This window comes from Burkholderia sp. MBR-1 (assembly GCF_013822785.1).
GTDB lineage: Bacteria > Pseudomonadota > Gammaproteobacteria > Burkholderiales > Burkholderiaceae > Burkholderia > Burkholderia vietnamiensis.
Map to the genome: position 1 here is coordinate 2,838,399 of NZ_CP053609.1, position 226,712 is coordinate 3,065,110.

General features: G+C 67.6%; 211 protein-coding genes, 1 tRNA gene, 1 other RNA gene, 1 pseudogene and 1 riboswitch (2 of these 215 cut by a window edge). Of the genes and pseudogenes, 113 read left to right on the forward strand and 101 right to left on the reverse strand.

What is annotated here, in order from left to right:
• The 3 genes from MBR110_RS13100 to MBR110_RS13110 form a co-directional block, all read right to left on the reverse strand.
• Positions 1-436 carry the 5' portion of an undecaprenyl-diphosphate phosphatase gene (locus MBR110_RS13100; RefSeq protein WP_011883604.1) on the reverse strand. Its footprint begins 395 nt before the window's first position, so only the first 436 of its 831 coding nucleotides appear in the window; the start codon lies at positions 434-436; the stop codon falls past the left edge of the window.
• A 78-nt stretch (positions 437-514) separates the two neighbouring features.
• Positions 515-1,096: a DUF1439 domain-containing protein gene (locus tag MBR110_RS13105; protein ID WP_011883603.1), complete on the reverse strand. Its 582-nt coding sequence runs from the start codon at positions 1,094-1,096 to the stop codon at positions 515-517.
• A 149-nt stretch (positions 1,097-1,245) separates the two neighbouring features.
• Positions 1,246-1,575, reverse strand: a complete 330-nt coding sequence (locus MBR110_RS13110; RefSeq protein ID WP_059733951.1) for a YkgJ family cysteine cluster protein — start codon at positions 1,573-1,575, stop codon at positions 1,246-1,248.
• Positions 1,576-1,734: 159 nt separating this feature from the next.
• On the opposite strand from MBR110_RS13110, the gene hemN reads away from it, so the two are divergent.
• From hemN to ureG, 16 genes are all read left to right on the forward strand, one after another.
• Positions 1,735-3,126 (forward strand): oxygen-independent coproporphyrinogen III oxidase, encoded by a 1,392-nt coding sequence (gene hemN / locus MBR110_RS13115; protein WP_046425136.1) that lies wholly within the window; start codon positions 1,735-1,737, stop codon positions 3,124-3,126.
• Positions 3,127-3,197: 71 nt separating this feature from the next.
• Positions 3,198-3,455: a hypothetical protein gene (locus tag MBR110_RS13120; RefSeq protein WP_034194096.1), complete on the forward strand. Its 258-nt coding sequence runs from the start codon at positions 3,198-3,200 to the stop codon at positions 3,453-3,455.
• Positions 3,456-3,559: 104 nt separating this feature from the next.
• Positions 3,560-4,216: a protein-L-isoaspartate O-methyltransferase family protein gene (locus MBR110_RS13125; protein ID WP_014722591.1), complete on the forward strand. Its 657-nt coding sequence runs from the start codon at positions 3,560-3,562 to the stop codon at positions 4,214-4,216.
• A 14-nt stretch (positions 4,217-4,230) separates the two neighbouring features.
• Complete coding sequence (locus MBR110_RS13130) at positions 4,231-4,554, forward strand: rhodanese-like domain-containing protein (RefSeq protein WP_059455904.1); 324 nt, start codon at positions 4,231-4,233, stop codon at positions 4,552-4,554.
• Between the two features lie 390 nt (positions 4,555-4,944).
• The gene (gene urtA, locus MBR110_RS13135) at positions 4,945-6,252 is read left to right on the forward strand and encodes an urea ABC transporter substrate-binding protein (RefSeq protein WP_011883592.1); all 1,308 of its coding nucleotides are present in this window, start codon (positions 4,945-4,947) and stop codon (positions 6,250-6,252) included.
• A gap of 169 nt (positions 6,253-6,421) precedes the next feature.
• On the forward strand, positions 6,422-8,041 hold the full coding sequence (gene urtB, locus MBR110_RS13140) for an urea ABC transporter permease subunit UrtB (protein WP_059460692.1): 1,620 nt from the start codon (positions 6,422-6,424) through the stop codon (positions 8,039-8,041).
• A gap of 1 nt (position 8,042) precedes the next feature.
• Entirely contained in the window at positions 8,043-9,233 is a 1,191-nt protein-coding gene (gene urtC / locus MBR110_RS13145) for an urea ABC transporter permease subunit UrtC (protein ID WP_011883589.1), read from the forward strand.
• Positions 9,230-10,087, forward strand: coding sequence for an urea ABC transporter ATP-binding protein UrtD (urtD, locus tag MBR110_RS13150; RefSeq protein ID WP_011883587.1), 858 nt, complete (start codon positions 9,230-9,232; stop codon positions 10,085-10,087). Before urtC ends, urtD begins: the two co-directional genes overlap by 4 nt.
• 4 nt (positions 10,088-10,091) lie before the next feature.
• Positions 10,092-10,784, forward strand: coding sequence for an urea ABC transporter ATP-binding subunit UrtE (gene urtE, locus MBR110_RS13155; protein WP_014722587.1), 693 nt, complete (start codon positions 10,092-10,094; stop codon positions 10,782-10,784).
• 106 nt (positions 10,785-10,890) lie between these two features.
• Positions 10,891-11,766: an urease accessory protein UreD gene (locus MBR110_RS13160; RefSeq protein ID WP_034194092.1), complete on the forward strand. Its 876-nt coding sequence runs from the start codon at positions 10,891-10,893 to the stop codon at positions 11,764-11,766.
• A gap of 232 nt (positions 11,767-11,998) precedes the next feature.
• Positions 11,999-12,301, forward strand: coding sequence for an urease subunit gamma (gene ureA, locus MBR110_RS13165; RefSeq protein ID WP_006406310.1), 303 nt, complete (start codon positions 11,999-12,001; stop codon positions 12,299-12,301).
• Between the two features lie 14 nt (positions 12,302-12,315).
• Complete coding sequence (locus MBR110_RS13170; protein ID WP_011883582.1) at positions 12,316-12,621, forward strand: urease subunit beta; 306 nt, start codon at positions 12,316-12,318, stop codon at positions 12,619-12,621.
• Positions 12,622-12,649: 28 nt separating this feature from the next.
• Positions 12,650-14,356 (forward strand): urease subunit alpha, encoded by a 1,707-nt coding sequence (gene ureC, locus MBR110_RS13175; RefSeq protein ID WP_014722585.1) that lies wholly within the window; start codon positions 12,650-12,652, stop codon positions 14,354-14,356.
• A 17-nt stretch (positions 14,357-14,373) separates the two neighbouring features.
• Positions 14,374-14,982 carry an urease accessory protein UreE gene (ureE, locus tag MBR110_RS13180; protein WP_059669487.1) on the forward strand — a complete coding sequence of 203 codons (609 nt, stop codon included), beginning with the start codon at positions 14,374-14,376 and terminating at the stop codon, positions 14,980-14,982.
• Complete coding sequence (locus MBR110_RS13185; protein WP_011883576.1) at positions 14,969-15,649, forward strand: urease accessory protein UreF; 681 nt, start codon at positions 14,969-14,971, stop codon at positions 15,647-15,649. Before ureE ends, MBR110_RS13185 begins: the two co-directional genes overlap by 14 nt.
• A gap of 16 nt (positions 15,650-15,665) precedes the next feature.
• A complete protein-coding gene (gene ureG, locus MBR110_RS13190; protein WP_034194089.1) occupies positions 15,666-16,313 on the forward strand; it encodes an urease accessory protein UreG in 648 nt (215 codons plus the stop codon).
• Between the two features lie 44 nt (positions 16,314-16,357).
• Here the strand turns inward: ureG and waaA are convergent, their stop codons facing one another.
• From waaA to MBR110_RS13210, 4 genes are all read right to left on the reverse strand, one after another.
• On the reverse strand, positions 16,358-17,710 hold the full coding sequence (waaA, locus tag MBR110_RS13195; protein ID WP_181709086.1) for a lipid IV(A) 3-deoxy-D-manno-octulosonic acid transferase: 1,353 nt from the start codon (positions 17,708-17,710) through the stop codon (positions 16,358-16,360).
• A gap of 37 nt (positions 17,711-17,747) precedes the next feature.
• The gene (locus MBR110_RS13200; RefSeq protein WP_011883563.1) at positions 17,748-18,632 is read right to left on the reverse strand and encodes a Kdo hydroxylase family protein; all 885 of its coding nucleotides are present in this window, start codon (positions 18,630-18,632) and stop codon (positions 17,748-17,750) included.
• A gap of 52 nt (positions 18,633-18,684) precedes the next feature.
• A complete protein-coding gene (gene waaC / locus MBR110_RS13205; protein WP_011883561.1) occupies positions 18,685-19,782 on the reverse strand; it encodes a lipopolysaccharide heptosyltransferase I in 1,098 nt (365 codons plus the stop codon).
• 73 nt (positions 19,783-19,855) lie between these two features.
• Positions 19,856-21,250, reverse strand: a complete 1,395-nt coding sequence (locus MBR110_RS13210) for a phosphomannomutase/phosphoglucomutase (RefSeq protein ID WP_181709087.1) — start codon at positions 21,248-21,250, stop codon at positions 19,856-19,858.
• Between the two features lie 241 nt (positions 21,251-21,491).
• Here MBR110_RS13210 and MBR110_RS13215 point away from each other — a divergent pair, with 241 nt between their 5' ends.
• The 5 genes from MBR110_RS13215 to MBR110_RS13235 are packed head-to-tail and all read left to right on the forward strand — an operon-like array spanning position 21,492 to position 26,930.
• The gene (locus MBR110_RS13215; protein ID WP_059695542.1) at positions 21,492-22,760 is read left to right on the forward strand and encodes an oligosaccharide flippase family protein; all 1,269 of its coding nucleotides are present in this window, start codon (positions 21,492-21,494) and stop codon (positions 22,758-22,760) included.
• Entirely contained in the window at positions 22,757-23,581 is an 825-nt protein-coding gene (locus tag MBR110_RS13220) for a glycosyltransferase (RefSeq protein WP_059459205.1), read from the forward strand. The genes MBR110_RS13215 and MBR110_RS13220 overlap by 4 nt, the downstream gene beginning before the upstream one ends.
• Positions 23,582-23,622: 41 nt before the next feature.
• The gene (locus MBR110_RS13225) at positions 23,623-24,759 is read left to right on the forward strand and encodes a glycosyltransferase family 4 protein (RefSeq protein ID WP_014722577.1); all 1,137 of its coding nucleotides are present in this window, start codon (positions 23,623-23,625) and stop codon (positions 24,757-24,759) included.
• Positions 24,760-24,773: 14 nt separating this feature from the next.
• Positions 24,774-25,796 (forward strand): UDP-glucose 4-epimerase GalE, encoded by a 1,023-nt coding sequence (gene galE / locus MBR110_RS13230; RefSeq protein WP_011883551.1) that lies wholly within the window; start codon positions 24,774-24,776, stop codon positions 25,794-25,796.
• 27 nt (positions 25,797-25,823) lie between these two features.
• Positions 25,824-26,930 (forward strand): MraY family glycosyltransferase, encoded by a 1,107-nt coding sequence (locus MBR110_RS13235; protein ID WP_014722575.1) that lies wholly within the window; start codon positions 25,824-25,826, stop codon positions 26,928-26,930.
• A gap of 93 nt (positions 26,931-27,023) precedes the next feature.
• Here the strand turns inward: MBR110_RS13235 and MBR110_RS13240 are convergent, their stop codons facing one another.
• From MBR110_RS13240 to MBR110_RS13255, 4 genes are read right to left on the reverse strand one after another with little or no spacing between them, the layout of a single operon-like run.
• On the reverse strand, positions 27,024-28,904 hold the full coding sequence (locus MBR110_RS13240; protein ID WP_059558975.1) for a polysaccharide biosynthesis protein: 1,881 nt from the start codon (positions 28,902-28,904) through the stop codon (positions 27,024-27,026).
• 12 nt (positions 28,905-28,916) lie between these two features.
• Positions 28,917-29,933 (reverse strand): MraY family glycosyltransferase, encoded by a 1,017-nt coding sequence (locus MBR110_RS13245; RefSeq protein ID WP_059735721.1) that lies wholly within the window; start codon positions 29,931-29,933, stop codon positions 28,917-28,919.
• Positions 29,934-29,938: 5 nt separating this feature from the next.
• The gene (locus MBR110_RS13250) at positions 29,939-30,904 is read right to left on the reverse strand and encodes a UDP-glucose 4-epimerase family protein (RefSeq protein WP_059559037.1); all 966 of its coding nucleotides are present in this window, start codon (positions 30,902-30,904) and stop codon (positions 29,939-29,941) included.
• Positions 30,901-31,752, reverse strand: coding sequence for a glycosyltransferase (locus tag MBR110_RS13255; RefSeq protein WP_034194503.1), 852 nt, complete (start codon positions 31,750-31,752; stop codon positions 30,901-30,903). Before MBR110_RS13255 ends, MBR110_RS13250 begins: the two co-directional genes overlap by 4 nt.
• A 381-nt stretch (positions 31,753-32,133) precedes the next feature.
• Here MBR110_RS13255 and MBR110_RS13260 point away from each other — a divergent pair, with 381 nt between their 5' ends.
• Positions 32,134-34,569, forward strand: coding sequence for a glycosyltransferase family protein (locus MBR110_RS13260; RefSeq protein ID WP_080484262.1), 2,436 nt, complete (start codon positions 32,134-32,136; stop codon positions 34,567-34,569).
• 3 nt (positions 34,570-34,572) lie between these two features.
• Positions 34,573-35,532, forward strand: a complete 960-nt coding sequence (locus MBR110_RS13265) for a CgeB family protein (RefSeq protein ID WP_072465536.1) — start codon at positions 34,573-34,575, stop codon at positions 35,530-35,532.
• A gap of 51 nt (positions 35,533-35,583) precedes the next feature.
• Here the strand turns inward: MBR110_RS13265 and glf are convergent, their stop codons facing one another.
• The 11 genes from glf to rfbB all read right to left on the reverse strand — a co-directional run bounded on the left by glf (position 35,584) and on the right by rfbB (position 46,338).
• Positions 35,584-36,732 (reverse strand): UDP-galactopyranose mutase, encoded by a 1,149-nt coding sequence (gene glf, locus MBR110_RS13270; RefSeq protein WP_034194501.1) that lies wholly within the window; start codon positions 36,730-36,732, stop codon positions 35,584-35,586.
• Between the two features lies 1 nt (position 36,733).
• On the reverse strand, positions 36,734-38,647 hold the full coding sequence (locus MBR110_RS13275; RefSeq protein ID WP_080484264.1) for a DUF4422 domain-containing protein: 1,914 nt from the start codon (positions 38,645-38,647) through the stop codon (positions 36,734-36,736).
• A gap of 6 nt (positions 38,648-38,653) precedes the next feature.
• Positions 38,654-39,574 (reverse strand): NAD-dependent epimerase/dehydratase family protein, encoded by a 921-nt coding sequence (locus MBR110_RS13280; protein ID WP_059558984.1) that lies wholly within the window; start codon positions 39,572-39,574, stop codon positions 38,654-38,656.
• A gap of 71 nt (positions 39,575-39,645) precedes the next feature.
• Positions 39,646-40,350, reverse strand: coding sequence for a sulfotransferase family 2 domain-containing protein (locus MBR110_RS13285; protein WP_166677050.1), 705 nt, complete (start codon positions 40,348-40,350; stop codon positions 39,646-39,648).
• 103 nt (positions 40,351-40,453) lie between these two features.
• Positions 40,454-41,200 carry an ABC transporter ATP-binding protein gene (locus MBR110_RS13290; protein ID WP_059459216.1) on the reverse strand — a complete coding sequence of 249 codons (747 nt, stop codon included), beginning with the start codon at positions 41,198-41,200 and terminating at the stop codon, positions 40,454-40,456.
• Positions 41,201-41,210: 10 nt separating this feature from the next.
• Positions 41,211-41,993, reverse strand: a complete 783-nt coding sequence (locus tag MBR110_RS13295) for an ABC transporter permease (protein WP_034194515.1) — start codon at positions 41,991-41,993, stop codon at positions 41,211-41,213.
• Between the two features lie 39 nt (positions 41,994-42,032).
• Positions 42,033-42,941 (reverse strand): glycosyltransferase family 2 protein, encoded by a 909-nt coding sequence (locus MBR110_RS13300; RefSeq protein ID WP_051974451.1) that lies wholly within the window; start codon positions 42,939-42,941, stop codon positions 42,033-42,035.
• Between the two features lie 4 nt (positions 42,942-42,945).
• Positions 42,946-43,830 carry a dTDP-4-dehydrorhamnose reductase gene (rfbD, locus tag MBR110_RS13305; RefSeq protein ID WP_080484326.1) on the reverse strand — a complete coding sequence of 295 codons (885 nt, stop codon included), beginning with the start codon at positions 43,828-43,830 and terminating at the stop codon, positions 42,946-42,948.
• Between the two features lie 5 nt (positions 43,831-43,835).
• Positions 43,836-44,387, reverse strand: a complete 552-nt coding sequence (gene rfbC, locus MBR110_RS13310) for a dTDP-4-dehydrorhamnose 3,5-epimerase (protein WP_059558988.1) — start codon at positions 44,385-44,387, stop codon at positions 43,836-43,838.
• Positions 44,372-45,265, reverse strand: a complete 894-nt coding sequence (gene rfbA / locus MBR110_RS13315; protein ID WP_034194495.1) for a glucose-1-phosphate thymidylyltransferase RfbA — start codon at positions 45,263-45,265, stop codon at positions 44,372-44,374. Before rfbA ends, rfbC begins: the two co-directional genes overlap by 16 nt.
• Positions 45,266-45,276: 11 nt before the next feature.
• Positions 45,277-46,338 (reverse strand): dTDP-glucose 4,6-dehydratase, encoded by a 1,062-nt coding sequence (gene rfbB, locus MBR110_RS13320; RefSeq protein ID WP_034194494.1) that lies wholly within the window; start codon positions 46,336-46,338, stop codon positions 45,277-45,279.
• Positions 46,339-46,671: 333 nt separating this feature from the next.
• On the opposite strand from rfbB, the gene MBR110_RS13325 reads away from it, so the two are divergent.
• Positions 46,672-47,511, forward strand: coding sequence for a symmetrical bis(5'-nucleosyl)-tetraphosphatase (locus MBR110_RS13325; RefSeq protein WP_059735724.1), 840 nt, complete (start codon positions 46,672-46,674; stop codon positions 47,509-47,511).
• Positions 47,512-47,544: 33 nt separating this feature from the next.
• On the opposite strand, the gene MBR110_RS13330 is transcribed toward MBR110_RS13325, so the two are convergent.
• The 8 genes from MBR110_RS13330 to MBR110_RS13365 all read right to left on the reverse strand — a co-directional run bounded on the left by MBR110_RS13330 (position 47,545) and on the right by MBR110_RS13365 (position 54,141).
• A complete protein-coding gene (locus MBR110_RS13330) occupies positions 47,545-48,402 on the reverse strand; it encodes a lysophospholipid acyltransferase family protein (protein ID WP_059735726.1) in 858 nt (285 codons plus the stop codon).
• 19 nt (positions 48,403-48,421) lie between these two features.
• On the reverse strand, positions 48,422-49,699 hold the full coding sequence (locus MBR110_RS13335; RefSeq protein ID WP_059669201.1) for a dihydroorotase: 1,278 nt from the start codon (positions 49,697-49,699) through the stop codon (positions 48,422-48,424).
• 51 nt (positions 49,700-49,750) lie between these two features.
• On the reverse strand, positions 49,751-50,782 hold the full coding sequence (locus MBR110_RS13340; RefSeq protein ID WP_006400966.1) for an aspartate carbamoyltransferase catalytic subunit: 1,032 nt from the start codon (positions 50,780-50,782) through the stop codon (positions 49,751-49,753).
• 74 nt (positions 50,783-50,856) lie between these two features.
• Positions 50,857-51,372: a bifunctional pyr operon transcriptional regulator/uracil phosphoribosyltransferase PyrR gene (gene pyrR / locus MBR110_RS13345; RefSeq protein ID WP_011883512.1), complete on the reverse strand. Its 516-nt coding sequence runs from the start codon at positions 51,370-51,372 to the stop codon at positions 50,857-50,859.
• Positions 51,359-51,808, reverse strand: coding sequence for a Holliday junction resolvase RuvX (gene ruvX, locus MBR110_RS13350; RefSeq protein WP_011883510.1), 450 nt, complete (start codon positions 51,806-51,808; stop codon positions 51,359-51,361). Before ruvX ends, pyrR begins: the two co-directional genes overlap by 14 nt.
• Positions 51,805-52,383, reverse strand: a complete 579-nt coding sequence (locus MBR110_RS13355; protein ID WP_011883507.1) for a YqgE/AlgH family protein — start codon at positions 52,381-52,383, stop codon at positions 51,805-51,807. The genes ruvX and MBR110_RS13355 overlap by 4 nt, the downstream gene beginning before the upstream one ends.
• A 181-nt stretch (positions 52,384-52,564) precedes the next feature.
• Positions 52,565-53,866 carry a hypothetical protein gene (locus MBR110_RS13360; RefSeq protein WP_059735728.1) on the reverse strand — a complete coding sequence of 434 codons (1,302 nt, stop codon included), beginning with the start codon at positions 53,864-53,866 and terminating at the stop codon, positions 52,565-52,567.
• A 104-nt stretch (positions 53,867-53,970) separates the two neighbouring features.
• Positions 53,971-54,141 carry a rubredoxin gene (locus tag MBR110_RS13365; RefSeq protein WP_004186709.1) on the reverse strand — a complete coding sequence of 57 codons (171 nt, stop codon included), beginning with the start codon at positions 54,139-54,141 and terminating at the stop codon, positions 53,971-53,973.
• A gap of 255 nt (positions 54,142-54,396) precedes the next feature.
• On the opposite strand from MBR110_RS13365, the gene MBR110_RS13370 reads away from it, so the two are divergent.
• On the forward strand, positions 54,397-55,263 hold the full coding sequence (locus tag MBR110_RS13370) for a hydroxymethylpyrimidine/phosphomethylpyrimidine kinase (RefSeq protein WP_034194489.1): 867 nt from the start codon (positions 54,397-54,399) through the stop codon (positions 55,261-55,263).
• A 156-nt stretch (positions 55,264-55,419) separates the two neighbouring features.
• Here MBR110_RS13370 and groL read toward each other — a convergent pair whose 3' ends face one another.
• The 9 genes from groL to MBR110_RS13415 all read right to left on the reverse strand — a co-directional run bounded on the left by groL (position 55,420) and on the right by MBR110_RS13415 (position 63,143).
• Positions 55,420-57,060 carry a chaperonin GroEL gene (groL, locus tag MBR110_RS13375; RefSeq protein WP_011883504.1) on the reverse strand — a complete coding sequence of 547 codons (1,641 nt, stop codon included), beginning with the start codon at positions 57,058-57,060 and terminating at the stop codon, positions 55,420-55,422.
• A gap of 46 nt (positions 57,061-57,106) precedes the next feature.
• Positions 57,107-57,400: a co-chaperone GroES gene (gene groES, locus MBR110_RS13380; RefSeq protein ID WP_004186661.1), complete on the reverse strand. Its 294-nt coding sequence runs from the start codon at positions 57,398-57,400 to the stop codon at positions 57,107-57,109.
• Positions 57,401-57,774: 374 nt separating this feature from the next.
• Complete coding sequence (locus tag MBR110_RS13385) at positions 57,775-58,284, reverse strand: SRPBCC family protein (RefSeq protein ID WP_011883502.1); 510 nt, start codon at positions 58,282-58,284, stop codon at positions 57,775-57,777.
• Positions 58,285-58,307: 23 nt separating this feature from the next.
• Positions 58,308-58,940: a DUF1571 domain-containing protein gene (locus tag MBR110_RS13390; protein ID WP_043290823.1), complete on the reverse strand. Its 633-nt coding sequence runs from the start codon at positions 58,938-58,940 to the stop codon at positions 58,308-58,310.
• A complete protein-coding gene (locus MBR110_RS13395) occupies positions 58,937-59,356 on the reverse strand; it encodes a quinol oxidase (RefSeq protein WP_046426328.1) in 420 nt (139 codons plus the stop codon). The genes MBR110_RS13390 and MBR110_RS13395 overlap by 4 nt, the downstream gene beginning before the upstream one ends.
• Before the next feature lie 31 nt (positions 59,357-59,387).
• Positions 59,388-60,179, reverse strand: a complete 792-nt coding sequence (locus MBR110_RS13400; protein WP_059622083.1) for an anti-sigma factor family protein — start codon at positions 60,177-60,179, stop codon at positions 59,388-59,390.
• Positions 60,179-60,694 (reverse strand): sigma-70 family RNA polymerase sigma factor, encoded by a 516-nt coding sequence (locus MBR110_RS13405; protein ID WP_059735729.1) that lies wholly within the window; start codon positions 60,692-60,694, stop codon positions 60,179-60,181. Before MBR110_RS13405 ends, MBR110_RS13400 begins: the two co-directional genes overlap by 1 nt.
• Before the next feature lie 49 nt (positions 60,695-60,743).
• Positions 60,744-61,103, reverse strand: a complete 360-nt coding sequence (locus MBR110_RS13410; protein WP_014722542.1) for a COG4315 family predicted lipoprotein — start codon at positions 61,101-61,103, stop codon at positions 60,744-60,746.
• Between the two features lie 291 nt (positions 61,104-61,394).
• Positions 61,395-63,143: a beta strand repeat-containing protein gene (locus tag MBR110_RS13415; protein WP_181709088.1), complete on the reverse strand. Its 1,749-nt coding sequence runs from the start codon at positions 63,141-63,143 to the stop codon at positions 61,395-61,397.
• Positions 63,144-63,847: 704 nt separating this feature from the next.
• Between MBR110_RS13415 and MBR110_RS13420 the strand changes: the two genes are divergently transcribed.
• The 4 genes from MBR110_RS13420 to MBR110_RS13435 all read left to right on the forward strand — a co-directional run bounded on the left by MBR110_RS13420 (position 63,848) and on the right by MBR110_RS13435 (position 67,984).
• A complete protein-coding gene (locus MBR110_RS13420; RefSeq protein WP_059992085.1) occupies positions 63,848-64,495 on the forward strand; it encodes a helix-turn-helix transcriptional regulator in 648 nt (215 codons plus the stop codon).
• A 146-nt stretch (positions 64,496-64,641) separates the two neighbouring features.
• Positions 64,642-65,373: a DsbA family oxidoreductase gene (locus MBR110_RS13425; protein WP_034194485.1), complete on the forward strand. Its 732-nt coding sequence runs from the start codon at positions 64,642-64,644 to the stop codon at positions 65,371-65,373.
• Positions 65,374-65,485: 112 nt separating this feature from the next.
• Positions 65,486-66,925 (forward strand): DHA2 family efflux MFS transporter permease subunit, encoded by a 1,440-nt coding sequence (locus MBR110_RS13430; protein WP_181709089.1) that lies wholly within the window; start codon positions 65,486-65,488, stop codon positions 66,923-66,925.
• A 270-nt stretch (positions 66,926-67,195) separates the two neighbouring features.
• Complete coding sequence (locus MBR110_RS13435) at positions 67,196-67,984, forward strand: sulfite exporter TauE/SafE family protein (RefSeq protein ID WP_011883481.1); 789 nt, start codon at positions 67,196-67,198, stop codon at positions 67,982-67,984.
• Positions 67,985-68,155: 171 nt separating this feature from the next.
• Here the strand turns inward: MBR110_RS13435 and MBR110_RS13440 are convergent, their stop codons facing one another.
• From MBR110_RS13440 to MBR110_RS13450, 3 genes are all read right to left on the reverse strand, one after another.
• Positions 68,156-69,988: a S10 family peptidase gene (locus MBR110_RS13440; protein WP_181709090.1), complete on the reverse strand. Its 1,833-nt coding sequence runs from the start codon at positions 69,986-69,988 to the stop codon at positions 68,156-68,158.
• A gap of 608 nt (positions 69,989-70,596) precedes the next feature.
• Entirely contained in the window at positions 70,597-72,687 is a 2,091-nt protein-coding gene (locus MBR110_RS13445) for a D-(-)-3-hydroxybutyrate oligomer hydrolase (protein WP_046426274.1), read from the reverse strand.
• 151 nt (positions 72,688-72,838) lie between these two features.
• Positions 72,839-73,195, reverse strand: coding sequence for a BON domain-containing protein (locus MBR110_RS13450; protein WP_011883473.1), 357 nt, complete (start codon positions 73,193-73,195; stop codon positions 72,839-72,841).
• 468 nt (positions 73,196-73,663) lie between these two features.
• Here MBR110_RS13450 and MBR110_RS13455 point away from each other — a divergent pair, with 468 nt between their 5' ends.
• The 3 genes from MBR110_RS13455 to MBR110_RS13465 all read left to right on the forward strand — a co-directional run bounded on the left by MBR110_RS13455 (position 73,664) and on the right by MBR110_RS13465 (position 76,844).
• Positions 73,664-75,097 (forward strand): TAXI family TRAP transporter solute-binding subunit, encoded by a 1,434-nt coding sequence (locus tag MBR110_RS13455; protein WP_011883471.1) that lies wholly within the window; start codon positions 73,664-73,666, stop codon positions 75,095-75,097.
• Between the two features lie 94 nt (positions 75,098-75,191).
• Entirely contained in the window at positions 75,192-75,830 is a 639-nt protein-coding gene (locus MBR110_RS13460; RefSeq protein WP_011883469.1) for a 2-hydroxychromene-2-carboxylate isomerase, read from the forward strand.
• 69 nt (positions 75,831-75,899) lie between these two features.
• Positions 75,900-76,844, forward strand: a complete 945-nt coding sequence (locus tag MBR110_RS13465) for a LysR family transcriptional regulator (protein WP_059454482.1) — start codon at positions 75,900-75,902, stop codon at positions 76,842-76,844.
• Positions 76,845-76,884: 40 nt separating this feature from the next.
• Here MBR110_RS13465 and MBR110_RS13470 read toward each other — a convergent pair whose 3' ends face one another.
• The 6 genes from MBR110_RS13470 to xdhA form a co-directional block, all read right to left on the reverse strand.
• Positions 76,885-77,286, reverse strand: coding sequence for a polyketide cyclase (locus MBR110_RS13470; RefSeq protein ID WP_011883465.1), 402 nt, complete (start codon positions 77,284-77,286; stop codon positions 76,885-76,887).
• A 129-nt stretch (positions 77,287-77,415) separates the two neighbouring features.
• Positions 77,416-77,835, reverse strand: coding sequence for a type II toxin-antitoxin system VapC family toxin (locus tag MBR110_RS13475; RefSeq protein ID WP_011883463.1), 420 nt, complete (start codon positions 77,833-77,835; stop codon positions 77,416-77,418).
• On the reverse strand, positions 77,822-78,055 hold the full coding sequence (locus MBR110_RS13480; protein ID WP_011883461.1) for a FitA-like ribbon-helix-helix domain-containing protein: 234 nt from the start codon (positions 78,053-78,055) through the stop codon (positions 77,822-77,824). Before MBR110_RS13480 ends, MBR110_RS13475 begins: the two co-directional genes overlap by 14 nt.
• A 326-nt stretch (positions 78,056-78,381) precedes the next feature.
• Positions 78,382-79,035 carry a xanthine dehydrogenase accessory protein XdhC gene (gene xdhC, locus MBR110_RS13485; protein WP_059735734.1) on the reverse strand — a complete coding sequence of 218 codons (654 nt, stop codon included), beginning with the start codon at positions 79,033-79,035 and terminating at the stop codon, positions 78,382-78,384.
• 87 nt (positions 79,036-79,122) lie between these two features.
• Positions 79,123-81,486, reverse strand: coding sequence for a xanthine dehydrogenase molybdopterin binding subunit (xdhB, locus tag MBR110_RS13490; protein ID WP_011883458.1), 2,364 nt, complete (start codon positions 81,484-81,486; stop codon positions 79,123-79,125).
• 18 nt (positions 81,487-81,504) lie between these two features.
• Entirely contained in the window at positions 81,505-83,103 is a 1,599-nt protein-coding gene (gene xdhA / locus MBR110_RS13495; RefSeq protein ID WP_181709091.1) for a xanthine dehydrogenase small subunit, read from the reverse strand.
• Positions 83,104-83,443: 340 nt separating this feature from the next.
• On the opposite strand from xdhA, the gene MBR110_RS13500 reads away from it, so the two are divergent.
• Positions 83,444-84,658 (forward strand): MFS transporter, encoded by a 1,215-nt coding sequence (locus tag MBR110_RS13500; protein WP_011883456.1) that lies wholly within the window; start codon positions 83,444-83,446, stop codon positions 84,656-84,658.
• Between the two features lie 405 nt (positions 84,659-85,063).
• Here MBR110_RS13500 and MBR110_RS13505 read toward each other — a convergent pair whose 3' ends face one another.
• The gene (locus tag MBR110_RS13505) at positions 85,064-85,954 is read right to left on the reverse strand and encodes a DMT family transporter (protein WP_059669211.1); all 891 of its coding nucleotides are present in this window, start codon (positions 85,952-85,954) and stop codon (positions 85,064-85,066) included.
• Positions 85,955-86,087: 133 nt separating this feature from the next.
• Here MBR110_RS13505 and MBR110_RS13510 point away from each other — a divergent pair, with 133 nt between their 5' ends.
• Positions 86,088-87,023, forward strand: coding sequence for a helix-turn-helix domain-containing protein (locus tag MBR110_RS13510; protein WP_034194478.1), 936 nt, complete (start codon positions 86,088-86,090; stop codon positions 87,021-87,023).
• Positions 87,024-87,056: 33 nt separating this feature from the next.
• On the opposite strand, the gene MBR110_RS13515 is transcribed toward MBR110_RS13510, so the two are convergent.
• Positions 87,057-88,268 carry a pyridoxal-phosphate-dependent aminotransferase family protein gene (locus MBR110_RS13515; protein WP_046426252.1) on the reverse strand — a complete coding sequence of 404 codons (1,212 nt, stop codon included), beginning with the start codon at positions 88,266-88,268 and terminating at the stop codon, positions 87,057-87,059.
• Between the two features lie 704 nt (positions 88,269-88,972).
• On the opposite strand from MBR110_RS13515, the gene MBR110_RS13520 reads away from it, so the two are divergent.
• The 5 genes from MBR110_RS13520 to MBR110_RS13540 all read left to right on the forward strand — a co-directional run bounded on the left by MBR110_RS13520 (position 88,973) and on the right by MBR110_RS13540 (position 94,739).
• Positions 88,973-89,959, forward strand: a complete 987-nt coding sequence (locus MBR110_RS13520; protein ID WP_011883449.1) for a LysR family transcriptional regulator — start codon at positions 88,973-88,975, stop codon at positions 89,957-89,959.
• Positions 89,960-89,989: 30 nt separating this feature from the next.
• Complete coding sequence (locus tag MBR110_RS13525; protein ID WP_014722522.1) at positions 89,990-90,988, forward strand: 2-hydroxyacid dehydrogenase; 999 nt, start codon at positions 89,990-89,992, stop codon at positions 90,986-90,988.
• Between the two features lie 155 nt (positions 90,989-91,143).
• Positions 91,144-91,881 carry a 5,6-dimethylbenzimidazole synthase gene (gene bluB, locus MBR110_RS13530; protein WP_046426247.1) on the forward strand — a complete coding sequence of 246 codons (738 nt, stop codon included), beginning with the start codon at positions 91,144-91,146 and terminating at the stop codon, positions 91,879-91,881.
• A 409-nt stretch (positions 91,882-92,290) separates the two neighbouring features.
• The gene (locus tag MBR110_RS13535) at positions 92,291-93,460 is read left to right on the forward strand and encodes an MFS transporter (protein WP_175994970.1); all 1,170 of its coding nucleotides are present in this window, start codon (positions 92,291-92,293) and stop codon (positions 93,458-93,460) included.
• Between the two features lie 118 nt (positions 93,461-93,578).
• Positions 93,579-94,739 carry an MFS transporter gene (locus MBR110_RS13540; RefSeq protein ID WP_034194474.1) on the forward strand — a complete coding sequence of 387 codons (1,161 nt, stop codon included), beginning with the start codon at positions 93,579-93,581 and terminating at the stop codon, positions 94,737-94,739.
• A 274-nt stretch (positions 94,740-95,013) separates the two neighbouring features.
• Here MBR110_RS13540 and fahA read toward each other — a convergent pair whose 3' ends face one another.
• Genes fahA through MBR110_RS13570 form a run of 6 tightly spaced genes read right to left on the reverse strand, consistent with a single transcriptional unit; the run spans position 95,014 to position 101,244 of the window.
• A complete protein-coding gene (fahA, locus tag MBR110_RS13545; protein ID WP_181709092.1) occupies positions 95,014-96,318 on the reverse strand; it encodes a fumarylacetoacetase in 1,305 nt (434 codons plus the stop codon).
• Positions 96,315-97,649 (reverse strand): homogentisate 1,2-dioxygenase, encoded by a 1,335-nt coding sequence (hmgA, locus tag MBR110_RS13550; protein WP_059454494.1) that lies wholly within the window; start codon positions 97,647-97,649, stop codon positions 96,315-96,317. Before hmgA ends, fahA begins: the two co-directional genes overlap by 4 nt.
• 15 nt (positions 97,650-97,664) lie before the next feature.
• Entirely contained in the window at positions 97,665-99,026 is a 1,362-nt protein-coding gene (locus MBR110_RS13555) for an MFS transporter (RefSeq protein ID WP_181709093.1), read from the reverse strand.
• Positions 99,023-99,253 (reverse strand): DUF2783 domain-containing protein, encoded by a 231-nt coding sequence (locus MBR110_RS13560; RefSeq protein ID WP_011883434.1) that lies wholly within the window; start codon positions 99,251-99,253, stop codon positions 99,023-99,025. Before MBR110_RS13560 ends, MBR110_RS13555 begins: the two co-directional genes overlap by 4 nt.
• A 40-nt stretch (positions 99,254-99,293) precedes the next feature.
• Entirely contained in the window at positions 99,294-100,970 is a 1,677-nt protein-coding gene (locus tag MBR110_RS13565) for an FAD-dependent oxidoreductase (RefSeq protein ID WP_181709094.1), read from the reverse strand.
• Positions 100,971-100,977: 7 nt separating this feature from the next.
• On the reverse strand, positions 100,978-101,244 hold the full coding sequence (locus MBR110_RS13570) for a hypothetical protein (RefSeq protein WP_155416633.1): 267 nt from the start codon (positions 101,242-101,244) through the stop codon (positions 100,978-100,980).
• 128 nt (positions 101,245-101,372) lie between these two features.
• On the opposite strand from MBR110_RS13570, the gene MBR110_RS13575 reads away from it, so the two are divergent.
• Positions 101,373-102,176, forward strand: a complete 804-nt coding sequence (locus tag MBR110_RS13575; RefSeq protein WP_011883431.1) for an EAL domain-containing protein — start codon at positions 101,373-101,375, stop codon at positions 102,174-102,176.
• A gap of 681 nt (positions 102,177-102,857) precedes the next feature.
• On the opposite strand, the gene MBR110_RS13580 is transcribed toward MBR110_RS13575, so the two are convergent.
• Positions 102,858-103,268 carry a GFA family protein gene (locus MBR110_RS13580; RefSeq protein ID WP_045579403.1) on the reverse strand — a complete coding sequence of 137 codons (411 nt, stop codon included), beginning with the start codon at positions 103,266-103,268 and terminating at the stop codon, positions 102,858-102,860.
• 125 nt (positions 103,269-103,393) lie between these two features.
• Entirely contained in the window at positions 103,394-104,185 is a 792-nt protein-coding gene (locus MBR110_RS13585) for an IclR family transcriptional regulator (protein ID WP_011883421.1), read from the reverse strand.
• 122 nt (positions 104,186-104,307) lie between these two features.
• Here MBR110_RS13585 and MBR110_RS13590 point away from each other — a divergent pair, with 122 nt between their 5' ends.
• Positions 104,308-105,495, forward strand: a complete 1,188-nt coding sequence (locus tag MBR110_RS13590) for an acyl-CoA dehydrogenase (RefSeq protein WP_011883419.1) — start codon at positions 104,308-104,310, stop codon at positions 105,493-105,495.
• A 126-nt stretch (positions 105,496-105,621) separates the two neighbouring features.
• Here MBR110_RS13590 and MBR110_RS13595 read toward each other — a convergent pair whose 3' ends face one another.
• Positions 105,622-106,260, reverse strand: coding sequence for a peroxiredoxin (locus tag MBR110_RS13595; RefSeq protein WP_014722511.1), 639 nt, complete (start codon positions 106,258-106,260; stop codon positions 105,622-105,624).
• 317 nt (positions 106,261-106,577) lie between these two features.
• On the opposite strand from MBR110_RS13595, the gene MBR110_RS13600 reads away from it, so the two are divergent.
• From MBR110_RS13600 to MBR110_RS13610, 3 genes are all read left to right on the forward strand, one after another.
• Positions 106,578-106,880 (forward strand): DUF883 family protein, encoded by a 303-nt coding sequence (locus tag MBR110_RS13600; protein WP_011883416.1) that lies wholly within the window; start codon positions 106,578-106,580, stop codon positions 106,878-106,880.
• Between the two features lie 124 nt (positions 106,881-107,004).
• Positions 107,005-107,394, forward strand: coding sequence for a phage holin family protein (locus MBR110_RS13605; RefSeq protein ID WP_011883414.1), 390 nt, complete (start codon positions 107,005-107,007; stop codon positions 107,392-107,394).
• A gap of 43 nt (positions 107,395-107,437) precedes the next feature.
• Entirely contained in the window at positions 107,438-107,881 is a 444-nt protein-coding gene (locus tag MBR110_RS13610; protein ID WP_011883413.1) for a DUF3318 domain-containing protein, read from the forward strand.
• 52 nt (positions 107,882-107,933) lie between these two features.
• On the opposite strand, the gene MBR110_RS13615 is transcribed toward MBR110_RS13610, so the two are convergent.
• The 7 genes from MBR110_RS13615 to glyA form a co-directional block, all read right to left on the reverse strand.
• Positions 107,934-108,386 (reverse strand): type IV pilin protein, encoded by a 453-nt coding sequence (locus tag MBR110_RS13615; protein ID WP_041493936.1) that lies wholly within the window; start codon positions 108,384-108,386, stop codon positions 107,934-107,936.
• Entirely contained in the window at positions 108,386-108,844 is a 459-nt protein-coding gene (locus MBR110_RS13620; protein ID WP_014722508.1) for a pilus assembly PilX family protein, read from the reverse strand. Before MBR110_RS13620 ends, MBR110_RS13615 begins: the two co-directional genes overlap by 1 nt.
• A 197-nt stretch (positions 108,845-109,041) precedes the next feature.
• Positions 109,042-109,875, reverse strand: coding sequence for a type IV pillus assembly protein (locus tag MBR110_RS13625; protein WP_014722506.1), 834 nt, complete (start codon positions 109,873-109,875; stop codon positions 109,042-109,044).
• Positions 109,865-110,287: a hypothetical protein gene (locus MBR110_RS13630; RefSeq protein WP_014722505.1), complete on the reverse strand. Its 423-nt coding sequence runs from the start codon at positions 110,285-110,287 to the stop codon at positions 109,865-109,867. Before MBR110_RS13630 ends, MBR110_RS13625 begins: the two co-directional genes overlap by 11 nt.
• The gene (locus tag MBR110_RS13635; RefSeq protein ID WP_059735604.1) at positions 110,284-110,844 is read right to left on the reverse strand and encodes a GspH/FimT family pseudopilin; all 561 of its coding nucleotides are present in this window, start codon (positions 110,842-110,844) and stop codon (positions 110,284-110,286) included. The genes MBR110_RS13630 and MBR110_RS13635 overlap by 4 nt, the downstream gene beginning before the upstream one ends.
• Before the next feature lie 171 nt (positions 110,845-111,015).
• Positions 111,016-111,495: a transcriptional regulator NrdR gene (nrdR, locus tag MBR110_RS13640; protein WP_006760615.1), complete on the reverse strand. Its 480-nt coding sequence runs from the start codon at positions 111,493-111,495 to the stop codon at positions 111,016-111,018.
• 6 nt (positions 111,496-111,501) lie between these two features.
• A complete protein-coding gene (glyA, locus tag MBR110_RS13645) occupies positions 111,502-112,749 on the reverse strand; it encodes a serine hydroxymethyltransferase (protein ID WP_014722503.1) in 1,248 nt (415 codons plus the stop codon).
• 137 nt (positions 112,750-112,886) lie between these two features.
• Positions 112,887-112,987, reverse strand: a riboswitch (ZMP/ZTP riboswitch).
• Positions 112,988-113,167: 180 nt separating this feature from the next.
• Between glyA and MBR110_RS13650 the strand changes: the two genes are divergently transcribed.
• The 13 genes from MBR110_RS13650 (at position 113,168) to cysC (ending at position 122,677) form a co-directional block, all read left to right on the forward strand.
• Positions 113,168-113,914, forward strand: coding sequence for an SDR family oxidoreductase (locus tag MBR110_RS13650; protein ID WP_011883400.1), 747 nt, complete (start codon positions 113,168-113,170; stop codon positions 113,912-113,914).
• Positions 113,915-114,023: 109 nt separating this feature from the next.
• The gene (gene ybgC / locus MBR110_RS13655; protein ID WP_059560967.1) at positions 114,024-114,509 is read left to right on the forward strand and encodes a tol-pal system-associated acyl-CoA thioesterase; all 486 of its coding nucleotides are present in this window, start codon (positions 114,024-114,026) and stop codon (positions 114,507-114,509) included.
• Between the two features lie 144 nt (positions 114,510-114,653).
• Positions 114,654-115,331 (forward strand): protein TolQ, encoded by a 678-nt coding sequence (gene tolQ / locus MBR110_RS13660; RefSeq protein ID WP_011883396.1) that lies wholly within the window; start codon positions 114,654-114,656, stop codon positions 115,329-115,331.
• 10 nt (positions 115,332-115,341) lie between these two features.
• On the forward strand, positions 115,342-115,791 hold the full coding sequence (gene tolR / locus MBR110_RS13665) for a protein TolR (protein ID WP_011883394.1): 450 nt from the start codon (positions 115,342-115,344) through the stop codon (positions 115,789-115,791).
• Complete coding sequence (gene tolA / locus MBR110_RS13670; RefSeq protein WP_181709095.1) at positions 115,788-116,855, forward strand: cell envelope integrity protein TolA; 1,068 nt, start codon at positions 115,788-115,790, stop codon at positions 116,853-116,855. The genes tolR and tolA overlap by 4 nt, the downstream gene beginning before the upstream one ends.
• A gap of 109 nt (positions 116,856-116,964) precedes the next feature.
• Entirely contained in the window at positions 116,965-118,260 is a 1,296-nt protein-coding gene (gene tolB, locus MBR110_RS13675; protein ID WP_011883392.1) for a Tol-Pal system beta propeller repeat protein TolB, read from the forward strand.
• 19 nt (positions 118,261-118,279) lie between these two features.
• Positions 118,280-118,792 (forward strand): peptidoglycan-associated lipoprotein Pal, encoded by a 513-nt coding sequence (gene pal / locus MBR110_RS13680; protein ID WP_011883386.1) that lies wholly within the window; start codon positions 118,280-118,282, stop codon positions 118,790-118,792.
• Positions 118,793-118,811: 19 nt separating this feature from the next.
• Positions 118,812-119,561: a tol-pal system protein YbgF gene (gene ybgF / locus MBR110_RS13685; RefSeq protein ID WP_011883385.1), complete on the forward strand. Its 750-nt coding sequence runs from the start codon at positions 118,812-118,814 to the stop codon at positions 119,559-119,561.
• 58 nt (positions 119,562-119,619) lie between these two features.
• Positions 119,620-119,695, forward strand: a tRNA-Lys gene (locus MBR110_RS13690).
• Between the two features lie 609 nt (positions 119,696-120,304).
• A complete protein-coding gene (locus MBR110_RS13695; RefSeq protein WP_011883382.1) occupies positions 120,305-120,634 on the forward strand; it encodes a carboxymuconolactone decarboxylase family protein in 330 nt (109 codons plus the stop codon).
• A gap of 116 nt (positions 120,635-120,750) precedes the next feature.
• Positions 120,751-121,584: a class II glutamine amidotransferase gene (locus MBR110_RS13700; RefSeq protein WP_014722496.1), complete on the forward strand. Its 834-nt coding sequence runs from the start codon at positions 120,751-120,753 to the stop codon at positions 121,582-121,584.
• A gap of 146 nt (positions 121,585-121,730) precedes the next feature.
• On the forward strand, positions 121,731-122,093 hold the full coding sequence (locus tag MBR110_RS13705; RefSeq protein ID WP_148278543.1) for a hypothetical protein: 363 nt from the start codon (positions 121,731-121,733) through the stop codon (positions 122,091-122,093).
• The gene (gene cysC, locus MBR110_RS13710; protein ID WP_014722495.1) at positions 122,090-122,677 is read left to right on the forward strand and encodes an adenylyl-sulfate kinase; all 588 of its coding nucleotides are present in this window, start codon (positions 122,090-122,092) and stop codon (positions 122,675-122,677) included. The genes MBR110_RS13705 and cysC overlap by 4 nt, the downstream gene beginning before the upstream one ends.
• 243 nt (positions 122,678-122,920) lie before the next feature.
• On the opposite strand, the gene MBR110_RS13715 is transcribed toward cysC, so the two are convergent.
• A complete protein-coding gene (locus MBR110_RS13715; protein ID WP_014722494.1) occupies positions 122,921-123,604 on the reverse strand; it encodes a DedA family protein in 684 nt (227 codons plus the stop codon).
• Between the two features lie 174 nt (positions 123,605-123,778).
• Between MBR110_RS13715 and mutL the strand changes: the two genes are divergently transcribed.
• Both mutL and miaA read left to right on the forward strand, forming a co-directional pair.
• A complete protein-coding gene (gene mutL, locus MBR110_RS13720; RefSeq protein ID WP_059736025.1) occupies positions 123,779-125,806 on the forward strand; it encodes a DNA mismatch repair endonuclease MutL in 2,028 nt (675 codons plus the stop codon).
• Positions 125,803-126,777 carry a tRNA (adenosine(37)-N6)-dimethylallyltransferase MiaA gene (gene miaA, locus MBR110_RS13725; RefSeq protein ID WP_059736023.1) on the forward strand — a complete coding sequence of 325 codons (975 nt, stop codon included), beginning with the start codon at positions 125,803-125,805 and terminating at the stop codon, positions 126,775-126,777. Before mutL ends, miaA begins: the two co-directional genes overlap by 4 nt.
• A gap of 26 nt (positions 126,778-126,803) precedes the next feature.
• Here miaA and MBR110_RS13730 read toward each other — a convergent pair whose 3' ends face one another.
• Together MBR110_RS13730 and purM are read right to left on the reverse strand one after the other, a co-directional pair.
• The gene (locus tag MBR110_RS13730; RefSeq protein ID WP_011883373.1) at positions 126,804-127,184 is read right to left on the reverse strand and encodes a YybH family protein; all 381 of its coding nucleotides are present in this window, start codon (positions 127,182-127,184) and stop codon (positions 126,804-126,806) included.
• A 107-nt stretch (positions 127,185-127,291) separates the two neighbouring features.
• Entirely contained in the window at positions 127,292-128,347 is a 1,056-nt protein-coding gene (purM, locus tag MBR110_RS13735) for a phosphoribosylformylglycinamidine cyclo-ligase (protein ID WP_011883372.1), read from the reverse strand.
• Positions 128,348-128,439: 92 nt separating this feature from the next.
• Between purM and MBR110_RS13740 the strand changes: the two genes are divergently transcribed.
• From MBR110_RS13740 to panB, 7 genes are read left to right on the forward strand one after another with little or no spacing between them, the layout of a single operon-like run.
• Complete coding sequence (locus MBR110_RS13740) at positions 128,440-128,592, forward strand: hypothetical protein (RefSeq protein ID WP_181709266.1); 153 nt, start codon at positions 128,440-128,442, stop codon at positions 128,590-128,592.
• 5 nt (positions 128,593-128,597) lie between these two features.
• A complete protein-coding gene (gene hda / locus MBR110_RS13745; RefSeq protein ID WP_059624085.1) occupies positions 128,598-129,332 on the forward strand; it encodes a DnaA regulatory inactivator Hda in 735 nt (244 codons plus the stop codon).
• An 11-nt stretch (positions 129,333-129,343) separates the two neighbouring features.
• Positions 129,344-130,021, forward strand: a complete 678-nt coding sequence (locus MBR110_RS13750) for an HAD family hydrolase (protein ID WP_011883370.1) — start codon at positions 129,344-129,346, stop codon at positions 130,019-130,021.
• A 5-nt stretch (positions 130,022-130,026) separates the two neighbouring features.
• Positions 130,027-131,580: a polynucleotide adenylyltransferase PcnB gene (gene pcnB / locus MBR110_RS13755; RefSeq protein ID WP_011883369.1), complete on the forward strand. Its 1,554-nt coding sequence runs from the start codon at positions 130,027-130,029 to the stop codon at positions 131,578-131,580.
• 33 nt (positions 131,581-131,613) lie between these two features.
• Positions 131,614-132,156 carry a 2-amino-4-hydroxy-6-hydroxymethyldihydropteridine diphosphokinase gene (folK, locus tag MBR110_RS13760; protein ID WP_034194455.1) on the forward strand — a complete coding sequence of 181 codons (543 nt, stop codon included), beginning with the start codon at positions 131,614-131,616 and terminating at the stop codon, positions 132,154-132,156.
• Entirely contained in the window at positions 132,153-132,839 is a 687-nt protein-coding gene (locus tag MBR110_RS13765) for a deoxynucleoside kinase (protein WP_014722489.1), read from the forward strand. Before folK ends, MBR110_RS13765 begins: the two co-directional genes overlap by 4 nt.
• 47 nt (positions 132,840-132,886) lie before the next feature.
• The gene (gene panB / locus MBR110_RS13770) at positions 132,887-133,702 is read left to right on the forward strand and encodes a 3-methyl-2-oxobutanoate hydroxymethyltransferase (protein ID WP_011883363.1); all 816 of its coding nucleotides are present in this window, start codon (positions 132,887-132,889) and stop codon (positions 133,700-133,702) included.
• A gap of 116 nt (positions 133,703-133,818) precedes the next feature.
• On the opposite strand, the gene MBR110_RS13775 is transcribed toward panB, so the two are convergent.
• The 5 genes from MBR110_RS13775 to grpE all read right to left on the reverse strand — a co-directional run bounded on the left by MBR110_RS13775 (position 133,819) and on the right by grpE (position 140,394).
• Positions 133,819-135,909 (reverse strand): chorismate-binding protein, encoded by a 2,091-nt coding sequence (locus tag MBR110_RS13775; RefSeq protein ID WP_181709096.1) that lies wholly within the window; start codon positions 135,907-135,909, stop codon positions 133,819-133,821.
• A gap of 4 nt (positions 135,910-135,913) precedes the next feature.
• Positions 135,914-137,050 (reverse strand): molecular chaperone DnaJ, encoded by a 1,137-nt coding sequence (gene dnaJ / locus MBR110_RS13780; RefSeq protein WP_011883359.1) that lies wholly within the window; start codon positions 137,048-137,050, stop codon positions 135,914-135,916.
• A 256-nt stretch (positions 137,051-137,306) separates the two neighbouring features.
• Positions 137,307-139,259 carry a molecular chaperone DnaK gene (gene dnaK / locus MBR110_RS13785; RefSeq protein ID WP_011883357.1) on the reverse strand — a complete coding sequence of 651 codons (1,953 nt, stop codon included), beginning with the start codon at positions 139,257-139,259 and terminating at the stop codon, positions 137,307-137,309.
• Positions 139,260-139,406: 147 nt separating this feature from the next.
• Entirely contained in the window at positions 139,407-139,838 is a 432-nt protein-coding gene (locus MBR110_RS13790; protein WP_059463847.1) for a thioredoxin family protein, read from the reverse strand.
• Positions 139,839-139,848: 10 nt separating this feature from the next.
• On the reverse strand, positions 139,849-140,394 hold the full coding sequence (gene grpE, locus MBR110_RS13795) for a nucleotide exchange factor GrpE (RefSeq protein ID WP_011883354.1): 546 nt from the start codon (positions 140,392-140,394) through the stop codon (positions 139,849-139,851).
• Positions 140,395-140,721: 327 nt separating this feature from the next.
• Between grpE and MBR110_RS13800 the strand changes: the two genes are divergently transcribed.
• Entirely contained in the window at positions 140,722-140,883 is a 162-nt protein-coding gene (locus MBR110_RS13800) for a hypothetical protein (RefSeq protein ID WP_011883353.1), read from the forward strand.
• Here MBR110_RS13800 and MBR110_RS13805 read toward each other — a convergent pair.
• The 3 genes from MBR110_RS13805 to hrcA form a co-directional block, all read right to left on the reverse strand.
• On the reverse strand, positions 140,855-141,262 hold the full coding sequence (locus MBR110_RS13805) for an RNA-binding S4 domain-containing protein (protein ID WP_034194465.1): 408 nt from the start codon (positions 141,260-141,262) through the stop codon (positions 140,855-140,857). The two genes, MBR110_RS13800 and MBR110_RS13805, sit on opposite strands and share 29 nt — an antisense overlap.
• A gap of 5 nt (positions 141,263-141,267) precedes the next feature.
• Entirely contained in the window at positions 141,268-142,332 is a 1,065-nt protein-coding gene (hemH, locus tag MBR110_RS13810; protein ID WP_011883349.1) for a ferrochelatase, read from the reverse strand.
• Between the two features lie 159 nt (positions 142,333-142,491).
• Positions 142,492-143,514 carry a heat-inducible transcriptional repressor HrcA gene (hrcA, locus tag MBR110_RS13815; RefSeq protein WP_011883347.1) on the reverse strand — a complete coding sequence of 341 codons (1,023 nt, stop codon included), beginning with the start codon at positions 143,512-143,514 and terminating at the stop codon, positions 142,492-142,494.
• A 130-nt stretch (positions 143,515-143,644) separates the two neighbouring features.
• Between hrcA and MBR110_RS13820 the strand changes: the two genes are divergently transcribed.
• Both MBR110_RS13820 and recN read left to right on the forward strand, forming a co-directional pair.
• Positions 143,645-144,547 (forward strand): NAD kinase, encoded by a 903-nt coding sequence (locus MBR110_RS13820; RefSeq protein ID WP_011883345.1) that lies wholly within the window; start codon positions 143,645-143,647, stop codon positions 144,545-144,547.
• 19 nt (positions 144,548-144,566) lie between these two features.
• Positions 144,567-146,216, forward strand: a complete 1,650-nt coding sequence (gene recN, locus MBR110_RS13825) for a DNA repair protein RecN (RefSeq protein WP_059693998.1) — start codon at positions 144,567-144,569, stop codon at positions 146,214-146,216.
• A 399-nt stretch (positions 146,217-146,615) separates the two neighbouring features.
• Here the strand turns inward: recN and glnE are convergent, their stop codons facing one another.
• Entirely contained in the window at positions 146,616-149,417 is a 2,802-nt protein-coding gene (gene glnE, locus MBR110_RS13830) for a bifunctional [glutamate--ammonia ligase]-adenylyl-L-tyrosine phosphorylase/[glutamate--ammonia-ligase] adenylyltransferase (protein ID WP_046425619.1), read from the reverse strand.
• Between the two features lie 234 nt (positions 149,418-149,651).
• Here glnE and MBR110_RS13835 point away from each other — a divergent pair, with 234 nt between their 5' ends.
• The 4 genes from MBR110_RS13835 to aroG all read left to right on the forward strand — a co-directional run bounded on the left by MBR110_RS13835 (position 149,652) and on the right by aroG (position 157,752).
• A complete protein-coding gene (locus MBR110_RS13835; protein ID WP_059624062.1) occupies positions 149,652-153,851 on the forward strand; it encodes a YhdP family phospholipid transporter in 4,200 nt (1,399 codons plus the stop codon).
• A gap of 51 nt (positions 153,852-153,902) precedes the next feature.
• On the forward strand, positions 153,903-154,730 hold the full coding sequence (locus MBR110_RS13840) for a carbon-nitrogen hydrolase family protein (RefSeq protein ID WP_059461805.1): 828 nt from the start codon (positions 153,903-153,905) through the stop codon (positions 154,728-154,730).
• Between the two features lie 86 nt (positions 154,731-154,816).
• On the forward strand, positions 154,817-156,283 hold the full coding sequence (gene tldD / locus MBR110_RS13845; RefSeq protein ID WP_181709097.1) for a metalloprotease TldD: 1,467 nt from the start codon (positions 154,817-154,819) through the stop codon (positions 156,281-156,283).
• Between the two features lie 395 nt (positions 156,284-156,678).
• Positions 156,679-157,752, forward strand: coding sequence for a 3-deoxy-7-phosphoheptulonate synthase AroG (gene aroG, locus MBR110_RS13850; protein WP_011883337.1), 1,074 nt, complete (start codon positions 156,679-156,681; stop codon positions 157,750-157,752).
• A gap of 130 nt (positions 157,753-157,882) precedes the next feature.
• On the opposite strand, the gene hmpA is transcribed toward aroG, so the two are convergent.
• Complete coding sequence (gene hmpA, locus MBR110_RS13855) at positions 157,883-159,091, reverse strand: NO-inducible flavohemoprotein (RefSeq protein WP_011883334.1); 1,209 nt, start codon at positions 159,089-159,091, stop codon at positions 157,883-157,885.
• Between the two features lie 89 nt (positions 159,092-159,180).
• The gene (locus MBR110_RS13860) at positions 159,181-159,732 is read right to left on the reverse strand and encodes a cob(I)yrinic acid a,c-diamide adenosyltransferase (RefSeq protein WP_011883333.1); all 552 of its coding nucleotides are present in this window, start codon (positions 159,730-159,732) and stop codon (positions 159,181-159,183) included.
• A 140-nt stretch (positions 159,733-159,872) separates the two neighbouring features.
• Here MBR110_RS13860 and MBR110_RS13865 point away from each other — a divergent pair, with 140 nt between their 5' ends.
• The 6 genes from MBR110_RS13865 to proC all read left to right on the forward strand — a co-directional run bounded on the left by MBR110_RS13865 (position 159,873) and on the right by proC (position 166,947).
• A complete protein-coding gene (locus MBR110_RS13865) occupies positions 159,873-161,282 on the forward strand; it encodes an FAD-binding oxidoreductase (protein ID WP_034194446.1) in 1,410 nt (469 codons plus the stop codon).
• A gap of 37 nt (positions 161,283-161,319) precedes the next feature.
• Entirely contained in the window at positions 161,320-162,813 is a 1,494-nt protein-coding gene (locus MBR110_RS13870) for an FAD-linked oxidase C-terminal domain-containing protein (protein ID WP_059461807.1), read from the forward strand.
• Between the two features lie 118 nt (positions 162,814-162,931).
• A complete protein-coding gene (gene glcE / locus MBR110_RS13875) occupies positions 162,932-164,020 on the forward strand; it encodes a glycolate oxidase subunit GlcE (RefSeq protein ID WP_014722474.1) in 1,089 nt (362 codons plus the stop codon).
• A 1-nt stretch (position 164,021) separates the two neighbouring features.
• On the forward strand, positions 164,022-165,248 hold the full coding sequence (glcF, locus tag MBR110_RS13880) for a glycolate oxidase subunit GlcF (protein WP_011883329.1): 1,227 nt from the start codon (positions 164,022-164,024) through the stop codon (positions 165,246-165,248).
• Between the two features lie 142 nt (positions 165,249-165,390).
• Entirely contained in the window at positions 165,391-166,089 is a 699-nt protein-coding gene (locus tag MBR110_RS13885; protein WP_011883328.1) for a YggS family pyridoxal phosphate-dependent enzyme, read from the forward strand.
• 45 nt (positions 166,090-166,134) lie between these two features.
• Entirely contained in the window at positions 166,135-166,947 is an 813-nt protein-coding gene (gene proC, locus MBR110_RS13890) for a pyrroline-5-carboxylate reductase (RefSeq protein ID WP_011883327.1), read from the forward strand.
• A 123-nt stretch (positions 166,948-167,070) separates the two neighbouring features.
• Here proC and ubiA read toward each other — a convergent pair whose 3' ends face one another.
• From ubiA to recG, 6 genes are all read right to left on the reverse strand, one after another.
• Entirely contained in the window at positions 167,071-167,943 is an 873-nt protein-coding gene (gene ubiA / locus MBR110_RS13895) for a 4-hydroxybenzoate octaprenyltransferase (protein ID WP_011883326.1), read from the reverse strand.
• Between the two features lie 429 nt (positions 167,944-168,372).
• Positions 168,373-168,861, reverse strand: coding sequence for a non-specific DNA-binding protein DpsA (dpsA, locus tag MBR110_RS13900; RefSeq protein WP_011883325.1), 489 nt, complete (start codon positions 168,859-168,861; stop codon positions 168,373-168,375).
• A 123-nt stretch (positions 168,862-168,984) separates the two neighbouring features.
• A complete protein-coding gene (locus MBR110_RS13905) occupies positions 168,985-169,134 on the reverse strand; it encodes a hypothetical protein (RefSeq protein ID WP_011883324.1) in 150 nt (49 codons plus the stop codon).
• A gap of 108 nt (positions 169,135-169,242) precedes the next feature.
• Positions 169,243-171,429: a catalase/peroxidase HPI gene (gene katG, locus MBR110_RS13910; protein WP_181709265.1), complete on the reverse strand. Its 2,187-nt coding sequence runs from the start codon at positions 171,427-171,429 to the stop codon at positions 169,243-169,245.
• A gap of 492 nt (positions 171,430-171,921) precedes the next feature.
• A complete protein-coding gene (locus MBR110_RS13915) occupies positions 171,922-172,881 on the reverse strand; it encodes a LysR substrate-binding domain-containing protein (RefSeq protein ID WP_011883322.1) in 960 nt (319 codons plus the stop codon).
• A 137-nt stretch (positions 172,882-173,018) separates the two neighbouring features.
• Complete coding sequence (recG, locus tag MBR110_RS13920; protein ID WP_175994934.1) at positions 173,019-175,370, reverse strand: ATP-dependent DNA helicase RecG; 2,352 nt, start codon at positions 175,368-175,370, stop codon at positions 173,019-173,021.
• 167 nt (positions 175,371-175,537) lie between these two features.
• On the opposite strand from recG, the gene queA reads away from it, so the two are divergent.
• The 6 genes from queA (at position 175,538) to MBR110_RS13950 (ending at position 183,410) form a co-directional block, all read left to right on the forward strand.
• Positions 175,538-176,599 carry a tRNA preQ1(34) S-adenosylmethionine ribosyltransferase-isomerase QueA gene (gene queA / locus MBR110_RS13925; RefSeq protein WP_011883320.1) on the forward strand — a complete coding sequence of 354 codons (1,062 nt, stop codon included), beginning with the start codon at positions 175,538-175,540 and terminating at the stop codon, positions 176,597-176,599.
• A 157-nt stretch (positions 176,600-176,756) separates the two neighbouring features.
• Entirely contained in the window at positions 176,757-177,950 is a 1,194-nt protein-coding gene (gene tgt / locus MBR110_RS13930) for a tRNA guanosine(34) transglycosylase Tgt (protein WP_034194442.1), read from the forward strand.
• 270 nt (positions 177,951-178,220) lie between these two features.
• Positions 178,221-178,544 carry a preprotein translocase subunit YajC gene (gene yajC, locus MBR110_RS13935; RefSeq protein WP_011883318.1) on the forward strand — a complete coding sequence of 108 codons (324 nt, stop codon included), beginning with the start codon at positions 178,221-178,223 and terminating at the stop codon, positions 178,542-178,544.
• A gap of 106 nt (positions 178,545-178,650) precedes the next feature.
• Positions 178,651-180,672 (forward strand): protein translocase subunit SecD, encoded by a 2,022-nt coding sequence (gene secD / locus MBR110_RS13940; protein WP_011883317.1) that lies wholly within the window; start codon positions 178,651-178,653, stop codon positions 180,670-180,672.
• Between the two features lie 18 nt (positions 180,673-180,690).
• On the forward strand, positions 180,691-181,641 hold the full coding sequence (gene secF / locus MBR110_RS13945; RefSeq protein WP_011883316.1) for a protein translocase subunit SecF: 951 nt from the start codon (positions 180,691-180,693) through the stop codon (positions 181,639-181,641).
• A gap of 209 nt (positions 181,642-181,850) precedes the next feature.
• Complete coding sequence (locus MBR110_RS13950) at positions 181,851-183,410, forward strand: S41 family peptidase (RefSeq protein ID WP_181709098.1); 1,560 nt, start codon at positions 181,851-181,853, stop codon at positions 183,408-183,410.
• A gap of 7 nt (positions 183,411-183,417) precedes the next feature.
• Here MBR110_RS13950 and MBR110_RS13955 read toward each other — a convergent pair whose 3' ends face one another.
• Entirely contained in the window at positions 183,418-184,695 is a 1,278-nt protein-coding gene (locus MBR110_RS13955) for an MFS transporter (protein WP_034194441.1), read from the reverse strand.
• Between MBR110_RS13955 and MBR110_RS13960 the strand changes: the two genes are divergently transcribed.
• Positions 184,682-184,870 (forward strand): hypothetical protein, encoded by a 189-nt coding sequence (locus tag MBR110_RS13960; RefSeq protein ID WP_014722466.1) that lies wholly within the window; start codon positions 184,682-184,684, stop codon positions 184,868-184,870. The genes MBR110_RS13955 and MBR110_RS13960 overlap by 14 nt on opposite strands.
• On the opposite strand, the gene MBR110_RS13965 is transcribed toward MBR110_RS13960, so the two are convergent.
• From MBR110_RS13965 to MBR110_RS13975, 3 genes are all read right to left on the reverse strand, one after another.
• Complete coding sequence (locus MBR110_RS13965; protein ID WP_011883313.1) at positions 184,860-185,438, reverse strand: YceI family protein; 579 nt, start codon at positions 185,436-185,438, stop codon at positions 184,860-184,862. The genes MBR110_RS13960 and MBR110_RS13965 overlap by 11 nt on opposite strands.
• Before the next feature lie 82 nt (positions 185,439-185,520).
• Complete coding sequence (locus tag MBR110_RS13970; protein ID WP_011883312.1) at positions 185,521-186,081, reverse strand: YceI family protein; 561 nt, start codon at positions 186,079-186,081, stop codon at positions 185,521-185,523.
• Positions 186,082-186,089: 8 nt separating this feature from the next.
• Entirely contained in the window at positions 186,090-186,650 is a 561-nt protein-coding gene (locus MBR110_RS13975) for a cytochrome b (protein WP_011883311.1), read from the reverse strand.
• 258 nt (positions 186,651-186,908) lie between these two features.
• Between MBR110_RS13975 and MBR110_RS13980 the strand changes: the two genes are divergently transcribed.
• The 9 genes from MBR110_RS13980 to MBR110_RS14020 all read left to right on the forward strand — a co-directional run bounded on the left by MBR110_RS13980 (position 186,909) and on the right by MBR110_RS14020 (position 196,318).
• Positions 186,909-187,598, forward strand: a complete 690-nt coding sequence (locus MBR110_RS13980) for a paraquat-inducible protein A (RefSeq protein ID WP_011883310.1) — start codon at positions 186,909-186,911, stop codon at positions 187,596-187,598.
• Positions 187,595-188,224 (forward strand): paraquat-inducible protein A, encoded by a 630-nt coding sequence (locus tag MBR110_RS13985; protein WP_011883309.1) that lies wholly within the window; start codon positions 187,595-187,597, stop codon positions 188,222-188,224. Before MBR110_RS13980 ends, MBR110_RS13985 begins: the two co-directional genes overlap by 4 nt.
• Positions 188,217-189,836: a PqiB family protein gene (locus MBR110_RS13990; RefSeq protein ID WP_011883308.1), complete on the forward strand. Its 1,620-nt coding sequence runs from the start codon at positions 188,217-188,219 to the stop codon at positions 189,834-189,836. Before MBR110_RS13985 ends, MBR110_RS13990 begins: the two co-directional genes overlap by 8 nt.
• Positions 189,833-190,576 carry a PqiC family protein gene (locus MBR110_RS13995; protein WP_011883307.1) on the forward strand — a complete coding sequence of 248 codons (744 nt, stop codon included), beginning with the start codon at positions 189,833-189,835 and terminating at the stop codon, positions 190,574-190,576. The genes MBR110_RS13990 and MBR110_RS13995 overlap by 4 nt, the downstream gene beginning before the upstream one ends.
• A 66-nt stretch (positions 190,577-190,642) precedes the next feature.
• On the forward strand, positions 190,643-190,801 hold the full coding sequence (locus MBR110_RS14000) for a hypothetical protein (RefSeq protein WP_155625330.1): 159 nt from the start codon (positions 190,643-190,645) through the stop codon (positions 190,799-190,801).
• A 438-nt stretch (positions 190,802-191,239) separates the two neighbouring features.
• Complete coding sequence (locus tag MBR110_RS14005) at positions 191,240-193,363, forward strand: site-specific recombinase (protein ID WP_014722461.1); 2,124 nt, start codon at positions 191,240-191,242, stop codon at positions 193,361-193,363.
• A gap of 189 nt (positions 193,364-193,552) precedes the next feature.
• The gene (locus MBR110_RS14010; protein WP_059474735.1) at positions 193,553-194,851 is read left to right on the forward strand and encodes a THUMP domain-containing class I SAM-dependent RNA methyltransferase; all 1,299 of its coding nucleotides are present in this window, start codon (positions 193,553-193,555) and stop codon (positions 194,849-194,851) included.
• 290 nt (positions 194,852-195,141) lie between these two features.
• Complete coding sequence (locus tag MBR110_RS14015; RefSeq protein WP_011883304.1) at positions 195,142-195,558, forward strand: VOC family protein; 417 nt, start codon at positions 195,142-195,144, stop codon at positions 195,556-195,558.
• 73 nt (positions 195,559-195,631) lie between these two features.
• Entirely contained in the window at positions 195,632-196,318 is a 687-nt protein-coding gene (locus MBR110_RS14020; protein WP_014722459.1) for a helix-turn-helix transcriptional regulator, read from the forward strand.
• Between the two features lie 192 nt (positions 196,319-196,510).
• Here MBR110_RS14020 and MBR110_RS14025 read toward each other — a convergent pair whose 3' ends face one another.
• A complete protein-coding gene (locus tag MBR110_RS14025; protein WP_011883302.1) occupies positions 196,511-197,434 on the reverse strand; it encodes a carbon-nitrogen hydrolase family protein in 924 nt (307 codons plus the stop codon).
• A gap of 108 nt (positions 197,435-197,542) precedes the next feature.
• On the opposite strand from MBR110_RS14025, the gene MBR110_RS14030 reads away from it, so the two are divergent.
• The 4 genes from MBR110_RS14030 to MBR110_RS14045 all read left to right on the forward strand — a co-directional run bounded on the left by MBR110_RS14030 (position 197,543) and on the right by MBR110_RS14045 (position 201,964).
• Positions 197,543-198,463: a LysR family transcriptional regulator gene (locus MBR110_RS14030; RefSeq protein WP_014722457.1), complete on the forward strand. Its 921-nt coding sequence runs from the start codon at positions 197,543-197,545 to the stop codon at positions 198,461-198,463.
• A 105-nt stretch (positions 198,464-198,568) separates the two neighbouring features.
• Positions 198,569-199,078 carry an NUDIX hydrolase gene (locus MBR110_RS14035; RefSeq protein WP_011883300.1) on the forward strand — a complete coding sequence of 170 codons (510 nt, stop codon included), beginning with the start codon at positions 198,569-198,571 and terminating at the stop codon, positions 199,076-199,078.
• The gene (gene mnmA, locus MBR110_RS14040; protein ID WP_011883299.1) at positions 199,075-200,229 is read left to right on the forward strand and encodes a tRNA 2-thiouridine(34) synthase MnmA; all 1,155 of its coding nucleotides are present in this window, start codon (positions 199,075-199,077) and stop codon (positions 200,227-200,229) included. Before MBR110_RS14035 ends, mnmA begins: the two co-directional genes overlap by 4 nt.
• Positions 200,230-200,344: 115 nt before the next feature.
• Positions 200,345-201,964 carry an FMN-binding glutamate synthase family protein gene (locus tag MBR110_RS14045; protein ID WP_011883298.1) on the forward strand — a complete coding sequence of 540 codons (1,620 nt, stop codon included), beginning with the start codon at positions 200,345-200,347 and terminating at the stop codon, positions 201,962-201,964.
• Between the two features lie 139 nt (positions 201,965-202,103).
• On the opposite strand, the gene MBR110_RS14050 is transcribed toward MBR110_RS14045, so the two are convergent.
• Positions 202,104-202,718, reverse strand: a complete 615-nt coding sequence (locus MBR110_RS14050) for a glutathione S-transferase family protein (protein WP_034194433.1) — start codon at positions 202,716-202,718, stop codon at positions 202,104-202,106.
• 172 nt (positions 202,719-202,890) lie between these two features.
• Between MBR110_RS14050 and MBR110_RS14055 the strand changes: the two genes are divergently transcribed.
• The 9 genes from MBR110_RS14055 (at position 202,891) to MBR110_RS14095 (ending at position 212,530) form a co-directional block, all read left to right on the forward strand.
• Positions 202,891-204,288: an aminopeptidase P N-terminal domain-containing protein gene (locus tag MBR110_RS14055; protein WP_014722455.1), complete on the forward strand. Its 1,398-nt coding sequence runs from the start codon at positions 202,891-202,893 to the stop codon at positions 204,286-204,288.
• Positions 204,289-204,455: 167 nt separating this feature from the next.
• Positions 204,456-205,643: a UbiH/UbiF/VisC/COQ6 family ubiquinone biosynthesis hydroxylase gene (locus MBR110_RS14060; protein WP_059736010.1), complete on the forward strand. Its 1,188-nt coding sequence runs from the start codon at positions 204,456-204,458 to the stop codon at positions 205,641-205,643.
• 314 nt (positions 205,644-205,957) lie between these two features.
• The gene (gene dusB / locus MBR110_RS14065; protein ID WP_011883294.1) at positions 205,958-207,025 is read left to right on the forward strand and encodes a tRNA dihydrouridine synthase DusB; all 1,068 of its coding nucleotides are present in this window, start codon (positions 205,958-205,960) and stop codon (positions 207,023-207,025) included.
• On the forward strand, positions 207,022-207,255 hold the full coding sequence (locus tag MBR110_RS14070; RefSeq protein ID WP_006476892.1) for a Fis family transcriptional regulator: 234 nt from the start codon (positions 207,022-207,024) through the stop codon (positions 207,253-207,255). Before dusB ends, MBR110_RS14070 begins: the two co-directional genes overlap by 4 nt.
• Positions 207,256-207,299: 44 nt before the next feature.
• Complete coding sequence (gene purH, locus MBR110_RS14075; protein WP_011883293.1) at positions 207,300-208,865, forward strand: bifunctional phosphoribosylaminoimidazolecarboxamide formyltransferase/IMP cyclohydrolase; 1,566 nt, start codon at positions 207,300-207,302, stop codon at positions 208,863-208,865.
• Positions 208,866-209,016: 151 nt separating this feature from the next.
• Positions 209,017-209,559 carry a crossover junction endodeoxyribonuclease RuvC gene (gene ruvC, locus MBR110_RS14080; protein ID WP_011883292.1) on the forward strand — a complete coding sequence of 181 codons (543 nt, stop codon included), beginning with the start codon at positions 209,017-209,019 and terminating at the stop codon, positions 209,557-209,559.
• A gap of 217 nt (positions 209,560-209,776) precedes the next feature.
• Entirely contained in the window at positions 209,777-210,358 is a 582-nt protein-coding gene (gene ruvA / locus MBR110_RS14085; protein WP_011883291.1) for a Holliday junction branch migration protein RuvA, read from the forward strand.
• A 121-nt stretch (positions 210,359-210,479) separates the two neighbouring features.
• The gene (gene ruvB / locus MBR110_RS14090) at positions 210,480-211,547 is read left to right on the forward strand and encodes a Holliday junction branch migration DNA helicase RuvB (RefSeq protein ID WP_011883290.1); all 1,068 of its coding nucleotides are present in this window, start codon (positions 210,480-210,482) and stop codon (positions 211,545-211,547) included.
• Between the two features lie 29 nt (positions 211,548-211,576).
• Positions 211,577-212,530: an oxygenase MpaB family protein gene (locus MBR110_RS14095; RefSeq protein ID WP_059668911.1), complete on the forward strand. Its 954-nt coding sequence runs from the start codon at positions 211,577-211,579 to the stop codon at positions 212,528-212,530.
• 102 nt (positions 212,531-212,632) lie between these two features.
• Here the strand turns inward: MBR110_RS14095 and MBR110_RS14100 are convergent, their stop codons facing one another.
• From MBR110_RS14100 to tyrS, 3 genes are read right to left on the reverse strand one after another with little or no spacing between them, the layout of a single operon-like run.
• Complete coding sequence (locus MBR110_RS14100) at positions 212,633-213,295, reverse strand: histidine phosphatase family protein (RefSeq protein WP_011883288.1); 663 nt, start codon at positions 213,293-213,295, stop codon at positions 212,633-212,635.
• 23 nt (positions 213,296-213,318) lie between these two features.
• Positions 213,319-213,777, reverse strand: a complete 459-nt coding sequence (dtd, locus tag MBR110_RS14105; protein WP_011883287.1) for a D-aminoacyl-tRNA deacylase — start codon at positions 213,775-213,777, stop codon at positions 213,319-213,321.
• Complete coding sequence (gene tyrS / locus MBR110_RS14110; RefSeq protein ID WP_011883286.1) at positions 213,774-215,015, reverse strand: tyrosine--tRNA ligase; 1,242 nt, start codon at positions 215,013-215,015, stop codon at positions 213,774-213,776. Before tyrS ends, dtd begins: the two co-directional genes overlap by 4 nt.
• A gap of 181 nt (positions 215,016-215,196) precedes the next feature.
• Here tyrS and MBR110_RS14115 point away from each other — a divergent pair.
• Positions 215,197-216,306: pseudogene (locus MBR110_RS14115) on the forward strand (anhydro-N-acetylmuramic acid kinase); the annotation flags it as partial.
• Between the two features lie 88 nt (positions 216,307-216,394).
• Here MBR110_RS14115 and erpA read toward each other — a convergent pair.
• From erpA to rplM, 3 genes are all read right to left on the reverse strand, one after another.
• Positions 216,395-216,766: an iron-sulfur cluster insertion protein ErpA gene (gene erpA, locus MBR110_RS14120; protein WP_011883284.1), complete on the reverse strand. Its 372-nt coding sequence runs from the start codon at positions 216,764-216,766 to the stop codon at positions 216,395-216,397.
• Positions 216,767-216,973: 207 nt separating this feature from the next.
• Positions 216,974-217,366 (reverse strand): 30S ribosomal protein S9, encoded by a 393-nt coding sequence (gene rpsI, locus MBR110_RS14125; RefSeq protein WP_011883283.1) that lies wholly within the window; start codon positions 217,364-217,366, stop codon positions 216,974-216,976.
• 11 nt (positions 217,367-217,377) lie between these two features.
• The gene (rplM, locus tag MBR110_RS14130; RefSeq protein WP_009687896.1) at positions 217,378-217,806 is read right to left on the reverse strand and encodes a 50S ribosomal protein L13; all 429 of its coding nucleotides are present in this window, start codon (positions 217,804-217,806) and stop codon (positions 217,378-217,380) included.
• A 311-nt stretch (positions 217,807-218,117) separates the two neighbouring features.
• On the opposite strand from rplM, the gene MBR110_RS14135 reads away from it, so the two are divergent.
• On the forward strand, positions 218,118-218,423 hold the full coding sequence (locus tag MBR110_RS14135) for a DUF1090 family protein (RefSeq protein ID WP_059736008.1): 306 nt from the start codon (positions 218,118-218,120) through the stop codon (positions 218,421-218,423).
• Between the two features lie 575 nt (positions 218,424-218,998).
• Positions 218,999-219,463 carry an OsmC family protein gene (locus MBR110_RS14140; protein WP_072465471.1) on the forward strand — a complete coding sequence of 155 codons (465 nt, stop codon included), beginning with the start codon at positions 218,999-219,001 and terminating at the stop codon, positions 219,461-219,463.
• 68 nt (positions 219,464-219,531) lie between these two features.
• Here MBR110_RS14140 and rnpB read toward each other — a convergent pair.
• The 3 genes from rnpB to pyrC form a co-directional block, all read right to left on the reverse strand.
• Positions 219,532-219,943: RNase P RNA component class A (gene rnpB, locus MBR110_RS14145), an RNA gene on the reverse strand.
• Between the two features lie 12 nt (positions 219,944-219,955).
• Positions 219,956-220,837, reverse strand: coding sequence for a DUF3025 domain-containing protein (locus MBR110_RS14150; protein WP_181709099.1), 882 nt, complete (start codon positions 220,835-220,837; stop codon positions 219,956-219,958).
• Entirely contained in the window at positions 220,834-221,898 is a 1,065-nt protein-coding gene (pyrC, locus tag MBR110_RS14155) for a dihydroorotase (protein WP_034194154.1), read from the reverse strand. The genes MBR110_RS14150 and pyrC overlap by 4 nt, the downstream gene beginning before the upstream one ends.
• A 209-nt stretch (positions 221,899-222,107) precedes the next feature.
• Between pyrC and MBR110_RS14160 the strand changes: the two genes are divergently transcribed.
• Together MBR110_RS14160 and MBR110_RS14165 are read left to right on the forward strand one after the other, a co-directional pair.
• Complete coding sequence (locus MBR110_RS14160; RefSeq protein WP_045578532.1) at positions 222,108-223,019, forward strand: class II glutamine amidotransferase; 912 nt, start codon at positions 222,108-222,110, stop codon at positions 223,017-223,019.
• Positions 223,020-223,646: 627 nt separating this feature from the next.
• Positions 223,647-226,712, forward strand: partial view of an autotransporter outer membrane beta-barrel domain-containing protein gene (locus MBR110_RS14165; protein ID WP_181709100.1) — the 5' portion only. It continues 2,184 nt past the right edge of the window; the window shows 3,066 of its 5,250 coding nt (coding positions 1-3,066); the start codon lies at positions 223,647-223,649; its stop codon lies off the right edge, out of view.

Below are 226,712 nucleotides of genomic sequence, written 5' to 3' on the forward strand. Positions count from 1 at the left end.
CGACCGACTGCACGCGCGGCGGCTCGCTACGCTCGCGCTGCCGCGCCTCGGCCCACAGGATGATCGCGCCGCCGACGACCAGCGCAAACGCGACCGGCACCGGCGAAAACAGCACGGCCTTGATCTTCTTCTCCAGCAGCAGGCCGAGCGCGATCGCCGGAATCGTGGCGATCACGACGTTCAGCGTGAAGCGCCGCGCGTCGGGCCGGCTCGGCAGCCCGCACACGACCGACACGATCCGTTCGCGGTATTCCCAGCACACCGCCAGGATCGCGCCGAACTGGATCACGACGTCGAACGTCTTCGCGTGCGCATCGTTGAAATTGAGGAAGCTGCCCGCAACGATCAGGTGGCCGGTGCTCGACACCGGAAGGAATTCCGTCAGCCCCTCGACGACGCCGAGGATCAATGCCTTGCAGATCAGGATCCAGTCCATCCGTGGCCCAACTCCGAAGTAGTCGAAAGAAACGGCCACGTCAGCGCCGCGGCCCGCCCGGCCGCGCGCGCTGCGCCGTCATTTCTCGACGATCGCCACGCGTATGCCGTTTGTAAGAATCGTAATTGTACCGGGTTCGTAGTTCACGCCGGCAAATTGAAGTTGCTCGGGCTTGAACGTGTAGATCGGGTAGTTGGTCAGCACCTGCGTCGCGAGCAGCCCGGCCGCCGCGCCGACCTGTTGCGCGTACATTTGCGCGTCGCCGTCGAGCACGAGATTGTCGACGGCCGGCGCCTTCAGCACGACCGAGCGGCTCGGCGCGTCGTAAGCCAGCTGGCCCGACACGGTGAACTTGCCGCTCACCGGTTCGCGCAGGAACGGACTCGTGAAATGCGCATCCAGCTGCACCGCAACGCGGTTCTGGTCAGGCAGCAGGTTGACGGCCGGATTCGCGAGCGCGACGTCGACGACCTGCGCGACGGTCCGCTCGTACGGGAACTTGCGCGCGACGGCTTTCTGCACGTCGCCGCGCGAAAACGTGTAGTGATCCGGAATGAACGGGAACGTCGACGCGCAGGCGGCAAGCGATATCGACACGCCGAGTGCGCCGGCACAGGCGGCGACGAAACGGCGCCGGCCGGGCGTGCAAGGTGCGGTCATGCTGGACAATCTCCTGTATCGGGCGCGGCCGCGGTCGGACGACCGGCCGTGCGATGAAGTGCGATGCACCGACGTTAGTGCGGCGTCGCGCGCGGCGGGTTCCACGGGCGCACCGCCCGCGCGCCGCGGCGCGACGGCGCGACGGCTGGCTAACGGCCGGCGCCCGCGTCTGGCGAAGGCTGCGTGGCGATCTCGAGGTGCGCGAGCCATGCAAGCGCGTCGTCGCGCGACACGCCGCACATCTCGTCGGACGGCTGCAACCCCGAGCAGCACGCGGGCCGCTCCGGTCGGCCGAAAATCCGGCACTGCAGATCGTCGCCGAGCTGCGCGCAGCGCACGCCTGCGGGCTTGCCGTTCGGCATGCCGGGAAGCGGCGAGGAAATCGACGGCGCGATGCAGCACGCGCCGCAGCCGGGGCGGCATGCATGCGGCGACACGGCATCGGCGGACGCCGGGCGGACAGGTATTTCGACGGACACTCGGCTCTCTCGAACGGACAACAAAAACGGTGCGGCAACCGGACGCGGCGTGCGGCGGCCCACCGCACATTGTGCCACCGCCGGCTGCGACGTTATTACACAATGCGGCCGGAGCGCGCGTTTATATACTCGGACGCATTCGAATAGCGCGAGACCATCATGAGCTCCGGTTCTGCCGACACCCTGTTCCGCCCCGATTTGCTCGCGAAATACGGCGCGAACGGCCCGCGCTATACGTCCTACCCCACCGCCCTGCAGTTCCGCGACGATTTCGATCCGGCCGACTACGCGCGCGCCGCGCGCGATCCCGGTGCGTCGTCGAGCGAGCTGTCGCTGTACTTCCACATCCCGTTCTGCAACACGGCCTGCTTCTACTGCGGCTGCAACAAGATCGCGACCAACAACCACCGGCGCGCGCGCCCGTACCTTGAACAGCTGAAGCGCGAGCTCGCGCTGCAGGCCGCGCTGTTCGACCCCGCGCGCCCGGTCACGCAGCTGCACTGGGGCGGCGGCACGCCGACCTTCCTGTCCGATGCCGAGACGGCCGAGCTGATGGCCGCCACGCGCGAGCATTTCACGCTCGCGCCGGACATGGACGCCGAATTCTCGATCGAGATCGACCCGCGCACCGTCACGCCGGCGACGCTCGTGCATCTGCGCAATATCGGCTTCAACCGGCTGAGCCTCGGCGTGCAGGATTTCGACCCGGTCGTGCAGCAGGCGATCAACCGCGTGCAGCCACGCGCGATGACGGCCGACCTGATCTCGGCCGCACGCACGACGGGCTTCCATTCGGTCAGCGTCGACCTGATCTACGGGCTGCCGCACCAGACGGTCGCCGTGTTCGCACGCACGCTGGAGACGATCATCGAGCTCGCGCCGGACCGCCTGTCGGTGTTCGGCTACGCGCACATGCCGCACCTGTTCAAGATGCAGCGGCAGATCGACGACGCCACGCTGCCGTCGCCCGAAACGCGCATCGCGCTGCTCGGCCTCGCGATCGACATGCTGACGTCGGCCGGCTACGTCTACATCGGGATGGATCACTTCGCGAAGCCGACCGACGAACTCGTGCGCGCGCAGCAAAACGGCACGCTGCAGCGCAATTTCCAGGGCTACAGCACGCGGGCCGATACCGATCTGATCGGGATCGGCGTGTCGTCGATCGGCAAGGTCGGCGACGTCTACGCGCAGAACGCGAAGGACCTGCCCGGCTACGGTGCCGCCCTCGACGCGGGCCGGCTGCCGATCGCGCGCGGCGTGCGTCTGACGGCCGAAGACCGCCTGCGCCGCGACGTGATCACGCAGCTGATGTGCAACCTCGAGCTGCCGTTCTCGCACATCGAAGCGGCGCACGGCGTGCACTTCGCCGAGCACTTCGCGCGCGAGCTGGAAGCGCTGCGCCCGTTCGAGCGCGACGGGCTGCTCAGCATCGCCGGCGACCGCCTGACGATCCATCCGGCCGGCCGGATGGTGGTGCGCAACATCGCGATGGCCTTCGACGCGTATCTGGCGCAAACACCACGCCAGCGCTATTCACGCACCGTCTAGCGCGGCGCGGCACATGCGGGCGGCTGGTTTGATAAAGTAAGGGGCTCGACGCCTCTGCAACCATCCGCACCATGCGCACCACCAAAGCGACCAACGCGGTCGAACGCCTGAAGGCCCGCTCCGGCAACCCGCAGTTCGCGGCCGTTGCGATGGCCGGCGGCCTGTTCTATCTGGTCGACCGCTCGGGCGGCACCGCCGAAAAACGCAGCGAACCGCTTCCGCTCGACGAATTCGTCCGCTTCGTCGACGAATTCGGCCCCAAAAAGCCGCGCAAGGCCAGCAAGCTGGACCTCGCGTTCGAGGCGCAGATCAAGAAGAGCAATGCGTAAAGGTCTGTTGCAGGCTGCCTGAAGGCTTTGCCGACGCCCCGTTTGGTACAATCACGAAGTTTTTCTATCCCCGCTGACGGCCGATTTGGCTGCGTGACCACACCATGAATATCGAAAACGCGCGTTTCAACATGATCGAACAACAGATCCGGCCGTGGGACGTGCTGGACCTGGACGTCCTGGGCCTGCTGTCGATCGTCAAGCGAGAAAACTACGTTCTGCCCGAACACCGCGATCTGGCGTTCGCCGATCTCGAACTGCCGCTGCCGGGCGGCACCAGCAAGATGCTGTTCCCGCGCGTCGAAGCGCGCGTGCTGCAGGATCTGGCGGTCAAGAAGCACGAGAACGTCCTCGTGATCGGTGCGGGCTCCGGCTACCTGGCCGCCCTGTTCGCACATCGCGCGCAGCACGTGACGGCGGTCGACATCGATCCGACGATCGCGAAGTTCGCAGCCGACAACCTGCGCAACGACGGCGTGACGAACGCCGAAGTCGTGCTCGGCGACGGCTCGCTCGGCTGGCCCGCCAAGGCGCCGTACGACGTGATCTGCGTCGCGGGCGGCCTGCCGGTCGTGCCGCAGCAGATGCTCGAACAGCTGAAGGTCGGCGGCCGCCTGTCGGCATTCGTCGGCGGCCGTCCGGTGATGAAGGCGCAGATCATCACGCGCATCGACGACAAGCAGTACCGCGTCGCCGACGTGTTCGAAACCTACGTGAACCACCTCGTGAACGCGATCGAGCCGTCGCGCTTCAAGTTCTGAGCGGCGGCGCAGCCATGCAGATCCTGACGCCCGCGATGCTCGCCGACTGGCTGCGCGATCCGGCACGCCCGGCGCCGGTCGTGCTCGACGTGCGCGAACCGTGGGAAATCTCGACCGCCCAGATCGCCGGCAGCGTGTCGATCCCGATGCAGCAGATTCCCGCACGCAGCGAGGAGCTCGACGACGAAGCCGAGATCGTCTGCGTGTGCCATCACGGGATGCGCAGCGCGCAGGTCGCGATGTTCCTCGAATCGCGCGGCTTCACGAAGCTGTACAACCTGCAAGGCGGAATCGACGCGTGGTCGCGCGACGTCGATCCGTCCGTGCCGCGCTACTGACTTCCGCGCGGCGCGTCATGCGCCACCACGCCGACCGCTCGCCGCGGTCGCGCCGATTCGCCGAACGGGCGCGCATTGCGCGCCCGTTTCATTTCCGCCGACGGTTGCCACGCTGTCGTCGCCTGTCGCGCCCTCTCCTGCCCCGTCCCGCCCCGTCCGAGCGCACGTGATGCGTGCGCCCGCACGCGGATGCACCATTTCCGCCCGCCCGAGCGCACCGCGACGGATCGCCGATGCCGCACGACGCGCCACGCGCACCGCACCGACGCCCCGCATCGCGCCGTAACGGCACGCCGGGCGTGCATCGACACGACTGGCACATGCCTTGCGTTACACCGATGCCGGCGCCGCCCACGGCGCACGCACAACCAACACGTCAAGGGGATATCGATGAAACGTCGCAGTCTGCTGAAGTTCGGTTCGATGGCCGGTGCGCTCGCGCTGGCGGGCAAGAGTCCGTTCGCGCATGCGGCCGATGCAGGCACCGGCCCGATCAAGGTCGGCATCCTGCACTCGCTGTCGGGCACGATGGCGATCTCCGAGACGTCGCTGAAGGACACCGCGCTGATGACGATCGCCGACATCAACAAGAACGGTGGCGTGATGGGTCGCAAGCTGGAGCCGGTGGTCGTCGATCCTGCCTCGAACTGGCCGCTGTTCGCCGAGAAGGCGCGCCAGCTGCTCACGCAGGACAAGGTCGCGTGCGTGTTCGGCTGCTGGACGTCGGTGTCGCGCAAGTCGGTGCTGCCGGTGTTCGAGGAACTCAACGGTCTGCTCTACTACCCGGTGCAGTATGAAGGCGAGGAAATGTCGCGCAACGTGTTCTACACGGGCGCGGCGCCGAACCAGCAGGCGATCCCGGCCGTCGAGTACCTGATGAGCGCCGAAGGCGGCGGCGCCAAGCGCTTCTTCCTGCTCGGCACCGACTACGTGTATCCGCGCACGACCAACAAGATCCTGCGCGCGTTCCTGAAATCGAAGGGCGTGAAGGACGCCGACATTCAGGAGGTCTACACGCCGTTCGGCCACAGCGATTACCAGACCATCGTCGCGAACATCAAGAACTTCGCGCAAGGCGGCAAGACGACCGTGATCTCGACCATCAACGGCGATTCGAACGTGCCGTTCTACAAGGAGCTCGGCAACCAGGGGATCAAGGCGACCGACGTGCCGGTGGTCGCGTTCTCGGTCGGCGAGGAGGAACTGCGCGGGATCGACACGAAGCCGCTCGTCGGCCACCTTGCCGCATGGAACTACTTCATGTCGGTGAAGAACCCGACCAACACGAAGTTCAAGGACCAGTTCGCCGCGTGGGTGAAGGCGAACAACCTGCCGGGCGGCGCGAAGCGCGTGACCAACGATCCGATGGAGGCCACCTTCGTAGGCATCCATATGTGGAAGCAGGCCGTCGAGAAGGCGAAGAGCACCGACGTCGACAAGGTGCGCGTCGCGATGATCGGCCAGACCGTCGCCGCGCCGTCGGGCTTCACACTCACGATGGACGGCAACCACCACCTGCACAAGCCGGTGATGATCGGCGAGATCCGCGGCGACGGGCAATTCAACGTCGTGTGGAAGACCAAGACGGCCGTGCGCGCACAGCCGTGGAGCCCGTTCATCGCGGGTAACCAGGGCAAGCCGGACGTCGTCAGCTCGATCCCGGCGTTCCTGCGCCGGCAGCGCGCGGCGCTCGCCTGATGCCGGCCGGAGCGCACGCGCTGCATACGTCGCACACGTCGCGCACGTTGCACGCGGCGCTCCGGTCGCATCCGCGCGCGGTGCGCCGCTTCACGCGTGCGGCGCCGCGCCGCACGCAGCCGCGCGGCGGCCCCCGCGTGCGCTTTCCCCAGCCCGACAGGAATCCCCGATGCCTACACGCTTTCGCCGCGCGGCCGTCGCGCTCGTCGCTGGCGCGATGCTCGCGCTCGCACTGCCGCGCGCCGCATTCGCCCTGACGGCCGCCGATACCGCCGCGCTCGCCGGCGACGACTTCGACGCGAAGACGGCCGCAGTCGAGCGCCTTGCCACCGACGCCGATCCGCGCGCCGCCGCGCTGCTCGATGCGCTGTCGACCGGCGACGCGCTCGCGACCGCCGACGGCCGCCTGCTGATCCAGACCGGCGACACCGCGCACGATGCGCTCACGCAGGCCGCGACGCCGGCCGGCGACGCACAGCCGGTGATGCTGAACAATCTGCTGCGCACGAAGATCGCCGGCGCGCGCTCGGGCCTCGCACTCGCGTCGCCCGATGTCGCGACGCGTCGCGACGCGATCGACGCGCTGCTGAAGTCGCCCGACCCTGCGCTCAAGCCGATGATAGACCGCGCACGCGCAAAGGAAACCGATCCGGTGCTGAAGCGCCGCCTCGACGCGCTGTGGGCGATCGCCGCGCTGCACGACGCCGATCCGGCCAAGCGTCTCGAAGCCGTGCAGGTGGTGGCCGCGCGCCAGGATCTCGACATGATCGAGCAGCTGCGCCCGCTCGTCGCGAAGAACGCGGACGGCAGCTACGCCGAGCCCGATGCACGCGTGCGCGAAGCCGCGCAACAAGGGCTCGACGCCCTGCACGCGCTGCAGCGTCGCGGCGAAATCGTGGGCACGGTGTTCGCGGGCCTGTCGCTCGGCAGCGTGCTGCTGCTCGCCGCGCTCGGCCTCGCGATCACGTACGGGCTGATCGGCGTGATCAACATGGCGCACGGCGAATTCCTGATGATCGGTGCGTACGCAACCTATGTCGTGCAGACGCTGATCCAGCGCTACGCGCCGGCCGCATTCGACTGGTATCCGCTCGTCGCGGTGCCGGTATCGTTCGCGGCGGCCGCGCTCGTGGGCATCGTGCTCGAACGGCTCGTGCTGCGGCATCTGTACGGCCGCCCGCTCGAGACGCTGCTCGCGACCTTCGGCGTGAGCCTGATCCTGATCCAGGCGACCCGCATGCTGTTCGGCGCACAGAACGTGCAGGTGGTGAACCCGTCGTGGATGAGCGGCGGCGTGTCGGTGATGCAGAACCTGATCCTGCCTTACAACCGGCTCGTGATCCTCGCGTTCGCGCTCGCGGTCGTGTTCGTCGCGTGGGCCGTGCTGACGAAGACGCGGCTCGGGCTGTTCGTGCGCGCCGTCACGCAGAACCGGCGGATGGCCGCGTGCGTCGGCGTGAAGACCGCGCGCGTCGATGCGTATGCGTTCGCGTTCGGCGCGGGCATCGCGGGCCTCGGCGGCTGCGCGCTGTCGCAGATCGGCAACGTGGGCCCCGACCTCGGGCAGAACTACATCATCGATTCGTTCATGGCGGTCGTGCTCGGCGGCGTGGGCCAGATCGCCGGCACCGTGCTCGGCGGCTTCGGGCTCGGCCTCGTCAGCAAGGCGATCGAGCCGTTCTGGGGCGCCGTGCTCGCGAAGATCGCGGTGCTCGTGATGATCGTGCTGTTCATCCAGAAACGCCCGCAGGGGATGTTCGCCCCGAAGGGACGCAGCGCGGAGGCCTGACATGACTTCAATCACCGATTCCCTGTCGAACCCGGTCGCGGGCGCGCCGCAGCCCGCAGCGGCCGCCGCGCGCGGCGACGCCGGCTTCGCGCTCGGCCTGCCGCCGCGTCCGGCGCTGCTGTCGCGCCGCGCGTGGCTCGCGCTGATCGCGCTGTGCGTCGCGATCGGCATCGGCGTGCCGCTCGCCGCGCTGGTCGCGCCCGAGGCGAGCGCGTTCCATCTGTCCGCATACACAATGACGCTCGCCGGCAAGCTGATGTGCTACGCGATCGCCGCGCTCGCGCTCGATCTGGTGTGGGGCTACTGCGGCATCCTGAGCCTCGGCCACGGGCTGTTCTTCGCGCTCGGCGGCTACGCGATCGGCATGTACCTGATGCGCGAGATCGGCCGCGACGGCAAGTACGGCAGCGACCTGCCCGACTTCATGGTGTTCCTCGACTGGCACCAGTTGCCGTGGTACTGGAGCGGCACGCAGCATCTCGCATGGGCGCTCGCGCTGGTCGTGCTCGTGCCCGCCGTGCTGGCCTGGGTGTTCGGCTTCTTCACGTTCCGTTCGCGCGTGAAGGGCGTGTACCTGTCGATCATCACGCAGGCGCTGACGTTCGCCGCGATGCTGCTGTTCTTTCGCAACGAGACGGGCTTCGGCGGCAACAACGGCTTCACCGACTTCAAGCGCATCGCCGGCTTCCCGATCACGTCGCCCGGCACCCGCACCGTGTTGCTGCTGCTCAGCTTCGCGACGCTCGTGCTCGCGTTCATCGCGGCGCGCGCGATCGTGTCGAGCAAGCTCGGGCGCGTGGTCACCGCGGTGCGCGACGGCGAGACGCGGCTGATGTTCCTCGGCTACAGCCCGCTCGCGTACAAGCTGTTCGTGTGGACGCTGTCGGCCGTGCTGTGCGCGATCGCCGGCGCGTTGTACGTGCCGCAGGTCGGCATCATCAACCCCGGCGAGATGTCGCCCGGCAACTCGATCGAAATGGCGATCTGGGTCGCCGTCGGCGGCCGCGGCACGCTGATCGGGCCGATCGTCGGCGCGTTCGCGGTCAACGGTGCGAAGAGCTTCTTCACCGCGTACTTCGCCGAATACTGGCTGTTCTTTCTCGGCCTGATCTTCGTGCTGGTGCCGCTGTTGCTGCCGCGCGGAATCATGGGCCTCGTCGACACGCTGCTCGCCAAGGGGAAGCGCGGATGAACGGCACAGCGCTCTACCAGTTCACGCCGCCAGCCGAAGACGAGCTGCTCGCGGTCAGCGGCACCGCGTCGATGGGCCGCGTGATGCCCGCCGGCATCGACACGTCGCACGGCACGATCCTGTATCTCGAGGACATCGAGGTGAGCTTCGACGGCTTTCGCGCGCTGAACAAGCTGTCGCTCGCGATCGACGCGGGCGAGCTGCGCTGCGTGATCGGCCCGAACGGCGCGGGCAAGACGACGATGATGGACGTCATCACCGGCAAGACGCGCCCCGATGCGGGCAAGGTGTTTCTCGGCCAGACCATCGACCTCGCGCGGATGAGCGAACCCGAGATCGCGCGCGCCGGGATCGGCCGCAAGTTTCAGAAGCCGACCGTGTTCGAGCAGCATCCGGTGTGGGAAAACCTCGAACTCGCGATGCAGACCGACAAGGGCTGGCTCGCGTCGCTGCGCGCGCGGCTCGACCGCGCGGCGCAGGCGAAGATCGAGGACACGCTCACGCTGATCGGCCTCGAAAGCGATGCGTATCGCGCGGCCGGCGAACTGTCGCACGGCCAGAAGCAGCGGCTCGAGATCGGCATGCTGCTGATGCAGCGCCCCGCGCTGCTGCTGCTCGACGAGCCCGCGGCCGGGATGACCGACCACGAGACGATGGAGCTCGCGAAGCTGCTGAACACGCTGCGCGGCACCTGCTCGATGATGGTCGTCGAGCACGACATGGAGTTCGTCGCCGCGCTCGCGGGCGACACGGGCCGCGTGACGGTGATGGCCGAAGGCGCGGTGCTCGCGGAAGGCACGCTCGACCAGGTCAAGCGCGACGACGCGGTGATCGAGTCATACCTCGGACGATAATGCGATGCTCAAGATCGATGCACTGAACCAGTATTACGGCGGCAGCCATATCCTGCGCAACGTGAACCTGAGCGCCGACGACGGCAAGCTGACCGTGCTGCTCGGCCGCAACGGCGTGGGCAAGAGCACGCTGCTGCGCTGCCTGATGGGGGTCGTCGCGGCGAAGAGCGGCAGCGTGTCGTGGCGCGGCACCGCGCTCGGTACGCTGCCGCCGTATGCGCGCGTCGCGGCCGGGCTCGCGTACGTGCCGCAGGGCCGCGACATCTTTCCGCGGCTGACCGTCGAGGAAAACCTGCTGGTCGGCGCGGCGAGCCGCAAGGCGCCGTCGAAGGTGCCCGACCGGATCTACGAACTGTTCCCGGTGCTGAAGGACATGCGCGCGCGACGCGGCGGCGACCTTTCCGGCGGCCAGCAGCAGCAGCTGGCGATCGGCCGCGCGCTGATGAGCGAACCGCAGTTGCTGATCCTCGACGAGCCGACCGAAGGGATCCAGCCGTCGATCATCCAGGACATCGGGCGCACGCTGCGTCAGCTCGTCGACGAATCGAAGATGACCGTGCTGCTGGTCGAGCAGTATTACGATTTCGCGCGCTCGATCGCCGATCGCTACTGGGTGATGAGCCGCGGCGAGATCGTCGCGGGCGGCGAGGCACGGGATATGGAGGCGAACGGCGTGCGCGAGTTGATCGCGGTGTAATGGCAACGGCAGGCGACGGCGGGCGGCAACCGACAACCCGCGCCGCCCAAGCGCATATTGTTGCGTTAGCATCGTCGTTTCGTCCGCCTGTCCCAGCTTCCCGCCGATGTCCGCCGCCGATTCCCACGCTTCCCTGTCCCGCCCCGCCGCCGCCAAGTCATGGCGCGGCCGCCTCGAACTCGGCTTCGAGCGGCACGGCATGCGCACGACGCTCGTGCACCGGCTGCATGAAGGGCCGCTGCGCGTGCAGCGGCCGCTGTACCCGGAAGGCGACGGCGTCTGCCATGCGGTGATCGTTCACCCGCCGGGCGGGGTCGCGGGCGGCGACCGCCTCGACCTCGACATCGCGCTCGGCGACGGCACCCATGCGGTGCTGACGACGCCCGGCGCAACCAAGTGGTACAAGTCGAACGGGCTCGACGCGACGCAGCGCATCGACATCAAGGTCGGCGCGCACGCGAAGCTCGACTGGCTGCCGCAGAACAACCTGTTCTTCGATGCCGCGCATGCCGCGCTCGACTTCACGCTGTCGCTGGGCGCGCACGCGAGCGCGATCGGCTGGGACGCGACGCAGCTCGGCCGGCAGGCGGCCGGCGAAACGTGGTCGGCCGGCCGCATCGCGTCGCACGCGACGCTCGTCGATGCCGACGGCCGGCCGCTCTGGACCGAACGCGCGCTGCTCGACGCGCACGATCCGCTGCGCGGCGCGTTGCAGGGCCTCGCCGGCTTCCCCGTGTACGGCACGCTGTGGGCGGCCGGCGCCGCATGCGACGCCGCGCTGGCCGAGTCGCTCGCCGCACGCATGCCGTTCGACGACACGCTGCGCGCCGGCGCGACCTGCGTGACGCCGGGCGTCGTGCTGGTGCGCACGCTCGCCACGTCGATGGAGGCGTTGCAACGCCATTTCACTGACTGCTGGCTCGCGCTGCGCCCGATCGTGCATCGCGTCGACGCACGTCCGCTGCGCCTCTGGCAAACCTGAGCGCACGCACCAATCCGACGCAACGCCCCATCTGACGCGCCCCCGTTTCATGCATCGCGCACCACGAGCGCGCATCGATGCATCGCCGGCGGGCTCGCGGCATGGCACGCACCTTGCTGATTACATAAGCAATACATGCCACCCGGAAAACGGCGCGGTGCTACGATGAGCCGCGAGCATGCCGGCCTCCCGTGCATCGACAACAATTACGTTTTCCTGAACGACTGCCTTCATGAAACTGACTCCCCGAGAGAAGGACAAGCTGCTGATCTTCACGGCAGCGCTGTTGGCCGAGCGCCGCCGCGCGCGCGGGCTGAAGCTGAACTATCCGGAAGCGGTCGCGTTCATCACCGCCGCGCTGATGGAAGCCGCGCGCGACGGCAAGACCGTCGCCGAGGTGATGCACTACGGCACGACGCTGCTCACGCGCGACGACGTGATGGACGGCGTTCCCGAGATGATCCCCGACATCCAGGTCGAAGCGACCTTCCCCGACGGCACCAAGCTCGTCACCGTCCACCATCCGATTCCGTGATCGAGGTAGCACGCATGATCCCCGGCGAAATCCTCACCGACGACGGCGAGCACGAACTGAACGCCGGCCGCGCGACGCGCTCGCTCGTCGTCGCGAATACCGGCGACCGGCCGGTGCAGGTCGGCTCGCATTACCACTTCTTCGAAGTCAACGACGCGCTGTCGTTCGATCGCGCGGCCGCGCGCGGTTTCCGGCTGAACATCGCGGCCGGCACGGCCGTGCGCTTCGAGCCGGGCCAGACGCGCACCGTCGAGCTCGTCGAGCTGGCCGGCGACCGCGCCGTCTACGGTTTTCAGGGCAAGGTGATGGGGCCGCTGTAAGCCGCGCCCCGCTCTTCAGGAACAGCACATGACACTACGCTTGAGCCGCCGCGCGTACGCGGAAATGTTCGGGCCGACGACGGGCGACCGCGTGCGGCTCGCCGACACCGAACTGCTGATCGAGATCGAGCGCGACTACACGATCTACGGCGAGGAAGTGAAATTCGGCGGCGGGAAGGTGATCCGCGACGGGATGGGCCAGTCGCAGCGCGTGGCCGCCGACGTACCCGACACCATCATCACCAACGCGGTGATCCTCGACCACTGGGGCATCGTGAAGGCCGACATCGCGATCAAGCACGGCCGCATCGCCGCGATCGGCAAGGCCGGCAACCCGGACATCCAGCCCGGCGTGACGATCGCGATCGGCGCGGCCACCGAGGTGATCGCCGGCGAAGGACTGATCGTCACCGCGGGCGGCATCGATACGCACATCCACTTCATCAGCCCGCAGCAGATCGACGAGGCGCTCGCATCGGGCGTCACGACGATGCTCGGCGGCGGCACGGGGCCGGCCACCGGCACCAACGCGACCACCTGCACGCCGGGCCCGTGGCACATGGAGCGGATGCTGCAGGCGGCCGACGGCTGGCCGATCAACCTCGGCTTCCTCGGCAAGGGCAACGTGAGCGTGCCGCAGCCGCTCGTCGAGCAGATCGCGGCCGGCGCGATCGGCCTGAAGCTGCACGAGGACTGGGGCACGACGCCCGCCGCGATCGACAACTGCCTGTCGGTCGCCGACGACACCGACACGCAGGTCGCGATCCACACCGACACGCTGAACGAAGGCGGCTTCGTCGAATCGACGGTCGCCGCGTTCAAGGGCCGCACGATCCACACGTACCACACCGAAGGCGCGGGCGGCGGCCATGCGCCGGACATCCTGAAGGTGTGCGGCGAATCGAACGTGCTGCCGTCGTCGACGAATCCGACGCGCCCGTACACGATCAACACGCTCGACGAGCATCTCGACATGCTGATGGTGTGCCACCACCTCGACCCGTCGATCGCGGAAGACCTCGCGTTCGCCGAATCGCGGATCCGCCGCGAGACGATCGCGGCCGAGGACATCCTGCACGACCTCGGCGCGCTGTCGATGCTGTCGTCCGATTCGCAGGCGATGGGCCGCGTCGGCGAGGTGATCATCCGCACCTGGCAGACCGCGCACAAGATGAAGGTGCAGCGCGGTGCGCTGCCCGAGGACAACGCGCGCAACGACAACTTCCGCGCGAAGCGCTACGTCGCGAAGTACACGATCAACCCGGCCATCACGCACGGGATCGCGCACGAAGTCGGCTCGATCGAGCCCGGCAAGTGGGCCGACCTCGTGCTGTGGGAGCCGGCGTTCTTCGGCATCAAGCCGTCGATGATCCTGAAGGGCGGGATGATCGCGATGGCGCAGATGGGCGATCCGAACGCGTCGATCCCGACGCCGCAGCCGGTCCATTACCGCGAGATGTTCGCCACGCGCGGCGGTGCGCTCGCGCGCACGTCGCTGACCTTCGTGTCGCAGATGGCCGCCGACGCGGGCATCGCCGAGCGCTACGGGCTCGCGAAGCGGATCGTGCCGGTGCGCAACTGCCGCAACGTGACGAAGGCCGACATGATCCACAACGCGTGGCGGCCGTCGATCAGCGTCGATCCCGAAACCTACGACGTGATCGCCGACGGCCAGCTGCTCACCTGCGAGCCCGCGACGGTGCTGCCGATGGCGCAGCGCTATTTCCTGTTCTGATTGCCGGTCTTCGTTTCATGCGCACGCTCGACAAACGCATCGCCCCCAACGTGAAGCTCGCCGCGTCGCTCGTCGCGCGTGCGCCGACCCTCACGCTCGCCTATGACACCCGCTGCAAGAGCCGCGTCGCGGCCACGCTCGATACCGGCGAGGACGTCGCCGTCTTGCTGCCGCGCGGCACCGTGCTGCGCGACGGCGACGTGCTGGTCGCCGACGACGGCGCGCTGGTGCGCATCGTCGCGGCGTCCGAAACGGTGCTGCTCGTGCGTGCGCACGATCCGCTCACGCTGATGCGCGCCGCGTATCACCTCGGCAACCGGCACACGCCGGTCGAGATCGGCGACGGCTACCTGAAGCTCGAAGCCGATCCGGTGCTCGCGGACATGCTGCGCCGGCTCGGCACGCAGGTCGACGAAACGCAGGCGCCGTTCCAGCCGGAAGCCGGCGCCTACGGCGGCGGCCACAAGCATGGCCACGATGCGACGTTCGCCGAGGATTACGCGCTCGCGCAGCAGGTGTTCGGCGAACACCACGGGCACGCGCATCCGCATCCGCACGATCACGACCACGATCACCGACACGGCCCGGGCTGCGCGCACGGCCACCACGGCCATGACCACCACTGAGCTGGTCGCGCTGCTGCATCTCGCGTCGCCGGCGCTGCCGATCGGCGCGTTCAGCTATTCGCAGGGCTTCGAGGCCGCGCTCGACGCGAATTTGATCCGCGACGCCGACACCGCGCGCGACTGGATCGCGAGCGGGCTGACCGACGTGCTCGCGCACGGCGAACTGCCGTTCCTCGCGCACCAGCTCGCGCGCTGGCACGCGCACGACGCCGACGCACTGGCGCGCGAGAACGCGTGGTTCGTCGCGAGCCGCGAGTCGGCGGAATTGCGCCGCGAAACCGAGCAGATGGGCTGGTCGCTCGCGCAGCTTTGCGCCTCGCTCGAATGGGGCGATGCCGCGCGCCGCGCGACGCTCGCCGCGCTGAAGCCCATCGCGCTGCCCACCGCGTTCGCCTACGCGGCCGCCGCGCACGACGCCGGCGCCGACGCGACGCTCGCCGCATACGCGTTCGGCTGGGTCGAGAACCAGACCTCGGCCGCGCTGAAAGCGGTGCCGCTCGGCCAGCTCGCCGGCCAGCGCATCATCGTCGCGCTGCGCGGCGCGATCGACGCGGCCGTGAAGCGCGCGCTCGCGACGCCGCCCGACGCCGTCAACACGTTCGCGCCGCAACTGGGCATCCTGTCCGCGCGGCACGAAACCCAGTATTCGCGGTTGTTCCGCTCCTGAACCTGCTCCACACACCATGAACGCACCTGCTTCCTCGCCCGCCCGCCGCACCAAGAAACTGCCGCCGCTGCGCGTCGGCATCGGCGGCCCGGTCGGCTCCGGCAAGACCACGCTGCTCGAAATGCTGTGCAAGGCGATGCGCGACACCTACGACCTCGTCGCGATCACCAACGACATCTACACGAAGGAAGACCAGCGCCTGCTGACGGTCGCGGGCGCCCTGCCCGAGGAACGCATCATGGGCGTCGAGACGGGCGGCTGCCCGCACACGGCGATCCGCGAGGATGCGTCGATCAACCTCGAAGCGGTCGATCGCATGCTGTCGCGCTTCCCCGATGCCGACGTCGTGTTCATCGAGTCGGGCGGCGACAATCTCGCGGCGACGTTCAGCCCCGAGCTGTCGGACCTGACGATCTACGTGATCGACGTCGCCGGCGGCGAGAAGATTCCGCGCAAAGGCGGCCCGGGCATCACGAAGTCCGACCTGCTGGTGATCAACAAGACCGACCTCGCGCCGCTCGTCGGCGCGAACCTCGACGTGATGGCGTCCGACACGAAGAAGATGCGCGGCGAGCGCCCTTACGTGATGACGAACCTGAAGGCGCTCGACGGCGTCGCCGACGTCATCGCGTTCATCGAAAAGAAGGGATTGCTGACGGTCTGAGCCGCCGCGCGGCAGCGGCCCGCTGCCGCCACGCCGGCCCGCGGTCAGTCGTCGTCGGAGACTTGCTGCGCCGTGCGCGCGCCGCGCTCGACGGCCGGCAGCAGCGCCGCGAGCACGTCGACCGAGCGCGCGGTCGCGCCGCGATGGCGCGCCGCGAACGCCGAGCCGGCCGCGCCCATCGCGATGCGCCGCGCATGATCCGCGAACAGCGCGTCGAGCACGTGCGCGAGATCGAGCGGATCGGCGACCTGCAGCGCGGCGCCGGCCGCGACCGCATCGGCGGTCGCCTGCGTGAAGTTGAACACGTGCGGGCCGATCAGCACCGGCACGCCGACCGCACACGCCTCGATCAGATTCTGCCCGCCGAGCGGCAGCAGGCTGCCGCCGATGAACGCGATGTCGGCGGCCGCGTAGTACGCGCCCAGCTCGCCCATCGAATCGCCGAGCAGGACCGTCACGTCGGACGGCAACGGCTCCGCCGCGGCAGGCCGGCCCGCTGCGAGCGCCGCGGCATTCGCACCCCACACCGAACGCCGCACGCACTTCAGGCCCTGACGCGCGACCAGCGCCTCGACCTCGGCGAAGCGCTGCGGATGGCGCGGCACCAGAATCAGCAGCGCGCCGGGCGTACGCATCGCGGCGAACGCCTGCAGCACCAGCGCCTCCTCGTTCTCGCGCGTGCTCGCAGCGACCCACACGGGCCGCGTGCCGATCGCATCGCGCCATGCATGGCCGCGCGCGGCCAGCTCCGGCGGCGTCGTCATGTCGAACTTCAGGTTGCCGAGCACGGCCACGTTGCGCGCACCGAGCGACGTCAGCCGCTCCGCGTCGGCCGGGCTCTGCGCGAGCACGCGCGAGAAGCCGCCGAACACGTCGCGCGTCGCGTTGCCGAATTTCGCCGCGCGCCGGTGCGACCGCGCGGACATCCGCGCATTGGTCAGCACGAGCGGCACGTCGGCGCGGCGGCATTCGTCGATCAGCGTCGGCCACACCTCGGTTTCCATCACGAGGCCCAGCGTCGGCCGCCATGCATGCAGAAAGCGGCGCACCGCGCCCGGCATGTCGTACGGCAGATAGCAGCGCAGCACGCGCTCGCCGAACAGCTGCTCGCCGGTCGCGCGGCCGCTCGGCGTCATGTGCGTGAGCAGGATGCGCGCGTCGGGGCGCGCACGCATCAGCGCATCGATCAGCGGCTGCGCCGCGCGCGTCTCGCCCACCGACACCGCATGCACCCAGATCAGCGGCGCACGGTCGTCGGGCGAGCGGCCGGCGACGTAGCCGAAGCGCTCGCCGATATGCTCGCGATAGCCGCGCTCCTTGCGCGAGCGCACATAGAGGCGGATCACCGCGACCGGCGCGACGAGCCACCACAGCGCGCGATAGATCGCCTTCAGCATGAACGGGCTCCGTCGCCGGCGGCGATGCGGCGCGCGCTCAAACCAGCGTCCTGCCGGTCAGGCGCTCGAGAATGCCGAGCGGTGCGCATTCGCGGCGCACCATCGCGTCGACCGGCAGGAAGAACGTCTGCTCGAGCATGAACTGGCCGGACATCACAGCGTGAGAAGCCTGATCGGAGAAACATATCCACACGCTGCCCGGCGGAAACGGGATCGTCTGCTGCGAGCAGGTTTTCTGGTAGTCGAGATCGGCCTTCATGCTGTCGTGCAGGTTCAGCATCAGGTGGTCGTAGGCGCTGCGCGGCGACTTCGTCACGTGCAGCAGGTTCAGCAGCCACGCGGAGCCCGGCAGCTGCGGGCGGATCTTCGGCAGGAAGCGCTTCGCAACGGTCTCGAACGGCTCGCCGACGCGCCACACGCGCGGCTGCCCGGCCGGGTTCACGTTGGTGAACACGCGCAGGATGCGCTCGCCGTAGTTGGGCCGCGACGGGAACGCGTCGACGTGCAGCCGGCTGTCGTCCTTGCGCCACGACGTCTGGCGCGTCTCGACCTGCATCAGCCGCAGGCTCGTCGGCGCGACGCGCAACTTGCCGCGATATTCGGGAAAGAGCCCGTCGACCAGCGTGCCGGCCTGCTTCTGGAAGCGCGCGACCAGCGCGCGCACGGCCGACTGCGTGACGCTGTCGCCGAGCACGCCGGCGAGCGCGCCGCCGTTCGGCGCGAGGCTGATGTTCTTGCGCTTCGGATCGGCCAGCGCCGGATCGAGCAGCGCTTCCTCGCCGCCTTCGATCGCGAAGCGCAGATGCGGGAAATACAGCACCTTGCCCTCCTCGACCGCGGCCAGCAGCTGCTCGCGCGGCGTCGACAGGTTGTGTCCGCTCCAGTCGGCGGACGGGACTTCGATGATCTGGGATTCGCTCATGATCGGTTCGCGTGCGTGACAGGCAGGCAAGGCGGGGCAGGTATGGCGGGCATCACAGCAGACCGAAGCCCGCGAGCGCCGCCTTCACCTGTGAGATCGACGGCGGCTGCCCCGCCGTGCCGAGATTGACGACGTTCGGCGACCAGTAACCGCCGGTGCGCCACGCCGTCGCGAAATTGTACAGTTCGACCGTCGGGCGCTTCAGCGCTGCCGCGATGTGAACCAGACCTGTGTCAACCCCGACGGTCGCGGCCGCGCCGTCGATCAGCCCGACCACGGCCGGCAGCGACAGCCGCGGCGGCACGATCGCGGCCGCGCCGAACTCCTTCGCGAGCCGCTCGCTGGTCGCGCGCTCCGCGTCGTTGCCCCACGGCAGCACGAGCGACGCGCCGCGCCGCACCAGCGCCTGGCCGAGCTCGATCCACGCGGCGTCGGGCCATTGCTTGTCGGCGCGCGAGGTGGCGTGCACGAACACCACGTAGGGTACCGGCAGGTTCAGGCCGAGCGCGCCGACCGCAAGCGCCGCCGCGCGCGTATCGAGGCCGAAGTCGATCGGATCGGCAGGCGTCGGCGCCGGGTCGCCCAGCGCGGCCGCGACGAGCTGGCGCGAGCGCTCGACCACATGCGTGCGCGGCGCGATCGGCACGCGCTTGCGATAGAAGAAGCGCACCGGCCATTCGTAGCCGGCGCCGTCGGTGCGGTTACCGAGGCCGACGAGCGGGCCGCGCGCCCAGCTCGCGACCCACGCGGTCTTGATGAGCCCCTGGCAATCGATCACGAGATCGTACTGTTCGGCCGCGACGCGCTTGCGGAATGCGCCGATCTCGCGCCACGTCGCGCCCGAGAACGGCTTCCGGCGCCAGCGGCGCAGCGAGAACGGCAGCACGTTGCGCACGCCGTCGACGAGCCGCACGAGGTCGACGAAGCTCTCCTCGACGAGCCAGTCGATCTGCGCATCGGGATGGCGACGCCGGATATCGGCGATCACCGGCATGTTGTGCACGACGTCGCCCAGCGACGACACGCGCACGATCAGGATCTTTTGCACGCTGAAAAAACGCCGGCGGATGGCCGGCGACAGGCATAAAGACGCGATTTTATCGCGCCGCGGCGCTCGCACAGACAAAAAGCGGCCGCATGCCGCTGGCATGCGCCGCTTTTGGGGGAAACGCGCGACGGCTCGTGCGACCGTCGCGCCGGTTGGCGGCCGTCAGGCCGCGCGCTCAGAACGGCAGATCGACGTCCGGCTTCGCGGCCGTCAGCACGCGGCGGAAATCCGCCTGGATACGCTCGAGCCCTTCCTGCGTCTCCGCCTCGAAGCGCAGCACGACCACCGGCGTCGTGTTCGACGAGCGCGCGAGGCCGAAGCCGTCCGGATACTCGACGCGCAGCCCGTCGATCGTCACGATCTCGTCCGCGCCGTCGAACTTCGCTTCGCTCTGCAGCTTCTCAATCAGACGGAAGTTCTCGCCTTCTTCCAGCTTGAGTTGCAGTTCCGGCGTGCTCATCGCGTCCGGCAGCGCATTGAGCACCGCGCTCGGATCGGCCGTCTTCGCGAGGATCTCAAGCAGCCGCGCGCCCGTGTACAGCCCGTCGTCGAAGCCGTACCAGCGATCCTTGAAGAACACGTGGCCGCTCATCTCGCCCGCGAGCGGCGCGCCGGTCTCGCGCAGCTTCGCCTTCACCAGCGAGTGGCCCGTCTTCCACATCAGCGGCTCGCCGCCCTTCTCCTTCACCCACTGCGCGAGATGGCGCGTGCACTTCACGTCGTAGATGATCTGCGCGCCCGGATTGCGCGACAGCACTTCCTCCGCGAACAGCATCAGCTGGCGGTCCGGGTAGATGATCTGGCCGTCCTTCGTGACGACGCCCAGGCGGTCGCCGTCGCCGTCGAACGCGAAGCCGAGTTCCGCGTCGGTGTCCTTCAGCGCCTGGATCACGTCCTGCAGGTTTTCCGGGTGGGCGGGATCGGGGTGATGGTTCGGGAACGTGCCGTCGATGTCGGTGAAGCGCTCCACGAGCTTGCAGCCGAGCGCCTTGAACAGGCGCGTGGCAAGCGGGCCGGCAACGCCGTTGCCTGCATCGACGACGAGCTTCAGCGGACGCGCGAGCTTCACGTCGCCGACGATGCGCGCGATGTACTGATCGGCCACGTCGAATGCTTCGTACGAGCCGCTGCCGGTGTCGTAGCGCTCGTCGACGATGCGGCGGTACAGCGCCTGGATCTGCTCGCCGTAGATCGCCGCGCCGCGCAGCACCATCTTGAAGCCGTTGTAGTCGGGCGGGTTGTGGCTGCCGGTGACGACGATGCACGAATCGACGCGGCGCTCGCCGCCCTTCAGCGCGAGCGGCACGCTCGCAGCGAAATAGCCGACCGGCGTAGGCACCATGCCGACGTCGACGACGTCGACGCCCGCCGCACGCAGGCCATCGGCCAGCGCGCCGACGAGTTCCGGCCCGGACAGGCGGCCGTCGCGCGCGACCACGACGGCGTCGCCGCCTTGCGCGCGCACTTCGCTGCCGAACGCGCGGCCGATGGCGCGCGCCGTGTCGGCGTCGAGCGTCTTGCCGACCACGCCGCGAATGTCATATGCCTTGAAGATGGATTGGGAGATCATCAGTTCTCTCTCTGTTGCCTGCATGGAAAATTGTCTGGCCGCCTGTCGCGTGCGCCCGGCATCATACTGCGGGCCCCTCGGCGCAACGGACGGGACGGCTGGAGCGGCCCCGATCCCACTTATAATCGCGGGTTTTGATGACGCGCATCGTAGCCATTTTAATGCCTAGCCGTTCCGCCGCCGCCCACCTGCCGCCTCCGGGCGCTTTCCCGGCCGCCGCCAGCGCGTGCGGCCGCCGCGCATGCTGAAGCGATTCGGCAACCCGGACGTCGCGAAGGCCGTCGCGAACCTCGTCTGGCTCGGGCTCGAACGGCTCACGCAGATCGGCGTCGCGATCGCGATCAGCGGCCTTCTGGCCCGGTATTTCGGGCCGGACGTGTTCGGCAAATGGCAGTATGCGAATACGCTCCTCCTCGTACTGGCGCCGCTCACCTGGGTGTGCGGCGCCGAAATCCTGGTTCCGACCATCGTCCAGCGCGCCGGCGCGCAACCCGGCACGCAACCCGGCGCGGTGCTCGGCAGCGCGTTCGTGCTGCGCATCGGCGTGTCGGCCGCCGCGCTCGCCGCGACCTGGATCGCGATCGGCGCCGGCGCGTTCGACCCGCTCGTCGGCGCGATGCTCGCGGGCCTCGCGGTCACGATGGTGTTCCGCGAGCCGTTCGTCGGCGTGATCAACGCGTGGCTGCAGAGCATGACGTACAGCAAGCCGCAGCTCGTCACCAGCATGGTGACGGCGCTGGTCAAGGCGCTGCTCGTCTGGCTGCTCGTGCGCGCGGCCGCCGGCCCGGCCCGCTTCGCGTGGCTGTGGGCGCTCGAGGCCGCGGCGATCGGCTTCGCGCTGCTGCTCTACTACCGCCACCGTAACGGCGGCACGCTCGGCTGGACGTTCGACAAGCCGCTGTTCAAGCACTTCGCGACGGCCGGCACCGTGTTCTGGCTCGGCCTGATCTGCATGTACCTGTTCCTGAAGCTCGACCGCCTGATGCTCGAGCGTCACGTGTCGTTCGCCGACCTCGGCCGCTATGCGGCCGCCCAGCAGCTCAACGAGAACTGGATCACGCTCGCGCTGATGCTCGCGCAGACCATCGCGCCCGCGTTCGTGTACAGCGTGCAGGACGTCGCGCGGCTGCGCCGCAACATCGTCCGGCTGATCGCGATGACCGCCGCGCTGATGACGGCCGGCGCGCTGGTGCTGGACGCCGCCGCGCCGCTCGTCGTGGGCAAGGTGTTCGGCCGCGGCTACGAGGCGTCGGTCGACATCTTCCGCTGGGCCGTCTGGCTGTCCGTGCCGGCCGGCATCGAGGCGATAGGCAATCTTATCGTTCTCAAATATCAAGCAAAATTCGTGTTGCTGGCGAAATGGGTGCTCGCGCTCGCGATCGCCGCGCTCGTCAACGTGCTCGCGATCCCGCGGCTCGGCCTGTACGGCGCGCTCGTCGGGCTGGCCGCGGGCTACGTCGCGGCCGCCGCCGTCAACTTTTATTACATCCGTATCAAGCTGCGCCCATGACGCCTTCCGATTGCCCGCCCCTGCTCGACGACGTGGCCGTGCTGATGCCGGCCTACAACGGGCACGACGACGTCGTGCGCACCCTCGCGTCGTTTCGCGAGGATGCGCGCGTGCACGTGCTGATCGTCGACGACGGCAGCACGCCGCCAATCGTCGCGCCTGCGCTGCCGGGCCTCGCGATCGAGGTGCTGCGCATGCCGCGCAACGGCGGCATCGAGCGCGCGCTCGAGGCCGGCATCGACGCGCTCGCCGCGCGCGGCTTCCGCTATGCGGCGCGCATCGACGCCGGCGACCTCGCCGCACCGCAGCGGCTCGCGAAACAGCGTGCGTATCTCGATGCGCATCCGCGCGTGGCCTGTGTCGGCATGTGGACACAGGTGGTGTCGCGCGCCGGCGAAGCGCGTTTCATGCTGACGCCGCCGGCCGACCCGCGCACGCTGCGCCGCACGCGCTTTCTGCGCTCGCCGCTCGTGCATCCGTCGGTGATGCTGCGCATCGACGCCGTGCGCGAAGTCGGCAACTATCGCGCGAAGTACCGCGCGGCCGAGGATCTCGATCTTTATTTACGGTTAATGCAACGTTACGATTGCGCGAACCTGCCCGAGCTCGGCCTCTATTACGAGCTCAACGAGGGCGGGATCAGCGCGACCAAGCGCCGCCGCCAGCTGATCTCGACGCTGTCGCTGCTGCTGCGTCACTTCAACGTGCTGAACCCGTACGACTGGGCCGGCCTCGCCAAGAACCTGCTGCATTTCGTGACGCCGTATCGCACGCTGCAGCGGATCAAGCAGACGCTGTTCGCCGCGCGGCCGTCCGCGTAGTCCGCACCGGCTTTTTCGACGCTTTATTTTTTCTTTTTTTCATGTCCGCCACCTCCCCGCTGCGCATCGCGCTCGTCTGCAACACGGCCTGGGCGATCTACACGTACCGACACGGGCTGATCCGTGCGCTCGTCGCGCGCGGCGCCGAGGTCGTCGTGATCGCGCCGCACGACCGCACGGTGCCGCTGCTCGAACAGATGGGCTGCCGCTACGTCGCGCTCGCCGTCGCATCGAAAGGCACGAGCCCGCGCGAGGATCTCGGCACGCTGGCCGCGCTGGTGCGTCACTACCGCGCGCTGAAGCCCGATCTCGTGTTTCATTACACGATCAAGCCGAACATCTACGGGTCGATCGCCGCGTGGCTCGCGCGCGTGCCGTCGATCGCCGTCACCACGGGCCTCGGCTACGTGTTCATCCAGAAGAGCCGCGCGGCCAGCGTTGCCAAGCGCCTGTACCGCTTCGCGTTCCGCTTCCCGCGTGAAGTCTGGTTCCTGAACCGCGACGATCTCGCGACCTTCACCGACGAGCAGTTGCTCGCGCATCCCGAGCGCGCACGGCTGCTGCACGGCGAAGGCGTCGATCTCGAGCAGTTCGCGCCGGCGCCGTTGCCGGCCGGCCGCGGCCCCGTGTTCATCCTGATCGGCCGGCTGCTGTGGGACAAGGGCGTGCGCGAATACGTCGAGGCCGCGCGCGCGGTGCGTGCGCGCTATCCGGACGCGCGCTTCCAGCTGCTCGGCCCGCTCGGCGTCGACAATCCGAGCGCGATCGGCCGTGCGGACGTCGACGCGTGGGTTGGCGAAGGCGTCGTCGAGTACCTCGGCGAGGCGCACGACGTGCGGCCGCACATCGCGGCGGCCGACTGCGTCGTGCTGCCGTCGTATCGCGAGGGCGTGCCGCGCACGCTGATGGAAGCGTCCGCGATGGGCCGCCCGATCGTCGCGACCGACGTGCCGGGCTGCCGCGACGTCGTCGCCGACGGCGACACGGGTTTCCTGTGCCGCGTGCGCGACGGCGCGAGTCTCGCCGAACAGATGATCCGCATGATCGAGCTCGGCGCGCCGGGACGTGAAGCGATGGGCGCGCGCGGGCGCCGCAAGGTGGCCGCGGAATTCGACGAGCAGCAGGTCGTCGAACGCTACCGGCAGACCATTCATACATTGACCGGCATCACACTCTGAAGGAGCGCATCAGCATGACCGCTAAAGGCACCATCCTCGTGACCGGCGGTGCGGGCTACATCGGCTCGCACACCGCCGTCGAGCTGCTCGACAACGGCTACGATGTCGTGATCGTCGACAACCTCGTCAACAGCAAGGTCGAAGCCGTGCGCCGGATCGAGCGCATCACCGGCAAGACGCCGGCGTTTCACCAGGTCGACGTGTGCGACGAAGCCGCGCTCGCCAAGGTGTTCGACGCGCACCCGATCACCGGCACGATCCACTTCGCGGCGCTCAAGGCGGTCGGCGAATCGGTCGCGAAGCCGCTCGAGTACTACCAGAACAACCTCGGCGGGCTGCTTGCCGTGCTGAAGGTGATGCGCGAGCGCAATGTGCGGCAGTTCGTGTTCAGCTCGTCGGCGACCGTATACGGCGTGCCCGAGCGCTCGCCGATCGACGAGTCGTTCCCGTTGTCCGCGACCAATCCGTACGGCCAGTCGAAGCTGATCGCCGAGCAGATCCTGCGCGACCTCGAGGTGTCCGACCCGTCGTGGCGCATCGCGACGCTGCGCTACTTCAATCCGGTCGGGGCGCATTCGAGCGGGCTGATCGGCGAGGATCCGGCCGGCATTCCGAACAACCTGATGCCGTATGTCGCGCAGGTCGCGGTGGGCAAGCTCGAGAAGCTGCGCGTGTTCGGCTCCGACTATCCGACGCCGGACGGCACCGGCGTACGCGACTACATCCACGTCGTCGATCTCGCGAAGGGGCACATCGCCGCGCTCGATGCGCTCGCGACGCGCGACGCGAGCTTCGTCGTGAACCTCGGCACCGGCCAGGGCTACAGCGTGCTCGAAGTCGTGCGCGCGTTCGAGAAGGCGTCGGGCCGGCCGGTGCCGTACGAACTCGTCGCGCGCCGCCCGGGCGACATCGCAGAGTGCTACGCGAACCCGCAGGCCGCCGCCGACATCATCGGCTGGCGCGCGACGCTCGGCATCGAAGAGATGTGCGTCGACCACTGGAAATGGCAGGAGGGGAACCCGCGCGGTTTTGTATAATCCGCTGTCCATTTTTCGAGCGATCCCATGCTCAGCTTCGCGTCCGGCTTCATCGCCTCCCTGCTCGTCACGTTGTTCATCGTCCGCTACGCGCATCTGCACGAGAAATTCTCGGTCGACAGCGATCTGGCCGGCGTGCAGAAATTCCACGTGCGGCCGGTGCCGCGGGTGGGCGGCATCGGGATCCTGGCCGGGGTCGTCATCGCCGCGCTGATCCTGTCGCGGCGCTATCCGACGATCGCCGGCAGCATCCTCGGGATCGCCGCATGCGGGATGCCGGCGTTCCTGTCGGGGCTCGTCGAGGATCTGACCAAGCGCGTGTCGCCGCGCGCGCGGCTGCTGTGCACGATGGGCGCGGCCGCGCTCGCGTTCTGGCTGCTGGGTATCGCGGTCAAGCGCATCAGCGTGCCGCCGCTCGACTTTCTGCTGGGCTACGTGGCCATCTCGGCGTTCATCACGGTGCTCGCGGTCGCGGCGCTCGCGAACGCGATCAACATCATCGACGGGTTCAACGGGCTTGCTTCGATGGTGAGCTTCATGATGTTCGCGTCGCTCGCGTATGTCGCGTTCCACGTCAACGACCCGGTCGTGATGTCGGCGTCGATCATCATGATGGGCGCCGTGCTCGGGTTCTTTCTGTGGAATTTCCCGGCCGGGTTGATCTTTCTCGGCGACGGCGGCGCTTATTTCATCGGGTTCATGCTGGCGGAGCTCGCGATCATGCTCGTGATGCGCAATCGCGAGGTGTCGGCGTGGTATCCGGTGCTGCTGTTCATGTATCCGATCTTCGAGACGTGCTTCTCGATCTACCGGAAGAAGTTCATCCGCGGGATGTCGCCGGGGATTCCGGACGGCGTGCATCTGCACATGCTCGTGTACAAGCGGCTGATGCGGTGGGCGGTGGGGACCAAGCATGCGCATGATCTGACGCGGCGCAATTCGCTTACCTCACCTTATCTGTGGCTGCTGTGCCTCGTCGCGGTGATTCCGGCGACGCTGTTCTGGCGGCATACGGTGCATCTGTTCGTGTTTGTCGTGCTGTTTGCGCTCACTTACGTTTGGCTTTATCTCAGCATCGTCAGGTTCAGGGCGCCGAAGTGGATGGTGGTGAGGAAGGAGAGGCGGGGGCATTAAGTCACGCTGCCAAAACGAAAAAGCGTCCCGCGGGACGCTTTTTTCATGGTCGGCACTAACGCAGCCGAAGCGGCAGCCGAAGCGCGTGCGCGCTCATTCGTTCGATACCGCTCGCACCGGCACACTCTGCAGCACCGGCGCGACGGTCGGCTGATACTCCGGCACCCATCGCCGCAAGTCGCGCCGCACCTCGTCGTCGTTGAGCACCCGGTGCTGCATCAGCCACGGCAGCAACTCGTCGAGCAGGTGGTCCGGCACTTCCCGCGCACGGGCGATCCGCAGCTTCGGATGCGGCGTGCGCGTGGTCGTTTCGTCGTCGGCGAGTAGTTCCTCGTACAGCTTCTCGCCCGGACGCAGCCCCGTGAATTCGATCCGGATCTGCCCTTCCGAAAAACCGTAGAGACGAATCAGGTCGCGCGCGAGGTCGACGATCTTGACCGGCTCGCCCATGTCCAGAATGAAGATCTCGCCGCCATGGCCCATGCTCGATGCCTGCAGCACGAGCTGCGACGCCTCGGGAATCGTCATGAAGAAACGCGTGATCTCGGGATGCGTGACCGTCACCGGGCCGCCCTTCGCGATCTGCTGCTGGAACTTCGGGATCACGCTGCCGGCACTGCCGAGCACGTTGCCGAAGCGCACCGTCTCGAACTGCGTGCCCTCGCTCGTCTGTTGAAGCGCCTGGCACGCCATTTCGGCGAGCCGCTTGCTCGCGCCCATCACGTTGGTCGGGTTGACGGCCTTGTCGGTCGAGATCAGCACGAAATGGCGCACGTCGTGACGGATCGCCGAGCGTGCGACGCGGTACGTACCGAGCACATTGTTGCGCAGCGCCTGCCACGCGTTGAGCTCTTCCATCAGCGGCACGTGCTTGTAAGCGGCCGCGTGGAAGACGATATGCGGCGCATAGCGCGACATCACCTGATCGAGCAGCAGCGAATCCTTCGCGTCGCCGATGATGGGCACCACGTGCTGGTCGGGGAAGCGCTCGCGCAACTCCTCGGTGAGCCGATACATCGCATATTCGGACAGGTCGAACGCGACCAATTGCGCCGGCTTGAAGCGGAGAATCTGCCGGCACAGCTCGGAGCCGATCGACCCGCCCGCGCCGGTCACCATCACCACGCGGCCGCGCAGCAGCGCTTCGACGTGCGGTGTATCGATCGTCACCGCGTCGCGGCCGAGCAAATCCTCGAGGTCGATGTTGCGCACCTGCGACAGGAAGCCCTGCCCCGGCATCAGGGCGGTCAGCGACGGCAGCACCATCGCCTTGATGCCGGCGCGCACGCACAGCGTCGCGACGCGGCGCTGTGTTTCGACCGACGCCGACGGAATCGCGATGATCGCGTATTCCACTTTCAGCGCGTCGGTCCAGTGCTTCAGGTCGTTGAATGAACCGAGCACTTTATAGCCATAGATTTCGCGCCCGCGCTTGGTCGGATCGTCGTCGAGCAGGCCGACCAGACGCCATTCACCCGATCGCGACAGTTCGCGGGCGAGGCTCGCGCCGGCCGTGCCGGCACCGAGCACGAGTATCGGCTTGCCTTGCCCGACCAGCCCACCATACAGGTAGAACTCCTTCGTCGCGCGGTACAGCGCGCGGGCGCCGCCCATCGCCAGGAACAACATCAGCGGCGACACGAGCAGCACGGAGCGCGGGATGATGGGGGACGGCTGGAACATCACCGCGCCGATCATCACGATCACTCCGCCGCCGACGACCGCCTTCGAGATCCGGACCAGATCGGGGAGGCTTGCGAACACCCACAGGCCGCGATACAGGCCGAACACGTGAAACATCAGCGCGTAGACGGGCAGCACCCAGACGAGCGCCGTCAGCGCGCCGCTCATGAAGTCGGACGGCACGCTGCCGTTGAAACGGACGAGATAGGCGAACAACCACGCGGTGGTGACCGCCGTCAGGTCAAACAGGAAAGCGCTCAGCGAAAGCCATGATGCCTTGGTTCGCAACATTGGCAGGAAACCTCAAGAGTTATTTTCGGCAGCCGACTGAAATCGGCGCCAACGCATGTCGATCAAGAGTCCGAGACATGCCAGGACGCCGTACCATCCGAAGAACGCCAGCCACTGCTGCGGTTCCGGGCGGCCCTTCGCCCACAGAGCAACGATTATGCCTGCGAGCATGATGAGGTACCAATAAAGAGCGGTCCGGCGATGACCTACGCCCGCGCGGACCATCCTCTGATAATAGTGCTCCCGATGGGCCTGCCAGAACTTTTCTCCGCGTAACAATCGTCTCGAAAGTGTTACAGATGCATCCGCAATAAAGGGAGCGAAGACGAGCGCGGGAAACCAGATCGGCCACACGTTCCCTCGCCAGCCCCAATAGCCGACGGCACCGGCGAGGAATCCGAGCGGAATCGAGCCCGCATCGCCGAGAAACAGCCGGGCCGGATGGAAATTCAGCAGAAGAAAGCCGAGCGCGGCGCCCGAGATGGCGGCGCCGGCGACGACCAGATCCGGCGACGGTCCTGGGCCGCCGAGGGCCGCCATCGCATATGCGCCGAAGCCGAACAGCGCCATGCCGCCCGCGAGGCCGTCCGCGCCATCCATGAAGTTGTACAGGTTCGTCAACCAGACCATCACGAAGCCGATGCCGGCCAGCAACCACCACGGTGCGTCGGCCGGATACACCGCGAGCAGCGCGACGACCGCTGCGAGGTGCGCCGAGAACCGCACGCGTGCCGGCAGCCCGCGCCGGTCGTCGATCTGCGACATCGCGGCCAGGCCAGCGGCGGCGGCCGCGATCAGCCACAGGTGCGGCGCCAGCGCGAGCAACGCAACGACGCAGACCGGGACGATGCCCCACCCGCCGACGCGCGGCGTCGGCAGCGTATGGAGCGAACGGTCGTTCGGAATATCGGTGGCGAGGCGCCACGCAAGGCCGGTGGCGAGCAGGACGCGCAGGATGGCCGTCGACGCGATGGCAGCGGCCAGCGCCACCGCGGCCGCCTGCGGCCACGTGGAGAGGGTGAAATGCATGTCGGCTATTGTTGTGTATCGCGCAAACGATACCATGCAGCCGTCGCTTCGAGGCCCTGTCGTGTCGTGTAGGGCGGATGCCAACCGAGCACACGGGTGATTCGGCCCGTGTCGAGCTGGAGACTGCCCGTCAGGCGGTCGATTGCCGCCCGGCGGCCGGTCAGCGCGCCAACGACACGCAGCACGGCAGACGGGACCGGAATCAGGCGGGCCGGCTTGCCCAGCGCTTCACCGACCAGCCGCAGCAGGCCGGTGACCGACGGTGCGTCGTCGTCGGCGACGTGGAAGCATTCGCCCGCCGCACGCGGATCGATTGCGCATCGCAGTAGCGCGTCGGCGAGGTTGTCGACGTAGACGATGCTGCGGCGTGCCGGGATTGAGCCGAGCGGTAGCGGCATCCCGCGCGCGACGGCGTCCATCATCTTCAGGAAGTTCGCTCGGACGGCAGGACCGTAGACGAGCGGCGGACGAACGATCACGACGTCGAGCCCGTTCGACGCACCGAACTGCGCGAGTTCGCGCTCCGCGCGCAGCTTCGAGCGACCGTAGGCGTCCTGAGGAGCGGGGGGCACCGCTTCCGACAATGGCGCGCCGCCATCGCTCTCGCCGACCGCCTTGATGCTGCTGGCGTACACGATGCGGCGAACGCCGTGCCGGCGCGCGGCTTGGGCGAGCCGCATGGTGCCGGCGACGTTGGTCGCGTCGAACGCGGCGTCGGGATCCGGCGACTCGTCGCGCATCACGTGTACGCGAGCGGCCAGATGTATCACGCAGTCGGCGGCCAGATCGGCGGGCCATGCTTGGTCGACACCGTCGAAATCGGCGGCGTCGTGCACCCATTCGCGCACGCCGGCGACAGACCCGCCCTGGCGCCTGACCAAGGCGGTGACGGTGTGCCCGGCCTCCAGCGCGCGCCGGCAGACCGCGCGCCCGACAAAGCCGTTTGCGCCGGTGACGATGAGGTGGCTCACCACAGCCTCCAGCCGAAACGGTTGTAGAACTTGAAGGCCGACGCGGCGAACATGCGGATGTGCGCGAAGCCCTTGCGCGACGCGCCGCCGCCATGGTGGATCACCCGCACCGACGGGACATAGGCGACGCGCGCGACGTCGTGCGTGCGCAGGCTGAGGTCATAGTCCTCGAAGTAGAGGAAATAGCGCGGATCGAAGCCGCCGAGTTTCTTCAGCACTTCGGTGCGGAACAGCATGAAGCAGCCGCTGACGATGGGCGGGTCCCAGACGATGTCGTGGTCGTTGATGACGTCGCGCATTTCGTAGTGGGCGAGGCGGCGATGGAACCGCTTGCGCCACCCTGCCGGCAGGAATCCACGCACGGCAAGATCCATCACGGTGGGAAAGCGCCGGCAAAGGTGCTGCAATGTTCCATCCTCATTACTGATACGCGGCGCAAGCAGTCCCACCTGATCGTTCTCGTCGAGAAAGGCTATCGCCTCAACTAGTGCAGATGGGTCGATGTCGACATCTGGATTCAGGACGAGGTGGTATCGGCTACCCAGGCTCTGCAAAACACTGTTATGGCCGCGACCGTATCCGATATTGCCATGCCCTGCGGCAATCACGACGTCTGCGCAGACTGCATGTAGCGACTGGATAGGACTCGCCAGGTCCGGTAGCCCGCCGTTGTCGATCAGGTAGATCGACGTCCTGCTCGGTACCCTTCCCTCGCCAAGAATTGATATCGCGCCCCGTAGCGTGTCGAGAGTCCTCACCAAGGCCGGGACATCCGGCCGGAACACAACCACCGAAACTGAAAGTTGCGTGCCCTCGCTCCGCGTGCTTGCGGTCACCGCGCACACCATCGAATTTGGTTCCTGACCATCCCGTACCGTTCCCTAAAAGCCGTAAGTTTGGGCATAAGACGCCCCCTTGGCAAGCGACGCCCGTGACCACGGTTACCGATACTTACATGAGCATTCGCTCCACTTGCTAGACTTCCGCAATGACTGGAGCAGGCGTCGGAACCGGTGTTGTGCGTTAACATTGCCTGCTCGCACAAGAACACCCATGGAGCACGTCTCTTCAATCTCAGCATGCGCCAGTCCCGGACGCCACCGCGCCACCATGGAGCGGCCACAGTTGCTACCGGAAGCGTAAGCGAGTACTCGGGGCGGCCGCGACAAAGACTGCTCCCCGTGGCGTCCTCATGACCTTGAGCATTTCCCCGTCGGCAAAGAAGATCTATGACTCACCCAAAATTCCGCGTATTGCTGCTTGACACGAAATATCGCAACCCGAACCACTACATTTGCCTCGCGATTTTTCATGCCTTGCAGCGACACCCGGACGTCGCATTCGTCGCGAAAGTAGATCCCATCGATGCCGCTCCCACGGCGATGCATCAGAATTGCAATCTGTTCATCGCCTTCGATGGCGAGGAACTCCGCAAGGATCTGTGCGCGACACTTGCAGCGATTTGTGGCCGCTCCGTGCTTTGGGTGACCGAAGATCCCTACGAGCTTCCAATTAATCAGAAAAATGCCGAACTGTTCGACGTCGTGTTCACGAACGATTCGTCCAGTGTTTCAGCATACGGAAATCGGGGTAGACATTTGCCGCTCGCAGGCGCAGTGGAGTTTCATTCACTTCCGGTCCTGCCACCGGAGCAAGAACTGCGTTATCACATGTTTTTCGCCGGCACCGCCTGGCCGAACCGCAGCGAGTTCTTGCGCTCGGTTCTCAAGCAATTACCCGAGAATTGGAAATACAAGCTAGCGCTTCCGACCAATCCGTTCCTCCCTCCGCACGGAATCGATCTGCCGACTAGCGCCCTCTCCTGGCGCACATCGCCGTCTGACTTCGCACGTTTTGCAAATCGAAGTGCCATGACCCTGATGCTGCCCCGCGTTTTCACCGCGTCTGGAGGCCGCGAATTCGCGGAGACGCCTCCCCCTCGATTGTTCGAGGCCGCGCTCTCGGGGTCCGTTCAGATCGTTCACGAGTCGCTGACAGAGGTTAAGGACTTCTTTGTACCGGATAGGGAGCTTGTCCTCTTCTCGGACGAACGTGATTTCATCCAGAAAGCGACACGGATAATCGACGATCGCGCCTATCGTAACGAGATTGCAGAGGCAGCTCGTACGAAGGCAACTCAGTTACATACGTACGATCGACGCGTCGATACCATCCTGGCCGCCGCGTCGAATATTCCATCCCCCGCAGCGCAACCGGTGACCTCGGATCGGCGAACAATCATATTCGTGACACACAATGTCATAGGCGGCGCTAATTTCGGCGGAGTTGAGGTATATCTCGACCTTCTACGTCCCGAATTGCGAAATGATTTCAACGTACTGTTCTATGTTCCCGACAATGGAACCGGGCGGTCCGCTCGCCTTTTGTCAGAGACTTACGAAACGCTCGAAACCTTTCAGTTCGCACGTCGATACGAAACAGATATGCTTCGATGCGAAGAAAGGGAAAACACATTCCGAAATATCCTGAGCAAGTATAAGGTCGATCTCGTCCATTTCCATCACACCATCGGCCACCCGCCGTCGCTCATCTTCGCGCCACCACTGCTTGGAATTTCGAGCGCATTCACCGCACATGATTTTTACGGTGTCTGTCACGAGTTTAATTTGCTGTCGTTCAAGGACACATACTGCGGCGCACCAGATATTCCACTGTCCCAATGCGATGTATGTTTATGGCAGAAGCACCATATTGCGCCGGGATCGCAGGCAATAAGACGGAGTTTTTGGAACGACGTGCTGAGCCGCGTCGATATGCTCGTCTTCAATACGAAACAGAGCAAACGCATCTACGAGCGGATCTATCCCTCAGTGAGGAGTCACGCCAACGTACAGGTGATTCCGGTACCTATCCCTGACCGTACGGCCGCGACGACATGCCACACCAAACCCACACCACTCAAAGTGGCGTGGCTCGGCAATGTCACTCATCAGAAAGGGGGCGATATTCTTGCGCGCGCCCTTCCCCTACTCGCACACGCACCGGTCGAATTCCATCTATTTGGCCGAATCGACCCGCAGTACGCCGATTTTTCGAATCGCGCCCGCTATCCTAACGTCGTCACCCACGGAAGTTACCGGTACGATGACATGCCGGCCGCGTTGAAGGATTGTGACGTCTCCCTCCATTTATCGATTTGGCCCGAGACTTACTGCTTAACCCTGTCTGAAGCGCTTCAGATGGGCCTCGTGCCCATCGTTACAGATATCGGTGCCCTTGGAGAACGCATCCAGCATGGTGTCAACGGGCTGAAAATCGCCCCCGGCAGTGAGGGAGATCTGATTGACGCCGTCCATGCACTTATCGACTCGCCATCAGCACTGGCAAAGTATCGATCAAATATCTCTCCGGCGCTCTACTCGCGCACTTCCGATCACGTGACCGCTCTGAGATCTGCGTATTCGCGGTTGCTGCCCCATCTGTCTCGAAGCAGTGCACCATCTGTGGGTGAATTGAATCTCGCAGACACAGGAATCGCGCCCCTTCCATCGAGTTGGCACCATGGAACGCAGCACTTGCCACTCGGCGGACAAGTGTTTTCGGGCGCAGTACGGAAGGCGCACAAGCTGGCAGCATTCTACAAGATCCACGGTTTTCGTCCGACGCTGCGCATCATTGCAAACCGAATTCGCGTCTCGAGGTAAAGCATGAAAGTTTTAATCGCGGGTGCGTCGCCCGACGCAATCAACAACAATGCAGTACTTCGGGGATATGTGGCAAATGGTTTTCGTGGCCTCGATAAAGTAGCGGACGTGACCGTTTGTTCACTCGAGAGCGCCACGATGATCGCAAAAGCCGCAGTGCCGGATCTGATTCTGGTGTTTGGATCCTGCATGCCCTTGGAGGCACACTATCTTCCTTTAAAGCAAGTTGCCATGGACCTTGGCGCCACGATGGCCTTTTGGCTTCATGACGACCCATATGAATTTGATCACGCAGCGAAGATCGTACCGCTTGCGGACATAATTTTTTCAAATGACAAGTGGACCTCCACGCATTACCCACATCCACATGTCGTTCATCTTCCGCTCGCAGCGGATCCAAACGCACATTTCCGGAATTTCAAAACAGAAAAAGCACGCGACCTGTTCTTCTGTGGAGTCGGATTCAATAATCGCGTTCAACTTCTACGGGATTGTGCCGCTCATCTGCGCGACATCAATGTTGAGGTACTTGGTGACGGTTGGCCGGAAGATCTGGGTTTTGCGGCGAATCGACGGATCCGTAACGACGCGCTTCCGGATATGTACGCTTCATCGCTAATTACGTTGAACGTTGGGAGACGGCACAACCTGGCGAACGAGCGATTCAATCTCGATGCATCGACACCGGGGCCACGAACATTTGAAGCGGCCGCAGCCGGCACCGTGCAGTGCATGTTCGTCGAAGGCCTCGAGATCAGTGACTATTACGATGAATCGAGCGGAGAAATCTTGTTATTCGATTCACCCGCGGAGTTACGACAGCATTGTGAAATGCTGAAAGACGATCCCGCAATGGCAAAAAGAATCGCACTCGCCGCTCAGGCCCGCACTCTGCGAGATCACACATACCAAAATCGCGCAGAAAAAATCCTTCATTCGGTACAGCGACTTCGCTCTATATAAGCCCCTTTTTGCCAAATACCTATTTGGCAAAAAGGGCAGAATCTCCTCAGATCAAAGAGGCGACACAACGAATGCAGGCATCCGTGCCTGCGTCCCACGCGCTTTCAAGAAAGAGTCGGCAACGTCGAGCGCTTCGGCAATAGTAACGTCCATGTCGAGGTAGCGATATGTGCCCAGTCTCCCCACGAACGTGACGTTTCGCTGAGCTTCGGCCAAATCGACGTAGTCCCGAAGCATTGCCTTATCTTCGACCAAGCGAATCGGATAGTAAGGCGTATCACCTGGCCGGCATTGGCTACTAAACTCCTTGAACACGATGGTTTCCTCGTGCTCTTCCCAAGGAGTAAAGTGTTTATGCTCGGTAATTCGCGTATACGGAACGTCTTCATCCGGGTAGCTCATCACAGCACAACCTTGAAAATCTCCTTTGTCGTAGAAAGGCTCAAACGTTAGCGTTCGATATGCGAGGCGTCCCAATTTGTGCTCAAACCAGCTATCCAACGGCCCACTAAAAAACACGTGATCGTATTTCGACACCGATGTCGAGTCGAATTCTGTTCTCAAGTGAACGTCAATATTTTCGTGATCGAGCATACGCTGCACCATGACGGTGTAACCTTCGACTGGCATCCCTTGAAAACGATGACTGAAGTAGTTGTCATCGTAGTTAAATCGAATTGGCAACCTCTTCAAGACGGAAGCCGGCAGCTCACTTGGTGGCAGGCCCCATTGCTTGATCGGATAACCGCGAAAAAAAGCATGGTACAGATCTTTCCCGAGAAAACGCAATGCCTGATCCTCAAAGCTTCGAACCTCGGAAATCGATTTTTCTGCTAGTTGCTCGATAAATTCTTTCGCTTGCTTTGGATTAAAAGTTTTTCCAAAAAACTGATTGATCGTATGCAAATTTATCGGAAGCCCGTACACGTTACCGCCGGTTGTCGCCTTCACCCGACAAATATACGGAGCAAACTGCGCGAAACTGTTTACATACTTCCAGACACGCTCGTTGTCCGTATGGAAAATATGCGGACCATGCACGTGAACCATCACGCCAGTTCTTGTGTCCCGCTCCGTGTGGCAGTTACCGGCTACGTGATCTCGCGACTCCACCACTGTGACCTTGACTCCTTGCTCGGCCAGTTCACGCGCGATGACCGCACCAGACAAGCCCGCGCCAACAACGAGTATCTTTTCCATATCAATCCTTCCACCGTTGATCCAATGCCGTGGCTAGAGGAAAAATCGCGCGCCTAAGGAATCCCGGCAGTCGTCGCCACACTGCCGATGCAATCCGTCGTTTCGTGGTATTGCGCCGCAACGACAACGGAGTGGACGATGGATTCAGTCTCAGAAGGCGATCTTCGTACCAAAGCGTCATTCTCAGATAAAACCAATAATATTGCGCAAACTCAGAACTCGGATCGTTCCATGGCTTGACCGCGCCTGCGTAATGCAACATCGAGGGATTCTTTCGTGATTCGAGGTAGGCATTGTATATATCAACCGGCAATGCGCTGCCGTGCCCGGGCGGCAAACTGACACTATTCCAAGTCAAATCAAGAAACTTGACGTCACCGACAAGATACTTGTTCAAAATATCTTGATCGAGGAACCAATATCGATTGCGCTTCAAATCAGAAATCATTTTCTGACACAAGCGATTTTCCCGAAGCCGCTCAAGATTGAATAAAATCAGCCCCGCTTGAAAATAGTCGCGATATTGATCCTTCATCCCGACCACATCGGATAAGTATTTCGCGGTCGGATAACCACCTGTCTCGGCCATTGAGCGAACTCCCATGGCAACGAAGGACGCCATGATCACATCCTTCACGGCCGCGGCCGACTTTCCATCCAGCTCCGTATCGAATATCTTGGCGACGTCGTCGATCACAACCGCGTCGGTATCGAGAAATAAGATCTTACTGCGGTTGTAAACAATTTCCGGTAACGCGAGGCGATAGAACGTGGCGCGCGTGAAGTACATGTGCGCATCGATGTCGAGAAACTGCATCGACATATCGATGAATGAAATCTTTGCATGTGGATGCAACCGTTCCAGCGCCTGGAGACCGCGCCGTTCGAGTTCGGTCATTCCGCCATCAAGAACCAGAAAATCAATGAATCGATCCTGAGCGGCGTTCGAAAAAACCGACGCGATAAGCGCGGCCATGTGAGCAACGTAATGCGAGTCCGTGGCGGCGACAACTGATACGGGCCTGAGATCGGTTACTGGCAACGGCGGGCATTGCGCAGTGGGGGAAGTATCCTTTACGAATACGCGGCGCAGGTATTTGACACGTAAGTTTTTGTCGTCCGCCAATTTTTTTGAGACAAATACTCCAACCATGCGCTCTGCGATATATCCGATGACACGGCGCTCCGCAGGGCCATAATCCGAAACATCAATGCGCTTCTCCAGTTCGGCGAGCAACGGGAAAAGCCAAGCCGAGTATTCTTCGAATATCTCACGCTTAAAGACAAACATGTTCGTGAACAAACCCGCTTCCGAGTCCATCACTTTTTTGAAATGTCCATAGTACTCCGGACATGTTTCATAGATTATTTCACCGGCCAGATCCAAATCTTTTATGTGATGAAATGTAGCGTCACGGTATTGACTGTAAATCGTTGTGGCCCCGCAGCCGGCGACGTTCCACGGCTCAGGCAAAATCATGTCCGCATCGACGACACAGCGTTCGATATCGTGATCCGTCAGGCCATACTTAGCCAGCACTTCTGCAGACAGCCGATCTTCAATGACGAGGCCACTCGAATCAACAACGCGATCGCCTCTCTCGGGAAAAAAGTCAAAGAAGCGGCGATAGTGAACAAAACCGACATAATCCGAATCTTTGTCGTTTTTCCAAACCCAATATTGCCCCGTCAGCTCACAGTACGAGGCATTTTTTCCGGAAATATTGTCCCCGACGTTGTCTTTGAGAGTCGGCAAATCGTGCTTCGATAATGCACACCCCGTCTGAATCGGCTTCATCACCCCACTTTTCACCATGTACGCGGGGTTAAAATAGTTAATATAGAGAGAGATTTTCATTGGAATAACTTTCGACTCAGCGTGGCCGGTAGCTTTCGAGATTTCCGCGCGCGACATTAGGCCTCATTGGCCGCGGGCCCATGTCAAGGTGGCCTCGATACCACTCTTGACGTCAACCTCGGGTCGCCAGTTTAGTTTGGCAAGTGCCTTCGTGATGTCTAGAATGTTGACAGGGACATCCACATTTCTTGATGCCTGATATTTCACCTCGAATGGCAACTGGAAATCGTCTCGGAGAATTTTTACTATTTGATTCAACGAAAGCCCCACGCCGGAGCCAACATTGAAGATTTCGTTTTCAGCATCGCTCTCCGCTGCCGCGACGATCGCCCGCACCACATCGTCTATATAAATATAATCTCGAATTACAGACCCATCCCCCCAGATCTCGAGTGGGACGTTGTTAATAATTTTTCCGATAAAATTGGCAATCGCACCTTGATTGTAATTCAGTCGCTGGCCGACCCCGTACGGGTTGGCGAGGCGAATCACGTTGTAGCGCATCCCATAAATTTTGCTGTACAGGTGCAAATAATACTCGACCGCCTTTTTTACGATACCGTACGAACACGTAGGGAAACCATGTTGGTCTTCCGAAATCGGTACACTTGGCACTGTTCCATAAACAGTGCCGCCCGACGAAATATAGACAAATCGCCGAATTTGCTTTGGAGAGAGCGCATCAAGCAACGATACCGTTCCGATCAAGTTGGTTTCGATATCGAATACGATCTTCTCGTTCGACAGTGCGGGGCCCACGCTCGATGCAAGGTGAAAGCACACGTCGATCTCTCCGCTGCATTGCGCAATGACCTCCGGCGCGTAGTAGGGCCCGTTGATGACGGTCAATTTTTCCATCGGCAACGCTACGCACGGCGCAGCCCCCTCCAGATCGACAACGGTAACGCCCCAACCCTTGTCAAGAAGGTGGCGAGTCAAATGGGAACCGATGAAACCGAATCCCCCAGTGATTAATGCTCTCATCTCTCTAAATCCGCCAGATCTTTGATATTGCGTTGCATCGCCGCATGGCCATGAGCGAAGCCGTGTACTACTTACTTTTCGGACGAACCAAACACGGAGTCGATCAGCGCGTAATCTTGCGCAAACCTTGCACGGACACGCTCAACGAGATCCAAATCTCGGAACTGTGACGATGCCGGGAACTGTCCGCAGATTTCCTTGAATCCAAGGAACGCTTCACCGCTTACGTCAAGTACGTTGATGCCAACGTTGAGGTTTGACTTAGTCGCGTGCGGCGCATATGTCTTGAGTTCAATTTCCCTCAACAACGGGTGACTGATCCACTGATCCCGCAGTGCTTCCATGCGGAGGAAGATTGTCGGTTTCTCGGTCAGGAACGCCGACTGGCTGCGCCAATGAGGATCGAGCTGCTCATCAGGAAAGGCGCACAGATGTGTTACGAACTCCCGGAACGTAATTGACGACGTAGATGACGGACGGGGTTTCCCTCTTTGAGCTCGCCACATGTACTCGACAAGCTCGTGCACGAATAGTTCGTCGGGCAGAATTTCCGTGAACTTGTTCAGGTATGCAGATACAACCCGCTCGAAGGGATCTCGCAGTACCACGAGGCACGGCCAGTCGACGGCGTCCGCCGGAGCATCAGCGAACGGTTCCCCAACGTGATGCGGATTTCGTCCTTGGGTTCTTGAGAAACCCAGGGTATTGATAACCGTCGAGCACGCATTCTTCGGGATACGAATGAACCGAAGCTTGTGGTCATTGAAGTACATCATCGTCATAGTTGCGGTACCGACTGAACTCCTGCTGGTTCTTTGAGAGAGACGTGTCGCGTTCGACGGCTCCCTTCCACGATGGACGACACCGATACGAAGTGACTCACACCTGGGCCTCGTATTCCTGGAGCACTTCTTCGACGTCGCCAAATCGATGGACGCGGCCTCTTTCCATCCATAACACCTTATTGCACACCCGACGAATTTCGGCGTTGGAGTGCATGGCGAGGACGACAATCTCGGCGCGACCGTGCAAGTCCTGCAGTCGCGTCTTAGCCTTTTGCATGAAGGACGCATCGCCCACCCCCATGACTTCGTCCAGCAACAGGATCTCCGCGTCCACAGCTGTCGACACTGCGAATGCAAGACGGACCCTCATGCCACTTGAGTACGTCCGAATCGGTAAGTCTAGGTAGTCGCCAAGCTCACAAAATTCGGCAATTTCTTCTTGCTTTGCCCTGATTTCTGTATCGGACATACCGAGCAACAGGCCCCGCAGGCGAATGTTCTGCAGGCCTGTAGAATTCTCGTCCATTCCGAGGCTGATATCCAGCAGTGGCACGACCTTTCCGCTTCGCTGCACTTCTCCGGACGTTGGCGTATAGATCCCAGCCATCGTTCGGAGCAAAGTCGATTTCCCTGCACCGTTGTGCCCGATCAGCCCCACTCGATCGCCGCTCTGGAATCGCATCGAGACACTATCAAGGGCGCGAACAACAATTACTCCATCGTTGTCCTCAGCGATGGTATTTCGCCGCCCCATTCGCATCACCTTTTTCTTCAGGGATCGCCCCTGAAGGTCGTAGATGGGCAAATCTAGTGTCGCGTTTTTGAGTTCTATGTAAGCCACTTTCGGTCCCTCAAATCCAGTACGGGATACGCTTGAGATAGCGCCCGGTCAACATCAATGCGACGGGCCAGCCGACCAGAGCCATTCCCCCAACAACGATCCACGTAGTAGCGCCCGGGATCTCGCCGATCAACGGAGCACGAACGATATCGATCATGTAGGCCAGGGGATTCCACTCAACGATGAATGAGAATCGATTTAATGAATTCGGCTTGAAGATGATCGGCGTCACGTAGAACGCAACTTGGAGAAACGCCCCGATGATCTGAGGGAGGTCCCGAAACCGGGCCGACAAGAGGCCGGCCAACATCGCGATCCACACGGCGTTCAGGACGTAGAGACAGAATGCCGGCACGAAGAAGACCAACGATATCCAGTCCTTTACGCCGAAGACGACGAGCAGTATGAGGATGATGGCAAAATTGTGGCTCAACACCACCAGATTCCGCCACACGACCTGCAAAACGAAGAGAATTTTTGCGGTTGGTGTCTGGCGGATGTAGGAGCCACTATTGATGTATGACAGGCTGCCCTCTTGGACCACCTGGGAAAAGAAGCCCCACATGACGATGCTCGTCGCAAGGAAGGGCAGATAATCGCTCATTTTCTGACCGAAGAGCGTGCCATAAACGACGCCCAATGAGCCAACCATCACGCCCATGCTGATGGTGAGCCAGAACGGCCCTACCCGCGAGCGAGCATATCGTTGGCGGATTTCGAGCCACCCCAGCAACGTCCAGAGCCGCCAAGATGCCAAACTCTGCCGCAGGTCAATTAGTGCACTATTGAACATAAGAACCATCAATCGATATCAGAATCTCTGTGTCAAACTTCATTGCAGATCCAGCCTTCCACTACGCCCGCTCAGCCCGTGCCACAACCCCAGCAGAGACAGGCGAATGTGCTGCATCCTCGGAGTCATGAACGCGCCATAGATGGCAAGCCTGAACGGGAACTTGATCAGCTCGGTACTCTTCCAACTCAGCGGAACATAGTCCCGCTTGATTAGAAGTACAGCATTTCGAAACAAGTAGTAATGCCGTAGCGCGCTGTGGCTCGGATAGAGCCGACCAAACACTCTGACCGGCTCACCTCCCAATTCGTGTACTAGCGTGATGTCCGGTATACCGAGAATAAGACAACCACGCGCACGAGCGCGAACGCACCACTCGAGGTCGACGAAATCGATAAATAACGAATCGTCCATCGGACCAATTTCATGCCATAACGACAAATTGAGGCACGATCCCGATGTGATCAGAAAATCTACCGACACCGGCTCAGTCGATGTTGGTCGAATGCGTTTGAGTGAAAAATGGCGGAATTGAATGAACGGCGCAACGCCCCCCAACCTCGCATCTGCATACGCTGGACCGGCAAGCGCAACACGGGGATTGCGTCTGACTGCGACATCGATCCGCTTTGGCAAACCGGTCAGGAGCTCAGATGTCGGCTGGCTGTCTTGATCAAATAGCAAAGCCCAGCGACAACCGCGCTCCAGCAAACGCTCGACACCCTGATTCAATGCTGTTGCAATCCCCAGATTTCGTCCGTTCGCGATGTACTCGATCTCCGGATCAAGTCCGAGAAGGCCCGCATTGTGGTTGCCCTCCGTATTGTCCACAACGATGCAATCGCCAAAACCAACGAGGCGATTCGCATTACGTATGCAATCAGCATTGGGACGATAAAAGACGACGACAATGCCGGTCTTTTGGGAGGAAACGGAACACTCGGTCATTCGATCAATCACCGAGACAAAGGCCCAGCGCCTCGTCCCATGCAGGCATGTGCAGACCAAATACCGTGGATATCTTCGCCGCGCTCATTCTGGAATTAGATGGTCGCGCAGCGGGTGTCGGGTATTCGCGCGAGGAGATCGGCACCACCACCGTATCGGCATGATTGCCATCACGCTGAAGAATTGCCTTCGCAAAGCCACACCACGACGTCTCACCTGCTGCAGTAAGGTGGTAAACACCCGAGCGCTCCCGCCACCATTGGGAGCTGTTTGCAGCGATGCCTTGCGAAATAATCTGCCCAGTTGCCTCTGCAATTGTCCGAGACCAGGTCGGCGCACCGATCTGATCATCCACCACCTTCAACTCTGGACGTTCAGCGGCAAGTCGCTGCATCGTCAGCAGGAAGTTCTTACCCCGCCGCCCGTAAACCCAGCTCGTACGCAAGATCAGGTGAGCACAAGCTGCCGCGGCAATACCGAGCTCGCCGGCGAGTTTGCTCTTCCCGTAGACATTTTGTGGGTTCGGCTGATCGTCTTCGACATAGGGTCCGGCTTTCTGCCCGTCGAAAACATAGTCGGTCGAATAATGGACAAGCACCGCACCCAGCGACGCCGCCTCTTGAGCAAGGGTCGCAGGTAGCTCCGCATTGATGCGCATTGCCATCACTTCATCAGTCTCGGCCCGATCCACTGCGGTATAGGCAGCTGGATTGACGATGATTGAGGGCGCGGTTCTCCGGATGAATTCACGCACGCGCGCGAGGTCGGACAGGTCGAGAGTAGCGCGATCGCAAGGCACAACATGCCCTAGGCACTGAAGAGTGCGCTGGAGTTCGAAGCCAACCTGTCCGCTCACGCCCGTGACAACAATTGTCGGCTTATTCACAATACCTCTCACGCGAAAACGTCCGCTTCGCTCAAAGGCCGGCCCGCCAGATCTTTCGCTGCCAGCTTGGGCTGAAAGTCGATTGGCCACTCGATACCAATTTCCGGGTCATTCCACGCTATGCTGCGCTCATGCTCCGGGTACCAGTAATCGGTGGTCTTGTACTGGAAATCCGCCGTTTCCGATAACACAACGAATCCATGCGCGAAGCCCGGCGGAATCCAAAGCTGGTGAAAATTCGACGCGCTGAGGACAGCGCCGACCCATTTCCCGAAGGTAGGCGAACTTTTCCTAATGTCTACAGCGACATCAAATACCTCGCCATCCACCACGCGGACGAGCTTGCCCTGCGAATGCTCAATTTGATAGTGCAGACCGCGAAGCACACCTTTCGTCGAGCGCGAATGATTGTCCTGAACGAACGGCGCATCGACGCCGAGCTTCTCGGAAAATTCGCGCGCATTAAAGCTCTCGAGAAAAAAGCCGCGCGCGTCCCCGAACACACGGGGAACGATCAATTTGACGTCTGGAATCGCTGTCGCTTTTACTTCGATGCCCATGCAACCTGATCCGTAAGAATGTTCTTGAGGTACTGACCGTAGCCATTCTTGGCGAGCGGCTGCGCGAGTCTGGACAGTTGCTCCCCGTCGATCCAGTGCTTCCGGAATGCAATTTCCTCCGGACATGCCACGACCAAACCTTGTCGCTTCTGCAGCGTCGCAATAAAGCTCGCGGCCTCGATCAACGAGTCGTGAGTTCCCGTATCTAGCCACGCGTAACCGCGCCCCATGATCTCGACGTTGAGCACCCCATCCAGCAGATAGCGTGAATTGACATCGGTGATCTCCAGTTCGCCGCGCGCGGATGGTTTGATCTCCGCCGCGATGTCGCAGACCCGATTGTCGTAGAAGTACAATCCCGTCACTGCGTAGTTTGAGCGGGGCTGCGGCGGCTTCTCTTCGATAGAAATCGCACGGAACGACTTGTCGAACTCAACGACACCATATCGCTCCGGGTCGTGGACATGGTAGGCGAATACAGTCGCCCCGGACTCACGTGCATCCGCCCGCTCGAGCTGTCCCGCGAGATCGTGCCCGTAGAAAATGTTGTCGCCGAGAATGAGCGCCGACGGATCGTTTCCGACAAATTCCTTGCCGATGATGAACGCCTGCGCCAGCCCGTCAGGCGACGGCTGCACCGCGTACTGGATGTTCATCCCCCACTGGCTGCCGTCGCCGAGCATCGCCTCGAAGCGCGGTGTGTCCTGCGGCGTCGAGATGATCAGTACGTCGCGAATGCCGGCGACCATCAGCGTCGACAGCGGGTAGTAAATCATCGGCTTGTCGTACACCGGCAGCAGCTGCTTCGACACGACGTGCGTGATCGGATACAGCCGCGTGCCCGAACCGCCCGCGAGGATGATGCCTTTACGTGCCATCGCGTGTCTCCTCAGCTGCGTTGCGCGTAGTTGGTCTCGACCCATTTGCGGTATTCGCCCGACGCCACTTCGTCGGCCCACGCCTGGTTGTCGAGATACCAGTCGACCGTCTTGGCCAGGCCGGTTTCGAATGTTTCCGCCGGCTTCCAGCCGAGTTCGCGCTCGAGCTTGCGCGCATCGATCGCGTAGCGTCGATCGTGTCCCGGACGGTCCGTCACGTAGGTGATCTGGTCGCGATACGACCCGGCAGCCTTCGGCCGCGCCTTGTCGAGCAGGTCGCACAGCGTGTGCACGACTTCGAGGTTCTTCTTCTCGTTCCAGCCGCCGACGTTGTACGTCTCACCCGGCACGCCGCGCGCCAGCACCTCGCGAATCGCACTGCAGTGGTCACCGACATACAACCAGTCGCGCACGTTCTGGCCGTCGCCGTACACCGGCAGCGGCTTGCCGGCGAGCGCGTTCGCGATCATCAGCGGGATCAGCTTCTCGGGGAACTGGTACGGACCGTAGTTGTTCGAACAGTTCGTGGTCAGCGTCGGGAGGCCGTACGTATGATGGTATGCACGCACGAGATGGTCGGAACCGGCCTTCGTCGCCGAATAGGGGCTATTCGGTGCATACGGCGTCGTTTCGGAGAACTGCGGGTCCGTCGCCGACAGCGAGCCGAACACTTCGTCGGTCGACACGTGCAGGAAACGGAACGCCGCCTTGTCGGCATCGTTCAGGCCATTCCAGTATTGGCGGGCGGCTTCCAGCAGCGTGAACGTGCCGACGACGTTGGTCTGAACAAAGTCGGCCGGGCCGTGGATCGAGCGGTCGACGTGGCTTTCGGCGGCGAAGTGCAGCACGGCGCGCGGCTTGTGCTCGGCGAACAGCGCGTCGAGCGCGGTACGATCGCAGATGTCGACGCGTGCGAACACGTGCTTCGGATTGCCGTCGAGGGACTGCAGCGTACGGAGATTGCCCGCATACGTGAGCTTGTCGACATTGAGCACGGCTTCGGCAGATTCGCGCAGCCAGTCGAGAACAAAGTTGGCACCAATAAAACCCGCGCCGCCCGTAACCAGGATCATGAGGCTCCCTCTAGTAAAGCGCGGCAAGCACCAATCGGCGCTTGCCGCTGAGAATGGCAGGTGACAATGACAGTCACATCAGGCCGAGGATTTTACCCGGTCGCCCCGGCCGTCAAAGTCACGAAGTGCTAATTTTGTTGGGAAAAGAAGCAATTATAGGGACCCGCGCCGCGCAAAAGCCATGCCGCTAACAACTTGAAACAGCGCTCCGCCCCTTGCCTATCGGATAAATTTTCATTCCCATTGTCCGCTTCAGGAGAACAAAATTTGCGTATCCGGCACATTTTGGTGATCATGTTTCGCGAACGTCACAAATTGTAACAGTCACCTGTCATGACTCACACCCCCATCGCCATCGGCGACATCCAAGGCTGTCATTCAGCTTTCAATGCGCTGCTGCAAAAGCTGTCGCCGCCCTCCGACACCCCCCTCTGGATCGCCGGCGACCTCGTCAACCGCGGCCCCGGCTCACTCGCCGCTCTCCGCGCCGTGGTCGACCTCGGCTCCCGCGCGACCGTCGTCCTCGGCAACCACGACCTCCACCTGCTCGCAGTCTCAGCCGGCATCCGCACCGAGCGTCCCGGCGACACCATCGGCGAGATCCTCGCCGCCCCCGACGCCGCCGCCTTGCTCGACTGGGTGCGCCACCGCCCGTTCGCACATTTCGACGACGGCAAGCTCCTCGTCCACGCGGGCGTGCTGCCTCAATGGGACGTCACGCTCACGCTCGAACTCGCCGACGAACTCCAGCGCGCGCTGCGCGCCCCCGACTGGCGGGAAACGCTGCAGGCGCTATACGGCAACGAGCCGAACCAATGGAACCCGAACCTGAAAAAACGCGACCGGATGCGCGTCGCGTTCAACGCGTTCACGCGTCTGCGCTTCTGCACGCCCGACGGCGCGATGGAGTTCAAGGCGAACGGCGGCCCCGACAGCGCGCCGCCCGGCTACCTGCCGTGGTTCGACGCGCCGGCACGCCGCACGGAGAACGTGACGGTCGTATTCGGCCACTGGGCCGCGCTCGGGTTGATGCTGCGCGACAACCTCGTCGCGCTCGATTCGGGATGTGTATGGGGAAACCAGTTGTCGGCCGTCCGGCTCACGGCCGACCCGGCGCAGCGCGCGGTCACGCAGGTCCAATGCGACGCGTGCCGCACGCCCGGCGGCGAATGACCCGCACGCATAACGCGCGGGCCGAATGACGCATCAGCCTTCGCGCCCCGGCACCGGCTCATCGGCCGCCGCATCGCCGGCCGCCGCCGCGCCGACTTCGCTCACCGGATATGCGTGCCGCTCGAGCTCCGCCAGCGCTTCGGGCGACGGCTTGCCGACCTGCGCCTGCATCGCTTCGAGCGCCGCCGCGATCGCGTCGCGCGCCGCCGCCGACGTCGTGCGACGATCGCCGCCCGGCGCGATCGGCTCGCACACGTACAGATGCGCGACGAGCGGGCCGCCGCGCAACACCATGTCGAGCGACTTGCCGAGCGCCAGCTCGCCCGTATAGGCCGGCGTGACCGACTGCCGCCCCTGCGCATCCTCGTACATTAGGCAGATCGGCTGCACCGCACAGCCCGCCGACACCGCAGCCTGGAACAGGTTCGCGTGAAACGGCAGCAACCCCTGCCCGTCCGACGTGGTGCCCTCCGGGAACACGCACATCACGCCGCCGTTGCGCAGCCGCTCGGCCATTTCGTGCATGACGCGCATCGCCTCGGTGCGCTTCTCGCGCTGCAGGAACACGGTATCGAGCTTCTCGGCGAGCCAGCCGACCACCGGCCACTGCCGCACCTCGGCCTTCGACACGAACGGCGTCGGCCGCCATGCGTTGACCGTATAGATATCGAGCCACGACACGTGATTGCCGACGACGAGCGCTCCCGCATCGACGCGCGCGCCGTCGTTGTGGACGACGACGCGCATCCCGCAGATCCGCAGCATCTTGATCGACCAGCGGCGCGTCATCTCAGCACGGCGCGCGGGCGATACGTGCGAAAAGCGCAGCGCGACGATCGCCATCCCGCGCAACAGATGAAAAACGAGACGCAGCTTGCGAAGTGCGATCATGACGAAGATCCGGCGTGGTTCAGTGGCGCTCGAACGCGATGTGCCCGCCCACGAGCGTCGCGCGCACGCAAGCCGGCAATTCGTAGCCGAGGAACGGCGAGTTGTGGCCCTGGCTCTTGAGCGCACGCGGCTCGACGCGCCAGTGCGCACGCGGATCGAACACGCACAGATCGGCGGCGCCGCCTTCGGTGAGGCGCCCCGCCGGCAGCTGCAGCACATCGGCCGGCGCGGCGGTGATGCGGCGCAGCGCCTGCGCGAGCGGCGTGCCGGTTTCGTCGGCCCATTTCACCGTCAGCGACAGCAGCAGCTCGAGCCCCGTCGCGCCCGGCGTGGCTTCGGCGAACGGCAGCAGCTTCTCGTCGTCGTCGACCGGCGTGTGGTCGGAGCAGATCGCATCGATCGTGCCGTCCGTGAGCGCCGCGCGGATCGCTTTGCGATCGCGCTCGCCGCGCAGCGGCGGATCGAGCCGGAACTGCGAATCGAAGTAGCCGATGTCGACGTCGATCAGGTGCAGATGATTCACGCCCACATCGCAGGTGACGGGCAGCCCCTCGGCCTTCGCCTCGCGCACGAGCGCGAGGCCGGCGGCCGACGACAGACGCGCAAGGTGCACGCGCGCGCCGGTCACGCGCATCAGTTCGAAGATCGTGTGCAGCGCGATGGTTTCCGCGGCCACCGGCACGCCGGACAAGCCGAGCCGCGACGCGAGCGCCCCGCTCGCCGCCACGCCGCCGCGGCCGATGAACGCGTCCTGCGGACGCAGCCACGTCGTGTAGCCATAGGTGCTCGCGTATTGCAGCGCGCGCAGCAGCACCTGCGTGTCGCGCACCGGCACGTTCGCATGCGTGAAGCCGACGCAGCCCGATTCGGTCAGCGCGACCATCTCGGTGATCACTTCGCCCTTCAGGCCGACGGTGAGTGCGCCGAGCGGATGCACGTTCGCCTGCCGCAGATTGCGCGCGCGGAACTTGAGCATCTCGACGAGGCCCGGCTCGTCGAGCACGGGGTCGGTGTCGGGCGGGCACACGAGCGTCGTGACGCCGCCGGCAACCGCCGCGGCCATCTCAGAGGCGAGCGTCGCCTTGTGCTCGTAGCCGGGCTCGCGCAGCCGCGCGCACAGGTCAACGAGGCCGGGCGCGACGATCAGGCCGGTCGCGTCGATGGTCCGGTCTGCGTTGAAACCGGCCGGAGCCGTGCCGAGCGCGGCGATCTTGCCGTCCGCGACGAATACGTCGGCCTGCCGTTCGGCGCCGGCGACCGGATCGATCAGCGTGCCGCCTTGGATATGAATCTTCATGCGCTGTCTGTGAATGCGTTGATTGCTTGAATGGGGCGCGCGAACGCGGGCTCAGTCGTTGTTGCCGGCGACGATGCCCATCACCGCCATCCGCACGGCGATGCCGAACGTGACCTGGTTGAGAATGACCGACTGCGGGCCGTCCGCGACCTGCGAGTCGATCTCGACGCCGCGGTTCATCGGCCCCGGATGCATGACGATCGCGTCGGGCGCGGCGAGCGCGAGGCGCTCGGGCGTCAGGCCCCAGGTCTTGAAGTATTCCTGCGCGGACGGCAGCAGCGCGCCGCTCATCCGCTCGTTCTGCAGGCGCAGCATGATGATCACGTCGACGCCCTTCAGCCCTTCGTCGAGGTTGTGGAACACCTTGACGCCCATCTGCTCGAGACCGCCCGGCAGCAGCGTGCGCGGGCCGATCGCGCGCACTTCGGGCACGCCGAGCGTGGTCAGCGCGTGGATGTCCGAGCGCGCAACGCGCGAGTGCAGGATGTCGCCGACGATCGCCACACGCAGCTTCGTGAAGTCGCGCTTGTAATGGCGGATCGTGTACATGTCGAGCAGGCCCTGCGTCGGGTGCGCATGACGGCCGTCGCCGGCGTTGATCACGTGCACGTGCGGCGCGCAGTGCTCGGCAATCAGGTACGGCGCGCCGCTCGACGCGTGGCGCACGACGAACAGGTCGGCATGCATCGCCGACAGGTTGTTGATGGTGTCGAGCAGCGACTCGCCCTTGCTCGTCGACGACGCATTGATGTTCAGGTTCAGCACGTCGGCCGACAGGCGCGTCGCGGCGATTTCGAAAGTGGTGCGCGTGCGCGTCGAGTTCTCGAAGAACAGGTTGAACACCGACTTGCCGCGCAACAGCGGCACCTTCTTCACCTCGCGGTCCGTCACGCTGACGAACTGCTCGGCCGTATCGAGGATGTGGTTCACGATCGAGCGCGGCAGGCCCTCGATCGACAGCAGATGTTTCAGCTCGCCGTTTTTCGTGAGCTGCGGGTTGCCCTTCAGGAACCCGTAGCGGAACCGCTCGGGGCTCGCGGCCGCGGCGGGATTGCCGGTGCGGCCAGTGGTGTCGGTGGTCATGGTGTGCGTGATTCCAACTATGCAAACGGGCCGCGGTACGAACCGGCGGCCCGGGATACGGTTGCGCGGTTCGATCAGGCGCCGCGCGCCTCGACGCGCAGCGTGAACTGCGCGGCGTCGTCCCGCGCCAGCACGAGCGTCGCGTCGGCCGGCACGTCGAGCGAGCCGCCCGAGAAGCGCGCGGCGACGGGCAGCTCGCGGCCGCCGCGATCGGCGAGCACCGCGAGCTCGACCGCAGCCGGACGGCCGTAGTCGAACAGCTCGTTGAGCGCGGCCCGCACGGTGCGGCCGGTGTACAGCACGTCGTCGACCAGCACGATGCGCGCGCCGTCGACGTCGAACGGCAGCGACGTCGGGCTCGCCTGGCTGTGCAGCCCCTTCTTCGCGTAGTCGTCGCGATGCAGCGCGACGTTCACGACGCCGAAGGCCGGCGCGCCGAGATCGCGCGCGAGACGCTCGGCGAGCCATGCGCCGCCGCTGTGAATGCCGGCGAGCCGCGGGCCGCCCGGCTCGGCGAACGCGGTGCCGTACGCGCCGCGGATCTGGTCGAGCAGGACGCGATAGAGCGCGTCGGCGTCAATGGTGCTCATGGTCGGACAATTCATCGAAATACTGTTGAAGGATCACGCGCGCGGCCTCGGCGTCCAGCATGTCGGTGCGCGCGCGGCCGCGGACGTTGCGCTCGCGCAGCCCGGCTTCGGCCTCGACCGACGAATAGCGTTCGTCGACCCACGTGACGGGCAGCCCGAAGCGGCCGTTCAGCTGATTGCCGAAGCGCTTCGCCTGCTGCGTCATGTCGTGCGGCGTGCCGTCGGGATGCATCGGCAGGCCGACCACCAGCGCGTCGGGCCGCCATTCGGCCAGCAGCTCGCCGACCGCCTTGAAGCGGTGCTCGCGGTTCAGGTTGGGAATCACGACGAGCGCGCGGGCCGAGCGCGTCAGCGCATTGCCGAGCGCGACGCCGATCCGCTTCTCGCCGTAATCGAACGCCAGGAACGTCGCATCGCGCGCGCTCGCGCCGCTCATGCGTGCCCTGCTTCGCCGGACAGCATCGACGAGCTGACGCCAAGCAGGCCGAGCGCGGCTTCGAAGCGCTCCTCGGCCGGCGTGTCGAACACGATGCGCGGATCGGCCGGCACGGTCAGCCAGCCGTTGCGGGAAATTTCTTCCTCGAGCTGGCCGGCGCCCCAGCCGGCGTGGCCGAGCGTCAACAGGAAGCGCTTCGGGCCGGTGCCCGTCGCGACCGCCTCGAGCACGTCCTTCGACGTCGTCATCTCGAGCCCGCCCTCGATCGACATCGACGAGTTGTAGTTCGCGCCTTCGACCGGCTCGTGCAGCACGAAGCCGCGCTCGGTCTGCACCGGGCCGCCGAAGTACACGGGAATGTGCAGCAGCGGCTCGATGTCGAGCTTCAGGTCGATGCGATTGAACAGCGATTCGAGATCGATGTCGGTGGGACGGTTGATGACGAGGCCGAGCGCGCCGCGCTCGCTGTGATCGCAAAGATAGACCACCGTTCCCGAAAACGTCGGATCCGCCATGTTCGGCATGGCGATCAGGAACTGGTTGGTGAGATTGATGCGATCGGAAGGCTTTGACATGGTTTGAATTTTAGCAAAGACGCCGCGGCCTGACCGGGCCGCGATCAACAAGCAACGCCGCGCCACGCTGGCAACGGCGCGCGCGGATCACACGGCACTCTAACATGCGCGCGCGTGCTGTCGGCAGCGTGTTGCCGCCCCGCCAACGACGGCTGCCGCCCGTCCTGCGGTCGGTCTCGCTTCATGCCCGCGCAAGCGCCGCGCCGAGCGCCTCGGACGCCGCCGTCAGGTCGGGCGGCGCCACGCCGGCCGCGATCTTCAGCAGCGCGGCGCGCAGCATGTCGGACGCGCGAGCGTGCGCGGCGCGGGCGCCGTCGGCGAGCGGCACGCCGTGCGCGGCACGGCGCCACGCAAGGCCGAGCGTGTCGGCCAGCAGCGCCGTGTGGCCGAGCCCGAGCGCACACGCGGCCGTGCCGACACGATAGGCGGCCGCCGACGCGCGCCATGCGTCACCCGCATCGGCCGCGGCCGGATCGACGGCCAGGTCGGCCATCGACGCGTCGGCCGTCTGCAGGAAATCTTCATAAGCGTGCGCGTTGACGGTCACGACGCCGAGCAGCCGCGTGGGCGCCGCCGCGATCGCGTCGTGCTCGGCACGTGCGGCGCCGGCCTCCCACAGCGCTTCGGACGCGGGCGTGCCGGCGACGTGCCAGTCGACCGTCAGACCGTAGTCGTGCAGCACGTCGACGAGTGCGACGTCCTCGGCCGCCGCGCCGTACAACGCTAAATCGCGCCATAGCAACGCAACGGTCTCGCGCACGAGTTCGGGCGGCGCCTCGCGACGGCCCTGCGCCTGCTCGCGCAGCAGCAGGTTGGTCCGGGCGAGAAACCGCTTCAGCTCCGGCGCCGCGCTCGCGCGCAGCGCGCGCAGGCATGCGGCGCCGAGTCGCCAGAAGTCGTAGGGCGACCCGTCGGCGAGCGCAGTGAGCGTCGTGTCGAGTTCGTCGAGCGCCGTGTCCGGCGTGCCGGCCGTCGCGCGCAGCACGCCGAGCAAAGCCTGCTCGTAACGAGCCCGCGCGCGGCTTGCGAACGCATCGGGCAGCGCGCGCAGCGTCGCCCGCGGCAGCGCGCGTCCGACGAGCGCCAGCACGTCGTGCGGCACGCTCGCGTGCAGGTCCGCGGCGCTTTGCGCGCGCAGCGTCCGGAAATGATCGAAGAGGAGCGGCGAGCAGGCCAGCTCGCGCAGATTGTGCCGCCCGACCGCCGCGCGGAAATCGGCGAGCGCCGCGCGCCACGCCGCGGAAGTCGGTTCCGTCGCCACCAGCGGCGCGGCGGCGGCCAGTTGCCCGGCAAAGCGCGCGGCCGGCAGCCAGCCGGCTTCCGCCAGCACGGCGGCGGCGGCCGACAGCGGCCCGGCGGCATCGTCGTGGCCGACGGCCGCGTCGGCGGCGGCCGCGAGCCACGCATCGGCCGCCCGCACGGCGCCGCCGCGCGGGTTGGGCAATGCGTCAGGGAGGGGAATGTTCGCCGGATCGGACGTCATGGACACGCGCGCCTGTCATCGTCGAGTCGCTCGCGACGGCCGGCCCGTGCAAGCGCCGGGAAGCCGCGAGGCCGGAGCGGAGTGTCCGTGGGCCGGGGTCCCGATCAGATCTGGACCATCTCGAAGTCTTCCTTGCGGGCGCCGCATTCCGGGCACGTCCAGTTGATCGGGACGTCTTCCCAGCGCGTGCCCGGTGCGATGCCCTCTTCGGGCAGCCCGGCTTCTTCGTCATAAATCCAGCCACAAATCAGGCACATCCAGCTCTTGTATTCCATCTTAAGCCGCGTCGGGAAAGTCGGTAAATTCGGGAGCCATGATGGTACCGTGTCGGGGCCGGGCTGCCTAGCAATCGCGGTCGAGTAGCGCGACTATGTCGCGCCGCGCTAAAAAATCCATCGTGCGGGCCGGTTTCCGCCGCATAATGGCTGCAACGTGCGGCCTGCCGGGCAACACAGGGCCCCAAACGGCCCATCTCGCCTCGCGGTCCGCATCTCAGTCGCTTTCCCGTTTTTTTCTTGCCCCATTTCTACATGCCCAGCAACGCCCCTCCGATCGTCCTTACCTTCGGCCTGTCCGATCCCACCGGCGGCTCCGGCCTCCAAGCCGATCTGATGACCCTGGCGAGCATGGGCTGTCACGGCGTGTCCGTCCTGACCGGCTATACCGTGCGCGACTCGGCCGCCTGCGAAGAAGTGACCGGCCTCGACCCAGACGTCGTCGCCGCCCAGGCGCGCATGCTGCTCGAGGACATGCCGGTCGCCGCGTTCAAGATCGGCGCGGCGACGCGCGCGGAAGTCGTCAGCGCAATCGCGGAAGTGGTCGCCGACTACGACGGCGTGCCGCTCGTGCTCGCGCCGGACTTCACGCTCGACGACGAGCACGTGCTCGCCGCGGACGATCTGCGCGAGTCGATCGCCGATCTGCTCGCGCCGCAGACGACGCTGCTGGTCGCCGATCACGCGACGCTGATCGCGCTCGCGCAGCCCGACGGCGACGCCGAGGCGCCGAATCTCGACGCGGCCGTGTCGCACCTGCTATCGCAGGGCTGCGAATACATCCTGTCGTCGGAGACGGGCTCGCACCGGCTCGTCAACACGCTGTACGGCGAGGAAGGCCAACTGCGCGAGGACATGTGGGATCGTTCGCCGCACCGGCTGATGGGCATCACCGACACGCTCGGCGCGGCGATCGCCGCGCTGCTCGCCAACGGCCAGGAGCCGCCCGAAGCGGTGCGCGAAGCGCAGGAATACCTGTACCAGTCGGTGCGGGATGCATTCCGGCCCGGCATGGGCGCGTACCTGCCCGACCGGTTCTTCTGGGCGCGCAGCAACGAGGAAACCGACACGCCGCGCGCGACGAAGGTCGAGCCGGTGCCGAGGACGTCGCATCGGCATTGACGGACGCTTTCGCGGCAGCCCGCTGCCGCGAAGATGCGAAGGCGCGAAGGCGCGAAGGCCTGACGCAAATAAAAAAAGACCCGCATCGCTGCGGGTCTTTTCTTTTGGCTGGAACGCGCATCGCTGCGCGTTCCGGACACCATCGACCGAAGTCGATTACATGTCCATGCCCATGCCGCCCATGCCGCCCGGCATGCCGCCCGGCATCGGAGCGTCTTCCTTCGGCAGTTCTGCGACAGCTGCGTCCGTCGTCAGCAGCAGGCCTGCAACCGAAGCTGCGTTCTGCAGTGCGGTGCGCGTGACCTTGGTCGGGTCGACGACGCCGGCTTCAACCATGTCGACGTACTCGCCCGTCGCTGCGTTGTAGCCGTAGTTGCCCTTGCCTGCAGCAACTGCCGCGACCACGACGCTCGCTTCTTCGCCACCGTTCGTGACGATCTGGCGCAGCGGCTCTTCCATTGCGCGCAGCACGATCTTGATGCCGGCGTTCTGGTCGGCGTTCGCGCCGGTCAGGCCTGCGATCGCGGTGCGAGCGCGGATCAGCGCAACGCCGCCGCCTGCCACGATACCTTCTTCGACAGCTGCGCGCGTTGCGTGCAGTGCGTCTTCGACACGTGCCTTCTTTTCCTTCATTTCGACTTCGGTCGCAGCACCGACCTTGATCACTGCCACGCCGCCGGCCAGCTTGGCCACGCGCTCTTGCAGCTTTTCACGGTCGTAGTCCGACGTCGCTTCTTCGATTTGCGTGCGAACTTGCTTCACGCGCGCTTCGATGCTTGCAGCTTCGCCTGCGCCGTCGATGATCGTCGTGTTTTCCTTGCCCACTTCGATGCGCTTCGCCTGGCCCAGTTCTGCCAGCGTTGCCTTCTCGAGCGTCAGGCCGGTTTCTTCCGCGATGACTTGACCGCCGGTCAGGATCGCGATGTCTTCCAGCATGGCCTTGCGGCGATCGCCGAAGCCCGGCGCCTTGACCGCAACGGTCTTCAGGATGCCGCGGATGTTGTTGACGACCAGCGTTGCGAGCGCTTCGCCTTCGACGTCTTCAGCGATGATCAGCAGCGGACGGCCAGCCTTCGCGACTTGCTCGAGCACCGGCAGCAGATCACGGATGTTCGACACCTTCTTGTCGTGCAGCAGCACGAACGGGTTGTCGAGGACGGCGACTTGCTTGTCCGGGTTGTTGATGAAGTACGGCGACAGGTAGCCGCGGTCGAATTGCATGCCTTCGACGACGTCCAGCTCGTCGGCCAGCGACTTGCCGTCTTCGACGGTGATCACGCCTTCCTTGCCGACCTTGTCCATCGCTTCAGCGATGCGATCGCCGATCGACGAGTCGCTGTTCGCCGAGATCGAGCCGACCTGTGCGATTTCCTTGTTCGTCGTGCACGGCTTGCTGATCTTCTTCAGCTCTTCGACAGCCGCTGCGACTGCCTTGTCGATGCCGCGCTTCAGGTCCATCGGGTTCATGCCCGATGCGACGTACTTCATGCCTTCGCGAACGATCGATTGCGCGAGGACGGTTGCCGTCGTCGTGCCGTCGCCTGCGTTGTCGCTGGTCTTGGAAGCCACTTCCTTGACCATTTGCGCGCCCATGTTCTGGAGCTTGTCCTTCAGCTCGATTTCCTTCGCGACCGACACACCGTCCTTGGTGACCGTCGGGCCGCCGAAGCTGCGCTCGAGCACGACGTTGCGGCCCTTCGGACCCAGCGTGACCTTGACCGCGTTGGCCAGAATGTTCACGCCTTCGACCATCTTCGAACGGGCGGAATCGCCGAATACGACGTCTTTAGCTGCCATCTTCTAACTCCTTGAATTCTTGGGAATATGTACCGTCAGTGGACGCTTACTTAGCGTTGACCACGGCCATGATGTCTTCTTCGCGCATGACGAGCAGCTCCTGGCCGTCGACCTTGACGGTCTGGCCAGCGTACTTGCCGAACAGCACGCGGTCGCCGACCTTCACGTCGAGCGCGATCGGCGCGCCCTTGTCGTCGCGCTTGCCCGGGCCGATGGCCAGGACTTCACCTTGATCCGGCTTTTCGGCCGCTGCGTCGGGAATCACGATACCCGAGGCGGTCTTGGTTTCCTGATCCAGGCGCTTGACGATCACGCGATCGTGCAACGGACGAAGGTTCATATTCACTCCTCTCTTGAATGAGATTGAAGAACGCTTAGGGAATCTGCCCGGCTGGTCGCCCGGCAGAGAATTGTTAGCACTCTCGTGCAGCGAGTGCTAATTATATGGACGGGTTTTGACAAATTCAAGAAGGGGAGCAGGAGGATTTTTCAGCGGCACGAATGCGGTGGAATTGCGCTCGAAGAAGGCATCAAATCGTTTAAAAACAATGAGATAGGTGTCGATTCGCGGCATCGAAGCGCCGCTGCCCTACGGGAATTCCCGATCGTTGCCCCAATTTGACACGTGGCCGGCAGCAAGTTCCGCGAACATCGCACGGCGCCGAAAAACCGGCCGGCACGCCGGGCGGCGACCGGGCCACCGGTGCGGCGCCGTTACATATCCGGACAGCCGGCGACCGGCCGGAACGTCCGGCCGTCGGTCTCGACGGTGGTGCCGAGCAGCCGCGCGAGCCCGCGCGCGCCTTCGCGCATCACGACGTCGTGATTCCACGTGAACAGTGGACGCGCGACCGGCGCGAGCCAGTTCATCCAGGGTTCGCGCGTGCGGATGTGCCAGTCGTAGCGCACGACGGTGCGCGCGCCGTCGCCGCGGAACGACCAGCGGCCGTCGCCTTCGATCGCGCCGCTCGCGCGGCCCGCCAGCACGCGCGGCCGCTCGACGCGCAGCACGCGCATGTCGAAGGTCAGACGGTACGGCAACGCGCCCTTCCACGTATAGCGCTGCAGCGCGCCGACGCCGCGCGCGTCGCCCGGCTCGAGCTCGACGGTCCGCACCGCGCCCTTCCACCATTCGGGCCAGCGATCGACCTGGTAGATCGCGTCCCAGACGGCCGCGAGCGGCGCGTCCACGCGCCAGGTCGTCGAAAACCGGTATTCCGCCATGCAGCCTCCGGCGCGAAGCGGAATCAGGGCGCGAAAAAGCGGGCGGGAAACGCGACGTCGATCTCGACGTCGTCGAGCGTCACCGTCTCGAGCGGCTCGCCGTCGCCGTCCGCGAAGCTGACGACCTTCAGCGGAAAACCGTCGGCGGCGTCGAGCCACAGCCGGTAGCGATGCACGCCGTCCACCGCATGCGCGGGCGCGCCGGTCACCGTCACACGCAGCGCGGCCCGGCCGCCGATCGTTTCCTCGCCTTCGGTCACCGTCGCGCCGCCCTGCTGCAGCGCCTGCACGTTGCGCAGCAACTCGCCGACGTCCGACCGGTCGACCCGGTGGCCGCTGTGGTCGCGTACCAGCGGATTGGCCGGCGACAGCGTCAGCGCCGGCGGCACGTGCTCGCCGAACGGACGCAGCCGGACCTTGCCGTCGCCCGGATCGTATGCGAGCACGGCGCCGTGATGCGGCGACACGAAGTCCATCCGGACGAAACCGGGTTTGAGGTACGCGTAATGGATTTCGGCATGCTCGCCGCTGCGCGCCGACGAGCGGATCGTCGCCCGATACGAGTGAACCTGCTCGAAATGGGCGTGCGCCACGGTTACGGGATCGGCTGTCATGCTTGCTCCTATCAGGCTCGCGGCCAGCAGCGCGGCGATCACGGCGCCGCCTCGACGACCAGCACGCCCGCCATGCCGCGCTCGCGATGGCTGCGCAGGAACAGCAGCCGGTGCGTGCAATAGTAGGCGAAGCGACCGGGCTGCGTCGGCGTGAAGCGCAGCGTGCGCGGCGTCGTGGTCAATTCGGTGTGCACCGCGATGCCGGCCTGCGGCGCGTCGATTTCGAAACTGTGCGGCACGACGCCCGGCTCGGCCGATACGGTCAGCTCGACCGGTACGTCGGCGCGCACGATCACCAGCGCCGGGCGGAAGAAGTAACTGCCGCCGACGATGGTCACGCGCTGCACGCCGTCCGCGTCGACCGGCACGCGCGTCGGCACCGTTGCATCAGCGAGAGCAAGCGCGGTGCCTGCCGCGAGCGCGGCCGCCGTCAACAGCTTCAGGATCTTCGGATTCATCGTCTGCTCCATGCCGCCGCACGGTGGGCGGTCATCCTTTCCACGCGTCGGTCGGGCCGCCGAGTGCGCCGCACGCATCGATCGCGAGCTCGCGCAGCCGGCGTTCGTCGCCATCGCCGGACAGCGCGTAACCGATGCCGCGATCCGACCAGAAATACGTATGGCGACCTTGCGACGACAGCGCGCGCGGCGCGAGACGCCGCGCGTCGTACGCGGTCATGTAAAGCGTCACGCGCGCGCCGTCGGCACGCTGATACATCAGCTGCGCGGCCGGGCCGGTGTCGCCCGGCAGCAGCCGGCCGCCGAGCAGCGCATAGCCGTATTCGTCGAGCGCCGGCGCGCGCACCGGCCGCCCGAGCCGCGCGGACAGCCAGCCGGTCAGGCGCGCCGCAGCGCCGGCATCGTGCGCGCCGACTTCGACCGGATGGTCGCGGTCGAGCGCGTACACCGCGTATGCGGCGTCCGCGCGCGCGGCGAACGCGGGAGCTGCGCCGAACGCCGTCCAGCCGGCATGCAGCGCGACGCTGAGCAGCAGCCCGGCCGCAAGCCCGGCGAATGCGTACGCGGCCGCGTGCCGGCGCGACGCGCGCCGCTGCACGAACAGCGCCGGCGCGGCGGCCGGCAGCGGAAACAGCGCGTGCAATGCGTCGCGCTGCGCGCCGTAATGCGCGAACCGGTCGGCCGACTGCGGATCGGACCGCAGCCGCTCGAGCACCTCGCGGCGCTCCGGCCCGGACAGTTCGCCATCGAGCAATGCCGACAGCAGCTGGGCCGATGCGGTGTCGTCCGCATCGTGCGAAGGTGTGCGCGGTTCGTCGTCCATCATGTCTTCCCGATAACCCGTAGTGCGGCGGTGCCGTGCGTCGGCGGCACGCCGGACAGCAGCGCGCGCATCTGTTCGCGCGCCCGCGACAGCCGCGACATCACCGTCCCGACCGGCACGCCCAGCACCTGAGCGGCATCGCGGTAGCTCAGTTCCTCCAGCGCCACCAGCAGCAGCACCTCGCGTTGCTCGACCGGCAGCCGGTACAGCGCGCGCTGCACGTCGCGCAACACCAGCCCGCCGATCTCGCCGCCCGGCGCGGCCATCGTCTGCCAGGGCGCGGTCGCGTCGTCCACCGCGATCTCGTGCCGCGCGCGCAACTGGTCGATGAAACGGTGCCGCAGCAACGTCAGCAGCCACGCGCGCAGATTCGCGGTGTCGCGCGGCGGCCGGTTCAGCGCGCGCTCGAGCGTGTCCTGCACGAGATCGTCGGCCCACGCGCGCTCGCCCGTCAGCGCGCGCGCATACCGCGTCAGATGCGGCAGCCATACCAGCAGATCCGATTCGTAGCTCATCCGGATGCCTCGCGCATCGCGCGTCGCGCGCCGTCAGGCCGTCGCTCGCTCAGGGACGCGCGACGTGCCACATGCCGCCGACCCCGTCGCCGCTCGCGTCGCCGGCCTTGCGGTCCATCTTCCAGCGATACAGCGGACGGCCGCGATATGCCCATTGCTTGCTGCCGTCGTCGCGCGCGACGAGGGTGAGCGGGCCTGCTGCGTGGTCGTAGCCGTCGGCGAGCGCGGGCGGCCAGTTCGCCACGCAGGCGCCCGTGCACGTGCTCTTGCCGGGCGCGTCGTGGTCGAACACGTACAGCGTCATCCGGTGTTCGTCGACCAGTTTTCCGTCGCCGACCTGCGGCGGCTCGGCGGCGGCCGGGCGTGCAACCGCGGCGGTCAGCGCGATCGCAACCATCATCGTCTTCATTGCCGTTCTCCTTTGCGTGGCATCGCGGCACGGTGCTGCCCGACGGGACGTTCGGCATGGTGCCGATCATTATCCTGCCGTGCGTGTGCGCTGCGACTCGGTATGTAAACGAATGAGCGTGGGTGGTTATTCCGGGCGGCCGCTGCGCCGGGGCGGGCGCACGTCGGCTATTGGTGGGGTGGGGACGAGCGCGATGCAAAATAAAACGCGGCATGACGTTGAAGTCATGCCGCGTCGTGTGACGCATTGCGCGCGGCGAGCGATGCACCGCCGCCGCGCGCTGTGCGGTGGTTACCTCGGCAAGGCGGCCGTTACTGCCTGGAGGAGCGTCGACACCGGCGCGAGCGGGTTGTTCGCCGAACCGTTGCCCGAGTGCGGCGTGACCGACAGGCCCGGCGTGGAGCCCAGCGCGGTGCCCACCGTCGTGCCGGCCGCGTTGACGACCGTCGCCGTCGCATTGCCCGTGGTCGACACCAGCGAGCCGACCGCGCCTGCCGTGCTGCCCCCGGCGCTGGCGCCTGAGCCGAGCAAGCCGCCGCCGGCCGCGGCGGCAGAACCGGCCGCACCGGTCAACGCACCCGCGGCCTGCCCGAGTGCCGCCGGGCCGTTCGCGAGCGCGCCCGTCACCGAGCCGAGTGCGCCGGTCAGCGCGCCGGCCGGGTTGTTGCCGCCGGTCAGACCGCCGACGAGGTTCGTGATCGGCGCGATCGGGTTGCCGCCGCCAGCGCCCGCGAGCGTGCCGACGACCTGATTCACGACGCCCTGCACCGGCGCCAACGGGTTCGTGCCGCCGAGGTTGCCCAAGGCGCCGGTGACCGTGCCGAGTGCGTTGGTCAGCGCACCGGCCGGGTTGCTGCCGCCGAGCGTGCCGACGACCTGGTTCACGACGCCTTGCACCGGCGCCAGCGGGTTCGTGCTGCCGAGGTTACCCAAGGCGCCGGTGACCGTGCCCAGTGCGTTGGTCAACGCGCCCGCGGCGTTGCCGCCGGTCGGCAGCGCGTTCTGCAAGCCGTTGACGAGGTTCGTGATCGGCGCGATCGGGTTGCTGCCGCCAGCGCCGGACAGCGTGCCGACGACCTGATTGACGACGCCCTGCACCGGCGCCAGCGGGCTCGTGCTGCCGAGGTTGCCGAGCGCGCCGGTCACCGAGTTCACCGCATTCGTCAGCGCTTCGGCCGGATTGCCGTTGCCGAGCGTGCCCGCCACCTGCGTGACGGCGCCCTGCACCGGCGCGAGCGGGTTCGAGGCGCCACCCAGGTTGCCCAGCGCACCCGTGATCGTGTTGACGCCGTTGCCCAGCGCGCCGGCCGGATTGCCGCTGCCGAGCGTGCCGGTGACCTGATCGATGACGTTCTGGACAGGGGCAAGGGGATTCGCGCCGCCGACGTTGCCGAGTGCGCCGGTCAATGCACCGGCCGGGTTACCGCCGCCAGCGTTACCTAATGCGCCGATCACCGTGCCGAGCGCTCCGGTCAATGCACTGGCCGGGTTACCGCCGCCAGCGTTAGCCAACGCGCCGGTCACCGTGCCGAGTGCACCGGTCAACGCGCCGGCCGGGTTACCGCCGCCAGCGTTACCCAGCGCACCGGTCACCGTGCCAAGTGCTCCCGTCAACGCACCCGTCACTTGACCGACCGCGCCCTGCACCACCGCCAACGGATTCGCGCCGCCCCCGACACTCCCCAACGCGCCCGTCACCTGATTCACCACGCCCTGCGCCGGCGCGAGCGGCGTCACCGTGCCGCCGCTGCCCCCCAGCGCGCCCGGCAACCCATTCACCACCCCCGACAACGCCTGCGCCGGATTGCCGAGCGACGTCTGAAGCGCGCCGGCCCCGCCCGTCGTCACGGTCACCGAGCCCAGCGGCGACGTGCCGGTCGCGGCCAGCCCGACCGACACGTTGTTCGTCGGCGGGTTCACGATCACTTGCGGGATCGGCAGCGCATCGAGCGCCGCCGCCATCGCCGAACCGGAAGTCAGCACCCCGAACACCGTCGCGACCGACAGCGCCACACCCGTCAAATTAATGTTTTGTCCCATCTTTATTTACCCCATCTCGGTTGGCACTACGTTGATAAAGCATGGGGACGGATCGCACGAAGCATGCCACCCTAATAAAATGGTCCGACTCGGCTATTTATTGCGACGCAATAACGGATTTATATGGATCTACAGGGAAAAGGACGGCGCATTTCCACCGACTCGTCAGACGAAAGAGCATCGTGGACTACGGATGTAACGTAACGTTTTCGAGGCCGCAGGTAACGTGTTCCGGTACATTCGCGCACATTGCAGCCATTCGTCGCCACGCCCTCGACGCCCGTATGGACCGCCCATGCCTTTTGCATTTCATTTCGATGAAATGCATTTAAAAATCGTCTGGATTTATTATTTTTCTTATCGGTGATTTCTTTCCGATCAATTACGCAGACCATTGCGATCGACATAGTTTTCGCCACTACGTATAGTCGAATGAAAAACTGTGAAAACCGCCCGCACAGCGGCCGTCACATCGTGCCCGGCCGCAGTCAACCGAAGCCCACAGGCCGATACGAATGCGGGTCGATATACGTCGGCGCGCCGGTCATCATCTCGGCGAGCCACCGGCCGCTCTCGCGCGAACAGCCGCGCGGATGAGCCGCCCGTCTGCGCAGGCTAGATACAATGGCGCAACCGCCGCGGCGCCGGTGCCAGCGCGCGCGAACGCGCCGCCCGCCCCCCGCTCACCCGAGATCGCGATCCCGATGCGCAAGAAGCCGTCCCCCGTCAAAGACCTGCTGCTCTCCCGTTACGCACCGATCGCCGACGGCATCGCGGCGCTGTTCTTCCCCTATGCGGAAGTCGTGATCCACGACCTGCACGACCAGACCGTCCTGTACCTGGCCAACAACCTGTCGAAGCGCGAGGTCGGCGACGATTCTGCGCTCGAAGAAATCGATCACTCGGCGCGCGAACGCGTGATCGGCCCGTACGAAAAGCTGAACTGGGACGGGCGGCGCATGCGTTGCGTGAGCAACGTGCTGTTCGACGACGAAGGCCGCCCGGCCGGGATGATGTGCATCAACTTCAACATCGCGGTGTTCGACGACGTGCGCGCGACGCTCGACGTGTTCATCAAGGGCGCGGGGATCGTCGCGCAACCGGACGAGCTGTTCCGCGACGACTGGCAGGAGCGCATCAACACGTTCCTGCACGGCTGGCTGCGCGACCGGCAGGTCGGCCTGAACGGTCTCACGCGCGAGCACCGGCGCGAGCTGGTCGAAGCGCTGTACGCGGAAGGCGCGTTCCGCGGCAAGAGCGCGGCCAACTACGTCGCGAACGTGCTCGGGATGGGCCGCGCGACCGTCTACAAACACCTCAAGCATCTGAAGGAAACGCAAGGCGACGCGTAAGCGCGACTGCACCCCGCCGGCCCGCCGCGCGTGCGCCGGCGAGGCAAGCCGGCATGCACGATGCGTCTGCGAGCGCAGCCGCCCGACGAAACGCCGGCGCATCAAATGCTATAGTCGCAGTTACACTTTTTCCCGCCGAACAGCCGATGACGCCCCTGCCCGCCCCGCCTGCCCGCCCGATGCTCACCGTCGAGATCTGGTCCGACCTGATCTGCCCGTGGTGCTGGATCGGCAAGCGCCGCTTCGACGACGCGCTCGCCGCATTCCCGCATGCGCAGCACGTCGACGTCGTGCTGCGCGCGTTCCGGCTCATGCCGGGCCAGCCGGTCGAACCGGTCGAGGCGATGCTCGCGGGCAAATACCGGATGTCGGCAGCGCAGGTCGACCAGATGCTGCGCCAGGTGACCGACGCGGCCGCGAGCGTCGGGCTGCGCTACGACCTGCCCGGCACGCTCGTCGGCGACACGCTCGACGCACACCGCGTCGTGAAGCTCGGGCAGGCGACCGGTCATGCGCACGCGCTGACCGAGCGACTCTACCGCGCGTATTTCTGCGAGCACGGCGCGTTGTTCGACCACGCGGCGCTGACCGACTTCGCGGTCGAAGCGGGACTCGAACGCGCGGCCGTCGAAGCGACGCTGCGCAGCGATGCGTACCGCGACGAGGTCGAAGCCGACGTCGCGCGCGCCGCGCAGATCGGCGGACGCGGCGTGCCGCTGTTCGTGTTCGGCGGCCGTTACGCGGTGTCCGGCGCGCAGCCGGTCGACGTGTTCGCGCAGGCGCTCGAGCGCGCGTGGCACGACGGCGCGAGCGTCGCATTCCACGACGACGCGGCCGCGTGCGGCCCCGACGGCTGCGAACTGCCGCCGCGCGCATGACGCACGGGCCGCGCGACTACGCGCCGCTCCTGCCACAAACCGACAGGAACACGGCGCGAACGGCGTCTACAATTCAGCCTTTCAAATAACTATCAGAGCGAGGCTGCAGACGATGACCCATGGAATCCACGGCCAGCAGCGCTGGTATGCGCTGATCGTCCTGTGCCTCGGCGTGCTGATGATCGTGCTCGACAGCACGATCGTGAACGTCGCGCTGCCGTCGATCGGCGCCGATCTCCATTTCACCGGGACGGCGCTCGTCTGGGTCGTCAACGCGTACCTCTTGACGTTCGGCGGCTGCCTGCTGCTCGGCGGCCGGCTCGGCGACCTGTACGGCCAGCGCCGCATGTTCCTCGCGGGCCTCGTGGTGTTCACGCTCGCGTCGCTCGCATGCGGCGTCGCGCCCTCGCAGACGCTGCTGATCGCCGCGCGCGCGGTGCAGGGCTTCGGCGGCGCGGTGGTGTCGGCCGTGTCGCTGTCGCTGATCATGAACCTGTTCACCGAGCCCGGCGAACGGGCGCGCGCGATGGGCGTCTACGGCTTCGTCTGCGCGGGCGGCGGCAGCCTCGGCGTGCTGCTCGGCGGGCTGCTGACCGGCACGCTGTCGTGGCACTGGATCTTCCTCGTCAATCTGCCGATCGGCATCGCCGTCTATGCGATGTGCGTCGCGCTGCTGCCGCGCGTGCGCGTGCCGGCCGACGCCGCGCGGCTCGACGTCGCGGGCGCGCTCACCGTGACGGCGTCGCTGATGCTGGCCGTCTACGGGATCGTCGGCGGCAACGAGGCCGGCTGGCTGTCGCCGCAGACCGTCGGGCTGATCGGCGCGGCGCTCGCGCTGCTCGCGGCGTTCATCGCGATCGAGGCGCGCGTCGCGCATCCGCTGATGCCGCTGACGCTGTTCGCCGCGCGCAACGTCGCGCTCGCCAACGTCATCGGCGTGCTGTGGGCGGCGGCGATGTTCGCCTGGTTCTTCCTGTCCGCGCTGTACATGCAGCGCGTGCTCGGCTACGGGCCGCTGCAGGTCGGCCTCGCGTTCCTGCCGGCCAATCTGATCATGGCCGCGTTCTCGCTCGGGCTGTCGGCGCGCATCGTGATGCGCTGCGGGATCCGCGGCCCGATCGCGGCCGGCCTGCTGATCGCCGCGTGCGGGCTGGCGCTGTTCTCGCGCGCGCCCGTGGACGGCGGCTTCGTATGGCACGTGCTGCCCGGCATGACGCTGCTCGGCATCGGCGCGGGCGTCGCATTCAACCCGGTGCTGCTCGCCGCGATGAGCGACGTCGAGCCGGCCGATTCCGGGCTCGCATCGGGCATCGTCAACACCGCCTTCATGATGGGCGGCGCACTCGGCCTCGCGGTGCTCGCGAGCCTCGCCGCGGCCCGCACCGAGACGCTCGCGGCCGCACGAGCCGCATCGCTCGACGCGCTGAACGGCGGCTACCACGCCGCGTTCGCGGTCGGCGCGGCGTTCGCGGCCGCCGCCGGGCTGCTCGGCCTCGCGCTGCGCATTCGCCGGCAGGATGCTATGCCGGGCGTCGGTCCCGCGGTCCACTGACTGCCCTGAGGCGCGGCGGCCGGCCGCGCCGGCCTTCGTTGCGGCGCCGTGTTCCGCCACGGTCCCAAAGGCATGCGCATGCACCGCGGGCCGCCCGCGCCACGGCCGCGCGATCCATTCAAACGGCCGTTTCAGGTGCCGGCACCGGCTGCCCGGCCGACTTTGCGCATCGATTTTTAACGTAGTCGTACACCGGCACGCCACATTTGCGACAATGGCGGACTTTGACCTGCGCGCCGCCGCCGAACGCCGCATAACCGCCTGCTTCCGATGTCGCTTCCCCATATCGATCCGCTGTACTCCCTGTCCGGCCTGTTCGTCGGCATCCTCGTCGGTCTGACGGGCGTCGGCGGCGGTTCGCTGATGACGCCGATCCTGGTGCTGCTGTTCGGCGTCCACCCCGCGACGGCGGTCGGCACCGACCTGCTGTACGCGGCCGCGACCAAGGCCACCGGCACGCTCGTGCACGGGCTGAAAGGATCGGTCGACTGGCGCATCACCGGCCGGCTCGCGGCCGGCAGCGTGCCGGCCGCCGCCGTCACGCTGTGGGTGCTCCACACGCACGGGATGAATTCGCCCAGCACCGCACGCACGATCCAGCTGGTGCTCGGCGTCGCGCTGCTGCTCACGTCGCTCGCGCTGATCTTCCGCCCGCAGCTCACCGCGCTCGCCGCGCGCAATCCGCTCGCGCCGAGCCCCGCGCGCACGCTGTGGTCGACCGTGCTGACCGGCGCCGTGCTCGGCGTGCTGGTGTCGATGACGTCGGTCGGCGCCGGCGCGATCGGCGTCACCGTGCTGCTGTTGCTGTATCCGGCGCTCGCGACCAGCCGCATCGTCGGCTCCGACATCGCGCACGCGGTGCCGCTCACGCTCGTCGCCGGCATGGGCCACTGGCTGCTCGGCTCGGTCGACTGGTCGATGCTGCTGTCGCTGCTGCTCGGCTCGCTGCCGGGCATCGTGATCGGCAGCCTGCTGTCGGCGCGCGCGCCCGAGCGGCTGCTGCGCAACCTGCTCGCCGCGACGCTGATCGCAGTCGGCGTGCGGCTCGTGCTCGCGTAAGCACGGCTGCGCGGTTCCCCGCCGCACCCGCCCGCGCGTCGCGCGCCGGCGATTCGTCCGAAAAAACAGCCCGACCGGCTCGCGCCGATCGGGCTGTCGTCCATCCGGAAGCGCACCGCGAGCCCGCAGCGCCCGGCCCGAGGCCGGGCCGCGCGAGCCGCGGCGCGACGCTTACTGCCCCTGCTGCTGCAGTTGCTGCTGCTTCATCTGCAGCGTGCGCGCCTGCAGCTTCAGCACGCGCTGCAACGCGCCGCGGTTCGCGAGGATCCCGTCGTAGAAGCTGCCGAGATCGCCCTTCAGCGCGGTTCGCGACGCATCGTTCAGATAGATCATGTGCCCCGACGGGTAGTTCTTGATCGTCAGGTTCTGCGCCTTGAGCGTCGGATCGAGCGGCATCTGCGCGAGCGTCAGCTCGGTCTGGTGGAACGGCGTGACCGCGTCGAAATAGCCGTTCGCCGACAGCACCTTCAGGTCCGGGTTGACGCTCATCGTCGCCGCCAGGTCGCCGGCCGTGTACAGCGTATTGCCGCCGCCCTTGTTCGCGCCGGTCGGGTCGGTGTGGCTGAAGTCCCAGTTGTTGAACACCTGGTCGTTCAGATCCACGAACGACGACGTCGACGTGTACTTGAGATCGGTGTTGATGTAGCTGTTCCACAGCACCGTGTACGCGCCGCCGACGTTCGTGATCGACGGATCGTTGCTGCCCGAGTTCGGCAGGATGTACGGCGCGATGCCCTTGCCCGTGAAGTTCGCGCGGCCGTCGTACTGGCCGATCTGGGTGCCGGGCACGAGCGTCAGGAAGAACGTGTACGGCGGGTTGTCGTCCGACGACGGCACGTTGCCGAGCGCGGCCGGGTTGCCGAAGGTCTGGATCAGCGTCGTCGCGTCGGTGCCAATGTACGCGCCCATCTGCTGCGCGGTCCGCTGATTCAGGTTCAGCCGCACGTTCACGAAGCCGCCGTCCTGCGGGTTCGGCTTCTGCGCGAGCGGCGCGAGCGTGTCGTCCGCGTAGTGGCGGGCCTGCGCCATGTACGCGTCGAGATCGGTCGGCGCCGGATTGAGCGTCGTCTTCTTCCAGTAGAACGCGTCGGCCGCGAGCGTCGGGAACGTGCCGGGCGCGGACAGCGCATTCGCATAGTCGAGGATCGACGACTGCAGCGTGATCCCGTTCAGGTCGATGCCGTCCTCGTGCAACACCCACGACACGACCGCGCTGCGCGCCGTGCCGTACGACTCGCCGAACAGGAACTTCGGCGAATTCCAGCGCGAATACTTGGTCAGGTAGCGCTGGATGAAGCGGTCGATCGAGCGCGCGTCCTGGTCGGTACCCCAGAAGTCCTTGTTCTTCGCCGGCGCGATCGCCGTCGAGTAGCCGGTGCCGACCGGGTTGATGAACACCAGATCGGTGCGATCGAGCAGGCTGTCGGGGTTGTCGAGCAGCTTGTACGGCGCGGGCGGCGTGAAGTTCGGAAACGACGACTGCAGGCGCTTCGGCCCGAACGAGCCGAGCAGCAGGTAGACCGACGACGAGCCCGGCCCGCCGTTGTAGAAGAACGTGACCGGGCGCGGCTTCGACGGGTCGGGATTGTCCTGCGTGTAGGCGACGTAGAACATCTTCGCGTTCGGTGCGGACGTGACCGGATCGATCGTCGTCAGGTGGCCGGTCGTGGCCGTGTACTGGATCGTCTTGCCGCCGATCGCGACCTGGCGATGCACGACCGCGGCGCCTTCGGCCGAGTCGGTGACCGCATCGTCCGGGCCGGTGCCGTAGACGTCGTCGTCGACGTACGGCTGGTCCGCGGGCACGGCGGCCGTGGCATTCGTCGTGGCGGACGTGCTGCCGTTGGCCGCCGTCGCGGCCGCCGCGGTGGCGGCGCTCGGGCCGGAGCCGTCGTCGCCGCAGCCGGTGACGAGCAGCGCCGCGGCCGCCGCCGCCGCGAGCGGCACGCTCAGTGTCGTTCCAAATAGCGCGAAACCGTCTTTCAAGGACTTCCGTGTCGTCATTATTGCCTCTCGAATAGAACGATAAATACCGTCGGCGCAAAGGATCATTTGCGCCGACGCTCCGCACCGGGAGCGCATTCGTTTTGCGACGCACTCCGAGTTTTTTACCGCCCCGGCCATTGCCGGCCGGCACGATTTACCCCACCCGTATTTCGAATGCACGATGGAATCAATTCCATCGGGAACGACGATTCAATAATCGACGGCCGCGCGCGCATGCTGCGCCAATGCGTCGCGCCGAAATGCAACGGCAAATACTTGCCCGGCCTGACCCGCACGGCCATGCACGCGTCGCCCGGAATGGACGAGCAATCCCCTTCGGCGACACGCCGATTAACCGCAACAAGCGGTCAATCGAGATGCGAGCCGATTTAATAAAACCGAAAGGATCGAATAACTATCTGGAAAGAAATATCGCCGATAAGGTAATTTATTAAATTAAGTGAAAATCTCGGCGAATAATAGAAGCGGGGTTTTGGGCCGTAAAGTAATAATTTGTTACAGCGCGGATCGGTGCGATGAGGAGTGAACGCCGAAGCGATTTCAGGCGCCAAAAAAGAAAAAGCCGGACGACCGTCCGGCTGCGGGGAATGCGGCGCGGCGCGCCGTCAGAGCGGCACGTCGATCGCGCCGGCGCCGGCCGCGATCGCGTTCGCACCCGGCGCCGTCGAGATCGGCGGCAGGTTCGCGCTGGTCAGCGCCGGCGCGGCGCCCGGCGTGCCGCCGCGCGGCACCGTGCGGATCACCTGCGACGGCGGCAGCGGCGCGCCGCTCTTCAGATGCCGCCACATCAGGTTCAGCGCCTGCACGTTGTAGTAGTGGACCGGCACGAAGCGCGTGTCGAAGCCCGCGACCGGCAGGAACGCATCGAAGTGCTGCCCGTTGGTCACCTCGTAGAACACCAGTTGGCTGCGCCCGCCTTCGCTGATGCTGTTCTGCGCGACGTACGCGCGCGACGCGTGGTTCACCGGCACGAGCGCGTCGCTGCGGCCCTGCACGATGATCGCGGGCTTGCCCTGCAGGTTCGCGTTCACGCGCACGGCCTCGACGTTCGCCGGCATGTCGAGCATCCCGTTGGTCCACAGCTGACGCAGGCATAGCGCGCCCGCGAAGCTCGCGTCGGGCGTCGCGAGCCGGTGGTCGACGCCCGCGCCGGTGTTGAACACAAGGTTGATGCCGGCCGTCGGCGGCACGCCGTTGCCGAGGCCGAACACGGCCGGCATCGGCGACGCGGCAGGCGCCGCCACCGCGCCGGTCGCCGCATTGGTCGTCGCGAAGCTGAAATTGCACAGGTTGTCGGCGACGCTCGAGCGCGTGTACGCGTTCGCATAGGTGACCGCGATCGCCGGAATCGCCTGCGAATCCCACATCGATGCCTGCAGCAGGTCCGAATCGGCGAGGTAGCCGGCCGCATGCAGTTGCGCGAGCGCGTCGGCGGCCTGGCTCTGCGTATCGGCGCCCGATACGAGCCCGGCTGCGGCGAGCGTCGCGCAGCGCTGCGTGCGGATCGACTGCGTGGTCGCGAGCGGCAGCGCGCTCAGATAGGGCTCGCCCGCGAGCGACGCCGACGCGGCCGCGCACGGCTCCAGCAGGTTCGCGAGCGTCGCGTAGTCGGCCAGCGGCCGGCCGAACGACGGCACCGGCCGGCCGCTTTCGCGCACGACGGCGTTCGGCGCCATCCGCACGTTGATCTGCGGCTCGCCGACCACCACCGCGGTGATCCAGCGGCGCGTGTCCTGTTCGGCCGCCGCGAGCGCCGCGCCGCCGCCGTTGCTCACCGACGCGGCGATCGTCGTGATGTCGCCCGCGCGGTAGCGCACGCCGCGATGCGAGCCGTCGACGAGCGGCGCGAACTGTTGGTTGAGCGCCCAGTATGCGAATTCGACCGACTGCAGCGTCGCGCGGCCCCAGTCGTGCTCGGGGTTCTGCTGCGAATGGGCGTGCTTGAACGCGTAGCGGTTCGGGAAGCGGCTGTTGAACGCGGCGAGGTCGCCGCTCGTCAGGTTGGCGGTAAACAGGCTCGCGCTGCCGGCCAGCACCGCGTTGGCGAGCGTGCCGTCGATCAGCGTGACGGTGTTGGAGCCGAGCTCCTGCGCGCCGTTGCCGCCGCCCTTGTCGTTGTATGCGACCGCGCAGCCGCGCTTGAGGCCCCATTCGCCGGCCGCGGAAATGGCGCCGTACACGCCGCGCGAGCCCGACGACGTCGCGGTGACGATGCACGGCTGCGCGGGATCGAAGCTCGCCGGCACCTGCACGAGCAGCGTCACGTTCTTGCGGCCGCTGCCGTCGTCGGCATACGCGAGATATTCGGTGCCGGCGATCTTGCCTTCGCCGAGCGTGTCGTTGCCGTCGAGGTCGACGTTCGGCCCCCAGAAGCGGCCGTATCCGCCGTTCGCGCTCATGTCGACGAGCGCGCGGTAATTCGACCAGATCGCGACGCGGCGCAGCTCGGCGGCGGTCGGCCGCGACGGGTCCGCGAACGCGGGCGCGGCGGCGGACGCGAGGCCCGTCTTGCCGAGGCCGGCCGTCAGCAGGTCGTCGCTCGCGCCGTCGTACGCGGTCGTGCGCACCGGGCCCGACACGAACACGGGCAGCTGGTTGCGCTCGGCCGTCTCGTCGCCGTTGCAGGCGCCCAGCATCGTGAGTGCGGCGAGCGCCGCGCCGACAAGAATTCGACTACCCCACCCGTGCGTGTCCATTGCCGCCCTCTCAGTGTCGATATCGATATCGTTATCGGCCGGCCGCCGCGTCGTGCGCGGCGCACGGCCCTGAAGCGCAAACGGGCCCCGGCACGCCGGGGCCCGCCGGAAAGCAGGCGCTTGCGGCGCGCTCGCGCGCCGCCGCCCCGCATTATTGCTGCTGGACCGTCAGCTTGTTCGTGACCGACGTCACGCCGTGCACGCTTTTCGCTGCCTCTTCCGCCTTGTCGATCTGTGCCTGGTCGGGCACGGTGCCCTCCAGCGTGATCGCGCCGCCCTTCGAGCGGACGACCAGGTTCGCCACGTCGACGCCGCCTGCCTTCGTAATGGCCTTGCGCACCGCGTAGCCGAGCTTGCGGTTCGCCTTCTTCGCGGTCTTGGCCGCGGCCTTCGGCGAGCTCGCCGCCGCCTCGGTGGCCGCCGCATCGCTCGACTGCGCGTACACGCTGCCCGTCAGACAGGCCGCCACGGCCGCAACACCCAACGCTCTCAACACGATCGACTTCATGCTATCTCCTTGTGACTTCGGAACGGCCGTGCACAGTACGGCCGGATACCCCCAAAGGCAGCCGGCCCGCGCGCGAAGGGGCGGGACGGCCGATGATTTCCACGGCGATGCGAGAGAGGCGACACGGGCCGGCGGCCGGCGCACGCAAATGCGGGCCGGCCGGGCCGGACAGCCGCCGGCCGGACGCGCCCGGTCTCGTTGGGTGCCGGGTCGCGCGCGAATCGGTCGCGGCTGCGACGCACAATGTAATCCAGCGCCCGCGGAAGCGCAAAGACTTTGACGCGCGAGCGCGCGAAGCCGGCCCAGCGACGCCGGCGGGCAAAATCTCCGGCCCCCGCACGGCGCACAACCGGCGCACAACCCCCACTCGCGCCAACGACGCGAAACCAGGTACCATCGCCGGCTGAACCCGCATCGTTGGCGCCGCTCGTCATCGATGCGTCACGGCCGTGTCATCTGTCGATTTCCATGAAGCCTGCCAGCCCGCGTCCACCCCGCCGCATCCTCGCCCGCTTCGTCGCGGTGTCGTGGCGCGACCTCGCGCTGTCGATCGGCCCCACCGTGCTGCTCGCGGCGGCGGCCGTGTGGCTCGCGGTCAAGCTGATCCAGCCCGCGCCGCCGTCCACGCTCGTGATTTCGGCCGGGCCGCCCGGCAGCACGTACTGGAACGCCGCGCAGAAATACAAGGCGATCCTCGCGAAGAACGGCATCACGCTCGACGTCGAAGCGTCCGAGGGCTCCGCGCAGAACCTCGCGCGGCTGTCCGACCCGAACGCACCGGTCGACGTCGGCTTCGTGCAGAGCGGCATCGGTTCGAAGGAACGCGACGAGCAACTGGTATCGCTCGGCAGCATCGGCTACGTGCCGCTCGCGATCATGTATCGCGGCGCGGTGGTCGCGCGCCTGTCCGATTTCAAGGGCAAGCGGCTCGCGCTCGGCCCGCAGGGCAGCGGTGCACGCGAGCTGAGCCTCGCGCTGCTGAAGATGAACGGCATCGTGCCGGGCGGCCCGACCGAGCTGCTGCCGATCGCCGGCGAGGACGCCGCGACCGCGCTGCTCGACGGCAAGATCGACGCCGCGTTCCTGTCCGGCGATTCGACGCAGATCCCGGTGATGTCGAAGCTGTTCCGTGCGCCGGGCGTACACGTGTACTCGTTCACGCAGGCCGAAGCGTACGCGCGCCGCTTCCCGTACCTGACAGCGATCACGCTGCCGATGGGCGTCTACGATCTCGGCCGCAACCTGCCGGCCAGCGACATCCACACGGTCGCGCCGACGATCGAGCTGGTCGCGCGCGACACGCTGCATCCGGCGCTGTCGGACCTGCTGATCGAGGCCGCGCGCGAAGTGCACGGCCACGCGACGATCCTGCAGCACGCCGGCGAATTCCCGTCCGCGATCACGCGCGGCTTCCCGCTGTCCGACGACGCGGCGCGCTACTACAAGTCGGGCAAGAGCTTCCTGTACCGGCGGCTGCCGTTCTGGGTCGCGAGCCTCGTCGACCGGCTGCTGGTGGTCGTGGTGCCGCTGATCGTCGTGCTGATCCCCGGCCTGCGGCTCGTGCCGTCGCTGTACGGCTGGCGCGTGCGCTCGCGGATCTATCGCTGGTACGGCGCGCTGATCGCGCTCGAGCGCCGCGCGCTCGGCGAGCACACGGCCGACGAACGCGTGCACCTGCTCGAGGAGCTCGACGATATCGAGGAAGCCGTGAACCGGATGAAGATGCCGCTCGCGTACGCGGGGCAGTTCTACGTGCTGCGCGAGCACATCGGCTTCGTGCGCGAACGGCTGAGTGCGCACGAGCCCGACGCGCCCGCGCGCATGTCGGACGCGTCGCAGCCGCCCGCGGCCGCCGCGCCGCCGACTGCCGAAACCCCTCGGGCGACTCCGGGTTCCGCGTGAGCGGCCGATCCGCGATCATTACCGCATCCGCGCGCCACCGCGTAACATGAAGGCCGCCGCCAGGCGCGCACGCCCCACCCCTCTGGAGATCGTCATGACAACCGGCCTTGACACCGCCCAACCCGCCTGGTTCTACGACTTCGTGTCGCCGTTCTCCTACCTGCTGCTCGAACAGCACGACAAGTGGCCCGACGTGCCGTTCGAGCCCGTCGCCGTGGCGCTGCCCGACCTGCAGCGCCATTGGGGACAGCGGCCGAGCGCCGACGTGCCGGCCAAGCGCGTGTTCACGTACCGCCACGCGCTGTTTCGCGCCGAGCAGCTCGGCATCCGCTTCAAGATGCCGCCCGCGCATCCGTTCGACACCGACAAGGCGCTGCGCCTCGCGATCGCGATGCGCGCCGACATCGGCACCGTGCTCGAGATGTTCCGTTTCATCTGGCACGACGGCAACGATCCGTCGACGCCCGCGGGATTCGCCGCGCTGTGCGAGCGCGTCGGCGTCGGGCACGGCGACGAGTTGATCGAATTCGAGGAAACGAGCGCGCAGCTGCGCCGCAACACCGACGACGCGATCGCGCTCGGCGTGTTCGGCGTGCCGACCTTCTGGATGAACCAGCAGCTGTTCTGGGGCGAGGATGCACTGCCGATGGTGCTGTACTGCGCACGCACGCCGAACTGGCTCGAGTCGGGCGAGGTCAAGCGGATCAGCACGCTGCCGAAGGGCCGCGCGTGATGCCCGGTATCACGCCCGCGCGCGGGCGGCTGCGGTAAGGTTACGCTTCGCCCGCACAACCCTGCATCGATGGAAGACGACCGCACCGCCTCGCTCGACATCTGGCTCGTGCGCGTATTGCGTACGCTGCTGCTCGAGCGCAGCGTCACGCAGGCCGCGCTGCGGCTGAACCAGACCCAGCCCGCGATCAGCACCGCGCTGCGCAAGCTGCGCGAAACGCTGAACGATCCGATTCTCGTGCGCGGCAAGTCGGGCATGGTGCCGACCGAGTACGGCGCGTCGCTGCTCGGCGCGGCGTCGCGCGCGCTGCGCGAGGTCGACTTCATCGCGACGCCGCACGGCGACTTCGATCCGTCGTCGGCGCGCCGCACGTTCCGCGTCGCCGCGCCCGACTATCTGAACGATTTCTTCATGCCGACGCTGATCGCGCGCTTTCGCGACGCGGCGCCGCATGCACATCTGGAAATCGACTCGCTGAACCCCGCGCTCGATCATGCGGGCGCGCTCGAAACGGGCGCGCTCGATCTCGTGATCGGCAACTGGCCGAAGCCCGACCCGCGCTTCGCGCGCCAGGACCTCTTCTCCGACACGATCGTGTGCCTGATGCGCGCGGCCCATCCGCTCGCACATGAGCCGCTCACGCGCGATGCGTATGCCGCGGCCGCGCACGTCGCGCCGACGCCCTACACCGGCGACAAGCGCAATGCGATCGAGATCGGTCTCGCGCGTGCGCAGCTCACGCGCCGCGTCGTGACGACGCTGCCGTACTTCGGCATCGTGCCGCAGGTGCTGCTGCAGGCGGACCTGATCTTCACGACGACGCGCCGCTTCGCGACGCACTACGCGCAGTTGCTGCCGCTCGTCGTGGTCGAACCGCCCGTGCCGTTTCCGCGTATCAGGAGCTATCTGCTCACGCATCCGCAGCCCGATCGCCCGACCGACATCGCGTGGCTGTGCGCGCTGATGCAAAGCGTGTCCGACGAGCTGACCGCGGCGCGCGTGCGCAAGCGCTGAATCAGCTCACTCGCGTTCCGGTTCGGGGCCGCGCCGGCGTTCAGGCCGTGCAGAAGGTTTCCTGCAGATGCGTCCAGCGCACCGCGCCCGTGGCGTCGCGCCGGAACACGGCGGTCGCGCGCCGTGCGGGCAACGCACCCGACGCCGCGTGCTGCGATTCCAGATAGGTGAGCACCGCATGCGATGCGTCGGCCGCGAGCACGCGAACGTCCGACAGCGCGATGCGCAGCCCCGGCTTCGCGCCGCCCAGCTTCGCGAACAGCGCGTGCGTGCCCGCGTGGTCGAACACGCGGCCGTCGGTCATGATCATCGTGAAATCGGCGGCGAAATCGGCGAGCAGCGCATCGACGGCCGCGGGCTCGGAATCGGCGCCGGACAGCCAGCGCTCGATGGCGACGACGCTCGCGGAAAGTGCATCGAGATAGATCTGCGGATCGGACATGCGGTGTGCAGGGAAAAACGCGCGGCCCGGTGCCGCACGATCTGCGGAGTGTAGACGAATGCGTGCGCGGCTGGCGTCGTTACCGCATGCAACAACCGCTCAGCGCTCCGCTTTCTCCGGCGTTGGGTATCAGCTTTCGAATGGGTTCAGAACGCGTGCGCCCGTTCCGGCGAAATCATCGACGTTCCGCGTCACGACGATCAGGTCGTGGATCAACGCCGTTGCCGCGATCAACTTGTCGAGCGAGTGCTCGGGATGCGGGACGCGCAGGCGTCCCCACAACTGCCCGATCTCTTCGTCCACCGCCAGAATGTTCGACGCAAACTCCCGAAGTACGCCATCGAGCCAGTTTTCAAGGCGCGTCGCCTGGGACTTGTCGCCACGGTGACGGATGATTTCCACACCGCGCCGCAGTTCGCCAACCGTCACCACGGAAAGGTACAGATCGGCATCGTCCTGCGCGGCCTTGCGGAAAAACGCCATCACACCTTTATCTGCTCGCTCCCGCTTCCGTACTTCGCTGATGACGTTGGTATCAACCAAAAACATTCGCTGCCTCGCCGTCATCCACGCGCGCAAAATCGGCATCGGTTCCGACGTTCGGGATACTCATCAACACCTGCGCGAACGTCTTGCGCTGCGGCGCGCGCAGCGCCTTTGCCAGGATCTCTCGATGCTCGGCCTCCGCACTACGCCCGTTGGCTGCGGCCCGCTCGCGCAGGCTTTGGACGAGTTCCTCGTCCACATTTCTCACCAGAAGAGTTGCCATGCTTCACCTCCACATCCGAGTTGATATCAATGCTAGCACTCTTCGCGGAAGCTGCAAGCACTGATCGCCTTTCAGGGTGGCATTCGTCGAATGCCTCAGCACGTGACCGTCACGGCCGCCTTGGAAATAACGGCTCCAACACGGACGGTTTCGGCCGAAGCCGCGGTCAAGCAACGATGACGCTTCCGGAGTGACGGCCTCGGGTGATCCATCCGAACGGATGCGCCCGCATAAATCCAACAGATTGGCCGATCGTGCAAGGCGGCAAAGTCTTCGCACGACGCCAGCACGGCATCGCATGCTCGGCCGTTCAGAGCCGCCGCCGCTTACTCCACACTACCGGCGCTTTCACGATGGTTCGGCGAACGGCGCGCGGGTACCTTCGAGCGCACCTGCAACAACTCCGCGCACACGGCCACCGCGATCGCGCCCGGCGCCTTGTCGACGATGCCGGCCACGCCGATCGGACACACCATCTCCGCGAGCCGCACCGCATCGACGCCGCGCGCGACGAGCCGGCGCTCGAACTTCACGCGCTTGGTACGCGAGCCGATCATGCCGAAATACGCGAAGTCGCGCCGCCGCATGATCTGCGCGGCGAGCGCGAAGTCGAGCGCGTGGTTGTGCGTCATCACGAGGAAGTACGCGCCCGCGGGCGCCGCATCGACCACCGCTTCCGGCGTGTCGGTCGGCTCCGGCTGCACGTTCGGCGGACATTCGTCGGGAAACAGCTCGTCGCGCGTGTCGACCCACTGCACGACGCACGGCAGCGCGCCGAGCAGCGTGACGAGCGCGTGCCCCACGTGCCCCGCGCCGAACAACACGATGTGCATCGGCGGCGGCGCCGCGGTTGCGCGATTGCGCTGGCCGGTGCCGCGCGCGAACGGCGGCAGCGACGGCGCGCTGCCGCACGCGCCGTCGTCGCATTGGACGGCCGGCACCTGCGCCGCGCCGCGCGGCGAACGAGCGCGGCCGTTCATGCCGGCCTCCGCCGGGCCGTCCCGACGACGCCGAGCGCCGGGCGGAAGCCGGCGCAAGAAGCGAGCGTGAAGAGGCGATGCATCATCTCACCCTGCCCGCGCGGCGCTCGCCGCACGCACCGCGTGCACCGCGCGCAGGATCGCCTCGCCGGTCGCCGGCGCGTCGAGCGGCGGGTTCACGCGGTAGTCGCCGACCGCGGCGATCGCGTCGCGCACCGCGAAGAACACCGAGAACGGCAGCAGCAGCGGCGGCTCGCCGACGGCCTTCGAGCGGTGAATGCTGTCCTCGACGTTGCGGTTGCGGAACAGCCGCACGTTGAACTCGGGCGGCGTGTCGTTGACGGTCGGGATCTTGTACGTGGACGGCGCGTGCGTCATCAGCTTGCCGCCCGCGTTCCACCACAGCTCCTCGGTCGTGAGCCAGCCCATCCCCTGGATGAACGCGCCTTCGACCTGGCCGATGTCGAGCGCGGGATTGAGCGACGCGCCGACGTCGTGCAGCGCGTCCACGCGCAGCGTGCGCATTTCGCCCGTCAGCGTGTCGATCACGACCTCCGACACGGCCGCGCCGTACGAGTAGTAGTAGAACGGCCGGCCCTGCAGCTTCGACTGGTCCCAGTACAGCTTCGGCGTCGCGTAGAAGCCGTCGGACCACAGCTGCACGCGCGCCAGATACGCGCTCGCGACCACGTCGGCGAACGGCACGCTGGTCGCGCCGACCCACACCACGTCGTTGCCGAACTTCACGTCGGCCGCCGCGACGCTGCCGTCGCCGAACCGCTTCGCCGCGAACGCCGCGAGCCGCTCGCGCAGCTGGCGCGCGGCATCCTGCGCGGCCTTGCCGTTCAGGTCGGAGCCCGTCGACGCGGCGGTAGCCGACGTGTTCGCCACCTTGCTCGTGTCGGTCGCGGTCACGCGAATCCGGTCGAAGCGGATGCCGAGCTCGTGCGCGACCACCTGCGCGACCTTCGTGTTGAGCCCCTGCCCCATCTCCGTGCCGCCGTGGTTCACGAGCACCGAGCCGTCGGTGTAGATGTGCACCAGCGCGCCGGCCTGGTTGAAATGCGTGACGTTGAACGCGATGCCGAACTTCACCGGCGTGAGCGCGATGCCCTTCTTCAGCACCGCGTTGCGCGCGTTGAATTCCCTGACGGCCGCGCGGCGCGCGCGATAGCCGCTCGTCGTCTCGAGCTCGCCGAGCAGTTCGTGCAGCACGTTGTCCTCGACGGTCTGCCCGTACGGCGTCACGTTGCGCTCGGTCTTGCCGTACAGGTTCGCGTAGCGCACGTCGAGCGGATCGCGGCCGAGCGCGCGCGCGATGTCGTCGAGGATGTACTCGATCGCGAACGCGCCCTGCGGGCCGCCGAAGCCGCGGAACGCGGTGTTCGACTGCGTGTTGGTCTTGCCGCAGTAGCCGGCGATGGCCACGTCGCCGAGCCAGTACGCGTTGTCGAAGTGGCACACCGCGCGCGTCATCACCGGGCCCGACAGGTCGGCCGAGAAGCCGCAGCGCGACGTCATGTCGAGCGCGACGCCGTCGATGCGGCCGTCGTCGTCGTAGCCGACGTCGAAGCGGTAATGAAAGTCGTGCCGCTTGCCGGTGATCATCATGTCGTCGTCGCGATCGGGACGCAGCTTCACCGGGCACAGCAGCTTCCATGCGGCGAGCGCGGCGCAGCACGCGAACAGGCCCGACTGCGATTCCTTGCCGCCGAACCCGCCGCCCATCCGGCGGCATTCGACCAGCACGTCGTGCGACGCGACGCCGAGCACGTGCGCGACCAGGTGCTGCATCTCGCTCGGATGCTGCGTCGAGCAGTACACGTGCATGCCGTCGTCGTCCTTCGGCACCGCGTAGGCGATCTGCCCTTCCAGATAGAACTGCTCCTGCCCGCCGAGATACATCTCGCCGGACTCGCGATGCGCGGCCGCCGCGAGCCGCGCGGGCGCGTCGCCGCGCGCGAGCTTCAGCGGCGGGATGACGTACGACTCGGCGTTGCGCGCGTCCTGCGCGGTGAGGATCGCGGGCAGCTCTTCGTAGTCGACCTGCGCGCGGCGCGCGGCGAGCCGCGCGATGTCGTGCGACGTGGCGACGACGATGAACATCGGCTGGCCGACGAACTGCACGACGCCGTCGGCGAGCACCGGGTCGTCGTGGACGATCGGCCCGCAGTCGTTGACGCCCGGAATGTCGGCGGCCGTGAACACGGCGACGACGCCGGGCGTCGCGCGCACCGCGTCGAAGTTCATCGACACGATCTTCGCGTGCGGCTTCGCGGACAGGCCGAGCGCCGCGTGCAGCGTGCCGGCGACGAGCGGGATGTCGTCGGTGTAAGTGGCGCGGCCGCTCACGTGCAGGTGCGCGGATTCGTGCACGCGCGACACGTGGACCTGCGCGCCGTCGGTCTGCGCATCGAGCGCGGTCAGGAACGGTTCTGCTTGCTGGTTCATGTTCGGGGTTCTCCGTCTTCAGACGCGCGCCGCGCCATCGGCCGCTTCGGCGCCGGTTTCGGCGGCCACTTCGCGCACGTTCAACGCGTGCGCCGGCAGCGGGTCGTGCATCCGCGTCTCGAGCCAGAACCGGTACAGCAGGTTCTTCGCGGCATCGACGCGATAGGCGCTGGTCGCGCGCATATCGGTGAGCGGCTGGTAGTCGCGCTCCAGCGCCTGCATCGCGGCCTGCGCGGTGGCTTCGTGCCACGGCGCGCCGTCGAGCACCGCCTCCGTGTGCGGCGCGCGCTTCGGCGTCGCGGCCATCCCGCCGAATGCGATGCGCGGCTCGCGGATCGTGTCGCTGTCCGCGATGAACGCGAACGCCGCGCACACCGCCGAAATGTCGGAGTCGAACCGCTTCGACAGCTTGTAGGTGCGGAACTGCAGCGCCGCGCGCGCGCCGCTGCGGGTCGGCACCTTCAGCGCGACGACGAATTCGTGCGGCGCCATGTCCTTCTGCTGATAGCCGGTGTACAGCGCGTCGAGCGGCAGCTCGCGCACGGTGTCGCCGCCGCGCAGCACGACGCGCGCGCCGAGCGCGATCAGCCCCGGCATCGAGTCGCCGATCGGCGAGCCGTTCGCGACGTTGCCGCCGAGCGTGCCCGCGTTGCGGATCGGCAGCGACGCGAAGCGCTTCCACATTTCGGTCAGCTCCGGATACGTGCCGGCGAGCGCCGCGTACGCGCGCTCGACCGTCACGCCCGCGCCGATCTCGATCCAGTCGTCGCCGTGCACGATCCGCTGCAGCTCGGCGACCTGGCCGACGTAGATCAGGTCGTCGAGGCGACGCATCTGCTTGGTCACCCACAGGCCGATGTCGGTGCTGCCGGCCAACAGCCGCGCGTCGGGGCGCTCGGCCTTCAGCGCGGCCAGCGCGTCGAGCGTGCGCGGCGCGGCGAAGCGCGCGCCGTCGGCGGCCGCGTATTCGAACGTGCGCTCGCGCCGCAGCGACGCCAGCGTGCGCGCGAGCGCGGCCGCGTCGACCGGCGAGTCCTGCGCCGGCGTGCGTTCGCCGCTCGCGTCGAACATCCGCACCGCCGCGTCGATGATCGGCCGGTAGCCGGTGCAGCGGCACAGGTTGCCGGTCAGCGCATCGGCGATCTCGGTGCGGGACGGCACGCTCGGCACGCCGGCGACGCTCTGCACGCACGATGCGTTCGAAGCTGCGCTGCCGCAGCGCTCATGGCCGTGCTGCTCGTACAGCGCCCACATCGACATCACGAAGCCCGGCGTGCAGAAACCGCATTGCGACCCGTGGCAATCGACCATCGCCTGCTGCACCGGATGCAGCGAGCCGTCCGGCCGGCGCAGGTCCTCGACCGTGAGCAGCGCCTTGCCGTCGAGCGTCGGCAGGAACTGGATGCACGCGTTGACGGCCTTGAACGCCACCGCGCCTGCGTCGGTCAGCTCGCCGACGACGACCGTGCACGCGCCGCAGTCGCCTTCCGCGCAGCCTTCCTTGGTGCCGGTGCAGCGCGCATCCTCGCGCAGATACTGCAGCACGGTGCGGGTGACGTCCGCGCCGCTGACTTCGCGGACCGCGTGACGATGGTAGAAGCGGATCGGCTCACTCATGTCTCAATCGTTGTTCAAGTGGGGGCAAGGCGGCCGGCGCGGCGCGCACGACCGACGTTTCTCTGACAGTTTGCACGCTATCACCGTCAAATTTCGCAACCCATAGCCGAACGCGCATGCGGCTCATATCACGGCCGCGATATGCGGGCGGCGGGCCGCCAGCTGTGCAGCATGCGCGTGGCGCTGGCTGTTTTCGCCGGGCCCATTGCAGCGCTAAAACGGGTCACGATTAACTAAGTAGTACCTGCGGGAAAACCGGTTCCATGGGAAAATCCGGATTCCCTTGTTTGGCTGCATCTGCCTCGATCGTCGTCGCGCTTCGTTCATCTAATCCGACCCCATGTCCACCGATTCCGCCACACCGCCGCGCAGCGGGCTCGCCGTCACGCTGCAAATCGTATCCGTCGTCTGCTTCACGTTCGTCTGCTATCTGACCATCGGGCTGCCGCTCGCGGTGCTGCCGGGCTTCGTCCACGACGATCTCGGCTATTCCGCGATCGTCGCGGGCGCCGCGATCAGCGTCCAGTATTTCGCGACGCTCGCGTCGCGTCCGCTCGCCGGGCGCTTCGCGGATACGCTGGGGCCGAAGCAGACGGTGCTGCGCGGGCTGATCGGCTGCGGCGTGTCGGGCGTGCTGCTGCTGGTGGCGCTGCTGCTCGCGCGCTGGCCGGCCGCGAGCCTCGTGCTGCTGATCGGCAGCCGGCTCGTGCTCGGCGTCGGCGAAAGCCTGTGCGGCACCGGCGCGATCCTGTGGGGCATCGGCCGGGTCGGCATCGCGCACAACGCGAAGGTGATCTCGTGGAACGGCATCGCGACCTACGGCGCGCTCGCGCTCGGCGCGCCGGTCGGCGTCGCGATCGCGCACGCGCTCAATCCGGCGTTGATCGGCGTGCTCGTGATCGCCCTCGCGGCGGCCGGCTTCTATCTGGCCCGCCTGATCGACGCCGTGCCGCTCGTGCACGGCGAACGGATGTCGTACGCGAGCGTGTTCACGCGCGTGCTGCCGCACGGCCTCGGTCTCGCGCTCGGTTCGGCCGGCTTCGGCTCGATCGCGACCTTCGTCACGCTCTACTACGCGGCGCGCCATTGGCCCAACGCGGCGCTGTCGTTGACCGTGTTCGGCACGCTGTTCATCGGCGCGCGCCTGCTGTTCGCGAACATGATCAAGACTTACGGCGGCTTCCGCGTCGCGATCGTGTCGTTCGCGTTCGAATCCTCGGGCCTCCTGCTGCTGTGGCTCGCGCCGGTGCCGCACGTCGCGCTCGTCGGTGCCGCGCTCACCGGGTTCGGCTTCGCGCTGATCTTCCCGGCGCTCGGCGTGGAGGCCGTCGCGCTGGTGCCGCCGGCGAGCCGCGGCGCGGCGCTGTCCGCGTATTCGGTGTTCCTCGACCTGTCGCTCGGGATCACCGGCCCGCTCGCCGGCTACATTGCCGGCGCATTCGGTTATCCGCAGGTGTTCCTGTTCGCTGCGGCGGCCGCGGCAGCGGGCGTCGCGCTGTCGATGGTGCTGTATCAGCGGCAGGCGCGCGTGGCGGGGAGCGGCGCGGCGGCTTGAGGGGTGGTACGGCGGGCGGCTGTCGAGCTAGCTGGTGGGCAGTTGGCCCGGCGTCCGGCGACTAGCCGCCGGGGCTGGGCCAACGGCGGCAGTCGGGTCGTGGGGCTTTTGGGCTTTTGGGCTTTTGGGCTTTTGGGCTTTTGGGCTTTTGGGCTTTTGGGCTTTTGGGCTCTCGGGCTCTCGGGCTCTCGGGCTCTCGGGCTCTCGGGCTCTCGGGCTCTCGGGCTCTCGGGCCATCAGGCTGTACGGCTTTCGGGCTAACGGCCCATCAGGCCGTCATCGGGCTGGCGGCCCGACAGGCCAACAGGCCGACCCCATCTGCATGCCGAGCAACCATCTTCCGCCCACGGCGCGAACCAGTCCTCAACCCGCTTCGCGCGGGGCGCCTTTCATTCAGCGCAGCCGTCACGCGGTGCGCAGGAACAGCCGGCGCGTCAGATCGAACGCGACCAAATTGCCGGCCACCACGAGCAGCAGCCCCACCACGGCGAGCGGCGACCACTGATAACCCTCGAATACCGTCGACACGGCCAGCGCGACGATCGGGAACAGCACCGTGCAGTACGCGGCGCGCTCCGGCCCGATCCGGCCGACCAGCGTCAGGTACGCGGTGAAGCCGATCACCGAGCCCGGCACGGCCAGGTAGACGAGCGCGCCGAGATAGCGCGGGCTCGGATCGAGCGCGAACGGCAATCCGGCCGCGGCGCTGCCGACCGTCAGGATCGCCGCGCCGATCAGCATCGCCCAGCCGTTGGTCGCGAGCGGGTGCAGCCCCATCGCCTGCATCCGGCTCGACAGCAGGTTGCCGGCCGAGAAGCACATCGTGCCCGCGAACGCGATCGCCAGACCGATCCACGTCGCGTGGTCGTCCAGATGCCCGGCCATCTGCTGCCAAAACAGGCATGCGATGCCGGTCAGCCCGAGCAGCGCGCCGGCGATCGCGGACGGCCGCAACGGCCGCCCCATGAAGAGGCGCCCGTTGATCGAATTCAGCAGCGGCGCGGTCGAGAAGATCACCGCGACGAGTCCGCTCGGCACGACCTGCTCCGAATAGTAGAAGCACAGGAAATTCAGGCAGAACAACGCGACGCCCTGCGCGACGAGATAACGCCACGCTTCGCGCGGCGGACGCACCGGCCGGCGCATCAGGCGCAGCAGCGCGAACAGCACGGCGGCGGCGAGCCAGAAGCGCCATGCGATCGACACGGGCGGCGGCACGGCACCCAGCTGCCATTTGATCGCGATCCAGGTGGTGCCCCAGATCAGCACGGTGATGAAGTAAAGCGACAGATTCATGGCGGCAACGCAGCGGAACGAGTGGAACGGATTCCGACTATGCGGCCGCGCCGCGCGCATGCATTGTCCGGATTTGCGGTCTTTTTCGCTCCGGCGCACGGCACGCGGTGCGCGCGCTTATACTCGTCGCACCATGAGTTCGCCCCTGTACGCTCCGCCCGTCGACCACGCCGCCGCCCTCGCGGGCGACACGATGCCGTTCGGGCTGCAGTCGGTGTGCCGCACGCTCGCCGATGCGAACGCGACGCTCGAGCGCTTCACGTGGCTCGGCGACCACCTCGCGATCGCCGAATGGACGCGCATCACCGACGAAAGCGAGACGGTCTACGAACAGCCCGGCCACCACACGCTGTCGTGCTATCTCGACGGCGGCTACCGGACCGAGCGCGAGCGCGTGCCGCGCTACGGCGCACCGAGCCTGCTGTGCACGCTGCCGGGCGACCATGAATCGCGCTGGTGGGTGCGCGGCGAGATGCACTTCATCCACCTGTACTTTCTGCCCGAGCACTTCACGCAGCGCGCGATCCGCGAGCTCGACCGCGAACCGCGCGAACTGAAACTCGCCGACCGCACCTATTTCGAGGATGCGCGCGTCGCCGCGCAGTTCCGTTCGCTCGCCCTGGAGCGCTGGGACGATGCGGACGGGCGACTGCGCGTGAACGAGGCCGCGCACGACGTGCTGAGCCTGCTGTTGCGCGGCCAGGGCGCCGCGCGCGCCGACGCGCCGTTGCGCGGCGGCCTGGCGCCCGCCGTGCGCCGGCGCGTGCGCGACTATATCGACAGCTACCTGTCGCAGCCGCTCACGCTCGGCGAACTCGCGAACGTCGCCGCGCTGTCCGAATATCACTTTTCGCGGATGTTCCGGCTGTCGTTCGGCCGCGCGCCGCACGCCTGGGTGGCCGAGCAGCGGCTGGCCCGCGCGCGCCTGCTGCTGCGCACGACGGCGCTGCCGCTCGCGCAGGTCGCCGCCGAGTGCGGCTACGCGAACGCCGCCCATTTCAGCCACCGCTTTCGCGACGCGCACGGGACGACGCCGAACGCGTACCGGCGCGCGATGCGGGGCGGCTGAGCGCCGCGCTCGGCGCCGCGCCGCCGGCCGCGCTTACGTGCCGCGCCGCGACAGTTCCTGCTCGAGCGCGGCAACGCCTGCGGGCAGGTCGACCGGCACCTTCAGATCGACCATCGTCCGGCCGAACGCATGCAGCGTGCGGAACAGGTTGTGTTCGCGGCACTGCTCGCCCATCTGGCCGATCCGCACGATCGGCAAGCCGAACGAGCCGGAGATCTCGACCTGATATTGCTTCGAGATGTGGCCGCAGACCATTCCGGGCGTGAGCCCGGCCGGCGTCTCGATGCCGACCACCGAATTGAGACGGCATTCCTTCGGCGTGTAGAGTTCGAGGCCCATCGCCTCGATGCCGGCCTGCAGCGCCAGCGTGCAGCGCAGATGGCGCGCGAAACGGCTTTCGAGCGTTTCCGCGCACACGAGGCGCAGCGCCTCGTGCAGCGCGAGCACGCCCGACACCGGCGCGGTGTAGTGGTAGCCCGCGTTGTGCCAGAAGTTTTCCGCGAGCGCCATGTCGAGGCACCAGTGCGCGTTCGGTTCCGGACGCTGCTTCATCCGGTCCCACGCGGCGTCGGAGAACGCGATCAGCGACACGCCGGGAATCGACGACAGCCCCTTCTGGCCGCCCGTGATGACCGCGTCGATGCCCCATGCGTCCATCTCGAGCGGCATCGTCGACAGCGTGCACACCGCGTCGACGACCACCAGCGCGCCGGCCGCCTTCGCGAGCGCCGCGATCTCGCGCAGGTCGCGGTTCCACACGGTGTTCGACGTCTCGCCCTGCACGATCGTGACGATCTCGGGGCGTTCGCGCGCGATCGCGTCGGCGATCTCGTCGAGGCTCGCGACCGAGCGGTCGGCCACTTCGAGCGTCGCGACGTCGGCGCCGACGCGCGTGGCCATCTCGGCCATGCGCGCGCTGAAGAAGCCGTTGCGGATCGACAGCACGCGCGTGCCGCGCCAGGCGAGGTTGGAAATCGCCATTTCCATCGCGGCGGAGCCGGGGCCGGCGACGCCGAGCACCCACTTCGTGCGGGTCTGGAACACGTAGCGCGCCATCTCCTTCACCTGCTCGATGATCTTCGCCATCGTCGCGCCGAGGTGATTGATCACGATCGTGTTCGCCTTCGCGACCGCGGCCGGGATCGGCACCGGGCCGGCGCCCATCATCAGCAGCGGTTCTTCGGGCAGGATCGCGTCGAGCGGCACGACGACGGGACAGGGAATCGGCGAATGGTCGAGGGACATGGCTGGCAAAAAAGATGAAGAAAGACGCTCGAGCGTCGCCCGCCACAGGGCATGGCGGATCGATCGATGATTCCGTGTTCCGCGCCCGCGCGCAAGAGGCGCGCGCGGCCGGACGGCGCGACGCTGGCCCGGTCGGACGACCGGGCCAGCCGGCCGCGCATCGCGAGCGAGCACGCCGGCAGCCCCGCCGCGGCCGGTACAGGCGATTTTCCCGGCCATATTGCGGCGCGTGCGGATGCGCCCGCTTCAGTAATAGACGACCCAATTAGTCGGAAATACGCCGCATCAGGATAAAAACCGCGCGGACCGAATGGATCCACCAAATGCCGATACGCCGAAAAAACATCGATTATCGCAGCATCTATTAGTGACAGAGTTCGAAAATTACCGCTGCGAAGCATCGAACAAAACACATAACGCGTTGATTTTACTGAGCAACATTCAGATACCGAACTACCGGTTTCAATACTGCCGGGAAACCAACGAGACCGCCGCATAAATCCGATAGCCGCGATTTCGATTTTCCGCAACCCGCCCATTTTCTCAGGTTGACGGATATCGCCTCCGTAATGAACAATCGTCTGCGGAATCGAGAGCCGCTTTTTCGATACGAACGAAAATCGGACGACGCACACCGGCAATCCCGGTCGCGCGACGAAAAATTCCAAGCAAAATCAATCCACCGGGCCAGAAATACGCGAGACATGAACCAGATTCAGACCATGCGAGTGTTCGTCTGCGTTGCCGAGCAGCAGAGTTTCCGGCGCGCGGCGCACCATCTAGGCGTGTCCAATGCACTCGTCACGCGTTCGATCGCGATGCTCGAGTCCCATCTGAACACGCGGTTGATCCACCGCACCACGCGCAACCTGTCGTTGACCGAAGCCGGGCTGCGCTACCTCGACGGCTGCCGTGCGCTGCTCGAGGAGTTCGATCATCTCGAGGCGTCCGTCGCGCACGCGGTGCGCGAGCCGGCCGGCACGCTGCGCGTCGTCGCGTCGGGTCTGCTGTCGCCGCTCACGCTGACGCCGCTCGTCAGCGGTTTCCGGCACCGCTATCCCGAACTGCGCGTGCAGCTGACCGTCGCCGACGGGCCGCTCGACGTGCTCGATTCGGGCTACGACGTCGGCATCGTCACCGGCGACCGGCTCGACGGCAATCCGACGCTGATCGGTCACACCCTCGCGCCGAACCCGTTCGTCGCGTGCGCGGCGCCCGCGTATCTGGAACGGCGCGGCGAGCCGCGCGCGCCCGACGACCTGCCCGGTCACGACTGGGTCGCGCTCGCGCCGCATCAGCATGCGCCCGCGTGGCGGCTGGTCGGCCACGACGGCGCCGCGCATTCGGTCACGGTGCGCCCGGCGTGCACCGTCAACCAGCTCGCGCTCGTGCACGCGGCGGCCCTCGCCGGCTCGGGCATCGCGGTGCTGCCCGAGTCGTGCGTCGCCGACGCGCTCGCCGCCGGCACGCTGGTGCGGCTGCTGCCCGGCTATCGGATCGACGATCCGGATGCGCAGCTGTCGCTCGTCTATCCGAATCGCCAGTACGTGCCGGCCCGCACGCGCAGCTTCGTCGAACATGCGCTCGAGCATTTCGGGCAGCAGGCGGCGCAGGAGCGCTCCGAATACGGCTTCCTGCGCACCCCCGAGCGCGCCGATCTCGTCGCTGGGCGGCCGGCTGGCCTGCAGTAAACTGCACGCGTCAGCCATCGGAGGTGCAGCGTGCGTGTGATCCTGTTCAGCAGCCGGCAGTACGACGAAGAGTCGTTTACCGCCGCAAACCGCCAGTTCGGCTATCGGCTGCACTTTCAGCCGTCACACCTCGATGCGGAGACCGCGATCCTCGCGCACGGTTACGACGTCGTCTGTCCGTTCGTCAACGACACCGTCGATGCGGCGGTGCTGCAGCGGCTCGCTGACGGCGGCACGCGCCTGATCGCGCTGCGCTCGGCCGGCTTCAACCACGTCGACCTCGCGGCTGCCGAGCGGCTCGGCATCGCGGTCGTGCGCGTGCCCGCATATTCGCCGCACGCGGTCGCCGAGCACGCGGTCGCGCTGATCCTCGCGCTCAACCGCCGGCTGCCGCGCGCCGTTGCGCGCACGCGCGAGGGGGACTTCTCGCTGAACGGGCTGCTCGGCTTCGACCTGCACGGCAAGACCGTCGGCGTGGTCGGCACGGGGCTGATCGGCAGCGTGTTCGCCAAGATCATGATGGGCTTCGGGATGCGCGTGCTCGCGCATTCGCTGCCGCCTCACGACGACGAGCTGATCGCGTTCGGCGCGCGCTACGTCGAACTCGACGAGCTGCTGCATCAATCGGACATCGTGAGCCTGCATTGCCCGCTGCTGCCGTCGACGCATCATCTGATCAACGCGCAGACGCTCGCGCGCATGAAGCACGGCGCGATGCTGATCAATACCGGGCGCGGCGGGCTGGTCGATGCGCAGGCGCTGGTCGAGGCGCTCAAGAGCGGCCAGCTCGGTCATCTCGGGCTCGACGTGTACGAGGAGGAAAGCGGCCTGTTCTTCGAGGATCACTCGGACCTGCCGCTGCAGGACGACGTGCTCGCGCGGCTGCTGACCTTCCCGAACGTGATCGTCACGTCGCATCAGGCGTTCTTCACGCGCGAGGCGCTCGCCGAGATCGCACATACGACGCTGCTGAACATCGACGCATGGCGCGCGGGCGCGCCGACCAACGTCGTCACTGGCGGGCGCTGAAGCGCGGGGTTGGCTTTCGGCTTGCGGCGTTCCGCGTGCCTCCGCTCCACACCCACCGCACCGGCATCGCGCCGACCCATTCATTCGCCTGATGTAACGCGCGGCGCCCGCGCTCTGCTATCGTTGCGCCGACTTCCCTTTGCTTCCGCTCCCCCATGCGTTTCGACGACTCCGCCATCGCTGCGGTCTACCGGGCCATTTTCGAACGGCGCGACATGCGTCACTTCACGTCGGCGCCCGTCGATCCGGCCACGCTCGCGCGACTGCTGCGCGCGGCCCATCACGCGCCGAGCGTCGGCTTCATGCAGCCGTGGCGCTTCATCCGCATCACCGACGCCGCGCTGCGCACCGCGATTCACGGGCTGGTCGAGGCCGAGCGCCGCGCGACCGCCGACGCGCTCGGCGAGCGCCAGGACGAGTTCATGCGGCTGAAAGTCGAAGGCGTGCGCGAATGCGGCGAATTGCTGGTCGTCGCGCTCACCGACGATCGCGAGCGCCACGTGTTCGGCCGCCGCACGCTGCCGGAGATGGATCTCGCGTCCGCCGCCTGCGCGATCCAGAACATGTGGCTCGCCGCCCGTGCGGAGGGGCTGGGCATGGGCTGGGTGTCGCTGTTCGAGGTCGACGCGCTGCGCACGCTCCTCGGCATGCCGGCCGGCGCGCAGCCGATCGCGGTGCTGTGCATCGGGCACGTCGACGCGTTCTACGCGCAGCCGATGCTCGAGCAGCAACGCTGGGCCGCGCGGATGCCGATCGAAGCGTGCCTGTTCGAAAACACTTGGGACGCACCGGCGCAGGCGAACCCCAGCGCCGAATCGACGCCGACCCGCGACGGCGCGGCAACGCTGGAGCACGCCGCCGACGCGCCGCCGGACATGCTGCGCGGGCAATGACCACCGCTCCGGCGTGGGCGCCGAGCGCGGCGGCGCCGGGCATCGCTACATCGCTACATCGGGCTGCGCCGCTGCGATCGCACCCGTCGAAGTCCCGCCACCGTGGCGGTGCGTCAGCTCCGCCGGACATGTCGCGCGAGCAATGATCGCCCTACCGGCGTGGGCACCGAGCGCAGCGGCGTCGGGCATTGCGGAAGTGCGACGTCTTCCGGCGCCGCCGCAATCGCGCCCATCGAAATCCCCACCGTAGCGTGACGTCGGCCGCCCCAGCATGGCCCGCGAAACAATACGTTCCGGCCCCGAGCGTCCGGGTTTTCTCTCACGTAGAATCGCGGCTGACGTCCCCGCCCAGCCATCGTGCGCATCCCGCGCCGAATCCCGGCCGCGGCTCTTTCCCTGACCCATCGCGATGCCCTTGCCCCTTTTCGCCCTCGCCGTCGCCGCATTTGGAATCGGTACCACCGAATTCGTGATCATGGGGCTGCTGCCGAACGTCGCGCGCGACCTCGGCGTGTCGATCCCGGCTGCCGGGATGCTCGTGTCGGGCTACGCGCTCGGCGTGACGATCGGCGCGCCGATCCTCGCGGTCGTCACCGCGAAGATGCCGCGCAAGCGCGCGCTGATGGGCCTGATCGGACTGTTCATCGCCGGCAACCTGCTGTGCGCGCTCGCGCCCGGCTATGCGGTGTTGATGGCCGCGCGCGTGGTCACTGCGTTCTGTCACGGCGCGTTCTTCGGGATCGGCTCGGTGGTCGCGAGCAGCCTCGTCGCGCCGAACCGGCGCGCGCAGGCGATCGCGCTGATGTTCACCGGCCTCACGCTCGCGAACGTGCTCGGCGTGCCGCTCGGCACCGCGCTCGGTCAGGCCTACGGCTGGCGCGCGACGTTCTGGGCCGTCACCGGCATCGGCATCGCGGCGGCGGCCGCGCTCGCCGTGTGCCTGCCGAAGCATCTCGCGATGCCCGACACCAGCATCACGCGCGAGTTCGGCGTGCTGCGGCACCCGCAGGTGCTGATGGTGCTCGGCATCAGCGTGCTGGCGTCCGCGAGCCTGTTCAGCGTGTTCACGTACATCACGCCGATCCTCGAGGGCGTGACGCGCTTCTCGCCACACCAGGTCACCTACGTGCTGCTGCTGTTCGGGCTCGGCCTGACCGTCGGCGGCACGCTCGGCGGCCGGCTCGCGGACTGGCGCCGGATGCCGTCGCTGATCGCGACGCTCGCGCTGATCGGCATCGTGCTCGCGCTGTTTGCCGGCACGATGCACGTGCCGTTCGCGGCGCTGGCGACGATCTTCGTATGGGGCGTGCTCGCGTTCGCGATCGTGCCGCCGCTGCAGATCCTGATCGTCGACCGCGCGAGCGATGCGCCGAACCTCGCATCGACGCTCAATCAGGGCGCGTTCAACCTCGGCAACGCGACCGGCGCATGGCTCGGCGGCGCGGCGATCGGCGCCGGCGTGCCGCTCGTGAGCCTGCCGTGGGTCGGCGTCGCGATGGCGGTCGCGGCGCTCGCGCTCACGCTGTGGTCGGCGTCGCTCGAACGCCGTCCGGCCCGCGCGCCCGCCGGGTACGTGTGACGCCATGACGCGCGACGCGGCGCCCGCACGGCGCCGCCGCATTGCGTTTCGCGCGCAACCATGCGCGCATGACGGCCTTCATGGACCTTTCAAGGTCCGCGGTGTAGCATCCGGCCCGATGAAAAACGTTCTCTCCCGCGATTTCGTCGCGCTGATCCTGAGCGTCGCGGTGGTCGGGCTCGGCACCGGCGCGACGCTGCCGCTCACCGCCCTCGCATTGACCGAAGCCGGCCACGGCACCAACGTGGTCGGCATGCTGACCGCCGCGCAGGCGCTCGGCGGCCTCGCGATCGTCCCGTTCGTCACCGCGCTCGCGCGGCGCCTGGGCGCGCGCCGCGCGATCGTCGTGTCGGTCGTGCTGCTCGCCGCGGCCACCACGCTGATGCAGTTCACGTCGAACCTGATCGTATGGGGCGTGTTGCGCGTGCTGTGCGGCGCGGCGCTGATGCTGCTGTTCACGATCGGCGAAGCGTGGGTCAACCAGCTCGCCGACGATTCGACGCGCGGCCGCGTGGTCGCGATCTATGCGACCAATTTCACGCTGTTCCAGATGGCCGGGCCCGTGCTGGTCAGCCAGATCGCGGGCGCCACCAGCATCCGCTTCGCGCTGTGCGGCGCGCTGTTCCTGCTTGCATTGCCGACGCTCGCGACGATCCGGCGCGCGCCGCTGGCCGGCGACGACGCGCGCCAGGCCGCCCACGACAGCTGGCTCGCGGTGCTGCCGCGCATGCCCGCGCTGATCATCGGCACCGGTTTCTTCGCGCTGTTCGACACGCTCGCGCTGTCGCTGCTGCCGCTCTACGCGATGGACCACGGCGTCGCGAGCGCGACCGCGGTGCTGCTCGCGTCGATCATGCTGTGCGGCGACACCGCGATGCAGTTCCCGATCGGCTGGCTCGCCGACAAGCTCGGTCGCGAGCGCGTGCATCTCGGCGCCGGCTGCATCGTGCTCGCGGGCCTGCCGCTGCTGCCGTTGGTGATTGCGAACCCGTGGCTGTGCTGGCCGTTGCTGTTCGTGCTCGGCGCGGCGGCCGGCAGCATCTACACGCTGTCGCTGGTCGCATGCGGCGAGCGCTTCCGCGGCGCGGCGCTCGTCACCGCGAGCTCGCTCGTCTCGGCATCGTGGAGCGCCGCGAGCTTCGGCGGACCGCTGGTGGCCGGCGCGTTGATGGAACAACTCGGCAGCAACGCGCTGATCGGCGTGCTGGTCGGCTGCGTCGCGGCGTTCGTCGCGGCCGCGTTGTGGGAACGACGCTCGGCGTTGCGGCGCGCGATCTGACGCGGAGGCCGGCAGACGGCGTCGATGTTCACACGCGGCGGCGCGGGCGCAACGTCGAACACGCACGGTTCGCGGTTCGTGACCGGCGATCCGTGATCCGTGCCGCGTTGCCCTTGGCCCGCACTCCGTGACCGGTGATCCGTGACCCTTGGCCAGCGACACATACTCAGCGCCCTATCCCCTCCCGCCCCCGCCAATAAAAACGAAACCGGCCCGCATCAAGCGGGCCGCCGTGCCGTTCCGGACTGCGCGCGACCCGTCGCGCGGCAATCCGCTACGCGCTACGCGCCGGCAGGATCTTCCCCGTACACGTCCCGAAGCCGATGCGATAGCCATCGCCCTCGCACCAGCCCGCGAGCGTCAGCTCGTCGCCGTCCTCGATGAACGTGCGGCTGCCGCCGCCCTTCAGCACGAGCGGCTCCTTGCCGTTCCACGTCAGCTCGAGCAGGCTGCCGAACGAGTCGCGCGTCGGCCCGCTGATCGTGCCCGAACCCATCAGGTCCCCCACGCTCGTATTGCAGCCCGCGACCGTGTGATGCGCGAGTTGCTGCGCCATCGTCCAGTACATGTGCCGGAAGTTGGTGCGGCAGATCGACGTCGGCTCGGCGGCGCCGTCCGCCCGCAGCGTGACTTCGAGCGCGATGTCGAACGCATGCTTGCCCGCGTGCCGCAGATACGGCAGCGGCTGCGGCGCCTGCTCGGGCTGCGCGACGCGGAACGGTTCGAGCGCGTCGAGCGTGACGATCCACGGCGAGATCGTCGTCGCGAAGGTCTTCGCGTTGAACGGGCCGAGCGGCACGTATTCCCACTGCTGGATGTCGCGCGCGCTCCAGTCGTTCAACAGCACCATCCCGAAGATGTGCGCTTCGGCATCCTCGCAGGCGATCGGCTCGCCGAGCGCATTGCCCCGCCCGACGATGAAGCCCGTCTCGAGTTCGATGTCGAGCTTGCGGCACGCGCCGAACACCGGGCGCTCCTGATCGGGCAGCTTCAGCTGCCCGTTCGGCCGCCGCACCGGCGTGCCGCTCACGACCACCGATGACGCGCGGCCGTTGTAGCCGATCGGCATCTCCGACCAGTTCGGCAGCAGCGCATTCTTCGGATCGCGGAACATCGAGCCGACGTTGGTCGCGTGCTCCTTCGACGAATAGAAATCGGTGTAGCCGGGAATGTCGACCGGCAGATGCAGCGTCGCGTCGCGCTGCGCGACGAGCACGCGCGCACGCAACGCCGCGTCGTCGCGGAGCCGCGCAGCGTCGCGCGCGAACAGCTCGGACAGCTGAACGCGCACGCTGCGCCACGCATCGCGGCCGAGCGCGATGAACGCGTTGAGCGTCGGCTCGGCGAACACGTCGGCGCCGGCCGGCACCGTCACGAGGCCCGCGCGCGCGAGCGCGGCGAGGTCGACGATCCGGTCGCCGAGCGCCACGCCCGCGCGGCGCGCCGGCTGCGCCGCGTCGCTGAAGATGCCGAACGGCAGGTTCTGGATCGGGAAATCGCAGGCGGGATCGTTCGCCGTGTCGACCCAGCTCTTGCGAGCCGGGTCGAGCGTCGCACGCCAGTCTCGGGTGTCGCTCATCGTTGCTCCGGGTTGAAGTGTTTCTCGATGCGTTGCCAGCATTCGAAGTAGTCGGCCTGCAGCTGCGCGGTGTCGAGCGCGTAGCGCGTCGGCCGGATCAGCGTGCGGGTTTCGAACATGAACGCCATCGTCGCGTCGACCTTGTGCGGGCGGGTCGTGTCGATCGCCGACGCCTTCTCGAACGTATCGGCGTCCGGCCCGTGACCGGACATGCAGTTGTGCAGGCTCGCGCCGCCCGGCACGAAGCCTTCGGCCTTCGCGTCGTACGCGCCGTGCACGAGGCCCATGAACTCGCTCGCGACGTTGCGGTGGAACCACGGCGGGCGGAACGTATCTTCGGCCGCGAGCCAGCGCGGCGGGAAGATCACGAAATCGATCGCGTCGACGCCCGGCGAGTCGCTCTGCGACTGCAGCACGAGAAAGATCGACGGATCGGGATGGTCGTAGCTGATCGAGCCGATCGTGTTGAACAGCCGCAGGTCGTACTTGTACGGCGCGTAGTTGCCGTGCCATGCGACGACGTCGAACGGCGAGTGGCCGATGTCCGCGCGCCACAGGCGCCCGTTCAGCTTCGCGATCAGCTCGAACGCGCCTTCGCGGTCTTCGTACGCGGCCTGCGGCGTCAGGAAATCGCGCGGATTGGCGAGCCCGTTCGATCCGATCGGGCCGAGGTCGGGCAGGCGCAGCAGCGCGCCGAAGTTCTCGCAGATGTAGCCGCGCGCGTCGCCGTCGGGCAGCGCGACCGCGAAGCGCACGCCGCGCGGAATCACCGCGATCTCGGCCGGCTCGACGTCGAGCCGGCCGAACTCCGTCGCGATGAAGAGCCGCCCCTGCTGCGGCACGATCAGCAATTCGCCGTCGGCGCTGTAGAAGAAGCGGTCCTGCATCGAGCGGTTCGCCGCATACAGGTGGATCGCGCAACCGTTCATCGCGGCCGCCGAGCCGTTGCCGGCCATCGTCACGAGCCCTTCGACGAAATCGGTCGGCTCGACCGGCATCGGCAGCGGGTCCCAGCGCAGCTGGTTCGGCGGCGTCGGCGGCACGTCGGCCGAGTCGCCGAACTCCGCGACGAGCCGCTGCCGCCCCGTGAACGGCTCGAACGGCCGGTGCACGGCGGCCGGCCGGATCCGGTACAGCCACGAGCGGCGGTTGTGGCCGCGCGGCGCGGTAAACGCGGTGCCCGACAGCTGCTCCGCATACAGCCCGTACGGCGCGCGCTGCGGCGAGTTGCGGCCGTGCGGCAGCGCGCCGGGCAGCGCCTCGGTCGCGAATTCGTTCCCGAAACCGCTCAGGTAGCCGGCGGTCGCCGGTTTCGACAGGTCAAGCGTCATCGTTTCCTTTCTCCATCAATTCATCGCGGCATTCGCCGCGTGCGCGCCGCCGCGCCGCGCGACGCCGGCCAGCCCGAGCACGAACAGCGCCGAGCACAGCACGGGCAGCGCGGCCGCATGGAACAGCGCGCCGTTGCTCCAGTTCAGCGCAATCAACTGGCCGCCGACGAGCGGCCCGAGCACCGAGCCGATCCGGCCGATGCCGAGGCTCCAGCCGATGCCGGTCGAGCGCAGCGACGTCGGGTAATACTGGCCGGCCAGCGCATTGACGGCCGGCTGCCCGCCGACCACGCAGAAGCCGCCCGCGAACACGACGACCAGCAGCCACGGCAGCGCATGCGCGACCGAGCCGATCAGCCCCACCGACACGGCCGCGCACGCGAAGCACGCGAACAGCACGCGCACGAAGCCGTAGCGCTCGATGAACCAGCCGAGCGACAGCGTGCCGATCACGCCGCCCGTCTGCAGCACCGTGCCGACGATCACCGCCGTGCCCGGCGCATAGCCTGCGTCGCGCATCACGGTCGGCAGCCAGTTCGACAGGAAGTACAGGTCGATCAGGTTCATGAAGCTGATCGACCACAGCAGCAGCGTGACCGGCAGGCGGCCGGCGCGGAACAGTTCGGCGACCGGTGCGCCGCTCGTCGCACGCTCGCGCACGACGAGCCGCGTGTCGGCATCGATGCCGGCGTGCGGCGCGAACCGCGCGAGCCAGTCGCGGGCCTGCGCGACGCGTCCTTTCAGGACCAGGAACTGCAGCGACTCGGGCAGCCGCGCGAGCATCGCGATCGCCAGCACGAGCGGCACCGCGCCCCCGACGAAGAACACCGCGCGCCAGCCGAGCGCCGGAATCAGCGCCGCGCTGATGAAGCCGCCGAGCGCGGCGCCCAGCGTGAAGCCGCACGACACGATCATCATCCGCTTCACGCGGTGCGCGGCCGGGCTGAACTCGCCGACCAGCGCCATCGCGTTCGGCATGATGCAGCCGAGGCCCAGGCCCGTGACGAAGCGCAGCGCGATCAGCACCGGGATCGAGCTCGCGAACGGGGTCGCGAGCATCGTCACCGCGAAGAACAGCGTCGAGCCGATCAGCACCGGCCGCCGGCCGATGCGGTCGGCCAGCACCGACAGCCCGAGCGCGCCGAGCAGCATGCCGAACAGGCTCGCGCTGAACACCGGCCCGAGCGCCTGCTTCGGCACATGCCACTCGGCGATCACGCTCGGCGCGACGTAGCCCATCGCCTGCGCGTCGAAGCCGTCGACCACCAGGCACAGGCCGCACAGCACCAGCAGCATCCAGTGAAAGCCCGGACGATGGGTGTCGTCGATCACGCGCTCGACTTCGAGCACGCGCGCGTTGGCCGGCGCCGCGCTCATTGCGCCACCTCGGCGTTCGGATGCACGGGCGGATTCACGCCCTGGCGCGCGAGCGCCATCGCTTCGCGCAGCACGTCGGCGTCGCCGATCTGGTTCGCGAGCAGCAGGATCAGCTTCGCGTTGACGAGCTGGCTGTCGGCGTCCGACAAATCGCGATGCATGTCGATCAGCGCTTCGTAGAACGCGTCCGGGTCGGCCAGGCGCGGGCGGGTGTCGAGGGGGGGCATGTCGGGTGTCTCCGGTGTCGTTGTCGTGTTCGAGGCGGGTTCAGCATGCGCCGCTCGCGCGGGCGAGTGCGTCGGCGATCGCGTGCCGGTCGAGCGTGCGCATGCGGGCGCACACGTGCTGGTCCGGGCGCAGCAGGTAGAACGTGCCGGGCTGCGCGTCGTAGCGCTGCGCGGCGAGACCGTCGACGTCTTCGAGGACGTCGACGCCGGGCACCGCCTGCGCATGGCCGGCCGGCACGATCAGCACGGGCCGCACCGGCAGCGCGAGACCGTCGAGCGCCTGCGCGAGCGCGCCCGCATCCCCGGGCAGGCCGAACAGCACGCCCGCGAAGCCGTCGCCGAGATGACGCAGCAGCCAGCCGGACGCCTGCTGCGCGCGCACCGGCGCGTCGGCCGCGACCGCGCCGGGACGCATCGCGCACGCGAACGCGTCGCCGGCGCGATCGGGCGTATTCAGCGGCGAATCGGTCAGCACGGCCGGCACCGACAAACGGCCGCTGTTCACGAGCCGGCGCGCGAATTCGCAGTCGCGCGCGAGCTTCAGCGTCGCGTCGCGGAACACGCGCGACACCGCGCTCTTCGGCGTGATGAAGTCGGTCGAGCGCGTCGAGTTGCGGATGTTCTCGTCCGCGGCGAACTCGCGCTCGCTCGCATACGTGTCGAGCAGGCGCTCGGGCGCGCGGCCGTCGAGCACGAGCTGCAGCTTCCACGCGAGATTGTCGGCGTCCTGCACGCCGCTGTTCGCGCCGCGCGCGCCGAACGGCGACACGCCGTGCGCCGCGTCGCCCGCGAACAGCACGCGGCCGTGACGGAACGTATCCATCCGCTGGCAGCGGAACGTATAGACGCTGACCCATTCGAGCTCGAATTCGGCGTCCGGCCCGAGCAGCGCGCGCACGCGCGGGATCACGCGCTCCGGCTGCTTCTCGGCGACCGGGTCGGCGTCCCAGCCGAGCTGGAAATCGATGCGCCACACGTTGTCCGGCTGACGGTGCAGCAGCACCGACTGGTTACGGTGGAACGGCGGATCGAACCAGAACCAGCGCTCGGTCGGGAATTCCGCCTTCATCTTCACGTCGGCGATCAGGAAGCGGTCCTTGAACGTGCGGCCGCGGCTTTCGAGCCCCATCGCCGCGCGCAGCGGGCTGCGCGAGCCGTCGGCCGCGATCACGTACTGCGCGCGCAGCGTCTCGATGCCTTCCGGCGTCTCGACGGTCAGCGCCGCGTGCTCGGCCGACTGCGCGACGCCCGTCACCTTGTGCTTCCAGCGGATCTCGAGGTTCGGCAGTTCGAACGCGCGCTCGGCCAGATAGCCTTCGACGTAGTACTGCTGCAGGTTGACGAACGCCGGGCGTGCGTGGCCCTGCTCGGGCAGCAGGTCGAACGCGTAAAGCTGCTCGTCCTGCAGGAACACCTTGCCGACGTGCCAGCTCACGCCCTTGTCCACGAAGCGCTCGCCGCAGCCGAGCCGGTCGAAGATCTCGAGCGTGCGCTTCGCGAAGCAGATCGCGCGCGAGCCGGTGGACAGCGTGTCGTCGTCGTCGAGCAGCACGACCGGCACGTCGCGCTGCGCCAGATCGATCGCGGCGGCCAGGCCCACCGGGCCCGCGCCCACCACGATCACCGGGTGAACGGCCGCATCGGCCTGCGCGGCCCGCGCCGCGCGCGGCCGGTAATCGAACTTCAGCGTCTGGTAATCGATGCTCATGGTCGCCATCCGCTCCTCAGCCGCGCCGCACGTGCGCCGGCACGCGCGGCGCCGCCGCGCTTGTGCCGCCGTTCATGGCCGCCTTCGTGCCCGCCTTCAACCGCTCGCGCGGCCTGCCCTGCTCCATCCGCCTGCTGTCCACCGCCACGTCTCGCTCCTTGCTTCCTGGTTGATTCGGTTCGGGAAACGACGCCGCTGCCGGCGCCCGAACGCCGCTTTTCTTGATCGGCAACAAATCTTTGGATTTACGAATAGTAAAACCAATTACGTATAGTGAAATCAACGTTAACCCTAGCGATGGGTTCGGCAACGGGATAACCATATGAGAGAAACGCCGAGCCGAGCCCGACGGGCGCTGCTAATATCGAGATACGAGGCGGCCCTTTCGGCCGCCGTTTTCTTCCTACGCCGATGATCCCGCCCAACATTCCCGAGCTGGTCGCCCGTGCCGGGCAACTGCCTTATCTGCGGGAACACCTCGCGCTTGCCGAAGGCGGCACCGCATGCGCGAATCTGCCGGAGCGCACGCTCGCGAGCGCCTACGAGCCGATCTACGACGTGACGATGCCCGGCGCGCCGCAGTCGACGTCGTTCGCGGATGCCATCGAGCGCTACGGCGACGAGCTCGGCTTCCAGGCCATCACGCTGGTCAGCGGCGCCGCGCACGACCCGGTCGACTCGGCCGTCGACGACCAGACGCTCGTCGCGATCGACCGGCTGTCGCGGGCGCTGCACGCGATCAACTTCTTCGGTGCGCAGCGCCACGGGCTGCTGTTCCTGCGCGTGCACGAACGGCTGCTCAAGAGCGTGAAGTACGATCACGGCAAGCATTTCTCGTCGGTGCTGCAGCGGTTCGGCCTGCCGGCCGAGCGGATCGTGATCGAGTTGCCGGCGGCCGCGGTCGCGCACAAGACCTTCCTCGGCTACCTGACGCGCAGTTATCAGCATCACGGTTTCAAGGTCGCGGACAAGCTGCCCGACCCCGGCCGGATCCTCGCGGTCGAATCGGAGATGGCGCGGCCCGATTACATCAAGATGGATGCGGGCATCGCGCTGCGCGACGGGATGGTGAAGGCGCTGGTCGCGTATGCGCAGCGCGTGCGGATTCCGCTGATATTCGATGGCGTGGTCGACGAGACGCAGTGCGAGTTGCTGCGTCAGCACGACGTGCGCTTCATGCAGGGGCCGGTGTTCGCGAAGGTCGTGACGGCCTGAGGGGCGCTGCGCGTGTGGGTGCGGTGAGTGCTGTGCTGGGGGCTGGGGGTCTTCGGGCGGGTGGGTCGTGCTTGCCGTCGTGCGCGTCCGTCGTCAAACGGCGGGCGGCAGGCGGTCGGTCGATGCAGGCCTAGCGGCTTGCGGCATCGCGCCGTGCTTATGCAGCCCCAGTCGAACCCGCTTGCTAGTTTGCTGCAGCACCCGTCGCCGGCATCTCGACGCCTACTCCGGTCCGCCGTCGTCGTATTTCGGCAGATCGTCGGCACAGTCGATTTCCGAGAAACGATCCGCGCACCGCACGCGCCATGTCGGCCAGCTCGCGCCGCGCTCATGCAGCCGAGTCGAACGCGCGTGCTGGCTCGCTGACGCACTCGTCGCCGGCATCGCGACGCCCATCCCGGTCCGCCGTCGCCGTATTTCGGCAGATCGTCGACGCACCAGTTGCCTGCGCAACGATCCACGTGTCGCGACGGCCGACTCTTGCCGCGTTCACGCCGCCTGATCGAACACGCGTGCTGGCGCGCTCGTCGCCGTCACCCCTACGCCTAGTCCGACCGCCGTCATCGTATTTCGGTAGTTGCCTGCGCAACGATCCACGTGCCGCGCCGGCCGACTCTTGCCGCGTTCGCGCCACCCGATCGAACACGCGTGCTGGCGCGCTCGTCGCCGCCACCTCGACGCCTACTGCGGTCCGTCGTCGTCGTATTTCGGCAGATCCTCGGCACAGTCGATCCCCGGAAAACGATCCGCATACCACACGTGCCACACCGGACGCAGCCGCGCCGGCTCGTCGAGCGTCGCGTAGTTGATTTCGACGGTGGTCGGCGCGTCGCGCAGCCGATATTCGAGCTGCGCGCCGCAACGGCCGCAAAAGCGCCGCTCACCCCACGCGCTCGACGCATAGACCGTCGGCTCGCCCTGCAGATACTCGAACGCGCCGATCGGCACCGATGCCGCTGCCACGACCGCCGCACCGGTCGTGCGCTGACAGAGCCGGCAATGGCAAAAGCCCGCGTCGGTCGGAATGCCGGCGATCCGGTAACGGATCGCTCCGCATGCGCAACCGCCTTCCATCGTCTCGGGGACAGACATCGCGAACCTCGTCATCGTCGGAAAGTCAGGGAACGATGATGAGCGTGGCGCCCGCGCGTTGCAACAGGCACGGCATCCGCGGCCGCGCGCGGCAATGCCGGCGACGCGCCCACGCGCGCCCCGTTTCAGACCGTCTGACCGAGCCGCTGCGCGAGCGCCTTCAGTTTCGGCCCGACGTCGGTACGGAACGCCTGTTCGTCCATCGACGATGCCGGCCCGCTGCAGCTGAGGATCAGCCAGCGTCCGTCGCGCGGCTCGCGAAACGGCACGGCGGCCGCATTCACGTCCGTGTGCCACGCGCGGAACGAATAACAGCAGCCGCCCGTCGAGAATTCGGCGACCGCCTGCTGCGCGGCCGCGACGAGCGCATCGGCATCGGCGCCGCCGCCGGCCGCACGATGCAAGTCGGCATAGAGCGCGCGGCGCACGTCCTCCGGCTGCACGGCCAGATACGCACGCCCCATCGAACTCGTCAGCATCGACAGGCGCGAGCCGGGAGCGAGCCCGAGCGTCAGCGCCGTTTCGCTGCGGATCGTCTCCAGATAAATCATATCGAGCCCGTCGCGGCAGCCGAGCGACACGGCCGCGCCGATCTCGCGCGCGAGCGCCTGCATGTGCGGCCGCGCAAGATCGAGCGTCCCCGACCCGGACAGCAGCGCGTAGCCGAGCGACAGCACCGCGGCATCCAGCGCGTATTTCCCGAGCGTCTCGTCGTAGCGCAGGTAGCCGAGCACGGTCAGCGTGTAAGCGAGCCGGTTCACGGTCGCCTTCGGCAGCCCGGTGCGCTCCGCGAAATCGCGATTGCCGAGCATCGTTTCGCCGGGCCGGAACGCGCGCAGCAGGTCGAGCCCGCGCGCAAGCGCAACGACGAACTTGCGTTCGTCGATCGCGGTTTCGTCGATGGTTGAAAGTGTCATCTGGTGCTACACTGGGTTCGTTTTGCAAAACATTGTTCCGCACAGCGGAACGCAAGTCAAGCAGACCATAGATATCGGAACAGGTAGCGAAGCGCCGCCGACGACCGACAGGAGATGACACGATGAGCGTTGCAACTTTTCATTGGGACGATCCGCTGTTGCTCGACCAGCAACTGACCGAAGAGGAGCGGATGGTGCGCGATGCCGCGCGCGCGTATGCGCAGGACAAGCTGGCGCCGCGCGTCACGGAGGCGTTCCGCCACGAGCGCACCGACGCGGCGATATTCCGCGAAATGGGCGAACTGGGCCTGCTCGGCCCGACGATCCCTGACGAATACGGCGGCCCCGGCCTCAACTACGTCAGCTACGGCCTGATCGCGCGCGAAGTCGAGCGCGTCGACTCCGGCTACCGGTCGATGATGTCCGTGCAGTCGTCGCTCGTGATGGTGCCGATCTTCGAATTCGGCTCGGACGCGCAGAAGCAGAAATATCTGCCGAAGCTCGCGACCGGCGAATGGATCGGCTGCTTCGGGCTGACCGAACCGAACCACGGCTCGGACCCGGGCAGCATGGTCACGCGCGCGAAGAAAGTGCCGGGCGGCTATTCGCTGTCCGGCTCGAAGATGTGGATCACCAACTCGCCGATCGCCGACGTGTTCGTCGTGTGGGCGAAGCTCGAAGAAAACGGCGCGGACGCGATCCGCGGCTTCATCCTCGAGAAGGGCTGGAAGGGGCTGTCGGCGCCGGCCATCCACGGCAAGGTCGGGCTGCGCGCGTCGATCACCGGCGAGATCGTGCTCGACGAGGTGTTCGTGCCCGACGAAAACCTGATGCCGAACGTGAGCGGCCTGCGCGGCCCGTTCACGTGCCTGAACTCGGCCCGCTACGGGATCGCGTGGGGCGCGCTGGGCGCGGCCGAATCGTGCTGGCACACCGCGCGCCAGTACGTGCTCGACCGCAAGCAGTTCGGCCGGCCGCTCGCCGCGAACCAGCTGATCCAGAAAAAGCTCGCCGACATGCAGACCGAAATCACGCTCGGCCTGCAAGGCGTGCTGCGGCTGGGCCGGATGAAGGACGAAGGCACGGCGGCCGTCGAGATCACGTCGATCATGAAGCGCAACTCGTGCGGCAAGGCGCTCGACATCGCGCGGCTCGCGCGCGACATGCTGGGCGGCAACGGCATCTCGGACGAGTTCGGCGTCGCGCGCCACCTCGTGAACCTCGAAGTGGTCAATACGTACGAAGGAACCCACGACATCCATGCGCTGATCCTCGGCCGCGCACAGACGGGCATCCAGGCATTCTTCTGACCGTTTGCGCAGGCGACGCGGCGCCGGTCGCACCGCATCGTGCGCGCTGAAACGACACGGCCCGCCCGGCATCGCTGCCGGGCGGGCCGTTTTCATGGGCGCGCGGCGATCGCGCGCAGCCGCTGCTTACTTGTTCGGCTGCGGCGTCAGACGCAGATACGGACGCACCGCGTTGAAGCCCTTCGGGAAGCGCTTCTTCAACTCATCGGGATCCTGCAGCGACGGTACGATCACGACGTCGTCGCCGTCCTTCCAGTTCCCCGGCGTCGCGACTTTGTAATTATCGGTCAGTTGCAGCGAATCGATCACGCGCAGCACTTCGTCGAAATTGCGGCCGGTGCTGGCCGGATAGGTGATGATGAGACGCACCTTCTTGTTCGGATCGATCACGAACAGCGAGCGCACCGTCAGCGTTTCGTTCGCGTTCGGGTGGATCATGTCGTACAGCTGCGAGACCTTGCGATCGGCGTCGGCGATGATCGGGAAGCCGACGACCGTCGACTGCGTTTCGTTGATGTCGTTGATCCAGCCCTTGTGCGATTCGACGCCATCGACCGACAGCGCGATCACCTTCACGTTGCGTTTGTCGAATTCGCCCTTCAGCTTCGCGGTGAGCCCGAGCTCCGTCGTGCATACCGGCGTGTAGTCGGCCGGATGGGAGAACAGGATGCCCCAGCTGTTGCCAAGCCACTCATGAAACTTGATCGTGCCCAGGCTCGATTCCTGCTCGAAATCCGGTGCGATGTCACCAAGACGCAGACCCATGATGTTCCCTCCTCGAACGATGCTGGTTGAAACCGCGCGCTGTCGGCGCGGGATAGTCACTCAGCTTACGGGAAGCAATGGGCCATGCGAACGATTATTACGTTTGATATTCATACTTTTTTGTCATTTTTGCCCAGGCGCAGAGCGCGGTGGACAGCGGCGAAAGGCACTTTTCACGCCGTCGGCGGCTCTGTTTTTGTTTACGTTTCGTTTACCATGCGGTCTTGCAATGTCGCCGTGCGTCTTCCCGGCTCGCCAGCAGGCAGGCGTTTCGCTACGATGTGAACCTGCAGCATGACAGCATGAAGGGAGTTGCAATGTCGGAAATCAACAAGGAGAAACTGATGTCGGATATCAAAACCGTTCTGGCGGACGCCGAGGACCTGCTGAAGCAGGCTGCGAGCAGCACGGGCGACCGGGCTACCGAGCTGCGCGAAAAGGCCATGTCGCGCCTGAAGCAGGCCAAGGAAAAGGCAACCGACGTCCAGGTCGTGGTGGTCGAGAAAGGCAAGAAGGCGGCGCGCGCAACCGACGACTACGTGCACGAGCATCCGTGGACGTCGATCGGCGTCGCTGCCGGCGTCGGCGTGCTGATCGGCCTGCTGATCAACCGCAAGTAACGCGCGCTGCGCCGTTTCGCCCCGCGCGCCGCTCGCTGCGGCACGCGGGAGTCGCGGCAGGCCGGCGGCTCGCCGCCGGCCTGGCTTGACCTTGCTGCTCACTGCGCGTGCAAGCGCCTCATCCATGACGACAGACACCCACCCGCAGCCATCCGGCCCGGGGCCGCTGCGCCGCCTCGTCGGTTCCGCGATCGGCCTACTGCAAACGCGTCTCGAACTCGTTGGCATCGAACTGGCCGAGGAGAAGGAACGCCTGATGGGCGTGCTGTTTCTCGGCCTCGCCGCGATGATGCTCGCGACGATGGCGCTCATCAGTCTGACCGTCCTGATCGCGATCGCGTTCTGGGACACCTATCGCTGGCAGTCGCTCGCGGTGGTCACCGCGTTGTACGCGGTCGCCGGCATCGTGTGCGTGCTGAAGGCGCGCGCGGGCCTGCGCAACGCGCCGACCGTGTTCGAGGCGACGCTCGCCGAGCTCGAAAAGGACCGCGAGATGTTCCGCGGCAAGCCGTGAACGCCGTCGCGTTCACCCGTTCCACCCATTTCGCCGACGCGCCATGAGCCAGAACGTCACGGGCCATTCGCCCAGCCACCATTCGTCGCGCTCGAACTGGAGCGCGTCGCAGCATCGCGCACTCCGCAAGGAGTTGCTGATCCTGCGATCCGAAGTCGAGCGGCTCGAGCTCGCCGAAGCCGCCGCCGACATGCGTCACGCCGTCACGCGCTTCAGCTGGCTGAAGGTGTTCATCCCCGGCCTGTCGACCTCGAAATTCGGTCAATCCGCGAAAAGCCTGAACGCGAGCATCGGCCAGATCGTGAACCAGTATCCGATGCTGAGCTCGCTTGCGTCGCTCGTGCTCGCGAAACCCGTTCGCTCGCTGTTGCGCGCAACCGGCGGGCCGGCGCTGAAGTGGGGAACGCTGGGCTTCGCCGCATGGGAGATCTACCAGATCTGGAAGCAATCGCGCGACGAGCGCGACAGCACCGCGAGCAACGACTGACGCTCCACGGGGCGCGCGCGATGCGGTTGAGCCGCGCGCGTCACGCGCGGGCTCAATGCACGCCCCAGCACGCGCGAGACGGTTCGTCCATCTGGCCGGTATCCGCCATTGCATTGCCCTTCGTTCCGTCCGAACGCAGCGTGAATGCACCGCATGGGTCGTCACGCATCGGCCCGGCGTCGAGCGGGCTGGCGACGAGTTCGTATGCCACCGGCGCATCGCCGTCGGCCGGTCGCCGCAGCGTAAGCCGATAGACCGGTTGCCCGTCCGGCGGTGCCTGTGTGTACGCATCCGGCAACGTCTGCGGCGGCGGGCCATCGAGCGTTTCGAGATACTGGGCGGCCCGGTACAGCGCACTTACCGCAGCGGTGCGATGCATGCGCGCGACGTGCGCGCGATATGACGGGACACCCCAGCTCGCCAACGCAGCGACGATTGCGAGCACGATCATCAATTCGATCAACGTGAAGGCCGCCAGCCGGCGCATCGCAGCAGCGGCTCGCATCATTGCACCGTCACGACACGACGCCAGCGCTGCGCCACGATGTGCCCGTCGCGCAACGCGAGCTGGCTTTGCAGCCAGACCACGCTCGAGGCATCGCCGCCGACGCCGCGAGCGGTGACGAGGTACGCGCGGCTGCCGGCCGGACCGGCACCTCGCCACGCTTCGATCAGACAACGCGGCGGCTGCGCCGCCAGCGGCCACGATGCAAACGGCTCGAACGCGTCGGCGACGCGCAGCGCGGGCGTCCGCCGCCACGCGCGTGGTTCACCATGCGATGCCGGTTCGTCGAGGTATGGCGCTGCGCCGCCGCGCAAACGCACGATGCATGCGGCCAACGCCGCATCGGCGGCATGAAACGCGATCATCCGATCGGACAACGCGCGCGTGCGACGCGATTCCGTCAACGCCGACTCGAACCATGTGCCTGCCAGCGCCACGACCGCCGCGGCAACGGCCATCACGGCAGGCAGCGCAAGGCCGGCATTGCGAAGCCGACGCCGAAGCCGAGGCCGACGTGCGGGCGCAGCGCGTAATGTCGCGCGGTTCGGCAACGCGGGGCCGTCACCTGCGCCGCGCCGGCCCGCAGCACGGCGCGCCGACGCATCGGCTGTCGCGATCCGCGTCGCACAACGTCGGACGGACCGGGTCGCGCGGATCATCGGAATGCCTCACCGTCACGCACACCGCCCACGACACGATCGGCCAACGCGATCGATGAATTCCGCAACGCGACGATGCGATGCAGCGTGAGGCGCGCGCGGCCATCGTCGGATACGGCTACGCGACCATCGCAGTCGACATGACGCGTCGGCGCGCGCATCGGTTCACCGCGCGCCCGCACACACAGATGTACCGCGACGATGTCGCGCCACCCGTCAGCGCCGATCGCCGCCGCGTCGGCGAATCGCACGGTTCCGCGACGCAAATAGCGCACACGCAACTGGTCGATGCCGGACACCACCGGCTGCGGCGTGCCGGGGCGACCGCTGCCTTCGCAGTACAGCTCGGGCTCACCGGTCGACGGGCTGACATGCGCATCGAAGTGGTTTTCCACCAGCGGCCGCTCGCCGGGGGCACCGATACCCTGCCCGAGACAGTCGGATACCTGGTCGCCAATGGTTGGCCAGGTCGACACACCGTCGCCGACATAACGGACCACCACCGCATCGGAGGCCTCGCGAGCGGCTTCGCAGCGCACCTGTGCACCATCGCCACGCACCCGCGCCGCGGAGCAACCGAACAACGGCGGCAGCGGCAACGCGTCGTCGTCGTCGAGCGAACGAAATCCGGCCATCTGAATCTGCTGTCCGATCAGCATCAGGGCCGTCGTGGCCGCATCGCGCATCGCGAACGCGTCCTCGGCCCGCCCGTGCGCGACACGCTGTGCGTGGTAAAGCGCGCCGGCGGCCGCGAGCACGAGCAGACCGACGACCATCGCAATCAGGACTTCCAGCAGCGTATGTGCGCGGCTGCGGCGATCAGCGTTCATCGGCGTCGAACTCCCGAAACGGAATGCGCACACACGACGGCGGCTTCGTCATCGTCCGCGCCGCATCGCACCGCGCGGACGCCGAGGCCGACTGCGCAGTGTCGGCGTCGCGCCAGCCGACGATCGCATAGCTGACACCGGCCGCCCCACGGTCGAGCATCATTGCGCCGTCGGGCAACGATGCCGCCGCAAGCGCCGCGAGGCCGCCGTAATCGCCTGGTGCCGCATGACGGCGCTCGATGCGTGCGTCGGCCAGCCAGAGCGCACGTTCGCGCCAGATCGTCGCCCGCTGCATGCGGGTCATCGCGAACTGGCTGCCGACCACCGTCAGCATCACGGCCGCGAGCAGCGCAACGGCCAGCACCGCTTCGAGCAGCGACGTGCCGTGCGTTCGTCGGCGCGAGCACTTCATGCCGCGTCACACCGGCCGGCCACGATGCGCGCGCGACCGCCCGCCGAAATCCGGATACAACGCGACGTGCGCGCCTCGTCGCCAGGCCGCTCGCGCTGCGCACGCAATTCGAAGCGCCGGATCCCGCCGATCACCTGTCCGGCCGGCGGCGCGAACGCCAGATCGTGCGTGGCGCCCGTCACGGCAATGTCGGGATCGCGCGGATAACGCCTCAACACCCGCGACTGCCCGTCGAACTGCCCGCTGACGATCCAGCCGCACGACCATGCGGCCGGATCGCATGGTTCGTCGGCGCGCACGCAATCGCCGGCGGGCCCGGCGCGGCACAGCGTGACGCGCACGTCGAGCCGAGCCGCCTCGGTGCGGGCGAACGACACCGCACCGAGCAGCGTGCGCGAGCGCGCATCGACGCGTTCGCGCATGCGCCACTGATCGAATGCCGGAGCGGCGTAGAGCGCCGTCGCGGCCGCCAGCGCGATTGCGACCATCAGCTCGACGAGCGTGAATCCGTCGCAGCGCCGCAGGTGCGCGCCGACAATCTTTCGGTGCAGTCCCATCGCCATTGCCCTCCGTCAACGTGATGCAACGACTGTAGCGACGCGAGCGAACCCGCGCCATTGGCCAAACGGCCAACTGGCGACATGCGGCCGAGACCGACACAATCGGGACGAACTGGATCACTCGGCCCAATCGGGCCTGCGGAGAAGACGATGAACGAACGCGGCGCGTCAGCGCTTACGCGGAGGCTTGGAGGGGGACGCGCGACGGAACTCTTCGATCACGTCGGCAAATTCGGAAACGTCCTCGAACCGGCGGTAAACCGATGCAAAACGGACATAGGCGATCGTATCGAGGCCGCGCAACTCGTTCATCACGAGTTCGCCGAGCTTCTCGCTACGCACTTCCCGCTCGCCCGTGGCGAGCAGCTGATATTCGATACGGGCGACCGCCGCGTCGATCGCATCGGCTGCAACCGGCCGCTTGCGCAGCGCGAGTTGCATGCTGGCGACGATCTTGCGACGGTCGAATTCCGTGCGGCTGCCGTCCTTCTTCACGACGGCCGGCAGGTTCAGCTCGACCCGCTCGTACGTCGTGAAGCGCTTGTCGCAAGCCGAGCAGCGACGGCGCCGGCGAATCGCAGCGCCATCTTCGGAGACGCGCGAGTCGACGACCTGCGTGTCTTCATGCCGGCAGAACGGGCAGCGCATGCCGGATCAGCGATAGACCGGGAAACGCTTGGTCAGCTCGGCCACTTGCGCGCGCACGCGCTCGAGCGTCGCCGCATCTTCCGGGTTCTCCAGCACGTCCGCGATCAGGTTGCCCACCTGCTCCGCTTCCGCCGGCCCGAAGCCGCGCGTCGTCATCGCCGGCGAGCCCAGCCGCACGCCGCTCGTCACGAACGGCTTTTCCGGATCGTTCGGAATCGCGTTCTTGTTCACCGTGATGTGCGCCGCACCCAGCGCCGCTTCCGCCGCCTTGCCCGTGATGTGCTTCGCTCGCAGGTCCACCAGCATCACGTGGCTTTCCGTGCGGCCCGACACGATCCGCAGCCCGCGTTTCACCAGCGTCTCGGCCAGCACCCGCGCGTTCTCCACCACCTTCTGCTGATATGCCTTGAACTCCGGCGACAGCGCTTCCTTGAACGCCACCGCCTTCGCCGCGATCACGTGCATCAGCGGGCCGCCCTGGATGCCCGGGAAAATCGCCGAGTTGATCTGCTTCTCGTACTCCGCCTTCATCAGGATCACGCCGCCGCGCGGGCCGCGCAGGCTCTTGTGCGTGGTCGTCGTCACGAAATCAGCGTGCGGCACCGGGTTCGGATACACGCCCGCCGCGATCAGCCCAGCGTAGTGCGCCATGTCCACCATCAGGTACGCGCCGACCGACTTCGCGATCTGCGCCATACGCGCGAAGTCGATCTTCAGCGCGAACGCCGAGGCGCCCGCGACGATCAGCTTCGGCTTGTGCTCCTGCGCGAGCTTTTCCGCCGCGTCGTAATCGATGTCTTCGTTTTCGTTCAGCCCGTAGCTCACCACGTTGAACCACTTGCCCGACATGTTCACCGGCGAGCCGTGCGTCAGGTGCCCGCCGTGCGCGAGGCTCATCCCCATGATCGTGTCGCCCGGCTTGAGCATCGCGAAGAACACGCCCTGGTTCGCCTGCGAGCCCGAGTTCGGCTGCACGTTTGCCGCTTCCGCGCCGAACAGCTGCTTCACGCGATCGATCGCCAGCTGCTCGACCACGTCGACGTACTCGCAGCCGCCGTAGTAGCGCTTGCCCGGATAACCTTCCGCGTACTTGTTCGTGAGCTGCGAGCCCTGTGCGGCCATCACGGCCGGGCTCGTGTAGTTTTCCGAGGCGATCAACTCGATGTGGTCTTCCTGGCGGCGGTTTTCCTGCTCGATCGCAGCAAAGATCTCGGGATCGACGTTCGCGATGGTGCTTTGGGCTCTGTCAAACATACGGTTTCCGTTAAGTGTGTACAGGTTGACCGGTGCGGCCGAGTACATTGCGTTGCTGGTGGAACCAGCTCGACGTGGCGGAAGAATCCGTATGACGCGAGACAGGACAGCCACCGGCGATGCACGCGACGGCGCACAACGGCTGCCCAGGCGAACGGCAAAAACGGCGCCCCGCGCTTCACGGTGGGATGCTCCACCTTGAACCCGAAGGGTTCTATCGCCAGTCACGCAGGGGTGATGAGCGCGTTAGTTTATTGGATGCGTCATGAATAGGCAACCGCGCCTCCCCCGCCGAATCAATGAGGGCCGGATTCCGCGCGCCGGGCCCGCGCGCTTCCGCGCCTTGCCGCGGTGCGGCAATCTCAGTAGGCTTGCGCGATACTATTGGCCACTTCGTCATCGACCAGGAGCAGCAGCAATGATCGTGTTCGTCACAGGCGCGTCCGCCGGCTTCGGCGCAGCCATCTCCCGTGCCTTCGTCAAGGGCGGCCACCGCGTCGTCGCCACCGCGCGCCGCAAGGATCGGCTCGATGCGCTCGCCGCGGAACTGGGCGACGCGCTGCTGCCATTCGAACTCGACGTGCGCGACCGCGCCGCCGTCGAAGCGGTGCCGGCCGCCCTTCCCGCCGAATTCGCGGCGCTCGACGTGCTGGTCAACAACGCCGGCCTCGCGCTCGGTGTCGAGCCGGCCCAGAACGCCAGCCTCGACGAATGGCACACGATGATCGACACGAACTGCACCGGTCTCGTGACGGTCACGCACACGCTGCTGCCCGGGATGATCGCGCGCGGCCGCGGCCACATCTTCAACCTCGGTTCGGTCGCCGGCACCTACCCGTATCCCGGCGGAAACGTATACGGCGCAACCAAGGCTTTCGTCAGACAATTCAGCCTGAATCTGCGCGCCGACCTCGTCGGCACGCCGCTGCGCGTCACCGACATCGAGCCCGGCCTCTGCGGCGGCACGGAGTTCTCGAACGTGCGCTACCGCGGCGACGACGCGAAAGCAGCGAACGTCTATCAAAACGTCCAGCCGCTCACGGCCGAGGATATTGCCGACACCATCTACTGGATCGCGACGCGCCCCGCGCACGTCAACATCAATACGATCGAGATGATGCCGGTCGCGCAAGCGCCGGCCGGTCTGACGGTCCATCGCGGCTGACGCCTGGCACCGCGCGCCGCGGGCCCGCCACGGGCGACCCGCGCCGTGCCGTGCGGCACTACATTCCGTTACCAAACCGTAACGAATCGGACCCCGGCCTTCCGGTAGAATGCGCGCCATGAGTCAGCCTACCCGCTCTCCGGACACCTCGCGCGGCTTCATCTGGCCGGTGCGCGTGTACTACGAGGATACCGATGCAGGCGGCATCGTCTTCTATGCCAACTACCTGAAGTTCTTCGAGCGCGCCCGCACCGAGTGGCTGCGCGCGTGCGGCATCGATCAGCGCCAGCTCGCCGACGACACGGGCGCGATCTTCATCGTTCGCAGCACGTCGGTCGACTACCGCGCGCCGGCGCGACTCGACGACGCACTCGCGATCACGAGCCGCCCGGCACGCATCGGCCGCGCGTCGGTGGAGTTCACGCAGGAAGCGTGGCGTGGCGACACGCTGCTGGTCGCCGGGCATATCCGCCTCGGCTGCGTCGACCGTTCCGGCATCCGTCCCGCGGCGATCCCGCCGGTCGTCCTCGATGCACTGCAACGCGGGCCCGTCATCGACGCCGGGCACACTGTCCCGTCAACGAAGCTCGAATGAGCCCCGTTTAGACAAAGGCCATGAACTTGCCTTCCTGAATCGATACTAAGCAAGGTTCCGCGCCAGGGCTGCGTCGGCGCGCCGTACCGCACGCACCCGTGCGCCCTTGCCGGGCACCCCCGAAGGGACGTTACTCAAATCTCTATGAACACATCTCAAGACCTGTCGATCATTTCCCTCGTCCTCAACGCGAGCGTGCTCGCCCAGGCCGTGATGGGGCTGCTGTTGCTGCTGTCGCTGATGTCGTGGACCTTCATCTTCCGCAAGTGGTTCGCGATCCGCCGCGCACGCGCGCAGACCGAGCGCTTCGAAAAGGATTTCTGGTCGGGCGGCGACCTGCAGGCGCTGTACCAGAGCGCAGCCAATAACCGCCACACGATCGGCGCGCTCGAGCGCATCTTCGAAGCCGGCATGCGTGAATTCCTGAAGGCGAAGGAAAAGCGCCTGAGCGATCCGGGGCTCGTGCTCGACGGCGCACGCCGCGCGATGCGCGCGGCGTTCCAGCGCGAAATGGACGTGCTCGAAGCGAATCTCGCGTTCCTCGCGTCGGTCGGCTCGGTCAGCCCGTACATCGGTCTGTTCGGCACCGTGTGGGGCATCATGAATTCGTTCCGCGGCCTCGCGAACGTGCAGCAGGCCACGCTCGCGAACGTCGCGCCGGGCATCGCCGAGGCGCTCGTCGCCACCGCGATCGGCCTGTTCGCCGCGATTCCGGCCGTGGTCGCGTACAACCGCTACGCGCACGACATCGACCGCCTCGCGATCCGCTTCGAGACCTTCATCGAAGAATTCTCGAACATCCTGCAGCGTCAGGCCCAGTAAGGAGCTCGCCATGGCAGGAAGTCCCATTCGATCCAGCATGCGCGGCGGCCGCTCGCGCCGCGCGATGGCCGACATCAACGTCGTGCCGTATATCGACGTGATGCTCGTGCTGCTGGTGATCTTCATGGTGACGGCGCCGCTCGTCGCCCCGTCGATCATCAATCTGCCGACCGTCGGCAATGCCGCGCCGCAGGAGCAGACGCCGCCCGTCGTCGTCAACATCAACGCCGACCGCACGATGAGCGTCAAGTACAAGGGCGACTCCGGCGCGACGCAGGAAGACACGATGACCAAGGCCGAGCTCGACAGCTTCATCGTGGCCCGGCAGGCCGACCATCCGGACCAGCCGGTGGTGATCGCGGCCGACAAGACCGTGCAGTACGATGCGGTCATGACCGTGATGTCGGATCTGAAGGCGCGCGGCGTCAAGCGCGTCGGCCTCCTCGTCAAATCGCAATGAACCGGCAGCAACCCACGCGCGGCAACACCTACCCGTCGCAACCGCCACGCGAGCGCGGCACCTGGCGCGCGTTCGCGCTCGCCGCGCTGATGCACGTCCTGCTCGCGCTGTTCCTGTACCACGGCGTGCAGTGGCAGAACAGCACGCCGGCCGGCGCCGAAGCCGAACTGTGGACCGAGGTCCCCGACGTTCCCGCACCGCGGCCCGTCGTCGCACCGACGCCCCCCGTGAAGGTGGCGCCGCCCCCTCCCCCGGTGAGAGACGAACAGGCGGACATCGCGTTGCAGCAGAAGAAGCGCCAGCAGCAAGAGGCGGCCGCACGCGAAGCGCAGCTCGAGCAGCAGCGCCGCGAGCAGCAACTGAAGCAGCAGGAAGAGGAAGCGCGGCGCGCCCAGCTGGCGGCCCGGCAAGCGGCGGCGCTCGCCGCGGAAAAGGCCGCCGAACGCGAAAAGCAGAAGCAGGCGGCGAAGCTCAAGCAGCAACTCGCCGAGCAGCAAAAGCTCGAACAGCAGAAACTGGAGCAGCAAAAGCTCCAGCAGCAGAAGCAGGCGCAGCTCGAGGCCCAGCAGGCAGCCAAGGCGAAGGCCGACGCCACCGCGAAGGAAAAGGCGGACGCGCAAGCCAAGGCAAAGGCCGAAGCGGCCGCGCGTGCGAAGGCCGACGCGGCGGCCAAGGCCAAGCTCGACCGGGAACGAAATGCGCGCCTCGCGCAGTTGCAGGGTCTCGCGGGCGCGGGCGACGGCGGCGGCCAGGGGCTCGCGAAAAGCGGCACCGGCACGGGCTCCGGCGGCAACGCGGCCTCGGCCGGCTATGCGGACAAGGTGCGCCGTCGCGTGAAGCCGAACATCGTCTGGGGCGGCGAGCGCGCCGGATTGACGACCGTCGTGAAGATTCGCTGCACGCCGTCGGGCGACCTGCTGAGCGTATCGGTCGCGCGGCCGAGCGGCAATTCGGGGTGGGATCAGGCGGTGGTCAGCGCGATCCAGGCGTCGGTGCCGTTGCCGCCCGATACTGACGGTCGTACCCCATCGAGCATTACGATTACCTTCAAGGCGGCGGAGTGAACGGAAATGCGCTTACACTCCGGGCTTCGCTGCGAAACGGGAACGAACAGGGTATTTTTACTGTCTCTGCGCTTGCGCAGCGATCCAAGTCACATGGGAAGCAAGAAGCATGAGTTTGATGACGAAACTAGGTTTCAGGGCACTCGTGGCATCGTGTCTGATTGCGGCCGGCGGCGCCGCTAACGCGCAGGTCAACGTGCTGATCACCGGCGTCGGATCGACCCAGTTCCCCATCGCGACCGCGAATTTCGCGAACGAGGCGGGCCTGCCGCAGCAGGTCACGTCGATCGTGCGCGCCGACCTCGCCCGCAGCGGCAAATTCACCAACATCGACGCCGGCAGCACGCCCGTGCCCGAGACCGCCTCGGTCGATCTCGGCGCCTGGAAGGCCAAGGGCGCGAACGCGTTCGTCGCCGGCAGCGTGAACCGCGAAGCGAACGGTCAGTACAAGGTGAACTTCATCCTGTACGACACCGTCAAGCAGCAGAGCCTCGGCGGCCTGTCGCTGACCGCGAACGACACCACGCTGCGCACCGCCGGCCACAAGATCGCCGACTACATCTACCAGAAACTGCTCGGCGTGCGCGGCGTATTCGCCACGCGCCTGTCGTACGTGATCAAGACGGGCAACCGCTACCAGCTGCAGATCTCGGATTCGGACGGCCAGAACGCGCGCATCGCGCTGTCGAGCACCGAGCCGATCATCTCGCCGGCGTGGTCGCCGAGCGGCACGAAGGTTGCCTACGTGTCGTTCGAGCGCAAGAAGCCGATCGTCTACATCCACGACCTGCCGACCGGCCGCCGCTATATGGTCTCCGACCAGAAGGGCAACAACAGCGCACCGGCGTGGTCGCCGGACGGCAACACGCTGGCCGTCGCGCTGTCGCTGACGGGCAATACGCAGATCTATACGGTCAACGCCAACGGCGGCGGGCTGCGCCGGCTCACGCAGAGCAGCTCGATCGACACCGAGCCGTTCTATTCGCCGGACGGCCACTGGATCTACTTCACGAGCGACCGCGGCGGCGCGCCGCAGATCTACCGGATGCCCGCGCAAGGCGAAAGCGCCGGCGCGGCCCAGCGCGTGACCTTCACGGGCAGCTACAACACGAGCCCGCGCGTGAGCCCGGACGGCAAGCTGCTCGCCTACATCTCCCGCACCGGTGGGGGGTTCAAGCTGTACGTCCAGGATTTGCAGACCGGCGCGGCGAACGCCATCACGAACACCAATCGCGACGAATCGCCGAGCTTCGCGGCTAACGGCCAGTACATTCTCTACGCGACCCAGTCGGGCGGCCGCAACGTGCTGGCAGCAGTGCCCACCGACGGCAGCGCGCCGCCGCAGATTCTGTCCGTCCAGGGCGGCTCCGTTCGTGAGCCGTCGTGGGGACCCTTCATGCAATGACCACACAAGGAGAGTAACCATGATGTCGAATAAAGCTCGTCTGGCTCTGGCCGTGATGATGATCAGCGCGCTCGCAGCGTGCAAATCGGGCGTGAAGCTCGACGACAAGGCGAACAACGCCGGCGCGGTCAGCACGCAGCCGAGCGCCGACAACGTCGCGCAAGTGAACGTCGATCCGCTGAACGATCCGAACAGCCCGCTCGCGAAGCGCAGCATCTACTTCGACTTCGACAGCTATTCGGTGAAGGACGAGTACCAGCCGCTGCTGCAGCAACACGCTCAGTACCTGAAGAGCCACCCGCAGCGTCACGTGCTGATCCAGGGCAACACCGACGAACGCGGCACCAGCGAGTACAACCTCGCGCTGGGCCAGAAGCGTGCGGAAGCCGTCCGCCGCGCGATGGCGCTGCTCGGCGTGAACGACTCGCAGATGGAAGCCGTGAGCCTCGGCAAGGAAAAGCCGCAGGCAACGGGCCACGACGAAGCATCGTGGGCGCAGAACCGTCGCGCCGACCTCGTCTACCAACAGTAAGTAACGGAAGAATTGCCGTATGACGCACCGTGTATCCTGGCTGCGCGTTGCCGCAGCGTTCTGCGTCGTCGGCGCGGCGTGGTCGGCCGCGCCGGCGCACGCCGGCATGTTCGACGACAACGAGGCGCGCCGCGCCGTGCTCGATCTGCGCAGCAAGAGCGACAACCTGGCCAGCCAGTTGTCGGCAGCCCAGCGTACGATCCTCGATCAATCCGGCCGTATCGACCAGCTGAACCAGCAGGTCGCAACGCTACGCGGCGAGAACGAGGACCTGACGAACCGGCTGACGACGCTCGAACGGCAGCAGAAGGAGTACTACCAGGATCTCGACACGCGGCTCAAGAAGTTCGAGCCGCAACAGGCGACGATCGATGGTGTCGAAGGCACCGTTCAGCCCGGTGAAACGGATGCGCTCAGCGCGGCGCAGCAGCAGTTCCGCAACGGCAATTTCAAGGCTGCCGCGGCGTCGTTCCGCAGCTTCATCGCGAAGTATCCGCAAAGCCCGTACCAGCCGACCGCGCAATACTGGCTCGGCAATGCGCAATACGCGCTGCGCGACTACCGCGGGTCGACGGCGACTTGGCAGGCGATCGTGAGCAAGTATCCGCAGCATCCGCGCGCGGCCGATGCGCTCGTCGCGATCGGCACGAACCAGCTCGAACAAGGCCAGAAGGCGGCCGCGAAGAAGACGTTCGAGCAGGTCGTATCGCAGTACGCCGGGTCGAACGCGGCGCAGACGGCGCAGGGCAAGATCGAGAGCATCAAGTAAATCGTCGCGACGGGTCGTTGACAGGTATACGACCCGCCGCTATAATCTTTTGCTCTTTGGGTCGTTAGCTCAGTTGGTAGAGCAGCGGACTTTTAATCCGTTGGTCGCGTGTTCGAGTCACGCACGGCCTACCAAGGATGTAAAAAAGGGGCTTCCGGGAAACCGGAAGCCCCTTTTTCATTGGTGCTCGCCGGTTGAGTCTCCGGGCTGCCGCGGCCGCATCTCCATCGCCCTACCCGTTCTCCGACATCCTCGCCGCGACGACCACGCTCGTTCGCGTCATCCTGCACGCTGCGTGCGCAGCCATCGCCGCAGCGTCGCACCGAGCACCGCACGGAACGCCTGCTCCGAGTGCGAGCCGAGCGCTAACCCGATCGCCGCTTCGCCCGCGCCGCGTCTGCTGCAGGAACGCGCCACGCGCGCATCGTCCGGCTCCCCACGACGAACGGGCCAATACCCTTCCACGGAAATGTCGCGCCGAGATCGACCGGCAACAGATGAAACGCGACCATGCGACATCGCGAGCGGACGGTCGACGCCGGCCCGGGCAAGGCCGCCGCATGCATCCTTCACCTCGACGTGACTTCCGGCCCGACGACAACCATCGACGCCACGCGTCCATGAGACGTTTACGCCAAAAATGTCGCTATCGGCTATCGAAACCCTCATCCGTAACGCCCAGAATAGCCATGCATCGCCCGAGATCGCGGCACCAGCCGCTCAACCCATCCAAAGGACGCATCATGCTGAACTGGAACGAATACCGGAAGGAACTGACGACTCGCATCGGCGACATCGCGAAGCTCTCGCCCGACACGTTGGCCGGCTACAAGGCGCTGTCGGGCGCCGGCGCGAAGACGGGCCATCTCGACGCGAAGACGCGCGAGCTGATCGCCCTCGCGGTGGCCGTCACGACACGCTGCGACGGCTGTATCGCGGTGCACACTGCCGAAGCCGCGAAGCACGGCGCGACCAAGGAGGAAGTGGCCGAGGCGCTCGGCGTCGCGATCGCGCTGAATGCGGGCGCGGCGCTCGTCTACTCGGCACGCGTGATGGACGCACTCGGCGACTGACGCGCGCGCCGCGTAGCCGCCGAATCGTCACCCGACGATCGCGGCGGCCAGTCCAGCGGACCGGCCGCCGCGAACTCCGCTACCATGCGCGACAGTTCATCGCGAAGGAGCGCTCCATGTGCCGCTGGCTCGCCTACACCGGCAATCCGATCCCGCTCGAGACCGTGCTGTTTCGCGCGAAGCATTCGCTGATCGACCAGAGCCTGCATTCGGAACTCGGCGTGACGACGACCAACGGCGACGGCTTCGGGATCGGCTGGTACGGCCATCCCGATGAACTGCCGTTCCGCTACCGCTCCGTGCATCCCGCCTGGAACGACCGCAATCTGCGCGAAGCGGCCCGCGCGATCCACTCGCGCATGTTCGTCGCGCATATCCGCGCGGCGACCGATGGGCCCGTGCAGGAAACCAACTGCCATCCGTTCCGCCACGGCCGCTGGCTGTTCGCGCACAATGGGCTGATCCGCGATTTCCACAAGCTGCGCCGCGACCTGACGATGAAGGTCGACCCCGCGCTGTTCTCGACGCTGGAAGGCTCGACCGACTCCGAATTGATGTTTCGTCTCGCGCTGACCTACGGCCTGGAGCAAGCCCCGCTGCCCGCGCTCGAGCGCATGGTCGGCGTGATCGAGGAAACCGCGGCGCGGTATCGCGTCGCCGAGCCGCTCAACATGACGGTCTGCGCGACCGACGGCGAGCGGATCGTCGCGGCGCGCTATTCGAGCGAACGGCAATCGCGATCGCTGTTCCACAGCACGTCGTTCAGGCATTTGCACGAACTGTATCCGCACAATCCGCGTATCGCGGAAGTGGGCAACGATGCGTTCATGGTCGTATCCGAGCCGCTCGTCGACCTGCGCGGCGCATGGGAAGAAGTGCCCGAAAGCACGGCAATCGTCGCGCATGGGGCCGATGTACAGCAGCGGCCATTCAATCCAAGGCACAAGTGACGCGCTTTTCCCGGAATATCAGTCACTTGCCGAGGGCGCGGCATTGCGCCCGGGGATATTATCCGCGGAGATTCGCGGCGTAAAACCTCGCGCAAAAAAATATGACTCTAAAATCCTCGAGATTGACAGCCGATTAACGAACCATCTTGCAGCCCCATTTTAATCTGGCAATTCTATTTAAAACGGAAATACTCACCACCGCATTATCCGTGCCGAAATGGAAAGTCACGCCATTACGTGTGCGATACGTTGATGCGATGTCAGCCATACCGGGCAAGGCGGCGGCAATAATGCCTGGGTTCGTTTCAATTCGATTACCACCCTTATTTCAAATTGTTACGCAGTCCGTGGAAATTGCCAGTCGCGCACTCTCCGCTGCAATATTTCGTAATAAGATAGGAAATTTACGAGACATCGAAAAGCACGTTACAATCGGCCGACATTGCGATCGACAGATCGACTCAAAACAAAATTGCCCCTCGATTTTCGGCATATCGGCTCTGAAATGAATCATCCTGCCAATCCTTCTCCGCCCGATCCACTGTCAGGCGGCCGCAGCGCATTTTCGGGCGCGAACCCGCGCCCGTTCGTCGTGTGGCTGACGGGCGTGTCAGGCGCCGGCAAGTCCACGCTCGCCAGCTTGCTGAAGCTGCAGCTGGACGCGCTCGGGCACCGAACTTATCTGCTCGACGGCGACACGCTGCGCGAAGGGTTGAACCGGGATCTCGGCTTCAGCGATGCCGACCGGCGCGAGAACATCCGACGCACGGCCGAAGTGGCGCGGCTGATGACGGATGCGGGCTTCATCGTGATCGCCGCGCTGATCTCGCCGTTCGCGGACGCACGCGCCCAAGCGCGTGCGCGCTTCGCGCCCGGCACCTTCGTCGAGGTATTCGTCGACGTGGCGCTGGAGGTTGCCGAGGCACGCGATCCGAAGGGGCTGTACGTGTTGGCGCGACGCGGAACCATCCAGCAATTCACCGGCATCGGCTCGCCGTACGAGCAACCGGAGTCGCCCGAAGTACACGTGAGGACGGCGGAGGCGAGCCCCGACGACTGCATGGCCGAGATCATGCGGCAATTGCCGTTGTAGGCCGCGCTCGCACGGCAAGCATCGACTCACCACCATTGCGGCGAGCACGCGCAACACATCGACTGCGGCTCGCCCCGCAGCCGGGTCGTCCGGTCATCCACGGCAGCGGCTACACGTCGATTCCTTCGTCGAGCGCCGCATTCGCCTCCTGCGCACAAGCGATGCACGCAACGCACAAAAAAGCGGGGCAGCTCCCATCGAGCTGCCCCGCTTTTTACTTCAATCGACAGAAACCGCGCCTGCTCAGCGCCCGCCCGTCTTCTGCGTGCTGCCCGACTGCCGCCCGCGCACGAGCTTCCACAGCGCACCGAGCGCAACCGGCACGACGGCAGCGCCGATCCCCGCCAGCACGATCACGTTCAGGTACTGCCGGATGAACGGAATATTGCCGAAGAAGTAACCGAGCAGCACCAGCAGCAGCACCCACAGGAGCGCCCCGATCACGTTGAACAACTGGAAGCGCGTGAAGCTCATCGCCGATGCACCGGCGACGAACGGCGCGAACGTGCGCACCACCGGGATGAACCGCGCGAGCACGATCGTCTTGCCGCCATGCTTGTCGTAGAACGAATGCGTCTTCTGCAGCGCCGCGCGATCGAGGAAGCGCTCGAGCACCGGGATATGCGTATTGAACACCTTCGGCCCGATCCAGCGGCCGATCAGGTAGTTGACGGTATTGCCGGCCGTCGCCGCGACGAGCAGCAGCGCGATCAACGCGCCGACGTTCATGTCGCCGGTTGCCGCGAACGCACCGCCGATGAACAGCAGCGAATCGCCGGGCAGGAACGGCAGCACGACGAGCCCCGTCTCGCAGAACACGATCAGGAACAACACCAGATACACCCATGCGCCGTACTGCCGGATGAAGTCGCCGAGGAACGCGTCGATGTGCAGGACCAGGTTGACGAAATGAAGCAGCGTATCCAAATGCGATTCCTCGAAGGCGAAGGGCCGGACCGGCCGGAACAAGCGTGAACGCCCGCCGGACAAGGCGGCGCGCGCAACGGAGCCCCATGATACCGAAACTACCTCAAGGCTCCGTGAAAAAACGTAACGGCCGGCGGCTCCGGCACGCCGCCGCCGCGTCGCTATAATTCGGCCATGTCCGAAATCACCCAAACGGTCGCGGGCGACGCGTCCGCCCCTGCCCCGCGCCGCCTGCGCGCGATCCTGCCGCTGCCCGACCAGCTGATCAGCCAGATCGCGGCCGGCGAGGTCGTCGAGCGCCCGGCGTCGGTCGTCAAGGAATTGCTCGAGAACGCGATGGACGCCGGCGCGCGCTCGCTGCGCATCGTGCTCGAGGAAGGCGGCGTCAAGCGCATCTCGATCACCGACGACGGCTGCGGCATTCCGCCCGACGAGCTGCCGCTCGCGCTGATGCGCCACGCGACCAGCAAGATCCGCTCGCTCGAAGAGCTCGAGGCCGTGGCGACGCTCGGTTTTCGCGGCGAAGCGCTGGCGTCGATCGCGTCGGTCGCCGAGCTGGCGATCACCAGCCGCACGGCCGACGTCGCGCATGCGACGAAGATCGACGCGACGACCGGCGCGCTGTCGCCGGCCGCCGGCGCGGTCGGCACGACGATCGAGGTGCGCGAGCTGTACTTCAACACGCCCGCGCGCCGCAAATTCCTGAAAAGCGAGCAGACCGAGTTCGGCCACTGCATCGAAATGATCCGCCGCGCGGCGCTCGCACGCCCGGACGTCGCGATCTCGGTGCTGCACAACGGCAAGGCCGTCGAGCACTGGAACGCGAGCGAACCGGCGCAGCGCGTCGCGAAGATCCTCGGCGACGGCTTCGCGACCGCCCATCTGCCGCTCGACGAACGGGCCGGGCCGCTGGCCGTATACGGCTGCGCCGGCCTGCCGACCGCGAGCCGCGGCCGCGCGGACCAGCAATACTTCTTCGTGAACGGCCGCTTCGTGCGCGACAAGCTGCTCACGCACGCGGTGCGCGCCGCGTATGAGGACGTGCTGCACGGCGACCGCTATCCGTCCTACGTGCTGTTCCTCGACCTGCCGCCGGAAGCCGTCGACGTGAACGTGCATCCGTCGAAGATCGAAGTGCGCTTCCGCGATTCGCGCTCGATCCACCAATACGTGTTCCACGCGGTGCAGCGCGCGCTCGCGCGCCATGCGGGCGCGTCGCCGGACACGACCGCCGGCGGCCACGCCGCGCACCTCGAAGCCACGCCACGCGAGCCCGCCTCGTTCGGCGATACGCCGCTCGGTCAGCGCAGCGCGGCGGGCACGGGCGCGACGGGCTTCTCGCCGGCGGCTTCGTTCGGTGCGTCGTCGAGCTCCTCGTCCGCTTCGTCCGCTTCGTCCGCCTCGTCGCCCGGCAGCACGTGGATGCGTCAGGCGCGCATGACGCAGGGCACGCTGCCGGTCGCACAGCCGCTCGCGCTCTACGACGCGCTGTTCGGCCGCAAGGGCACGGCCGACGGCACGCCGCTCGTCGCACGCGATTCCGCCGATCCAGCCGACCCGTCGCGCACTCCGCTGCCCGGCTTCGCCGCCATGCCGCTCACGGCCGCCGCGCACGACGAGCAGCCGCTCGGCTTCGCACTCGGCCAGATCCACGGGATCTATGTGCTCGCGCAAAACGCGCACGGCCTCGTGATCGTCGACATGCACGCGGCCCACGAACGAATTCTCTACGAGCAGTTCAAGAACGCGCTCGCCGATCGCACAGTCGCCGTGCAGTCGCTGCTGCTGCCGATATCGATGACGGCGACGCCGGTCGAGATCGGCACCGTCGAGGAAGAGCGCGACACGCTCGAATCGCTCGGCTTCGATCTCGCGGTGCTGTCGCCGACGACGCTTGCGATCCGCGCGGTGCCCGCGCTGCTGAAGGATGCCGACCTGCAGTCGCTCGCCCGCGCGGTGCTGGCCGATCTGCATGCGTTCGGCGGCTCGCGCGTGCTCACCGAGCGCCAGCACGAGCTGCTCGGCACGCTCGCGTGTCACCACGCGGTGCGCGCGAACCGGCGCCTGACGCTCGACGAGATGAACGCGCTGCTGCGGCAGATGGAAGCGACCGAGCGCGCCGATCAATGCAATCACGGCCGACCGACGTGGTATCAGCTGACGCTGAACGACCTCGACCGCCTGTTCATGCGCGGCCAATGAGCATTTCGTTGCAGTCCCGTCCGACGACGATCGCATGCCTGCTCGGCCCCACCGCGTCCGGCAAGACGGCCGCCGCGCTCGCGCTGGCCGCGCGCCGGCCGATCGAGATCGTCAGCGTCGATTCGGCGCTCGTCTATCGCGACATGGATATCGGCACCGCGAAACCGACGCGCGACGAACGCGCGCGCGTGCCGCACCATCTGATCGACATCATCGACCCGGCCGATTCGTACTCGGCCGCGAGCTTTCGCGCGGACACGCTGCGGCTGATCGGCGAGATCGCCGCGCGCGGCAACACGCCGCTGCTCGCCGGCGGCACGATGCTGTACTACAAGGCGCTGACGCAGGGGCTCAACGACCTGCCGGGCGCCGACCCGGCGCTGCGCGCGGAACTCGATGCCGACGCCGCACGCGACGGCTGGCCCGCGCTTCATGCGCGGCTCGCGCGGATCGATCCGGCGACCGCCGCGCGGCTCGCGCCGAACGATGCGCAGCGCATCCAGCGCGCGCTCGAGGTGTGCATGCTGAGCGGGCAACCGATGTCCACGCTGCTCGCCGCGCCGCGCGCCGCGGACGATGCGGCCGCCGCCTACCGCTTCGTGCCGGTCGCGCTCGAGCCGTCGGACCGCGCGGTGCTGCATGCGCGCATCGCGCAGCGCTTCGACGCGATGCTCGAGGCGGGCTTCATCGACGAAGTCGAACGACTGCGCCGCCGCGAGGATCTTCATCTGGGGCTGCCGTCGATGCGCTGCGTCGGCTACCGGCAGGCGTGGGAGTACCTCGACGGCGCCATCGACTACCGGACGATGCGCGACAAGGGCATCTTCGCGACGCGCCAGCTGTGCAAACGGCAGATCACGTGGCTGCGCGCGATGCCCGAACGGATCGTGGTCGACTGCATCGCACGCGATTCGACCGCGCAGGCGCTCGATGCGCTCGAGCGCGTGCTCGACGGCCTCGCCGCGCGCTGACGCGCCCGCGTCGCGAGCCGCCGCACTTACTGCGCGAGCGTCACGAGATTGGCGTCGCGCACCAGCTGCCAGCGGCCGTCGCGCTTGCGGAAGATCGTCAGCGTGTGGCCCGAGCGCCGCACGGTGTCGCCGCCCGGCGGCGTCGCGTCGATCTCGATGAAATTGCGCAGATACGCCCAGTCGCCCATCACGCGCAGCTCGTCGATCCGGTAACGGCCGTCGACGGCCGCCGCGTGCGCGCCGCGCGATGCGGCTGCGAACGCCGCCTTGTCGAACGGCGGCTGGCCGGCGACCATGAAGATCGCATCGTCGGCGATCAGGTCGAGCACGGTCGCCAGATCGCCGCGGCGGCTCGACACGAACCAGGTTTCCACCAGCGTGCGAATCGCGTGTTCGTCTTCGGTCATCGTCGTCCCTCCTTCAATGCCGCATCGGCACGCCCGCGCCGAGCGCGAAAAAAAACCGCCCGGATCGTCTCCGGGCGGCTTTCGTCACTGCATGCTGCGGCGGCGCGTCAGACCACGACCGTCTGCGCCTCGCCTTCGCGGCTCGCACGCACGGTGCCGATCTTCCACACCTGCTCGCCGGCGGCCGTCAGGTCGGCGATCGCCGCGTCCGCATCGGCTGCCGCGACGATCACGGCCATCCCGATCCCGCAGTTGAACACGCGGTGCATTTCGGCGTCCGCAACGCCGCCGTGCTCCTGCAGCCACTTGAACAGCGGCGGCAGCGGCCAGGCGTTCTGGTCGAGCTCGGCGGTGAGGCCTTCGCGCAGCACGCGCGGAATGTTCTCGACGAGACCGCCGCCGGTGATGTGCGCCATGCCCTTCACCGTCAGCTTCTGCATCAGCGCGAGCAACGGCTTCACGTAGATGCGGGTGGGCGCCATCAGCGTGTCCGCCAGCGAGCGGCCGTGGAAATCGGCCGACAGGTCGGGGTTCGCGCGCTCGATGATCTTGCGCACCAGCGAGAAGCCGTTCGAATGGATGCCGCTCGATGCGAGGCCGAGCACCACGTCGCCCGCGCCGATCGTGCTGCCGTCGATGATCTTGCTCTTCTCGACCGCGCCGACCGCAAAACCGGCCAGGTCGTATTCGCCGTCCGGGTACATGCCCGGCATCTCGGCCGTTTCGCCGCCGATCAGCGCGCAGCCCGACAGCTCGCAGCCATGGGCGATGCCCTTGACGACGGTCGCGGCCGTGTCGACGTCGAGCTTGCCGCAGGCGAAGTAGTCGAGGAAGAACAGCGGCTCGGCGCCTTGCACGAGGATGTCGTTCACGCTCATCGCGACCAGATCCTGGCCGACGGTGTCGTGTTTGTTCAGATGAAATGCGAGCTTCAGCTTGGTGCCCACGCCGTCGGTGCCCGACACGAGCACGGGCTCCCGGTACTTCTTCGGCACTTCGAACAGCGCGCCGAAGCCGCCGATGCCGCCGAGCACGCCGTCGCGCAGCGTTTTCTTCGCAAAAGGCTTGATCTTGTCGATGAGCGCGTCGCCCGCGTCGATGTCGACGCCTGCGTCGCGGTAGGACAGACCCTGAGCGTCGGGAGCGGATTTCGGAGGATTCATGGGGGAATGCGAGAAGGTCGGTAAAATGCGATTTTACCCGAAGCCGGCCCGTTGGCCGGAATTCCCAGCACCGATTCGTCAGGGATTGCATCTTGGTCGACACGTCCCCGTTTTTCCCGCTCCGCGAGCCGTGCGCCACGCTGCGCACGCGGATGCGCGCGGCCACGCGGGCGGCCGGTGTCGGCGCGATCCCCGGTGCGTGCCTCGCGTACGGCACGCGTTTCGTCAACCGCCTCGCATTGTGACCGTCGTGACCCGTCAACTGACGCTCGATCTCGGCACGCCGCCGCCCGCCACGTTCGACAACTTCATCATGAACGAGGAGAACGACGAGCTCGTGTCGCGGCTCCAGAAGCTCGACCTCGCGCTCGCGGCGGGCCCCGTGCCGGACCGGTCGTTCTACATCTGGGGCGAGCCGGGCAGCGGCCGCACCCACCTGCTGCAGGCGCTCGTGAGCGACGCGTCGTACGGCTATGCGCGCTACCTGACGCCGCAGAGCCCGCTCGGCGCGTTCACGTTCGACCCGCGCATCGGCATCTACGCGATCGACGACTGCGACAAGATGAGCGACGCGCAGCAGGTCGCGCTGTTCAACCTGTTCAACGAAGTCCGTGCGCATCCGTCGAGCGCGTTCGTGGCCGCGGGCCCCGCGGCGCCGCTCGCGCTCGACGTGCGCGAAGACCTGCGCACGCGGCTCGGCTGGGGGCTGGTGTTCCACCTGTCGCCGCCGTCCGACGCCGGCAAGATCGCCGTGCTGAAGCTCGCGGCGAAGGAGCGCGGCATCGCGCTCACCGATGACATCGCCGCGTACCTGCTGACCCATTTCCGCCGTGACATGCCGAGCCTGATGGCGCTGCTCGACGCGCTCGACCGCTTCTCGCTCGAGCAGAAGCGCGCGGTCACGCTGCCGCTGCTGCGCCGGATGCTGGCGCGCCCGGGCGACGACATCGCGCCGCCCGGCACAGGCCCGAACCGCTTCGAGTAAAATGCCCTTCCATGACTAATCTGGCACTCTTTGACCTCGATCACACGCTGATCCCGACCGATAGCGACCACGAATGGGGTCGCTTCATGGTGAAGCTCGGCATCGTCGACGCGGAAAGCTTCTCGCGTCAGAACGATCAGTTCTTCGCCGACTACAAGGCCGGCAAGCTCGACATCCACGCGTACCTGTGCGCGATGCTCACGCCGCTCGCGAAGTATTCGCGCGCGCAGCTGGCCGAATGGCACGAGCAGTACATGCACGAGGTGATCCGCCCCGCGATGACGCCCGCCGCGCTCGAGCTGGTGCGCAAGCACCTCGACGCCGGCGATCTGTGCTGCGTCGTGACGGCGACCAACGAATTCATCACGCGCCCGATCGCGACCGCATTCGGCGTCGAGACGCTGATCGCGTGCGAAGTCGAAACGACCGACGGGCATCCCGACTCGCCGTACACGGGCCGGCCGACCGGCACGCCGAGCTATCGCGAAGGCAAGATCGTGCGCACCGAAGCATGGCTCGCGTCGCTCGGCAAGCACTGGGACGACTTCGAGCACAGCTACTTCTACAGCGACTCGCACAACGACATCCCGTTGCTCGAGAAAGTCACCGACCCGATCGCGACCAACCCCGACGACACGCTGCGCGCGCATGCAAGCAACCGCGGCTGGCGCATCCTGGACCTCTTCTGAACGTCGTGATCAAAAAATTCATTCGCAAGCTGCTCGGCCAGGACGGCGCCGAGCAAGCGGCCCCGGCCGCAGCAGCCTCAGCTTCGGCCTCGGCCGAACCGCCCGCCACCTCGCCGCGCGCCGCCAAGGGCAGCCGCGGCACCGCCGCGGCGAAGAAGCCGCGCAGCAACCACGAACCGACCGTCGTGCCGGCCAGCGTGCACCGGATCGATCCGTCGCTGATCTCGAAGAACGCGGTGCGCGTGACCGACACGCTGCAGCAGGCGGGCTTCCGTGCGTTCATCGTCGGCGGCGCGGTGCGCGACCTGCTGTTCGGGATCGCGCCGAAGGACTTCGACGTCGCGACCGACGCGACGCCGACCGAGGTGCAGCGCCTGTTCCGCCGCGCCCGCCTGATCGGCCGCCGCTTCCAGATCGTGCACGTGCAGTTCGGTCAGGAGCTGATCGAGGTGTCGACGTTCCGCGCGCTGGTCGATGCGCCGCCCGAGGCCGCGCCGGCCGAGCCGCCGAAGCGCCTGAAGCGCGACGAGCTCGATCGCCGTACGCATGCGGTCGACGCGAGCGGCCGCGTGCTGCGCGACAACGTCTGGGGCGAGCAGCACGAAGACGCGGCGCGCCGCGACTTCACGATCAACGCGATGTACTACGACCCGTCGACGCAGACGGTGCTCGATTACCACGACGGGATGGCCGACATGCGCGCCCGTCTGCTGCGGATGATCGGCGATCCGGCCACCCGCTATCGCGAGGATCCGGTGCGGATGCTGCGCGTGGTGCGCTTCGCGGCGAAGCTCGGCTTCGAGATCGAGCCGCACACGCGCGAGCCGATCAAGCCGCTGGCCGACCTGATCAACAACGTGCCGGCCGCGCGCCTGTTCGACGAGATGCTGAAGCTGCTGCTGTCGGGCCACGCGCTCGCGTGCCTGAAGCAGCTGCGCGAGCAGGGGCTGCACCACGGGCTGCTGCCGCTGCTCGACGTCGTGCTCGAACAGCCGCAGGGCGAGAAGTTCATCACGCTCGCGCTGAACAACACCGACGCGCGCGTGCGCGCCGGCAAGCCGGTGTCGCCCGGCTTCCTGTTCGCGACGCTGCTGTGGCACGACATGCGCCAGCGCTTCGAGCAATACTCGGCCGACGGCGAATTCCCGGTGCCGGCCCTGCATCGCGCGATGGACGACGTGCTCGACATGCAGACCGAGAAGCTCGCGATCCACAAGCGCTACTCGGCCGACATGCGCGAGATCTGGGGGCTGCAGCTGCGCCTCGAGAAGCGCTCGGGCCGCAGTGCGATGCGGCTGCTGGAACACCAAAGATTTAGAGCGGGGTATGATTTCCTCCTGTTACGCTGCGAATCCGGCGAGCTCGATGCAGAGGTCGGCCAGTGGTGGACGGATTTCATCGAAGGCGATGCAGCCGCGCGTGAGGCCCTCCTCACGCAGGGCGGTCCGAAGGAAAAATCGCCGCGCAAGCGGCGCCGCCGCGGCGGCGCGCGAAACCGCCAGCCGGGCGAAGGTGCAGCCGAGCAGTCGCGGGACACCGAGGGCGGTTCGGGCGACTGACGCTCGCTGGCGAACGACGTAGGAAGTGATGCCATGACGGTTGCATATATCGGACTGGGGGCGAATCTCGGCGATGCGCGCCAGACTCTGAAGGACGCGGTGGTGTGCCTGGCACAGCAGCGCGCCATCTCGGTCCTCGGCAAATCGAGCCTGTATCGCACGGCGCCGTTCGAAGCGAGCGGCGACGATTACTACAACTGCGTCGTCAAGCTCGACACGACGCTGTCGGCCCGCGAGCTGCTCGCGCTCTGCCAGAAGATCGAACATCACTTCGGGCGCGAGCGCCCGTATCGCAACGCACCGCGCACGCTCGACCTCGACATCCTGCTGTTCGGCACCGATGCGATCGACGAGCCCGACCTGATCGTCCCGCATCCCCGCCTCACCGACCGCGCCTTCGCGCTCGTGCCGCTCATCGAAATCGACCCGGCGCTCGACATCCCGCTGCGCGGCCGCGCCGACGCATTTCTCGCGGCCGTCGCCGATCAGCGCGTCGAGAAGGTGCAGACCTGCCAATGCCTGATGCAGAAGGCCCTCGCCGCCGGCGCAGACGCCGACAAGAACCGCTGCCGATGAACAATGCTCCGCTGACCGTCACCGCGCCCGATCTGCGCGCCCCGCACCGCTACCTGGTGATCGAAGGCCCGATCGGCGTCGGCAAGACGACGCTGGCGCGCCTGCTCGCCGAACGCTGGTCGATGCAGGCGCTGCTCGAGCGCCCGCAGGACAACCCGTTTCTCGAACGCTTCTACCGCGACACCGCGCGCTACGCGCTGCCCGCGCAGCTCGCGTTCGCGCTGCAGCGCGCGCAGCAGGCGCGCGAGCTGCTCGGCGCGCTCGACACCGGCCGGCCGGTGGTCGCCGATTTCATGCCGCAGAAGAACGACATCTTCGCGCGGCTGAACCTGCCGGAAGACGAATGGCAGCTGTACCGCGCGATCGCCGCGCACGTCGACGTACCGCAGGCGCCCGCGCCCGATCTGGTCGTCTATCTGCAGGCGAGCCCCGAGGTGCTGTTCTCGCGCATCCAGAAGCGCGGCCTGCCGATGGAGCTGCAGATCAGCGACGCGTACCTGCGCGCGCTGGTCGACGCCTACAACGAATTCTTCTATCACTACGACCGCACGCCGGTACTGACGGTCGCGGCCGAACATCTGAACCCGCTGGATTCCCCCGAAGACCTCGCGCTGCTGATCGAGCGCATCGACACGATGCGCGGCCGCAAGGAATTCTTCGTCAAGGGCGAGACGACGCGCTGACGCGCGCACCGCCCGCCGTTCCTCCCCCATTCGAACCGGATTTCCCCATGACCTATCTCCAGGAATCGAGCCGGCCTGCGATCACTGTGCCGAAGCTGCAGGCAATGCGCGAAGCCGGCGAGAAGATCGCGATGCTGACCTGCTACGACGCGAGCTTCGCCGCGCTGCTCGATCGCGCCGGCACCGACGTGCTGCTGATCGGCGACTCGCTCGGCAACGTGCTGCAAGGCCACACGACCACGCTGCCCGTGTCGCTCGACGACATCGCGTACCACACCGCGTGCGTCGCGCGCGTGCAGCCGCGCGCGCTGGTCGTCGCCGATCTGCCGTTCGGCACCTACGGCACGCCCGCGGAAGCGTTCGCCCATTCGGTCGCGCTGATGCGCGCGGGCGCGCAGATGGTCAAGCTCGAAGGCGGCGAATGGCTCGCCGACACGATCCGCTTTCTCGTCGAACGCTCGGTGCCGGTGTGCGCGCATCTCGGCCTCACGCCGCAGTCGGTGCATGCGTTCGGCGGCTTCAAGGTTCAGGGCCGCACCGAAGCCGGCGCCGCGCAGTTGCTGCGCGACGCGCGCGCGATCGAGGACGCCGGCGCGCAGCTCGTCGTGCTCGAAGCGGTGCCGACGCTCGTGGCCGCCGAAGTCACGCACATGCTGAAGATCCCGACGATCGGGATCGGCGCGGGGCTCGATTGCTCGGGCCAGGTGCTGGTGCTGCACGACATGCTGGGCATCTTCCCCGGCAAGCGGCCGCGCTTCGTGAAAGATTTCATGCAAGGCCAGCCGAGCATCCAGGCCGCCGTCGAAGCGTACGTCAGCGCGGTGAAGGAGTGCACGTTCCCCGGCCCCGAGCATTCGTTCTGATCCGCGGGCCGGCCGCTCGCTCGCCGGGCGCGCGGCCCGGACAAAAAAGCGCGGCGTCCTGTACGGGACGCCGCGCTTTTTTATCTATGCGGCACGCCGCGCGGGCCATCAGTGCATCATTTCAACACGGCGTCGAGCGCGCCGCGCAGCGCGTTGGTCAGCAGCAGCGCATCCGCGCGCGCGAGGTCGTCGCGCGTGACGATCCGCTCCAGCGCGTCGAACGCCGGATCGTCGAGCAGCACGCCGCGCATCACGCCCGGCAGCACGCCGCTCGCCAGCGGCGGCGTGACCCAGCGCCCGTCGAGCTTCACGAACAAGTTCGAGCGGCCGCCTTCGGTCACCTCGCCGCGCTCGTTGACGAACAGCATGTCGAAGCCGCCGAGCGCCTCGGCCGCCTGCCATGCGCGGTCGTATTCGGCACGGTGGGTCGTCTTGTGCAGCAGCAGCGCGTCGTCGCTGCGCGTCGGCGCGAAGCCGTGCGCAGACGCAAGCATCACACCGACCGGCCCCGCCGGCAGCGGCTGCAGCGCCGCGACGGTGATCTCGAGCGTGCCGTCCTTCGCGAGCGCGAGCTTCATCCGGTACGGGCCGTCGCCGTCGAGCGCCGCGCAGCGCGCGTCGATCGCGCGGCGCAACGCGGCGGCGTCGAAGCGAAAGCCGAACGCGTCGGCGCTGCGTTGCAGCCGGGCGAGATGGCGCTCGACGTGGCGGATGCCGGTCGCGCGCGTCGCGGCGGTGGTTTCGAACAAGCGGAAGCCGGGATCGGCGTCGGTTAGGAAACGCGCTTTCAATTCGCACTCCGCGTATTCGTCGGCGGCCACGCTGTCGAGGACGATGCCCGCGCCGACGCCCATCGTGCCGCGCCAACGGCCGGTAGAGGCGGCGGCGCGCTCTCCGTGCGGCGCGGCGGCGGCTGTGGCAGGGGAACCCAACGGGGGGATCGCGGTGGGTGCTTCGGGTGCTTCGGGTGCTTCGGGTGCTTCGGGTGCTTCGGGTGCTTCGGGTGCTTCGGGTGCTTCGGGTGCTTCGGGTGCTTCGGGTGCTTCGGGTGCTTGAGGTGCTTGAGGTGCTTGGGATGCTCTGTGTGCTTCAGGTGCTTCCAACGCCGCGACTGCTTCAGCCGCCTCGATCATCAGCGTCCGGATCGCGACCGACAGGCAGAAGTCGCCGCAACCGGCCGCGCCGCTCGACGCCCCGTGCGGCGCATCGAGCCAGCCGATCGCACCCGTGTAGAGCCCGCGCGGCGTCGCCTCGATCGCATCGATCAGCTCCATCGTCTTGTGCTTCGGCGCGCCGGTGATCGACCCGCACGGAAACAGCGCGCGCAGCATCTGCGCGAACGTGGTGCCATCGCGCCAGCCGGCCTCGACGGTCGACGTCATCTGCCACACCGACGCATACGGCTCGACCGAGAACAGCGCCGGCACCTTCACCGAGCCCGTGCGGGCGATGCGCGACACGTCGTTGCGCAGCAGGTCGACGATCATCACGTTTTCGGCGCGGTTCTTCGGATCGTTCGCGAGGAACGCGGCCGCCGCGGCATCTTCGTGCGGATCGGCCGAGCGCGGTGCGGTGCCCTTCATCGGCCGCGCGCGCAGCACGTCGCCGTGCTTCTCGACGAACAGCTCCGGCGAACACGATACGACCCACCCGCCGTCGGGCAGCGCGATCAGCGCGCCGTAACGCACCGGCTGACGCGCGCGCAGCCGCCGGTACAGCGCGAGCGGCGTGCCGAACATGTCGAAATTCAGCCGATACGTGTAGTTGATCTGGTACGAATCGCCCGCGCGCAGCGCGTCGTGCACGGCCGCTATCGCCGCGTCGAATGCGTCGCGCGACACGCTCTTGGCGACATGCGCGACGCCCGCGATCGACGGCGGGCCGCCGCCGTCCTGCTGCGCGAGCCATGCGTCGGCTTCGTCGCGCGACAGGCGCTCGCAGCGCGCATACAGCAAAAAGCGCAGCGGGGCGTCGCCCGGCTGCGCTCGTTGCAGATTGCGCCCGAATTCGTAATCGCCGACGACGACCGCGTGCAGCCCGTCGCGCAGATCCTGCGCGAGCGCCGCGTCGACCTCGTCGAGCCGTGCCGGATCCGTGCAGACGCGTTCGTGCACGAAACCGGAATACAAACGACTCGACCGCTCGGACGCGGTCGAGTCGCAATCGTCCAAGAGCGCGAACGACGCGCTCTCGCAGCCTTCAGTCATGCGTTCACTCGAAGAAGCTCTTCATGCGGTCGAACCAGCTCTTGCTCTGCGGGCTGTGACGCGCACCGCCCTCGGCCAGCGACTTCTCGAACTGCTTGAGCAGGTCGCGCTGCTGGTCGGTCAGCTTCACCGGCGTCTCGACCTGCACGTGCACGTACAGATCGCCGGCGATGCTCGAGCGCAGCCCCTTGATGCCCTTGCCGCGCAGCCGGAACGTCTTGCCCGACTGCGTGCCTTCCGGCACCGGGAACGACGCGCGGCCGGCCAGCGTCGGCACCTCGATCTCGCCGCCGAGCGCGGCGGTCGTGAACGGGATCGGCATCTGGCAGTGCAGATCGTCGCCGTCGCGCTCGAACACCGCGTGCGGCTTGATGTGGATCTCGACGTACAGGTCGCCCGGCGGCCCGCCGTTGATGCCCGGCTCGCCGTTGCCGGCCGAGCGGATCCGCATCCCGTCGTCGATGCCGGCCGGGATCTTCACCTCGAGCGTCTTGGTTTCCTTCACCTTGCCCGAGCCATGGCAGTGCGCGCACGGTTCGGGGATGTAGGTGCCGGTGCCGTGACACTTCGGGCAGGTCTGCTGGATGCTGAAGAAGCCCTGCGACATGCGCACCGTGCCCTGGCCGTGACAGGTCGGGCAGGTTTCCGGCTTCGTGCCGGGCTTCGCGCCCGAGCCGTGACAGACTTCGCACGACACCCAGCTCGGCACGCGGATCTGCGTATCGTAGCCGTGCGCGGCCTGCTCCAGCGTGATCTCCATGCTGTAGCGCAGGTCCGCGCCGCGATACACCTGCGGGCCGCCGCGGCCGCCGCGCGCGGCGCCGCCCGCGGCCTGACCGAAGATGTCGCCGAAGATGTCGCCGAACGCATCCGCGAAGCCGCCGAAGCCCTGACCGCCCGCGCCGGCCATGTTCGGATCGACGCCCGCGTGGCCGTACTGGTCGTACGCTGCACGCTTCTGGCCGTCCGACAGCATTTCATAGGCTTCCTTCGCCTCCTTGAAATGCTCTTCCGCATCCTTGTTGTCCGGATTGCGGTCGGGGTGGTACTTCATCGCAAGCTTGCGATATGCCTTCTTGATTTCGTCGTCGCTCGCATTCTTCGCGACGCCCAGAACCTCGTAGTAATCCCGTTTCGCCATATCGATTCACTGTGCCGCCACGCATCGCGCACGCGGCGGCTCCTTTCGCCCGCAGTAAAGTCTCTCGACTCGTCTGGCGCTGCACCGTCCGCGGACGGCTCACGCAGCACCCGCCAAAAAACAAATGTGCCCGGAGGGCCGCGAGGCCCGCCAGGCGTGGAGTCGATCCGGCCATCCGGAAGGAAAGACAGACCGCTGTTCAGCCGCACCGCACACCGCGCGTCGTGCGCGGCGTGCGGTGCCATGGCAACCCGGCTTAGTCCTTCTTCACTTCCTTGAACTCGGCGTCGACGACGTCGTCAGCTGCCTGCTGCGCGCCGCCCGCATGGGCCGCGCCTTCCGCTGCACCTGCCGCGCCCGCCGCACCGGCCTGCTGCGCCTGCATGTCGGCGTACATCTTTTCGCCGAGCTTCTGCGAAGCCTTGCCGAGCTCCTCGACCTTCGCGTCGATCGCCGCCTTGTCGGCCGACGTATCCTTCAGGACGTCCTCGAGCGACTTCAGCGCCGCTTCGATCTTTTCCTTCTCGCCCGCGTCCAGCTTGTCGCCGTACTCGGTGAGCGCCTTCTTCGTGCTGTGGACGAGCGCGTCGCCCTGGTTGCGCGAATCGGCCAGCTCACGCAGCTTGTGGTCTTCCGCCGCGTTCGCTTCCGCGTCCTTGATCATCTGGTCGATTTCGGCATCAGACAGGCCCGAGTTCGCCTTGATCGTGATCTTGTTTTCCTTGCCGGTCGCCTTGTCCTTCGCGCCGACGTGCAGGATGCCGTTCGCGTCGATGTCGAAGGTCACTTCGATCTGCGGCACGCCGCGCGGTGCGGGCGGGATGCCTTCGAGGTTGAACTCGCCGAGCAGCTTGTTGCCCGCGGCCATCTCGCGTTCGCCCTGGAACACCTTGATCGTCACGGCCGACTGGTTGTCGTCCGCCGTCGAATACACCTGCGAGTGCTTCGTCGGGATCGTCGTGTTCTTGGTGATCATCTTCGTCATCACGCCGCCGAGCGTCTCGATGCCGAGCGACAGCGGGGTCACGTCGAGCAGCAGCACGTCCTTGCGGTCGCCCGACAGAACCTGGCCCTGGATCGCCGCGCCAACCGCGACGGCTTCGTCCGGGTTCACGTCACGGCGCGGTTCCTTGCCGAAGAACTCCTTCACCTTCTCCTGCACCTTCGGCATGCGGGTCTGGCCGCCGACCAGGATCACGTCGTCGATGTCCGACACCTTGACGCCGGCGTCCTTGATCGCGATGCGGCACGGTTCGATCGTGCGCTCGACGAGGTCTTCCACCAGCGCTTCCAGCTTCGCGCGGGTGATCTTCAGGTTCAAGTGCTTCGGACCCGATGCGTCCGCCGTGATGTACGGCAGGTTGATTTCGGTCTGCTGGCTCGACGACAGCTCGATCTTCGCCTTTTCGGCCGCTTCCTTCAGGCGCTGCAGCGCGAGCACGTCCTTCGACAGGTCGACGCCCTGCTCCTTCTTGAACTCGCCGATGATGTAATCGATGATGCGCTGGTCGAAGTCTTCGCCGCCGAGGAACGTGTCGCCGTTGGTCGACAGCACTTCGAACTGCATTTCGCCGTCGACGTCCGCGATTTCGATGATCGACACGTCGAACGTACCGCCGCCGAGGTCGTACACGGCGATCTTGCGGTCACCCTTCTCTGCCTTGTCGAGGCCGAACGCGAGCGCCGCGGCGGTCGGCTCGTTGATGATCCGCTTGACTTCGAGGCCCGCGATGCGGCCGGCGTCCTTGGTCGCCTGACGCTGGCTGTCGTTGAAGTACGCCGGCACCGTGATCACGGCTTCCGTGACCGGCTCGCCGAGGTAGTCTTCGGCCGTCTTCTTCATCTTGCGCAGCACTTCAGCCGAAATCTGCGGCGGCGCGAGCTTCTCGCCGTGCGCTTCGACCCATGCGTCGCCGTTGTCGGCCTTGATGATCGCGTACGGCATCAGGCCGATGTCCTTCTGGACTTCCTTCTCTTCGAAGCGACGGCCGATCAGGCGCTTCACCGCGAACAGCGTGTTCTTCGGGTTGGTCACGGACTGACGCTTGGCCGGTGCGCCGACGAGCACTTCGTTATCGTCCATGTAGGCGATGATCGACGGCGTCGTGCGCGCGCCTTCCGAGTTCTCGATGACCTTGACCTGATTGCCTTCCATGATGGCGACGCACGAGTTCGTGGTGCCGAGGTCAATACCGATGATCTTTCCCATTTTTCCTAATCTCCAGAAATGCCTGTTTGCTGCGCGAAACCCCACGTTTTTGGGCGGTTTCGCACGCCAGAATTCAACTCTGTTCCCGAAATGCGTCCGGCCGATCCGTTTTCAAGACCCGCCAAGCGATGCGGATATTAAATTTTTTCAATCGCCGCCGGTATTCGGATCGTGCGGGGTGCCGCGGCCGTCGCCGGACGCCGCGGCGATCTTCGCGCGCGCCGCGGCCACCGCCGCCTCGAACTGCGCGAGCCCATGCCAGCCGGTCGCGCGGCCGAGCCGCTTGCCGCCGTGGAAGAAGAACCACGTCGGCACGCCGTGCAGGCCGAAGCGGCGCCCCAGCTCATGATGTTCGTAGACGTTGCAATGGAACCACTTCAGGCCCAGCGCGCGGATCGCGTCGGGTTGCGCGAGCATCGCCTTCTTCGCGATCTCGCAGTTGAAGCAGTCGACGCCCCAGAAGAACACGACGGCCAGCGCGTCGCCGGCGCCGGCGAGTTCGGCGTCGAACGTGTCGGCCGCCAACGCCTGCATGTCGAACGCCTCGAACGCAGCCGGATCGACGCCGGCGGGAAGCATCGCGGCCGCCTTACTTCGGCTGCGCGACGGTGACGAGCGCCGGGCGCAGCACGCGGTCGGCGATCATGTAGCCTTTTTGCAGCACGGCCACGACGGTGTTCGGCTCCTGCTCGGCCGGGACCATCGAAATCGCCTGGTGCTGGTGCGGGTCGAACTTCTCGCCGACCGGGTTGATCGCGACGACGCGGCCCTTCTCGAGCGCGCTCGTCAACTGGCGCAGCGTCAGCTCGACGCCTTCGCGCACCTTCGCGATGTCGCCGGAGGTATCGACGGCAGCCGCCTCGAGGCTGTCGAGCACCGGCAGCAGGTGCTCGGCGAAGCTCTCGATCGCAAACTTGTGCGCCTTCGACACGTCGTCCTGCGCGCGGCGACGGACGTTTTCGGTCTCGGCCTTCGCCCGCAGGTAGCTCTCCTGCAGCTCGGCGACCTTGGCTTGAGCCTCCGCGAGCGCCGCGTCGGCGGCTTCGGCGGCGGGAGCGGCGCCTTGTGCCGCTTGCTTCGCGCTGCCGATGTCTTCGGCCGATTGGGTAGCCGGGTTCTCTTGCGTGTTTTCCATGTCGCTGAAAGTCGATTAGAGGTTGAAGCCAAACCGGCAACCGCCGGGCCGTATGCCCGCGGCGCCGCACATTGCTGCTGCAAATAAGGCCGGAAACTGCGATTTCAAGAGGGTTATCCGCGCCGATTCGTGAAGACCGCGAAACAACCGCGCGCGCGGCGCGCGATTGCACGCATTTGCCGCCAGATTGGACGAAACGACCGGTAACACCGCTTACCAGGCAAGTACTAGCTCGGCATCGGGGCCTGCACTACACTCCATTCAAGCGTCGGAAAGCGCGTTAACCCTAGCTTGCCGCCGCCCGACATCCACCATGAGGCGAGTACCGTGAAACTGACCTTTGCGATATCGGTGGTCGCGCTGGTACTCATTGCCGGCACCACCACCATCTGCCTGTCCGGCGCCGTCACCGACCGCACCACCGAATACGGCAGCGCCCGCGCGACGTTCGACCAGATGTTCAGCGTTCACCCGAAAATCTGTCGATGATGCGACGGTCGCGCTTGGTCGGCCGGCCGTGCAGCTCGGCCGCCGGCTCCCGGTAGGTACGGCGCCGTTCGAGTTCGGCGAGCCGCGCGGTGCGGCCGGCCTCGGTTTCCGCGTAGAGCGTCTGCGCGACGCTCGCCGGCCCGCGCACGTCGCAGATGCCCAGCACGGCAATGTGCCAGACCACTCCGTCGATCGCAATCTCGACCTCGTCGCCGACGCGCACGTCCTTCGACGGCTTGACGGCCGCGCCGCCGATCTTCACGTGGCCCTTGTCGACCGCGTCCGATGCAAGCGAACGCGTCTTGAAGAACCGCGCCGCCCACAGCCACTTGTCGATGCGCAGTTTCGCGCCCGGTTCGGTCGAAATCCTGTAGTTCATCGCGTTCAACTCACCGTTTCGGGCTGCGCCGCCTTGGCCGGCCAGCCCTGCAGATTCTCGGCGACGATCTCGCCGAGCGCGCCGATCCACGCGGACGCCCCGTTCAGGCACGGTATCCGGTGGAACGCCTGGCCGCCGCCCGCGAGAAACTCGTCGCGCACTTCCATGCCGATTTCCTCGATCGTCTCCAGGCAATCGGCCGTGAAGCCCGGACAGAACACGTCGGCGCGCCGCACGCCGGCCTCGCCGAGCTCGCGCAGCGTCGGCGCCGTGTACGGCTGCAGCCACTCGGCCTTGCCGAAGCGCGACTGGAACGTCACGCGGCATTCGAGCGTGGACAGCCCGAGCGCGGCCATCAGCAGTGCGCCCGTCTGCTGGCACTGGTCGTGATAGGGGTCGCCCAGGTCGAGCGTGCGCTTCGGCACGCCGTGGAAGCTCAGTACGAGCTTGTCGCCGGCCGCGAAGTCGGGCCGGCCGTGCTGCGCCCAGTAGTGACGCACCTGCTCGGCGAGCGCATGGATATAGGCCGGATGGTCGGCATAGTGCCGCACCGTGCGCACTTCCGGCTGGTTGCGCATCCGCGTGAGCGCGGCGAACGCGGCATCGAACGCGGTTGCGGTGGTGGACGCCGAGTATTGCGGATACATCGGCATCAACAGCACGCGTTCGACGCCCGCGCGCTTGAACTGCGCGAGCGCCTGCGCGATGTTCGGGCTGCCGTAGCGCATCGCGTAATCGACCTGCACCTGATAATCGTTCGCTGCGAGCAAATGCCGCACGCCTTCGGTCTGGCGTTCGGTGTACACCCGCAACGGCGAGCCTTCAGGCATCCAGACCGCCGCGTATTTCTTCGCCGACGCGCGGCCGCGCAACGGCAGGATCACCGTGCGCAGCAGCACCTGCCAGATGGCCTGCGGAATTTCGACGACGCGCGGATCGGACAGGAATTCGGCGAGATAGCGGCGCACCGCGCGCGGGGTCGGGGCGTCGGGCGTGCCGAGATTGATCAGCAGCACACCGATGCGATGGGCAGCCGCGACGCTCGAAGGCGGCTCAAGGTCAAAGCGCATGGGCAGGATCGTGCTCGCGGCACGCAGTCGAACGGCTCTCAATTATAGCGGGCCGCCTCGATCGGGGCGGCTGGCCGTTCGGCCGACTGGCGGCGCACACGGCGCCGCGGCACGATGGCGGGACGATGACAGAACGATGACGGTGCGCAAGCGGCCGGCTTATTGCTGGCTCAGCGCGAGCGACAGCAGCCGCGCCGTGATGTCGACGATCGGGATCACGCGGTTGTACGCCATGCGGGTCGGGCCGATCACGCCGAGCGTGCCGACGATCTTGCCGTTCACCTCGTACGGCGCGGTGACGACGCTCATTTCCTCGATCGGCACGAGCGTCGATTCGCCGCCGATGAATATCTGCACGCCCTGGGCGTGGCTCGACACGTCGAGCAGTTGCAGGAGGCCCGTCTTTTGGTCGAACACGTCGAACAGCTTGCGCAGCCGCGCCATGTCGGACGACAGGTCAGCCACCTCGAGCAGGTTGCGCTCGCCGGAAATCAGCACGGTGTCCTCGGTGTCGGGCACCTCGGTGCTGGCCGTCACGGCCGCGTGCATCAGCGTGGTCATGTCGCCGCGCAGCTGGTCGATCTCGTCGCGCAGGCGGCGGCGCACCTCGTCGAACGACAGGCCGGCAAAGTGCGCGTTGATGTAGTTCGACGCCTCGGTCAGCTGCGACGGCGTGTAGTCGCGCGGCGTCGCGAGCATCCGGTTCTGCACGTCGCCTTCGGGCGTGACGATGATCAGCAGGATCCGCTTGTCCGACAGCCGCATGAATTCGATCTGCTTGAACACGTGGCTGCGCCGCGGCGTCAGCACGACGCCGGCGAACTGCGACAGGTTCGACAGCACGCTCGCCGCCGCCGCCACCACGCGCTGCTGCGGCTCGCCGGCCTGCAGCGTGTTCTGCACCTGCCGCGCGACGGCCTCGGCGTCGATCGGCGCCTCGACCGTCAACATCGTGTCGACGAACAGCCGGTAACCGCGCGGCGTCGGGACGCGCCCGGCGGAGGTATGCGGGCTGGACACGAGGCCGAGCTCCTCCAGGTCGGACATCACGTTGCGGATCGTCGCCGGGCTCAGCTCGAGCCCGGAGTAACGGGACAACGTGCGCGAGCCGACCGGCTGACCGTCGGCGATATACCGTTCGATCAGGGTTTTGAGGAGGGTTCGTGCGCGAGGATCTAGCATGGTGGAAAATTTTAGCGCAACCGGGCGGGCGCGGCGAGTGGCCGCAGCGTTCATCGCGCCGGCCGGCCGATCCGGCCCCGTGCGCGCGGAGCCGGTTCTTTTCGTCAACGAGCTATGGTGTAATGCCGGCATGAAAACCGGTAATCAGTTCAATACTGTTGCGCTCGTCGGCCGGAGCAACACGCCCGGCATCGCCGAGCCGCTCGCCACGCTCGCTGGCTGCATCGCGAAACTCGGCTTCGACGTCGTGTTCGAGGCCGATACCGCGCGCGAGATCGGCATCTCGGGCTATCCGGCGCTCACGCCGGCGGAAATCGGCGCGCGCGCGGACGTCGCGGTGGTGCTCGGCGGCGACGGCACGATGCTCGGCATCGGCCGCCAGCTCGCGCCGTACAAGACGCCGTTGATCGGCATCAACCACGGGCGGCTCGGCTTCATCACCGACATCGCCGCAGCCGACATGCAGGCGCTCGTGCCGGTGATCCTGTCGGGCAAGTTCGAGCGCGAGGAGCGCTCGCTGCTCGAGGCGCGGATCGTGCGCAACGGCGAACCGATCTACCACGCGCTCGCCTTCAACGACGTCGTCGTGAACCGCAGCGGCTTTTCCGGGATGGTCGAGCTGCGCGCGTCGGTCGACGGCCGCTATATGTACAACCAGCGTTCGGACGGCCTGATCGTCGCGACGCCCACCGGCTCGACCGCGTACGCGCTGTCGTCGGCCGGCCCGATCCTGCATCCGCAACTGCAGGGCGTCGTGCTCGTGCCGATCGCGCCGCACGCGCTGTCGAACCGGCCGATCGTGCTGCCGGACGATTCGAAGATCGCCATCCAGATCGTCGCCGGTCGCGACGTCAACGTGAACTTCGACATGCAGTCCTTCACGGCGCTCGAGCTGAACGACACGATCGAAGTGCGCCGCTCGAAGCACACGGTGCCGTTCCTGCACCCGATCGGCTACAGCTATTACGCGACGCTGCGCAAGAAGCTGCACTGGAACGAACACGCATCGAACGAAGACGACAAGGCGTCCTGACGCAAGCGAGCCCGACACCATGCTGCGCCACCTCTCGATACGCGACTTCGTCATCGTCGCCGCGCTCGATCTCGAATTCGACGGCGGCTTCACCGTCTTTTCCGGCGAAACCGGCGCCGGCAAGTCGATCCTGATCGACGCGCTGGCGCTCGCCCTCGGCGAGCGCGCCGACGCGAGCGTCGTGCGCGCCGGCTGCGGCCGCGCCGACATCACCGCCGAGTTCACGCCGCACGACCGCGTCGCGCGCTGGCTCGACGAGCACGCGTTCGATGCCGAGGACACCGTGATGCTGCGTCGCGTGATCGACGCGAACGGCCGCTCGCGCGCGTTCATCAACGGCACCAGCGCCACGCTTGCCCAACTGCGCGAGCTCGGCGAGATGCTGGTCGACATCCACGGCCAGCATGCGCACCAGTTGCTGATGCGGCCCGACGCGCAACGCGAGCTGTTCGACACGCACGCGGGCTTGGCCGCCGATGCCGCCAACGTCGCGCGCGCATGGCGCGTGTGGCGCGACGCGACACAGGCGATCGACGCGGCAAAGGCGCACGAGCGCGAGCTTCAGCTCGAACGCGAAAAGCTCGCATGGCAGCTCGCCGAGCTCGACAAGCTCGCGCCGCAACCGGGCGAATGGGATGAGGTGGGCCACGAGCACAAGCGCCTGTCGCATTCGGCGAACCTGATCGACGGCGTGCAGGGCGCGCTCAACGCGCTGTCGGAGGCCGACGGCGCGATGCTGCCCCAACTCGGCGCGATCGTGTCGAAGCTGCGCGGCCTGGCCGACTACGACAGCGGGCTCGCCGACGCGCTCGCGTCACTCGAACCGGCCGAGATCCAGCTGCAGGAAGCCGTCTATTCGCTGTCGCACTACGCGCAGCGGCTCGATCTCGATCCGGCCCGGCTCGCGCAGGTCGAAGCGCGCCTCGACGCGCTGCACTCGACCGCCCGAAAGTTCCGACTGCCGCCCGACACGCTGCACGAGGAGCATGCGGCGCGCCGCGCGCAGCTCGCGGCGCTCGATGCGGCCGCCGACCTCGGCGCGCTCGAAGCCGCGCAGTCGAAGGCGTGGGATGCCTATCTCGCCGACGCGAAACGGCTGTCGAAGGCGCGCGCGCAGGCGGCGAAGGCGCTCGGCGCCGCGGTCACGGCCGGCATGCAGGAATTGTCGATGGCCGGCGGCAGCTTCGAAGTCGCGCTCGTGCCGCTGGCCGACGGCGGCCCGCACGGGCTCGAACAGGTCGAATTCCGCGTCGCCGGCCATCCCGGCGTGCCGCTGCGGCCGCTCGCGAAAGTCGCGTCGGGCGGCGAACTCGCGCGGATCAGTCTCGCGCTCGCGGTGATCGCCAGCGCGGCCAGCCCCACGCCCACGCTGATCTTCGACGAGGTCGACACCGGGATCGGCGGCGGCGTCGCCGAAGTGGTCGGGCGCCTGCTGCACCAGCTGGGGCGCAACCGCCAGGTGCTGTGCGTGACGCACCTGCCGCAGGTCGCGGCGCGCGGCGACCATCACTTCCAGGTCGCGAAGGGCGCGGACGAGCGCGGCGGCACCGTATCGTCGGTCATCGCGCTCGACAAGGCGAGCCGTGTGGAGGAAGTCGCGCGGATGCTCGGCGGGCTGGAGATCACCGCGACCACGCGCAAGCACGCGAAGGAAATGCTCGCGGCCTGAGCGGCCCGGCCGACGGCCGGGTCGGATGGAGGCGGACCACCCCGGGCCGGATCGGGGCATGCCGGGCTATATCGGCCCGCGCCGGATCACACGGAGCCGTGCTGGGCCACTGCGAGCCGTGCTGGGCCGCACCGAGTCGTGCCGTGCCGTGCCGAAGCCGTGCCGAGCCGCGCCGTGCCGAGCCACACCGAGTCGCGCCGGCCTACACCACACCGAGCCGCGCCGGTCCACACCACGAAGCACCGGACTACACCGGGCCGCACTCCGACCTCACCCGCCCGAATCCCCGCAAGCAACCGCGGAACGGACGCGCCGGCCATCACCGGCGGCCCGACTGCGCGATACGACGCGCCCGCCCCACCTCATCATCGCCTCAAACACCCACCCCACCCGCCGCTCTCAAACACCCGTTCGAACCGCCCCGAACACCCGCGCCCACAGCGCCGTAACGGCCGCCCGCTCCTCGGCCACGACCGCCGGGTCGACGCGCGCCTTCTCCATCCCGTCGAGCCGCAGCTTGTGCTGCAGCTTCCGGTATTTGCGGTACGCGGCGCCGACGCACTCCGCCTCGTCCGCCTCCATCAGCCCGAACCGCGCGACTTCGCGCAGCAGCGCGATGTTGCCGGTGTTGCGGATCAGCTCGGCATCGCTCGACGCATGCAGCAGCACCCAGTACTGGACGATGAACTCGATGTCGACCATCCCGCCGCGATCGTGCTTCAGGTCGAACAGCTCGCTGTGGTTCGGGTGACCGGCGAACACCTTGTCGCGCATGTCGACGATTTCCCGCGCGAGCACAGCCGCATCGCGCGGCGTCGTCAGCACCTGCTGGCGGATCGCCTCGAAGGCCGCGCCGATCTGCGCGTCGCCGGCGCTGTACCGCGCGCGCGTCAGCGCCTGGTGCTCCCAGACCCACGCGGTATTCGCCGCATCGCCTTCGCGCAGCTGGTAACGGCGGAACGCATCGAGATCGGTGACGAGCAGCCCGGCCTCGCCGTTCGGCCGCAGCCGCAGGTCGATGTCGAACAGCGCGCCCGCGCCGGTCGCGGTGGTGAGCCACGTGATGAGCCGCCGCGTAAACGTCGTATAGACGTCCGCCGAGCGCTCGTCCGGGTCGTCGTACAGGAAGATCAGATCGAGATCCGACGCATAGCCGAGCTCCTTGCCGCCGAGCTTGCCGTATGCGATCACCGCGAACTTCGGCACGTCGCGATGGCGTTTCGCGAGCTGCGACCAGACGACCTCGATCGTCACGTCGAGCACTGCATCGGCGAGCTCGGACAGCCGGTCGCTCACGTGCTCGACCGACAGCTGGCCGGCCAGGTCGATCAGCAGGATGCGGAACACCTCCGCATGCTGTGCGTGCCGCAGCAGGTCCATCTGCTGCTCGGGGCCGTCGGCGGCGGCGAGCCGCGCGCGCAGCGCGTCCTTGAACGCGGGCCAGTCGAACGGGCTCGCGATCGCCTCGTCGTCGAGCAGCTCGTCGAGCAATTGCGGATGCCGAATCAGATAGCCGCCGCCCCAGCGCGTCGTGCCGAGCACCGACAGCACGCGATCGAGCGCGGCCGGGTACTCGGTGAGCAGCGCGAGATAAACGCCGCGCCGGCTGACCGTCTCCAGCAGATCGAACAATCGCACGACCGTCTCGTCGCGGCGCGCGGCGTCGATCCGCGGCGCGGCCTCGAGCGCGCGCTGCGCGACGCTGTCGAAGCGCTGCCGGCTCTTTTCCGGCAGACCGGCATAGCGCGACGACTGCCAGATCGCGCGCAGCCGGGCGAGCACCGCGGCCGGATCGGCGAAGCCGAGGCCGTCGAGGCGCGCGAGCAGCGTCTCGTCGTCGCCGTCGTCCGCGAGCGCGCCGCTCCATATCCAGGCGGCGGCAGCGTCTTCGCCCGACGCGCACGCGCCGCCATTGCCCTTGTCGGCGAAGATCTGGTCGAACTGCGCCTCGACGAAGGTCCGGTGCGCATCGAGCGCGGCGGTGAGCGCCGCGTAGTCGGCAAAACCGAGCGACGCGGCAAGCACCGCCCGTTCGCCCGGATCGACCGGCATCGCGTGGGTCTGCGCGTCGTCGCGATACTGCAGCCGATGCTCGAGCGTGCGCAGGAAGTTGTACGCGTCGGTCAGCCGCTCGCGCACGTCCTCGCCGATCAGCCCGCGCGCCTGCGCATGGCGCAGCACCGCGAGCGTCGGCCGCACGCGGAACTCCGCGTCCTGGCCGCCGCGGATCAGCTGGAACACCTGCGCGCTGAATTCGATCTCGCGGATGCCGCCGCGCCCGAGCTTGATGTCGTCGGCCTTGTCGGGCCGCATCGACGCGCGGCGCGCGGCCTCGTGCCGGATCTGCTGATGCAGCGAACGGATCGCGCCGATCACGCCGAAATCGAGATAGCGGCGGTAGACGAACGGCTTGACGATTGCTTCGAGCTGCGATGCGAGCCGCCGCGCCGCGTCGCTGTCGCCTTCCGACACGAGCCGCCCCTTGATCCATGCATAGCGCTCCCATTCGCGCCCCTGCACGTAGAAGTATTCCTCGAGCATCCCGAGGCTGCATACGAGCGGCCCGGAATCGCCGTTGGGACGCAGCCGCATGTCGACGCGAAACACGTAGCCGTCGGCGGTGACCTCGGACAGCACGCCGATCAGGCGCCGGCCGAGCCGCGTGAAGTACTCCTGCGTGGACAGCGGCGCGCGCGTGCCGCCGGCCGTCTCGCCGTCGTCCTCGTAGACGAAGATCAGGTCGATGTCCGACGACACGTTCAGCTCGCGGCCGCCGAGCTTGCCCATCCCGACCACGCCGAGCACGACGCGCTGGCCGTCGGCGCCGCGCGGCTCGCCGTAGGTGGCCTCGAGCTCCGCGGACAGCAGCGCGAGCGAGCGCTGCACGGCCACTTCGGCGAGGTCGGTCATCGCGGACGTGACCTCGGCGACGTCCGCGACGCCGCGCAGGTCGCGCTCCGCCACCGCGCCGAACACCTCGACGCGCAACTGCCGCAGCGCGCGCTTCAATTCGTCGTCGCCCGGCGCGGCCGCGCCGGAACTCGCCGCGAGCAACTCGGTGAGGCGCGCGTCGAGCCGCGCGCGCGTGAGCGGCGCGTCGGCCCACGCGGCGATCAGCTCGGCCAGCGCGGGGCGCGCGGCGACCGCGCGGGCGAGATAGCGGGAATAGGACGTGCTGATCAGGGCGGAAGCGTCGGTCATCGTCATCGAAAAGCGGGCGTGGCGGTAAGGCCCGTTGCCGCGGGTCGCGCGTGCGCGCGCCGCTGCCGACAGACCGTTGGACTCGGCGCGGTGTGAGCGGCCGCGCGTGCGCCGCCGCCCACACCGCGCGCCGGAAAGCCCGTGCCGCATGCGCGCAACGGCCGCCGGCACGAACCCCTGTGATACATTTCAACGTCAATCTGCAAAACTACCATATCGCCGCCCCTCCGCCGCATGTCCGACCGTCAGGAATCCGCCGTAGCTGCGCCCGAAGCGGGACCTCCGAAGCACGATCATCCGGTCCTGCGCCGCGTGTTCAGGGTGACGCTGGCAGTCGGCATCGGCGTGTACTTCGTCGCGTCCGGCGCATTCCTCGGGCTGCGCTACGTGGTGCTGCCGCGCATCGACGAATTCCGGCCGCGCATCGAGCGCGCCGTGTCCGACAAGCTCCACGCGCAGCTTTCGATCGGCAGGCTGTCCCCGCACTGGTCGGGCATGCAGCCGGGCGTCGAAGTGACGAACCTCACCATTCGCGGCCGTGACGGCCGCATCGCGCTGTCGGTGCCGCATGCGACGGCCGCGCTGTCGTGGATCTCGCTGCTGCGGCTGTCGCCTGCGCTGTCCAGCCTGATCGTCGACCATCCGGATCTCGTCGTCGCGCGCGCGGCCGACGGTTCGCTGAGCGTCGCGGGCATCGGCGTCGCGACCACCCACGGCGGCAACGACACGTTCGGCACCTGGCTGCTGAAGCAGGAAGCGATCGTGCTGCGCAACGGCACGCTGCGCTGGCGCGACGCCCAGCACGACGCACCGGAGCTCGCGCTGTCGGGCATCCGCCTCGCCGTGCTGAACCACGGCCGCGAGCACAAGGTCGCGCTGCAGGCGCCGGCCAACGGCACGCTGCTGCTCGGCCCGCTCGACTTCCGCGCGCGCTTCACGCACAAGCCGCTCGCGCCGATCGGCAAGCCGACCAACTGGACCGGCAACGCGTACCTGTCCACCGGCCCGGTCGACCTGCAGACGCTCGGCCGCTACCTCGACCTGCCGTTCACGGCCCACGCGGGCCGGATCGACAACGCGATCTGGGCGACCTTTCAGGACGGCCACCTGCGCTCCGCGGGCGGCGACCTGCAGGGCGCCGACGTCGTGCTGCGCGTGCGGCCGACCCAGCCGCGCCTGGAAGTGCCGACGGTCGGATTCGGCTGGGACATCGCGCTCGACGCCGGCCGCGACTACACGCTGCACCTGACGCGCTTCAACGCCGAGCTCGGCCAGCCGCCGCTGCCCGACGGCACGCCGCTCGCGCGCTCGCTCGCGCTGTCGACGCTGACCGCCCGCTACCGCGTGCCGACCGCCGATCAGGGGCAGTTGCTGAGCGTCGCCGGCGACCGCGTCGATCTCGGCATCCTCAGCGAATTCATCCGCGGGCTCCCGCTGCCGGCGCGGCTGCGCAACGAGCTGATCAAGCTCGACCCGCACGGCATGGTGTCGAACTATCACATCGAGGTCGAACGCGCGAAGCCCGCGCGGGCCGAGCTCGCCGACGAGGAACGCCGCACCGGCGCCGCGCCGATCGTCCGCTACCGCTTCCTCGGCGATCTGCAAGGCATCAGCTTCGCCGCGCAGGAGCCGCCGCCCGGGCTGTCGCCGCGCGGCCATCCGCGCGCCGGCTGGCCGGGCGTCGAGAACCTGTGGGGCAGCGTCGACGCGACCGAGACGGGCGGCGCCGCGCACTTCGACACGGTGAACGCGGCGGTCACGGTGCCCGGCGAGTTCGACGAACCGCGCCTGACCTTCGACCGGCTGCGCGGCAACGCCAAATGGGTGATCACGCCGGCGCCGGGCGAGAAACACGCGCGCGTCGACGTGACGTTGCCCGACCTGTACGTCGCGAATCCCGATGCCGAGATCGACGTATCGGGCACGTACACGAACCCCGGCCACGGCCGCGGCTCGCTCGACCTGCGCGCCGAGTTCGCCCGCGCGGCGGTGGCGCGCATCCCGCGCTACCTGCCGACCGGCATGTCGGAGCGGCTGCGCGCGTATCTCGGGCATGCGCTGCAGGACGGCCGCGTGACCAAGGGCGCGTCGATCGTCGCGCGCGGCCCACTCGAAAAATTCCCGTTCGAACACGAGCCGGATGCCGGCGTGTTCCACATCGTCGCGCCGTTCACCGGCGGGCGCTTCGAGCCGACGCCCTACCCGCCGCGCAAGCTCGCGAACGGCACGCCGAGCGTGTGGCCGGCGCTCGACGGGATCGACGGCGTGTTCGAGCTCGCGCAGAACAAGCTGCGCTTCGACATCGCACGCGCGCGCTACAAGCGCGTCGCGCTGACGAACGTCAACGGCCGGATCGACGACCTCGGCAATCCGTCGAAGTCGCCACTCGTGATCGACGGCCACGCGCACGGGCCGCTCGCCGACCTGATCGACTACGCGGACAACAGCTCGCTCGGCACGATGAGCGGCCACATCGGCCAGCGCATCGACGCGCAGGGCCCGGCGTCGCTCGCGCTGAAGATCACGATTCCGCAGCACGTGCCGCATCCGCACACGCACGTCGAAGGCGCGCTCGCGTTCGGCGGCAACACGCTGTCGACCGACGGCGTGCCGCCGCTGTCCGCGCTGCGCGGCAGCGTGCGTTTCACGGAGGCCGGCGCGTCGCTGCACGACCTGGCCGGGCGCTTCCTCGGCGGGCCGGTGCACGCGAACGGCAGCTTCCAGTCGCACGGCCCGTACACGGTCGACGTCGACGGCAAGCTCGCGCTCGACGCCGCCCGCGGGCTGAACCTGCGCGGCACGGCCGCGGCGCTGCTCGAACACGTGGTCGGCGACGCGCCGTACGAGGTCGCCGTGCGCGGCGCGCCGGGCAGCCTGCCGCAGATCACCGCGCGCTCCGACCTGACGGGCGTCGCGCTGAACTTCCCGGCGCCGTTCGCGAAACCGGCCGGCGAGCCGATGCCGTTTCGCTTCACGCTGCAGCCGGCCACGCCGGCCGGCGGCAAGCGCATCGAGCACGCGGACCTGACGCTCGGCCCGGTGTCGGCCACCTATCTGCTCGACGCGACGCGCGGCCAGCCGCTGCGCGCATTGCGCGGCGCGATGGGCATCCACCGGATGCCCGACCTGCCGCAGGACGGCGTGAGCGCGGCGGTCGACGTCGACGAGCTGGATGCCGACGCGTGGCTCGCGCTCGCGCACACGCTGAAGCCCGACACGCCGCGCACGCCGGAGCCGCCGGCGCGGTCGCGCATCGACGTCGCCAGCTTCACGCCGAAACGTTTCGCGCTCCACTTCGGCACGCTGAAGCTGCTCAAGCGCAACTGGGAAAACGTGATCGTCGGCGCGTCGCACGTCGACGAGCTGTGGCAGGCGAACATCGCGTCGAACCAGGTCTCGGGCTACCTGTCGTGGGCGCCGGGCGGCGGGCACAACGGCGCGGGCGTGCTCAATGCACGGCTCGCGAAGCTGGTGATTCCCGACAGCGCCGAGCACGACCTCGTCGGCCGCGCGATGAACCTGCCGACGCCGACCGACCGGCCGATACCGTCGGTGGACCTGATCGTCGACCAGGTCGTCGCACGCAATCACGACATCGGCCGGCTGGTCGTCAACGCGCGCAACATCGACGAGGACGGCGTACCGGTGTGGCAGCTCGACCGGCTCGAGCTCGCCAATCCGGCCGCGAAACTGACGGCCACCGGCAACTGGCGCACGTCGCGCCGCGCGCTGGCCCGCGGCGTGGACGACAACGACGCGCCGCGGCGCAGCGTGTTCGACTTCAAGCTCGACGTCGGCAACGCGGGCGCGCTGCTCGACCTCGTCGGCCTGCCGCGCACGCTCGAGAACGGCCACGGCACGGTGACCGGCAAGGTGGGCTGGCGCGGCGGCCCGACGGCCGTCGAGGTGCCGTCGCTCGGCGGCCAGGTCGCGCTCGACTTCGAGCACGGCCAGATCCTGAAGGTCGATCCGGGCGCCGCGAAACTGCTCGGCGTGCTGAGCCTGCAGAGCCTCGCGCGGTTCCTGACGCTGAACTTCCGCGACGTGATCGGCAAGGGGCTGCCGTTCGACAAGATCACCGGCACCAGCCGGATCTCGAACGGGATCGCCCGCACCGACGACTTCTCGATGACGACGGCGCCCGCGAACGTGACCGTGCGCGGCGCGGTCGATCTGGCCACCGAGACGCAGGACCTGCACGCGCACGTCGCGCCGAAGATCGGCGCCGGCACCGCGGCGATCGCGGCCGCGATCGTCAATCCGCTGCTCGGCGTCGGCGTGCTGGCGGCGAACTACGCGCTGTCGCAGACGCTGTCGCACGCGTTCGCGCTCGACTACGCGATCACCGGCTCGTGGGCGCATCCGCATATCGAGCGGGTGCGGGGCGATCAGGGTAAGATGGATCACGGTCCGGCCGATGCGGCAAGCCACTGACGCGTGCAGGCCGCCGGACCGCACCCCTTTTACGAAGCCAGCGATCCTGCGATGACCGATCCGACCCGTTCCGCCACGCCCTTCCGGGTTGCCGCGCTGCAGATGGTGAGCACGCCGGACGTCGCGCGCAATCTCGCCGACGCCGGTCACCTGATCGAGCAGGCGGCGGCAGACGGCGCGCAACTGGTGCTGCTGCCCGAGTATTTCTGCTTCATGGGCCACCGCGACACCGACAAGCTCGCGCTCGCCGAGCCCTATCGCGACGGGCCGATCCAGCAGTTCCTCGCGCAGGCCGCGCAGCGGCACCGCGTCTGGGTGATCGGCGGCACGCTGCCGCTGCACGCGCCGGAGCCCGACCGCGTGCTGAACACCACGCTCGTGTTCGACCCGAGCGGCCGCGAGGCCGCCCGCTACGACAAGATCCACCTGTTCAACTTCGAGAAAGGCGACGAATCGTTCGACGAGGCGCGCACGATCCGCGCGGGCGACACGGTCGTCGCGTTCGACGCGCCGTTCGGGCGGGTCGGCCTGTCGGTCTGCTACGATCTGCGCTTTCCCGAGCTGTACCGCCGGATGGGCGATTGCGCACTGCTCGTCGTGCCGTCGGCGTTTACGTATACGACGGGCCGCGCGCACTGGGAAACGCTGCTGCGCGCGCGGGCCGTCGAGAACCAGTGCTACGTGCTGGCCGCCGCGCAGGGCGGCAAGCACGAGAACGGCCGGCGCACGTGGGGCCACAGCATGCTGATCGATCCGTGGGGCGAAATCGTCGCGGTCCGCGACGAAGGCGCAGGCGTCGTGGCCGGCGCGCTCGACCCTCAGCGCATCGCCGACGTGCGCCAGAGCCTGCCCGCGTGGCGGCATCGCGTGCTGGCCTGAAGCGCCGCCGCCGCTTGAAACGCCGCCCGGCCAACCCATCTGTCCAGAACGCACCCGACAACTTTTTGAGAAACCTCGATACCCGCATGAACATCATCGAACCCGGCATCCGCAATCTTGCGCTGGCGAAGGACATCCTCCTCACGCCGTACGGCCTCGACGAGAGCCTGCTCACGCGCACGATCGCCGACATCTTCACGCATCGCGTCGACTACGCGGACCTGTACTTCCAGGCCACCCGCAGCGAAGCGTGGAGCCTCGAGGAAGGCATCGTGAAGTCGGGCAGCTTCAGCATCGACCAGGGCGTCGGCGTGCGCGCGGTGGCGGGCGACCGCACCGCGTTCGCCTATTCGGACGACCTGTCGCCGGAAGCCATCGCCCAGGCGGCCGCGGCCACCAAGGCGATCGCGGCGGCGGGCGGCGGCCGCCAGAAGATCAAGGCGGCGACGTCGCTGAAAGGCATCACCGGCCGCAACCTGTACCTGCCGTCCGACCCGCTCGCGTCGCTCGACGCGACCGCCAAGGTCAAGCTGCTCGAGCGCATCGAGCAGATGGCGCGCGGGCGCGATCCGCGCGTCACGCAGGTGATGGCGGGCCTCGCCGGCGAATACGACGTCGTGCTGGTCGCGCGCAGCGACGGCGCGCTCGCGGCCGACATCCGGCCGCTCGTGCGCGTGTCCGTCACGGTGATCGCCGAGCAGAACGGCCGCCGCGAGATCGGCTCCGGCGGCGGCGGCGGGCGCTTCGACTACGCCTATTTCACCGACGACGTGCTGTCGCGCTACGTCGACGACGCGGTGCACGCCGCGCTGGTGAACCTCGACGCGCGCCCGGCCCCGGCCGGCGCGATGACCGTCGTGCTCGGGCCGGGCTGGCCCGGCGTGCTGCTGCACGAGGCGATCGGCCACGGCCTCGAGGGCGACTTCAACCGCAAGGGCTCGTCGGCATTCGCGGGCCGGATCGGCGAGCAGGTTGCCGCGAAGGGCGTGACGGTGGTCGACGACGGCACGCTGCCGAACCGCCGCGGCTCGCTGAACATCGACGACGAAGGCAACCCGACGCAGTGCACGACGCTGATCGAGGACGGCATCCTCAAGGGTTACATCCAGGACACGCTGAACGCGCGCCTGATGAAGATGCCCGTGACCGGCAACGCGCGCCGCGAGTCGTACGCCGCGCTGCCGATGCCGCGCATGACCAACACGTACATGCTCAACGGCGACAAGGATCCGCAGGAAATCATCGCGTCGGTGAAGAACGGCCTGTACGCGGTGAACTTCGGCGGCGGCCAGGTCGACATCACGAACGGCAAGTTCGTGTTCTCGGCGTCCGAGGCGTACATGATCGAGAACGGCAAGGTCACCTACCCGGTGAAGGGCGCGACGCTGATCGGCAGCGGCCCGGAATCGCTGAAGTACGTGAGCATGATCGGCAACGACATGTCGCTCGATTCGGGCGTCGGCGTCTGCGGCAAGGAAGGCCAGAGCGTGCCGGTCGGCGTCGGCCAGCCGACGCTGCGGATCGACAAGATGACCGTCGGCGGTACGGCATAACCGCATCGCCGCGCAGACAATCCGCGCATTTTGACGAAACCACGCGGATTGCCCGCATTTTTGACTGCCCCCGGTTGCCAGCTGCGCGGCGACCGGGTATAAATTGCGAATCGACTTTTTCGACGAACCGAATCTCCGTCATGTCCGCCAAGTTTTATTTTTACTTTTTTTGGCATCTCAGACCGCTGGCGGATCGAGAGGGTTGATGGCGCGTAAAGCGCAACCAAAATTCCCGAAAAACCGCCGGCGAACCCGGCGGTTTTTTTTCGCCCTTCGCCAACCGGCCGTCGCAGCGGATCCCGCCGCACCGGCCGGCGCCGACCGAATCACCCGAATCGATGAATCTGCCGCACGCGCTCTGACCGAACGGCGCCCGTAAAACCAGGAGAACCAGCATGCCCCCGCACAACACCGACGACGTCCGCATCCGCGAACTCAAGGAACTGACGCCGCCCGCCCACCTGATCCGCGAATTCGCATGCTCCGAGGCCGCGTCCGAGCTGATCTACGAGTCGCGCCGTTCGATGCACCGGATCCTGCACGGGATGGACGACCGGCTGATCGTCGTGATCGGGCCGTGCTCGATCCACGACACGAAGGCGGCGCTCGAATATGCGGGGCGGCTCGTGAAGGAGCGGGAGCGCTTCAAGGGCGAGCTGGAAATCGTGATGCGCGTGTACTTCGAAAAGCCGCGCACGACGGTCGGCTGGAAGGGGCTGATCAACGATCCGCATCTCGACAACAGCTTCAAGATCAACGAAGGGCTGCGCACGGCGCGCGAGCTGCTGCTGCAGATCAACGAGATGGGGTTGCCGGCCGCGACCGAATACCTCGACATGATCAGCCCGCAGTACATCGCCGACCTGATCTCGTGGGGCGCGATCGGCGCGCGCACGACCGAGTCGCAGGTGCATCGCGAACTCGCGTCGGGGCTGTCGTGCCCGGTCGGCTTCAAGAACGGCACCGACGGCAACGTGAAGATCGCCGTCGACGCGATCAAGGCCGCGTCGCAGCCGCACCATTTCCTGTCGGTGACCAAGGGCGGCCATTCGGCGATCGTGTCGACGGCCGGCAACGAAGACTGTCACGTGATCCTGCGCGGCGGCAAGACGCCGAACTACGACGCGGACAGCGTGAACGCCGCCTGCGCGGACATCGGCAAGGCCGGCCTCGCCGCGCGCCTGATGATCGACGCGAGCCATGCGAACAGCTCGAAGAAGCACGAGAACCAGATCCCGGTGTGCGCGGACATCGGCCGTCAGGTCGCCGCCGGGGACGAGCGGATCGTCGGCGTGATGATCGAGTCGCACCTCGTCGAGGGGCGCCAGGACCTGAAGGAAGGCTGCGCGCTGACCTACGGCCAGAGCATCACCGACGCATGCATCGCGTGGGACGACAGCGTGAAGGTGCTCGAAGGGCTCGCGGAAGCCGTGAAGGCGCGCCGCGTCGCACGCGGCAGCGGCAACTGACGGCCGGCCAGCGGGCCGCGGGCCGGCGCATGCCGCCCGCGGCCCGATCGATGCCCCAATAAGACAAGCCCGGCTCGCGCCGGGCTTTGTCGTTGTGTCGCTGCGTCGGCCGACACCGGCCGGGCGGGCGTTACTCGAGCGCGCCCGAGCCGAAGATCTCGGTGTTGATGCGTTCCGGCGCGACGCCGAGCGCGACCAGCGCGTCGCGTTGCGCCTTCATGAACGCGATCGGGCCGCAGATGTAGTAGTCGGCATCCGGCACCAGCGCATACTGCTGCACGCGCTCCGGCGTCAGGCGCCCTTCGAGGTCGTGATCGACGCCCGCGCGGTCGTTCGGGCCGACCAGCTCGTACAGCACCGTGCGCTTGAAATTCGCGTGTTCGCGCACCGTATCGTTCAGCCAGTCGCGGAACGCGTGCACCGCGCCCGAGCGGCAGGCGTGGACGAACCGCACGTCGCGCTTGCTGCCTTCGGCCACCAGCGTCGACGCCATCGACACCATCGGCGTCAGGCCCACACCGCCGGAGATCAGCACGACCGGCGTATCGACGCCGCGCTTCAGCGAGAATTCGCCCATCGGCGCGGTCACCTCGACGATCGCGCCCTCCTCCACGCCGTCGTGCATCAGCGTGGAAACCTTGCCGGCCGGAACCGCTTCGGCCTGGCCGGACTCGCGCTTCACCGAGATGCGCAGCCACTTGCCGTGCGGCGCGTCGGACAGGCTGTACTGGCGCGGCTGGTCGACGCCGAGATCGCCGACGAAGCGCTTCACCGTGACGTACTGGCCCGGCTCGAAGGTCGGCGCCGCGCCGCCGTCGGCCGGCGTCAGGTAGAACGACGTGATCTCGTCGCTTTCACGCACCTTGCGGGCCACCTTGAACGGACGGAAGCCGCTCCAGGCGGCGCCCGCGTACAGGTCGGCCTCGGCGCCGATCAGGATCTGCGCGAGCTGGCCGTACGCGACGCGCCAGGCTTCGAGCGTCTGCGCGTCCACCGCGTCGCCGAGCACTTCGACGATCGATGCAAGCAGGTTCTCGCCGACGATCGGGTAATGCTCCGGACGGATGTTCAGGCTCGCGTGCTTGTGCGCGATGTGCGACACCGCTCCGCCGAGCGCGCCGAGGTTGTCGATGTTCGCCGCATACGCATAGACGGCCTTCGCGAGCGTCTCCGGCTGGCTGCCGGTCTTCTGGTGCGTCTGGTTGAACAGGTTCTTCAGCTCGGGATGGCGCGTGAACATGCGCTGGTAGAAGTGCTTCGTGATCGTCGCGCCGTGCACGGCCAGGACGGGGGCAGTGGCCTTCACACGAGCCATCTGGTCGGCGGTGATGTCAGTCATGTCGTTCTCCGTTAAACATGCTCAAACGATACATGTTTAAAAATCGCGGCCCCTCGGGCAAATTGTCGCAGCGCGGGAAGGCGCGCGGCTCAGCGCACGCGCCCTCGCTCCCACAGCACGTCCGAGCCGCCGCCGGCGCGGTTCAGCACGCGCGCGAGCACGAACAGCAGGTCGGACAGCCGGTTCACGTAACGCCGCGGCGCATCGTTCAACGTGTCGGCACGGCCGAGCGCGACGATCGAACGCTCGGCGCGCCGGCACACGGTGCGGCACACGTGCGCGAGCGACGCGGCGCGCGAGCCGGCCGGCAGGATGAATTCCCGCAGCGGCGGCAGCGTCGCGTTGTAGTCGGCCAGCCATCGGTCGAGGCGCGCGAGATGCGTGTCGTCGAGTACCGTGTGGCCGGGGATGCACAGCTCGCCGCCCAGATCGAACAGGTCGTGCTGGATCGTCACGAGCGCGGTGCGCACGTCGTCCGGCAGCGGCTCGGCGAGCAGCACGCCGAGATTCGAGTTCAGTTCGTCGACGTCGCCGATCGCGACGATCCGCGCGTCGTCCTTGCCGATGCGCCGGCCGTCGCCGAGGCCGGTGGTGCCGTCGTCGCCCGTGCGCGTGGCGATCTTGCTCAAGCGGTTGCCCATGCGAATGTCCTCTCGTGCGCGGCCGCGACGCGGCCCGGTTGTGTAGGAACGCGATTATCGCAGCCGGCGGGGCGGGTCGCAGCGGACGTTGCGGCGTAGAATGACCCAAAAGTTCGACAAGCAGCCGTCAGGAGACGCTCGTGAATCACCCCGCCACGCCGGCCGCCACGCGCCGCCCGCTTCCTCCCGCGATGCTCGATGCGCTGCGCGCCACCTTCGGCGAGCGCGTGTCGATCGCCGACGCGGTCCGCGCCCATCACGGCCGCGACGAATCCCCGTTCGATCCGCAACTGCCCGACGCCGTCGTGTTCGCGCACAACGCCGACGAAGTGCGCGCCGTCGTGTCGCTGTGCGCGCTCTACAGCGTCCCGCTGATCCCGTACGGCGCCGGCTCGTCGCTCGAAGGCCATCTGCTGGCGGTGCGCGGCGGCGTGTCGCTCGATCTGTCGGAGATGAACCGTGTGCTGTCGATCGACGCGGAAGACCTGACCGTGACGGTCGAACCGGGCATCACGCGCAAGGCGCTGAACGAAGCGCTGCGCGACACCGGCCTGTTCTTCCCGATCGATCCGGGCGCCGACGCCAGCATCGGCGGCATGACGGCGACCCGCGCCTCGGGCACCAACGCCGTGCGCTACGGGACGATGCGCGAGAACGTGCTCGGCCTGAGCGCCGTGCTCGCCGACGGCCGCGTCGTGAAGACCGGCTCGCGCGCGCGCAAGTCGTCGGCCGGCTACGATCTGACGCGGCTGTTCGTCGGCTCGGAAGGCACGCTCGGCGTGATCACCGAGATCACGCTGCGCCTGCATCCGCTGCCCGAAGCGGTGTCGGCCGCGATCTGCGCGTTCCCGACGATGGGCGACGCGGTGCGCACCGTGATCGAGACGATCCAGATCGGCGTGCCGATCGCGCGCGTCGAATTCGTCGACGCGCTGGCGGTGCGCTCGATCAATCGCCATTCGAACCTGACGCTCGCCGAGGCGCCGACGCTGTTCTTCGAATTCCACGGCACCGACGCCGGCGTGAAGGAGCAGGCGGAGCTCGTGCAGGCGCTCGCCGGGCAGAACCACGGCCAGGGCTTCGAATGGGCGACGCGCCCGGAGGACCGCACGCGGCTGTGGGCCGCGCGCCACAACGCGTACTTCGCGATGCTGCAGCTCAAGCCCGGCTGCCGCGCGGTGACGACCGACGTCTGCGTGCCGATCTCGCAGCTCGCCGCCTGCGTCGAGGAAACCGAAGCCGACCTGCGCGCGTCGTCGCTGCCCTGCCCGATCGTCGGCCACGTCGGCGACGGCAATTTCCACGTCGCGATCCTGATCGACCCCGACAAGCCCGCCGAGCTCGACGAAGCCGAACGCATCAACGACCGGATCGTCGAGCGCGCGCTGCGGCTGGGCGGTACTTGCACCGGCGAACACGGCGTCGGCCTGCACAAGATGCGCTTCCTGCCGAAGGAGCACGGCGAGAACGCGATCGACGCGATGCGGGCGATCAAGCTCGCGCTCGATCCGCGCAACCTGATGAATCCCGGCAAGATCTTCACGTGCTGACACGGCGGCGCGCGGCCGCGCGCGCTCAGGAGACTCAATGAACGCTTCCGTCGAACCGTCGAGCGCGATGCGCGCGCAGCGCCAGCGCGAAGTCGTGCAGGCGCTGATGGCCGTGCTGCCGACCCATTGCCTGCTGTACCGCGACGAAGACACCGCAGCCTACGAATGCGACGGCCTGTCGGCGTATCGCCGGCTGCCGCTCGCGGTGGCGCTGCCGGAAACCGAATCGCAGGTGCAGCGCATCGTGCAGATCTGCCGCCGCATGGAAGTGCCGATCGTGCCGCGCGGCGCGGGCACGAGCCTGTCGGGCGGCGCGCTGCCGATCGCGAACGGCGTCGTGCTGTCGCTCGCGCGCTTCACTCGGATCGTCGAAGTCGATCCGTACGCGCGCACGGCGACCGTCCAGCCCGGCGTGCGCAACCTCGCGATTTCCGAGGCCGCCGCGCCGTACGGGCTGTATTACGCGCCCGATCCGTCGTCGCAGATCGCCTGCACGATCGGCGGCAACGTCGCGGAGAATTCGGGCGGCGTCCACTGCCTGAAGTACGGGCTGACGGTGCACAACGTGATGCGCGTGCGCGCGGTCACGATGGACGGCGAGATCGTCGAGTTCGGCTCGCTCGGGCTCGACACGCCGGGCCTCGACCTGCTCGCGGTGATGATCGGCAGCGAAGGGATGTTCGCGATCGTCACCGAAGTGACGGTGAAGCTGATCCCGAAGCCGCAGACCGCGCAGCTCGTGATGGCGAGCTTCGACGACGTCGTGAAGGGCGGCGAGGCGGTCGCCGCGATCATCGCGTCGGGCATCATCCCGGCCGGCCTCGAGATGATGGACAAGCCGGCCACGCAGGCGGTCGAGGCGTTCACGCACGCCGGCTACGACGTCGACGCGAAGGCGATCCTGCTGTGCGAATCCGACGGCACGCCCGAGGAAGTCGCCGAGGAGATCGTCCGCATGACGGCCGTGCTGCGCGAGCACGGCGCGACGCGCATCCAGGTGTCGCGCAACGAGAGCGAGCGGCTGCGCTTCTGGTCGGGCCGCAAGAACGCGTTCCCGGCCGCCGGCCGCATCTCGGCCGACTATTACTGCATGGACGGCACCGTGCCGCGCCGCGCGATCGGGCCGCTGCTCGCGCGCATCGAGCAGCTCGAGACACGCTACGGGTTGCGCTGCATCAACGTATTCCATGCCGGCGACGGCAACATGCATCCGCTGATCCTCTACAACGCGAACGATCCCGAGCAGTTGCACCGCGCCGAGCAGTTCGGTGCGGAGATCCTCGAATGCTGCGTGGAATTCGGCGGCAGCGTCACCGGCGAGCACGGCGTCGGCATCGAAAAGCTCAATTCGATGTGCGTGCAGTTCTCGCCGCAGGAGCGCGACGCGTTCTTCGCGGTCAAGCGCGCGTTCGATCCGGCCGGGCTGCTCAACCCCGACAAGGGCATCCCGACCCGCGCGCGCTGCGCCGAGTACGGCCGTCAGCACGTGCGCGGCGGGCTGCTGCCGCATCCCGACCTGCCGCGCTTCTGAGCGGCGCGCGCCGTGCGGAGGCCCGGCGTGCGCGCGTCGGGGCGTTAGGGATAGTCGCGATGTGGATTCGCGCCACCCCGGTACAATCGACCGGACAACAACGAGGCAGCAACGGAACATGGAAGAGGACGACATCGTCGCCGGATGGGCCGAGCGCGTGCGCGCCGCCAGCGCCGACGGGCGGCCGCTGCGGGTCCGCGGCGGCGGCACCAAGGACTGGTACGGCCAGACGCTGGACGGCGAAATACTCGACACGCGCGCGTTTCAAGGCGTCGTGTCGTACGACCCGGCCGAGCTCGTCGTCACGGTGCGCGCGGGCACGCCGCTCGCGCAGCTCGAAGCCGTCCTCGCCGAGCGCGGCCAGATGCTGCCGTTCGAGCCGCCGCACTTCGGCCGCGCGGCCACCGTCGGCGGCTGCATCGCGGCCGGTCTCGCCGGCCCGCGGCGCGCGGCCTGCGGCGCGCCGCGCGACTTCGTGCTCGGCGTCACGCTGATGAACGGGCGCGGCGAAGTGCTGCGCTTCGGCGGGCAGGTCGTGAAGAACGTCGCCGGCTACGACGTGTCGCGCCTGATGGCCGGCGCGCTCGGCACGCTCGGGCTGATGCTCGAGCTGTCGATCAAGGTGCTGCCGGTGCCGGTCGCCGAAGTCACGCTGAAGTTCGAGATGACGGCCACCGACGCGGTGCGCAAGCTCAACGAATGGGGCGGCCATCCGCTGCCGGTGAGCGCGAGCGGCTGGCGCAACGGCACGCTGGTGCTGCGGCTGTCCGGCGCGGAAGCGGCGGTCAAGTCGGCGAAGACGCTGCTCGGCGGCGAAGTCGTCGACGCGGTCGAAGCCGAGCGCTTCTGGGCCGGCCTGCGCGAGCACACCGATCCGTTCTTCAACGGCATTCCGCCCGGCTACGCGCTGTGGCGCCTGTCGCTGCCGTCGATCACCGAGCCGATGCACCTCGCCGGCAACCAGCTGATGGAATGGGGCGGCGCGCAGCGCTGGTGGATCACCGACGCCGATGCGCAGACGGTGCGCATGAGCGCGAAGCAGGCCGGCGGCCACGCGACGCTGTTCCGCGCGGGCGATTCCTACGACCGCAGCGCCGGCGTGTTCACGCCGCTGCCCGCGCCGCTGATGAAGATCCACCGCGGGCTGAAGGCCGCGTTCGATCCGGCGCGCATCTTCAACCGCGGCAGGCTCTACCCCGATCTCTGAGATGCAAACGAACCTCGCCGATTTCATCCGCAACACGGCCGACGGCGACGAGGCCGACGCGATCCTGCGCAAGTGCGTGCATTGCGGCTTCTGCACCGCGACGTGTCCGACCTACCAGCTGCTCGGCGACGAACTCGACGGCCCGCGCGGCCGCATCTACCTGATCAAGCAGATGGTCGAAGGCGCGCCCGTCACGCGCAGCACGCAGCAGCACCTCGACCGCTGCCTCACCTGCCGCAGCTGCGAGACGACCTGCCCGTCGGGCGTGCAATACGGCCGGCTCGTCGAAATCGGCCGCAAGCACGTCGAGGCGCAGGTGCGGCGCCCGGCGCAGCAGCGGCTGATGCGCCGGCTGCTCGCGAGCGTCGTGCCGAACGCGGCGCTGTTCTCGCCGATGATGCGGCTCGGCCAGCACGTGCGGCCGCTGTTGCCGAAACGGCTGCGCGACAAGGTGCCGCCGCGCACGCGGCTGCTCGAGTGGCCGCAGCAGCCGCATGCGCGCAAGATGCTGATGCTCGGCGGCTGCGTGCAGCCGTCGATGCTGCCGAACATCAACATCGCGACCGCACGCGTGCTGGATGCGCTCGGCATCGAGACGGTCGTCGCGCCGGACGCCGGCTGCTGCGGCGCGATCCGGCTGCACCTGAACTATCACGACGACGCGCTCGACGACGCGCGCCGCAACATCGACGCGTGGTGGCCGCATGTCGAGCAAGGCGCCGAGGCGATCGTGATGAACGCATCGGGATGCGGCGCGACGGTGCTCGAATACGCGCACCTGCTGCGCGACGACCCGGCCTATGCGGAGAAGGCGCAGCGCATCGTCGCGCTCACGCGCGACATCTCCGACGTGCTGCTCGCGTCCGAGGCCGAGCTGGCGACGCTCGCGCGACGCCGCGCGATCCATACCGTCGCGTACCACCCGCCGTGCACGCTGCAGCATGGCCAGCAGTCGCGCGGCAAGGTCGAGCGCCTGCTCGAGACGCTCGGCATCGACGTGCGGCTGCCGGTCGACAGCCATCTGTGCTGCGGATCGGCCGGCACTTATTCGCTGACCCAGCCGTCGCTGTCGTACCGGCTGCGCAAGCAGAAGCTGCTGAAGCTGCAGGCGCTCGAACCGCAGATGATCGTATCCGGCAACGTCGGCTGCATCGCGCACCTGCAAAGCGGCACGCAGATTCCGGTCGTGCACTGGGTGCAGCTCGTCGAGCATCTGCTGTACGGCTGACGCGAGCGGCGGCACGCTGCGGCGCGGCGCGCCGTCCGCCTGCCGTCCGTCCGCGTGCCGTCCGTATAATGGGCGCTTTGCTGCGGCGCATGCGGTGCCGCAGCGCGCCGTCTCCGCTTCAGTGCCAGCTTCCGTGCCCGTCATGTCCGATCTCGCCGCCCGCCTCGACTCCGTTCACCGCCGCATCGCCGACGCCGCCCGCGCAGCCGGCCGCGATCCCGCGACCGTCTCGCTGCTCGCCGTGTCGAAGACCTTCCCCGCCGACGACGTGCGCGCCGCGCACGCGGCCGGACAACGCGCGTTCGGCGAGAACTACGTCCAGGAATCGATCGACAAGATCGACGCGCTCGCCGACCTGCGCAGCGCGCTCGAATGGCATTTCATCGGGCCGCTGCAGTCGAACAAGACGCGCGCGGTGGCCGAGCGCTTCGACTGGGTTCATTCGGTCGACCGGCTGAAGATCGCGCAACGCCTGTCCGAACAGCGCCCGCCGCAGTTGCCGCCGCTGAACGTGTGCATCCAGGTCAACATCAGCGGCGAGGAATCGAAGAGCGGCGTCGCGCCGGCCGACGTGGCCGAGCTCGCACGCGCGGTCGCCGCGCTGCCGGCGCTGCGGCTGCGCGGCCTGATGGCGATCCCCGAGCCGGCCGGCGATACCGATGCGCAACGCGCGCCGCATCGCGCGCTGCACGCGCTGTTCGACACGCTGCGCGCGCACGGGCTGGCCCTCGACACGCTGTCGATGGGCATGTCCGCGGATCTCGAAGCGGCGGTGCTCGAAGGCGCGACGATCGTGCGCGTCGGCACCGCGATCTTCGGCGCGCGCGACTATTCGCACTGAGCGCCGCGCCGCCTTTCCGTTCACTCACTCGCTCAATCCGACATCATGAAAATCGCATTCATCGGCGGCGGCAACATGGCCGCGGCCCTGATCGGCGGGCTCGTCAAGCGCGGCGTCGCCGCCGACGGCCTGTACGCCATCGACGTCAACGAGGACGTGCGCGCGCGTGCCGCGCAGCAGTTCGGGATCCGCACCGGCGCGGCCGTCGACGCGACGCTCGCCGATTACGACGCGATCGTGCTCGCGGTGAAGCCGCAGGTGCTGAAGGAGGTCGCGCAGGCGCTCGCGCCGCACCTGAAGTCGCAGCTGGTGATCAGCATCGCGGCCGGCATCCGCGGCGCCGACCTCGCGCGCTGGCTCGGCGGCTACACGCGTGTCGTGCGCACGATGCCGAACACACCGGCGCTGGTCGGCATGGGCGTGACGGGCCTCGCGGCGCTGCCGGGCGTCGACGCGACCGGTCGCGAACTGGCGTCGAGCGTGCTCGGCGCGGTCGGCGAGATCGTCTGGTTCGCCGACGAAGTGCAGCTCGACGCGGTCACCGCGATCTCGGGCAGCGGGCCGGCCTACGTGTTCTATTTCATCGAAGCGCTGCAGGAGGCCGCCCGCCGCCTCGGCCTGAACGACGAACAGGGCCGCGCGCTCGCGGTCGCGACGTTCGCCGGCGCCGCGCAGCTGGCCGCGCAGTCGGGCGAGCCGGCGAGCGTGCTGCGCGAGCGCGTGACGTCGAAAGGCGGCACGACGGCCGCCGCGCTCGCGTCGTTCGACGCGCAGCAGGTGAAGGAAGCGATCGTGCGCGGCGCGCTCGCTGCGCACGCGCGCGCGCAGGAAATGGGCGACGAGCTCGGCCGCGCGTAAGCGCTGCAGCCTGCGCCGGTTTCCCGGTGCGCCGACAAAAAAGCGGCCTCGGCCGCTTTTTTGTTGCATCGCGCCTTCGCGGCGCCTGCCGGCTCAGGCCGGTTCGGGCCGGTTCACGCCGGTTCAGTTGCCGGCCGCACCGGCCACCAGATAGTGCGCGGCGATCCCGGCGAACAGCACGCCGCCGAGCCAGTTGTTGTGCCGGAATGCGGCGAAGCACGGCATCCGCTCGCGGTCCTTGATCAGCGTGTAGTGATACAGCGCGCAGCCGAGCGCCGCGGCCCAGCCGGCCCAGAACGCGAGCCCGAAGCCGAGCGTCGCGCCGATCCATGCGTAGATGCCGAGCGTCACCGCATAGCAGAGCATGATGGCCGCGACGTCGAAGCGGCCGAACGTCAGCGCGGACGTGCGGATCCCGATCTTGATGTCGTCGTCGCGGTCGACCATCGCATATTCGGTGTCGTACGCCACCGACCAGAACACGTTCGCGACCAGCATCACCCACGCGAGCGCCGGTACCGTGCCCTGCACGGCCGCGAATGCCATCGGGATGCCGAAGCCGAACGCGATGCCGAGGTACGCCTGCGGAATCGCGAAAAAGCGCTTCATGAACGGATACGAGCCGGCGACGAACAGCGCGACGACCGACAGCTCTTTCGTCAGCGTATTGAGCGGCAGGATCAGCAGGAACGCGACGAACGACAGCACCGCCGCGATCGCGACGGCCTCCCATGCGCGGATCTTGCCCGAGGTCAGCGGCCGATCGGCCGTGCGCTTCACGTGACGATCGAAATCGCGGTCGGCATAGTCGTTCATCGCGCAGCCGGCCGAGCGCATCAGCAGCGTGCCGAGTGCGAAGATCGCGACCAGCGGCCAGCGCGGACGGCCGTCCGACGCGATCCACAACGCGTTGAGCGTCGGCCACAGCAGCAGCAGGCTGCCGATCGGCTTGTCCATCCGGACGAGCCGCAGATACAGGGGAAAGCGGGCAAGCATGGCGAAACACCGGGTAGGGAATCCCGGCATTTTAGAGCCGAGCGGCGGTCCGCGTCATGTCGCGGTGGGCGGCGAGCCGCCGCAGGATGCGGGTCGGCGGCGCCGCGCGGGCCGTTGCGGCACGGCGCCGTAATCCGGGGCCGGATCCAGGGACGCAGGCCGGTCGGCATGCGGCGGGTAGGCGCTGGGTAAACCGAAAGCCTCGGACGACGCCGGCCGCGCGCTATACGGCCGGCAGTACGCGGCGGGTGATGGGCGAGCGACCGTGGCAGCCGACGTTACGCTGCTAGCTGTACGCAACCGACCGCGCGCTACCGAACGCACACCGGGCGGACCGTAGGCACGCGGCTTCACAGAAACCGACCGTACGCCGCGACCACCAAGCGACGACCGCACCCGACCGGCGACGGCCCGCGCCCCACCACCACCTTACGCGAGCAGCGACCGCAGCATCCATGCGGTCTTTTCATGCGTCTGCAGGCGTTGCGTCAGCAGGTCGGCGGTCGGCTCGTCGCGCGCCGCATCGGCGAGCGGGAAGATCTCGCGCGCGGTGCGCACGACGGTCTCGTGCCCTTCGACGAGCTGCCGGATCATCTCTTCGGCCGCCGGCACGCCGTTCGCTTCCGGCACCGACGACAGCTTTGCAAAATCGGCGAACGTGCCCGGCGCGACGACGCCGAGCGTGCGAATGCGCTCGGCGACCGAATCGACCGCGAGCCACAGTTCGTTGTACTGCTCCTCGAACATCAGGTGCAGCGTGTTGAACATCGGACCCGTGACGTTCCAGTGGAAGTTGTGGGTCTTCAGGTACAGCGAAAACGTGTCGGCGAGCAAACGCGACAGGCCGTCCGCGATCTTCTTGCGGTCCTTGTCGCTGATGCCGATGTTGATCTGCGTGACGTTGCCTTTCTTGGCCATCTTCGAGACTCCTTGTTCGAAACGTTGAACCGACGAAAGCGCGCGCAATCCGCATGCCGCATGCCGCGTCGCGGGCATCCGGGCGCGACTTGCCAGTCTAGCGCGATGAGCGAATCGTTGCGCTCAGTGTCCCGCCCCGAGCGACGCGAGCGCGTGCAGCGCCTGCGTGGCCAGCTCGGCCGCGCCGCCGATGACGATCGCGAACCCGAAGACGCGCCGTACCAGCTCGGCCGGCGTATATGCTGCGCGCATGTTGAGGATCATTTGCGTCATGGTCGTTTCTCCTTCGACAAGACCAGATGGTGGATCGGAAGAAAAAACGGCCGGTCGTGCGACCGGCCGCTTCACGTTGCAACGCGACGGACTATCGCGTCGCGATGCTCATGCGAGGTCGAAGCGGTCGAGGTTCATCACCTTGTTCCAGGCTGCGACGAAATCACGCACGAACTTCTCGTTCGCGTCGGCGCTGCCGTACACCTCGGCCAGCGCGCGCAGCTGCGAGTGCGAGCCGAAGATCAGGTCGACGCGCGTGCCGGTCCATTTCAGCTGCCCGCTCGCACGGTCGCGCCCTTCGAACACGTCGTTCGCCGCCGACGCCGGCTTCCACTCCGTGCCCATGTCGAGCAGGTTCACGAAGAAGTCGTTCGACAGCGTGCCCGGACGATCGGTGAACACGCCGTGCTGCGCGCCGCCCGCGTTCGCGCCCAGCACGCGCAGGCCGCCGATCAGCACGGTCATCTCCGGCGCCGTCAGCGTCAGCAGCTGCGCCTTGTCGACCAGCAGCGCCTCGGCCGGCGTCTTGTACGCGGCCTTCAGGTAGTTGCGGAAACCGTCGGCGACCGGCTCGAGCACGGCCATCGCGTCGACGTCCGTCTGCTCCTGCGACGCGTCCATCCGGCCCGCGGCGAACGGCATCGTGACCGCGACGCCTGCCTGCTTGGCGGCCTGTTCGACGCCGGCCGCACCGGCCAGCACGATCAGGTCGGCGAGCGACACCTTCTTGCCGCCCGTCTGCGCGTCGTTGAACGCCTTCTGCACGCCTTCGAGCGTCTCGAGGACCGCCGCGAGCGCCGCCGGCTGGTTCACCGCCCAGTCCTTCTGCGGGGCGAGGCGGATGCGTGCGCCGTTCGCGCCGCCGCGCTTGTCCGAGCCGCGGAACGTCGACGCCGACGCCCATGCGGTCGACACGAGTTGCGGCACGGTGAGCCCGGTCGCGAGGATCTTCGCCTTCAGCGCGGCCGCATCGGCGTCATCGATCAGCGGGTGGTCGACGGCGGGGATCGGGTCCTGCCACAGCAGTTCCTCGGCCGGCACTTCCGGGCCGAGATAGCGCGAGCGCGGGCCCATGTCGCGGTGCGTGAGCTTGAACCACGCACGCGCAAACGCGTCGGCGAACTCGTCCGGGTTCTCGTAGAAGCGGCGCGAGATCTTTTCGTAGGCCGGATCGAAGCGCAGCGACAGGTCGGTCGTCAGCATCGTCGGGCGATGCTTCTTCGACGGATCGAAGGCATCGGGAATCACCGCCTCGGCATCCTTCGCGACCCACTGGTGCGCGCCGGCCGGGCTCTTGGTCAGCTCCCATTCATAGCTGAACAGGTGCTTGAAGAAGTCGTTGCTCCATTGGGTCGGCGTCGACGTCCACGTGACTTCGAGGCCGCTCGTGATCGCGTCGCCGGCCTTGCCCGAGCCGTAAGTGCTCTTCCAGCCGAGGCCCTGCTGCTCGATGCCCGCCGCTTCCGGCTCGGCGCCGACGTGCGATGCCGGGCCCGCGCCGTGCGTCTTGCCGAACGTGTGGCCGCCGGCGATCAGCGCGACCGTCTCTTCGTCGTTCATCGCCATGCGGGCGAACGTGTCGCGGATGTCGCGCGCGGCCGCCACCGGATCGGGCTTGCCGTCCGGGCCTTCCGGGTTCACGTAGATGAGGCCCATCTGCACGGCCGCGAGCGGATTCTCGAGATCGCGGTCGCCCGAGTAACGGCTGTTCGGGCCGCCGCTCAGTTCCAGCCAGATCTTTTCCGAACCCCAGTAGACGTCGTCCGGCTCCCACGTGTCGGCACGGCCGCCGCCGTAACCGAAGGTCTTGAAGCCCATCGATTCGAGCGCGACGTTGCCGGTCAGGATGAACAGGTCGGCCCACGAGATGTTGCGGCCGTACTTTTGCTTGATCGGCCACAGCAGGCGGCGCGCCTTGTCGAGGTTGCCGTTGTCGGGCCAGCTGTTCAGCGGCGCGAAGCGCTGCTGCCCGCCGCCCGCGCCGCCGCGCCCGTCGGCGATCCGGTACGTGCCCGCGCCATGCCAGGCCATCCGCACGAACAGGCCGCCGTAGTGACCGAAGTCGGCCGGCCACCAGTCCTGCGACATCGTCATCAGCGCATGCAGCTCGCGCTTCACCGCTGCGAGGTCGAGCTGCTTGAACGCCTGCGCGTAGTCGAACTCGGCGTCCATCGGATCGGACAGCGCCGAATGCCGGTGCAGGACCTCGAGGTTCAGCCGGTTCGGCCACCAGTCATGGTTCGACGTGCCGCCGGCCGCCGTGTGGTTGAACGGACATTTCGATTCGGTCGACATGCTTTTCTTCTCCATTGTTTGCTCGTAGGCCCCCACGTGCCGTGGCGCGGTCAGTGAAGCATTGCGGGGGATAAGACGGAACAGGCTCGTACACCTGTGTTGCTATCGGATGTCGTGCGTCGTGGCCGCAGCGCGGCCGGCCCGCCGATCCTGCGCGGCGGCTCTCATCCGCCGTACGCGCGGTCCGCGAGATACGCATACGCGAGCGGGCCCAGGCTGCGGGCCGCGGCCCGCGCACGATTGACGACTTCATCGCGCAACGGCATGTTCCGCCGCGCGTGCTCCAATACCGATCGCATCATGACATCCTCCCCTGACCCTTGCACCCAGCGTGCAGACCGCGTTTGACCGGCCTGCTGCATCCATGTCGACCATTCTATTTTCATCTATCGACATTTTGAATTTGATAACTTGTATCTATGCGATAGGAAAAAATAAACGGGGCCTCGGAGCCCCGTTGATCGGCCGGCGCACGGCGTACGCCACGTGTGCTCAGTTCATCGTCGCCGGCATGTCGAGCTTCGCGACGCCCGGCAGCTCGCAGGCGGCGATCGCCTCGCTGATCGCGTCGATCGCCGGCATCCGCGTGAAGCTCTTGCGCCACACGAGCACGACGCGACGGTCCGGCACCGGTTCGTGGAACGGCACGTACGACAGCAACTCGGCGTCGGGGCCGTTCGCGCGCGGGCCGATCTCGGCGACCGACATCCGCGGCAGCACCGTGATGCCGACGCCGCTCGCGACCATATGGCGGATCGTCTCGAGCGACGAGCCTTCGAAGGTCTTCTGGATCCCGTCGGCCGTCTGCGAGAAGCGCATCAGCTCCGGGCACACGCCGAGCACATGATCGCGGAAGCAGTGGCCGTTGCCGAGCAGCAGCATGGTTTCCTGCTTCAGGTCCTCGGCGTCGATTTCCTCGCGCTTCTCCCACGGATGGCCGGCCGGCAACGCGACCACGAACGGCTCGTCGTACAGCGGCCGGACCATCAGGCCCGTTTCGGGGAACGGCAGCGCCATGATGGCCGCGTCGATCTCGCCCTGCTTGAGCAGCTCGAGCAGCTTCAGCGTGTAGTTCTCCTGCAGCATCAGCGGCATCTGCGGCACGCGCTGGATCATCTGCTTGACGAGCGTCGGCAGCAGGTACGGCCCGATCGTATAGATCACGCCGAGCCGGAACGGGCCGACCAGCGGGTCCTTGCCCTGCTTCGCGATCTCCTTGATCGCGAAGGTCTGCTCGAGCACGCGCTGCGCCTGCGTGACGATCTGGTCGCCGATCGGCGTCACGCTCACTTCGCTCGCGCCGCGCTCGAAGATCTGCACGTTGAGCTCGTCTTCCAGCTTCTTGATCGCCACCGACAGCGTCGGCTGGCTCACGAAGCACGCTTCGGCCGCGCGGCCGAAATGCCGCTCGCGCGCCACCGCGACGATGTATTTCAGTTCGGTCAGGGTCATTGTGGGTCAATCAGGGATATGCATGCGATAGGTTTAATTTATACACCTACCGGCACCGGTTCGCAAAGTTTCTCTGTATCGCGGGCCGTCAGCGCCGGGCCGACGCGTGCTTTTCGATCCGGCCCCGCGCCGACCAGTCAGGCCTTCAGGTACTGTTCGCGCGCGCCGAGCCAGCGCGCGAGATGCTGCGTGACCACGTCCGGATACGCGGCGATCAGCCGCGACGCCGCGTCGCGCGCCGGATCGATCAGCCAGCCGTCGGTCTCGAGGTTCGCGAAGCGCAGCATCGCCGCGCCCGACTGGCGGGCGCCGAGGAATTCACCGGGTCCGCGGATCTCGAGATCGCGCCGCGCGATCTCGAAGCCGTCGGTCGTCTCGCGCATCGTCTTGAGCCGCTCGCGGCCGGCGAGCGACAGCGGCCCCGAGTACAGCAGCACGCACACCGACGCCGCGGTGCCGCGCCCGACCCGGCCGCGCAGCTGGTGCAGCTGCGCGAGGCCGAAGCGCTCCGCGTGCTCGATCACCATCAGCGACGCGTTCGGCACGTCGACGCCGACTTCGATCACGGTCGTCGCGACCAGCAGCTGCACGTCGTTGCGCGTGAACGCGTCCATCACGGCCGCCTTGTCGGCGGGCGACAGCCGGCCGTGCACCAGCCCGACCTTCAGCTCGGGCAGCGCCGCGGCGAGCGTCTCGTAGGTCTCGACGGCCGTCTGCAGCTGCAGCGTCTCGCTCTCCTCGATCAGCGGGCACACCCAGTAGACCTGACGCCCGGTCAGTGCGGCCTCGCGCACGCGCGCGATCACCTCGCCGCGCCGCGCGTCGGCGACGAGCCGCGTGAGCACCGGCGTGCGGCCCGGCGGGAGCTCGTCGATCGTCGACACTTCGAGATCGGCGTAGTACGTCATCGCGAGCGTGCGAGGGATCGGCGTGGCCGACATCATCAGCTGGTGCGGCTGGAAGTCGCGCGCGCCGTTGGCCGCGTTCGCCGCCTTCGCGCGCAGCGCGAGACGCTGCTCGACGCCGAAGCGATGCTGCTCGTCGACGATCACGAGCCCGAGCCGCGCGAACTCGACGGTGTCCTGGATGATCGCGTGCGTGCCGATCACGAGCTGCGCGGTGCCGAGCGCCGCGGCTTCGATCGCCGCGCGCTTCTCCTTCGCCTTCAGGCTGCCCGCGAGCCAGGCGACCGAGACGCCGAGCGGCTCGAGCCATGCGCGCAGTTTGCGCGCATGCTGTTCCGCGAGGATTTCGGTCGGCGCCATCAGCGCGGCCTGGTAACCGGCGTCGATCGCCTGCGTCGCGGCCAGCGCGGCGACGACCGTCTTGCCGCTGCCGACGTCGCCCTGCAGCAGGCGCTGCATCGGGTGCGGCAGCGTCAGGTCGTGCGCGATCTCGTCGACGACGCGCGACTGCGCGCCGGTCAGCGTGAACGGCAGCGCCGCGTACAGACGGGTGGTCAGCGAGCCGGCGTCGTCCGCGGCGCGGCGCGGCATCGCCGGCGCCGAGCGCGTGCGGCGCTCCTCGTGCGCGCGCTTGAGCGACAGCTGCTGCGCGAGCAGCTCCTCGAACTTGATGCGCGTCCAGGCCGGGTGCGAGCCGTCCATCAGCGCCGCCTCGTCGGAATCGACGCCGGGGTGATGCAGGATGCGCACGGCCTGCGCGAGCGTCGGCACGCCGAGCGGCTTCAGGTAGTCGCGCTCGATCTCGGGCGGCAGCAGCTCCGGCAGCGGCGTGCGCTCGACCGCGTTTTCGATTGCCTTGCGCAGATACGCCTGCGACACGCCGGCCGTGCTCGGATAAACGGGCGTGAGCACCTGCGGCAGCGGCGCATCGGCTTCCACCACGCGCACGGCCGGATGCACCATCTCCATCCCGAAGAAGCCACCGCGCACGTCGCCGCGCACGCGCAACCGCTGGCCGACGGCCATCTGCTTGACCTGCGAGCCGTAGAAATTCAGGAAGCGCAGCACGAGCTGCGCGCCGTCGTCGTCGCGGATCTTCACGACCAGCTGGCGGCGCGGCCGATATGCGACTTCGTTGTCGAACACGACGCCTTCGGTCTGCGCGATGCCGCCCGGCAGCAGCTCGTCGATCGGCGTGAGCGTGGTCTCGTCCTCGTAGCGCATCGGCAGATGCAGCACGAGGTCGATCGAGCGGGTAAGGCCGAGCTTGGCGAGCTTGTCGGCCGTCTTCACGGGCTTGTCGGCGGCCGGCTTCTTCTTGCGCTTCGGAGCTGCGGCGCCGGTGGCGGCCGCGCCGGCTTCGTCGCCGTCGCCGTCGCCGGCCGCTGCGGCATCGGCCTGCTGCGCGGCGGCCGGCTGCGCGAGCCGCCCGTCGGCGCGGCGCCGCGGGCTCGCGCGGCGCGCCGGCGCACCTTCCGGCTGGCCGCCCGGCCCGGGCGACGCGGCGGCGTCCGCGTCGAACGGATCGGCGGGATCGGCTGAATCGGCAACGGTGGCGGCGCTACGGCGTGGTGACACAGGCATCGGATCGTCAGGGTGCTTCACAAGGCAAGTACAATAGCGGCTTTCACGTCGTCCGAACGAACGACGCCGGCCAGGCCGCGGACCCCGCCATCATAGCGGCTCGCGCGCGCCATTCACGCATTTCCGCCCTGTCGGCGGCGCCCGCCGGCCGTTCCGAACCAGCCCGCATGTTCACGCTCTCCGATTTCGATTTCAATCTGCCGCCCGAGCTGATTGCCCAAACCGCGCTGCCCGAGCGCACCGCGAGCCGCCTGCTCGAGGTCGACGGCACCGTGGCGCCCGCGCGCCTCGTCGATCGCCGCTTCGCCGAGCTGCCGTCGTGCATCGCGCGCGGCGACCTGCTCGTGTTCAACGATACCAAGGTGCTGAAGGCGCGCTTCTTCGGCCAGAAGGCCAGCGGCGGCAAGATCGAGGTGCTGGTCGAGCGCGTGACCGGCACGCACACGGCGCTCGCGCAGATCCGCGCGAGCAAGTCGCCGGGCGCCGGCACGACGCTGCGGCTGGCCGACGCGTTCGACGTGACGGTCGGCGAACGCGTCGAGCCGTTCTTCACGCTGCACTTCCCGCAGCCGTGCCTCACGCTGATCGAGCAGTACGGCCGGCTGCCGCTGCCGCCGTACATCGAGCACGACGCCGACGCGACCGACGAGACGCGCTATCAGACCGTCTATGCGAGCAACCCGGGCGCGGTCGCCGCACCGACGGCCGGCCTCCATTTCGACCAGCCGCTGCTGGAGAAGCTCGACGCGATGGGCGTCGAGCGCGCGACGCTCACGCTGCACGTGGGCGCCGGCACGTTCCAGCCGGTGCGCGTCGAAAACATCGCCGAGCACCGGATGCACAGCGAGTGGTACGACCTGCCGCAGTCGCTGGTCGACAAGATCGCCGCGACCCGCGCGCGCGGCGGCAACGTGATCGCGGTCGGCACGACGTCGATGCGCGCGCTCGAAGCCGCGGCGCGCAGCGCCGAAGCGGCCGGCCGGCCGCTCGCGGCGACCCAGGACGAAACCGACATCTTCATCACGCCCGGCTACCGTTTTCGCGTCGTCGACCGGCTGGTGACGAACTTCCACCTGCCGAAATCGACGCTGCTGATGCTGGTGTCCGCGTTCGCGGGCGTCGAGACGATCCGCGCCGCGTACCGGCACGCGATCGACGAGCGCTACCGGTTCTTCAGCTACGGCGACGCGATGCTGCTCACACGGCGCGACACGCCGGAGCACGCGTAAGCGCGGCCGCTTCGCCATCGCTTCACCGCCGTTTCACCGCTGTTTCACCGCCGCGCGCGCCACGCGCCGCCGCGACCGCTTTTTTCCCGCCGCCCTTTCCGGGCGGCGTTTCGCAACATGCGCCGGACTGTTTTCCGGTAGCAAGGAGAATCACGCGATGACCGAAGGTTCATCCCACGACACGCACGCGAGCGCCGACGTGCACGAACGCCCGGCCAACGGGCTCGAATTCGAGCTGCTGACCACCGACGGCCACGCGCGCCGCGGCCGCGTCAAGCTCAACCACGGCGTGGTCGAGACGCCGATCTTCATGCCGGTCGGCACGTACGGCACGGTCAAGGCGATCCAGCCGCGCGAGCTGCACGAGATCAACGCGCAGATCATCCTCGGCAACACCTTCCACCTGTGGCTGCGCCCCGGCCTCGACACCATCGACGCGCACGGCGGGCTGCACCGCTTCATGGGCTGGAACAAACCGATCCTGACCGACTCGGGCGGCTTCCAGGTGTTCTCGCTCGGCGACCTGCGCAAGATCACCGAGGACGGCGTCACGTTCGCGTCGCCGATCAACGGCGACAAGCTGTTCCTGTCGCCGGAAGTGTCGATGCAGATCCAGAAGGTGCTGAACTCCGACATCGTCATGCAGTTCGACGAGTGCACGCCGTACGCGACCAACGGCGTGCCGACCACGCACAAGGAAGCGGCCGATTCGATGCGCATGTCGCTGCGCTGGGCGAAGCGCTCGCTCGACGAATTCGACCGGCTCGGCAATCCGAACGCGCTGTTCGGGATCGTCCAGGGCGGGATGTTCGAGGACCTGCGCGACGAATCGCTCGCGGGCCTGTCGGAGCTCGGCTTTCACGGCCTCGCGATCGGCGGGCTGTCGGTCGGCGAGCCGAAGGAAGACATGATGCGCGTGCTCCGGCACGTCGGCCCGAAGCTGCCGGCCGACAAGCCGCACTACCTGATGGGCGTCGGCACGCCGGAAGACCTGGTCGACGGCGTCGCGAACGGCATCGACATGTTCGACTGCGTGATGCCGACCCGCAACGCGCGCAACGGCTGGCTGTTCACGCGCTTCGGCGACGTGAAGATCCGCAACGCGACGCACAAGAATTCGCTGAAGCCGCTCGATCCGACCTGCAGCTGCTACACGTGCCGGAACTTCTCGCGCGGCTATCTGCACCATCTGCATCGCGTCGGCGAAATCCTCGGCGCGCAGCTGAACACGATCCACAACCTGCACTACTACCTGCAGCTGATGAGCGAGATTCGCGAAGCGATCGAAACGCATACGTTCGACGCGTTCCGCCAGCGCTTCGCGCAGGATCGCGCGACCGGGGTCGACTGAACGGACGGCGCGCCGGCCGTGCATTCGCGCGGCCTGCCGGCCGCCCGTATCGCGGCCCGTATCGCAACCCGTATCGCAACCCGTCTCGCCCGCCGCAACCGGCAGTCGCGGCGGGCGAATATTACAATCAGCTTTCCAGACGCGCGACAGCGGTGCCGGTTCGTGCTTTAACAGCTTGATCCGAAAGCGCATTTGCTGCGCCGTTTGCGCTTGGGGCCGGTGGTAGAATAACCGGCTTATTTTTCGATCTTCCCCTACGGAGAGACCAACGTGCCGTTCATTTCCAATGCCTTCGCGCAAGGTGCCGGTGGCGCCGAATCGAGCCTGATGAGCTTCCTGCCGCTCATCCTGATGTTCGCGGTGCTGTACTTCATCATGATCCGTCCGCAGATGAAGCGCCAGAAGGAGCACCGCAACATGCTCGCGGCCATGGCGAAGGGCGACGAAGTCGTCACGAGCGGCGGCCTCGTCGGCAAGGTGACGAAGGTTTCCGAAGGCTACATCGGCGTCGAGATCGCCGAAGGCACCGAAATCACCGTGCAGAAGTCTGCGGTCACGACCATTCTGCCGAAGGGCACGATCAAGTCGCTGTAAGGCTTTCAACGAGCGTCCGGCTCCCCGCGTCGTGCCCGCCTGACAGCGCGGGCCGGCGCGGCGCCGGACGCGACGCTTTCACGCCAACCATCCGTTCGGCCCCCTCATGAATCGTTATCCAATCTGGAAATATGTCGTGATGGTCGTGGCGCTCGCCATCGGCTTTCTGTACACATTGCCCAACTTCTTCGGCGAAGCGCCGGCGGTGCAGGTGTCGAGCGGCAAGGCCACGGTCAAGCTCGACTCGGCCACGCTGAGCCAGGTCGAAGCCGCGCTCGCGTCCGCACAGATCAAGCCGGACGACGTGACCTTCGAGAACACGGCGACCAACGCGAACATCCGCGTGCGCCTGAAGGACACCGATACGCAGCTGCGCGTCAAGGACCTGCTGCAGAAGTCGCTGAATACCGACCCGAACGATCCGCAGTACGTCGTCGCGCTGAACCTGCAGAGCGCGTCGCCGCGCTGGCTGACGGCCATCCACGCGCTGCCGATGTACCTCGGCCTCGACCTGCGCGGCGGCGTCCACTTCCTGCTGCAGGTCGACATGACCGGCGCGCTGACGAAGAAGCTCGACTCCGACGCGACCGACGCGCGCGCCTTGCTGCGCGACAAGAACATCCGCGACGGCGGCGTGAGCCGCGTCGATCAGTCCGTCGTCGTGAATTTCAGCGACGCGCAGACGGCCGAAGACGCGCTCAAGGCGCTCGCCGCGTCGATCACCGAACTGCAATGGGCGACCCAGCCGGGCGGCGGCGGCACGCAGGTGGTCGGCACCTTCACGCCGGCCGTGCAGAAGTCCGTCGAGGACGCCGCGCTCAAGCAGAACCTGACCACGCTGCACAATCGCGTGAACGAGCTCGGCGTGTCCGAGCCGATCCTGCAGCAGCAAGGCAGCGACCGCATCGTCGTCGAGCTGCCGGGCGTGCAGGACACCGCGAAGGCGAAGGACATCATCGGCCGCACCGCGACGCTCGAGGCGCGCCTCGCCGATCCGATCAACACGCACCCGAACCCGAACGACCCGGTGCCGCCGGGCGAGGAACTGTTCACGCAGGGCAACCAGGCGCCCGTGCTGCTGAAGAAGGACGTGATCTTCACCGGCGACCGCATCATCGACGCGTCGGCCGGCTTCGACGAACACCAGCGTCCGTCGGTCAACATCCGTCTCGACTCGGCGGGCGGCCGCTCGGTGCGCGCGGTGTCGCGCGAGAACATCGGCAAGCCGATGGCGATGGTGCTGTTCGAGAAGGGCAAGGGCGAAGTGCTGACGGTCGCGACGATCCAGTCCGAACTCGGCGACCGCTTCCAGATCACCGGCCAGCCGACGCCGCAGGCCGCGGCCGACCTCGCGCTGCTGCTGCGCGCCGGCTCGCTCGCCGCACCGATGGACATCATCGAAGAACGCACGATCGGCCCGAGCCTCGGCGCGGACAACATCAAGATGGGCGTCCACTCGGTGATCTGGGGCTTCTGCGCGATCGCCGTGTTCATGGTCGCGTACTACATGCTGTTCGGCGTGATCTCGGTGATCGGCCTGTCGGTGAACCTGCTGCTGCTCGTCGCGGTGCTGTCGCTGATGCAGGCGACGCTGACGCTGCCGGGCATCGCGGCAATCGCGCTCGCGCTCGGCATGGCGATCGACTCGAACGTGCTGATCAACGAGCGCGTGCGTGAAGAACTGCGCGCCGGCCAGCCGCCGCAGCTCGCGATCCAGTCGGGCTACGCGCACGCCTGGGCGACGATTCTCGACTCCAACGTGACGACGCTGATCGCCGGCCTCGCGCTGCTCGCGTTCGGCTCGGGCCCGGTGCGCGCGTTCGCGATCGTGCACTGCCTCGGCATCCTGACGTCGATGTTCTCCGCGGTGTTCTTCTCGCGCGGGATCGTCAACCTCTGGTACGGCGGCCGCAAGAAGCTGAAGTCGCTCGCGATCGGCCAGGTGTGGAAGCCGGAAGGCGCGGCGGCCGGCGCGACGTTCGCGGCAGCCGACGAATCGACCGACACCGCGCGCGCCGCGAAGCTCGCCGCGCCCGCGAAAGGCAATGGGCCGCGCGCCGGCAAGCCGCAGCTGCGCAACCGCGCGCAGCCAGGCGTGCCGCCGAAGAAACCGGGCTCGACCCAATAAGGCGCCGGAGACGAAGCCATGGAATTTTTCCGCATCCGTAAAGACATTCCGTTCATGCGGCACGCGCTGGTGTTCAACGTGATCTCGCTGGTCACGTTCATCGCCGCCGTGTTCTTCCTGTTCCACCGAGGGCTGCACCTGTCCGTCGAATTCACCGGCGGCACGGTGATCGAGGTCCAGTACCAGCAGGCCGCGCAGCTCGAACCCGTGCGCGACACGCTCGGCAAGCTCGGCTACGCCGATGCGCAGGTGCAGAACTTCGGCACGTCGCGCAACGTGCTGATCCGCCTGCAGCTCAAGCAAGGTCTCACGTCCGCGCAGCAGAGCGACCAGGTGATGGCCGCGCTGAAGGCGCAGAGCCCCGACGTGACGCTGCAGCGCGTCGAGTTCGTCGGCCCGCAGGTCGGCCGCGAGCTCGCGACCGACGGGCTGCTCGCGCTCGCGTGCGTCGTGATCGGCATCGTGATCTACCTGTCGTTCCGGTTCGAATGGAAGTACGCGGTCGCCGGCATCATCGCCAACCTGCACGACGTCGTGATCATTCTCGGCTTCTTCGCGTTCTTCCAGTGGGAGTTCTCGCTGGCGGTGCTCGCGGCGATCCTCGCGGTGCTCGGCTACTCGGTCAACGAATCGGTGGTCATCTTCGACCGGATCCGCGAGACGTTCCGCCGCGAACGCAAGATGAGCGTGCAGGAAGTGATCAACCACGCGATCACGACCACCATGTCGCGTACGATCATCACGCACACGTCGACGGAAATGATGGTGCTGTCGATGTTCTTCTTCGGCGGCCCGACGCTGCACTACTTCGCACTCGCGCTGACGGTCGGCATCATGTTCGGCATCTACTCGTCGGTGTTCGTCGCGGGCTCGCTCGCGATGTGGCTCGGCATCAAGCGCGAAGACCTCGTCAAGGAAAAGAAGACGGCCCACGATCCGGACGATCCGAACGCGGGCGCGCAGGTTTGAGCGGCGCGGCGTTTGGGGGCTTTTTCGGCGGCTTTTTCGGCCGCTTTCCGAAGTAGCGAAAGGCCGGTTCCTCAGGGACCGGCCTTTTTTTATCGGCATGCGGTTTGCCGCTTGCCGCCTGTCGCCTATCGCGATGCCGCCGCGCGGGCGTCGGCTACAATCGCGACACCGCCCCGCCCCGTCCCCCACTCGCCGAAGCCGCGCTCCTCATGATTCCGGTCAAGCCTGCCATTCGTCGCGTCGCCGCTTCGCGCACCGGTGCGATCACCGCGGCGGTGTTCGTTGCATTTGCATTCGAACCGGCGCCCGCGGCGCTCGCGCAAACCGTCCCCGCCGGCGCCACCACCGCCCTGCCCGCGCCCGCTGCCGCACCGCTACCTTCACCGTGTCCGCCCGACTGGGAAGCGCAGCTCTGCGAACTGAAAGCGGCAATCGAAGTGCTGAAGAAGCAGCATCTGACCGACGTCGACATCAGCGCGCTGCTCGACGCGACCGTGCACGCCGGGATCAAGACGCTGCCGTACGCGCGCTTCTTCAACGCGGCCGAGCGCCGGCAGCAGCTCGACGACGAGCGCCGCGCGCGCGACGGCACGCCGGGCATCGGCATCGTGTTCGAGACGCGGCCCGACGGCCTGCACATCATCGACGTGATTCCCGACGCGCCCGCGGAGAAGGCCGGCGTGCGGCCCGACGATCTCGTCGTCGCGATGAACGACCAGAGCGTGGTCAGGCTCGACAGCGCCGACGTCGTGAAGCTCGCGAAAGGCGACGCGGGCGTGCCGCTGAAGCTGACGATACGGCGCGGCCCCGGGCAGGCGACGCTCGTCGTCGCGCCGGTGCGCGCGATCGTCCGCCCGCACCCGGCGAGCGCGAAGCGGCTCGCCGGCGACATCCTGTACACGCGGCTGTCGAGCTTCCCCGAGCCCGCGGTCGGCAACTACATCGACGCGGTCGAGGCCGCGCGCCGCAATGGTCCGCCGGTGAAAGGCGTGATCCTCGATCTGCGCATCAATGGCGGCGGCGCGCTGAATGCGGCGATCGGCATCACGGCGCTGTTCGCCGGGCGCGAGCGCACCGCGATGGTGACGCTCGAACGCGACGGCAGGAACCGCCGCCGCATCACGACCAACTGGCCGGACTACGAACTGCCGGTGATGCACGGTCAGGATCCGCTCGCGCCGCTGCAGGCCGACGACTGGTGGCGCACCGTGCCGCTCGTCGTGCTCGTCGACGGCCAGAGCGCGTCGGCGGCCGAAGCGACCGCGGCCGCGCTGCGCGATCTCGGGCGCGCGCGGCTGCTCGGCATGCCGACCTACGGCAAGGGGCTCGCGCAGACGGGCGTCGATCTGATCGACGGCACGCGGCTCAATCTGACGTTCGCGCGCAACCTGCGGCCGAACGGCTGCCCGATGGACGGCTACGGCGTCGTGCCCGACTGGCTCGTCCCGCCGCGCCGCGACTCGGACGTCGACGGCGTGCTGCTGTGGTACCGCGAGGTCGATCTCGCGCGTGCGCCGTATGCGGACCGGCTCGCGCCCGATCCGTTCGCCACGGTGCGCGACGCCCGGCGCAAGCTGCGCGACGCGCGCGTGCGCGCGAAGGTCGAGATGTCGAAGAGCGCGGCGCTGCCGCAGCGCGAATTCGGCACGGCCGCGGACTGGCAGCTGCGCCAGGCGCTGGCCGCGCTCGCCGGGCGGCCGGTGCAGACCGTCGCCGCGCCCGCGCAGCTGATGCCGGCCCAGCCGGCATGCGAGCGCGGCGACGAATGACGCGCGCTCAGCGAAACCCGAAGCGCCGCCTCAACACGACCAGCGCCGCGATGCTCAGCACGGCCGCGAACATCAGGTAGAAGCTCGGCGCGGTGTTGGTCCCGGTCGCGCGGATCAGCCACGCGATGATGAACGGCCCGAAGCCGCCGAACACGGTGACCGCGACGTTGTACGCGAGCGACATGCCGGTCGTGCGCGTCTGCACCGGAAACACTTCGGACAGCAGCCCGGGCAGCGCCGCGAAATAGCCGGTCATCAGGAACGCGAGCAGCACCTGCAGCGCGATCAGCGTGCCGAAGCCCGGATGCGCGACCAGATACGCGAACGCCGGATAGATCAGCACGAGAAAGCCGATGGCCGGCGCCAGCATCACGCGCACGCGGCCATAGCGATCCGACCAGTGGCCGACGAGCGGCGCGAAGGCCATCTGGATCACGCCGACGACGAGGATCGCCGCGAACGCGGCCGACGGCGCGAGGCCGAGCTGCTTCACGCCATAGGTCGGCATGAACAGCACGAGATAAGTCGCGACGGTGCCGAGCACGACCGCGCCGATCGCGGCGACGAGCCGCGCCTTGTGCGACGCGAACGTGTCGCGCAGCGGGTTCGCCGTGACGTCGGCCGCGAGGAATTCGGGCGTCTCGTCGACCTTCGCGCGGATGTAGTACGCGACCGGCCCGAGCAGCAGCCCGAAGAAGAACGGCACGCGCCAGCCCCACGCGGCCATCTGCGCGGCGGTGAGCTGCGCGTTCAGCACGGTGCCGAAGGCGGCGGCGAGCAGCGTCGTGAGCCCCTGGCTCGCGACCTGCCAGCTCGCGAAGAAGCCGCGCCGGCCGGGCACGTGCTCGGCCAGGAACGCGGTCGCGCTGCCGAATTCGCCGCCCGCCGAGAAGCCCTGGATCAGCCGCGCGGCGACGAGGATCAACGGCGCGGCGACGCCGATCGTCCGGTAGGTCGGCAGCACCGCGATCACGAACGTGCCGGCCATCATCAGCAGGATCGACAGCGTGAGCGCGGCCTTGCGGCCCGCGCGGTCGGCGTACGCGCCGAGCACGATCGCGCCGAGCGGGCGCATGAAGAACGACACGCCGAAGGTGCCGAGCGTGAGCAGCAGCGACACGGTGTCGTTGCCGGCGGGAAAGAACAGGCGCGAGATCGTCACCGCGAAGAAGCCGTAGACCACCAGATCGAACCACTCGAGCGCATTGCCGATCGACGCGGCGACCACCGCGCGCCACACGCGCGGCGACGAAGCAATGGAGCGGGACTGCGTGACGGCATCCATCGGCGATCTCCTGTCGTTCTACGTCGTATTCGACGCGTGCGGGGCGGGGCCGCGCCGCGCGATGCCGCCGATTATAGGCGCGCAAAAAAGCCGCCGCGCCCAGCAACGGGAACGCGGCGGCTCGCAGGCGGCGCGCGGCGCGAAGGCCGCGGTCGCGTTACTCGTTACTGCTTGACGGCTTCGGCCGTGATCAGCAGCTTGGTCGCCATCTTGAAGCCGTACTGCTTGCCGTAATCGAGGCCGAACTCGTCGCGGTTGAATTCGCCGACGGCGTCGACGCCGCACACTTCACGCTTGAGCATCGGATGCGGCATGCACTTGAACGAGTCGATCTTCAGCGTCAGCGGCTTCGTCACGCCGTGCAGCGTCAGGTTGCCGACCACCGACACCGGCTTGTCGCCGTCGAACTTGATCGCGCCCTTGTAGACCGCCTGCGGGAACTTGGCCGCATCGAAGAAATCGGCCGTCTGCAGGTGCTCGTCGAGCTTCGCGCTGCCGGTGTGGATCGACGCGATGTCGGTCGTCACGTCGACCGTACCCGTCTTCGCCGCGCGGTCGAGCGTCACGGTGCCGCTCGACTTGTCGAACTTGCCGCGCCAGACCGACAGGCCGCCGAAGTGGTCGGCCTCGAAGCTCGGGTACGTGTGGCTCGGGTCGAACTGGTAAGTCGCGCTTTCGGCGAAGGCCGAGAACGACAGCGAGGCTGCCAGCGCGCCCGCGGCGATGATCAGATGCTTTTTCAACTTTTTCTCCTTGGAACGGCGCCGCGCGCTTGCGCGGCATTCGGGTGAGGCACGTGATACGGGTGATGCGGGACCCCGCCGCTTACTTCGTCGCGACGAGATGGAACTTGATCTGCACTTCGTCGGCGACGATCGACGTGTCCTTCCATTCGCCGGTGCCGACGTTGAACGCGGAGCGCTTGATCGGCAGCACGCCGTCGAAGGTCTGCGTCGCGCCGCTCTGCGTGACCGTCACGGGCACCGTGACGTTCTCCGACTTGCCCTTGATCGTCAGCTTGCCGGTCACGTTGTACTTGTTGCCGCCGGCCGGCGCGATCGCGCTCGACGCGAAGGTCGCCTGCGGATACGTTTTGGCGTCGAACCAGTCCTTGCCGGCGACCTGGTCGTTGTACATCTTGTCGCCGAGGTCGAAGCTCGCGATGTCGATCGTCACCTGCGCGCTGCCCTGCGCGGCCTTCGCCGGGTCGAACTTCACCTGCGCGGAGAACTTCCGGAACGCGCCTTCGGTCGGCACGTTCATCTGCTTCGACACGGCGGACACCTTGCTCTTCGCGAGGTCGACGTCGGCGTGCGCGGCGGCCGATGCGGCGAGCGACGCCGCGGCGAATGCGGTCAGCACGGAGCGGGAGAAAGTCACTTTCATGGGTTCCTTCATTTGGCAAAGGGAAGCATGCGCGACAGCAGCCCGTCGCGGTCCAGCACCTGATGCTTGAGCGCCGCCAGCACGTGCAGCGACACCAGCGCAAGCAGAATGTAATTCAACGTCACGTGGAGCGTCTTCAGCATCTCTTTCAGCACCGGATCGGGGTCGATCAGGCGCGGCAGCGGCACGATGCCGAGATAGACGACCGGGATGTTCGACGCGGAGCTGTACAGATAGCCGGTGACGGGGATCGCGAGCATCAGCACGTACAGCAGCATGTGGACGCCGTGCGACGCGGCGCGCTGCCAGGCGGGCGTAGCGCCGGGCAGCGCGGGCGCCGCGTGGGTCGCGCGCCACAGCAGCCGCATCAGCGCCAGCGCGAACACGGTCACGCCGATCCACTTGTGCCACGAGTAGTACTTCAGCTTGGCCGGCGTGAAGCCGGGGATGTCGGTCATCACCCAGCCGAGCGCGAAGCCGCCGACGATCAATACCGCGATCAGCCAATGCAGCGCGATCGCGGTTTGCGTGTAACGTGCCGGGGTGGCCGGCAGCGAGTTCGATGCCATCGTGGGTTCCTCAGGTGAGCGAACGGCCGCGCCGGTATATTCGTCCGACGCTTGTCAAGGGCGCCATGCTACCGCAACCTTTCTCGACGCGCGGACTCTGAGGACAGGCACGCCAGCCGGCTGTCACGTCCGCGCCATGTTACCGGCCGGTCACCGCGCGCCCGGGCATTGACACCGCCGAAAAACCGATTTGGTAAGATTGGCGCGGGTTCCGGCCCCGTCGACGCGCCGCCCAGCCGTCGCAACACCGCCTTTTCCATGCAACGATACGACCTGATTGCCTGTCACGAATGCGACGCACTGTTGCATAAACCGCGCCTGAGCGGCCGCCAGATCGCGCGCTGCCCGCGCTGCGACGCGCTGCTCTATCGCAACAGCACCACGCAGATCGAGCGCATCACCGCGCTCGCGGTCGCCGCGCTCGTCACGTTCGTCATCGCGCAGACGTTCCCGATCCTCGAAATGGACCTGAACGGCACGCGCGTGCAGACGACGCTGATCGGCGCGATCGACGCGCTGTGGCATCAGGACATGGCGATCGTCGGCGTGATGGTGTTCTGCTCGACCGTGCTGTTCCCGCTCGTCGAGATGGCCGCGCTGCTCTACGTGCTGCTGCCGATCCGGCGCGGCGTCGTGCCGCCCGGCCTGAACCTCGTGCTGCGCACGATCCAGCTCGTGCGGCCGTGGGGGATGATCGAGGTCTTCATGCTCGGGATCGTCGTGACGATCGTGAAGATGGTCAGCCTCGCGCGCGTGGTGCCCGACGCGGCGCTGTTCGCGTTCGGCGCGCTCACGCTGATGATCGCGGTCGTGCTGATGTTCGACCCGCGCACCGTGTGGGACATCGCCGACGACCTGCGCGCCGGCCGCTCGCCGGGCGCCCCCGCCGCTCCTGCTACTCCCGCCGCCGCCGACCCGGCCGCGCTGCCGGAAGCGCCGCGCCGATGACGACGCCGACCGCCGCCCGCGAGGGTTACGCCAGCTGCCACGCCTGCGGGCTCGTGCAGACGCTCGACCATGCGCATGCGCATTGCGCGCGCTGCGGCAGCACGCTGCATTTCCGCACGCCGGACAGCGTCATGCGCACCTGGGCGCTGCTGATCGCGGCCGTGATCCTGTACATTCCGGCGAACCTGCTGCCGATCATGCGCACGTCGTCGATCGTCGGCTCGCAGGAAGACACGATCATGAGCGGCGTCATCTATTTCTGGACCTCCGGCGACTGGCCGCTCGCGGTGATCGTGTTCGTCGCGAGCATTCTCGTGCCGATGCTCAAGCTCGGCGTGCTGACGCTGCTCGCGACCAGCGCGCAGCGCCGCGCGACGTGGCGGCCGCTGCAGCGCACGCTGCTGTACCGGATCGTCGAGCGGATCGGCCGCTGGTCGATGCTCGACATCTTCGTCGTGACGCTCACCGTCGCGCTCGTCCATTTCCGTTCGCTCGCCGTCATCACGGCCGGTCCCGGCGCGCTCGCGTTCGGTTCGGTCGTGATCCTGACGATGCTCGCGTCGATGCAGTTCGATCCCCGCCTCATCTGGGATCCAGTCGAAACCTCAGGGAAACACCATGAATAGTCCGCAAGGCCCGCAGCACGACGCGCCCCGGCCGCCCGACCCGGCAATCTCGACGAAAGGCGGCTGGCTGCCGTCGCTCGTCTGGCTCGTGCCGCTGCTCGCCGCGCTGATCGGTATCGGCCTCGTGATCAAGTCCGTGCGCGAGCGCGGCCCGGAAATCACGATCAGCTTCCACAGCGCGGAAGGGCTCGAGCCGGGCAAGACCCAGGTCAAGTACAAGGACGTCGAGATCGGCACGGTCAAGACGATCACGCTGTCGAAAGACCTCACGCGCGTGCTCGTCCAGGTGCAGTTGAAGAAGGAGGCCGAGGACTTCGCGATCAAGGGCTCGCGCTTCTGGATCGTGCGGCCGCGCGTGGGCACGACCGGTGTGTCGGGGCTCGGCACGCTGCTGTCCGGCGCATACATCGGCGTCGACGCCGGGCGCGGCCCGGACGCGCAGAGCGACTTCATCGGCCTCGAGTCGCCGCCCGCCGTGACGCGCGACCAGAAAGGCACGCAGTACGTGCTGCGCGGCGATTCGCTCGGCTCGGTCGACATCGGCTCGCCGGTCTATTACCGTCGCGTGCAGGTCGGCCAGGTGGTCGGCTTCTCGCTCGACAAGGACGGCACGGGCGTCACCTTCAACGTGTTCGTCAATGCGCCGTACGACCAGTACGTCGGCATGAATTCGCGCTGGTGGCAGGCGAGCGGCGTCGACCTGCGGCTCGATTCGAGCGGCCTGAAGCTGAACACGCAATCGCTCGCGACGGTGATCCTCGGCGGCATCGCATTCCAGACGCCGCCGAACCAGCGCACCGGCGCGACCGCGCCGAACAACACGACGTTCCGCCTCGGCTCCGACGAAGGCGACGCGATGCGCGATCCGGACGGCGAGCCGCTGCAGGTCGTGATGAACTTCAACCAGTCGCTGCGCGGGCTCGCGGTGGGCGCGCCGGTCGACTTCCGCGGCATCGTGCTCGGCGAAGTGACGAACATCGGCATCGACTTCGATCCGAAGACCAAAAACTTCCTGATGCCGGTCACGATGAACGTGTATCCGGAGCGGCTCGGCCCGCGCTTCCGCGAAACGATCGGCAACAAGGGCGAGTCGGCCCGCCGCGAGATCGTCGAGCGCCTCGTCAGGCATGGGCTGCGCGGCCAGCTGCGCACCGGCAACCTGCTGACGAGCCAGCTGTACGTCGCGCTCGACTTCTTCCCGAAGGCGGCGGCCGTGAAGATGGACACGACGCGCCAGCCGCTCGAGCTGCCGACCGTGCCGAACACGCTCGACGAGCTGCAGCTGCAGGTCGCCGACATCGCGAAGAAGCTCGACAAGGTGCCGTTCGACCAGATCGGCGCGAACCTGAACAGCGCGCTCACGAATGCCGACAAGCTGTTCAAGCAGCTCGACACGCAGGTCGCACCGGAAGCGCGCGACACGCTGTCGGCCGCCAAGCAGACCTTCTCGACCGCCGAGGCGACGCTGCAGCAGGATTCGCCGCTGCAGTCCGACGTGCGCGGCGCCCTGAAGGAGCTCACGCGCACGCTGCAATCGCTGAACGCGCTCGCCGACTATCTCGAGCGCCATCCCGAATCGCTGCTCAAGGGCAAGCCAGGAGATCAACCATGACCACGACACGCGTGAACGTGCTCGCGAGCGGCGCAGCCGCGCTGTTCGCCGTGCTCGCGCTCGGCGCGTGCAGCTCGCCGCCCGCGCGCTTCTACACGCTGAGCCCGGCCGACGCCGCCGCGCCCGTGCGCACCGCGCCCGCCAATCCGGCATTCCTGATCGAGGTGCCGTCGGTGGGCGTACCGGAGCAGGTCGCGAGGAACCAGTTCGTCGTGCAGCGCAACGCCGCGCAGGTCGACGTGCTCGAGCAGGAGCGCTGGGCCGCGCCGCCGGCCGACGAGATCCGCCGCGCGCTGTCGGACGATCTCGCCGCGCAGCTCGGCACGATCGACGTCGCGAATTCCGCGTATCCGGCCGGCGTGCCGGTGTATCGGATCAGCGTGAACGTGCAGCGCTTCGAGTCGTGGCCCGGCAAGCGGGCGGCGATCGACGCCGTGTGGAGCGTGCGCGCAGTCGGCACGCAGACGGTGATGACGTGCCGCACGAGCGTCGCGGAGCCGGTCGCCGGCGGCTTCGATGCGCTGGTGGCCGGCCATCGGCGCGCCCTCGACGCGATTGCCTCGCAGGCCGCGGCCGGCGTGCGCGCGATCGCCGCGCGGCGTGGGGTGGCGGCGAGTGGAGCGAGCGCGGTGGCAGGCGGCAAGACGACGGTCGCCGCGACGGCCGTGCCGGTCGTGCCCTGCCCGGCCAATCCGGCGCCCGGCGGCGACGCAGGCGCGACCGGCAAGTCGGGCGCGTAAGCCGGCGGCGGGGTGCGCGTGGATGCGAGCGCATGGGGGGTGTGGGTGCGTGGCTCGTATGGACGTATGGGGCGTGTAGCCGCATCGTTCGTGTCGCCCGCGTCGTTCGTGTCGTTCGTGTCGTTCGTGTCGTTCGTGTCGTTCGTGTCGTTCGTGTCGTTCGTGTCGTTCGTGTCGTTCGTGAAGTTCGCGGAGTCCATATCGCCCGTGTCGCTCACTGCGTAACCCGTCTGGTCCGTGCGGCCCCTGTAACTCGTCCGGCCCACCTGACCCGGTAACCCGTTCCAGCAGCATCACCGATCACGCCCGCCGGCCGCACGGCCCACACGAGATCCCGGCCCTCACCCGCCTCGCCTCGCTCGTCGAAATCGGCAAAAACCGGCGTCACGCAACGCGGTCAGCTTGCCTTTTCGCGGCCAATTGACGATCCTACGCTGTCCCCGACCCGCGCCGCCTGTCGTGCGGGCCAGCCGATGGCGCACCGCCCCGGTCCGACCGAGCGCCGCGCGAGCGCAGGCCCGCGACGGCCCACGCACGGCGCGTGGCGACCGTCCGCCCATCGTCCGGCTTGCCCGACCCGCGTCACCGTTGCCCTCGGCGCCGCGCCGCGTTTCCGGCCGGCATCCCGAACCCGCCCACCCGTGGGCTTTCGCTATTCCGTTTATGTTTCGTTCCCTGACGACCCTGATCAAGAAGTGGCGCGCGTCGCGCAATGCCAGCCACCAGCTCGATGCGCTGCTCGCGCACGCCGACGCGCACGCGTCGTACGCCGAACGCAGCGAATGGCTGATCGAGCTCGCGCACTGGCTGCGCCGCAACGGCGCGATGCAGCCCGGCCAGGACGCCCCGGCCGAGCGCGACGCCGACGCGCGCGCGTATCCGGCCCACGCGCGACTGCGCTACCTGTTCCACGTGCTCGACCGCAATCCCGCGTGGAAGTCGCACGCCGCGCGCATCCTGCGCGGGATCCTGCGCGAATGCGACGGCATCTCGCTGCTGTGCGACGCCGGGATGCCCGTGCATTCCGGCTTCTTCGGCGCGCTGTTCGAGCGGATCGACTCGTCGCTGATCCCGCCCGCGCCGAACCGCCGCGAACTGTCGGCGCTGTTCACGCTGATGTTCCCGACGCCGGAGGACGCGCAATGGATCGACGCGCTGCCCGACGACCTGCTCGGCCGCTTCGCCGAACTGTTCACGTTCGACGTCACCGACGCCGAGCGCCACGAGCCCGGCTCGTTCTCGCGCGACCTGCTGGCCGCGCTGCACAACCTGACCTGCCAGATCAGCTCGACCGGCCTGTCGCAGACGGTGCGCAGCCGCCTGTCCGACGACGATGCGCGCAAGCCGCTCGAAGGCCAGCCGTTCTACCGCCTCACGCGCGCGATGCTCGCGGTCGAGACCGCGCATGCGGCGGCCGAGGACGGCGGCGATCCGAGCAAGCTGCTGCACGAGGTGAACTATCTGCGCGTGCTGCTCGACGAATGCCGGACCGCGGTCGACGACGTGTTCGCGCACCTGTACCGCAACGGCGTGTCGGTCGACATCGTGTTCCAGGTCGAGCGGATGCGCATGCGCATCCAGCGCGCGGAACTGCTGCTCAACGCATGGATGGCCCGCGACGACCTGCGCGACATGGCGCGGCTCACCGCCGAGCTGGTCGACGCGAACCAGAACAGCCAGAGCGTCTCGCATCTGATGCGCAGCAACTTCTCGCTGTTCGCGCGCAAGCTCGTCGAGACCAACGCGGACACCGGCGAGCACTACATCTCGCGCGGCCGCGCCGAATACCTGAAGATGCTGCGGATGGCCGCGGGCGGCGGCCTCGTGACGGTCGCGACGGTGTGCGTGAAGTTCGCGATCACCGGCTCGCACCTGCAGTCGATGCTCGAAGGGCTGCTCGCGGGTGTCAACTACGCGGCGAGCTTCATGCTGATGCACTTCCTGCATTTCACGCTCGCGACCAAGCAGCCGGCGATGACCGCGCCCACGCTCGCGCGCGAACTCGACGACACCGGCCACGACGAAGGCGTGAAGGCGTTCGTCGCGTCGGTGATCGCGCTGATCCGCACGCAGGCCGCGGCGATCTCCGGCAACGTGCTCGTCGTGTTCCCCGTCTGCCTGCTCGTGCAGCTGCTCGCGGGCAACCTGCTGCACGCCAACGTGATCTCGCCGGCCAAGGCGCACGCGACCCTGCATTCGTTCTCGCTGCTCGGCCCGACGCCGTTCTACGCGGCGCTGACCGGCGTGCTGCTGTGGACGTCGAGCCTGCTCGCCGGCTGGGCCGACAACTGGTTCGTGCTGCACCGCGTCGGCGACGCGCTCACGTACAACCGCCGCCTGCGGCTCACGCTCGGCGCGGCGGGCGCCGCGAAGCTCGCGCACTTCTGCCGCTCGAACGTCGCCGGCGTGGTCGCCAACGTCGGGCTCGGGCTGATGCTCGGCCTGGTCCCGGCGATCGTCACCGTGTTCCTGTTCCCGTTCGAGGTGCGTCACGTGACGCTGTCGGCCGGCGCGATCGGCGTCGCGATTGGCGTGCTCGGCCAGGACGCGCTGCGCACGCCCGAACTCTGGTGGGCCTGCGCCGGCGTGCTGAGCATGGCGATCCTCAACGTGCTGGTGAGCTTCGTGCTCGCGTTCACGATGGCCGTGCGCTCGCGCAGCCTGCGCCGCACCAAGGTGCGCGCGCTGGTCGGCGCGATCGTGCGCACGGTGCTGGCGAAGCCGTCGGCGCTGTTCTGGCCGGCCGGCGCACCGGCCGCTCGCGCGGGCCAGCCGGGCTCGCACTGACGGTTCGACGGGCCGGCGGCGCACGCGCGGCGGGGCCGCCCGGCCCGCCGCGACGTCCGGTCGGCCGGCGCGCGCGCACCGGCCGCGCGCGGGCCGCACGCCGAAACGGACGCCAAAACGGACGCGGCGCCGGCTGAGGCCGCCCGCGCCGCGTACAATGGTGGACTTTTGCACGTCCTCACCCGCCTCATGTCCTCGCCTACCCTGTACGAATTCTTCGCTCCCTGCCCGCGCGGCCTCGAAGCGGCGCTCGCCGCCGAGCTGGCCGAGATCGCCGGCCGCCACCTGAACGGCGCGCCGTTCACCGCGGGCGCGCAGGTGCCGGGCGGCGTGCACTTCCGCGGCGGCTGGGCCGCCGGGATGGCCGCGAACCTGCACTCGCGCATCGCGAGCCGGATCCTGCTGAAGATCGCGCACCGCGCGTACCGCAACGAGCAGGACGTCTACGCGCTCGCGCTCGAGCAGCCGTGGGAGCGCTGGTTCGCGTCGACGCAGACGCTGCGCGTCGACATCACCGCGATCAAGTCGCCGCTGAAGAGCCTCGAATTCGCGACGCTGCGCGTGAAGGACGCAATCTGCGACCGGATGCGCGAGAAGACCGGCTCACGCCCGAGCATCGACACCGGCGCGCCGGACATACGCGTGTTCGCCTTCCTCACGACCGGCGAATGCACGCTGTATCTCGACACGTCGGGCGAGCCGCTGTTCAAGCGCGGCTGGCGGCTCGACAAGGGCGCGGCGCCGCTGCGCGAGAACCTCGCGGCCGGCATCCTGCGTCTGACCGGCTGGACGCCCGGCACGCCGCTGTACGACCCGATGTGCGGCAGCGGCACGTTCCTCGCGGAAGCCGCGCAGATCGCGCTGGGCGTCGCACCGGGCGTCGAGCGCCGCTTCGGCTTCGAAAAGCTCAAGCAGTACGACATCACCGCATGGCAGGGCCTGAAAGTCCCCGCGCTCGACGCGAAGCGCGCCGCGCGCAGCAAGCGCGATCCGCTCGGCGTGTACGGCAGCGACATCTCGGGCGACATGCTCGACAAGGCGCGCGCGAACCTCGAACGCGCCGGCGTGCCGTCGGTATGGCTGAAGCAGATCGACGCCCGCGCGATGACGCCGCCGTGCGACGGCCCCGGCATCATCCTCGCGAACCCGCCGTACGGCGAGCGGATCGAGGTGCGCGGCCGCAGCGCGCGCGGCGAGGTGCGCGAGACGGGCCGCAACCGCGGCAACGACGACGCGTTCCGCCGCACGCACACCGACGCGCCCGACAGCGAGTTCTTCAACGCGCTCGGCGATGCGCTGAAGCAGCGCTTCACCGGCTGGCAAGCGTTCCTGCTGAGCTCCGACCGCTCGCTGCCGGGCCAGCTGCGCCTGCGCGAATCGGCGAAGACGCCGCTGTTCAACGGCGCGCTCGAATGCCGGCTGTTCCGCTTCGACCTGATCGCCGGCAGCGTCAAGGCGCGCCCGGCCGCTGCGGAAGGCGACGTGTGACGCGCCGCTCCCGCGCACCGGCCGCTGCGGCCGGCTGCTGACAGCCAGTCCCCGACGCCCGGCATTCGCCGGGCGTTGTTACTTGCGGCGCCGATGCGTGCGCCGCTTCGTCTGCCGTACCTTCCACCCCACCGTCCGCTTCGGCGCTGCGCTGCGCGCCGGCGCGCGGTGCGTTGTCAGTACCGCCATCACTACTGACAGCACGCTGTCAGGAGCCCGCGTTCACACTGCAATCCCGGCGCAATGCAAGGCTGGTTTCCATCAAGAATCCGAACAACAAGGAGCTCGTCATGACGTCCGCGACTGCAAACGCAAACGCACCCGCAACCCTCGACCGTGCCATCGCATGGTTCGACATCCCGTCGCTCGATTTCGACCGGGCGATCCGCTTCTACGAAACCGTGCTGCAGACGACGCTGCATCGCGACGTGATCGGCGGCGTGCCGATGGCCGTGTTCGATCACGAGGCGTCGAACACGGGCGGCAGCATCGTGTTCGATCCGCAGCAGATGAAGCCGAGCGCGAACGGCGTGCTCGTGTACCTGAACGCCGGCGAATCGGTCGTCGCAGCGCTCGAGCGTGCGAAGCGCGCGGGCGGCGTCGTGCAGGGCTCGGTGGTCGAGCTGCCGAACAACTACGGCTACATCGGCTACCTGATCGATACCGAGGGCAACCGCGTCGGCCTGCACGCGCCGAAATGCCACTGAGCGCAGCCGCGAGCGGGCCGGCGCGGCGCTATCATCGCGGCAATCCCCTCACCGCAGGAGTCGAGGTGCCGCGATGACGCGCCGTGCCGACCGCCTTTTCCAGATCGCCGAGCTGCTGCGCGGGCGCCGCCTGACGACCGCCCAGCAGCTGGCCGACTGGCTGTCGGTGTCGCCGCGCACGGTTTATCGCGACGTGCGCGACCTGCAGCTGTCGGGCGTGCCGATCGAGGGCGAAGCGGGCATCGGCTACCGGCTGAACCGCAACGCGAGCCTGCCGCCGCTCACGTTCACCGCCGAGGAGCTCGCGGCGCTCGCGGTCGGCGCGCGGATGCTCGAAACCTGGGGCGGCGCCCGCTTCGCCGGCGGCGCGCGCTCGGCGCTCGCGAAGATCGCGTCGGCGATGCCCGCCGACAAGCGCACGGCGCTCGATCGCCTGCCGGTGTTCGCGCCGTCGTTCCACATCGACGAAACGTTCTGCGCGAAGGTCGATGCGATCCATCAGGCCGTCGATACGCGCCACATCGTCAGCTTCGACTACCGCGACCGGCTCGGCGCGCACACGAAGCGCCGCGTGTGGCCGCTCGGGCTCGTCTACTGGGGCGGACGCTGGACGATCGGCGCGTGGTGCGAGCTGCGCGACGATTTCCGCACGTTCGACATCGCGCGGATGGGCGACATCACGCTGCACGAGCAGTTTCCCGACATGGAAGGCCGGCGCATCGCCGACTACATGCGGATCGCGCAGGCGCCGAGATGCTGACGCGCGCGCCGCGCGCACGAAGCGCGCCGCGCGCAACCACCATCGCGATCGCGACCCGCCAGGTTCACTGCGCCGCCGGCTGCGTCGGCCGGGACGGCGCCGCGTTCGCACATCGCGCCCACCGCCCGGCCTTGAAGCGCGGCCGCGCGGCGAGCTCCGTGCGCCGGCGGAGCGGCGCTTCGCATCCCGCCGTCAGCCGTTGAACACCACCGGCCGCTTCGGGCGCTCGTCGACGTGCAGCGAAAACACGTCGGCGCGCGCGTAGTGCCCGACCACGTCGAAGTCGTAACGCGCGCGGACCAGCTCGTCGGTATCGATGCGCGCCGTCACGAGGCCGGGCTCGCCGATCAGCGGCTCGGTCAGCAGATCGCCGAGCGGCCCGACGATCACGCTGCCGCCGCGGATCAGCGGCCGCTCCGGGTCCCAGCCCGGCACGTCGATGCCCAGCGCGCGCGGCGACGGCTGCACCTGGCACGCGCTCACGACGAAGCAGCGGCCTTCGTGCGCGATGTGGCGCATCGAGCTTTGCCACAGATCGCGCTCGTCGACGGTCGGCGCGCACCAGATCTGCACGCCTTTCGCATACATCGCGCAGCGCAGCAGCGGCATGTGGTTCTCCCAGCAGATCGCGGCGCCCGCGCGGCCCGCGGCCGTGTCGACCACCGGCAGCGTCGAGCCGTCGCCCTGCCCCCAGATCAGCCGCTCGGTGCCGGTCGGCATCAGCTTGCGGTGCTTCGCGACGAGCCCGTCGCGCGGATCGAAGAACAGCGCGGTGCAATACAGCGTGCTGCCGCCGCGCTCGATCACGCCGATCACGAGGCTCGCGCCCGTGCGCTGCGACAGCGCGGCCAGTTCGTCGGTTTCCGGTCCCGGCACGTCGATCGCCTGCGCCGCATAGCGCGCGTACGCCTCGCGGCCCTCGGGCAGCCGGTAGCCGAGCCGCGTGCCGAACGTCTCGCCTTTCGGATAGCCGCCGAGCACCGCCTCGGGCAACACCACGAGCGATGCGCCGCTGTCGCGGATCGCGGTTTCGTAAGCGAGGATCGCGTCGAGCGTGGCGCGCGTGCCGGCCGGCGATGCGCCGATCTGCAGCGCGGCGATGACTGAGGTGGACATGAAGGCGTCTCCGGTGAAGGTGTCGAACGGGATGGAAAGGGATCGAATGGAAGACGCCATCTTTGCCGATATCATGTCATCGATCAAATCGATAGCACGATAACTGACATGAATGCGGATGATATCGCCGGGCTCGACCTGAACCTGCTGAAGGTCTTCGAGGCGCTGTACGAGGAAGGCGGCGCGAGCCGCGCAGCTTTGCGGCTCGGCCTCACGCAATCGGCGGCCAGCGCCGCGCTGGCGCGGCTGCGCGTGATCTACGCCGATCCGCTGTTCGTGCGCACCGGCCGCGGGCTCGCGCCGACGCCGCGCGCGGACGAATTGAAGCCGATCCTGTCGGACGCGCTCGACCGCTGCCGCGCGAGCCTCGCGATCGCCGCCGACGCGGGCGAGCGGATCGGCCGAACGATTTCGGTCGGGCTGTCGGACGACTTCGAGATCGCGCTCGGCCGCCCGCTGATCGACGCGGTCGCGCGCGACGCCGCGGGTATCCGCCTGATCTTCCGGCAGACGCACAGCGGGATCGCCGGCGACGCGCTGCTGCGGCACGGCGTCGATCTCGCGATCGCGTCGGGCGGGTTTTCCGCGCACGGGCTCAGCCGGCGCGCGGTCGCGACCGGCGGCTACGCATGCGTGATCGACCCGGCGGGCAGCGCTCGCGCGCCGCGCACGCTGTCGCTCGCGGAGTTTCTGCGGCGCGATCACGTGCTGGTGTCGTCGGGCGGCGTGATCGGGATCGTCGACGAGGCGCTGGCGGCGCTCGGCCACAAGCGGCGCGTCGCCGCGTCGACGACGCACTTCGCCGCGCTGCCGTACCTGCTCGCGGGCTCCGACGCGGTCGCCACGATTCCGGCGCACGCGGCCCGCGCGATCGCGCGCGCGACGTCGCTGCGCGCGCTCGCGTGCCCGGTCGAGCTGCCGCACTATCCGGTCGAGATCGGCTGGCGCACGAGCGCGCAACGCGACCCGGCCATCGTGCGGGTGCGCGACGCGATCGCAGCGTGCGTCGCGACGATCGTCGCGGCGTGACGGCCGGGTGACCTGGCGACTTGGCGACGTTTCGGGTCCAAAAGGGTCGGATAGATCACCCGACCGCCCGGCACCCGCCGGTCGCAACCGGTAAAATGTCGAACCATGAAACCCGAAATCTGGACCCCGCATGTGACCGTCGCGGCGCTCGTCGAGCGCGACGGCCGCTTCCTCGTGATCGAGGAAGAAACCTCGACGGGCCTGCGCATCAACCAGCCGGCCGGCCATCTGGAGGCCGGCGAAACGCTCGCCGACGCCGTGATCCGCGAGACGCTCGAAGAAACCGCGCATCCGTTCGTCCCCACGGCGCTCGTCGGCGTCTACCTCGCGCACTACGAGCGCCCCGGCAGCGCGGGCGCGACCTATCTGCGCTTCACGTTCTGCGGCACCGCGGGCGAACCGCTGCCCGGTCACGCGCTCGACGACGGCATCGTCCGCACGCTGTGGCTGAGCGCCGACGAACTGCGCGCGTGCAGCGAGCGTCACCGCTCGCCGGCGGTGATGCGCTGCGTCGACGACTATCTCGCCGGGCGGCGTATCCCGCTCGATTTCGTGCATACGCATTCGGTCGCGCCGCGGCCGCAAGCATTCGACCGTCAGGCGGTGAACAAATGAGCAAGCGCCGTGTAGTGGTGGGCATGTCGGGCGGTGTCGATTCGTCGGTGACCGCGTGGCTGCTGAAGGAACAGGGATACGACGTGGTCGGCCTGTTCATGAAGAACTGGGAAGACGACGACGACGGCGAATACTGCTCGACGCGCCAGGACTGGATCGACGTCGTGTCGGTGGCCGATCTGATCGGCATCGACGTCGAAGCCGTGAACTTCGCGGCCGAATACAAGGACCGCGTGTTCGCCGAATTCCTGCGCGAGTACTCGGCCGGCCGCACGCCGAATCCGGACGTGCTGTGCAACGCCGAGATCAAGTTCAAGGCGTTCCTCGATCACGCGATGTCGCTCGACGCCGAGATGATCGCGACCGGCCACTACGCGCGCGTGCGCGAGCGCGACGGCCGCTTCGAGCTGCTGAAGGCGTTCGATCACACGAAGGATCAGTCGTACTTCCTGCACCGGCTGAACCAGGCGCAACTGTCGAAGACGATGTTCCCGCTCGGCGAGATGCCGAAGACGAAGGTGCGCGAGATCGCCGCGCAGATCGGCCTGCCGAACGCGAAGAAGAAGGATTCGACCGGCATCTGCTTCATCGGCGAACGGCCGTTCCGCGACTTCCTGAACCGTTATCTGCCGACCAAGCCCGGCCCGATGAAGACGCCCGACGGCAAGCGCGTCGGCGAGCACATCGGCCTCGCGTTCTACACGTTCGGCCAGCGCAAGGGCATCGGGCTCGGCGGCAGCAAGGACGGCAGCGGCGAGCCGTGGTTCGTCGCCGCGAAGGACATCCCGTCGAACACGCTGTACGTCGTGCAGGGCCACGACCATCCGTGGCTGCTGTCGCACGAGCTCGTCGCGGGCAACGTCAGCTGGGTCGCCGGCGAGCCGCCGGCCGACGGCTTCGCGTGCGGCGCGAAGACCCGCTACCGGCAGGCCGACGCGGCATGCCGGTTCGGCGCGGCCGCAGCCGGGCCGGCCGGCGAGGCGCGCTTCACGCTCGCGTTCGACGACGCGCAATGGGCCGTCACGCCCGGCCAGTCGGCCGTGCTGTACGACGGCGAGATCTGCCTGGGCGGCGGCATCATCGAGCACGCGGCCAGCGGCCGCGATGCTGCTGCTGCGGCCCCCGCAGCGGCACTCGTCGAAGCACGCTGACACCCATTCGGTTTAGACTTGCGGCACGCCGCGCCCGGCGCAACACGATTGCACCGAGGCCGGCGCGCCGCCGTCGCAGCGTACGCATGGCGGCCTACTTTCACGGAGTTCCCCCATGCTTTCCAGACGTTACCTCGCGATGTGGGGTGCCGTGCTGTTGCTCGCCGCCGCAGCCGCACTCGCGTCGATCCATGCGCTGTCCTGGCTGTGGATCATTGTCCCCGTCGCCCTCGTCGCCCTCGGCCTGTACGACCTGAACCAGGACCGCCACGCGATCCTGCGCAACTATCCGCTGTGGGGCCATTTCCGCTTCCTGTTCGAGTTCATCCGCCCCGAAATCCGCCAGTACTTCGTCGAGGACGACACCGACGAGAAGCCGTTCTCGCGCGCGCAGCGCAGCCTCGTCTACCAGCGCGCGAAGAACGTCGCCGACAACCGCCCGTACGGCACCGAGCTGAACGTGAAGTCGGTCGCGCACGAATGGATCAGCCACTCGCTCGCACCGACCCGGCTGCCGAACCACGACTTCCGCGTGCGCGTCGGCGCGAACCGCGCGCAGCCGTACGACATCTCGGTCCTCAACGTCTCGGCGATGAGCTTCGGGTCGTTGTCCGCGAATGCGATCCGCGCGCTGAACCTCGGCGCGAAGAAAGGCGGCTTCGCGCACGACACCGGCGAAGGCTCGTTGTCGAAGTATCACCGCGAGCACGGCGGCGACATCATCTGGGAGATCGCGTCCGGCTACTTCGGCTGCCGCAACGACGACGGCACGTTCAACCCGGACAAGTTCGCGAAGCAGGCGGCCGACCCGCAGGTCAAGATGGTCGAGATCAAGCTGTCGCAGGGCGCGAAGCCCGGCCACGGCGGCGTGCTGCCGGCCGCGAAGATCACGCCGGAAATCGCCGAGACGCGCGGCGTGCCGATGGGCAAGGACTGCATCTCGCCCGCGACGCATTCCGAATTCTCGACGCCGCGCGGGCTGCTCGAATTCGTCGAGCGGCTGCGCACGCTGTCCGGCGGCAAGCCGACCGGCTTCAAGCTGTGCATCGGCCATCCGTGGGAGTTCTTCGGGATCGCGAAGGCGATGATCGAGACCGGCATCGTGCCGGACTTCATCGTCGTCGACGGTGCGGAGGGCGGCACCGGTGCGGCGCCGCTCGAATTCACCGACCACGTCGGCGTGCCGCTGCAGGAAGGCTTGCTGATGGTGCACAACACGCTCGTCGGGATCGGCGTGCGCGACCGCGTGAAGATCGGCGCGAGCGGCAAGATCATCAGCGCGTTCGACATCGCGCGCACGCTCGCGATCGGTGCGGACTGGGTGAATTCGGCGCGCGGCTTCATGTTCGCGGTGGGCTGCATCCAGGCGCAGCACTGCCACACCGACCGCTGCCCGACCGGCGTCGCCACGCAGGACCCGGTGCGCCAGCGCGCGCTCGTCGTGCCCGACAAGGCCGAACGCGTGTACAACTTCCATCGCAACACGCTGCATGCGCTGCAGGAGCTCGTGCAGGCGGCCGGCCTCGGGCATCCGTCCGAGCTGCGCGCGCATCACATCGTGCAGCGCGTCGCGCCGCACGAGGTCCGGCTGATGTCACAGCTGCTGAAGTATCTGAAGCCGGGCGCGCTGCTCGAGGGCCGCACTTGCGGCTATACGCTGTACGACAAGTGGTGGCCGATCGCGCGCAGCGATTCGTTCGTGCTCGGCGAGAATGCGTACGCGTCGATCGAATGACGTCAGCGCGGCGCGGTGGTTGATCGGTTGATCGGTTGATCGGTTGATCGGTTGATCGGTTGATCGCCGCATCCGCAAAAAAGAAAAGCGCCCGAGCGGCGCTTTTCTTTTGTCTGCTCAATCCGCGGCGCGTGGCCGCTCAGCCCTGCGGCAGCGTGTCGACGAACGTCTGCCGCTGCGACAGCTTCGCGAAATGCTTGTCGAGGTTCGGATGACGGTCGCGCCAGTTCAGCTCGGGCATCCGGAAGTCCAGGTAGCCGAGCGTGCAGCCGAGCGCGATGTCGGCGAGCGTGTAGTGATTGCCGACGCACCAGGTCTTGCCGCCGAGGCCCTGCGACATCGCGACCAGACCGTCGTCGATCTTGCGCTGCTGGCGTGCGATCCAGCTCGCGCTGCGCTGCCCTTCCTCGCGCAGCGTGTGCTCGAGACGGATCGCCACCGACGCGTCGAGCACGCCGTCACCGAGCGCTTCCCAGCAGCGCACTTCGACGCGCTCGCGCCCGGACGGCGGAATCAGCTTGCCGACCGGCGACAGCGTGTCGACGTATTCGCAAATCACGCGCGAATCGAACACCGCCGCACCATCTTCCATCACGAGACACGGGACCTTGCCGAGCGGATTCGATGCCTGAATGTTCGTGTCCGGCGCCCACACGTTCTCGAGCTCCAGCTTGTAGTCGATCTTCTTTTCAGCGAGCACGATCCGCGCCTTTCGGACGTACGGGCTGCTGAGCGAACCGATTAATTTCATCATCTGCCTTTTTAAGGGAACCGCCGAGAGTATACGTTGTCGCCGATCATAACCGGCCGGTGCGACGGGGTAGAAAATCGGCCGTCCTGCCTGTGGATGGTTTGCAACAGCCGACGCCGGCGCGCCGCCGACTCCCGTCTCACGCGCCGCGTCCGGCGGCGCTACAATCGCACGAATGAATGCGCCCCTCGATACCGCCATCGCCGTCGACGTCTACCGCCAGCGCCGCGAACGCGTGCTTTCCGCACTGCGCGCCGCCGGCGGCGGCGTCGCCATCGTCCCCACCGCGCCCGAAATGCTGCGCAACCGCGATACGGCCTACCCGTACCGGCACGACAGCTACTTCTACTACCTGACGGGCTTCACCGAGCCGGATGCCGTGCTCGTGCTGAACGCGGCCGGCCCGCAGGGCAGCCCGCAATCCATCCTGTTCTGCCGCGCGAAGAACGCCGACCGCGAAACCTGGGAAGGCTTCCATTACGGGCCCGACGCCGCGCGCGACGCGTTCGGCTTCGATGCGGCTCATGCGGTCGACGTGGTCGACGCCGAAATGCCGCGCCTGCTCGCCGACGCGGGCACCGTGCACTACCGCTTCGGCGCGTCGACGCAGTTCGAGCGCCAGCTCGCCGGCTGGCTCGAGGCAGTGCGCGCGCAGGCGCGCGCGGGCGTCGCCGCGCCCGATGCGCTGCGCGACCTCACGCCGCTGCTCGACGACATGCGGCTCGTGAAGGACGAACACGAGCTGGCGATCATGACGCGCGCCGCGCACATCTCGGCGCTCGCACATTGCCGCGCGATGCAGGCGTGCCGGCCCGGCATCCGCGAATACGAACTCGAGGCCGAGCTGCTGTACACGTTCCGCAAGTACGGCGCGCAGGCGCCCGCGTACGGGTCGATCGTCGCGGCCGGCGCGAACGCGTGCGTGCTTCACTATCCGGCCGGCAACGCGGCCGCGCGCGACGGCGACCTGATCCTGATCGACGCCGCCTGCGAGCTCGACGGCTACGCGTCGGACATCACCCGCACGTTCCCGGCGAACGGACGCTTCTCGCCCGCGCAGCGCACGCTGTACGACATCGTGCTGGCCGCCCAGCAGGCGGCGGTCGACGCGACGCGCGCGGGCGTGCCGTTCGAGGCGCCGCACGACGCGGCCGTGCGCGTGCTCGCGCAAGGGCTGCTCGACACGGGAATCATCGCGAAGACGCGCTTTTCGAGCGTCGACGACGTGATCGCCGAGCGCGCGTATGCGCGCTTCTACATGCACCGCACCGGCCACTGGCTCGGCATGGACGTACATGATTGCGGCGACTACCGCGAGCGCCTCGCCGCGCGCGACGCCAACGGCGCGCTGCCGTGGCGCACGCTCGCGGCCGGCATGACGCTCACCGTCGAACCCGGCCTGTACGTGCGCGCCGCCGACGACGTGCCGCCCGAATACTGGAACATCGGCATCCGCATCGAGGACGACGCGATCGTGCGCGAGCATGGCTGCGAGCTGATCACGCGCGACGTGCCGGTCGCGGCCGCCGACATCGAGGCGCTGATGCGCGCGGGCGCGGCGCACGGTGGGTGAGTGTGCAGGCGCGGGGCTCGTTGTTGCTTCGTCGTTGCTTCGCCGTCGCGCTGCGGTTGCTTCACCGTCGCTTCGCCTCACCGTCGCGCCGCAGTCGCTTCGCCGTTGCCTCGCCGGTGATCTGCCATTGATACGCCGTTCCCAGTTACCCCGTTTCACGAACACCGATGACGACCGCTTCCTCCCCGGCCACGCCGGAATATGACCTTGCCATCGTCGGCGCGGGCCCGGTCGGGCTTGCGCTGGCCGGCTGGCTTGCGCGACGCAGCGCCACGCAGCACGCGTCGATCGCCCTGATCGACGCGCGCGAGCCCGCCGCGAGCGCGAACGATCCGCGTGCGATCGCCGTGTCGCACGGCAGCCGCGTGCTGCTCGACACGCTCGGCTGGCCGGCCGATGCGACGCCGATCGAACACATCCACGTATCGCAGCGCGGTCATTTCGGCCGCACGCTGATCGACCGCGACGAGCACGACGTCGCCGCGCTCGGTTACGTGGTGCGCTACGGTTCGATCGTGCAGACGCTCGCGCGTGCCGTGCACGGCACGCGCGTCGACTGGCTCACGTCGACCACCGCGCGCGCGCCGCAGCAGGACGCCGACGGCGTCACGCTGACGCTCGACGGCCCGCACGGCGAGCGCACGCTGCGCGCCCGGATCGTCATCAACGCCGAAGGCGGCTTGTTCCACGAGCGGCAGGCCGATGCCGACAAGCATCGGCGCGACTACGGGCAGACCGCGATCGTCGGCACGGTCACCGTGTCCTCGCCGCGCCCGAACGTCGCGTGGGAGCGCTTCACGCACGAAGGGCCGCTCGCGCTGCTGCCGCTCGGCGGCCCGCGCCAGGCCGACTATGCGCTCGTCTGGTGCTGCGCGCCCGACGAGGCGGCGCGCCGCGTCGCGCTGCCCGACGATGCGTTCCTGCACGAGCTCGGCACCGCGTTCGGCGAGCGCATGGGCCGCTTCGTCGCGATCGCCGCGCGCGCATCGTTCCCGCTCGGGCTGGCCGCGGCGCAAACGCTCGTCAACGGCCGCGTCGCGATCGTCGGCAACGCCGCGCAGACGCTGCATCCGGTGGCCGGCCAAGGCTTGAACCTCGGCCTGCGCGATGCACACACGCTCGTCGACGCGGTGTCGGCGCAGGGCTTCGAACCGACGGCGCTCGCCGCCTTCAACGCGCGGCGCGCACTCGACCGGCGCTTCACGATCGGCGCGACCGACACGCTCGCGCGCCTGTTCACCGTCGATGCCGGGCCGCTGCCGCTGCTGCGCGGCGCGGCGCTCACCGCGCTCGAATTCGTGCCGCCGCTGAAGAAGGCGATCGCGCGCCAGATGATGTTCGGCCAGCGCAGCTGAGCGGGCGGCGGGTTCGGTGCATTCGGCGCGTTCGGCGCGTTCGATGCGTTCGATGCGTTCGGCTCGTTCGGCTCGTTCGGCTCGTTCGGCTCGTTCGGCTCGTTCGGCTCGTTCGGCTCGTTCGGCTCGTTCGGCTCGTTCGGCTCGTTCGGCTCGTTCGGTGCGTTCGGCGCATTCGGCGCGTTCGACATGATCGGTCGAACCCGGTCAAACCGGGTCAAATCGGCGGGGCATGGGAATACGGTAAAATGCGCGTTTTCCCTCCGCCCTTTTTGGCCCGCGACGTCCCGGCGCTCGCGGGCGGTGCCATTGCGATGCCCGTTATCGGCTCTCACGTTCTGCGCAACAACCTGTTCGTCGCCCCGATGGCCGGCGTCACCGATCGTCCGTTCCGCCAGCTGTGCAAGCGGCTCGGCGCCGGCTACGCGGTGTCCGAAATGGTCGCGTCGAATGCGCAGCTGTGGAAGAGCGCGAAGACGATGCGGCGCGCCAACCACGAGGGCGAAGTCGAGCCGATCGCAGTGCAGATCGCCGGCGCCGATCCGGCAATGATGGCCGAAGCGGCCCGCTACAACGTCGACAACGGCGCGCAGATCATCGACATCAACATGGGCTGCCCGGCGAAGAAGGTCTGCAACGTCGCGGCCGGCTCGGCGCTGCTGCAGAACGAGCCGCTCGTGCAGCGCATCGTCGAGGCCGTCGTCGCGGCGGTCGGCACGGGGCCGGATGCGGTGCCCGTCACGCTGAAGATCCGCACCGGCTGGGATCGCGAACACAAGAACGCGGTCACCGTCGCCCGCCTCGCCGAAGCCGCGGGCATCTCGATGCTGACGGTGCACGGCCGCACGCGCGCCGACCTGTACCACGGCGACGCCGAGTATGAAACCATCGCGGCCGTGAAGGCGGCCGTCGGCATTCCGGTCGTCGCGAACGGCGACATCGCGTCGCCGGCGAAAGCGAAGGCCGTGCTCGACGCCACCGGCGCCGATGCACTGATGATCGGTCGCGCCGCGCAAGGCCGTCCGTGGTTGTTCCGCGAAATCGATCATTTCCTGCAAACCGGCGAGCTGCTGCCGCCGCCGCGCATCGACGAGATCCGGCAGGTGATGAACGAGCACCTGGAAGATCACTACGCGTTCTATGGCGAATTCACCGGAGTCCGTACTGCGCGCAAGCACATCGGCTGGTACACTCGCGGCCTTTCCGGTGCCAACGGGTTCCGGCACAGGATGAACACGCTCGATTCCACCCGCGAGCAGCTCGCCGCCGTCAACGCATTCTTCGACGCGCAAGAGGCGCTGTCGGACCGCCTCGTGTACGTCGACGACGAACCCGAAAACGGCCAGCGCGAGTCGGACGACCATAACCAGTTAGCAGCATGAGCAAGCACAACATCGAACAATGTGTCCGCGAGAGCCTGGACGTGTATTTCCGGGATCTAGACGGCTCCAATCCGCACGACGTCTATGAAATGGTGATGTCCTGCGTCGAAAAGCCGATGCTCGAGGTCGTGCTCGTACAGGCCGGCGGCAACCAGTCGCTCGCCGCGGAGTATCTCGGCATCAATCGCAACACGCTGCGCAAGAAGCTGCAGCAGCACGGCCTGCTGTAGCCGGCCGTCCCGTCCCCGTTTCCCTGGCTATTGGTGGTTCCATCATGATCAAGCAAGCGCTCATTTCCGTTTCCGACAAGACCGGCATCGTCGACTTCGCGAAGTCGCTGTCCGACCTCGGCGTCAAGCTGCTGTCGACCGGCGGCACCGCGAAACTCCTCGCCGACGCCGGCCTGCCCGTGACCGAAGTGGCCGATTACACGGGCTTCCCGGAAATGCTCGATGGGCGCGTGAAGACGCTGCACCCGAAGGTGCACGGCGGCATCCTGGCGCGCCGCGATCTGCCCGAGCACATGCAGGCGCTCGAACAGCACGACATCCCGACGATCGACCTGCTGGTCGTGAACCTGTATCCGTTCGTCGCGACGATTGCGAAGGACGACTGCACGCTCGCCGACGCGATCGAGAACATCGACATCGGCGGCCCGACGATGCTGCGCTCGGCCGCGAAGAACCACCGCGACGTGACCGTCGTCGTCGATCCGGCCGACTACGCGGTCGTGCTCGATGAAATGAAGGCGAACGGCAACGCGATCGGCTACGCGACCAACTTCCGCCTCGCGACGAAGGTGTTCGCCCACACCGCGCAATACGACGGCGCGATTACGAACTACCTGACGAGCCTGACCGACGAGCTGCAGCACGCCTCGCGCAGCACGTATCCGGCCACGCTGAACCTCGCGTTCGACAAGGTGCAGGACCTGCGCTACGGCGAGAACCCGCACCAGAGCGCCGCGTTCTACCGCGATCTGGCCGCACCGGCCGGCGCGCTCGCGAACTACCGCCAGCTGCAGGGCAAGGAACTGTCGTACAACAACATCGCCGATTCCGACGCGGCGTGGGAATGCGTGAAGACGTTCGACGCACCGGCGTGCGTGATCATCAAGCATGCGAACCCGTGCGGCGTCGCGGTCGGCAACGACCCGGCCGACGCATACGCGAAGGCGTTCCAGACCGACCCGACGTCGGCGTTCGGCGGCATCATCGCGTTCAACCGCGAAGTCGACGAGGCAGCCGCGCAAGCCGTCGCGAAGCAGTTCGTCGAAGTGCTGATCGCGCCGTCGTTCTCGGCCGCCGCGCAGCAGGTATTCGCCGCGAAGCAGAACGTTCGCCTGCTCGAGATCGCACTCGGCGACGGCCACAACGCATTCGACCTGAAGCGCGTGGGCGGCGGCCTGCTCGTGCAGTCGCTCGATTCGCGGAACGTGCAGCCGAGCGAGCTGCGCGTCGTCACGAAGCGCCAGCCGAGCGCGAAGGAAATGGACGACCTGCTGTTCGCATGGCGCGTCGCGAAGTACGTGAAGTCGAACGCGATCGTGTTCTGCGGCAACGGCATGACGCTGGGCGTCGGTGCAGGCCAGATGAGCCGCGTCGACTCCGCGCGCATCGCGAGCATCAAGGCGCAGAACGCGGGCCTCACGCTGGCCGGCTCGGCCGTCGCGTCGGATGCGTTCTTCCCGTTCCGCGACGGTCTCGACGTGGTCGTGGCCGCGGGCGCGACCTGCGTGATCCAGCCGGGCGGCTCGATGCGCGACGACGAAGTGATCGCGGCGGCCGACGAACACGGCATCGCGATGGTGCTGACGGGCGTGCGTCACTTCCGTCACTGATCGCTCGCGGCCCGTGCGGCCGCGGCTCGAGAACCCGGCGGCAGCCTGCGCGCCGGGTTTTTTATTGCGCGGCGCCGATGCACGCTGTCGTGCGGCCGGCGCCGCGCACCGTTCGTTGTAGTATCGCTGCATCCCGTCTTTCTCCTCACTCATGCGAATTCTCGGCATCGACCCCGGCCTGCGCGTCACCGGCTTCGGCGTGATCGACGTCAGCGGCCATCGGCTCGCGTATGTCGCGAGCGGCGTGATCCGCACGCCGACCGCCGACCTCGCCACGCGGCTCGGCACGATCTTCCAGGGCGTGTCGACGCTCGTGCGCGAACACGCGCCCGACCAGGCCGCGATCGAACAGGTGTTCGTCAACGTCAACCCGCAGTCGACGCTGCTGCTCGGGCAGGCGCGCGGCGCCGCCATCTGCGGGCTCGTCGCGGGCGGGTTGCCGGTTGCCGAGTACACCGCGTTGCAACTGAAGCAGGCCGTCGTCGGCTACGGCCGCGCTACCAAATCGCAGATGCAGGAGATGGTCACGCGGCTCCTCAATCTGTCGGGCCAGCCGGGCAGCGACGCGGCCGACGCGCTCGGGATGGCGATCTGCCATGCACACAGCGGCAATACGCTCGGCACGATCAGCGGCCTCGCGCCGGCGCTCGCGCGCAAGGGCCTGCGTGTGCGACGCGGGCGGCTCGTCGGCTGACGCGGGCGGCCTCGTCGGTCCGGCGCGCGACACGGCGGATCGTCTCGCACGAAACGTGTGCGTAGTCGCGGTGCGCCGTTTCGCGGGTTTGCCGGTTCGCCATTTCGCCGGCCTTGCGCAACTCGCGCACCTCGCGCAAGCACCCCCGGCACCCTCCCATCGGCATCGCGCCGCAGCTGCGCTACACTCGCGCTTTCTTCCTCGCATCCCGCCATCCATGATCGGTCGCATCGCCGGCATCCTGCTCGAAAAGAACCCGCCTCACCTGCTCGTCGACTGCAACGGCGTCGGCTATGAAATCGACGTGCCGATGAGCACCTTCTACAACCTGCCGCAAACGGGCGAGCGCGTCGTGCTGCTCACGCAGCAGATCGTGCGCGAGGACGCCCACCTGCTGTACGGCTTCCTGACGCCGCAGGAGCGCACGACCTTCCGCGAGCTGCTGAAGATCACCGGCATCGGCGCGCGCATGGCGCTCGCGGTGCTGTCCGGCATGAGCGTGCAGGAGCTCGCGCAAGCCGTGACGATGCAGGACGCCGCCCGCCTCACGCGCCTGCCGGGAATCGGCAAGAAGACCGCCGAACGCCTGCTGCTCGAACTGAAGGGCAAGCTCGGCGCGGACCTCGGTGCGCTCGCCGGCGCCGCGTCGCCGTCCGACCACGCGGCCGACATCCTGAACGCGCTCGTCGCGCTCGGCTATTCCGAAAAGGAAGGTCTCGCGGCGATCAAGAACGTGCCGGCCGGCACCGGCGTGTCCGACGGCATCAAGCTCGCGCTCAAGGCGCTGTCGAAGGCGTAACGGCCGGGCTGTCGGGCTGTCGGGCCGGGCTGTCGGAGCCAGTGTTGCGCCGCCGGGCGGCGCGCGCCAGTCGGCCGTTCGGCCGATTCGGGCGCGCGACGGCGCGCGGTACAATGCCCGCATGATTGAAACCGACAAACTCGCCGCCGAGCGGATCATCGCCGCCACGCCCGCCTCGTCGCACGAGGAGGTGTTCGAACGCGCGCTGCGGCCGCGCCAGCTCGACGATTACGTCGGCCAGGAGAAGGTGCGCGGTCAGCTCGAGATCTTCATCGAGGCCGCGAAACGCCGCTCCGAGCCGCTCGACCACGTGCTGCTGTTCGGCCCGCCGGGCCTCGGCAAGACCACGCTCGCGCACATCATCGCGCGCGAGATGGGCGTGAATCTGCGCCAGACGTCGGGCCCGGTGCTCGAGCGCGCCGGCGACCTCGCTGCGCTGCTGACCAATCTCGAAGCGAACGACGTGCTGTTCATCGACGAGATCCACCGGTTGTCGCCGGTCGTCGAGGAAATCCTGTATCCGGCGCTCGAGGATTACCAGATCGACATCATGATCGGCGAAGGTCCGGCCGCGCGCAGCGTGAAGCTCGATCTGCAGCCGTTCACGCTGGTGGGCGCAACGACGCGCGCGGGGATGCTCACCAATCCGCTGCGCGATCGCTTCGGGATCGTCGCGCGGCTGGAGTTCTACGACGCCGAGCAGCTGTCGCGCATCGTGCGGCGCTCGGCGGCACTGCTGAACGCGCAGATCGACCCGAACGGCGCGCTGGAAATCGCGAAGCGCTCGCGCGGCACGCCGCGGATCGCGAACCGGTTGCTGCGCCGCGTGCGCGACTACGCGGAAGTGAAGGCCGACGGACAGATCACCGCGGCCGTCGCCGATGCCGCGCTCGCGATGCTCGACGTCGATCCGGTCGGCTTCGACCTGATGGACCGCAAGCTGCTCGAAGCCATCCTGCACAAGTTCGACGGCGGCCCGGTCGGCATCGACAACCTCGCGGCCGCGATCGGCGAGGAGCGCGACACGATCGAGGACGTGCTCGAACCGTACCTGATCCAGCAAGGCTTCCTGCAGCGCACGCCGCGCGGGCGCGTCGCGACGCTGCTCACCTACCGCCATTTCGGGCTGTCCGCGCCGGCGGCCGGCAGTGCGGAAGGCAGCATGTGGAACACGCCCGACGGCGCGTAGCCCGCCGCGTCGCTCCCGGCCAACCAGCCATGACCACGCCGCCCCGTCGTCATCCCGCCGCGCCGAGCGCGGGCCCGCGCTGGATCGAGCCGCTGCGCAAGCGGCTCGCGGCCGGCGTCACGCACCTGACGACCGGCAGCGGCGGCCCGTCGATCGACTATTCATCACCGCCCGGCGACCCCGGGCTGTTCGGGCCGGACGCGGTCTGCTGGCGCGTACATGCGGATTTCGCGTCGATGATGACCGGCGGCGTCTCCGCGCTGCTGTTGCAGGCGCTTCATCCGCTCGCGCTGGCGGGCGTCTGGGATCATTCGTCGTTTCGCACCGACATCCTCGGCCGCCTGCGCCGCACGGCGACGTTCATATCGGGCACCACGTTCGGCAATCGCGCGGACGCGCTCGCGCTGATCGAGCGCGTGAAGGCCATTCACACGTGCGTATCGGGCACCGCGCCCGACGGCCGCCCGTACCGCGCCGACGATCCGGCGTTGCTCACGTGGGTGCATGTCGCGGAAGTATCGAGCTTCCTGGCCGCGCATCTGCGCTATGTGAATCCGGCGCTGAGCGGCGAATGTCAGGATCGCTATTACGCGGAAACCGCGCAGATCGCCGAGCGCCTCGGCGCGCAGGCCGTGCCGCGCTCGCGCGCGGAGGTCGCCGCCTATCTCGCGCGCATGCAGCCCGAGCTCGAAGCCGGCCCGCGCACGTTCGAAGTGATCCGCATCCTGCTGAACGCGCCGCTCGCGAAGCCTGCGCTGCGGCCGGCCGCCACGCTGGTGATGCACGCCGGGATCGACCTGTTGCCGCCGTGGGCGCAGCAGATGCTCGGCCTCGCACGGTTCGCGCCGCTGCGGCGGGCGGTGGTCCGGCCCGGTGTGCGCGCAGTCGCGCCGGTGCTGCGCTGGGCGCTCGTGAACGGCGTATCGAAACGCGCACGGCGCCGCGCCAGCTCAGCGCCGTCGGGCGGCGAGCCGCCTGCATGACGGTGAGTCGGTAAGTCGCTCAGTAGGTCAGAGTCACCAACGCGCGGCCGGATGCCGGCAACGCACTGACGCCCGCCAACCCGTCACGCCGATGCGACCGCCTCAGAGCACCTTGCGATAGCCGTCGTCGTCGCTCGCGGCGTCGAGGTGCGACACGTCGGCCCACTGCACGACCTGCGCGCGGCCGTCAGCGTAATCGACGACGTTGATGCTCGTGTTGAGCAATTGATAGTTGCGCGGCGCCGCGAGATCGAGACCGTTGGCGAAGCGGTACACGCAGTCGAGCACGCCGCCGTGCGCGACGCACGCGATGCGGCCGCCCGGATGAGCGACGACGATCGGTTCGAGCGCATGCAGCACGCGATGATAGAACGCGCGCTGCGACTCGCCGCCATCGGGCGCGAAGCCCGGGTCGCGGGTCTGCCATGCGGCGTATGCATCGGGAAACAGCGTCTCGATCTCGGTGCTGTCATGGCCCTGGAACGCGCCGTATGCGCGCTCGCGCAGCCCTTCGCGCAACTGGAGCGGCAAGCCGAGCGCGTCGGCAAAGGGCTGCGCGGTCTGTTGCGCCCGCATCAGGTCGCTCGAATAAACGGCGTCGAGGCGCTGCCCCTCGCGCGCTTCGCGCGCAAGCCGCACGGCGAGCCGCTGCGCCTGAGCGAGCCCCGAGTCGGCCAGCGGAATGTCGATGTGGCCCTGGATGCGCTTGATGCGGTTCCAGGCCGTCTCGCCGTGACGGATGAACAGGATCTGCGTGGTCGCCATCGCGGCGCGCCTCCGGGAAAGAATCAGGGCCGCACTTGCAGCCAGAACGTCACGGGGCCGTCGTTGACGAGCGATACCTGCATGTCGGCGCCGAACTCGCCGGTCTCGACGATCGGGTGACGCTCGCGCGCGGCCGCGACGAAGTAATCGAACAGGCGCTTGCCTTCTTCGGGCGGCGCGGCCGGCGTGAAGCTCGGCCGCAGCCCGCTGTTGGTGTCGGCCGCCAGCGTGAACTGCGACACGAGCAGCAGGCCGCCCGCGCGGCCCGCGCCGTCGATGTTCGACACCGGCAGGTTCATCTTGCCGGCCGCGTCGCTGAACACGCGATAGCCGAGCAGCTTCGCGAGCAGCTTGTCCGCCGCGGCCTCGGTGTCACCGCGCTCCGCGCAGACCAGCGCGAGCAGGCCCGCGCCGATCTCGCCGGTCGTACGCTCGCCGACTTGCACGTCGGCGCGCTTCACGCGCTGGATCAGCGCGATCATGCGGTCAGCGTGACGCGCGCGAAGCGGCGCTTGCCGACCTGCACGACGAACTCGCCGGCGTCGACCTTCAGGCCCTTGTCGGACACGGTCGCGCCGTCGATCTTCACGCCGCCCTGCTCGATGTTGCGCAGCGCTTCGCTCGTCGACGGCACGAGGCCCGCCTGCTTCAGCAACTGGCCGATCGCGAGCGGCGCGCCTGCGAGCGTGACCGACGGGATATCGTCCGGCACGCCGCCCTTCGCGCGGTGATTGAAGTCCTCGAGCGCGCGCTCGGCGTCGGCCTGCGAGTGAAAGCGCGCGACGATTTCCTGCGCGAGCAGCACCTTGAAGTCGCGCGGGTTGCGGCCGCCTTCGGCTTCGCGGCGGAAGCCGGCGATCTCGTCGAGGCTGCGGAACGACAGCAGTTCGAAGTAACGCCACATCAACGTGTCCGAGATGCTCATCAGCTTGCCGAACATGTCGGTCGGCTTCTCGCTGATGCCGACGTAGTTGCCCTTCGACTTCGACATCTTCTCGACGCCGTCGAGCCCTTCGAGCAGCGGCATCGTCAGAATGCACTGCTGTTCCTGGCCGTACTGCTTCTGCAGTTCGCGGCCGACCAGCAGGTTGAACTTCTGGTCGGTGCCGCCGAGCTCGAGGTCGGCGTTCAGCGCGACCGAGTCGTAACCCTGCATCAGCGGGTACAGGAATTCGTGGATCGAAATCGGGATGCCGCTCTGGAAGCGCTTCGTGAAGTCCTCGCGTTCGAGGATCCGCGCGACCGTGTAGCGCGACGCGAGCTTGATCATCCCGTCGGCGCCGAGCGGCATCGACCACTCGCTGTTGTAGCGGATCTCGGTCTTGTCGCGGTCGAGCACCAGCGCGGCCTGGTCGAAGTAAGTCTTCGCGTTCGACTCGATCTGCTCGCGCGTGAGCGGCGGGCGCGTCGCGTTGCGGCCGGACGGATCGCCGATCAGCGACGTGAAATCGCCTATCAGGAAGATCACCGTGTGCCCGAGGTCCTGCAGCTGGCGCATCTTGTTCAGCACGACCGTATGGCCGATGTGGATGTCGGGCGCGGTCGGGTCGAGCCCGAGCTTGATGCGCAGCGGCTTGCCGGTGGCCGCGCTGCGCGCGAGCTTCTGCGCGAACTCTTCCTCGATCAGCAGTTCGTCGACACCGCGCTTCGTGACGGCGAGCGCGTGGCGGACTTCGTCGGTGATCGGGAAAACGGGCTTGGAACTGGGTTCGGTGCTCATCGGTGCCAGGAAGAATGTCGCAAAGACAGGGATTTTCCCATAACTTGCGCGCGCATCGCTTAACGACGCGTCAGGTTGCGCGGATAATCGGGTGCGAGGCGCGCGGCACCGGCCCGCGCCGTTCGATCCAGGAGAACCCAACGTGCCGCAACGACACCCGCAACCTGCCCATCCGGCCGACGGCGTCTACTTCGGACTCATGTCGGGAACCAGCATGGACGGCGTCGACGGCGTCGCGGTCCGGTTCGAAACGGGCCGCGCGCCGGTCGTGCTCGCCGAAGCGTTCGTCGGCTTCGCGCAATCGCTGCGCGACGCGCTGTTCGCGCTACAGCAGCCGGGCGACGACGAGATCGACCGCGAGTCGGTCGCCGCGAATGCGCTCGTCGCGCGCTATGCGGTGTGCTGCCACGAGCTGCAGCGTACGGCCGGCCTGTCGCGCGACGACGTGCGCGCGATCGGCGTGCACGGCCAGACGGTCCGGCACCGTCCCGAACGCGGCTACACGCGTCAGCTGAACAATCCGGCGCTGCTCGCCGAGCTCACGCATGTCGACGTGATCGCCGACTTCCGCATGCGCGACGTCGCGGCCGGCGGCCACGGCGCGCCGCTGGCGCCGGCGTTTCATGCGACGGTGTTCGGCGCGCCGGGCGACACGCGCGTCGTCTGCAACCTCGGCGGCATCAGCAACATCACGATCCTGCCGGCTGAAGGCAGCGACGTGCGCGGCTTCGACTGCGGGCCGGCGAACGCGTTGATCGACGCATGGGCGACGCGCCAACTCGGCAAGCCGTACGACGACGGCGGCAAGTTCGCCGCGCGCGGCACCGTGCATGCGGCGTTGCTCGACGCGCTGCTGGACGAACCCTATTTCACCGCGCCGCCGCCGAAAAGCACCGGGCGCGACCTGTTCAGCGCGGCGTGGCTCGACGCGAAGCTGGCCGGCTTTGCGCAGGTTGCGCCGGAGGACGTGCAGGCGACGCTGACCGCGCTCACCGCGGTGTCGGTCGCTCGCGAGATCGCGCGGCACGCAGCCGGCTGCAAGGCCGTGTTCGTCTGCGGCGGCGGCGCCCGCAATCCCGTGCTACTCGACGCGCTGCGTCGCGCGCTGCAGGAAGCCGGCGTATTAGCCACGGTAGACACGACGGCCGCGCTCGGCGTGCCGCCGCAACAGGTCGAGGCGCTCGCGTTCGCATGGCTCGCGTACCGCTTCACCGCGCGCCTGCCCGGCAATTTGGCCAGCGTGACGGGCGCGGCCGGCGAGCGCGTGCTCGGCGCGCTGTATCCGCGCTGATCCGATGACGCGCGGCGCGCGGACATGAAAAACGGGGCATCAAGCCCCGTTTCTTATTCCGGCGAACCGGACAGGATCCGAGTCGCGCTCAGACCGAGAACGACGAGCCGCAACCGCAGGTGGTCGTGGCGTTCGGGTTCTTGATCACGAACTGCGCGCCGTTGAGGTCGTCCTTGTAGTCGATCTCGGCGCCGACCAGATACTGGTAGCTCATCGAGTCGATCAGGAGCTGGACGCCGTTCTTGTCCATCACGGTGTCGTCCTCGTTGACTTCCTCGTCGAACGTGAAGCCATACTGGAAGCCCGAGCAGCCGCCGCCTTGCACGAACACGCGCAGCTTCAGGTCGGGATTGCCCTCTTCGTCGATCAGTTGCTTGACCTTGTCGGCCGCGGCGTCGGTGAAGACGAACGGGACCGGCATTTCGGCCGTCGTTGCTGCGGATTCGTTAACAGCGTTCATGCGAACTCTCCAAAAAGCTTTAGCCGCTATTGTAGGGCGGATCAGAAGATCGTGCCGATGTCCATGAAATCAATAGGTTCTTGTTGATTTCGGTAAAGCGAACGCCATGGGCACCCGCGTCGAGCGGGCATAAAAAAACCGCCAGCGTGAAAGCTGGCGGTTTTTTCGGCGGACACCGCCCGAAAGCGGCGTGGCCATGAAGCAGAATTAACGCTTCGAGAACTGCTTTGCGCGGCGTGCCTTGCGCAGACCGACCTTCTTACGCTCGACTTCACGCGCATCGCGCGTGACGAAGCCTGCGTTCGACAGCGACGGCTTGAGCGTCGCATCGTAGTCGATCAATGCACGGGTGATGCCGTGACGCACTGCGCCTGCCTGACCCGTCTCACCGCCGCCGTTGACGTTGACCTTGATGTCGAACGTCTGGCCGTGGTTCGTGAGTTCCAGCGGTTGACGCACGATCATCAGCGACGTTTCGCGCGAGAAGTAGTCAGCGATGGGCTTGCCGTTGACGATGATGTCGCCCTTGCCAGCCTTGATGAAGACACGTGCGACTGCGCTCTTGCGGCGGCCCGTACCGTAGTTCCAGTTACCGATCATGTGGGCTCCCCTTAGATCTCGAGCGCCTTCGGCTGTTGAGCCGAGTGCGGATGCGTCGCTTCTGCGTAGACCTTCAGCTTCTTGATCATCGCGTAGCCGAGCGGGCCCTTCGGCAGCATGCCCTTGACCGCCTTCTCGAGCGCACGGCCCGGGAAGCGTTCCTGCATCTTGCCGAACGTCGTTTCATAAATGCCGCCCGGGTAGCCCGAGTGACGGTAGTACTTCTTGTCCAGCGTCTTGTTGCCCGTGACCTTCAACTTGCTCGCGTTGATGATGATGATGAAATCACCAGTGTCGACGTGCGGGGTGAACTCAGGCTTGTGCTTGCCGCGCAGACGGCGTGCCACTTCGCTGGCAACACGGCCGAGAACCTTATCCGTCGCGTCAATCACGTACCATTCGCGCGTCACCTCATGGGCTTTTGCGGAAAACGTCTTCATGATCGATCCAAAAAAAATGCTTTGCCCGATGTGTTCTTCCTGCTTGTCTGAGTGCGCTTCGAGGCGCGGTGCAGGCTCTCCCTGTTCTTTTTCCGTGGGCATGAATGCGGAAAAGCCCTGAATTATAAAGGAAATACCACAGGGCGGTCAAAGAGAATCCGTGGCCCGCGCCGGCGGCGCCCGAAATCGGCGAAAATTCCGGCGTGCCGTGCCGCACCGGGCGATCCGAGCGCCCGGCGGCGCACCCGTCGCGCGCTGCACATGACCTTGCCGCGCGCGACCGGCCGACCACGAAAAAACAACAAGCAAGCATGATGAAACAAGGACTTATGCCCATTTTCGCGGCCGCCCTGCTGGCTACCGCCGTCCCCGCGAGCGCCGCCCAGCAGGCCTGCGAGGCCAAGCTCGCCGCACTCGACGCGCGCATCGCCGACGCGCGCGAATCCCATACCGAGGAACGCGTCGCCCGCCTGCGCGCGGTGCGCGAGCGCGTACGCCATTTCTGCGCACACGAACAGGGCGACGTTTCGGCCAGCGACGCCCAGGCAACGCCGACGCAGCCGACCAGCACGCCGGCACGGCCGGCGCCGCGGCCGGCGGCGAGGCAGCCCGTCTGATCGGTGTCGAACCGCTGTCGAGCGGGGGCCATAGCGGCCTCGAGCCGGTGTCGAACACCTGTCGAACCGCTATAGAACCAATGTCGGCGCGCTCGCCCGCTGCCGAAGCGCCGCCCACCCGCCGCAAAAGCGCCGCGGATTCGCCGCTCTCAAAGCGCTTTCAGACCGCGCAACCGGCGCGCCAATGTTTGCATTGGACGAAAAAAAGCCCGAACGTTTGGTTCGGGCTTAATCCACCTTTGGAGGAGGGTGGAGGAGACATTCGGAGGTTGCCGCAGCGCGACAACCAATGGAGCTCATTATACGAATGCCCCTCCGACTTCACAAGAAAATCTGCATTACGAAATCCAAAACCATAATGCGGAATTCCAGATGCACACTGGGCCTCATGGATTTCCCCTTTCAAATCAGTTGCATAGCTGAAAACGCCGCGCCAATCGTCCCGCCCCGCCTAGAGTAAAACCCCTAAAGCCAGCAGGGAAATACCAGCCAAATGGCCGACGCGACGCCGCCCAGGCCGGCTCGCCGTTTCGCGTCGTGCAGTGCATCAGCCGACCGTTGCGCAGCGGGCTACAATGCCGGATCGAATCCGAATCAGGCAACGCTGGAGCGCAAGCATGGAATGCAAAGTAAGCTGGATGGGTCAAGACGGGATGGCGTTTTCGGCCCAGACCGGAAGCGGGCACCTCGTCGCGATGGACGGCGCGCCGGAAGGCGGCGGACATAACCTCGCTCCGCGCCCGATGGAAATGGTGCTGGTCGGCACCGGCGGCTGCACCGCGTACGACGTCGTGCTGATCCTGAAGAAGAGCCGCCAGGAAGTCACCGGCTGCTCGGTCACGCTGAAGGCCGAGCGCGCAAGCGAGGACCCGAAGGTGTTCACGAAGGTCCACTTCCACTTCACCGTCACGGGCCGCAACCTGAACCCGGCCACGGTCGAGCGCGCGATCAACCTGTCGCACGACAAATACTGCTCCGCGTCGATCATGATCGCGAAGACGGCCGAGCTCACGCATTCGTTCGACATCGTCGCCGACTAAGCGCGCTGCGCCGACGCAATAAAAAGGGCCGGCGCTCCCGATGGAGCGCCGGCCCTTGTGCATTCGAACGGCAAAGCAGGCCGATAAGCCGGATTCTGTGCACGCCGCACGCCGAAGCGCGCCGCGCGTGGCAGCCATTCCTCTAGGCGCGCCATTGCTGACGCGCTCAAGCTTCCTACCCGCAGACGAGACGGGGGCCCCGTCCTGCATCCGAAAATGCGCGCCTGCCTACTTGGAATTGCTCCGGGTGGAGGTTACCGTGCCGGCGAACGTCGCCGTCGCCGCGGTGCGCTCTTACCGCACCGTTTCACCCTTACCTGATCCCGGCTTGCGCCGGGCCATCGGCGGTTTGCTTTCTGTTGCCCTGTTCCGCGTGTCGCCACGGATGGCCGTTAGCCATCACCCTGCCCTGTGGAGTCCGGACTTTCCTCGCCCCCGCCTGCCCGAAGGCGGCGAGGCCGCGACTGCCTGGCCTGCTTTGCGACGCGCATTCTAGCACTGCGCGCCGCCGCCCGCAGCGCGCGCGGCGTCCGTCCGTCGACCGCTGCGGAACACGGCCGGGTCGTCGTAGAACGCCGGCGCGGCGTTCGCGTCGCACCAGCCCGGCACGCCGAGCACCGGCAGCGGCGCGAAATCGCGGCTCGTCAGCGCGCGCGTCGCGAGTTCGTCGGCGATCCGTGCGTCGAGATGCGCGGCGCGGCGCGCGTCGGGCCACGAGAAGTAGTCGTCGCTGACTTCGACGATCCACGCGTGCGCGGTACACGACTTGTACGGCGCCACCAGCTTCTCGAGCAGCGCATGGCCGACGAGGCGCGCCTCGCAGCGCGTACCCCACGCGGCGCGCGAGCTCACCAGCAGACGTTGCCAGTCGAAGCCGCGCAGTGCGTCGGCGAGCGCGCGCTCGGCCGTCACGAACAACGCCGCATTCTCGTCGAACACCGTGAGGGCATCGCGCAGCGACCCGCGCACCGGCCCGACGCCGCCCGCGGCGTCGATCGCCGCGGCCTGCCGTGCGTTCAGCGCGGCCTTGGTGCGTGGATAGGCGAGCCACACGAGCGCATTGAAGAAGTCGTGAAGATTGTGGCGGGTCGGCACGCGCCCCGTGTCGGCGATGTGGGTTTCGTATGCGACGCCGGGCGGCAGTTCGGCCTGCGGCACGAAGCGCAGCGGCCTGCCGCGCCCGCTCGCGCGTGCGCCGGCCGCGTCGCCCAATGCATCGAGCAAGGCGGCTTCGCCCGCGAGCGCGGCCACCTGCAGCAAGCGGCCCGGCTCGTCGTACTGCGCGAGCCACGGCGCGGACCAGTCGATCCGCGCGAATTGCGCCGTCCCGCCGTCGGCCGCGTGAGCGGCGGCGCGCGGCGGCGCGACGCTCACGCGAACTTCCAGCCGATCGTCTCGCCGGCGCGCAGCGGCACGACAGGCGTATCGCCCGCGAACACCTCGGTCGGCAGCTCCCAGGTCTCGCGGCGCAGTGTGACCGTGTCGGTGCTGTGCGCCAGGCCGTAGAAATCGGCGCCGAAGCGGCTCGCGAAATTCTCCAGTTTGTCGAGCGCGCCGGCCTGGTCGAACGCTTCCGCATACAGCTCGAGCGCGTGCAGCGCCGTGTAGCAGCCGGCGCAGCCGCAGGCGGTTTCCTTCGCGCCGCGCGCATGCGGCGCGCTGTCGGTGCCGAGGAAGAAGCGCGGGTTGCCGGAGGTCGCCGCTTCGACGAGCGCGACGCGGTGCGTCTCGCGCTTGAGCACCGGCAGGCAGTAGTAATGCGGGCGAATGCCGCCGACGAACAGCGCGTTGCGGCTGTACAGCAGATGCTGCGGCGTGATCGTCGCGCCGAGCAGGCCCGGCGCCGCATCGGCGTCGCGCACGTAGTCGGCCGCATCCTTCGTCGTGATGTGCTCGAACACGACCTTCAGCGCAGGGAAATCGCGGCGCAGCGGCGTCATCACGCGGTCGATGAACACCTTCTCGCGATCGAACATGTCGATCGACGGGTCCGTCACCTCGCCGTGCACGAGCAGCGGCATGCCGGTTTCCTGCATCGCCTCGAGCGTCTTCGCGCACTTCGCGAGGTCGCTCACGCCGTGATCCGAGTTCGTCGTCGCGCCGGCCGGATACAGCTTCACGCCGTGCACGAAGCCGCTGTCGCGCGCGCGACGAACTTCGTCGGGCGCCGTGTTGTCGGTCAGGTACAGCGTCATCAGCGGCTCGAACGCGCTGCCGGCCGGCAGCGCGGCCAGGATCCGGTCGCGATAGGCCTGCGCGTGCGCGGTCGTCGTGACGGGCGGCTTCAGGTTCGGCATCACGATCGCGCGCGCGAACTGGCGTGCGGTGTGCGGCAGCACCGCGGCCAGCATGTCGCCGTCGCGCAGGTGCAGATGCAGGTCGTCGGGACGGGCGAGCGTGAGCGTCGCCGGGGAGGAAGCGTTCGAGGCAGTCATAGGAGGCGTCGTGAGGAACGGGCTGGCCATCGAGGATCGGCGGGGCCGGAGCACGCGTGCACGGGCCGACTGACGGCAAACCGCAACACGGGGCCTTGGGCCGGCGGAATCCGCTTTTTACCGCTCGAGGCTCGGTGATATGCTAGGAGCCATATTGTACCGGGGTTCACCCGGTTGGTTACCCTGCTTCCGCCCCCGCCCCAAGTAAAATGTGCCAACTCCTAGGAATGAACTGCGCCGCGCCGACGGACGTCACATTCTCCTTCACTGGTTTCGCGGCCCGGGGCGGCCTCACCGATCACCACGCCGACGGCTGGGGCATCGCGTTCTTCGAGGACAAGGCCTGCCGTCTGTTCATCGATCAGCAGGCCTCGGCCACGTCGCCGCTCGCCGAAATGGTGAAGCGCTATCCGATCAAGTCGAAGAACACGATCGCGCATATCCGCAAGGCCACGCAAGGCCATATCCTGCTCGAGAACAGCCACCCCTTCATGCGCGAGCTGTGGGGGCGTCACTGGATCTTCGCGCATAACGGCGATCTGCAGGACTACGAACCCGATCTCGACGGCAGCGTCTACCACCCGGTCGGCACGACCGACAGCGAGAAGGCGTTCTGCGTGCTGATGCAAGGGCTGCGCGAGGCATTCCCCGGCGCACAGCCGCCGCTGCCGGAGCTGTTCGAGCGCGTCAGTGAGTTGACGCGCGACATCACCGATCACGGCGTATTCAACTTCCTGATGTCGAACGGCCAGGCGCTGTTCGCGCACTGCTCGACGCGGCTGCACTACATCGTGCGGCGCTGGCCGTTCTCCACCGCGCATCTGGTCGACGAAGACCTGTCGATCGACTTCGCGAAATACACGACGCCCGAAGATCGCGTCGCGGTGATCGCCACGCAGCCGCTGACCGACAACGAAGTCTGGACGTCGTTCGAGCCCGGCGAGCTGATCATGTTCCAGTGCGGCGACGTCGCCGCGCGGACGCGGATTCCGGTGCCGGAGCGCGTGCTCGAGAAGCTGCGCAACCCGGCGCTCGACGCGTCGGCCTCGGCGCCGTGCGGCGGCACGCGTCGCGAGGCGCTGGCCGCCGCGGACGACGCCGACGACGCGATCGATTTCTGAGCCGCACGCGCCGCCCTTCCTTCACCGTCGCAGCATGACGAAGCGACCGCGGAACGACCGCGGCCCGGCCGGCCGCGCGACGAGCCATTGCCGAACAGCGCGCCGCTCGTTCGCCGGCAATCGGTTTTCGTTTCAATCAAACCACAATGACGCGCGCCAAACCGCGGCAACGCAGCATTAACTTGATTTAATCAACGTTCACGCGAAAATAATATATACGCGATAAAACGGAACGCCTTTTAAATCCCCGCCCATCTTCCGGAAGCCATATTCTATCGCAGCGCCGTTTTGGAACAGTGCGCCAGCCCACCGTCGAGCGACGGGATTACCCCGCCTCGCACGATATCACTCAAGCCTTTACCAGAAAGGCTTTCGGTTCGATTCATCACATAATTCAAAAATACCGGACCGAGTCGACATTATCACAACGGCACTCATTTTTTTGATAATCCTTCGCGATTCAGATCAGTAGACTCCGCTCATCCTCGGTATATCGAAAAGCGATTCACGTGACGACGGCAATGCGGCCAATGGCGCGCACGCCGGCTCGAACCATTTTCGGCCGCGGAATGCGCTTTCACCGCGCCGCGGTGGATATCACTTCAAAAAAAGCAAAGAGGGGTTGTCGTGAATCACTCATTTCGATCGATATGGAGCGAAGCCGCCGGCTGCTGGGTCGCGGTTGCGGAGACGGCCCGGGCACGCGGCAAGCGCTCGGGCAGCACATCTGTCGGCACATCGGCCACGAGCCGTCGCGCGAGCCGCGACGCGATCCGGCTGGCGCCGCTGCGCGCCGCGATGGCCGGCGCTGCATTCGCCGCGCTGTCGGCCGGCGCCGCACATGCATCGACCTGCGGCGACGGGTCGGCGGTCGCGAGCGGCGGCAGCTGCACCGTCGGCAGCTTCAGCCCGACCGTGAACGACAACCTGGCCGGGGCGACGACCGTCACGGGCGGCGATACCGTCGCCGCCACCGGCGCATGGACCAGCCAGAACGGCGGCGACGCCGGCTACACGCGCGTCCCGCTCGGCACGACCACGATCGTGACGGGCAATCCCGACCAGCCGCTGGTCTCGCTCGGCGGCAAGACGCAGAGCGTCAGCACGCCCGATTCGATCACCGGCACCCACGCATCGGTCGCGACCTACAACTCGTCCGCGTTCGCCGGATCGACGCTCGGCGCGACCTACGTGCCCCTCTATCACGACGTCGACGGCAACCAGTACCTGAACACGCGGATCGGCACCGTCGAGCGCTCGGGCGGCACACTGAACGTGTCGCTCGGCAACGCGGCGAACGCGCCCGACGCGGCCGGCAACGCGATCACGATCGCGGCGAAGCAGACGGACCTCGCCTTCGCGGACGGCACCGGCACCGCGTCAAGCGTCGTCAACTGGAACTCGCGCAACCAGGTGCTGTTCACGACCGGCGACTACGTCGAGGCCGGCGGCGCGGTGGGCAACCTGCAGCTCGACGTGCCGGCCTACGCGGGCACCTTCACCGCGTTCGACGGCAGCCGCTGGCGCGTCGACGACGCCGCGTCGCTCGCCGCATACAACGACTTTCTCGTACGCTCGGTCCGCAGCGGCGCGCTCGGCTCGCAAGCCGCGTACGACAGCGCGTTCAGCCAGGCCGTCACGTTCTCGCGGCAGACCTTCCAGTACGCGAACGACGTGTCGGCCGGCGACAAGAACACGTTGCCGATCGACCATCTGGCCGCGCTGCACGGCACCGGCGCGAACGCGACGCTGCATATCGGCCGAGACGGCCAGATCGACTTCCGCGGCACCAGCGCGATCGAGTCGAGCTCGGCGGTGCTCGCGGAAAACGGCGCGCAGTTCGTCAACGACGGCAGCCTGTCGGGCGACTTCACGCTCGTGCGGCTGCTCACCGGTGCGAGCGGCGTCAACAACGGCGTGATCTCGTCCGGCTACGCGGCCGGCGAGAACTTCGACACCGCCGGCGCCGCGCCGCCAGAGAACTTCGGCTTCCACGCCTACACCGAGGGCAACGGCGTGTACGCGAACGGCGCGGGCACCACATTCGTGAACAACGGCGTGATGAACGTCGCCGCATGGACGCTCGACGGCAACCGGCCGACCCTGCTCAGCTACGCGATCGCGGCGACCGACGGCGCAACCGCGTCGAACGCCGGCACGCTGAACGTCGGCGTCAACGCAACCACGCTCGACAGCCAGGTGATCGGCGGCCTCGCGGACGGCGGCGCCTTCACCAACGAGGCCGGCGGCACGATCTACGTCGGACGCGCGGCGCAGTACCGGCCGGGCGCGGCGGCGGCCGACGTCGCGCTGTCCGCGCACGGCTACGGCATCCTGCTCGGCGCATCGGGCACGGTCGCGAACCTCGGCTCGATCGTGATCGGCTCCCAGACGCAGAACGGCGCCGCGATGGCGAGCATCGGCTCGTCGTCCGGCACGCTGCGCAACGCCGGCACGATCGTCGTGAACGGTGCGGCGCCCGGCACGCCGCTCGCGAACGTCGGGATGCTCGCGGCCGACACGGCCGCGACCGTGACCAACACGGGCACGATCACGCTGAACGGCGTGAACGGCATCGGCATCATGGTGGTCGGCACCGGCTCGACCGCCACGGCCGCGACGTCGACCGGCACGATCGACGTCGCCGGCGGGCTGGACGCGGCGTCGGACACACGCAATTACGGCGTCTGGGCCGAAGGCCCGCGCGCGAAGGCCACGCTCGACGGCGCGCTCGACCTGACCGGCAATGGCGCGATCGGCGCCCACGCGCGCGCGGGCGCCGCGATCGACGTCGGCGCGAACGCCGTGCCGCGCTTCACGTCCGGTACGAACCAGATCGGCTTCTACGTGTACGGCGCAGGCTCGACGATCAACGTGGCCGCGCAGCGGCTGAGCGTCGATACCGACGACTCGACGCTGTTCCGCATCGCAGCCGGCGCGGCCTACACGGGCGCGTCGGCCGCCGGCACGCTGACGACCGACGTGAACGGCGAGCGCGCGCGCGGCGTGCTCGCGACCGGCGCCGGCACGACGCTGTCGACCGGCTCCGCGACCTACAACGTGCGCGGCGCGAACGGCATCGCGGTGGCGGTCGAGGGCGGCGCACACGGCACGATCGACGCCGGCGCGACGATCAACCTGAACGCGGCGGGCGCCACGGCGGGCGTGGTCGACGGCCAGGCCCACGACCTGGCCGGCGCGAACGCCGGCGCGCCGGTCGCGACGGTGCTCGGCAACGACGCGGCCGTCATGTCGTCGAGCGCCGGCGTGACCGGGTTCGTCGCGCGCAACCTCGGCACGCTGGAGAACCGCAACGCGGTGCTGCTGACCGGCGCCGGCTCGACCGGCGTCGCGATCGGCGCGCTCGGCACGGTCGACAACATGTCGACGATCCGCGTGTCGGACGGCACCGGCGCGCTCGTGCAAGGCGCGTCGGCCGTGCTGAACAACGCGGGCACGATCGGCGCCGACGACGGCGTCGCCGGCGTGCATCTGACCGGCGCGGGCGCGTCGGTCGTGCTGTCGGGCGCGGGCACCATCGTCGCGAACGGGAGCGCGCACGGCGTGCTGATCGACTCGAGCGTCGCGAACGGCGCGCTCGCGGCCGGCGCGACGTCGATCGCGGTGGGCGGCGGCGGCGCCGGCATCGACAACCTCGGTACCAACACGACGATCGTGCTGTCGGGCACGCAG

Excerpts from the sequence above, each read along its gene's own strand:
- tyrS (WP_011883286.1), bottom strand. The coding sequence starts at position 215,015 with ATGAGCACCGAACCCAGTTCCAAGCCCGTTTTCCCGATCACCGACGAA.
- MBR110_RS13130 (WP_059455904.1), top strand. The coding sequence starts at position 4,231 with ATGCAGATCCTGACGCCCGCGATGCTCGCCGACTGGCTGCGCGATCCG.
- mnmA (WP_011883299.1), top strand. The coding sequence starts at position 199,075 with ATGAGCAAGCGCCGTGTAGTGGTGGGCATGTCGGGCGGTGTCGATTCG.
- glf (WP_034194501.1), bottom strand. The coding sequence starts at position 36,732 with ATGGAAAAGATACTCGTTGTTGGCGCGGGCTTGTCTGGTGCGGTCATC.
- MBR110_RS13460 (WP_011883469.1), top strand. The coding sequence starts at position 75,192 with ATGACAACCGGCCTTGACACCGCCCAACCCGCCTGGTTCTACGACTTC.
- MBR110_RS13980 (WP_011883310.1), top strand. The coding sequence starts at position 186,909 with ATGCAACGATACGACCTGATTGCCTGTCACGAATGCGACGCACTGTTG.
- MBR110_RS13385 (WP_011883502.1), bottom strand. The coding sequence starts at position 58,284 with ATGGCGGAATACCGGTTTTCGACGACCTGGCGCGTGGACGCGCCGCTC.
- MBR110_RS13835 (WP_059624062.1), top strand. The coding sequence starts at position 149,652 with ATGTCCGACCGTCAGGAATCCGCCGTAGCTGCGCCCGAAGCGGGACCT.
- ruvA (WP_011883291.1), top strand. The coding sequence starts at position 209,777 with ATGATCGGTCGCATCGCCGGCATCCTGCTCGAAAAGAACCCGCCTCAC.
- tolR (WP_011883394.1), top strand. The coding sequence starts at position 115,342 with ATGGCAGGAAGTCCCATTCGATCCAGCATGCGCGGCGGCCGCTCGCGC.
- urtC (WP_011883589.1), top strand. The coding sequence starts at position 8,043 with ATGACTTCAATCACCGATTCCCTGTCGAACCCGGTCGCGGGCGCGCCG.
- MBR110_RS13505 (WP_059669211.1), bottom strand. The coding sequence starts at position 85,954 with ATGAATCTGTCGCTTTACTTCATCACCGTGCTGATCTGGGGCACCACC.
- rplM (WP_009687896.1), bottom strand. The coding sequence starts at position 217,806 with ATGAAGACGTTTTCCGCAAAAGCCCATGAGGTGACGCGCGAATGGTAC.
- MBR110_RS14100 (WP_011883288.1), bottom strand. The coding sequence starts at position 213,295 with ATGGCGACCACGCAGATCCTGTTCATCCGTCACGGCGAGACGGCCTGG.
- pyrC (WP_034194154.1), bottom strand. The coding sequence starts at position 221,898 with ATGACTGCCTCGAACGCTTCCTCCCCGGCGACGCTCACGCTCGCCCGT.
- MBR110_RS13575 (WP_011883431.1), top strand. The coding sequence starts at position 101,373 with ATGATCCCGCCCAACATTCCCGAGCTGGTCGCCCGTGCCGGGCAACTG.
- MBR110_RS13595 (WP_014722511.1), bottom strand. The coding sequence starts at position 106,260 with ATGGGTCTGCGTCTTGGTGACATCGCACCGGATTTCGAGCAGGAATCG.
- xdhA (WP_181709091.1), bottom strand. The coding sequence starts at position 83,103 with ATGAGTGAGCCGATCCGCTTCTACCATCGTCACGCGGTCCGCGAAGTC.
- ruvC (WP_011883292.1), top strand. The coding sequence starts at position 209,017 with ATGCGAATTCTCGGCATCGACCCCGGCCTGCGCGTCACCGGCTTCGGC.
- MBR110_RS13465 (WP_059454482.1), top strand. The coding sequence starts at position 75,900 with ATGGAAGACGACCGCACCGCCTCGCTCGACATCTGGCTCGTGCGCGTA.
- MBR110_RS13215 (WP_059695542.1), top strand. The coding sequence starts at position 21,492 with ATGCTGAAGCGATTCGGCAACCCGGACGTCGCGAAGGCCGTCGCGAAC.
- MBR110_RS13295 (WP_034194515.1), bottom strand. The coding sequence starts at position 41,993 with ATGTTCAATAGTGCACTAATTGACCTGCGGCAGAGTTTGGCATCTTGG.
- dtd (WP_011883287.1), bottom strand. The coding sequence starts at position 213,777 with ATGATCGCGCTGATCCAGCGCGTGAAGCGCGCCGACGTGCAAGTCGGC.
- MBR110_RS13170 (WP_011883582.1), top strand. The coding sequence starts at position 12,316 with ATGATCCCCGGCGAAATCCTCACCGACGACGGCGAGCACGAACTGAAC.
- MBR110_RS13620 (WP_014722508.1), bottom strand. The coding sequence starts at position 108,844 with ATGGCCGTTGCCGCGGCGGTCGTGGCGCTGGCAGGCACATGGTTCGAG.
- MBR110_RS14010 (WP_059474735.1), top strand. The coding sequence starts at position 193,553 with ATGTCCTCGCCTACCCTGTACGAATTCTTCGCTCCCTGCCCGCGCGGC.
- glcF (WP_011883329.1), top strand. The coding sequence starts at position 164,022 with ATGCAAACGAACCTCGCCGATTTCATCCGCAACACGGCCGACGGCGAC.
- MBR110_RS13355 (WP_011883507.1), bottom strand. The coding sequence starts at position 52,383 with ATGTCAAAGCCTTCCGATCGCATCAATCTCACCAACCAGTTCCTGATC.
- tolA (WP_181709095.1), top strand. The coding sequence starts at position 115,788 with ATGAACCGGCAGCAACCCACGCGCGGCAACACCTACCCGTCGCAACCG.
- MBR110_RS13700 (WP_014722496.1), top strand. The coding sequence starts at position 120,751 with ATGTGCCGCTGGCTCGCCTACACCGGCAATCCGATCCCGCTCGAGACC.
- MBR110_RS13860 (WP_011883333.1), bottom strand. The coding sequence starts at position 159,732 with ATGGGCAACCGCTTGAGCAAGATCGCCACGCGCACGGGCGACGACGGC.
- tldD (WP_181709097.1), top strand. The coding sequence starts at position 154,817 with ATGAACATCATCGAACCCGGCATCCGCAATCTTGCGCTGGCGAAGGAC.
- ybgF (WP_011883385.1), top strand. The coding sequence starts at position 118,812 with ATGACGCACCGTGTATCCTGGCTGCGCGTTGCCGCAGCGTTCTGCGTC.
- groL (WP_011883504.1), bottom strand. The coding sequence starts at position 57,060 with ATGGCAGCTAAAGACGTCGTATTCGGCGATTCCGCCCGTTCGAAGATG.
- MBR110_RS13695 (WP_011883382.1), top strand. The coding sequence starts at position 120,305 with ATGCTGAACTGGAACGAATACCGGAAGGAACTGACGACTCGCATCGGC.
- MBR110_RS14070 (WP_006476892.1), top strand. The coding sequence starts at position 207,022 with ATGAGCAAGCACAACATCGAACAATGTGTCCGCGAGAGCCTGGACGTG.
- bluB (WP_046426247.1), top strand. The coding sequence starts at position 91,144 with ATGCGTTTCGACGACTCCGCCATCGCTGCGGTCTACCGGGCCATTTTC.
- MBR110_RS13650 (WP_011883400.1), top strand. The coding sequence starts at position 113,168 with ATGATCGTGTTCGTCACAGGCGCGTCCGCCGGCTTCGGCGCAGCCATC.
- MBR110_RS13185 (WP_011883576.1), top strand. The coding sequence starts at position 14,969 with ATGACCACCACTGAGCTGGTCGCGCTGCTGCATCTCGCGTCGCCGGCG.
- miaA (WP_059736023.1), top strand. The coding sequence starts at position 125,803 with ATGAGCATTTCGTTGCAGTCCCGTCCGACGACGATCGCATGCCTGCTC.
- MBR110_RS13580 (WP_045579403.1), bottom strand. The coding sequence starts at position 103,268 with ATGTCTGTCCCCGAGACGATGGAAGGCGGTTGCGCATGCGGAGCGATC.
- MBR110_RS13555 (WP_181709093.1), bottom strand. The coding sequence starts at position 99,026 with ATGAGCGCGGCGCCGGCCAACGCGCGCGTGCTCGAAGTCGAGCGCGTG.
- MBR110_RS13590 (WP_011883419.1), top strand. The coding sequence starts at position 104,308 with ATGAGCGTTGCAACTTTTCATTGGGACGATCCGCTGTTGCTCGACCAG.
- erpA (WP_011883284.1), bottom strand. The coding sequence starts at position 216,766 with ATGAACGCTGTTAACGAATCCGCAGCAACGACGGCCGAAATGCCGGTC.
- panB (WP_011883363.1), top strand. The coding sequence starts at position 132,887 with ATGACCTATCTCCAGGAATCGAGCCGGCCTGCGATCACTGTGCCGAAG.
- MBR110_RS13990 (WP_011883308.1), top strand. The coding sequence starts at position 188,217 with ATGAATAGTCCGCAAGGCCCGCAGCACGACGCGCCCCGGCCGCCCGAC.
- MBR110_RS13280 (WP_059558984.1), bottom strand. The coding sequence starts at position 39,574 with ATGAGAGCATTAATCACTGGGGGATTCGGTTTCATCGGTTCCCATTTG.
- MBR110_RS13415 (WP_181709088.1), bottom strand. The coding sequence starts at position 63,143 with ATGGGACAAAACATTAATTTGACGGGTGTGGCGCTGTCGGTCGCGACG.
- ureA (WP_006406310.1), top strand. The coding sequence starts at position 11,999 with ATGAAACTGACTCCCCGAGAGAAGGACAAGCTGCTGATCTTCACGGCA.
- MBR110_RS13635 (WP_059735604.1), bottom strand. The coding sequence starts at position 110,844 with ATGGGACTGCACCGAAAGATTGTCGGCGCGCACCTGCGGCGCTGCGAC.
- rfbA (WP_034194495.1), bottom strand. The coding sequence starts at position 45,265 with ATGGCACGTAAAGGCATCATCCTCGCGGGCGGTTCGGGCACGCGGCTG.
- MBR110_RS13435 (WP_011883481.1), top strand. The coding sequence starts at position 67,196 with ATGTCGCTTCCCCATATCGATCCGCTGTACTCCCTGTCCGGCCTGTTC.
- urtD (WP_011883587.1), top strand. The coding sequence starts at position 9,230 with ATGAACGGCACAGCGCTCTACCAGTTCACGCCGCCAGCCGAAGACGAG.
- MBR110_RS13300 (WP_051974451.1), bottom strand. The coding sequence starts at position 42,941 with ATGACCGAGTGTTCCGTTTCCTCCCAAAAGACCGGCATTGTCGTCGTC.
- fahA (WP_181709092.1), bottom strand. The coding sequence starts at position 96,318 with ATGAGCGACACCCGAGACTGGCGTGCGACGCTCGACCCGGCTCGCAAG.
- MBR110_RS13610 (WP_011883413.1), top strand. The coding sequence starts at position 107,438 with ATGAGCCAGAACGTCACGGGCCATTCGCCCAGCCACCATTCGTCGCGC.
- MBR110_RS13220 (WP_059459205.1), top strand. The coding sequence starts at position 22,757 with ATGACGCCTTCCGATTGCCCGCCCCTGCTCGACGACGTGGCCGTGCTG.
- tolB (WP_011883392.1), top strand. The coding sequence starts at position 116,965 with ATGAGTTTGATGACGAAACTAGGTTTCAGGGCACTCGTGGCATCGTGT.
- MBR110_RS13105 (WP_011883603.1), bottom strand. The coding sequence starts at position 1,096 with ATGACCGCACCTTGCACGCCCGGCCGGCGCCGTTTCGTCGCCGCCTGT.
- MBR110_RS13560 (WP_011883434.1), bottom strand. The coding sequence starts at position 99,253 with ATGCCCCCCCTCGACACCCGCCCGCGCCTGGCCGACCCGGACGCGTTC.
- grpE (WP_011883354.1), bottom strand. The coding sequence starts at position 140,394 with ATGGAAAACACGCAAGAGAACCCGGCTACCCAATCGGCCGAAGACATC.
- MBR110_RS14050 (WP_034194433.1), bottom strand. The coding sequence starts at position 202,718 with ATGATGAAATTAATCGGTTCGCTCAGCAGCCCGTACGTCCGAAAGGCG.
- MBR110_RS13585 (WP_011883421.1), bottom strand. The coding sequence starts at position 104,185 with ATGACACTTTCAACCATCGACGAAACCGCGATCGACGAACGCAAGTTC.
- pyrR (WP_011883512.1), bottom strand. The coding sequence starts at position 51,372 with ATGAGCACCATTGACGCCGACGCGCTCTATCGCGTCCTGCTCGACCAG.
- ruvB (WP_011883290.1), top strand. The coding sequence starts at position 210,480 with ATGATTGAAACCGACAAACTCGCCGCCGAGCGGATCATCGCCGCCACG.
- MBR110_RS13240 (WP_059558975.1), bottom strand. The coding sequence starts at position 28,904 with ATGTTGCGAACCAAGGCATCATGGCTTTCGCTGAGCGCTTTCCTGTTT.
- hmpA (WP_011883334.1), bottom strand. The coding sequence starts at position 159,091 with ATGACTGACATCACCGCCGACCAGATGGCTCGTGTGAAGGCCACTGCC.
- MBR110_RS13975 (WP_011883311.1), bottom strand. The coding sequence starts at position 186,650 with ATGGCATCGAACTCGCTGCCGGCCACCCCGGCACGTTACACGCAAACC.
- MBR110_RS14045 (WP_011883298.1), top strand. The coding sequence starts at position 200,345 with ATGCTTTCCAGACGTTACCTCGCGATGTGGGGTGCCGTGCTGTTGCTC.
- MBR110_RS13365 (WP_004186709.1), bottom strand. The coding sequence starts at position 54,141 with ATGGAATACAAGAGCTGGATGTGCCTGATTTGTGGCTGGATTTATGAC.
- MBR110_RS13840 (WP_059461805.1), top strand. The coding sequence starts at position 153,903 with ATGACCGATCCGACCCGTTCCGCCACGCCCTTCCGGGTTGCCGCGCTG.
- MBR110_RS14135 (WP_059736008.1), top strand. The coding sequence starts at position 218,118 with ATGATGAAACAAGGACTTATGCCCATTTTCGCGGCCGCCCTGCTGGCT.
- pal (WP_011883386.1), top strand. The coding sequence starts at position 118,280 with ATGATGTCGAATAAAGCTCGTCTGGCTCTGGCCGTGATGATGATCAGC.
- urtA (WP_011883592.1), top strand. The coding sequence starts at position 4,945 with ATGAAACGTCGCAGTCTGCTGAAGTTCGGTTCGATGGCCGGTGCGCTC.
- MBR110_RS13405 (WP_059735729.1), bottom strand. The coding sequence starts at position 60,694 with ATGAGCTACGAATCGGATCTGCTGGTATGGCTGCCGCATCTGACGCGG.
- MBR110_RS13420 (WP_059992085.1), top strand. The coding sequence starts at position 63,848 with ATGCGCAAGAAGCCGTCCCCCGTCAAAGACCTGCTGCTCTCCCGTTAC.
- MBR110_RS13775 (WP_181709096.1), bottom strand. The coding sequence starts at position 135,909 with ATGACTGAAGGCTGCGAGAGCGCGTCGTTCGCGCTCTTGGACGATTGC.
- rfbB (WP_034194494.1), bottom strand. The coding sequence starts at position 46,338 with ATGATCCTGGTTACGGGCGGCGCGGGTTTTATTGGTGCCAACTTTGTT.
- MBR110_RS13885 (WP_011883328.1), top strand. The coding sequence starts at position 165,391 with ATGTCCGATCTCGCCGCCCGCCTCGACTCCGTTCACCGCCGCATCGCC.
- MBR110_RS13985 (WP_011883309.1), top strand. The coding sequence starts at position 187,595 with ATGACGACGCCGACCGCCGCCCGCGAGGGTTACGCCAGCTGCCACGCC.
- MBR110_RS13445 (WP_046426274.1), bottom strand. The coding sequence starts at position 72,687 with ATGGACACGCACGGGTGGGGTAGTCGAATTCTTGTCGGCGCGGCGCTC.
- urtE (WP_014722587.1), top strand. The coding sequence starts at position 10,092 with ATGCTCAAGATCGATGCACTGAACCAGTATTACGGCGGCAGCCATATC.
- tgt (WP_034194442.1), top strand. The coding sequence starts at position 176,757 with ATGACCGAAGGTTCATCCCACGACACGCACGCGAGCGCCGACGTGCAC.
- rfbC (WP_059558988.1), bottom strand. The coding sequence starts at position 44,387 with ATGGGCATCGAAGTAAAAGCGACAGCGATTCCAGACGTCAAATTGATC.
- ureC (WP_014722585.1), top strand. The coding sequence starts at position 12,650 with ATGACACTACGCTTGAGCCGCCGCGCGTACGCGGAAATGTTCGGGCCG.
- hrcA (WP_011883347.1), bottom strand. The coding sequence starts at position 143,514 with ATGCTAGATCCTCGCGCACGAACCCTCCTCAAAACCCTGATCGAACGG.
- folK (WP_034194455.1), top strand. The coding sequence starts at position 131,614 with ATGACGGTTGCATATATCGGACTGGGGGCGAATCTCGGCGATGCGCGC.
- secF (WP_011883316.1), top strand. The coding sequence starts at position 180,691 with ATGGAATTTTTCCGCATCCGTAAAGACATTCCGTTCATGCGGCACGCG.
- ubiA (WP_011883326.1), bottom strand. The coding sequence starts at position 167,943 with ATGCTTGCCCGCTTTCCCCTGTATCTGCGGCTCGTCCGGATGGACAAG.
- MBR110_RS14095 (WP_059668911.1), top strand. The coding sequence starts at position 211,577 with ATGACCACGCCGCCCCGTCGTCATCCCGCCGCGCCGAGCGCGGGCCCG.
- recG (WP_175994934.1), bottom strand. The coding sequence starts at position 175,370 with ATGCCTGTGTCACCACGCCGTAGCGCCGCCACCGTTGCCGATTCAGCC.
- MBR110_RS13970 (WP_011883312.1), bottom strand. The coding sequence starts at position 186,081 with ATGAAAGTGACTTTCTCCCGCTCCGTGCTGACCGCATTCGCCGCGGCG.
- MBR110_RS13750 (WP_011883370.1), top strand. The coding sequence starts at position 129,344 with ATGACTAATCTGGCACTCTTTGACCTCGATCACACGCTGATCCCGACC.
- MBR110_RS13515 (WP_046426252.1), bottom strand. The coding sequence starts at position 88,268 with ATGTCCCTCGACCATTCGCCGATTCCCTGTCCCGTCGTCGTGCCGCTC.
- MBR110_RS13915 (WP_011883322.1), bottom strand. The coding sequence starts at position 172,881 with ATGACCCTGACCGAACTGAAATACATCGTCGCGGTGGCGCGCGAGCGG.
- MBR110_RS13565 (WP_181709094.1), bottom strand. The coding sequence starts at position 100,970 with ATGGCGACCATGAGCATCGATTACCAGACGCTGAAGTTCGATTACCGG.
- waaA (WP_181709086.1), bottom strand. The coding sequence starts at position 17,710 with ATGCTGAAGGCGATCTATCGCGCGCTGTGGTGGCTCGTCGCGCCGGTC.
- MBR110_RS13455 (WP_011883471.1), top strand. The coding sequence starts at position 73,664 with ATGAAGCCTGCCAGCCCGCGTCCACCCCGCCGCATCCTCGCCCGCTTC.
- dpsA (WP_011883325.1), bottom strand. The coding sequence starts at position 168,861 with ATGGCCAAGAAAGGCAACGTCACGCAGATCAACATCGGCATCAGCGAC.
- queA (WP_011883320.1), top strand. The coding sequence starts at position 175,538 with ATGTTCACGCTCTCCGATTTCGATTTCAATCTGCCGCCCGAGCTGATT.
- MBR110_RS13360 (WP_059735728.1), bottom strand. The coding sequence starts at position 53,866 with ATGACGTCCGATCCGGCGAACATTCCCCTCCCTGACGCATTGCCCAAC.
- cysC (WP_014722495.1), top strand. The coding sequence starts at position 122,090 with ATGAATCATCCTGCCAATCCTTCTCCGCCCGATCCACTGTCAGGCGGC.
- glyA (WP_014722503.1), bottom strand. The coding sequence starts at position 112,749 with ATGTTTGACAGAGCCCAAAGCACCATCGCGAACGTCGATCCCGAGATC.
- MBR110_RS13500 (WP_011883456.1), top strand. The coding sequence starts at position 83,444 with ATGTCCACCGATTCCGCCACACCGCCGCGCAGCGGGCTCGCCGTCACG.
- MBR110_RS13615 (WP_041493936.1), bottom strand. The coding sequence starts at position 108,386 with ATGCGAGCCGCTGCTGCGATGCGCCGGCTGGCGGCCTTCACGTTGATC.
- rpsI (WP_011883283.1), bottom strand. The coding sequence starts at position 217,366 with ATGATCGGTAACTGGAACTACGGTACGGGCCGCCGCAAGAGCGCAGTC.
- glnE (WP_046425619.1), bottom strand. The coding sequence starts at position 149,417 with ATGACCGACGCTTCCGCCCTGATCAGCACGTCCTATTCCCGCTATCTC.
- mutL (WP_059736025.1), top strand. The coding sequence starts at position 123,779 with ATGTCCGAAATCACCCAAACGGTCGCGGGCGACGCGTCCGCCCCTGCC.
- MBR110_RS14025 (WP_011883302.1), bottom strand. The coding sequence starts at position 197,434 with ATGTCCACCTCAGTCATCGCCGCGCTGCAGATCGGCGCATCGCCGGCC.
- MBR110_RS13955 (WP_034194441.1), bottom strand. The coding sequence starts at position 184,695 with ATGGATGCCGTCACGCAGTCCCGCTCCATTGCTTCGTCGCCGCGCGTG.
- MBR110_RS13260 (WP_080484262.1), top strand. The coding sequence starts at position 32,134 with ATGACTCACCCAAAATTCCGCGTATTGCTGCTTGACACGAAATATCGC.
- MBR110_RS13730 (WP_011883373.1), bottom strand. The coding sequence starts at position 127,184 with ATGACCGAAGACGAACACGCGATTCGCACGCTGGTGGAAACCTGGTTC.
- ureG (WP_034194089.1), top strand. The coding sequence starts at position 15,666 with ATGAACGCACCTGCTTCCTCGCCCGCCCGCCGCACCAAGAAACTGCCG.
- MBR110_RS14140 (WP_072465471.1), top strand. The coding sequence starts at position 218,999 with ATGCCGGATCGAATCCGAATCAGGCAACGCTGGAGCGCAAGCATGGAA.
- MBR110_RS13340 (WP_006400966.1), bottom strand. The coding sequence starts at position 50,782 with ATGACCACCGACACCACTGGCCGCACCGGCAATCCCGCCGCGGCCGCG.
- MBR110_RS13440 (WP_181709090.1), bottom strand. The coding sequence starts at position 69,988 with ATGACGACACGGAAGTCCTTGAAAGACGGTTTCGCGCTATTTGGAACG.
- MBR110_RS13410 (WP_014722542.1), bottom strand. The coding sequence starts at position 61,103 with ATGAAGACGATGATGGTTGCGATCGCGCTGACCGCCGCGGTTGCACGC.
- MBR110_RS13325 (WP_059735724.1), top strand. The coding sequence starts at position 46,672 with ATGACTCACACCCCCATCGCCATCGGCGACATCCAAGGCTGTCATTCA.
- secD (WP_011883317.1), top strand. The coding sequence starts at position 178,651 with ATGAATCGTTATCCAATCTGGAAATATGTCGTGATGGTCGTGGCGCTC.
- MBR110_RS13450 (WP_011883473.1), bottom strand. The coding sequence starts at position 73,195 with ATGAAGTCGATCGTGTTGAGAGCGTTGGGTGTTGCGGCCGTGGCGGCC.
- MBR110_RS13395 (WP_046426328.1), bottom strand. The coding sequence starts at position 59,356 with ATGAATCCGAAGATCCTGAAGCTGTTGACGGCGGCCGCGCTCGCGGCA.
- hemH (WP_011883349.1), bottom strand. The coding sequence starts at position 142,332 with ATGCGCTTTGACCTTGAGCCGCCTTCGAGCGTCGCGGCTGCCCATCGC.
- MBR110_RS13200 (WP_011883563.1), bottom strand. The coding sequence starts at position 18,632 with ATGAGCGAATCCCAGATCATCGAAGTCCCGTCCGCCGACTGGAGCGGA.
- MBR110_RS14005 (WP_014722461.1), top strand. The coding sequence starts at position 191,240 with ATGTTTCGTTCCCTGACGACCCTGATCAAGAAGTGGCGCGCGTCGCGC.
- xdhC (WP_059735734.1), bottom strand. The coding sequence starts at position 79,035 with ATGAACGGCCGCGCTCGTTCGCCGCGCGGCGCGGCGCAGGTGCCGGCC.
- aroG (WP_011883337.1), top strand. The coding sequence starts at position 156,679 with ATGCCCCCGCACAACACCGACGACGTCCGCATCCGCGAACTCAAGGAA.
- nrdR (WP_006760615.1), bottom strand. The coding sequence starts at position 111,495 with ATGCGCTGCCCGTTCTGCCGGCATGAAGACACGCAGGTCGTCGACTCG.
- waaC (WP_011883561.1), bottom strand. The coding sequence starts at position 19,782 with ATGCCAGCGGCATGCGGCCGCTTTTTGTCTGTGCGAGCGCCGCGGCGC.
- MBR110_RS13335 (WP_059669201.1), bottom strand. The coding sequence starts at position 49,699 with ATGAAGATTCATATCCAAGGCGGCACGCTGATCGATCCGGTCGCCGGC.
- MBR110_RS13225 (WP_014722577.1), top strand. The coding sequence starts at position 23,623 with ATGTCCGCCACCTCCCCGCTGCGCATCGCGCTCGTCTGCAACACGGCC.
- purM (WP_011883372.1), bottom strand. The coding sequence starts at position 128,347 with ATGAATCCTCCGAAATCCGCTCCCGACGCTCAGGGTCTGTCCTACCGC.
- MBR110_RS14160 (WP_045578532.1), top strand. The coding sequence starts at position 222,108 with ATGTGCCAACTCCTAGGAATGAACTGCGCCGCGCCGACGGACGTCACA.
- MBR110_RS14020 (WP_014722459.1), top strand. The coding sequence starts at position 195,632 with ATGACGCGCCGTGCCGACCGCCTTTTCCAGATCGCCGAGCTGCTGCGC.
- proC (WP_011883327.1), top strand. The coding sequence starts at position 166,135 with ATGAAAATCGCATTCATCGGCGGCGGCAACATGGCCGCGGCCCTGATC.
- MBR110_RS13160 (WP_034194092.1), top strand. The coding sequence starts at position 10,891 with ATGTCCGCCGCCGATTCCCACGCTTCCCTGTCCCGCCCCGCCGCCGCC.
- ureE (WP_059669487.1), top strand. The coding sequence starts at position 14,374 with ATGCGCACGCTCGACAAACGCATCGCCCCCAACGTGAAGCTCGCCGCG.
- MBR110_RS14015 (WP_011883304.1), top strand. The coding sequence starts at position 195,142 with ATGACGTCCGCGACTGCAAACGCAAACGCACCCGCAACCCTCGACCGT.
- MBR110_RS13995 (WP_011883307.1), top strand. The coding sequence starts at position 189,833 with ATGACCACGACACGCGTGAACGTGCTCGCGAGCGGCGCAGCCGCGCTG.
- hmgA (WP_059454494.1), bottom strand. The coding sequence starts at position 97,649 with ATGACGCTTGACCTGTCGAAACCGGCGACCGCCGGCTACCTGAGCGGT.
- MBR110_RS13790 (WP_059463847.1), bottom strand. The coding sequence starts at position 139,838 with ATGCTTCCCGCCGGCGTCGATCCGGCTGCGTTCGAGGCGTTCGACATG.
- MBR110_RS13520 (WP_011883449.1), top strand. The coding sequence starts at position 88,973 with ATGAACCAGATTCAGACCATGCGAGTGTTCGTCTGCGTTGCCGAGCAG.
- MBR110_RS13540 (WP_034194474.1), top strand. The coding sequence starts at position 93,579 with ATGAAAAACGTTCTCTCCCGCGATTTCGTCGCGCTGATCCTGAGCGTC.
- MBR110_RS13820 (WP_011883345.1), top strand. The coding sequence starts at position 143,645 with ATGAAAACCGGTAATCAGTTCAATACTGTTGCGCTCGTCGGCCGGAGC.
- MBR110_RS13950 (WP_181709098.1), top strand. The coding sequence starts at position 181,851 with ATGATTCCGGTCAAGCCTGCCATTCGTCGCGTCGCCGCTTCGCGCACC.
- MBR110_RS13905 (WP_011883324.1), bottom strand. The coding sequence starts at position 169,134 with ATGACGCAAATGATCCTCAACATGCGCGCAGCATATACGCCGGCCGAG.
- MBR110_RS14000 (WP_155625330.1), top strand. The coding sequence starts at position 190,643 with ATGGGGCGTGTAGCCGCATCGTTCGTGTCGCCCGCGTCGTTCGTGTCG.
- recN (WP_059693998.1), top strand. The coding sequence starts at position 144,567 with ATGCTGCGCCACCTCTCGATACGCGACTTCGTCATCGTCGCCGCGCTC.
- xdhB (WP_011883458.1), bottom strand. The coding sequence starts at position 81,486 with ATGAACCAGCAAGCAGAACCGTTCCTGACCGCGCTCGATGCGCAGACC.
- MBR110_RS13535 (WP_175994970.1), top strand. The coding sequence starts at position 92,291 with ATGCCCTTGCCCCTTTTCGCCCTCGCCGTCGCCGCATTTGGAATCGGT.
- dnaK (WP_011883357.1), bottom strand. The coding sequence starts at position 139,259 with ATGGGAAAGATCATCGGTATTGACCTCGGCACCACGAACTCGTGCGTC.
- MBR110_RS13400 (WP_059622083.1), bottom strand. The coding sequence starts at position 60,179 with ATGGACGACGAACCGCGCACACCTTCGCACGATGCGGACGACACCGCA.
- MBR110_RS13255 (WP_034194503.1), bottom strand. The coding sequence starts at position 31,752 with ATGGTGTGCGCGGTGACCGCAAGCACGCGGAGCGAGGGCACGCAACTT.
- MBR110_RS13805 (WP_034194465.1), bottom strand. The coding sequence starts at position 141,262 with ATGAACTACAGGATTTCGACCGAACCGGGCGCGAAACTGCGCATCGAC.
- MBR110_RS13370 (WP_034194489.1), top strand. The coding sequence starts at position 54,397 with ATGCCCAGCAACGCCCCTCCGATCGTCCTTACCTTCGGCCTGTCCGAT.
- MBR110_RS13245 (WP_059735721.1), bottom strand. The coding sequence starts at position 29,933 with ATGCATTTCACCCTCTCCACGTGGCCGCAGGCGGCCGCGGTGGCGCTG.
- groES (WP_004186661.1), bottom strand. The coding sequence starts at position 57,400 with ATGAACCTTCGTCCGTTGCACGATCGCGTGATCGTCAAGCGCCTGGAT.
- MBR110_RS13430 (WP_181709089.1), top strand. The coding sequence starts at position 65,486 with ATGACCCATGGAATCCACGGCCAGCAGCGCTGGTATGCGCTGATCGTC.
- MBR110_RS13870 (WP_059461807.1), top strand. The coding sequence starts at position 161,320 with ATGAACGCTTCCGTCGAACCGTCGAGCGCGATGCGCGCGCAGCGCCAG.
- MBR110_RS13235 (WP_014722575.1), top strand. The coding sequence starts at position 25,824 with ATGCTCAGCTTCGCGTCCGGCTTCATCGCCTCCCTGCTCGTCACGTTG.
- ruvX (WP_011883510.1), bottom strand. The coding sequence starts at position 51,808 with ATGAGCGGCGCGAGCGCGCGCGATGCGACGTTCCTGGCGTTCGATTAC.
- MBR110_RS13475 (WP_011883463.1), bottom strand. The coding sequence starts at position 77,835 with ATGTTTTTGGTTGATACCAACGTCATCAGCGAAGTACGGAAGCGGGAG.
- MBR110_RS13265 (WP_072465536.1), top strand. The coding sequence starts at position 34,573 with ATGAAAGTTTTAATCGCGGGTGCGTCGCCCGACGCAATCAACAACAAT.
- glcE (WP_014722474.1), top strand. The coding sequence starts at position 162,932 with ATGGAAGAGGACGACATCGTCGCCGGATGGGCCGAGCGCGTGCGCGCC.
- MBR110_RS14060 (WP_059736010.1), top strand. The coding sequence starts at position 204,456 with ATGACGACCGCTTCCTCCCCGGCCACGCCGGAATATGACCTTGCCATC.
- MBR110_RS13605 (WP_011883414.1), top strand. The coding sequence starts at position 107,005 with ATGACGACAGACACCCACCCGCAGCCATCCGGCCCGGGGCCGCTGCGC.
- MBR110_RS13275 (WP_080484264.1), bottom strand. The coding sequence starts at position 38,647 with ATGTCGCGCGCGGAAATCTCGAAAGCTACCGGCCACGCTGAGTCGAAA.
- purH (WP_011883293.1), top strand. The coding sequence starts at position 207,300 with ATGATCAAGCAAGCGCTCATTTCCGTTTCCGACAAGACCGGCATCGTC.
- MBR110_RS13425 (WP_034194485.1), top strand. The coding sequence starts at position 64,642 with ATGACGCCCCTGCCCGCCCCGCCTGCCCGCCCGATGCTCACCGTCGAG.
- dnaJ (WP_011883359.1), bottom strand. The coding sequence starts at position 137,050 with ATGGCGAAACGGGATTACTACGAGGTTCTGGGCGTCGCGAAGAATGCG.
- galE (WP_011883551.1), top strand. The coding sequence starts at position 24,774 with ATGACCGCTAAAGGCACCATCCTCGTGACCGGCGGTGCGGGCTACATC.
- MBR110_RS14030 (WP_014722457.1), top strand. The coding sequence starts at position 197,543 with ATGAATGCGGATGATATCGCCGGGCTCGACCTGAACCTGCTGAAGGTC.
- katG (WP_181709265.1), bottom strand. The coding sequence starts at position 171,429 with ATGTCGACCGAATCGAAATGTCCGTTCAACCACACGGCGGCCGGCGGC.
- MBR110_RS13480 (WP_011883461.1), bottom strand. The coding sequence starts at position 78,055 with ATGGCAACTCTTCTGGTGAGAAATGTGGACGAGGAACTCGTCCAAAGC.
- MBR110_RS13330 (WP_059735726.1), bottom strand. The coding sequence starts at position 48,402 with ATGATCGCACTTCGCAAGCTGCGTCTCGTTTTTCATCTGTTGCGCGGG.
- hemN (WP_046425136.1), top strand. The coding sequence starts at position 1,735 with ATGAGCTCCGGTTCTGCCGACACCCTGTTCCGCCCCGATTTGCTCGCG.
- dusB (WP_011883294.1), top strand. The coding sequence starts at position 205,958 with ATGCCCGTTATCGGCTCTCACGTTCTGCGCAACAACCTGTTCGTCGCC.
- tolQ (WP_011883396.1), top strand. The coding sequence starts at position 114,654 with ATGAACACATCTCAAGACCTGTCGATCATTTCCCTCGTCCTCAACGCG.
- MBR110_RS13470 (WP_011883465.1), bottom strand. The coding sequence starts at position 77,286 with ATGTCCGATCCGCAGATCTATCTCGATGCACTTTCCGCGAGCGTCGTC.
- MBR110_RS13600 (WP_011883416.1), top strand. The coding sequence starts at position 106,578 with ATGTCGGAAATCAACAAGGAGAAACTGATGTCGGATATCAAAACCGTT.
- MBR110_RS13125 (WP_014722591.1), top strand. The coding sequence starts at position 3,560 with ATGAATATCGAAAACGCGCGTTTCAACATGATCGAACAACAGATCCGG.
- MBR110_RS13210 (WP_181709087.1), bottom strand. The coding sequence starts at position 21,250 with ATGATCTCCCAATCCATCTTCAAGGCATATGACATTCGCGGCGTGGTC.
- urtB (WP_059460692.1), top strand. The coding sequence starts at position 6,422 with ATGCCTACACGCTTTCGCCGCGCGGCCGTCGCGCTCGTCGCTGGCGCG.
- MBR110_RS14055 (WP_014722455.1), top strand. The coding sequence starts at position 202,891 with ATGAATGCGCCCCTCGATACCGCCATCGCCGTCGACGTCTACCGCCAG.
- MBR110_RS13510 (WP_034194478.1), top strand. The coding sequence starts at position 86,088 with ATGAGTTCGCCCCTGTACGCTCCGCCCGTCGACCACGCCGCCGCCCTC.
- ybgC (WP_059560967.1), top strand. The coding sequence starts at position 114,024 with ATGCGCGCCATGAGTCAGCCTACCCGCTCTCCGGACACCTCGCGCGGC.
- MBR110_RS13120 (WP_034194096.1), top strand. The coding sequence starts at position 3,198 with ATGCGCACCACCAAAGCGACCAACGCGGTCGAACGCCTGAAGGCCCGC.
- MBR110_RS14035 (WP_011883300.1), top strand. The coding sequence starts at position 198,569 with ATGAAACCCGAAATCTGGACCCCGCATGTGACCGTCGCGGCGCTCGTC.
- MBR110_RS13625 (WP_014722506.1), bottom strand. The coding sequence starts at position 109,875 with ATGAACGCTGATCGCCGCAGCCGCGCACATACGCTGCTGGAAGTCCTG.
- MBR110_RS13285 (WP_166677050.1), bottom strand. The coding sequence starts at position 40,350 with ATGATGTACTTCAATGACCACAAGCTTCGGTTCATTCGTATCCCGAAG.
- MBR110_RS13765 (WP_014722489.1), top strand. The coding sequence starts at position 132,153 with ATGAACAATGCTCCGCTGACCGTCACCGCGCCCGATCTGCGCGCCCCG.
- MBR110_RS13630 (WP_014722505.1), bottom strand. The coding sequence starts at position 110,287 with ATGAAGTGCTCGCGCCGACGAACGCACGGCACGTCGCTGCTCGAAGCG.